Here is a 230,686-nt window from a genome sequence, read left to right on the forward strand (position 1 = left end):
GCGGGCCGCCAACTCGTCGGCCGCGGGTTCGTCGCCGCCGAGCGATCCGGGTGCGGTGCCCTGCGGAAACTCCCAGCGCCGCAACCCGATCGGATAGCGGAACTGCTCGACCAGCTGATAGCGATCGCCGTCGCGCGCCACGATCAGCGCGTACGCCGGCTTGTCGACGACGCCGTAGATGCCGGAACTGCCGTCCGGACGGCGCACGTCGTCCTCGCGCACGATCATCCACGGATTCCGGTAGACCTCGCGCGACGCGACGCGTTCGATGGGATGCACGGCGACCAGTATCTCCCGGCGCGGTAACGTCGCGACCGTGCTGCTGGCCTCGCTCAACCCCGCTGCGGTCGCCGCCGGCGCCGACCTGTCCGACGCCGTCCGCATCGACGGGACCTCTCTGAGCCGAAGTGACCTCGTCGGTGCCGCCACGTCCGTCGCCGAGCGGATCGGCGGCGCCAGCCTGGTGGCGATCCTGGCCAAGCCCTCCGCGACGACGGTGCTCGCCGTCGCGGGCTGCCTGATCGCCGGGGTGCCGTTCGTGCCGGTGCCCGCCGACGTCGGCGCCGCGGAACGCAGGCACATGCTGACCGACTCGGGCGCGCAGGGCTGGCTGGGGGAGCGGCCCGCCGACGACGACCTGGACGGGTTGCCGCACGTGCCGGTGCGCATACACGCACGATCCTGGCACCGCTACGGCGAACCGCCACCCGATGCGACGGCGATGGTGATGTACACCTCGGGCACCACCGGCCTGCCGAAGGGCGTGGTACTGAGTAGGCGCGCGGTCGCCGCCGACATCGACGCCCTCGCCGCGGCGTGGCAGTGGACCGCGGAAGACACACTGGTGCATGGACTTCCGCTGTTCCACGTGCACGGGCTGGTGCTGGGCCTGCTCGGCTCGCTGCGAATCGGCAACCGATTCGTTCACACCGGCCGCCCGTCCCCGGCCGCGTACGCGGAAGCGGCGGGGTCGCTCTACTTCGGGGTGCCCACCGTCTGGACGCGGGTGGTCGGCGAACCGGACGCCGCGCGTGCCCTGTCATCGGCGCGACTGCTGGTGTCCGGCAGTGCCGCGCTGCCGGTGCCGGTGTTCGACGGCCTGGTGCGGCTGACCGGGCACGCGCCGGTCGAACGGTACGGCGCCACCGAGTCGTTGATCACGGTGAGCACACGCTTCGACGGCGAGCGACGCCCCGGCTGGGTCGGGCTGCCACTCGACGGGGTGTCCACGCGACTCGTCGGCGAGGACGGCGGCGAGGTGCCGCACGACGGGGAAACCATTGGCCGCCTTGAGGTTCGAACGCCGACGATGTTCGACGGCTATCTCAACCGGCCCGACGCGACCGCCGACGCGATGACGCCGGACGGCTTCTACCGCACCGGCGACGTATCGGTGATCGACGCCGGCGGCATGCACCGCATCGTCGGCAGGGAGTCCGTCGACCTGATCAAGTCGGGCGGCTACCGCGTCGGCGCGGGGGAGATCGAGACCGTGCTGCTGGGGCATCAGGGCGTAGCCGAGGTCGCCGTTGTGGGCGTTCCCGACGACGACCTGGGACAGCGCATCGTCGCCTTCGTCGTCGGCGACGCCGAACCGCAGGTGCTGATCGACTTCGTAGCCGACCAACTCTCGGCGCACAAGCGGCCGCGCGAGGTGCGCATCGTGGACGCCCTCCCGCGCAACGCCATGGGCAAGGTGGTCAAGAAGGAGCTGATGACGTGACTCTGGTGTTCGACGAGATCTGCATCGACGCCCACGACATCCACGCCCTCGCCGCCTGGTGGTCGGCGGTGCTCGGCTGGGCCGCCGAGGACACCGCGGACGGCGATGTGCTGCTGTCCGCACCGCCGGGAGCGGGCCCGAACTGGTTGTTCATCCCCGTGGCCGACGACAAGGTCGTCAAGAACCGCATCCACTTCGACTTCCGGCCCGACGATCAGGCCGCCGAGGTCGACCGGGTGCTCGCGCTGGGCGCCCGGCACGTCGACATCGGCCAGGGCGACGAGACGTGGGTCGTGCTCGCCGACCCCGAGGGCAACGAGTTCTGCATCCTCGCCGCCGACTGATCACCGTCATCCTCGGCCCCGGCGCAGGCACACTGGCGGGCACACCGTCTCGGTCCCGGCCAGAACGGAAGAGTGACTCAAGGACGACCTCGACCGGCGAATCGCCACACTCACCAGCCAACTGCATGGGCAGGTCGCCGACGGCATTAGCCCGGAGCGCGCCGTGCCCGACCGTCGATCAGCCTGCATGCACCACATTTCGCCTGATGCGCCTCCGTAGGCGAGATTCTCGCGGCGTTGCCGACACCACGGCGTCGCCGTCGGTAACGCCCCGAGCCGGCCACCGGTCGGCGCGCTGCAGAAGGGGCAAACGGGTGGCGAGTGCCGCCGTTCCCGCGTCATCCGAGGGATCAGCGTGTTCCACGGCGTGTCATGGCTTTCGCCGGGCGTCACGGCGGCCACCCCAGCGAATCGCCGTGCACGACGCAGCGTCGATGGAAGATGGTTGCACTAGCAATATTTCAGTTTGCTACAGGTTCTACTTACTAATTTGCTGAACGAGCGGGAGTTTGCAAAGTTCGAACCTTGACATCTCTCGTTTGTGCTGTTGAAAAGCCTGATATCACTCATCGACGCTGCGGCGCGCGGATGGCTAGCAAGAAGAGTCGTGATTGCTGTAGCTGGAATTCGGGTAGCCAGGTTGTTAACCACAACGGAAAGGCTGGTATCAAGCATGGTGGTAGCGGACAGCGTTGACGCCCGGCGTGCACATCGAGATCTGCTGACCCTCGCGCCTCGGCGACCCGCGTATGCGATGTACAAGCACGTCGGCCGCCTCCGGGTGCACGGATACACCGAGACGCCGACGTTCACCACCCTCCAGGTGCTTGATCGCTGTCAGCGCGACATGGGGCTGAGGGGTCCGGTCACGGAGATTGGCGTTCACCACGGTCAACTGCTGATCGCCATGGCCTTGCTGCAACGACCCGGCGAAGGGGTCGTGGCCGTCGACCTGTTCGACCAACAGGAACTCAACGTGGATCAGTCCGGCAAGGGGGATCTCGCCGAGTTCTCCCGGCACATCGCGCACTGGCTCGACAGTCCGGTCACCGTGGTTCAGGGCGACTCGACCACGCTGAAACCGGGAGTCGTCCCCGAGATGGCCGGTACGCGCATGTTCTCGGTCGATGGCGGACACACGTCGCGGATCGTCGAGTCGGACATGAGACTGGCCGCACGGTCGTTGTGCGACGGCGGCGTGGTCATTGCCGACGACGTGTTCAACCCGCAGTGGCCCGACGTGTGCGTGGGCACCCTGAAGTTCATGGAAGACGCGGACCTCGTGCCATTCGGAATCGGCTTCAACAAGGCGCTTTTCACGCATACCCGGTACGCCGAGATGTACCGCCAGGCGCTGCGGAGCCGTTTCGACGGCTACCGGTTCGCCACCCTCGACAAGTGCTTCGCAGGCCACGACGTCGTCTCGCTGGTCAAGGTGCCGCCACGGCACATGCCGCGCCGAAGCGACGCGCTGCGTCGCTGCTACCACGCCGTGCTGAAGCGAGCCGCGCGCAACGGAGGGCGGATCACCCGCTGCTAGAGCTCTTCGCGCCGGGCCTCCGGGTAGAGGCACCCGAGGTTCGCACTGCCCGCTCCGCGCTGCCAGGGCATCCAGGTGTCCCAGCAGGCGCCGATCGCGGAGGAAGCGGCTACGGCGATGCCGTAGCTGGCGTCGGTACCGGGACCGTCGGGGGTAACGGAGATGAAGGCCGTCGCGCTGTCGCCGAATTGTCCTCCGTCGAGGGCGAATTGGAAACTGTCCTCGCCGACGAAACCCTGGTTCGGCGTGTAGGTGAACGACCCGTCGAGGTTGATCGTCACCGTGCCGTTCCGCGGCTTCACGTAGAGCCGCGCCTTCCCGAATTCCGCGTACTGGGTGTTCGACAGCAGGCCGAGCGCTGCGGACATCGTGATCGTCTTGTTCCTGCCGACGGTGTACTTCTTGTCCAGTTCGACGGGCGTGGGGTCGTACACGCTCACCGCCACCGTCGCGGTGGCCGTGTTCCCGGCGCCGTCGGTGATGGAGTAGCTGAACTCCACGTACCCCTCGAAGCCCTCGGTGGGCGTGAAGCGGATGGTTCCGTCCTTCTGAGCGGTGGCCACGCCGCCGTACTCGGGTTGGGACACCACGCGCACCGTCAGCGGACCGTCTTCGGAGTCGTAGTCGTTCTTCAACACGTCGATGTCGACCGCGTCGCCGCGGGGCGTCGAGGCGTAGTCGTCATTCGCGTACGGTTCCTGGTCGACGGTGATCGTCACCCAGGCGCTGCTGGTGCGGCCGAGCGTATCGGTCACGGTGTACTCGAACCCGTCGCGCCTGGACTCCTCGTTCGGGGTGTAGACGAACGTGCCCGTCTTCTCGTCGAAGCGGACCGTGCCGTCGTAGGGCTGCGATGTGACGACGACGCTGGCGCCCTTGGGGATCCGGTCGTTGCCGAGCGCGTCGATGACGACCTTCTCGCCCGCGCGAACGATGACCCGGTCGTCGGCCGTGACGGGGGCTGTCGAGGGGAGCACCGTGACGGTGACGGTTTCGGTGCGCTCGCTCCACCCGTTGGAGACGGTGTAGGTGAAGGTGTCGATGCCGGTGAAGTCCGGATCGGCGGTGTACTCGATGCCGCTCTCGGTGACGTTGATGACTCCTTGGCTGACGTCGACCGAAACGATGTACAGGCCTTCGTCGTTCGGATCGGTGTCGTTGGCCAGCACGTCGATGACGACGGTCTCACCGGCCTCCACGGTCGCGGAGTCCGGCGCCGACAGGGGCGGTTTGCCGATGGCCGCGACGATCAAGCGCACCGAAGCGGTCCCGGTGGAGGCGCCGTCGGAGACGGTGTAGGTGAATTCGAACGTGCCGGAGACACCGGGTTCGGGTGTGTAGCTGAACGTTCCGTCCGTCGCCATCACCAGCGTGCCCCGTGACGGCTTCGTGTAGTCGACGACGGTGATCGGATCCCGGTCCGAGTCGACGTCGTTGGCCAGCACGTTGCCGGAGTACACGGAGTCGTCGCCGATGTAGACGTCGTCGCGTGTCACGATGGGGCCGTTCGTGACCACCACGGTGATGGTGGCGCTGGCGGTCAGGCCGGAGGGATCGGTGACCGTGTAGCCGACGGTGTCCTCCCCGACGAAGCCGGAGCGCGGGGTGAACGTCACCGTGCCGTCCGGAGCCACGCTGAACGATCCGCTGGACGTCGTTCGGTCGAGCGTGAACGTCAGCGGGTCGCCATCGGGATCGTTGAAGGCGCCGGCGAACGAGACGGGTACGCCGTGGTGGGTCGTGACGATCGCATCGACGGCGACGGGCGCGTGGTTGATCGGTTCGATCGTGACGGTGACGGTGTAGGTGGAGGTGGAGAAGCCGTCCGTCACGTCGTAGCGGAATGCATCCGCCCCGGAGACGCCGGGGTCGGGGGTGTAGGTGAAGCTGCCGTCGGGATCGACCGTCACGGTCCCCCTCGACGGCCCCGCGGCCAGCGAGTAGGTGACCTCTTCGCCGTCGGCATCGGTCGCAGACGGCAACGACCCTGTGCGGGAACCGTTCTCGCTGACGGTGACGCTCGCGTCGGCGGCCACCGGTGCGTTGTTGACCATGGTCACCGTGACGAAGACGGTGTAGTCCGCCCGGCCGCCCAATGGGTCGGTGACGCTGAACACGAACGAATCCCGACCGAAGTAGCCCGCGGCGGGCGTGTAGGTGTACTCCCCGCCGGGATCGACGACGACCGTCCCGTTCGTGGGCGGCGACTGGAGGGTGTAGGTGACCGGGTCCCCGTCGGCATCGGTCGCGGGCGGCAACGTGCCCGAGTGCGAGGTGTTCTCGTCCATGACCACGTTCTGGATGTCCGCGACGGGTGGGGTGTTGGAGGAGGTCTGATCGGATTCCCGCCGGGTCCACGCCAGCACCGCCCACAGCAGCGGTGACGCGGCAGGTGCACCGGGTCCCGGCAGAACGAACGGGGCGACCGCGGCGGCGAGCATCGTCGCGACCACCGACGGGGGCGCGGGTTCCGGCGCCGCGACGTCGGCTGCCTCGACGGGCTCGGCGAACATCGGGGTGGTCGAATCAATCTGTTGGGCAACGGGTTCCAACGAGTGAGGCTGCGCCGGCTCGGTATCGGGCACGGTGGCGACGGGCGCGTCGGCGGTGGCGGGGCGCGGCGTCGCCGTCTGCTGAGGGGTCGGGGGTGAATCGTTCCGTCGCGCCGGCGGTTCGGCGCTCTCGGGTTCGGGCTCCAGCTGAGATTCGGGCGCGGGTGCGGGTGCGGGTTCGGGTTCGGCGGTGGTCGATCCCGAGCCGGACGTGTGGGCACCACCGCTGCTGCTGACGTTCATCTCGGGAACGCTCGGAGCGGATGACGTGCCGCCGGTCGGCGCGGAGTCCGACGTTCCCGTCGCCGTCGCCGTGGGGTCGGGGTCGGAGGCCGCGGTGGGCGAGTCGGCCGACGACGACTCCGAGGAGGCTCCCGAGGCGGACGAGTCCGAGCCGTCGTCCGCACGCGCCACCCCCGCGCCCTGGCCGGCAGCCACCGCGGCGCCCACGCCGAGTGCGACCGCGAGTGCGCCGATGCGGCCGATGTAGCGGGCGGCGCCGCCACTGCGGGGTGCGTGGGTTCCTGCTCGAGCGTCCATGGCTTCGTGCCTCTCCGACCGGGTGTCGAGCGGAACTTACGTGGTCGTCAAAACAGTTCGCTAGCAAATTCAGAAAGTTTTACTTCGCAAGTAGTCGAGGTGGCGGCTGTCGGTGACGCGATGATCAGTCGGCGAGTGTTGCCAGCGTTGCGCGGCTGTTCATTCGGCAAAGTACGCTGCGTACACCGCATGACGCCGATGGCAACCCTTGTGCTGGTCTTTGCGTCGTGCGGTCGCACCGCAGCCGTGAGGACTGCAACGAGGATCGGCACGTTTGGAACTTGTCGGAGCTAACCGGTTTGCTGGCTTATGTCGCTCACTGCCATTTGCCGGTCAGTTCGCGTGCAAGGCCTCGTTGAGGGTGATGCCCGTGCCGTCGCGCTTGACCACCTCGACGGCACCCGACAGCGAGTTCCGCCGGAATAGCAGATTGCTCGCGCCGGACAGCTCGACGGCCCTGATCGTCTCGCCGTCGGCGGTGGTGACCTTCGTCCCGCCGGTGACGTACAGGCCCGCCTCGATCACGCAGTCGTCGCCGAGCGAGATACCCAGGCCGGAGTTCGCGCCGAGCAGGCAGCGCCTGCCGACTTTGATGATCTCCTTGCCGCCGCCGGACAGCGTGCCCATGATCGACGCGCCCCCACCGACATCGGAGCCGTCGCCGACGACGACGCCCGCGGAGATGCGGCCCTCGACCATCGACGTGCCCAGCGTGCCCGCGTTGAAGTTCACGAAGCCCTCGTGCATCACCGTGGTGCCCTCGGCCAGGTGCGCCCCGAGCCGAACCCGGTCGGCGTCGGCGATCCGGACGCCCTTCGGCAGCACGTAGTCGACCATGCGCGGGAACTTGTCGACGCCGTACACCGCGACCGGGCCCTGCCGACGCAGCCGGGCGCGGGTCAGTTCGAAATCGTCGATCGCGCACGGACCGCGGCTGGTCCACACCACGTTGGCCAGATGCCCGAAGATGCCGTCGAGGTTGGCACCGTGCGGCTGGACGAGGCGATGCGACAGCAGGTGCAGCCGCAGGTAGGCGTCGTACGCGTCGAGCGGCTTGTCGTCCAGCGAGGCGATCGTGGTGCGCACCAGGACGACGTCGACGTCGCGGGCCTCGTCGCGGGCCTCGAGTTCGGCGAGTTCGGCCCCCACCTCCGCGGTCGAGAGCTTGACCGTGCCGGACTCGCCGTCGCTGGAGAGTTCGGGCTCGGGGAACCACGTGTCGAGAATCGTTCCGTCGGCCGCGATGGTCGCCACGCCGACGCCTGATGCGCTAGTCACGCCGCCAAGACTAACGTCAGGCGCGTGGCTTCATCGTCTGCTCTTCGCGCAAGCGGCTCATCGTTGGACCTGCGCTCTGATCCCATCGCTCTGACCGCCGCCCTGGTCGACATCCCCAGCGAGTCACGGCACGAGCAGCGCATCGCCGACGAGATCGAGGCCGCGCTGCGCGCGCAGGCCCCGCATTTCGAGGTCGTCCGGTTTCGCGACTCGGTGCTCGCCCGCACCGATCTGGGCAGGCCGTCGCGGGTGCTGCTCGCCGGGCACACCGACACCGTGCCCGCCGCGGACAACGTGCCGAGCCGACTCGAGGGCGGCGTGCTGCACGGCTGCGGCACCTCCGACATGAAGTCGGGCGACGCCGTCTTCCTGCATCTGGCCGCCACCGTCGCCGATCCCGCGCACGACATCACGCTGGTGATGTACGACTGCGAGGAGATCGAATCCTCCGCCAACGGGCTGGGCCACATCGAGCGCGAGCTGCCCGACTGGCTGCGCGCGGACGTCGCGATCCTCGGCGAACCGTCCGGCGGGTACATCGAAGCCGGCTGCCAGGGCACCATCCGCGTCGTGGCACGGGCGGCGGGCACCAGAGCGCATTCCGCGCGATCCTGGCTGGGCGACAACGCGATTCACAAACTCGGCGCCGTGCTGGCCCGGCTGTCGGCGTACCAGCCGCGCAACGTCGACATCGACGGCTGCGTCTACCGCGAGGGGCTCTCCGCGGTGCGCATCGACGGTGGTATCGCGGGCAACGTCATTCCGGACGCCGCGTCGGTCACCGTCAACTTCCGGTTCGCCCCCGATCGAAGCGTCGACGACGCTATCGCCCACGTCCGCGAGGTCCTCGCCGGGCTCGACGTCGAACTCGAGGTGACCGACTCCGCCGCAGGCGCACTGCCGGGGCTGACGAAGCCCGCCGCCGCGGCGCTGGTGGCCGCTGCCGGGGGCCACGTCCGCGCGAAGTACGGATGGACCGATGTGGCGCGCTTCGCAGCGCTCGGCATCCCGGCCGTCAACTACGGCCCCGGTGATCCGAACCTCGCGCACCGCTCCGACGAGCACGTCGAGACCGCGCAGATCACCGCGACCGCGGAGACGCTCCGGAAATATCTGGTTGCGTAGCCCGGTAACCTCGTACACGTGCTGGGAGACGACTACTCCGGGTGAACCGGAGCACCGACCGCTAGTCGTCCCTTCCCCTTTCGAAGGACCCAGTCATGTCTTCCATCGTCGTATCGGCGCTGTCCTACTCCTGGCCCGATGACACTCCGCTGTTCACCGACCTGAGCTTCGCCGTCCCCGAGGGACGCACCGGCCTCGTCGCGTCCAACGGCGCGGGCAAGAGCACGCTGCTGCGCCTCATCGCCGGCGAGTTCCGCCCGACGGCGGGCACCGTCACCGTCGACGGCGTGCTCGGCTATCTACCTCAGACGCTGCCGTTCCTCACCGATGGCGCCACCGTCGCCGACGTTCTCGGAATTGCGCCGGTCGTCGCCGCACTGAACGCGCTCGCCGCAGGCGATGCGTCGGATGAGGTCTTCACGGCGATCGGCGAGGACTGGGACGTCGAGGAGCGGTCTCGTGCTCAACTCGGCAGGCTCGGGCTCGGCGACATCGCGCTGGACCGACCCCTCGACACGCTCAGCGGTGGCGAGGTCATCACCGTCGGCGTGGCCGCCCGCCTGCTGGCCCGGCCGGATGTGCTGCTGCTCGACGAGCCGACCAACAACCTCGACCTCGCGGCCCGGCACCGGCTCTACGACGCCCTCGACGACTTCGGCGGCACGCTGCTGGTGGTCAGCCACGACCGCGCGCTACTGGATCGGATGGATCGCATCGCAGAGCTGCGGAGCAGCGAAATCGCCTATTTCGGGGGCAGTTTCACCGCGTACTCCGAAGCGCTCGACGCCGCGCAGGCGGCAGCCGAAGCCGATGTGCGCAACGCCGAGCAGTTCCTGAAACGGGAGAAGCGGCAGATGCAGGAGGCGCGCGAGCGAGCAGCCAGGCGGTCGAGCACCGCAGCCCGCAACGTCAAGGACGCCGGACTGCCGAAGATCGTGGCGGGCAAGCTGAAGCGCGACGCGCAGGAGTCGGCGGCACGGGCGGATGACGTGCACGCCAAGCGGGTCGACGAGGCCAGGGTGCGCCTCGATCAGGCTGAGCGCTCGGTCCGCGATGACGATGCCCTGGTCCTGGACCTGCCCGACACCGAGGTGCCTGCGGGCCGCACCGTGGTCGCCGCGCGCGGCGTCAACGTGCGGCGCGGCGATCGAATGCTGTTCTCGGACAACGGTGTCGACGTCGACATCCGCGGGCCCGAACGCATCGCGCTGACGGGGTCCAACGGCGCGGGGAAGTCGACTCTGCTGAAACTGCTCAGCGGCGACCTCCTGGCCGACGAGGGGCAGGTGCAACGCGCCGACGGCCGAATCGCCTACCTGTCGCAGCGGCTCGATCTGCTGGACCCGGATGCGACCGTGGCCGAGAGTCTGGCGGCGGCAGCGCCCGGACTGAGCCACACCCGCCGGATGCATCTGTTGGCGCAGTTCCTGTTTCGCGGTGATCGCATCCAGTTGCCGGTGGCGGCCCTATCGGGCGGCGAGCGGCTGCGGGTCACGCTGATGTGCGTGCTGTTCGCCCAGCCCGCGCCGCAACTGCTGCTGCTCGACGAGCCCACCAACAACCTCGACCTGGTCAGCGTCGGGCAACTCGAGTCCGCGCTGAACGCCTATCGCGGGGCACTGGTGGTGGTGAGCCACGACGAGCGGTTCCTCGACGCGATCACCGTGCAACGCAGGATGACGTTGGCCGAGGGGAGGCTTTTGCCGACCTAGCGCTCGTCGTCGAGGCCGGCCTCGCGCAGCGCCGCCGCTTCGGCGTCGTCGCCGCGTTCGTACTCCCGCGCGGCGGCGGTGAGGCGCTCGGCCAGCTCGGAGCTGGTGCGGGACAGCGTGTTCAGCAGGTCGGCGCGCACGGCGAGGATCTCGCGGAACGGGTTTCTCGCGGGCTCGGCGATGGGCCCGTACCGCTGCTCGAAGCCCGCGATCTCGGACGCCGAGACACCGATGGCGGCGTCGAGTGCGGACGCCACGTCGGACTGCACGCGCGCCAGGTTGCGCACTCCGTCCGGGTCGACGTGCAACGGATCGGTCATGACCCGCTCACCGCCCGGTACTCCGCGACCAGGGTTCTCATCCCGGCGGCCAGATCGGTGATCGACGCGTGCGATCGGATGATGATCTCGACGAGCCGGTCGACCGCCTGGCCGACCACGGGAGCCAGCACGTCGTCGGGTTCGACCTCCTCGGGCAGTCCGTCGGCCACGTCGACGACCCACTGGCGCAACTCGTCGAGCTGTTCGCGGCCTGCGGACACCACCGCCGCCAACTCGTCGAGGTGAACGGTCATCCGCCGGTCGAGATCAGCGAGAGCCGTAAACGACTGTGCGTGTGCCGAATTCAGCGTGTGGTAGGCATCCGCGGCGCCGCCGCCCCACATGTCGCCGGGGCGGGCACCCGTCACCTCCGACTGCAGTCGGCTTACCTCGTCGCCGGGAAATCCGCCCCCGAGCGAACGGTCGTCACCGAAGGTGGCCCGCGCTTTCGACCACGTCGACAGGAACGCCTCGACCAGGCTCATCCGCGCGCCTCGGCCGCCTGCCGCGCGGCATCGGCGGCCACTCCCTTCATCCCGATTCCGGCGAACGCCGCCGACGCCGCGTCGAGCCCGTCGGCGTCGCCCGCGGTGAACGCCCGCGCGTAGGTCAGGGCGAGGCGGCCGACGGCACTGTCATCACCCAATCTCTCCAGGAACTCCGCCGCCCGCAGGTCACCGAGCCGGACGGCGTCCAGCAGCGCCCGCACCGCGACGGCCGACTGCCCGCCGCGCTCGGCGGCCTTCGCGGCGTCGCGTGCGGCGCTGATCGCGCCGGGCCCGTCCATGCGCGCCGCCGCCGTCCACGCCTTCGCCAGCCCGAGTTCGGGGGCGAACAGCATCGACTTCAGACCATGCTTCGACTCGGCGCGCGCCAGCATCCGGCCCGCGTCGGACAACCGGCCCGCCTGCGCCAGGGCCTGCGCCAGCAGCATCCACGCCAACGGTCCCCATGAGTAACCGGTCGGGGCGAGCGCGGTCGCCGCCTCCTCTAGCAGCGCGACGGCCGCCGCCGCATCGCCACGGGCGATCAGCACGTCGGCGACGAGAAGCCGGCCGATCGCGTGCCCCGGCTGGGCGCCCCGTGCGGCGTCGACCAACTCGTCGGCCAGCGCCTGCGCGCGATCCAACTCGCCCGACATCACCAGTGCCGTCGTCTGCCCGAAGCCGGAGGTGAACCTCAGCAGCCCCGGATGACCCGCGGCGATCGCCCGGTCCGCGAGCGCGTCGACGTCGGCGAACGCGCCCATCCGGGCGTTGCACAGCGCGGCCGCCGCGGCCGCCCACCCGACGGCCTGCGCGTCGGCGTCCGCGGAGTCGAGCACCTCCCGCGCGATGCCCATCGCCCGCTGCGGGCTGCCCGCGTTCATCGCGAACGTCCCGAGCAGCGCGTCGACGGTCGCCACCGCGGGACCCGACGACACCCGGCCCCGCGTCGTCTTGAGGAAGGCGGTGGCGCGCTCGGGCTCGTTGAGCATCCAGAACTGGTTGGCCGCGCGCGGGAGGGCCCACGCCATCAACTCGGCCTCGGTCAACGATTCGGGGTCGACGCCGGCGAGCACCTCCGCGGCCGCCCGGCCCTGACCCTGCCACGCCAGGTCCTGCGCCGTCGCGAGCTTGTCTTCCAGCGAATCGGGCACCGCCGCAGTGTATTGGGTGCGCCCTCCGGGCTGGGTGGAATGCTCCTCGCGCAAGCGCTCGTCGACCCGCTAGCCGGTACGTTTCACGCGTGGCTCACTCAGTCTGCGTCTACTGCGCATCCGGTCCCCGACATCCCGACTTGCTCGCCCTCGCCACGGAACTCGGCGCGGCCATCGGGAAGCGCGGCTGGACGCTGGTGTCGGGCGGCGGCAACGTGTCGGCCATGGGCGCGGTCGCCGAGTCGGCGCGAGCCCACGGCGCACACACCGTCGGTGTGATCCCCAAGGCGCTGGTGCACCGGGAGGTCGCCGACGTCGACGCCGCGGAACTCGTCGTCACCGACACGATGCGGGAACGCAAGCAGGTCATGGAGGACCGCGCCGACGCGTTCATCTCACTGCCGGGGGGCATCGGCACGCTCGAGGAGTTCTTCGAGGCGTGGACCGCGGGCGTACTCGGGATGCACGACAAGCCGCTGGTGCTGCTCGATCCGCTCGGCCACTACGACGGACTGCTGACGTGGCTACACGGCCTGGTCGACACGGGCTACGTCTCACCGGGCGCCATGGACCGACTGATCGTCGTCAGCGACGTCGGTGCGGCGCTCGACGCATGTGCCCCCGACCAGTGAGGCCGATCACTACCGCCCAGTAAGGTTGGCGAACATGAGCGACCAGAACTCGAGCACCCGCAGCAGCGTCGGACTGCTGGACATCGTGCCCAGACTGCCGGGACTGCTGAAGGACGCGCCCGCGATCGTGAAGGGCGTCGCCACCGGGTTCATGGCGCGCCCGACGGCGAAGACGTCGATCGGCAAGGTCTTTCAGGACCGCGCCGAGAAGTACGCCGACAGCGACTTCATCAAGTTCGGCGACGAGCGGATCAGCTACCGGCAGGCCAACGAGACCGTGAACCGGTACGCGGCGGTGCTCGCGTCGAAGGGTGTCGGGCACGGCGACGTCGTCGGAGCGATGCTGCGCAACTCGCCGGACGCGGTGCTGCTGATGCTGGCGATCGTCAAGTGCGGCGCGATCGCCGGGATGCTCAACTACCACCAGCGCGGCAAAGTGCTGGAGCACAGCATCGGGCTGCTGAAGGCCACCGCCGTCGTCGCCGAGACCGACCTCGTCGAACCGATCACCGAGAGCGGCGCCGACACCACGGGGCTGATGACGCTCGACGAGCTCAAGCAACTCGCCGCCTCCGCGCCCACCACGAATCCGGCCGCCACGGCCGCGGTGCTCGCCAAGGACAAGGCCTTCTACATCTTCACGTCGGGCACCACCGGCATGCCGAAGGCCAGCGTCATGACGCACTACCGCTGGCTGCGCGCGCTCGGCGGCTTCGGCGGGCTGGGGATGCGGCTGTCCAGTAGCGACACGCTGTACTGCTGCCTGCCGCTCTATCACAACAACGCGCTGACGGTCGCGACGTCGTCGGTGCTCAACGCGGGCGCGACGCTGGCGCTGGGCAAGTCGTTCTCGGCGTCGAAGTTCTGGGACGACGTCATCTCCTACGACGCGACGGCGTTCGTCTACATCGGCGAGGTGTGCGCCTACCTGCTGAACCAGCCGCCCAAGCCGACCGACCGGCAGCACCGCGTCCGGGTCATCTGCGGCAACGGGTTGCGCCCGGCGATCTGGGACGACTTCACGAAGCGCTTCGGCATCGCGCGGGTGTGCGAGTTCTACGCCGCGAGCGAGGGCAACACAGCGTTCATGAACGTGTTCAACGTCGACAAGACCACCGGCATCTGCCCGACGCCCATCGCGTTCGTCGAGTACGACGACGAGTCGGGTGAGCCGCTCCGCGACGACCAGGGCCGCGTGCGCAAGGTGAAGACCGGCCAACCGGGGCTGCTGCTGAGCAAGGTCAGCAACTTCCAGCCGTTCGACGGCTACACCGACAAGGACGCCACCGAGAAGAAGCTGGTGCGCGATGCGTTCAAGGACGGGGACGTCTGGTTCAACACCGGCGACCTGATGCGCTCGCAGGGCTTCGGCCACGCCGCGTTCACCGACCGGCTCGGTGACACGTTCCGCTGGAAGGGCGAGAACGTCGCCACCACCGAGGTCGAGGCCGCGGTGTCGCTCGACCCTCAGGTCGAGGAGTGCACGGTCTACGGCGTCGAGGTCCCCGGTGCCGGCGGCAAGGCGGGCATGGTCGCCATCCAGCTGAAGGACGGTGAGGAGTTCGACGGCAAGGCCCTGGCCAAGGCGGCGTACGAGCACCTGCCGGGATACGCCGTCCCGCTGTTCGTCCGCGTCACCGGTGAACTCGCGCACACGTCGACGTTCAAGAGCCAGAAGGTCGACCTTCGCAAGGAGGGCTACGGCGGCACCACCGGCGAGGGTGATGAGGACGCCGGGACGATCGAGGACCCGATCTACGTGCTCGCCGGTCGCTCCGAGGGCTACGTCGAGTACTACGACGACTACCCGCAGGAGGTCGTCGACGGAAAGCGCCCCGCCAAGTGATTTCGGCGTGATTCCGTTCGCTTAGCGACGGTTTTCACGCCGAAATCGCACGCAGCTAGCCTGGGTGGCGTGTCCTCCACGTTTCTCGGCCGACCGGTGGCCGGCGATCGCGCGCTGATCATGGCGATCGTCAACCGGACGCCGGACTCGTTCTACGACCGCGGCGCCACCTTCACCGACGAGGCCGCCAAGGACGCCGTCCACCGCGTGGTGGCCGAGGGAGCCGACGTCGTCGACATCGGCGGCGTGAAGGCGGGCCCCGGCAGCGTCGTCGACGCCGACGAGGAGGTCGCCCGCGTCGTGCCGTTCATCGAATGGCTGCGCGGCGCCTACCCCGACCAGCTGATCAGCGTCGACACCTGGCGAGCGTCGGTGGCGAAACAGGCGTGCGCCGCAGGTGCCGACCTGATCAACGACACCTGGGGCGGCCACGATCGGGAACTACCCGACGTCGCCGCCGAGTTCGGTGCCGGGCTGGTCTGCTCGCACACCGGCGGCGCGATACCGCGGACCCGACCGTTCCGGGTCAACTACGGACTCTCCGAGCGGGGCGTGGTCGAGGATGTGATCGCCGAGGTGACGGCGGCCGCTGAACGCGCAGCGGCAAACGGCGTCGCCCGTGATCGGATCTTGATCGACCCGACCCATGACTTCGGTAAGAACACTCGTCATGGTCTTAGTTTGTTGCGCCACGTAAAAGATCTTGTTAATACCGGATGGCCTGTCCTGATGGCGCTGAGCAACAAGGATTTCGTCGGGGAGACTCTGGGTGTGGAACTCACCGAGCGCCTGGAGGGCACCCTGGCGGCGACGGCACTCGCCGCCGCCGAGGGGGCCCGGATGTTTCGGGTGCACGAGGTGGGGCCCACTCGGCGCGTGCTCGAGATGGTCGCGTCGATCCAGGGTGTGCGTGCACCGTCGAGGACCGTAAGGGGACTGGCATGAGTCTTGTACCGGAACTATCGGCAGCCGACGGCGTAGCGGAACATCCGTGGATGTTCGATCACAGCTTCGGGCGACCGGAGTGGACGGTCGAGGAACTGGTCGCCGCGAAAGCCGGCCGGACGGTCTCGGTCGTGCTGCCCGCGCTGAACGAGGAGGAGACGGTCGCCTCGGTCGTCGAGACCATCACCCCGCTGCTCGGCGGACTGGTCGACGAACTCATCGTGCTCGACTCGGGATCGACCGACGACACCGAGATCCGGGCCGTCGCCGCCGGCGCCAGGGTCGTGAGCCGCGAGCAGGCCCTGCCCGAGATCGAACCCCAGCCCGGCAAGGGCGAGGTGCTGTGGCGCTCGCTGGCCGCGACCACCGGCGACCTGATCGTCTTCGTCGACTCGGACCTGATCGACCCCGACCCGATGTTCGTGCCCAAGTTGCTCGGCCCGCTGCTCACGGTCGACGGAGTGCATCTCGTCAAGGGCTTCTACCGCCGCCCGCTGAAGGTCAGCGGCAGCGAGGACGCCAACGGGGGCGGGCGTGTCACCGAGTTGGTCGCCAGGCCTCTGCTCGCCGCGTTGCGCCCGGAGCTGACGTGCCTGCTGCAACCGCTCGGCGGCGAGTACGCGGGCACCCGCGAACTCCTGACGGCGGTGCCCTTCGCGCCGGCGTACGGCGTCGAGATCGGGCTGTTGATCGACACCTACGACCGCCTCGGCCTGGACGCCATCGCGCAGGTGAACCTCGGCGTGCGGACTCACCGCAACCGCCCGCTGACGGAGCTGGCGTCGATGAGCCGACAGGTCATCGCGACGCTGCTGTCTCGCTGCGGAATCCCCGACTCCGGGGTGGGGCTCACGCAGTTCTTCGCCGACGGCGACGACTACACCGCCCGGTCGTCGACGGTGTCGCTGGCCGACCGGCCACCGATGAACACCCTGCGCCCGCGCTGAGGGCACCGTCGGGCTGTCGGGCCGTTAGGGCAGTATCGACGTCGTGACCATGATCCTTCTGTACCTGGTCGTCCTGATCCTGGTGGCCGTCGTCCTGTTCGGCGTCGGCAGCGTCGTCTTCGGCCGCGGTGAGCGGCTGCCACCGCTGCCGCACGGCACCACCGCGACGGTGTTGCCGGCGTCCGGTGTCACCGGCGGCGACGTCGAGGCCCTCAAGTTCACCCAGACGCTGCGCGGCTACAAGACCAGCGAAGTCGACTGGGTGCTCGACCGGCTGGGTGCCGAACTGGATCTGCTGCGGGGAGAGCTGTCCGCGGTGCGCGCGGCGTACGGCCTCGACGCCCACGACACCGCAGACGACCATCCCGCCCACGCGCTGCCGGATGACGACGCGGACGCCGAGGCGCAGGCTGAGCGGTGACCGCCTTCCCGGACGACGGCAGGACGCGCTGCGGGTGGGCGGTGGTCGGCGGATCACGGCCTCCGACAGCCGATTCCGTCATGTACCGCGATTACCACGACACCGAGTGGGGTCAACCGCTGCACGGCGCCCAGGCGCTGTTCGAGCGGATGTCGCTGGAGGCGTTCCAAAGCGGGCTGTCGTGGCTCATCATCCTCCGCAAGCGGGAGAACTTCCGGCGCGCGTTCAAGGGGTTCGACATCGCCGAGGTGGCCCGCTTCACCGACCGCGACGTGGAGCGCCTGATGGCCGACGCGGGCATCGTGCGCAACCTGTCCAAGGTCGAGGCCACGATCAGCAACGCCCGCGTGGCCGCCGATCTGAGCGACCGTGACGTCGACCTCGACGAGTTGCTGTGGTCCTTCGCGCCCGACCGGCGGCCCCGTCCGGCCGCGCTGTCCGACGTCCCGGCCGTCACGCCGGAATCCACGGCCATGGCCAAGGAGCTCAAGAAGCGCGGGTTCAGGTTCGTGGGCCCGACGACCGCCTACGCGCTGATGCAGGCGACCGGAATGGTGGACGACCACGTCGCCGACTGCTGGGTTCCGAGTCCCTCCTGAGGGCTCAACACCGGGTCTTTGCACACGCAACGCCGCGGATAGGGAAGAATGGTCGGAGTTCAGTTGCAGTTCAGCGCCGGGAGCTGTCGCCATGTGGCCTCTCGGCCTCGACCGGATCCGTTGGCGGGCCCGGCGTCATGTGGAGGGAGTACTCGATGGCGGCGATGAAGCCCCGGACTGGAGACGGTCCGCTTGAAGCAACCAAGGAGGGGCGGGGCATCGTGATGCGAGTACCACTTGAGGGCGGTGGGCGCCTCGTCGTCGAGTTGACGCCGGACGAGGCCGCGGCCCTCGGCGAGGAACTTAAGAACGTCACCAGCTAGCGAGTCGGCGCGGGACGTGCGCGAGGCGCATGACCCGCGCCGAATGCTATGCGGACACCTTGCGGTAGATCGCATGAGTCTGCTCGGCGATCGTCGCCCAGGAGAACTCGTCGATACACCGTTGACGCCCGGTGCGGCCGTACTCGGCGGCGCGTTCGGGATCGGCCGCCAGCGCGTTGACGGCGTCCGCCAGATCCCGCTCGAACCGCGTCGGTTCCGCCGCGTCGTAGTGCACGAGCGAGCCCGTCGTGCCGTCGGCCACCACCTCGGGGATGCCGCCGACGTCGGACGCCACCACCGCCGTGCCGCACGCCATCGCCTCGAGGTTCACGATCCCGAGTGGTTCGTACACCGATGGGCATACGAAAACCGTTGATGCCGAGAGGATCTCACGAATCTGCTCGGTGGGGCGCATGTCCTGCACCCAGAACACGCCCTTGCGGGCCCGCTGCAACTCCTCGACGGCGTCCTTGACCTCCGCGGCGATCCCCGGGGTGTCGGGCGCGCCGGCGCACAGGACCAGTTGCACGTCGGGCGCGAACGCGTGGGCGGCGGCCACCAGGTGCGCGACGCCCTTCTGCCGGGTGATCCGGCCGACGAACGAGACGATCGGCTTGCCCGTGTCGACGCCGAGTTCCGCGAGTACGGACCCGGCGGGCACGGGACGCCACGCCTGCGTGTCGATCCCGTTGCGCACCACGTGGACCCGGTCGGGGTCCAACGCCGGGTACGCCCGGAGCACGTCCTCGCGCATCCCCGAGCTGACGGCGATCACGGCGTCGGCGGCTTCGACGGCGGTGCGCTCGACCCACGACGACACGCGGTACCCACCGCCCAGCTGTTCGGCCTTCCACGGCCGCATGGGTTCGAGTGAATGCGCCGTCAGCACATGGGGAATGCCGTAGAGAAGGGCGGTGAGGTGTCCGGCCATCCCGGCGTACCACGTGTGCGAGTGCACGACCGTCGCCGCCGATGCGTCGTTGACCATCACGAGATCGGCGGAGAGGGTCGTCAGCGCCGCGTTGGCACCCGCCAGCGCGGGATCGGGCTGGGCGACGATCGCGGTGTCGCGCGGTGCGCCCATGCAGTGCACGTCGACGTCGCACAGCTGCCGCAGTTGCGCGACGAGTTCCGTGACGTGGACCCCGGCACCGCCGTAGACCTCCGGCGGATACTCCCGAGTCATCATCGCCACTCGCATGAGTACGACCGTAGTTCACCGCGGGAGCCGTTGTGGTCCTGCTGCACCAATTGCGTTGATGCGTTTGGGAGTGCGAACACGCGGGCAATCGAGCGAATGGCTAGCCGCCGTCCCGGCCTGCCGATAGGTTTGAACCATGAGGGAGTTGCCGCACGTCCTCGGCATCGTCTTAGCCGGCGGTGAGGGCAAACGCCTGTACCCATTGACCGCCGACCGTGCTAAACCCGCGGTCCCCTTCGGCGGTGCGTATCGACTCATCGATTTCGTGCTGTCGAACCTCGTCAACGCGCGGTATTTGAAGATCTGCGTTCTGACGCAATACAAGTCGCATTCGCTGGACCGGCACATCTCGCAGAACTGGAGGCTTTCCGGGCTTGCCGGGGAGTACATCACGCCGGTGCCGGCGCAGCAGCGGCTCGGGCCGCGGTGGTACACCGGATCGGCTGACGCGATCCTGCAGTCGCTGAACCTGGTCTACGACGAGGACCCGGACTACGTCGTCGTGTTCGGTGCGGACCACATCTACCGGATGGATCCGGAGCAGATGCTGCAGTTCCACATCGAGAGCGGTGCGGGTGTCACGGTGGCGGGCATCCGGGTGCCGCGGGCCGAGGCGAGCGCATTCGGCGTCATCGACTCCGACGAGTCGGGACGAATCCGCGCGTTCATCGAGAAGCCCGCCGATCCGCCGGGCACCCCCGACGACCCCGAGCAGACGTTCGCGTCGATGGGCAATTACATCTTCAGCACCAAGGTTCTGGTCGATGCGATCAAAGCCGATGCCGACGAGGACACCTCCGATCACGACATGGGCGGCGACATCATCCCGCGCCTGGTGGCCGACGGCATGGCCGCGGTCTACGACTTCAACGACAACGAGGTCCCCGGGTCGACCGAACGAGATCACGGCTACTGGCGTGACGTCGGAACGCTCGACGCCTTCTACGACGCGCACATGGATCTGGTGTCGGTGCACCCGGTGTTCAACCTGTACAACCGGCGCTGGCCGATCCTCGGCGAGTCCGCCAACCTGGCGCCCGCGAAGTTCGTCAACGGCGGCTCGGCGCAGGAGTCGGTCGTCGGCGCGGGCAGTATCGTCTCGGCGGCGTCGGTACGTAACTCGGTGCTGTCGTCCAACGTCGTCATCGACGACGGGGCGATCGTCGAGGGCAGCGTCCTGATGCCGGGCGTGCGGATCGGCCGCGGTGCGGTCGTGCGGCACGCGATCCTCGACAAGAACGTGGTCGTCGGGCCCGGCGAAATGGTCGGCGTGGATCTCGAGAAGGACCGCGAGCGCTTCGCCATCAGCTCCGGCGGCGTCGTCGCCGTCGGCAAGGGCGTCTGGATCTAGGCCGTCGCTGCGCGCTGCTTTTGTCGCCGGCGCCGGATCAACGTGAATGCCGCCCACGCGATGAACACCAGCGCGAAGACCACCAGCACCGGCAGCAGGATCGCCACGAACACCAGTCCGATGCTGAGGCCGTCCTCGATGGTGCTCAGCACCGGTGCGGCCACCCCGGCCGTCGCGACGTTGGCGACGGGCCGGACCGCGGACTTCGTCAGGTGCATCAGCAGCGCGACGACGACGCCGACGACGACGGGAATCCACTGACCCGACGACACGACCGCGCCCGGATCGGCGACGGCCGCCGTCTCGGCCGAGGTGCCCGCCCCGAACACGATGCCGCCCGCGGTCGGTCGGACGAAGGTCTGGATCACGTCGTTGACGCTGTCGAGGGCGGGGATCTTGTCGGCGACGACCTCGACGGCGAGCAGCACGGCCACGATCGCGATGACCCAGCCGTTCTCGAGCCACGCCCAGCCGGCGGGCAGGTTGACCAGGTCGGTGAATCGCGCCAGCAGCCCCATCGCCAGAAGCGGGATGTAGGCGTTGAGTCCGGCCGCGCTTGCGAGTCCGAGGCCGGTGAGCCACTCCATGTGATCAGTATGGCGTCGTGCGTGCTCGTTCAGGCGGCGTTGCACCAGGCGAGGTGGTCGGCGAAGACGATCTCGATGCGACTCGCGGGCGGCCGCATTCGACCCGGTAGTGGCGGGGCCGCCGAGCGGTGCGTTGCTCCGGTGGGTGTGGTGAGTTCGGAGGTGTGGGTGCCGTCGCGCTCGCGTGCGGTGGTGACTCGCCAGCCGGGGGCTTGTTTGGCGTAGTTGCACGCCTCGCACGTGCCTTCGCCGTTGAGTTCGCTTGTCTGGCCGCCGCTCTGGTGCGGCTGCGCGTGGTCGGTGTGGCGGATCGGGGCGTCGCAGTACGGGGTGCGGCAGGTGTCGTCGCGGAAACCGATCAACCGGGCCAGACCCTTGGGGAACAGCCGGGCTCGCGACTCCATGGCGACCAGCGCCCCGGACGCCGGGTGTCGGTCGAGCCGGCGCAGGGTGGCTGCGGAGCGTTCGTCGACGACCGCGTCGCCGGCCAGTCGGCAGGCGATCGCGGCCGGGATCGGACCGTAGCCGGGCACCCGCGCGGGGACGTCGTCACCGCCGAGCAGTGTCTCGTCGGTGATCACCAGGTCCACCGCGATCGGCACCGGGACCTCGGCGGGGCGGCCGGTGATGCGTTCGTAGAGGGTGTCGGCCATGACCTGGCCGCGGCCGCGACCGTCGACGCTCAGATCGGCTTCCCGTTTCAGGGCGGCGTAGACCCCGACGCCCTGGGCATCGGCAGCAGGGCCGTCACGTAGGTCATGTTGTCCGGTGCCGGTCGCACGGTGACGGTGCGTTCGGACTCGGCGCGCACGGCGCGGTCCACGACGGCCTGCGGGTCCAGTTCGTAGGCGATCGCCTTGGCGTCGGCGGCGATCCGCTTGTCGCCCTTGCCTTCCAGAGGCGACGGGTCGGCGCACATCCGGCGGTCCAGTTCGCGGCGGTCCTCGACGTCCAGGCACGCCGACTCCCGCACGATCAGGGTGGCCCGCCACTCCGAGAGCGCCCCGGCCCTCAACGCGGCCAGGGTGCGGGGCATCTCGTGGACCAGCGCGCGGGCGAACCCGAGGTGGCGACCGCCCCGATTCGGGGAGTCGTGGCGCGCGAGGGCGATCTCACCGCCCAGGCCCGTACAGCGGCGACGGGCGGGCACGCCCTCGGCGGCTTCCCGCGCGCGGCGCAGGGTCTCCAGTTCGACGGTCAGTTCGGCCTGCTCGGCGGCAGCGGCGGACTTGCCGAGCTCGAGCGCCCCGATGCGCTCGACCAGCGCAGATTCAGCCGGGTAGAACATGTGTTCGATGCTACAGCGCACGTGTGACAGGAGGCGGAATGCTCTCACCCCCGCTGCCGAGGCACCTTCTGACTCTTCGGCCGCGTGTGCTCCGGGACCTTCGGCATGTTGCTCACCGTGCGGTGTCTGCCCGCCAGGGTGGTGAACGACCTCTTGCAGCGTGGGCAGACCGCTTTGCCCGACACATCGACCGTCCAGGCCTTGCCGCCGCCAGGGCAGCTCATCTCGGTCGCACTCACCCTGAGAGCGTACGACGTGACGTCACCACACTCCCGGCACCAGCCGGTAGTGCACCTGCTCCATGTAGTCGTCGTAACCGGCGAGTTCGTCGCGCATCGCCTTCTCCTCGTCGAGAATGCGGGCGACGAAGACCAGCACGCTCGGCACCACGACGACCAGCCCCCAGTAGGAGCCGAGCGCCGGCGGTGTTCCCGCGGTCATGATCAACGCGCCGACGTACATCGGGTGGCGCACCACACCGTAGAGACCCGTGGACACGAGCTCCTGGCCCGCCTCCACGGTGATGGTCGCGGCCGCGTAGTTGTTCTGCGCGATCACCAGGTATGCCAGGACGATTCCGGCCGCCACCAACACGTCGCCGCCGATGACGACGGGCGTCGGCACAGCGGACCAGCCGAACCGGTGATCCAGCGCACTCACCACCGACACCGCCACGACCGCCACCAGGATGCCGATGTTGATGAGCTTCTGGACCGCCCGCGTCTCCGCCATCGGTCCGGAGCGCAGGCGACGCTGGAATGCGTCCGGATGCCGGACGGCCAGATGCACCGTCGGTCCCATCGTCGAGACAACGAACACGGCGATGAACGCCCACGCCTGCCAGTAGTCGAATGTGCCTGCGGGCCAGAACAACAGCACCCCGAAGAACAGCACACTCCCGGCGGTCGAACCCAGCAGTTGCAGTGCGATCTTCACCGTCGACCTCCTCTATGCGGCGTCGCGGTTTCGGTACACGACGCACGCCACCGCAGTCAGCGCCAGTGCCACTACGACCAGCACGACGCCGGCGCCGGCTGATACCTCCGACGGCGCCCTGGTCTGGCCGACCGGCGACAGGTCGATGAGCCACTGTGGCAGGCGTAGCAGCGCGCCCAGGTACAGGGCGGCTACCACGAACGTCACTGCGAGCCAACCGATCCCCGGCATCCGCACAGCGACCGCCACTGCTGCGATTCCAGCCAGTACGGCCATCGCGGGCACGAAGGCCAACCCCGCCAGCGTCAGCCGCAGCACGGTCGACGGCTCACCGGTGGTGAACGCCGCCCCCAGTCCGTTGCCCAGGCCCGCGCAGAACAGCAGCACCGCCGATCCCATGACCGCCGCGAGCACCGCTGTCAGCAGCCACCGCCACCGGGACACCGCGCCCGCCAGGACCGCCTCGCCGAGGCCGGATCGCTCGTCGGCGTACACCCTCAGCACCGCCGACACGACGTACGCCGTGGCCGCCGCGGCCAGGAACTGCGTCATCGTCGTGTAGACACCGTCGGCACCCTGTGCGGCGAGCACCCGCGCGATCAGTTCATTGTTCTGTGCGGCGTCCTGCAGCGACGAGGTCATCGAGCCGAATGCCAGTCCCGCGATGAACAATCCGACCGACCAGCCGATCGTCTGACCGCGCTGCAGCGTCAGGTGCAGTCGGAGCGGACCGGCGATCCGGTGCGCACCGGGATGCTCGCCGGACGACGGAAGGGTCCCGGCGTCGTACTGGCGGCGCGCCTCCAACGCGACAGTCGAGCCGATCAGGGCGAGGGTCAGTGTCACCAGCAGCGCCAGCGGCCACCAGCGCAGGTCGACGAACGCTCGCATCTGCTGTGCCCATGCGATCGGCGAGAACCAACTCAGCGCGCTGCCCGAATGGTCGATGACGTCACCCGCACCGCGAACGAGCGCGGCCGCTGCCAGCGCGCCGAGGGCGGCCCCCGTGGCAGTCCGCGATTGACGCCACAGCTGTGCGGTGACCGCGGCCGTCGCACCGAAGACCATTGCCACCGTGGTGATTCCGAGGCACATCGCGGCGGTTTCGACCACGGAGAAACCGGTCGCCGCCATCGCGACGGTCATCGTGACCGTCAGCACCAGCAGAGCACCCCCGACGAGGAGCAGCGCGGCGGCGGTCCGCGCGTGCCGCCCGACGACTGAGGCCAGCACCAGTTCGGCCGAACCGCTCTCCTCCTCGGCGCGGGTGTGCCGAATCACGCTGAGCACGGCCAGGATCGACGTGGCGACGATCATCGTCAGCATCAGCTCATTCGCCATCATCGTGCCGAGATCGGTTTCGTCGCCGCCGAACATCGGCCCGCCCAGCATCATCCCGGCGGGCGTCTTGAGCAGGTTCACCCTGGTCATCCGCTCTTCGGCACTCGGGTACGCGAGCTCGATGGCGTTGGGCGCGTACACCATCATCAGCGTCAGCGTGCCGACCCACACCGACAGCCGCACCCGGTCGCGGCGCAGCGCCAACCGGAGCAGCCGTCCCGTGCCGCTCAACGGTGAGCCCGCCGGTGGAGCTTCGTGCCGTCCCGGCGCCACCGCCACCGCGCTCACCGGCCCGCCCCCTGGTACTCGCGAAGGAACATGTCCTCGAGCGACGCGGGGGAGACCGTCAGCTCCTCGATGCCCAGATCCGTGAGCAGTCCCATCACGGTGTCGAGGTGATCGCGATCGACGGAGAACCTCTGCAGCCCTGCGTCGTTCACCAGATCGTGCACATGGGGATGGCGTTCGAGCGCGCCGTCACCGCGAGTGCGCACCGCGACGGTGGTCCGCATCAGGTGTCGCATCTCGGCGATCGTGCCCGTCCGCACGGTCCGTCCGGCGCGCACGATCGTGACGTTCTCGCAGAGCTTCTCCACTTCGGCCAGGATGTGGCTCGACAGCAGTACCGCGGCGCCCTCCCCGGCGACCTCGCGCACACACTGCTGAAATGCCTGCTCCATCAACGGGTCCAGGCCGGACGTCGGCTCGTCGAGCACGAAGAGCTCTGCTCGGGTACTGAACGCCGAGACGATGGCGACCTTCTGCCGGTTACCCTTCGAGTACGTGCGGGCCTTCTTGTGCGGATCCAACTCGAAGCGCTCGATCAGCTCGTCGCGTCGTTTCACGTCGACGGTCCCGCGCAACGACGCCAGGAAGTCGATGGCCTGCATGCCCGTCAGATTCGGCCACAACGTGACGTCACCCGGAACGTAGGCGATTCGGCGGTGCAGCGCCACGGCATCACGCCACGGGTCACCCCCGAGCAGTCGCACGGTGCCGCCGTCGGCGCGCAGCAACCCCAGCAGCACGCGGATCGTCGTCGACTTGCCCGCGCCGTTGGGTCCGAGGAAGCCGCTCACGTCGCCGGGCGCCACGGTGAGGTCGAGTCCGTCGAGGGCTCTGGTGCTGCCGAACGATTTGGTGAGGCCGGAGATGTCAACTGCGAGTGCGCTATTCATCGTGTGCTCCTTCAGTGAAAGGAATTCCCTGCTCGCGCCGTGCGAGGAAGGCGTCGTACATCGTCGAATCGACCATCAGTCCGTGCGTGTACAGCTCAAGGGCGGGCAGCATCATCTCCTCGCCGTAGTCGTGCAGGACCGCACGCACGTCGGCCGGGTTGTCGTGCATCTGCAGATACAGCAGGAAGGTGCCGCCGCCGACCATCGCGAGAAACCGCGCGCGGCTCTTCGGATCGATGCTCGGCCGTAGCGTGCCCGCCTGCACGCCTTCCTCGATGTACTGCTCGGCGTTGTCGATCATCTGCCGCCACAGCGTCTTCGACAGGTCACCGCTGCTCTGCAGCGTGCGCACCAGATAGCTCATGAGCGGCGCATAGTCCTCGATCTCCGCCATCGCCGACAGCCACGTGGCCGGATCCGAACTGCGGATCGTCTCGGTCTTGCTGTCGCGGATCACTCCGGCGATGTAGTCGTCACACGCCCTGCGCAGGCCCTCCTTCGACCCGAAGTGGTGGATCACCAGGCCGGGACTGACGCCGGCGGCCGTCGCGATCGCGCGAACCCCCACCGCGAAACCCTCCCGGCCGAAGAGGTCGATGGCCGCGTCGCGAATCCGCGCCGTGGTCGTCAGATCGTCCGTTGAACGCATGTTTAGCACACTAAACACACGTTCAGTGAGCGGTCAAGGGAAGCGCCCGTAAAGAACGCGTAAAGGTGTCCGACGTGCGACGATCACGCCGTGGACGACGACGATCCCGAGAAGCGCATCGCGGAGTTGGAGGCCGGGTTGAGCGATCACCCCCACGCGCCGCCGCCGCCCCGGCCCTCGGGTTGGGAGACCTACGTCCCCGGAAGCGTCGTCGGGCAGCAGGGGCCCACGGTCGTCAAGCGCGGCGGCCTGCGGTTCCTGCCCGTCGCAATGCTGGTGTTCGGCCTGGTGGTCCCCGCGGTCATCGGTGGCATCGTGTTCTTCGCCGTGGTGGACCCGTTCGCACCGGATGTGAAGGAACAGAGTGCGGACGGACTGACGGCCATCCTCGAGTCGATGCGAGAAGAGTTCGGCGACACGATGGGCTACGAGCTCCACGTGTATCCCGAGCACGCCGTTCTCGATCGCCGCAAGCCCGGAAGCGACACGGTGATGAACACCTTCACCTATCGCGACGGCGATTGGAACAGCTGGGAGTCCGAGTCGCCCGTGTTCTCCGAGGACCACGTGGCCGACCTCAGCCGTTTCGACGCCGCCGCAGTCGCCGCGACGCTGGCGCGTGCTGCGGAGCAGCTCGGCATCCCCGCCGAGGACTCGGTCTTCCTCGCCATCGAGGGCGGTGAGACGGGACTGCGGATGTCGATCCGCGCCAATTCGCCGGTAGGTGGCGACATGGACATCACCCCCGACGGCAGCGTCGTCGAGCTTCGTCCGGCCGGAGGCTAGCTCTCAGTCGCGGGCGGCCGCCAGCAGGCCGTCGCCCAGCGGAACCAGGACCGGCGTCAAGCGCTCGTCTTCGGCGATCAAGCGAGCGGCCTCGCGAACGGCTGCGACGTCGCGCTCGGCCGCCTGCGCGTCGCCCACCCGTCCGCCGAGCGCGGCCCGATGCACCACGATGGCGCCGCCGGGCCGCAGCAGGCGCACGCCCTCGGCGACGAACGCGGGCTGATCGAGCGGGTCGGCGTCGACGAACACCAGGTCGTAGGACTCATCGGCGAGCCGGGTCAGCACGTCCTGAGCGCGGCCGCCGATGATCCGGGTCCGCGAGGCGCCGATTCCGGCCTCGGAGAACGCCTGCTTTGCGAGCCGCTGATGCTCGGGTTCGACGTCGATCGTGGTCAGCACGCCGTCCTCGCGCATGCCCGCGAGCAACCAGAGTCCGCTGACACCCGCGCCGGTGCCCACTTCGACGACCGCCTTGGCGCCCGCGAGTCTGGCCAGCACGCTCAGCAGCGCTCCCACCGCGGGGGTGACGGCACCCGCTCCGCTGTCCATGGCCCGCTCACGGGCGGCGGCGGTGATGGCGTCCTCGGAAATCGACTGCTCAGCGTGGGTGAGGATGGCCTCGGCGCGGCTGGGCCGCCCCTGACCTGCGGTGTCGTCGGCCATGCCCGCAGCGTAGAGCGAACACCTACGCGCCCGCTCCGCGACACGCCCGCACCGGGATGTGAGTTACGGCCGGTTGAGGTACGTTTACGCAGCTCGCCGGGCGTCGGCCGGGTTTCTCAGGAAAAGTTCAGTTTGCTCATATGCCAACCTCACCGGGGTCGCCGAGGGTTAGCGCATGGAGAACGGTGACGGATCGCGATTCGGGAACAACCGATCGGGTATCTCCGTTTCCACCTGTGCACAGCCGTCTCTCGTGGACGGTGCCGCTTCTGACTTGGAGGATCCGACGACCGCCGTCACGAACCCCGTGTTCATGTCCCACCTCGAGCAGGCCGGCGCTGGCGCCGACCAGACCGAATGGGTGGAGCCGTCCGACGAACTGACCGGCACCGCGGTGTTCGACGCCACCGGTGACAAGACCACCATGCCGTCCTGGGACGAGCTGGTGAAGCAGCACGCCGACCGCGTCTACCGACTGGCCTACCGCCTGTCCGGCAACCAGCACGACGCCGAGGACCTCACCCAGGAGACGTTCATCCGGGTGTTCCGCTCGGTGCAGAACTACCAGCCCGGCACCTTCGAAGGCTGGCTGCACCGCATCACGACGAACCTGTTCCTCGACATGGTCCGGCGACGCAACCGCATCCGCATGGAGGCGCTGCCCGAGGACTACGACCGGGTCCCCGCCGACGAGCCGAACCCCGAGCAGATCTACCACGACTCGCGACTGGGCCCGGATCTGCAGGCGGCGCTCGACTCGCTGGCTCCGGAGTTCCGTGCCGCTGTCGTCCTGTGCGATATCGAGGGTCTGTCCTACGAGGAGATCGGCGCCACGCTCGGCGTCAAGCTGGGCACCGTCCGCAGCCGGATCCACCGCGGCAGGCAGGCGCTTCGCGACTATCTCGCCAAGCACTCCGACGAGTACACGGGCGAGCGGGCCCAGTCCGCCTGACGCGTCGTGGGTGTATCGATCCGTCGACCGCGCTACATTCGAGGTGCAGTCTCGACACGCGAGTGGTCTGAAAGGAGCTGGGCGATGGCCGACCCGGGAGACGTGTTCCGCCGGGCGTTCTCCTGGCTTCCCACCCAGCTCGCCGCACAGAGCGCTGCACCCGTGGGCCCGCGTCGCTTCGGTTCCACCGAGCATCTGTCCACGGAGGCCATCGCGGCGTTCGTCGACGGTGAACTCCGGATGACCGCCCACCTCCGCGCCGCGCACCACCTCTCGCTGTGTCCCGAATGCTCAGCCGAGGTCGAGCAGCAGGGTCAGGCCCGCACCGCGTTGCGGGATTCCTGCCCGATCTCGATTCCCAGCACGCTGCTCGGAACGCTGTCTCAGATCCCGCATCACGCTCCGCCCGAACCGCCGGTGGAGTCGATTGACCAGCAGTTTGCTGACGGCGCGGCGCGCGCTCGTCGCAAGCGTCGGTAGGCTGAACTGATGCGCATCCGCCCGTCGAGGCGGTCGATCGCGACGACGTCAGGGGAGTGAACCGCGGGTGACTGAGCTGGACCGCAACGACACCGCGCCGCGCATCGCGGCCCGCCCCGTGTCGCGTCCACCCGTGGATTCGGCCACGACACAGGCCTTCGGCAGGCCCGCGGGCGTCGACAGCGCGTTTCACCCCGCTGGCGATGCCCAGCGCGATCAGGGCGCGTTCACGCCGACCGACCTGCCGCCGGGCCCGGTGCTCGCCGCGGCCTTCGGCCAGGCCGACCGCGACGACCGCGACGACTTCCGCGACGTCGCGCCTCCCGAGCCGGTCGTGGAGTACGACGAACCGGCCGATTACGAGGAGGAGGCGGCGCCGCCGCCCGCACCGCCCACACCCAAGCTGGGCCTGCGCGAGGTGCTCTTCACCCGCAAGCTGTCGTGGCTGGCCATCGTCCTGCTTGCCGTCGTCGTGATCGGCGTCGGCCTGCTCGGCGGGCTGGTCGGCAGGATGACCGCCGAGGTCATGGCGGCGTTCACCACGCCGAAGACACACATCAGCCACCTCGATACGTCGGATGGCCCGAAGACGGGCTTCGCGGCGGTCGCCGCCGCGGTCGCGGATTCGGTCGTCACCATCGAGGCCATGAGCGACAAGGGCGGCTCCCAGGGCTCGGGTGTCGTCATCGACGGCCGCGGCTACATCGTCACCAACAACCACGTCATCTCCGAGGCCGCCAAGAGCCCGGATCAGTTTCAGCTGACGGTGGTCTTCAACGACGGCAAGGTGGTGCCGACGAAGCTCGTCGGCCGTGACCCGAAGACCGACCTCGCGGTGCTGAAGGTCGATAACGTCGACAACCTGACGGTGGCGCGACTCGGCGACTCCGACCGGCTTCAGGTGGGCGAACAGGTCATCGCCGCGGGTGCCCCGCTGGGGCTGCGCAGCACCGTCACCACCGGCATCATCAGCGCGCTGCACCGTCCCGTGCCGCTGTCGGGCGACGGCTCCGACACCGACACCGTCATCGACGCCATCCAGACCGACGCGTCGATCAACCACGGCAACTCCGGCGGCCCCCTGATCGACATGAACTCCGAGGTCATCGGTATCAACACCGCTGGAAAGTCGTTGTCCGACAGCGCAAGTGGTCTCGGCTTCGCCATTCCGATCAACGAGGTCAAGTCCGTGGCCGACACGCTGATCCGCGAGGGCAGGATCACCCACCCGATGCTCGGACTCACCGCCATGTCCGGTGACGATCCACCGCCCGGCGACGAGAACAAGGACGTGCAGACCGCGCCCGTCGACGGCGCGATCGTGACCGGCGTGACCGGCGGCGGCGCGGCGGACAAGGCCGGCATCCGCAAGGGCGACGTCATCGTCAAGGTCGGTGACCGGACCGTCGCCGACATCGACGGGTTCGCCGTCGCCGCACGACTGCTCGACATCGGCAAGCCCGCGCCCGTCGAGGTGCTGCGCGACGGCAAGCCGGTGACCCTCACCATCACTCCGGATGCCGGAAAGCCCACCGCATGACCGACAACAACTCCGTACCCCGCCTCGGCCCCCGCCCCGTGTCGCGACCCGCGGTCGACGCCGACGCGGCCCGCGCGTTCGGCCGACCCGACAGCGCCACCGGATCCTTCGATCAGGAACCCGACTACGGCGAGTTCACGCCGGCCGACCGGACGCCCGCACCGGACGTCGTGGAGGCGTTCGGGCGGCACGCTCCGGGTGAGACGCTGCAGCGCCCCCCTGGCGCACCGGGGCAGGCCGACGCGCACCCCGAACCCGACAGTGATCCCGCCGACGCCTGGCGCGACCCCGCAACGGCGCCCACGACCGGAATCCCCGCCCGCCCCAAGCCCGTTCGGGTCCGCGTGGCGCCCGCCGTCGGCAAGGTTCGGTTGCGCGATCTCGTCACCGGCCGCCGGGTGTCGTGGTCGGCGCTCGGACTCGTGGTGTTGTTCGCGTTCGTGATCGGTCTGGTCGGCGGCATGACGGGCCGCTTCTTCACCCACGTCGACCCGACGCTCACCAGTTCCAAGGGCGTCGTCGAGAGTCCGGGCGGCGACGACGACCCCACCAGCCGATTCGCCGCGGTGGCGTCCCAGGTGGCCGACTCGGTGGTGACCATCGAGGCCGCCAACGACCAGCAGAAATCCCAGGGGTCGGGCGTCGTCATCGACGGCGAAGGCCACATCGTCACCAACAACCACGTGATCTCCGACGCCGCGAACCAGCCCGACAAGTACAAGCTGACGGTGGTGTTCAACGACGGCAAGCGGGTGCCCGCGACGTTGGTCGGGCGCGATCGCAAGACCGATCTGGCGGTGCTGAGGGTCGACGACGTCGAGGACCTGTCCGTCGCGAAACTCGGCGACTCCGACACCTTGAAGGTCGGCGAGGAGGTGGTGGCCGCGGGCGCCCCCCTCGGCCTGCGCAGCACCGTCACCCACGGCATCATCAGTGCGCTGCACCGCCCGGTCCCGCTCTCGGGTGACGGGTCGGATACCGACACCGTGCTCGACGGCGTGCAGACCGACGCGCCGATCAACCACGGCAACTCCGGCGGTCCGCTGATCAACATGAATTCCGAAGTGGTGGGCATCAACTCGGCCGGTAAGTCGTTGTCGGACAGCGCAAGCGGTCTGGGCTTCGCGATTCCGGTGAACGAGATGAAGGTCGTCGCCCAGACGCTGATCCGGGACGGCAAGATCTCGCACCCGACGCTGGGGCTGACCGCGCGGTCGGTCAGTGACGACACGGCGTCCGGCGCGCAGGTGGCCAACGTCATGGTGGGCAGTCCCGCCGAGCGCGCCGGAGTCCTGGAGAACGACGTCGTGGTCAGGGTCGGCGGACGCAGCGTCGCCGACGGTGACGAGATGGTGGTCGCGGTGCGTCAACTCAAGATCGGCCAACCCGCGCCGATCGAAGTGATCCGCGACGGCCGCACTCTGGTGCTGACCATCACGCCCGACCCGGACAGCCCGTCCTGACGCCCCGTCGTCACTACTATTGAGGCAGCCATGACTGACCAGGACCCCACGAAGCCGCGGTTGGCGCCCCGTCCGGTGACGCGCCCGCCGGTCGACCCCGCGGCGCTCCGCGCGTTCGGCCGCCCCGCCGGTTTCACCGGTTCGTTCGTCGGCGCCGATCGCGCCCGTCAGGACACCGAGTTCACCCCGTCGACACGCTCATCGGATCCGGTACTGGCCGAGGCGTTCGGCCGTCCCGCCAGCGCGCCGGAGGCCCTGCAGCGCCACCCCGCCGATGCGGGCGCCATCGACGCCGAGAAGCACACCGGCGAGCCCGACGAGGTCGCCGACCCGTGGCGCGATCCCGCCGCAGCCGCGGCGCTCGGCGCTCCCGCCCTCGGCGCGGAGCGGACCGCGGAGACGTCGGCCCCCGTGCACAAGCTCGCGGTGCGCGACGTCCTGTTCGGCGGCCGCGTGTCCTGGGTGGCGCTGGCCGTCGTGCTGGGCATCGCCCTGGTCACCGGGCTCGGCGGGGCGGCGGTGGGTCACCTGTCCGCCCAGGTCATGGCGGCCTTCACGACGGCCAACGCGACCACGCCCACCAACGGAACCGGCGAACAGCCCACCGACCGGTTCGCCACCGTCGCCTCCAACGTCGAGAACTCGGTGGTGACGATCGAGGCCAAGAGCAGGGAGGCGGGCTCGCAGGGGTCGGGCGTCATCATCGACGACCAGGGCCACATCGTCACCAACAACCACGTCATCGCCGACGCCGCGGCCAAGCCGGCGGACTACGACCTGACGGTCGTGTTCAACGACGGCAAGAAGGTGCCCGCGACGCTGGTCGGACGCGACCCCAAGACGGATCTCGCGGTGCTCAAGGTCGACGACACCAAGAACCTGTCCGTCGCCACGCTCGGCAACTCCGACGACCTCGTCGTCGGTGAGGAGGTCGTCGCGGCGGGCGCCCCGCTGGGGTTGCGCAGCACCGTCACGCGCGGCATCGTCAGTGCACTGCACCGGCCGGTGGCGCTGCCCGGCGAGGGTGACGGCCCGCCCACCGTGATCGACGCGGTGCAGACCGACGCGGCGATCAACCACGGCAACTCCGGTGGCCCGCTGATCAACATGAACTCCGAAGTGATCGGCATCAACACCGCCGGAAAGTCGTTGTCGGACAGTGCAAGTGGACTCGGTTTCGCGGTGCCGGTGAACGAGGTCAAGTCCGTCGCCGAGGCGCTGATCAAGAACGGCAGGGTGTCGCACCCGACGCTCGGGGTGACCGCGGAGACCGTCAGCAACTCCAAACTGTCGGGCGCGGGGATCTCCGACGTCGTCGGGGGAAGCCCGGCCGAGCGCGCCGGCCTGCAGCCGGGCGACGTCGTCGTCCGGATCGGCGACCGCAAGGTGTCGGACTCCAACGAGTTCGTCGTCGCGGTGCGTCAGCTCAAGATCGGCGAGTCCGCGCCCATCGAGGTGGTTCGGGAAGGCCGCAACGTCGTGCTGACCGTGACGCCCGACTCGGACGACGCCGCCTGACATGTTCGCCAACGTCGGCTGGGGCGAGATGCTCGTGCTGGTGATCGCCGGCCTCGTCATCCTCGGTCCCGAACGGCTTCCGGGCGCGATCCGCTGGACGGCGGGCGCCGTGCGTCAGGCGCGCGAGTACCTGTCCGGTGCCACCAGTCAGCTGCGTCAGGATCTCGGTCCGGAGTTCGACGACCTGCGCGAGCCGCTCTCGGAGCTGCAGAAGCTGCGTGGGATGACACCGCGCGCCGCGCTCACCAAGCACCTTCTCGACGGTGACGACTCGTTCCTCACCGGCAACTTCGACAAGGCTCCCGGCGACAGCGCCGTAAAGCCGCAGTCGTCCAACGGCCCGACCCCGCAGGTACCGCTTCAGAAGCCGGCGGTGGACCCCGCCAAGTCGACGCCCTTCGACGACGACGCGACCTAGCCCTGGCGCGCGACCGTGTCCAGGTTCAGCGCCATCCCCACCAGCCCGCGCTTACGCGACGCCAGCGAAGCCGCGATTTCGTTGAGGGCTTTACCCGCTGCGGATTCCGGAGCGCTCAGCACCAGCGGCACGCCGGTGTCACCCGCATCGACGAGCGCGGGATCGATCGGCACCTGACCCAGCAGCGGCACGTCAGCGCCGACGGACTTCGACAGGCTGTCGGCGACGACCTTGCCGCCGCCCTCGCCGAACAAGTTCAGCGTCGATCCGTCGGGCAGGGTCAGACCGGACATGTTCTCGACGACACCGACGATGCGCTGACGGGTCTGCAGCGCGATCGCACCGGCCCGCTCCGCGACCTCGGCGGCCGCCAGCTGCGGCGTCGTCACGACGAGGATCTCCGCGCCGGGGATGAGCTGCGACACCGAGATCGCGATATCGCCGGTACCCGGCGGCAGATCGAGCAGAAGCACGTCGAGGTCGCCCCAGTACACATCGGCGAGGAACTGCTGCAGTGCGCGGTGCAGCATCGGCCCGCGCCACACCACGGGGACGTTGCCCTGCGTGAACATCGCGATCGAGATGACCTTCACGTCGTGCGCGATGGGCGGCAGGATCATCGAGTCGACCTGCGTCGGCCGTTCGGCGGTGCCCATCATGCGGGGCACCGAGTGGCCGTAGATGTCGGCGTCGAGCACGCCGACCGACAGCCCGCGCGCGGCCATCGCCGCCGCGAGGTTCACGGTGACGCTGGACTTCCCGACGCCGCCCTTGCCGGACGCGACGGCGTACACGCGGGTCAGCGAGCCCGGCTGCGCGAACGGGATGACCGGTTCACGGGAGTCGCCGCGGAGCAGCTTGCGCAACTCGGCGCGCTGCTCGTCGTTCATGACGTCGAGTCCGACGGTCACGGTCCCGGTGCCGGGCACGTCGACGACGGCCTGCTTCACCCGCTCGATGATCTCGGACTTCTTCGGACAGGCCGAGGTGGTCAGGTAGATCTCGACGTGCACTGAGCCCTTGTGGTCGTCGGCCCCGATGTCGACGCTCTTCACCATCCCGACTTCGGTGATCGGCTTGCGGAGCTCGGGGTCTACGACCTTGGTCAGCGCGGCGCGAACCGCTGCGTGCAGATCGGTGGGTGTACTGGACATCGTCCGCGAGTCTATGCCGACGCCGCGCGAGGACCGTGCGCCCCTGTCAGGCGGGCGGAACCGGACCGGCCGGCGGGACCACGGCTGCGGCCGGCGGCAGCGCCGCGGCGGGGTCGCCCGGTGGCGGCGGGGGCTGCTCGGGCAGCAGCGGCGCCACCAGTGGGGCGGGTGCGGGAGGCGGCGGCGCGGCTGGCAGCGGCGGTGCCGGCGGCGGGTTGTTCAGCCAGGGCAGGTTGAACGGATTGGCGTTGGGTGCCGGCGTGGGCGGCGGCGCCTGCAGGCAGAACACCCGGCAGTCCTGCATCGGCTCGGCGGGGCCGGGCACGCGTCCGGAACCCTGCCCCAACTGCGGGTTCAGCTGGCCGGCGAGATCGGGTCGGCCGGGGCCGAGCAGCGGATTCAGTGCCATCGGATCGTCGGCGGGAAGTCCGGCGGCGTTGAGCGGCAGACCCGGCCCGAGTCCCTGCGAGGCGACTTCGAGATGCTCGTCGCCGATCGGGTGCGAGCCCGAGATCGCGGGCAGGTCGACGGGTTCGACGCCCGTCGCGTACGCGCCTGCCCACCCGAGCACGTTGCTCGCGTACGCCGTGGAGTTGTTGTAGCGCAGGATCGCCGTCATCACCTGAGACGGGTCGCGCAGGTTCAGGCCGCCACTGCAGAGGTAGCGCGCCGCGGCGAGGGACGCGTCGTACAGGTTCTGTACGTCGGCCTTGCCGTCGTTGTCGCCGTCCGAGGCGTACCGGGCCCACGTTCCCGGCAGGAACTGCATGGGGCCCATCGCGCGGGCGTAGGTGGTGCGGCCGGCCTGCACGCTCTGCACGATGATCTCGTTGCCGGGCAGCGTGCCGTCGAGGGCGGGGCCGTAGATGGGGGTGATCGGCGTGCCGCGGGCGTCGGTGGCGCCGCCGAACGCGTGCAGCGACTCGATGCGGCCGATACCCGCCAGCAGGTTCCAGCTGACGCCGCAGCCGGGGTAGGCGGCGGCCATCATGCGTTCGGCGTTCTGGTAGGCGTTGAGCGCCAGCGCCGGAATGCGCATGTTGCCAGGCGAATTCACGATGGCGGCCGGAGGCGGTGAGATCGGGGCGGCCGCCGCGGCGATGCGCAGGTACGGCAGGGGGCGCTTGGCCCGGACGATCTCGGCGCCGGAGTTCCTGGTGTCCGTGCGCGCGACGGACGCGAGCGGCTGGATGCCGTTGTCGACCATCGCGTTCATCTGCGACGGCGCCGACGCGCCCACGGCGAGCAGGAGCACCAGCGGGGCGATCACGGCGACGCCGAACCACGGGGTGCCCGCGACCCGGCTCGCAGCGGTGCGCTTCACCGCTGCGAAAGCAGCGGTGACCCGGCCGGTTCCCATCTCCTGCACTGAACCCGTCCTAGCTCTGCGATGACCGGACGACTGATCCCGGCAAACCTGTGAACCAGGTCACCATACCGTCGTGTCACTCATCCGTTGTCACAATGCCCTTACCTCGTTTCTTCGGCTTGGTCGCCTGGAGGTCGGTCAGCAGTTCCCGCAAATCCTCTAGTTCGCGACGGAGGTAGTCGCGCGTGGCGACCTCGCCGACGGCGATGCGCAGCGCGGCGAGTTCCCTGGCGAGATATTCGGTGTCCGCCTTGGTCTGCTGGGCCCGGCGCCGGTCCTCCTCGAGCGAGACGCGGTCGCGGTTCTCCTGGCGATTCTGCGCGAGCAGGATGAGCGGGGCCGCGTACGCCGCCTGGGTGGAGAACGCCAGGTTGAGCAGGATGAACGGGTACGGATCCCATTCGTATCCGACGGCGAACAGGTTCAGCAGGATCCAGATGATGACGAAGATCGTCTGGATGGCGAGGTAGCGGCCGGTGCCGAGGAACCGGGCCAGCTGTTCACTGACGCGACCTACGGCCTCGACGTCGAAGCGCGGCGTGAAGCGGCGTCGCGACGTGCGCGGGGTGTCGAGGCGTTGGCGCGCTGAACCGTCGCTCACGACTGGCCACCCTGGTGAGTGTCGAGTTCCGCTGTCGGAAGGTCGGGTTCCTCATTGGTGACGCGCCAATCGTGCGGCAGCAGGTGGTCGAGCACGTCGTCGACGCTGACCGCTCCCAGCAGGTGGTGCTCGTCGTCCACCACCGGGGCGCACACCAGGTTGTAGGCGGCGAAGTAGCGGGTGACGGCCGCGAGGCTCGAATCCGGTTCCAGGCTCGGCAGATCGGCGTCGATCATGCCGCTGACGAGCGAGGCGGGCGGCTCGCGGAGCAGCCGCTGCAGATGCACGCAGCCGATGTAGCGGCCCGTCGGGGTCGACGTCGGGGAGCGCACCACGAACGCGAGCGACGCCAGGGCCGGGGTGAGGTCGGGGTCGCGCACGCGGGCGAGCGCTTCGGCCACGGTGGTGCCGGGGCCCAGCACCACGGGGTCGGACGTCATGAGGCCGCCCGCGGTGTCGGGGGAGTGCTGCAGCAGTCGGCTGACGGCCTCGGAGTCCTCGGGGTCCATGCGGGCCAACAGCACTTCGGCCCTGGCGGCGTCGAGCTCACCGAGGAGGTCGGCCGCGTCGTCGGGATCCATGGCCTCGAGAACGTCGGCGGCGCGATCAGTGGCCATCTGTCCGATCAGCTCGGCCTGGTCGCTCTCCGGCAGCTCCTGCAACACGTCGGCGAGCCGTTCGTCGTCGAGCGCGTTGACCACCTCGTAGCGGCGTTTGGCCGGCAGTTCGCGGATCGCGTCGGCGACGACGATCGGACGCTGTCCCTCGAACTGCTCGAGCAGGTAGGCGACCCCCTGACCGGGCAGCGACAGCGCGGCCGGGGTCAGACCGATGACGTGCTGCCAGCCGACGACCTGCATGGTGGTGCGCCGTCCCAGCCTGCGGTGGCTGCGGACGGCGACGCGGGTGACCATCCAGTCGCGGGTGCGAACCTGCTCGAGGGAGAGGTCGACCACCACCAGGTCGATGCCCGCGAGATCCGCGAGCTCGGGATCGTCCACGCGCACCCTGGAATCGAGTACCTGACCGAACACCAGGACCTCGCCCGGTCGTTGCGCGAACCGGCGCAGCGAGACGTTGCCCGTGCTGAGCGTCACCGCGCTCGGCTCGATGGCGGTGACACGCAGGATCGGAACGAAAATCCTTCTGCGCGTGAGCAGTTCGACGACGAGTCCGAGCACTCTGGGCTGTTGGCGGCCGTAGCTGATGTTGATCACCAGGTCGCGCACCCGGCCGATCGACTCGCCGTCGGGGCCGAGGACCAACATCCCGGCGAGTCGCGCCGCGTAGACCCTGTTGACCGCCACCATGGGTAAAAGGGTAGAGAGTTAGCCCGTGGACAACCGCTATCGCCCCCGTCGAACGTGCTTGTCGGTTCCCGGCAGCAGCGACAAGATGATCGAGAAGGCGAAGAGCCTGCCCGCCGACGAGGTCTTCCTCGATCTCGAGGACGCCGTCGCGCCCGATGCGAAGGCGGAGGCGAGGACGCGGGTTGCCGGTGCGCTCGGTGCTTCCGGGTGGGCCGGCGGGCTGCGCGGGGTGCGCGTCAACGACTGGACGACGCCGTGGACGCACGCCGACGTCATCGAGGTCGTCGCAGCCGCGGGCGCGCACCTGGACCTGATCGTGCTGCCGAAGGTCGAGGACGCGTCGCACGTGCAGGCGTTGGACCTCTTGCTGTCCCAACTCGAGCAGACCCACGGACTGCCGGTCGGGCGCATCGCGATCGAGCCGCAGATCGAAACGGCGCGTGGGCTGACGAACGTCGACGCGATCGCCGCCGCACCCAGGGTGGCCGCGCTGGTGCTGGGGCCGGGCGACATGGCGGCGAGCCTCAACATGCGCACGCTGGAGGTCGGCGGCCAGCCGGAGGGATACGACATCGGCGACGCGCATCACCACGTGCTGATGCGGATTCTGATCGCGGCTCGCACCCACGGTGTCGCGGCGATCGACGGGCCGTACGTGAAGGTGCGCGACGTCGAGGGGTTCCGGACGGTCGCGGGGCGCTCCGCTGCGCTCGGTTACGACGGCAAGTGGGTGCTGCACCCCGATCAGATCGCCGCGGGCAACGAGATCTTCAGCCCGCGGCAGGCCGACTACGACCACGCGGAGCTGATTCTCGAGGCCTACGAGTGGCACACCTCGAAGGCAGGCGGCGCCCGCGGAGCGGTGATGCTCGGCGACGAGATGATCGACGAGGCCAGCCGCAAGATGGCGCTGGTGATCGCGGGCAAGGGTCGTGCCGCCGGAATGGCCCGAACCGGTGGACCGTTCGAACCGCCTGCTTGACAACCGTTTTCGCCGGACTACCCCTCGACGAACACCTTCACCACGACGAACATGCTGATGATCAGGGTGAGGGCGCCGAGGGCGATCCCCCCGATCGCGAGGCCGCGACCGCGTTGGTGGTGGACGGCGATCTGGTTCAGTGCGACGACGCCCAAGGCGATCCCGATGACCGACCCGAGGCCGAACAGCGTCACCGCGGAACTCGCCAGCGAACAGACGGCGAGCCTGTTGATCGGAGATCGATCCGGCGCGTGCGCCGAATCGTGCTCGGTGCGAGCCGTATCGCCGGACGCGGTCATAGGGTCGGCAGTAATCCGAATACGACGAGCGCGCCGAGACCGAGCAGTCCGAGGCCGCCGACGACGATGCCGGCGATCGCCATCTCCTTGCCCTTCTGGCCGGATGCCGGGTCGATCTGGTTGAGCGCGACGATCCCGAGCACGATGGCGATGACTCCCAGCGGGAACCCGAGACAGAAGATGTACCCGGGCAGCGAGGCCAGGCCGCAGGCCAGGGATCCGATCGCCAATCCGTTGGTGGTGGACTGGCCGGGGGGCACGCCGTAACCGGGAGGCGGGCCGTAATTCGGCGGTGGCGGGTAGCCCGGTGGCGGGCCGTAATTCTGCGGTGGCAGGTAGCCGGGATGGGGAGCCGCCGGGGGCAGCGAGTAGCCGGGCGGGGGAGTCGGGTTGTACTCGATCGGGGGGTACTCGACGGCACCGGAATCCGCATCGGGAGGGGTGAACGGTTGCTGCCGCGGGTCCTCCCCCGGTGCGCCGGGCGGGTACGTCATGGGGCCAACCTACCGGAGGTGGCGGTGGGTGTTCGGTGCTCGGCACCATCGCTGTGGCTCGCGCGTTGGACAATGCAGTGTGCCGAACGCGCTCGTGCGCGAGCCGGACGCCGATACGACCGAGGACAGGACCATGACGAACCCGTTACAACCAGGACAGAGCCCGCGCCGAGGGGCGCCGCTGGGGTTGCCCACACCTCCGAAGGGCTGGCCGATCGGGTCCTACCCGACGTACGCCGAGGCCCAGCGCGCGGTCGATCACCTGTCCGACCAGGAGTTCCCCGTTGAGCAGGTGACGATCGTCGGCGTGGATCTCATGCAGGTGGAGCGCGTCACCGGACGGTTGACGTGGCCGAAGGTACTGGGCGGCGGTGCGGCGACGGGTGCGTGGCTGGGTCTGTTCATCGGCCTGGTGCTGGGCTTCCTCAACTCCAATCCGGAGGCCAGCATCCTCGGCCCGCTCATCGCCGGTTTGCTCGCGGGCATCCTGTTCGGCTTGATCACGTCGGCCATTCAGTACGCGATGGCGCGCGGCACAAGAGATTTCAGTTCGACCATGCAACTCGTTGCCGGACGCTACGACGTCCTCTGCGATCCGCAGAGCGCGGAGACGGGACGGGATCTGCTGGCGCGCTTGAAGATCTGAGCCCGCCGCGCGCTGTTCGCGGGTTCGCTGGCGACTCGCGCGGAGGTCACGATCGGGGCCCGATCTCGCGGCTCGCCTGCCAAAGTGTTGCGGATCACGCGCCGCGCACTCTACGGTTTGCGCGCAGGGTGAACTAGACGGGAGGCGGGCAGTGCGCGCTCGACAGCTGTGGGCTGCGGCGTTGGCTGCGCTCACCACGGCGTCCTTGGTGTCGTGTAGTTCCGAAGGTGGCGGGATCGTCATCAACTACTACACACCGGCCAGTGAAATGGCGACGTTCACCGCCGTGGCGAAGCGCTGCAACGAACAGCTCGACGGACGTTTCACCATCAAGCAGATCAGCTTGCCCAAGGGCGCCGACGACCAGCGGTTGCAGCTGGCCCGACGTCTCACCGGCAATGACCGCACGCTCGACGTGATGGCGCTCGACGTGGTGTGGACCGCCGAGTTCGCCGAAGCCGGTTGGGCTTTGCCGCTCAGCGACGATCCGGCGGGTCGGGCCGAAGCCGACGCGAAGGACGACACGCTGCCCGGTCCGCTCGAGACCGCCACGTGGAACGACACGCTGTACGCGGCTCCGATCACGACCAACACTCAATTGCTCTGGTACCGAGCCGATCTCATGAAAGAGCCGCCCGCGACCTGGGATGCCATGGTGGCCGAGGCGACCCGGCTGCACGCCGCGGGCGAACCGAGCTGGATCGCGCTGCAGGCCAAGCAGTACGAGGGTCTGGTGGTGTGGTTCAACACGTTGCTGGAAAGTGCGGGCGGACAAGTCCTCTCGGACGACGGCAAGAGCGTCACGCTGACCGACACCCCCGAGCACAGGGCGGCCACCGTCAAGGCGCTCGAGATCATCAAGGCCGTGGCCACCGCGCCCGGCGCCGACCCCTCGATCACGCAGACCGACGAGGGCACCGCACGCCTCGCGCTGGAGCAGGGTAACGCCGCACTCGAGGTCAACTGGCCGTTCGTGCTGCCGTCGATGCTCGAGAACGCGGTGAAGGGCGGCGTGTCGTTCCTGCCGCTCAACGACGACCCGTCCCTGCAGGGCGCCATCAACGACGTGGGCACGTTCTCGCCGACCGACGAGCAGTTCACGACCGCCTACGACGCCAGCAAGAAGGTGTTCGGTTTCGCGAACTATCCGGGTGTGTTGCCGGGGGAGCAGGCCAGGGTCACCATCGGCGGCTTGAACCTCGCCGTCGGCAAGAACACTCAGCACAAGGCGGAGGCGTTCGAGGCCATCAGGTGCATGCGCGACGTCGAGAACCAGCGCTACACCTCCATCGAGGGCGGCCTGCCCGCGGTGCGGACGTCGCTCTACGACGATCCGGCGTTCCAGCGGAAGTACCCGCAGTACGCGATCATCCGCGAGCAACTCACCAACGCCGCGGTGCGGCCGGCGACGCCGGTGTACCAGTCGGTGTCGACGCGCATCTCCGCGACGCTCGCGCCGATCACCGACATCGACCCGGAGCGGACGGCTGACGAACTGGCCGAGCAGGTGCAGAAGGCGATCGACGGGAAGGGGCTCATTCCGTGACGATCGAAGTCGACGCTGTGCCTGTCGGCTCCTCGCGCGAGCGCTCGTCGTCCGACGACAAGAAGTCCGAACGCCGGCTCGCCTTCTGGCTCGTCAGTCCGGCCGTTCTGCTGATGCTGGCGGTCACCGCCTACCCGATCATCTACGCGGTGTGGTTGTCGCTGCAGCGCTACAACCTCGCGGCACCGGACGACACGAAGTTCGTCGGCATCGACAATTACGTCACCATTCTGACCGACCGGTACTGGTGGACGGCGTTCGTCGTCACCCTGGTGATCACGGTGGTGTCGGTCGCGATCGAGTTCGTGCTCGGCATGGCGCTGGCGCTCGTCATGCATCGGACGATCTTCGGCAGGGGCACGGTGCGCACCGCGATCCTGGTGCCGTACGGCATCGTCACCGTTGCGGCGTCGTACAGCTGGTACTACGCGTGGACGCCGGGCACCGGTTACCTGGCGAACCTGCTGCCCGAGGGCACCGCGGTGCTGACCGAACAGATCCCGTCGCTCGCGGTCGTCGTGCTCGCCGAGGTGTGGAAGACGACGCCGTTCATGGCGCTCCTGCTGCTGGCTGGTCTGGCTCTGGTGCCACAGGATCTACTCAACGCCTCCCAGGTCGACGGGGCGGGCGCGTGGCAGCGGCTGACGAGGGTCATCATCCCGATGATCAAGCCCGCGATCCTGGTGGCGCTGCTGTTCCGCACGCTCGACGCGTTCCGGATCTTCGACAACATCTACGTGTTGACCGGCGGCGCCAACGACACCGGCTCGGTCTCGATCCTCGGTTACGACAACCTGTTCAAGGCGTTCAACCTCGGGTTGGGCTCGGCGATCAGCGTGTTGATCTTCCTCTGCGTCGCCGTGATCGCGTTCATCTTCATCAAGCTCTTCGGCGCGTCGGCGCCCGGTGCCGACGAGGAGGGACGCTAGGTGAACGAGCGGGTGGGCGCCGGCCGCGCCACAGGCTGGATCGTCATCAACATCCTGGTGGTGATCTACGCGCTGTTCCCGGTGCTGTGGATCCTGTCGCTGTCGTTGAAGCCGACCTCAACGGTCAAGGACGGCAAGCTGATTCCGTCCGCGGTGACGTTCGACAACTACAAGGCGATCTTCCAGGGCAACATCTTCACCTCGGCGCTGGTCAACTCGATCGGCATCGGGCTCATCACCACCGTGATCGCGGTCGTGATCGGCGGCATGGCGGCGTATGCCATTGCACGCCTGAGCTTTCCGGGTAAGAAGTTGCTCGTCGGCGTCGCCCTGCTGATCGCAATGTTCCCGCAGATCTCGCTGGTGACGCCGATCTTCAACATCGAGCGCAGCATCGGGCTGTTCGACACCTGGCTGGGCCTGATCATCCCCTACATCACGTTCGCGCTGCCGCTGGCGATCTACACGATGTCGGCGTTCTTCAAGGAGATCCCATGGGATCTGGAGAAGGCCGCCAAGATGGACGGCGCGTCGCCGGGGCAGGCCTTCCGCAAGGTGATCGCCCCGCTTGCGGCGCCGGGCATCGTCACCGCCGCAATCCTGGTGTTCATCTTCGCCTGGAACGACCTGCTGCTGGCGCTGTCGCTGACGGCCACCGAACGCGCGATCACGGCGCCCGTGGCGATCGCGAACTTCACGGGCAGTTCGCAATTCGAGGAGCCGACGGGTTCCATTGCGGCGGGCGCAATGGTGATCACGGTGCCGATCATCATCTTCGTACTCATCTTCCAAAGACGGATCGTGGCCGGTCTGACGTCCGGCGCGGTGAAGGGGTAGGCGGTTATGGCCGAAATCGTGCTGGACAAGGTGTCGAAGAGCTACGCGAGCGGCGCAACGGCGGTGAAGGACCTGTCGATCACGATCGCCGACGGCGAGTTCATCATCCTGGTGGGTCCGTCGGGGTGCGGAAAGTCCACGACGCTCAACATGATCGCCGGTCTCGAGGACATCACCGAGGGCGAGCTGCGCATCGGCGGCGACCGGGTGAACGAGAAGGCGCCCAAGGACCGCGATATCGCGATGGTGTTCCAGTCCTACGCGCTGTACCCGCACATGACGGTGCGCCAGAACATCGCGTTCCCGCTGACGCTGGCCAAGGCGTCGAAGGCCGACGTCGCCGCGAAGGTCGAGGAGACCGCCCGCATTCTGGATCTCACCGAGCTGCTGGATCGCAAGCCCGCGCAGCTGTCCGGTGGTCAGCGCCAGCGCGTCGCGATGGGGCGCGCGATCGTCCGCAGCCCCAAGGCGTTCCTGATGGACGAGCCGCTGTCGAATCTCGATGCCAAGCTGCGCGTCCAAATGCGTTCGGAGATCGCACGTTTGCAGAACCGGCTGGGTACCACCACCGTGTACGTCACGCACGACCAGACCGAGGCGATGACGCTCGGCGACCGCGTCGTGGTGATGCTGGGCGGCGTCGCGCAGCAGATCGGCACGCCCGACGAGCTGTACCACCGGCCGGCCAACCTGTTCGTGGCCGGTTTCATCGGCTCGCCCTCCATGAACTTCTTCCCGGCCCAGTTGACCGACGGCGGAATCAAGCTGCCGTTCGGTGACGAGGTCCTGCTGTCCCCGGAGCTGCAGGACGCGCTGAGCAAGCATCCGACACCGGCCAATCTGATCGCCGGCGTCCGGCCCGAGCACATCGAGGACGCCTCGCTGATCGACACGTACGCCCGCATCCGTGCGCTGACGTTCAGCGTCACCGTCGACATGGTCGAGTCGCTCGGCTCGGACAAGTACGTGCACTTCCACTCCGAGGGCGCCGGTGCGCGCGCCGCGCAGCTGGCCGAGCTCGCCGCCGACTCGGGCGGCAATGAGAACGAGTTCGTGGCACGGGTTTCCGCGGAGTCGAGGGCCGCCATCGGTCAGCAGATCGAGCTGGCGATCGACACCACGAAACTGACGCTGTTCGACGCCGACTCCGGGGCGAACCTGTCCATCCCGCCTGCTGAATAGCCCTGCGTGAGCGACGTTCTCGCCTCGGTGCGGGCGCATCTCGTCGAGTACTTCGCCGGGGCGGAACCGGCCGCCGCGAGCGTGACGTTCCTCGGGGTCGAGCCGATCGACATCCTCCGCTTCGGACCGCAGGACGACGTGTATCACCATGTGTCGCTGGGCTGTTCACGTCATCCGATGGCCGAGCCCACCGACTTCCTCGCCGACCCGGATCGGGGTCCGCGAGCCGAGGTGCTGGTGTCGCTGCGCGGGCCGACGCCGACCGGGCTGTCGCAGTCGATCGCCATCGTGGCCGCGGCCCCTGCGGTCGAGGGTCTGGTGCTGGTGCCCGACGCGCTCATCGACCTCGAGGCGCCGCTGTGGGAGCGAGCTCCGTTCACCGCGGTGCTGTTGGGGCCCAGCGACATCCCGGATCTGGAGCGGGCCGCTCTGGATCCGGTGACTGTGTTCGCCGCGGTTCCGATCACCCCGACCGAAGCAGCGTGGGTGCGGCTCAAGGGCGCCGACGCGATGCGCGAGGCGTGGCGCACCGACGGCGTCGACATCCTCGACCCGCACCGCCGCGCCGCGAGCCCGTCCTGACCGAACTTGACGAGCGCGCCGGGTCACGTATCCTCGTCCCCGAGGGGAGTACCCACCTCGCTTGAGATCGTCAGTACGGCCGCCCCCTGCGGCGGCCCGGTCCAAGCGCCGACGCCCGCGCTCGATGCGGGCATCGGTCGGGGAGACCTCCGGTGTTATCGAACCGGAGGAAATCATCGTGACCGTTCCACTCTGGGCATGGGCTGCCGTGCTGGGTGTCATCCTGGCGATGCTCGCCATCGACCTCTTCGCCCATCGCGAGGCACACGTGGTGAGCATGCGCGAGGCCGCCGCCTGGTCCGGCATCTGGGTCGCCCTTGGCCTGGCCTTCGGCGGGGTCGTCTGGTGGGTGTGGGGTGGCGAATTCGCGGCCCAGTACTACGCCGGCTACGTGATCGAGAAGTCGCTGGCCGTCGACAACGTGTTCGTCTTCGCGATCATCTTCAGCTACTTCGCCGTCCCGCGCGAGTATCAGCACCGGGTGCTCTTCTACGGGGTGCTCGGAGCGTTGGTCTTCCGGGCCGTGTTCATCGCGGCAGGCTCCGTACTCATCGCCAGCTTCGCCTGGATCCTGTACGTCTTCGGCGCATTCCTCGTGGCGACCGGAGTCCGAATGGCGTTGCACCGCAACGAGACCATCAACCCCGAGCGCAGTCTGGTGCTGCGGCTGTTCCGTCGGATCATTCCCGTCACCGACGGATACCACGGTCAGAAGTTCCTGGTCCGGCAGGCCGGGCGGTGGGTCGCCACACCCCTGCTGGCGGTGCTCGTGCTCGTCGAGGTCACCGACATCATCTTCGCCGTCGACTCCATCCCCGCCATCTTCGCCGTCACCCAGCAGCCGTTCCTGGTGTTCACGTCCAACGCCTTCGCGATCCTGGGCCTGCGCGCCATGTACTTCCTGTTGGCCGACCTGATGCACCGCTTCGTGTACCTCAAGCTGGGGCTGGCCCTGGTCCTGGTGTGGGTCGGCATCAAGATGCTGCTGCTCGAGGTCTACAAGATCCCGACCGGCATCTCGCTCGGCGTCGTCATCGCGCTGCTCGCCGTCGCGGTCACCGCGAGCTGGATCCGCACCCGGAACAGTGGTGAATCCTCGGCAGAGGCGCCAACTCTCGCCGTTGTGGCGGGAGAGGGGAGTACCTCACCCAGTCCTCCGTCATCAACACGTTCCGCCGTATGCGGATCCGGCGAAGGCGCCCGCGACGACGACGCGGGTCGAGCGAGACCTCGTTTCACGACGGAACGAGACTTGCCATGACCACGACCACTGCCCCCAGCCGTCGCATCGCTGCGCTGAACGCCTCCACGGTGACCGCGCTGCAGTCGCATCGCGCCTACCCAGCATCTCCATTCTGGCCAGCACGCAGCCGGGAGGACTTCCGGACGGCACAGACGTGGCGCTGACGCTGCGCCAACGATGATCGACGGCCGGGCTACAGCCAGTGGTTGCGGCGGAACGTCATGTACAGCACCGTGCACACCGTCGCCATGATCAGCAGCACCGCGGGATAACCCCAGACCTGGTGAAGCTCGGGCATGTGGTCGAAGTTCATGCCGTAGATGCCGGCGAGCGCGGTCGGCACGGCGGCGATCGCGACCCACGCCGAGATCTTGCGCATGTCGGTGTTCTGCTGCATCGACACCTTGCCGACGGCGGCCTGCACCAGCGAGCTGAGCACCTCGTCGTAACCGGCGACGCGCTCGGACGCCTGTGTGTTGTGGTCGAGCACGTCGCGCATGTACCGCCGGACCTCCTTGGAGATCAGGTCGTTGTGGTCGGTGCCGATGCGCTGCAGGGCGAACGTGAGCGGCGCGACGGCGCGTCGCATTTCGACGACTTCCCGCTTGAGCAGGTAGATGTGCTCGATGTCGGTGGTGCTAGTGGGGGAGAAGACGTTCTCCTCCATCGAGTCGATGTCGTTCTCGACCAGATCGGTGACGTCGAGGTACGAGTCCACGACGTGGTCGGCGATGGCGTGCATGACGGCGTACGGTCCCAGCGAGCACGTCGCCGGGCTGGTGTCCATGTGCTTGCGCACCTTGGCGAGCCCGCCGTGGTCGCCGTGCCGCACAGTCACCACGAAGTCCCTGCCGACGAAGATCATGATCTCGCCGGTCTCGACGATCTCGCGGGCCATCGCCACCGATTCGTGCTCGACGTAGTTGATGGTCTTGAGCACCAGGAACAGCGTGTCGTCGTAGCGCTCCAGCTTGGGCCGCTGGTGGGCGTGCACCGCGTCCTCGACCGCCAGTTCGTGCAGGCCGAAGACGTCCGCGACCGCCTGCATCTGGTGTTCATCGGGTTCGTGCAACCCGATCCACACGTAGGCCGGGACGCCGGTCTGCTCCAGCTGGTGCACCTTCTCCAGGGCGGCGCCGTGGGTGTATTTGCCGGGCAGTCGCACGCCCTCGGAGTAGACGGCGCAGTCGACCATCGCGCGCGCGACGGGCACGTGAATCGAGTGGGCGTCCGGGTCGACGGATCGGGGCTTCGCCGGCGGTCGGAGCAGGGATGGCTGCAGGCCGCGGAACGAGGGCATGCGCTGACCTCCGATCGTGGCATGGACTGCGGAAACCGGGCGGTTGCATCGTACGCGCCGGACCCGGGTGCGGCCGACTACCGAGAGCGCATCGCGGCGCCGATACCCATGGCGCTCAGCGCCGGGAGTCGGTGAAGTAACGTGACGAGAGTGTCCGAAGCCGTGCGCACACCCCAGGTCATCATCGACGACGCCGAGATCTTTGCCGCTCACGAGGGTGGAAAGCTGTCCGTCGAACTCAAGTCCCCGTTGGATACGCAGCGCGCGTTGTCCATCGCCTACACGCCGGGTGTGGCGCAGGTCAGCCGAGCGATCGCGACCGACCACACGCTGGCGGCGAAGTACACGTGGGCCAACCGGCTGGTTGCGGTGATCAGCGACGGCACCGCCGTGCTCGGACTCGGCGACATCGGGCCCGCGGCGTCGCTGCCCGTGATGGAGGGCAAGAGCGCGCTGTTCAAGACGTTCGGCGGACTCGACTCCATCCCGATCGTGCTCGACACCAAGGATCCCGACGAGATCGTCGAAACCGTCATCCGGCTGCGCCCGACGTTCGGCGCGGTGAACCTCGAGGACATCTCCGCTCCGCGCTGCTTCGAGGTGGAACGCCGCCTGATCGAGGCGCTCGACTGCCCGGTCATGCACGACGACCAGCACGGCACCGCCATCGTGGTGCTCGCGGCGCTATTGGGCGCCACCAAGGTGCTCGAACGCGATATGCACACGCTGAAGCTGGTCATCGCCGGCGCCGGGGCCGCGGGGGTGGCGTGCGCCAACATCCTGCTGGCCGCGGGTGTCAGGGACGTGATCGTGCTGGACAGCAAGGGCATCGTGCACAGCGGTCGTGACGACATGAATCCGTTCAAGGTCGAGCTCGCCGGCCGGACGAATCCCCGCGGGCTCACCGGTGGGCTCGCACAGGCACTGGACGGCGCGGACGTCTTCATGGGCTTGTCCGCCGGCCTGGTGCCGGAGGAGCTCATCGCGACGATGGCACCCGGCGGCATCGTGTTCGCGATGTCCAACCCGGACCCGGAGATCCACCCCGACGTGGCGCGCAGGCACGCGGCCGTCGTCGCGACCGGCCGCAGCGACTTCCCGAACCAGATCAACAACGTGCTGGCGTTCCCCGGTGTGTTCCGGGGCGCGCTCGACGCCGGTGCCCGCCGTATCACCGAGCGCATGAAGGTGGCTGCGGCCGAGGCGATCTTCTCGGTGGTCGGCGACGACCTCGCGGTCGACCACATCGTGCCGAGCGCGCTCGACCCGCGGGTCGGCCCGGCGGTGGCGGCCGCGGTGGCGGCGGCATCAGAGGACTGATGCCGGTGCGCCGGTTGGCGGCCACGCTCCTGTCATGCGGGTGGGCGCTGCTGATCGTCGGATGCGGTGGCACCGACGCGCCGCCGTCGGTGGCGGTGGGTGCGGGGCCGGACGCCGAGTCCGAGCTGCTGGCCCAGTTGTACGCGGCGGCGATCCGCTACTACGGCAGCCCCGCTCACGTCGAACGCGGCGACGACCCCGTCACCGACCTCGACTCCGGAGACGTGCAGGTGGTTCCCGGCCTCACGGGACGACTGCTCACCCGCTTCGATCCCGAGGCGGTCGCCCTCGGCGACGAGCAGGTGTATCGCAGCATGATCTCGTCGCTACCCGAGGGCATCGCGGCGGGGGACTACGCGATGTCCGCATCCGACGAACCCGCACCCGCCGTCGCGGAGGCCACGGCGACCAGGTGGGACGGCCGTGACGTGTCGGCGCTGGTGAAACACTGTGCGGGTCAGCGGGTCGGCGCGGTTGAGGGGGAGGTGCCGCCCGCCGAGGTCGGGGCCTGCACGCTGGCCGAGCCGCGTGAGTATCCGGACCCCACTTCGCTTTTCGCCGCGCTGCGGTCCGGACGGATCGACGTCGCGTGGACGTCCTCCGCCGCGTCCGACGTGCCCGACGGCGTCGTCGTGCTGGCCGACAAGACGTCGCTGATCCGCGCCGAGAACGTGGTGCCGCTCTACCGTCGCAACGAGCTGTCGGAGCGACAGGTGTTGGCGCTCAACCAGATCGCCGGTGAGCTCGACACCGGGTCGCTGGCCGACATGCTGCGCAAGGTCGGCGAGGGCGCGGACTCGGGTGCGGTCGCCGCGGAATGGCTGGCGTCGCACCCGCTCGGCCGTTAGTGCGTGCCGGGCAGGAGCCTCTTGAACACGCCCGAGAACAGCTTCTGGTAGCCCGGTCCCGTCAGGCGCACGATGGCGTCGAGCGCCTTGGCGTCGTTGCCGATCAGCACACGGGCCTTGTTCTTGCGAACGCCGTCCATGATGACCTGAGCGGCCTTCTCCGGGGTCGTGCTGGCGAGCTTCTTGTCGAAGGTCTCTGCGAGTTCGGTGGTGTCGATGCCCTCGGCGGCGGTCATGTTGCGCGCGATGCCGGTCTTGATGCCGCCGGGGTGCACGGTGGTCACCTTCACCGGGTGCTTGGCGAGTGCCATCTCCTGGCGCAGCGCCTCGGTGAAGCCGCGGACCGCGAACTTCGCCGCGTTGTAGGCCGCCTGGCCGGGCACCGAGAAGAGGCCGAAGACGCTGGAGACGTTGACGACGTGGCCGTCGCCGGACTCGATGAGGAGGGGGAGGAACGACTTGGTGCCGTTCACGACGCCCCAGAAGTCGACGTCCATGATGCGCTCGATGTCCTTGTAGCTGCTGACCTCGATGTCACCCGTGAAGGCGATACCCGCGTTGTTGTAGATCTGGTTGACCTTGCCGAAGTGCGCCTTGACCTCGCCGGCGTACAGCTCGAACGCCTCGCGCTCGGTGACGTCGAGACGGTCGGACTTGTACTTGGCGCCGATCGCCTTCAACCGCTGCTCGGTCTCCGCCAGCCCCTCGGTGTTGACGTCGCTGATGGCGACACTGGCACCGCTGCGCGCGAGCTCGACCGCCAGCGCCTGCCCGATTCCCGATCCGGCGCCCGTCACGACCGCGACTTTTCCGGCGAAGCCCTCCATGGACACTCCTCGTGTTCGCTATTCGACTCGTGTGCAGCGTAGTCGGTACCGGCGGTACCGGCGGCCAGGGGGTGGGGGCCTCGCGAGTCGGCGGTGCGCACAATGCGCAGAAGAGCGGTTAACGCTGCTTGCGCGAGTAGCGCGCACAAGCGCGACTCGGTCGGCCGATCTCCGTAATTTCGACGTCACACCACCACGGGTGCCCGCCGAGAACGGATCGCCGATGTCAACCCCATTGCCAGTCAGGGCTTTTCCGATGAGCGCCTCCGCCGCGCGGCGCATCATCGGAGTGCTGCTCCTGGTCGCCCCGCTGGAACAGGTGGCCTTCGACCTCTACACGCCGGCGCTGCCGAGAATCGCCGAGCAGTTCGCGGCCTCGAACACCCTGGTGCAGAACACCGTCACCGCCTACGTCCTCGGTATGGCGCTGGTGGTGTTGCCCGCCGGCCTGATCGCCGATGCGATCGGACGCAAGCGCGTGCTGCTGACCGGTCTGGGGTTGATGACCCTGACGAGCGTGGGCTGTGCGCTGGCGAGGAGCCTGCCGATGATGATCGGGTTGCGCTTCCTGCAGGGATTCGGCGCGGGGACGTGCCTGTTGTTGGCCGCCACCATCGCGGCGGACTGTTTCCGCGGCGCGAAGCTCGTTTCGGTCCTGGGTCTCCTGGGAGCGGCGTGGGGAGCGGCCCCCGTGGTCGCGCCGGCAGTCGGTGGTTTCATCACCCAGTTCGGCTCCTGGCGGATGGTGTTCGCGGTACTGGCCGCGCTGACCGCGACCGTCGCCCTCCTGGCAGTCGTGGCACTGCCCGAAACACTGAGTGCTGGCAGTCGATCGCCCGTTGATCTGCGAGCGGCGGCGGGTGTGCTGGGGCAGGCGTTGCGTCATCGATCGTTCGTCGCCTTCGCGACGATGTTCGGCGTCGTCGCGGCGGCGCAGGCGGTGTTCGGTGTGGTGGGCCCCTTCCTCTACCAGACCGGGCTCGGATTCTCCTCTGCCACTTACGGTTTCATCGCCCTCGGGGTGGGTGCCGCGAACTTCCTCGGTGCGGCGACGTGCGGGGCCCTGGCTCGGCGGACCACGACCCGCCGGTTGGCCATCGGCGGATCCGTGGCTCTCGTGCTGGGCGGTGCCGTGCTGTTGGCCTCGGCGCAATTCGTCGGACTGTCCGCGGTGGCGATCACCGCGGGCGCTGCGCTCGCGCTGCTCAGCATCGGGGTGCTCGATCCGCTGACGAAGGGGCTGGCGATGAGCGTGTTCACACGCAACGTCGGACTGGTCACCGGACTGATCAGCACCTTCTGCTACGTGTCGATCACGATGGCGACGGCGCTGATGGCCTGGTTGCCCGAGCGCTCACAGGCACCCCTGGGCTGCACGTACCTCGCGGCGGGGGCGGTACTGGTCGCGCTGCTGTTACCCGTCCGGCGAACGGTCTGATCCGAATGTCGAGTGCGAGCTCGGCGGCGCGGGCGAAGGTCTCGTTCGCTTTGATGTCGACGTATAGCCTTGCCGGATGCCGAGGAAACTCACCGACGAGGAGATCGAGGCGTTGCTCGACAGCCGACCTGGCTGGGCGATGTTGAGCACCGTCGACGGCGACGGATTCCCGCACACCGTGCCCTTGGGATACTTCCGGCTCGGCCGCGACATCGTCATGGGCGTGCGGGATTCCACACGCAAAGTCGCGAACATCGAGGCCGATCCGAAGGTGAGCGTGATGCTCGAAGACGGCTCCACCATGGCGGACATCCGCGGAGTCCTGTTCCAGGGTCGTGCCCGAATCGTCCGGGAACCCGATGACAGGCTCGAGCTCGCGCGGGAGGGGGCGCGGGTGCGGGGCGTGCCGGAGAGCGAATGGCCAACGGAGGCCAGGCCGGGCGTCGTCTACATTCGCGTGACACCTATCAGGACAGTGTCATGGGATTACTCGGACTCATCGGGGCGCCGGACGTAATCCGGCTCGCGATCCGGGCGGGCTGCGTCCCGACGCCGCGAATCCGCTACCTCTGCCACCGCCCGAATCGCCCTGAGCGGCAGGGTCGTTCAGACCGAATCGCTCAGGACCTGCTCACTCTGGGAAATCCGCGCTGCGGGAGAGTGTTTCGTTGGCTCGGATGTCGGTCAGCATGGACTCCAGCGTGTCGACCACGGCGTCGTATCCGCCGTTGCCCAGGATCAGCCGCCGAGGCGGCGGGTCCTGCGCCATCGCCGCGATCACGGCACGCGCACCGCGGTGTGGATCGCCGGGCTGCACGCCGTCCATCGCGACGAACGTGGCGCGGACCTCCTTCAGCATGTCGTGGTACTCCGGAATCGGCTCGGTGACGGGTTCGTCTCCGAAGCCGGTGTAGGCGTTCGTGCGGAATGATCCCGGCTCGACCGTCAGCACGGAGATGCCCTGTGCGGCGACCTCGTCACGCAGCGCGTCGGTGACGGCTTCGATGGCGAACTTCGTCGCGCTGTAATAGCCGAATCCCGGCGCCGCCACGAGACCCGCCACCGACGACACGTTGACGATCCACCCGGTGCCGCGTGCCCGCATCCCCGGCAGCACCGCCCGCGTCACGGACAGCACCCCGAAGAAGTTCAGCTCGAACATCCCGCGCAACGCGGACTCGTCCATCGCCTCGATCGAGCCGAACCAGCCGCGGCCGGCGTTGTTGACCAGCACGTCGATGCCACCGAAGTGCTCCTCGGCGGTGCGCACCGCACGCCGCACAGCCGCGGTGTCGGTGACGTCCATCGGCACGACCAGGACACGGTCGGCGTACTGCTGCGTCCACGTCGTCAGCTCCTGTGGACGCCGGGACGTGAGGACCACCCGGTCCCCGGTCTCGAGTGCGGCCTCGGCGAACGCCATCCCGAAGTTGCCGGGTGTGCCACCGGTGATGAACCACGTTCTGCTCACGGCTCGATCACCACCCGGCTGATCAGCGCGCCGTCGAGGGTGAACCGGTAGTGCAGGTCGGCGACCCCACCGGGGAAGTCACCCTCGAGGTGCTGTGCCACGTCGATACTCGGGTCGGTCTGCCCTTCGAGCACCGTCGCGCCGGTGATCTCGGTGGTGTAGGTGAACTCGCCGGCCGCCGTCGCGACCCAGGTTCCGATGTCGTCGTGGCCCGTGTAGTCGTGGCCCTCGTCGGTGACGACGGCGTCCGGGGTGAGCGTCGCGAGGGCTCGGACGGCTTCTCGGGCGTCGAGTGCGGTCATGAACGTCTTGATGTTGTCCGGGAGTGCATCCCAATCTGTGGTCATGACACCACGGTGCGGTTTCCCGTAGGGGGAAGGTCAAGACGAATCACAGAAGTCATGTTCGATCAGGCGTCGCATTGACCTTCCCCCTGGGGGAAGCTGCAGGATGGCCCCACCCGCACGACGCGAGCGCGGAGCACAGAGGAGGACCACATGGGCGCGCACGTCTCCATCGGCGACTTCGCCGTGATGACCAGCCTGAGCAGAAAGGCGCTACGGCACTACCACGACATCGGCATCCTCGAGCCGGCCCACATCGACTCCCACACCGGCTACCGCTTCTACGACACCAGCCAGGTCGATCACGCCCACATCATTCGCCGGTTCCGCGCCCTCGACATGTCCATCCCCGACATCAAGGCGCTGCTGAGCACCGAGGACGCCGCCGCGCGCACCGAGATCATCACGACCCATCTCGCGCAGATGGAGGAGCAGCTGCGGCAGACCCGTGACACCGTCGGCGCGCTGCGCGAGCTGCTCGCCCCCGTCGGCGCGCCAGCCCACGTGGAGGTGCAGCGCAAACCGGCGCTGGCCGTCTGGTCCATCGGCGCCACCATCGAGGTCTCCGAGATCGACGACTGGTTCGGGTCGTCTCTGGGAGTGCTGCGCGGCGCACTCGCGACCGCGGACGGCGCACCTTTCGAGGCCGCGCCGGGAGGACTCTACGACCGAGCACTGTTCCTCGAATCACGAGGACAGGCAACGATGTTCGTCCCCGCGCCACACACCGCACGTCCGCCGGACGGTGTCCGCGCCGAGATCCTGCCCGCAGCCGAGTTCGCCGTGCTCACCCACACCGGCGGTCACGACGGCATCGACCGCAGTTACGCGGCTCTGGGCACATACGTCAACGAACGTCTGATCAGTCACCAGGGCCCGATCCGCGAGCACTACCTCGGCGCCACGCCGCACGCTCCGATGGCGTTCACCGCCACCGAGATCTGCTGGCCCATCTTCAGCACCACCCCACCGGCGGAATGACGTGCACGAGCGTTTCGGCACCTACGGAGCATGGCTCAATCCCGCGCTGGGTGATAAGCACCGTATCGATACGCCCCTGAACTCGAAGATCTCGGCTACCGGACGATCTGGGTGGGGATCGGTGCCGATCCCGTAGGTGATATGAGCTTGCTCGAGCAGATGATCGCCTCGACGAGGCATGCGATCATCGCGAGCGCGATCATCGATTCGCTGTCGGCGAATGCGGTGCCCGCCGACGCGATCGTGATCGGTGCCCTGGGTACCAAGACGATCTCGCTGGCCGGCGACAGGACACTGGGGGCACACCCCTATCTCACCGTGCCCGCGCACACACGGTATGCGCGAGAAGTCATGGGCAAGAACGCTTTCCTGGCTCCCGAGCACAAGGTCGTGCTGACCGAGGACGAGAATCCCACCGCCTCGCCCGTTCAAGCCTTCAGAACCCTGGCCGAACACCGTCCGCCGCACCGGATCGAGTCGCCCGGTCGACGTGCGGGGTGAGGTCACCGGGACCGATGCCCGAGGGGATGAGCCCCGGTGCTTACCGGGTGGTGCCCGGTTCGTCCGTCACGCACCCGAAGGACCACCGCCGTCACGAGTACGAGGACCGACGCGGCTGCCGCTGCCACGGACAGCGGAACGGCGTCGTTCTGCGCGGCGCCGATCACCACCGCGACGAACGCCCACAGCACGGCCGCAACGTAGCCGAGGTCGGCGCGGACGAAGACGGTCAGCCCGAGCCCGACGAGCGTCGCGACGACGAGGACGACCGCCTGCCAGAGGTATTCGGACGGGGACCAGCCGCCGTCGATGAGGGCCGCGGCGACGTTCACGCAGACGGCGATGCTGCTCCACCCGAGGTACAGGCCCAGTGATGTCGTGGTGAGCCGCCGCAACCAGGTCGGGGTGGCCACCTGATCGGCGTGCCGGACGAGCAGTCTCATGACGTCGATCAACAGGACGACCATGACGGCGAACACGGCCACCGACAACCACAGCCAGTCCTGCGCGGCGACCAGGAGCCACGCGGTGAAGCCGGTGAAGACCACCGACACCTCGACGAGCAGCCGGGTTTCCCACGGCGCGTTCAGTCCGCGCCGGGCCACGCCGACGAACGACACGGTGCACAGCAGTGTGATGAGTCCCCAGATCGAGAAGGCGTACCCGGCGGGGGTGATCACCGCGTCGTTGGTGGCTCGCGCCGAGAGGAAGTCGCCGTAGACGCTCATGATGACCGGCGGCGTGACGAGCTGGCTCGCGGAGAGCGCGGCCGCCACCCACCGCAGTGCGCTGGTCGCCGAACGATGCTGTGGTGCAAGGTCAGTCGTCATAGCCGTGCCTCCTCGGGTGCGGGAACGGGAGCGGGATCGATTCGGTTCGGCCACCAGATGCGGGGCCCGATGATGGTGAACAGCGCCGGGATGATGACGGTGCGCACGACGAACGTGTCGAGCAGGATGCCGAGACCGACGATGATGCCGATCTGGGTGAGCACGATCAGGGGGAGCACGCCGAGGACGGCGAAGACCGCCGCGAGCACGATGCCCGCACTGGTGATCACCCCTCCCGTCGCCGACACCGCGCGGATGATCCCGCGCCGGGTGCCGTGTACCCGGCTCTCCTCCTCGGCGCGGGTGACGAGGAAGATCGTGTAGTCGACGCCGAGTGCGATGAGGAACAGCAGCGCGAAGAGGGGCGTCGTGTTGTCCAGGGCGGGGAAGCCGAAGACGTGCACGCTGACCCAACCGCCCAGGCCCAACGCCGCCAGTGCGCTGAGCACGGTGACGGCGACGAGGATCAGCGGCGCCAACGCCGCGCGCAGCAGGACGTACAGCACCGCCAAGACGACGGCGAGGATCGCCGGGATCACGACGCGTTGGTCGCGTTGGGCGGCATCGCGGGCGTCGAGGGCCTGGGCGTCGGAGCCGCCGACCAGTGCGCCGGGGTCGACGCCCCGCACGTTGTCGCGCAACGCCGTCACCGTGTCGAACGCCTCCGCCGACGCCGGCGCCGCGTCGACGACCGCCGAGAGTTGAACCCGGCTTCCGTCGGTCGAGGTTCCGCCGGGGGTGACGGACACGACGCCGGGGGTCGCCGCGATCGCGGCCTGCAACTCGTTCACGCGGTCGGCGCGACCGATGACCCTGGTGGGATCGGACAGCCCGCCGGGAAAGTGCGCAGCCAGGGTGTCGTAGGCCGTCACCGATTCGGCTTTCACCCGGAACTGATCCGTCTGCGACAGTCCCGTGGGCGTGACGAGCACTCCGATGCCCAACACGGCGAGTGCGGCGATCGAGACGGTTGCGACCCGACCGGCGTGCCGGCTGACCCAGTCGGCGACGCGGTACCACGCGCCGAGTTCCTCGGCGGCGTGGTGGGACCGCCGGGGGATGAAGGGCCAGAACAGGCGTGGGCCGAACAGGGCCAGTAGCGGTGGCAGTGCGGCGAGGACGAACAGCGCGGCCACGACGAGGCCCGCCGCCGCCTGAGCGCCGAGGCTCCGGGTGGACGGCACCACCGCCAGTAACAGGGTCAGCAGTGCGAGCACGACGGTGGCGTTGCTCGCCAGGATCGCCGGACCGGCGTTCCGGACGGCGGTGCGCAGGGCCGTGCGGTGATCGTCGGAGTGCGACAGTTCCTCGCGGTACCGGGAGATGAGCAGCAGCGCGTAGTTGGTGCCCGCGCCGAACACCAGCACGCTGGTGATGCCGGCGGTGGACCCGTCTCCGCCGAGTCCGGTGGCCGTGGTGACGACCCCGCCGAGGGCGGTGGCCGCGCGGTCGGCGAGTGCTATCACCAGCAGTGGCACCAGCCAGAGGGTCGGTGACCGGTACGTGACGATGAGCAGCAACGCCACGACGGCGGCGGTGACCGCGAGCAGCGTTACGTTGGCCCCCGAGAAGGAGTTCGCGATGTCGGCGCCGAACGCCGGTCCGCCGGTGATCTGCACTTGCAGGCCGCCGGGGGCGTTCTCGGCCGCGGCCGTGCGCAGCGCGGTGATGCGGTCGCTGAGGTCGAAGCCCGTGAGTCCGGCGTCGACGGGTATCACGGCGAGCGCTGCGACCCCGTCCTGCGAGGTGGTGAGCGGGGGACCGGCGGGCACCCCCGTCACGGCCAGCGCGCGCTGCCGTGCCGCGTCGGCAGCGGCGAGATCGTCGGGGGTCAGCGCCGCCCCGTCGTCCCTGGAGGCCACCAGGATGACGGGAGCGGTGTCGCCGCCGGGAAAGTCCTTGGCGGCCAGGGCCGCTCGAGCAGCCTCCGCCGATGCGGGGATGGGAACCGGCGAGGCGCTCGCGGAGGCGTTCTCGCCGGCCAGGCCTATCATCGCGCCGGCGGCGATCAGCAAAGTTACGGTGATCAGCCATGACCATCGGGCGGTGACGACGTCGGCGAAGCGATTCCACGACAGCATGCGCCCACTATAGTAAGATTCTTAACGATTAATCAACTTAAGGAAGTTCATGGCGGCCGACAGCCCGAGTGGGAAGCGCAGAGCGCACGAGTTGATCGTGTCCGACGTGCAGGCCCTGTCCGCCGAATCCGATCAGTTGGGCCGTACCTTCTCGGCCCAACACGACCTCAGCGTGAACGACTTCCACGCCCTCCTGCACGTTATGGTGGCCGAGGCGCAGGGAGCGCCGCTCACGCAACGCGAGCTCAGTGAACGCGTCGACGTCTCGGGGGCGGCCGTCACCTATCTGGTCGACCGGATGGTCAAGTCGGGACACCTTCGCCGCGAGCCGCACTCGAGCGACAGGCGGAAGGTCGTGCTCCGCTACGCCGACCACGGCAGCGACGTCGCGCGAGCGTTCTTCACGCCGCTGTCCGAACACACCGAGACGGCGCTGCAGGACTTCACCGTGGCCGACCTGGAGACCGCACATCACGTGATGGCCGCCGTCATCGAGGCGATGAGACGGTTCCGCACCGGACTACGCGAGCCTTAGCTCGACGTCGAACCTCGACCACCGGCCTCGGCGAGCTCCTTGATTCCGGCCAGGGTCGCGGTCATTCCGCGCTCGAACTGTGACAGTCGGTTGGCCACGATGTCGTCGCGCCGGTGCGGCTCGCGAGCCACCAGCATCGACACCCCCGAGCGTCCGGGGCCGATGCACGCCGTGTAGCGCACGTCGGTCTCAGCGCCGTCGGCGACCAACTCGAAACGCCATGTGGCAGCGGGCTCCTCGGGGTTGCCCACCGCCCACGCCAGCACTCGTGGTGGCTCGCACTCCACGATGTGCGACTGCGTCGTCCACGTTCCCATCAACGGATGGGTGTTGGTGCCGGCGAATCGTGCTCCGACCCGAACCGAGTCGCCGTCGATCCACTGCACCGACTGCAGTTCGTCGCTGAATCTCGGCAGCAGTTCGATGTTCGACACCAGTTCCCACAGCTGGACTGCGGGCGCCGCGATGCGTGCGCTGACGCTCACGCTGGGCTCGGCCACGAGCTCGACCGTACCGGCGTCAGGTCCACTTCTCGTCGTGCCATCTCCAGGCGCTGTCACGCAGGAACTCGGCGAGGTCGCGTGGCGGCCGGCCCAGCAGGTTCTGGACGTCGGGGGTGATCTGCTGGTTTCCCCCCAACCGAGTCAGCGTGTACACCGCCGTCATGAATCCGATGGTGTCCCAGCCGACGCCACGCCGACGCAGGCGCCGCGCGAACGCGACCACGTTGGGATCGGTGTAGCGGACCGGGTAGCCGAGCGCGTCGGTGAGTTCATCGGCGACCCGGGTCATGGGGAGCGCCTCCGGGCCGGTGAGGTGGTGAACCACGTTGCGGTGTCCGTCGGGGTTCTGCAGGGCGAGCGCCGCGACGGCGGCTGCATCGCGGGCGTCGATGAACGTCGTGAGTCCTGTTCCGGCGGGGATGAACAGCTCGCCGCGTTCGCGGATGTCGACGCCGTGGGTGGAGATCGCGCGGTGCAGGTTCTGCATGAAGAAGCTGCACCGAAGAACGGTGTAGGTCATACCGCCGGTTCGCAACGCCGCTTCGACCGTGTGGTGCGGGATGAAACGAACGCGGTCGGCGCCGAACACCGACACGTAGACGACGTGTCGGACTCCGGCGGTTTCGGCCGCTGAGATGAACGGGACGATCGCGCGTCGTGCCGCCCGGTTGCCCGGCAGTGGGAAGAGCAGGAAGAGCGACGTGACACCGGCCAGCGCGTGAGGCCACGTCGAGCGGTCGAAGAAGTCGAAGGCGACCGCCTCGGCTTTCAGGGTCGGGTGCTGCGCCCGCAGCGCGTCGGGATGCCTGTTACCGACCCGCCAGTGCGGGAGAGTCGCCCCGTCGAGCAGTTCGACCAACTCGGCGCCGACGTTTCCGGTCGGGCCCGTGATGAGCAACACGGTTCTGTCTACCAGTACGGGGGCTCAGCCGAAGGCGACCGGCAGGGACCGCAGGCCGCGTAGTACCAACCCGCCCCGCCACTCCAGCTTCTCGGGGTTCACGGCAAGCGTCAGGCCGGGTGCTCGGTGCAGGAGTGCGGTGATGGCGATCCGGGCCTCCATTCTCGCCAGCGGCGCGCCCAGACAGTAGTGCGCGCCGCGGCCGAAGGACAGGTGCCTGTTCTCGACGCGGCCGATGTCGAGCTGGTCCGGCGACTCGAACCGGGCGTGATCGCGGTTGGCCGATGCCAGCACCGCCAGCACCAACGAGCCCTGCGGGATCCGGGCACCCCCGATCGAGATGTCCTCGCGGGCGTACCGCTGGGTCGCCGTCTCCGCGGGAACCACGAACCGCGCGAGTTCCTCGACCCCGGTCCCCGCCACTGTGGCGTCCGCCCGCCACCGTGCCAACTGGGCGGGGTGGTCGAGCAGCGCCAGGGTGCCGCTGGCGATCAGGTTGACCGTGGTCTCGTGGCCGGCGGTCAGCAGCAGCACCACCATCGCCAGGATCTCATCGGCCGTCAACCTGTCGTCGCCCTCGCGCACCGACACCATCGCGCTGATCAGATCGTCGCGCGGGTTCTGTGCCTTGTCCTCGATGAGCCGTCGCACGTACCCGAGGAATCGCAGAATCGACGGTACGGCCGTGGCGGGGAATCGGCGCTGGGGACCGTGGATGAGCGCGGTGGACCACCGGGAGAACCGCGGTGTGTCGTGTTCCGGTACCCCCAGGATTCCCGCGATGAGCGCCGTGGCCAGCGGCAGTGCGAAATCGGAGACGACGTCCATGCCGCCGCGATCGGCGGCCGTGTCGAGCAGATCGTCTGCGCGCGTGAGGATCTGGTCGGACAGGTGCTCGATGCGCCGCGGCGTGAAGGCTCTCCGCGCGAGACCTCGTAACCTGTCGTGTTCGTCGCCGTCCAGGCTGAGCAGACCACGCTCGAGTGATGCCAGGAAGCGCGGCATGTTGCGCACGGTGCGCGCCTGCTCCGGCGGGACGGCGTTGCGCCTGTCCTTGACCAGCCGGTCGTCGACGAGCGCAGCGGCCACGTCGTCGTATCGGGTGATCAACCACGCGGGGCCGAACCGGCCCGCGTCGACTCGGAGCACCGGCGCCTCGGCGCGCATCCGGGCGTAGTACGGGAAGGGATTGGCCCTGAACGCCGATGACGTCACGTCGATGCGGTCCAAGGCCGCGGGCGGAGTCACGACCGCTCCTCGGAGAACGCGGGAGCGAGAACGGCGAAGGCGCGTGCGACGTGGGTGCCCGGTTGGCCGCGTCCACCGCGCGCCGCCCACGTTTCGAGTCCGACGCGCGCGGCGGTGATGCACGAGCCCGCCATCAGCTCGGCCGTCATCCGGTCGGAGACGCGGCCGCCTAAGCGGCGGGCTACGGCATCGGCCAACTCCCGCAGGAAGACCGTGAACCTGCCGAGCTGATGCGCCTGCAGTTGTCGATCGGACGCCTGTAACGACATGAAGCGCAACAGGTCGGGGCTCTCCCGGTGAGCGCGCGCGATGTCGGTGACGAAGAGCTCCGACAGTGCCGCCCAGGTCGAAGCGCGGTCACCCCGTGCCAGTTCGGCCAGTTGATCTGCATCGACGACGAACACGTCGAGAGCGGCGGCGTCCTCCTTACTGTCGAAGTAGTTGAAGAACGTCCGAGTCGAGACTCCCGCCCGTGCCGCGATCTGCTCCACCGTCACCTCGCTGAGCCCGGCGGCCACACCGAGTTCGAGTGTCGCCTCGCGTAGCGCGTGCCGGGTGGCCCGCTTGTTTCGCGCTCTGCCGTCTTCCAGCGGTGCTGTCATGGTCTCCATAGTTGCACGCACTGCAACTTGCAGCAAGTGCAAATGGATCAGGACAATGCCAGGGTCCACTCGGCGATGAGACGCCGGCGATGGGCCGCTTCCGGTGCGTTCACCGCGCTGGTGAGCGATGCCGTCATCGCGGTGACGGCGTCGCCGAAACGGCCCGTCCTGGCGAGCAACTCGCCGCGAACAGCGTGCCATCGATGATCGTCGACTCCCGGCTCGTCGTCCTCCAACTCCGCCAGTCCCGCTTCGGGACCGAACAACTCGGCGACTGCCACCGTTCTCGCCAGCCGCGCGGCCGAGCTCGGGTGCACCTCGATGAGCAGGTCGTAGAGCCGCACCACCTCGGCCCAGTCGGTTTCGGGGTAGGAGGGAGCGATCGCGTGCTCGGCGGCGATGGCAGCCTGGAGCTGGTAGGCGTCGGCGATACCGTCGGTGCGCCGAAGCGAGTCGTCCAACAGCCGGCGGCCCTCGCCGATCATCGCGGTGTCCCACGCGTCACGGTTCTGGTCGGCCAGCGGGACCGGGTCGCCGTTGCCGTCCGTGCGGGCGCGCCGCCGGGCCTCGGTGAGCAGCAGCAGTGACAGCACCGCCATGGGCATGGCCTCGTCGGGCATGAGCGCGCAGACCAACCGGGCGAGTCGGACTGCTTCCCGGCAGCCGTCGACGTCGGTGAGTCCGGCGTGTCCCGATGCCGTGTGTGCGCTGGTGTAGGCGCTGTGGAGCACCGCGCACACCGCGGAAAGGCGCTGCGGCAGCTCGCTATCCGATGGAACCTGGTAGGGGATACCGGCCTTGGCGATCTTCGCTCTGGTGCGTGTGAGTCGTTTGGCGACGGCGGATTCCGTGGTGAGTAGCACCGCGGCCAGCTCAGCGTTGCTGAGCCCGCACAGGGTCCGGAGTGCCAGTGTGACAGCGGATTCCAATGACAGCGCCGGATGGGTGCAGGTGAACATGAGGCGGAGCATGTCGTCGTGCACGACGTGCTCCGGCGGCTCGCCGAGATCCAGGTGCACTGCCTCACGCTCCCTGGTTGTTCGCACCGACTCGCGGCGCAGCGCGTCGATGGCGGCGCGTTTCGCCGTCACGGTCAACCAGGCCCGCGGCGAGTCGGGTACGCCGCTGACGGGCCACTGCCGCATCGCGCGGATCGCCGCCTCCTGCACGGCGTCCTCTGCGAGCTGCAGGTCGCCGAGGATCCGGACGAGGGTGGCCAGGATGCGGGCGCCCTCGGTCCGGATCACCTCGGCGAGCTCGCGAGAGGCGTCGGTCATCCGCCGAAGTCGATGACGGGGCGAACCTCGACCGCTCCGTTCCAGGCCGCGGGGATGTCGGCGACGATGCGCACTGCCTCGTCGAGATCGGCCGCGTCGATGAGGTAGAAGCCCGTCAGAGCCTCCTTCGTCTCGGCGTACGGCCCGTCGCTGAGTACGACGTCGCCACCGCGGGCTCCTCGCACTCGGACCGTGGTCGCGGTGCTGGTGGGGTGAAGCGCGGCACCGCCGCGGATGGTGTCCGCGTGGGTGGCACCGAACTGGCCGTACTCGGCCATCTCGGCGGCCTGTTCGGGAGCCGACCAGTCGACATCGGCGGTGTAGATGATTGCGGCGTACTGAGGCATGACTGCTCCTTCTATTCGACGGATGCCCGAAATGGGATCTCATCAAGAAGACGAACGGCCCGCACCCGAAAAGGACACCAGGGGCGTTCGGAGTTTCACGACGCCCGACGCCCGAGCCGGTAACAGTCGGCCTGTGGACGACGAAGACCACACCATGAAGCGAATCCACACCGCGCTCGTCGCATCGCTGGCTGCGGCCGCTGCCGCCACCGCCCTCGCCGCTCCCGCCCAGGCCGATCCGTCCGACCAGTTCCTGTCCGACCTGGCGGGTGCCGGGCTGGGCGACATCGATCCGGGGATGGCGACGTCCGTCGGGCAGCAGGTGTGCCCGATGCTCGCCGAACCGGGTCAGCAGTTGGCCGACGTCGCAGGTGAGGTGTCCGGTGCGCTGGGCCGCCCGCTCGGTCCCGCCACGATGTTCACCGGACTCGCGATAACGATGTTCTGCCCCGGCGCGGTCGCCTCGCTCGCCAATGGCGACATGCCGCTCCCGCTGGATCTGCTCGGAATCTGAGGCGGGCTCAACGCCCGTGAGCGACGATCACGGGGATGCTCGCCGATTGAACGACGGCGTGGCTCACCGAACCGAGCAGCACGCCCGTGACGCCGCCGTATCCGTGACTGCCGACGACGATGAGCTGCACCGGTTCCGGGAACTCGACGAGGCGGCGGGCCGGCTGATCGCGCACGACGGCGCGGCGCATGGTGACCGCCGGGTACCGACGTTGCCACGGCGCCAACTGCTCGCCGAGCCAGGTGTCGAGATCGCCGGCGAGTTCGTGGAAGGCGGTATCGGAGAACTCCCACGCGCCGGGTGCCCACCACGCGTGGAGCGCGATGAGGTCGACTCCGCGCAGCGATGCCTCGAGGCATGCGATCTCGAGGGCGTGTTCCGAGGATCGTGAGCCGTCGACGCCGACGAGCACCGGAGCGGTGTCGAACGTGTCGATCCGGGAGCCGTCCTGGTGGACGACGGCAACCGGGCAGCGGGCGTCGTGCAGTACCCCGCTACTCACCGAGCCGAGCAGTGCGCGCGAGAACGCACCACTGCCCGAGCGTCCCACCACCAGCAGGTCGGCGCGTGCGGGAAGGTCGACCAGAGCGGGCACCGCTGCACCGGGATGCAGGACGGTGGATACCTGTAGGGAGCCGTCCGTACAGTCCTTCGCCAGTCCGGTCGCGTCATCCAGGATCTGTTGCGCCGACTCCCGCGCCCCGTCGAGGACGTCGACGGGGACCGGCGTCACCACCCACGAACCGGCGATCGGCGGAATCGCGGTCACGATGGTGAGCGGCACGTCGCGCACGGCCGCGTCGCGGGCGGCCCACCGCACCGCACCGAGGGCGGAGGGCGATCCGTCGACACCGACGACCACGCCGGCTCGGGCGGGCATCACCGCTCCCCGTGTGCGTGACACACCATGACCGGAATATGGCTGTGGTGCAACATGTTCAAGCTGGTCGACCCGAGCATCACGGAGGCGACGGTGCTTCGCCAGTGATTGCCGACCACGACCAACTGCGCCCCGTCGCTGTGCTTCAGCAGAGCGGAGCCCGGCTTGGACTCCTCGACGACGCAGGCCACGTCGACGTCGGGATAGCGCGTCCGCCAGGGTGCGACGGCGTTCTCGAGAAACGACGACTCGGCCGCCGCCACGGCGTCCCAGTCGACGAAGTACGGCAGGGCGGAGCGTTCGGCCTGTTGCTTCACCGTCCACGCGTGTACCGCCCGTACGGGAGCGCCCAGGTGGGCGGCGTAGTGGAACGCCGTGGCGAGGGCGGCCTGCCCTGCGGGTGTGGCGTCGAGGCCCACCACGACGGGCCGGGTGTCCGGCTCGGCGATGTCGCGCCACACCACCACGGGGCACGAGGCGTGTGTCGCAACAGCCAGTGACGTCGCGCCCATCAGCAGCGCGGCCGTCGGACTCACGTCGTCGCAGCCGACGACCACGAGCGATGCGCTCTTGCTCGCGCGGATCAGGGTCTCCTCGGCTGTCTCCCAGACGAATTCGGTACTCGTCGACACGGCGGGGCAGTGCTGGTGAACCACTTCCTCGGCACGCGCGAGCACCCGCGTAGCGGCGTCCTCCTGGGCGTCGGGGGCCGAGGCGCGGATGGCGACGACGGCCGCCTCCGAGATGTGGTGTCCGGTACCGGGCAGCGAATGCAGCAGTCGCAGAGGGACACCGAGCCGCGAGGCCATGGCAGCGGCCCAGCACGCCGCGCCCGTACTGCTCGTCGATCCGTCGACCCCGACGACGATCTCGGCCATCACAAGCCGCTCGGGTAGGTCTCGGGGGTCTGCCCCGCGTACCGCACGCTGATCGGTTCCAGAGGCGTCAGCGCGCTCGTGACGTCGATGTGGATGAGGGCGTCGTACTGGTCGGCGGGCCGTACGTGGAAGTAGTGGCTGTGTCGCTCCGTTTCGGGCCGGTAGATCACGCCGATGGCTCGGTGCAGCCGAACGCCGTTCAGTACGTCACCGGCCTCACGCGGCCCGCTCTGATCCATCCGGACGAGGAACGACGGTTCACCGGTGTCGTGGAGGAGCTCCTCCAGGCTTCCCGGTAATCCGGGCCGCACCGTCTTGCACTCCGACGGCCCGCCCCAGTCGCTGGCGGCGGTGACGGTGCCCCGATGGGTGGTGAATCCGATGAGCCGACATGCGCCCCTGACGCGTCCCCGGACGAGTTGGCCGAGCGTCTGCTGGCCGTCGCTCCCCAATTCGCTCGCGCGGGCGTCGCCGACGTGCGAATTATGGGCCCACACCACGATTCTGGTCGATCCGGTGGCACCGCTCCGCTCGTCGAGGTGGCGTCGCAGAGCATCCAGGGTGTCGGCCATGTGGGTGTCGCGGAGATTCCACGACTCCACCCGCCCGCGGAACATGGCGCGGTAGTACGCCTCCGCATCGCGTACGGTCGCCGCGTTCTGTGTCGCACAGAACAACTCGTCCTCGGCCAGCGCGCCGTCGCGGTGCAGGAACGCCATGCGGTTGCGCTGCAATTCGACGAGCTGGCTGACGGCCTGCCGCTCGCACGATTCACCGGCCCCGAATGCGGCGGCGTACCCGTAGGCCTGGCCGTCCTCGCCGGACGTGTGGTCGAAACACGCGTAGCGGTGGCGGGCCCTCGTCGCCGCGACGGGGTCGACGGTGTCGAGGTAGTCGACGACGGCCTGCATCGAGCGGTGCAGGCTGTAGAGATCGAGGCCGTAGAAACCCGCCTGTGACGACGCCTCGCGCCCCTGGTTGTGCTCACGCAGCCAGTCGACGAAGTCACGGACCACGTCGTTGCGCCACATCCACGCGGGAAACCGTTCGAATCCGCCGAGCGCCTCGTCGGCGGTGCGATCCTCGCTCCGGCCGCGCACGAAGCGGTTGACCCGGTATGCGTCGGGCCAGTCGGCTTCGGCGGCGACCGCGGTGAAGCCCTTGTGTTCGATGAGCCAGCGGGTGATCTCGGCGCGGGCGCGATAGAACTCGTGAGTGCCGTGTGAGCTCTCGCCGATCAGCACGACTCGGGCATCGCCGATCAGATCGTCGAGTACCTCGGGTGCCGGTACGCCGCCCGGAGCGGGAATGGCGATGCGGCGCAAGGCCTCTGGTGCGCGGTGCTGTGGCGTCGCCGGGCCCGATGCCGGGCGCGTCGGAGTGCCCAGCAGCTTGCGGACCTCGCCGTCGGTCACTTGCGTGAAGTCCCAGTACGACGCACCGACCGCCAGGAAGGGCGTCGGCATCGACGCGCAGACGAAGTCGTCCACCATCGCCGCGAACTCCCGACAGGTCGACTCCGGGGCCGCGGGCACGGCGATCACCACGTGTGCGGGCTCGTGCTCGCGGATGGCGAGAACGGCGGCCAGCATGCTGGACCCCGTGGCGAGGCCGTCATCGACGAGGATCACCGTCTTGCCCGCCAGTTCGAGCGGCGGCCGGTCACCCCGGTACGCCCCTTCCCGCCGGATCAGTTCCCGCGCTTGCTCTTCGACGATCTGCCTGAGCCGTCCCGGCGACACCTTAAGCCCCCGGACGACGTCGTCGTTGACCACCGTGCGTCCCCCGCTGGCGATGGCCCCCATGGCGAATTCCTCGTGTCCGGGGACGCCGAGCTTGCGGACCACGAAGCAGTCCACGGGCGCAGCCAGTGCGCGGGCGACTTCCCAGGCCACCGGGACGCCACCGCGGGCGAGTCCGAGCACGATCACGTCGTCGCGGTCCCGATAGGCGCCGAGCAACTCGCCGAGCACTCTGCCGGCTTCGTAGCGGTCGCGGAACACCGCGGCGCTCGCGCTGTGTACCGGACTGTGAGTCATCGTCAGCTCCCGTCGTTCACGCGGACCGCACGGTCGCGATGGCTTCGATGTCGATAGCGGCGTCGGTGAACAGTTGGCGCACCACGTGGGACAGTGCGCGGGCCAGTGCCAGCTTCTCGCCGACGCGGCGTTCGGCCTCGTCGTCGGCGTCGAGTCGCGAGAGCCCGCGGCCGACGACGGTGGTCCCGTTCCAGTGCACCCGCGCCACGGCACGGTTGTGGTGGTTGTACTCGTCGAAGACGATCGTCACCACGGGGTCGTCGCCGTGGCGAGGTGAGCTGGTGGGCATGTCGTTCCTGTCCTGGCGGGTCGCGATCGTCTGTCGCGTTACTCGGAGCCGGTCACCTGGATGCGCTTCTCGGCGGGCTGCGCATCCGAAACCGCCACGGAGACCGTGAGGATGCCCTTCTCGTAGGTTGCGGTGATGTCGTTCTCGTCGGCGCCGACCGGCAGACCGATCGTGCGTACGAACGAGCCGTAGCTGAACTCCGAGCGTCCGTTGCCCTCGCTCTTCTCCGTGCGCTCCGCCTTGATGGTCAGCTGGCCGTCGCGCACCGTCACGTCGACGTCCTTGGCGGGGTCGATGCCCGGCATCTCGGCTCGGACTTCGTAGCGGCCGTCCTTCATCTCGTCCTCCAGTCGCATGAGCCGGCTGTCGAGCGCGGGCCGCAAACCTCCGAACGACGGGAACGCGGAGAGGAGATCGGCGAACTCGGGAAGCAGTGAATGTCCGCGGCGATGGACGGGAAGTGTGCTTGCCATGGTTTTCCTCCAATGTTTCTCGCTATTCGCGCCGTATCCGACACGTCGATCCGACCACTGGCCTCAGGTCACGGGTAGGGGCCGAAGTCCCCCAACGCGAGGTCGTTCGTCGCGGGACCTAGGACCACGTCTCAAGGAGTGACTTTCGTCCCTAGCTGAGGCGATTCGCGCGCTGCAGAGTCGGGTGTTCGTGCAACGACTCTGGAGGCCGAGATGCCGAATCACGTTCGACGGGGGTGCGAGTGGTAGCCGAAGCGCCGGCGCCGCCGGAGCTCAAGGCCCGCCGTCCTTTTCCGGCCCGCCTCGGCCCCAGGGGCAACCTGATCTACAAGCTCGTCACGACGACCGACCACAAGCTGATCGGGATCATGTACTGCGTCGCCTGCTTCGCCTTCTTCATGGTCGGCGGTTTGATGGCGCTGTTCATGAGGATGGAGTTGGCCTCATCGGGACTGCAGTTCCTGTCCAATGAGCAGTACAACCAGCTGTTCACCATGCACGGCACGGCGATGCTGCTGTTCTACGCCACGCCCATCGTGTTCGGCTTCGCCAACCTGGTGCTACCACTGCAGATCGGGGCGCCCGACGTCGCGTTTCCGCGGCTGAACGCGCTGTCGTTCTGGCTCTTCGTGTTCGGCGCGCTCATCGCGCTGAGCGGATTCATCACGCCCAGTGGCGCTGCAGATTTCGGCTGGACCGCGTACCCGCCGCTGTCCGGCATCGAGCACAGTCCCGGTCCGGGTGCCGACCTGTGGATTCTCGGGCTCGGAGTGGGCGGACTCGGCACGATCCTCGGCGCGGTGAACATGATCACCACGGTCGTCTGCCTGCGCGCGCCGGGAATGACGATGTTCCGGATGCCGATCTTCACCTGGACCATCTTGGTGACGTCGATCCTGGTGCTACTCGTGTTCCCGCTTCTGACGTCGGCGCTGCTGGCGCTGGCCGCGGACAGACACCTGGGGGCACACATCTACGACCCCGCCAACGGCGGCGCCATCCTCTACCAGCACCTGTTCTGGTTCTTCGGGCACCCCGAGGTGTACGTCATCGCACTGCCGTTCTTCGGGATCATCAGCGAGGTCGTGCCGGTGTTCAGCCGCAAGCCGATCTTCGGCTACACCACGCTCGTCTACGCCACCATCGCCATCGCGGCGCTGTCGATGGCGGTGTGGGCGCACCACATGTACGCCACCGGCGCAGTACTCCTGCCGTTCTTCTCGTTCATGACGTTCCTCATCGCGGTGCCGACCGGGATCAAGTTCTTCAACTGGATAGGCACGATGTGGAAGGGCCAGTTGACGTACGAGACGCCGATGCTCTTCGCCGTGGGATTCATGGTGACTTTCCTCCTCGGTGGTCTGTCCGGCGTGCTGTTGGCCAGCCCCCCGTTGGACTTCCACGTCACGGACAGCTACTTCGTGGTCGCGCACTTCCACTACACCCTCTTCGGCACCATCGTGTTCGCCACCTATGCGGGCATCTACTTCTGGTTCCCGAAGATGACCGGCCGGCTGCTCGACGAGCGGTTGGGCAAGCTGCACTTCTGGCTGACGTTCATCGGCTTTCACACCACGTTTCTGGTGCAGCACTGGCTGGGTGACGAGGGTATGCCGCGCCGCTACGCCGATTACCTCCCGTCGGACGGATTCACGGGTCTGAACGTGATCTCCACGGCGGGGGCGTTCCTGCTCGGCATCGCGATGCTGCCGTTCGTGTGGAACGTGTTCAAGAGCTGGCGCTACGGCGAACCCGTCGTCGTGGACGACCCGTGGGGTCACGGCAACTCGCTGGAGTGGGCCACCAGCTGTCCGCCGCCGCGGCACAACTTCACCGAACTGCCCCGAATCCGTTCGGAGCGGCCGGCATTCGAGCTGCACTACCCGCACATGGTCGAACGTATGCGCGTCGAGGCGCACGCGGGTCGAAGTGCTTCCGGAGACGAGAGCTAGGAGAGCGCGTCCAGATCGACGTCGATGTCGAACACCGAGCCGTCGCGGTGCCAGGTGACCGGCACGTGTGCGTCGTTGATCACTCGGCGCATGTCGTGGTTCTCGGCCAGAACGTCGGCGACCAGGTGGTGTTCGCCGTTGCGGCGTGCGATGTCGAAGAGGTGGGCGAGCAGTGCCGTGCCGATGCCGCGATCGTGCTGGTCGTGCGCGACCACGAGCGCGACTTCGGCGCGACCGGCGGCGGGCAGCGGCGTGTAGTTCGCCACCCCGACCAGTTCGCCGTGATCGAACGCCCCGAGCGAGACACCCTCAGCCGCGGATGCGGTCACGGAGTCGGCCCATTGCGGCATGTATCGCGGATGGGCCGTGAAGAATCGCAGGTACTTCTCCTCGCCGGACAGCGAATCTGCCAGTCCGAGAACGGAATCGACGTCTTCAGGACACAGCGGGCGAACTAGCGCGTGCGTCCCGTCGCGCAGGGTGACCGTTCGGCCGGCGGACATTCAGGCCCCCCGTGTAATGATCACCGGAACATCGACGCCCTCGGCGACCGCCGTCGCCACTGACCCGAGAAGCATGGTCGCTGCGGCACCGCGACCGCGGCTACCCACCACGACCAGACTGGCCCCGCGCGCTTCCGCCTTCAGTGCGTGCGCGGGCTCGTCGCAGTGCACACGTCGCTCGATCTTCACGTCGGGATAGTGCTCCTGCCATCCGGCGAGACGCTCCGCCAGGACTTCGGTTGCCGTCGTGCGATAGTCGTGCCAGTCCATGCCGAGCAGTGGGATGACTCCGACGTCGCTCCACGCGTGGAGCGCGATCAGCCCGACTCCACGGCGCGAGGCCTCGTCGAAGGCGGTTGCGGTGGCGTGTTCGGACGCCGATGAGCCGTCGATGCCGACGAGGACCGGCTTGTTCGAGCGTGTTTCGTCGTAGCCATGCACGACCGCGACCGGGCATCGGGCGCGGCAGCTGACCGCCGCGCTCACCGATCCGAGTCTGCGTCCTCCGACCGACCCGTGAAACCTACTGCCCACCACCAGCATGACGGCGTTGCTCGACAGCTCGGTGAGCTTCGTAACCGGTGCGCCGAAGCGCACCGTCGCGCTGATGCGATCGGCGTCGAGACCGGTGGTCGACGTGATCTCGCACTTGGTGTCGGCGAGTAGCTGTCGGGCAAGGTGGCTCCGCCAGCGGTGTATTCTCGCCCGCAGCCGCGGATCCTGCTCGTCGATCAGCACGGGGGCGAGGACGTGCACGAGCGTCAGCCGATGCCCGTGTCGCAGTGCTTCGTCGGCCGCCCATCGGGTGGCGTCTCCGTCCACTCGTGCGGAGTCAACGGCGACGACGACGCCCGCCTCATCGCGGTCGTTGATCATATTCGTCCGTCATCGGACGACCAGGACCGAGCAGTAGCCGTGCCGGAGCACCGCGTGGTCGTGGGGTCCGACGATGCGCGGCACGTCGTGGACGTCGGCGCTCTCGAGAACGGCCAAGGGCCGCAACGACGAATCGCCCTGCCCTGCGGCCGGAATCGGGTATCGCACACGCAGGTCGTCGTGCTGGTCGGCGAGGAAGTCGGCGAGGCTGGACTCGGCTTCGACGACGTCCAGCACGACGTCCGGGTAGCGCTCCCGCCACCGTTCGAGGCGGAGTTCGGTGCTTTCCAGGCTGTTGACGCCGAAGATGTTGCAGCCGAGCGCGGCGACGACGAGCGGTGCGTGACGTGCGCGTGCCTCGTCCAAGGCGGGTTCGATGATCCCCTCGACGTCCAATCGATCGTCGATGCCGACGGCGACGAAGTTCGCGGCGTTGTCGTGGTCGCGTGGTCGGATGACGGCGACCGAACAGTGCGCCGTGCCTGCGACGGCGGTGGCGGTCGAGCCGAGGACGGCGCGGGACACCGCGCCGATCCCGACGGTGCCCACACACACCAGTGCCGCCGTGCGGGAGTGCTCGACGAGGGCGTTCGACGGCGGCCCCCAGACGAGTTCCGTCTCCACCTTCACCGGTTGGTCCATGTCGTCGATCGCCGCTACCGCTAACCGCAGGGCCTCCTGGCCGTACTCCGCTTCAGGGCCGGTGAGCTCGCGATCTCCCTGTGTGCGAATGGTGTTCGCGGAGAACACCAGCGTGAGCGGAACGTCTCGGACAACCGCTTCGCGCACCGCCCATCGCGCGGTGTCGACTGCGGCATCGGATCCGTCGATGCCGACGACTACGGACTTCCCGATCGTCATGATGTCCTCCGGTCCGAGCGGCGTGGCCCCCCAAGCACGTTAGGGAAACCGCGACCGCTCGCGCAGAGGCCTTAGTCACATGCGGAGGGGTACGAGGTCGTCGTGCGACGCAGTCGTCACTCTCCGATCAGCGGTACCGTCCACTGCACTCTGGTACCACCGTCGGCTCCTGGCCCGATGTCGCACACGCCGCCCAGTACCTCAGCGCGCCGGTGCATGTTCGCGAGCCCGCTCGCCCTGTCGTTGGCGGCCGGGATGCCTCGGCCGTTGTCGTGGACCTCCAAGGCGAAGTTGTCGGCGACGGTGACGGAGATGTCCAACCGCGACGCACCCGAGTGCCGGACGGCGTTGCTGATCGCTTCGGCGGTGACGGCCTCGGCGTTCTCGGCGACGATGTCTCCGACGGCGCCGAGGGGACCGGAGAAGTGCACGGCGGTGACGAGGTCGCGATCGCCGGTGAGGTCGTTGATCAGTTTCTCGAGCCGCTGCCGGAAGGTGGTCGACGCCGCCAACGGGGACTGCAGTTCGAAGATCGTCGACCGGATGGTCTCGATCGTGGACTGGAGGTCGTCGATGGTTCGCGTGAGCCGCGCGTTCACCTCGGGCGACCTGGACCGTGCGACGGAACCCTGCAGGTCCAGGCCGGCCGCGAACAGTCGCTGAATGACGTGGTCGTGCAGGTCGTGCGCGATGCGCTCCCGGTCGGCCAGCACGGTGAGCTCGCGCTCGCGCTCGCGTCCCGCGGCCAACGCCATCGCGATCGCGGCGTGGCCGGCGAAGTCGCTGACGAGATCGAGATAGCTGTCGTCGAACGGTGCATCGCCCTTATGCCGGGCGACGACGATCACGCCGAGCACGGAGCCCTCCGCCGCGAGCGGCATCGCGATCGCCGGACGCTGGCCCACATCGGTGAACGCCTGGATCGGGTGCCGGAACGACTCGGTGATCACCGGCTCTCCCGACAGGAACACGCCGCCGCTCGTCGAGCCGTTGACCGGAATGTGCTGTCCCACCACCTCATCGGCGTGTATTCCGACGGCGGTGGACACCACGAGTGTCGTCACCTCGCCATCCGGGCCATCCGGGTTCGCCGGCACGAGCACGATGGCCTGCTCGGCGCCGGTCAGCTCGCACGCCCGATCGGCGATAATCCGCATGGGTGCCTTGAGGGGCTCGTTTCCCGACAGCAGCGCCGTCGAGATCTCCCGACTCGCCTGCATCCACCTGGCGGTCGTTCGGACGCGATCGAACAACTGGGCGTTGTCGATGGCGGCGGCGGCCGCGGACGCCAGCACGCGCGCCGACACCTCATCGGATTCGCTGAAAGCCCGATTCGGTTGGTCGTGTGTGATGTACAGGCTGCCGAACACGACGCCGCGGATCGTGATCGGAACACCGAGAAAGGCGTGCATCGGGGGGTGATTCTTCGGAAAGCCCGCCGCGTGGGAGTGGTCGCCGAGCTCGGTGAGGCGCAGCGCCGGAGTGTCGTCCAGCGGAATGCTCAACAGTCCCTTGCCCACCGGCAGGTCACCGATGCCGGCAACGGTGTCGGCGTCCATGCCGTGATGGATGAACGACACGAGTCGGCCGTCGTCCGCTCGCACCGCCAGCGCGCCGTAGCGTGCGCCGGTGAGTTCCATGGCGGCTTCGACGATGCGGTCGAGGGTGGCGTCCAGTTCCAGGTCGGAGGTGATCTCGAGTACCACGTGCAGCAGTTTCTCGGTCTGATCGCGGGCAGCCGACAGCGCGTCGAGCTGGTGGCGGATGTCGTTCACCAGCTCACGCCCGCCCAGTTGGGCGAATGCCGAATCGTCGTGCTTACCCACCCGACCACGCCTTTCTCGCCTACTGGCCCGCACACTACGCCGCTGATCGGCTCATATCGTCGTTCGCGCCGGATGCAGCGCAGGTCCGTCGGTCACCTGCCATCGACTGTCGGTTCGGCTCCCACGGTGGCCGACGTTGCTGCACCGCGATACGGACTTAGGTCCTCCGCCGAGTCGACGACCGTCCTCGCGTTCGCAATCAAGTGACTTCTGGCCTTAGCGCTGGGACTTTCGCCGCTCCCGCCGACGGGAAACCGCTGACTAGCGTTCACCTTCACCACGTCGATGCGAAGGAATGACCACCATGGCGACTTCCGATCCGGTGAAGGTCGGTGTGGACGGATCCAAAGCGAGTATCCGAGCGGCGCTGTGGGCCGCCGACGAGGCGATGGCGCGCGACGCCCGGCTCGACCTCGTCTACGTCGTCGATCCGTCGCGCATCGACGATGTCGACGCCGCCATGGCCGCAGCGCGGCATGCACTGCATCGAGCCTGGCAAGCGGTCACCGACAGCGGTAAGCACGTCAAGCTCGAAACCGAGATCCTGCAGGGGGATCCGGCGATCGAGCTCGCCGACACCGCCCGCCACGCGTCGTTGATCTGCGTCGGGCACAAGGGGACGAACGACTCGTCTCCCCAACCCCGAGGAGCGACATCCGAGGCGCTCGTCCGGATGGCGCCCGGTGCCGTCGCGGTGGTGCGGCGGCGACACAAGCGCCCGCCGACGTGTCATCGGTGGATCGTGGTCGTGCTCGACGAGTCCGCCGAGTCGCATCCGGTGCTGCAGGCGGCGCTGGACGAAGCCGCGTTGCGAGAGGCCCCGCTCCTGGCGCTGACCTCGTGGTCGACGTCGTCACCGCGGCGCACAGCGGACGACACGCCGCCGGACGACATACGCGCCACGGTGGACCGCCGCCTTCGGGACACCCGGGACGGCACGGCAGCCGTGCCGGTGTGCGCGCTCCCCATGCCGAGCGACGTGACGACGATCCTTCAGCAGAGCGCGGGCATCGATCAGTTGCTGGTGATCGGTGCCGGCCGAACGGATGTCATCGAGCAACTGCAGGAGGAGGGGGCTCGCGACGCCCTGCGCAAGACCGACTGCTCGATACTGATCGTCCGAGCCCCAAAGCCACTGGAAAGGAGGGCTTTCGGCTCTCCTACCGAGCATCGGAACGAGAAACAGTGAGATGGCGATCCCCGTTCGCGCGTCAGGAGAGGCCTCGACCATGACCACTCAGTTCCCCGATCGGGATACCATCCGCACCGCGCTGTCCTTGGCCATACGCGCACCGTCGGTGCACAACTCACAGCCGTGGAAGTGGAGGGTCGGCGACGAGAGCCTCCACCTGTACGCCGACACCGCGAGACATCTCATCCACACCGACCCGGATCAACGCGACCTCTTACTCAGCTGCGGGGCGTCCCTTCATCACGCGGTCGTAGGACTGGCCGCGCTCGGCTGGCAGAGCAAGGTCACGCGGCAGCCGAATCCGGCCGACCCGAACCATCTCGCGGCGATCCGGGTGAGGCGGCAGGAACCGGGGGAACTCGACATTCTGCTGGCCGCCGCGATCCCGCGCAGACGTACCGATCGTCGGCTGTACAGCTTCTGGCCGGTATCGCGCGCGGACATCGCGACGATCGGGGTCAGGGTGGCGCGCATGGGTGTTCAGCTGCGCCGGGTGGAACTGTCGACCGACGTCAAGGCCATCGTGGCCGAGGCGGTGTGGAAACACGTCCACGATGGCGAGTACCTCGGCGAGCTGACCGCGTGGAGTGGGCGGTACTCGTCGAGGGCCGGGGTGCCCGCGCGCAACATCCCGGATTCGGACCCCGGTGCCGCGCTTCCCGGCAGGCTGTTCGCCGGGGCGGCGCTCGATCAGCCCGCCGACGCACCGGCCCGCAACGACCACGCGGTCCTGCTGGCGCTCGGTACCGCTGGCGACGATCCGGTGGCGCGTATTCGCGCCGGCGAAGCCACCAGCATGGCGCTACTGACCAGCACGGCGCTGGGCTTGTCGAGTTGCCCGGTCACCGAGCCGCTCGAGATCGCGAGTACCCGCGAGGCCATTCGCGCCGAGGTGTTCAGCGGTCTCGAGTACCCCCAACTGATGCTGCGTGTGGGATGGGCGCCGATCGGATCCGATCCGCTGCCCGCCACGCCGCGCTTTCCGTTCGACGAGGTCGTCGGCACCCTGGATGACCCGCCGATCAGCTGGGACTGAAATCCACAGCGGGTCAATCGGACCCGCGCATTCACATGACAGGAGTGAACATGTCACCTTCACCTTCGGAGGCCGTCCGGCACGGCGTGCTCGTCGGGGTCGACGGCTCGCCGGCGTCACGCGTGGCCGTCGACTGGGCGGCGCGGGATGCCGAACTACGCGATCTACCCCTCACGGTGGTGCACGTCATGCCCACGGAGGTGATGGCCGCCTGGATCGACGTGCCGCCCACCCCCGAGTTCTGGGAGATGCGGAACCGCCGCGCCGATGCCATCGTCGCCGAAGCGCTCAACTGGGTGGACGACGCGATCTCCGCAACGCCGCGTATCCCCGTTCGCTCCAGCCGGGTGTCGGCCGCAGTGGTCCCGACCCTCGTCGACATGTCCAAGGATGCGGACACGGTCGTGGTCGGTTGTCGCGGCCTCGGTGAAGCACAGCGCCTGCTGCTGGGGTCGGTATCCACCGCCCTGCTGCATCACGCACACTGCTCCGTCGCCGTGATCCACGACGAGGACCCCTTGATGCCCGACCCGTCGCACGCGCCGGTTGCGGTCGGCGTCGACGGATCGGCGGCATCCGAGAAGGCGGTGTCGATCGCCTTCGACGAGGCCTCGCGCCGCGGGGTGGACCTGGTCGCGATCCACGTGTGGAGCGATCACACGGACGATTTCGTCGACGGCTACTGGGACAACATGGGGGAGTGGGCAGAGGAGGTTCTCGCCGAGCGCCTCGCCGGATGGGCGGAGCGCTATCCCGACGTCACGGTTCACCGAATCGTCGAGAAGGACCGTCCGGCGCGCCGATTGCTCGACCACGCGGAGAAGGCACAGCTGTTGGTCGTGGGCAGCCACGGTCGCGGTGGGTTCTCCCGGCTGCTGCTCGGCTCGGTCAGCACCGCGGTCGTGCACGGCGCGCGGATGCCGGTGATCGTGGCCAGGGACGCATGACCTCTCCCGGCGCCGTCGTGGTGGGTGTCGACGGGTCGGAACCGTCGAGGCGGGCCGTGCGATGGGCTGCCGAGGAAGCCGGGTTGCGACGTGTCCCGCTGCGCGCCGTCTACGCGATCGATCCGAGCGTCGGATCAGCCGCCGATCCCGTTGGTGATGAACGTAGTTCGCCGGATGTGCTCGCCCTACTCGCCGACGCGCGCGCGATCGCAGAGGCGGTGGCACCCGGCCACGATGTCACCGCAGAGGCCGTCGTCGGCTCGCCCGTGGATGCCCTCGTCGATCGACACGCGGCGCCCGCCGTGGTGTGCGTGGGCTCCTCGGGTGAGGCGCCGGCCCGTCCAGGGCACCGCGCGAGCCTCATCACCGAACTGCTTCTTGCGGCGCCCTGCGCGGTCACCGTGGTCCGCGGTCGCTGGTCCCCGACCGGTTCGGTGGTCACCGAAATCGGTTGTGAGCCAGAAGGCGCGGAGCTTCTCCGGGTAGCGGTGTCGGAGGCGGTACTGCGCGACGCACCCCTGCGCGTACTCACCACCGCTCTTCTCCCAGGGGCGCACGCGCGGGACGAGGTGCACGCCCGCATCCGCGCCGAGGTCGAGCGGTATCGGGACGCGCTACCGAACCTGGATGTCGTCGCACTGCCCGGGGTGTGGACTCCGGCAACGTATCTCCGGCGGTTCAGCAGGAACATCGGCCTCTTCCTCGCGCCGTCCCGTGTGACGCACGACGTCGGTACGGTGCTCCACCCGGACGCGGCGCAGGCGCTGACCCTGCTCGACTGCCCGGTCGTCTTCAACGCCGACCTCGCGGCACCGGTGGAGCGGGAGATGGCATCGTGACGTCGTCGGGATCGGTGCGCAAGCCGCGCTACACGATCGACAGCCTGGCGCGGGAGTTTCTCAGATCACCGTTCGGTGCGGAGTCCAGTGCCGACGGTTCGCTGAGTCGGCAGCTCAGCGCGTTCCTCGCGACCCGGAACCTGGGCCGACTGGCGGGTGACCGAGATGCGTTCGATCTGGTGCTCAATCGCGTGATGGAGTGCCGCGACGAAGGTCCCGTGCACGATCGATGACCTTGGACGTCAGGCGTGTTCCGCGCCTGCGAACGCGCGCAGCCAGGCGTACCAGGCCGACATTCCCTCCCCGGTCCGAGCGCTGACGGGCAGGACCAGGGCGACGGGATTGACCTGCCGGACACTGTCGGCGTACGCCGCGATGTCCGCGTCGAGGTGCGGCTCCAAGTCGATCTTGTTGAGCAGCACCACGTCCACGGCGCGGAACATCACCGGGTACTTGAGCGGTTTGTCCTCACCCTCGGTGATCGAGTAGACCATCACCTTGGCGTGCTCGCCGACGTCGAACTCCGCGGGGCACACCAGGTTTCCGACGTTCTCCACGATGACGAGGTCGAGGCCGGCCAGGTCGAGGCCGGCCAGCGCCCGGTTCACCATCGGGGCGTCGAGGTGACATTCACCGCCGAATCCGTTGCTGGTGTTCAGGAGTGACACCTGGGCGCCACGGCCGGCCAGCTTGGCGGCGTCGAGATCGGTGGCGATGTCACCCTCGATCACCCCGACCGCGACGTCGTCGCGCAGCTCGTCCAGCGTCGCGGCCAGGATCGTGGTCTTGCCGGAGCCCGGCGAGCTCATCAGGTTCACAGCGCGCACGCCGTTGTCGTTGAACGCGCGGCGGTTCGCGTCGGCGCGCACGTCGTTCTCGGCGAAGATGGACTCGAGCACGTCCACCCTTTGGGAGCCCGTGGCGTAACCACCGTGGTCGCCGTGGTCATGACCCGTGTCGTGGTCGTGGCTGTGCTCGGTGCCGTCGTCGTGCCGGTGAAACCTACCCATTCCGAGGACCTTTCGACGACTCCGCGCTGGCGCGGTCGGTCACCTCGATGGAGGTGACCATGAACTCCTCACCGTGGGTGACCTCGACGTCGGCGCTCCCGCACGCCGGGCAGGCGACGGAGAACCGGGAGGCGATCTCCGAATGGGCACCGCATGATCGGCACGTCACCGCGGCGGGGATCAACTCCAGCTCGAGCTCGGCTTCCTGCATGCCCTCGAAGTCGCGCACCAGGGTCCAGCAGAACGACAGCGCATCGGGGACTACCTGACGGAGCGCACCGACCCGAACCCGGACGACGTCCACCCGCCGTCCGGCGGCGTGAGGTTTCACGACGCCGGCGATGGCCTGGCACAGGGACAGCTCATGCACGGCGAGTCACCGCAATCCTAATCGTCGTCGATGGTGCGAACCCTAATCCCCGTGTGAATGCCGCCGAGGCGGAATGGGTCCGAACGGCTGATGACGACGCTGTTCGGGGGCTAGCCTGGAAGTCGACCAACCGCGTCCACAGCCCATTGGCGCGCTGGTCCGCTCGGTCGGGAGACCCATGAATCGTATTCGGCATTCGCCCGTTGCGACGGTGCGATCGCGGCTCGACATCACCGGCGTCGTGCAAGGCGTCGGGTTCCGTCCCGCTGTCGCGCGCATCGCCGGTGCCAGGCGTGTGGCGGGTTTCGTCTCCAACGATTCCGGCTCGGTCCACTGCGAATTCGAGGGCGCGCCCGGTGACGTCGAGGCTGCCGTTGCCGACCTCCGCGCCGCTCCACCGCCGATGGCCCGCATCGACGCCATCCGGGTTAGCACGGTCGCCCCGACCGGGGACCGCGACTTCCGCATCGTCGAGAGCACCACGACGACGGGTAGCGCCCGCACGCTGGTGCCGCCCGACATCGCGATGTGCGCCGACTGCCTGCGCGAGATGACCGACCCCGCCGACCGCCGATTCGGGCATCCGTTCATCACGTGCACCAACTGCGGGCCGCGCTACACGGTGATCACCGACCTGCCCTACGACCGCCCCGCCACGACGATGTCGGGTTTCCCGATGTGCGCACGCTGCGCGAAAGAGTATCGCGATCCAGGGAACCGCCGCTTCCACGCGCAGACCATCGCCTGCCCCGACTGCGGCCCGAGCCTGACGTGGCTGGGGCCGGGCACCGTCGAGGACCCGATCGGCGCCGCCGTCGCCGTCATCGGTGCCGGCGGAATCGTCGCCGTGAAGGGGGTCGGCGGCTACCACCTCGCCTGCCGGGCAGACGCCACCGACGCGATCGCCGAGTTGCGGCGGCGGAAGTCACGACCCGCCAAGCCTTTCGCGGTGATGGCGTCCGACCTGTCCGCGGCCGGTCGTATCGCCGAGCTCTCCGAGGCGGCTGCGGCCCTGCTGACGTCGCCGGCGGCGCCCATCGTCCTGGCGCCGAGTCGACCGAACGCGTTATCCGGTTCGGTAGCACCGGGTTTGCTCGACGTCGGGGTGATGCTGCCGTACACGCCGGTTCACCACCTGCTGTTCCGACGGTCGGGGCTGAGCGCCCTGGTCATGACGTCGGCCAACGCCGGAGGATCACCGATCGTCTTCCGCGAGGACGACCTGCCGTGGATCGACGGCCTGGCCGACGGTGTGCTGACCCACGACCGCCCGATTCACGTCCCGTGCGAGGACTCGGTGCTCACCGTGGACGACAGGGGTGTTCCGCTGCCGCTGCGGCGCTCCCGCGGCTATGCGCCGCTGCCCGTGTCGGTGCCGAGGCCGACGGATGCGCCCGCCCCGGTGCTGCTGGCGACCGGCGGTGACATCAAGACCACGTTCTGCCTGACGGCCTCCGACGGTCACGCGCACATGTCATCGCACCTGGGGGACATGGCCGACCCGCGGACCCAGGGGTGTTTCTCCGAGGCGCTCGCTCACCTGGCCGAGATGACCGGCCACCGGCCGGACGTGGTGGTCTGCGACATGCACCCGCAGTACGCGACCACCCGATGGACCGAGCGTCGCGGCCAGCCCACGGTCCGGGTCCAACACCACCACGCCCACGCGGTGTCGTTGCTCGCCGAGCACGGCCGCCTCGGCAGCCCGATGCTCGCGGTGACCTACGACGGGACCGGCTACGGCACCGACGGGACCATCTGGGGCGGCGAGTTTCTCGCACTCGCCGGGCCTACCCGATTCACCCGCGTCGGACACCTGAAGCCGTTCGCCCTGCCCGGCGGCGACGGCGCCGCGCGGCAACCGGCGAGGATCGCGCTCGATCTGCTGACCAGGGCTGGAATCGAGTGGGACGTCGATCTCGCTCCGGTCGCCGCGGTCGGGGCGACGGGGCGACACGTTCTCTCTCAACAGATCCCGAGCGGCGTCGGCTGTATCACCACCACCAGCATGGGCAGGTTGTTCGACGCGGTATCGAGCCTGCTGGACGTGTGCCAGGAGGTCACGTACGAGGGGCAGGCCGCCGTCGAACTCGAGCACGTGGCGCGTACGGGGCGGACCGGACTGGTGTCGATCGACTTCGACATCCGTGACGGCGTGCTGGACCCGGCGCCCGTCATGGCCGGTCTGGTCGACGGTGTACGGGCCGGGGTGGGCGCCGCGGATCTCGCGGCGTCGTTCCACGACGCGGTCATCGCGGCCACCGTGTCCGTCGCCGCCGAGTGTGCGCGCGCGGCCGAGATCCCGACGATCGGCCTGACCGGAGGAGTCTTCGCCAACCGACTCCTGCTCGAAGGCATTCGAAACGGCCTGAGGGAACGCCGTTTCGAGGTGCTCACCCATCACGTCGTGCCGTGCAACGACGGCGGGCTGGCCCTCGGCCAGGTCGCGGTGGCAGCGGCACACCTAGGATCGTCTAGCAAAGGAAGTGGCTCATGTGCCTCGGAATCCCCGGCAAGATAACCAGGATCTGGGACGAATCGGGTACCAGGATGGCCACCGTCGACTTCGGCGGCACCACCAAGAAGGTCTGCCTGGCGTACCTGCCCGACCTCGAGATCGGTGAATACACCATCGTTCACGCCGGTTTCGCGTTGAACCGGCTCGACGAGGAATCCGCCAACGACACCCTCAAGATGTTCGCCGACCTCGGCATCCTCGAAGAGGAACTCGCCGGCGTTCAATCCCCCGCCCTGGATGACCGCAGGGAGTTGGCGTGAAGTATCTAGACGAATTCCGCGACCCGGTGGCCGCTCGGGTGCTGGTCGATCGCATCACCCGCCGGGCCACCCGGACCTGGACCATCATGGAAGTCTGTGGTGGGCAGACGCATTCGATCATCCGCAACGGTATCGACCAGCTCCTGGGCGACGCCGTCGAGTTCATCCACGGCCCCGGCTGCCCGGTCTGTGTCACACCGTTGGAGATGATCGACCGCGCGTTGGAGATAGCCGCGCGCGAGAACGTCATCTTCTGCTCGTTCGGCGACATGTTGCGAGTGCCGGGAAGTCGTGAGGACCTGTTCAGCGTCCGGGCGCGCGGCGGCGACGTGCGCATCGTCTACTCCCCGCTGGACGCGACGCAGATCGCGGCCGACAACCCTGACAGGGACGTGGTGTTCTTCGGGGTGGGCTTCGAGACCACCGCACCCGCTAACGCGATGTCCGTCGTCCACGCGCAACGACTCGGCCTGAAGAACTTCTACCTGCTGGTCTCCCACGTCCTCGTACCGCCCGCGATGACGGCGATTCTGTCCTCGCCCACCAACCGGGTCCAGGGCTTCCTCGGTGCCGGCCACGTGTGCACGGTGATGGGAACGTCCGAATACGGTCCGCTGGTGGAGAAGTTCGGGATCCCCATCGTGGTGTCGGGATTCGAGCCGCTCGATCTCCTCGAGGGGGTGCGGCAACTCGTGGATCTGCTCGAAGACGGCAGGGCCGAGTTGCGCAACGCCTACCCACGGGCGGTGAGCGACCAGGGGAACGTCGTCGCGAGGGAGACGCTGAAGGACGTCTTCGTCGTCACCGACCGGCCGTGGCGCGGCATCGGCGTCATCCCGAAGTCCGGCTGGAGACTGTCGCCCCGATACGCCGAGTTCGACGCGGAACTGAGGTTCGGCGTCGGGGACATGCAGGTGCAGGAGTCCGCCGAATGCCACAGCGGCGAGGTGCTTCAGGGCCTGCTGAAGCCCAACGAGTGTCCGGCGTTCGGCACGTCGTGCACGCCCCGCACCCCGCTGGGCGCCACGATGGTGTCCAGCGAGGGGGCCTGCGCGGCCTACTACCAGTTCCGCAGGCTGAACCTCACCGACCTGACGTCCGCTCGTGCCTGACGAGCCCGTGACCGCAATCGATCCGGCGGACTGGGTGTGCCCCCTCCCGCTGCGCGAGACCAAGCGCATCGTGATGGGCCACGGCGGCGGCGGCATCCTGTCCGAGGAGCTCATCGAGAACCTGTTCCTGCCCGCGTTCGACTCCGGGCGCGGGACGGGGGGTCCGTCCAGGGATTCGGCGGTGCTGACCGTGCCCGCCGGGCGGATCGCGGTGTCGACGGACTCGTACGTCGTGCAGCCGTTGTTCTTCCCCGGCGGTGACATCGGGGACCTGGCCGTCAACGGCACCATCAACGACCTCGCGATGAGCGGGGCCACCCCGATCGGTTTGACCGCGGGGTTCATCCTCGAGGAGGGGCTCGAGCTGGAGTTGCTCGGGCGAATCGCCCAGTCGATGGGCAAGGCCGCCGACCACGCGGGCGTCGGCATCGTCACCGGCGACACCAAGGTCGTGGGAAAGGGCAGTGCGGACCAGCTTTTCGTCAACACCGCCGGCATCGGCGTGATACCCGAGGGCGTGGACGTCGGACCGGAGCGCGTCCGTCCCGGCGACGACGTCATCGTCTCCGGGAACGTCGGCGAGCACGGCGTTGCGATCATGAGCGTGCGGGCGGGGATCGACTTCGGCACGGTCGTCACCAGCGACAGTGCGCCACTGCACGGACTGGTGGCCGCCATGCTGGCGGCCGATGCGAGCGGCCGGATTCACGCGCTGCGCGACCCCACCCGCGGCGGACTGGTGGCCGCGGTCATCGAGATCGCCAGGTCCGCGGGTGTCGGAGTGGCGCTCGACGAGGCCGCGATCCCGGTGCCGGAGTCGGTGGCCTCGGCGTGCGGCTTCCTGGGGCTGGACCCGCTCCAGGTGGCCAACGAGGGAAAGCTGGTCGCGTTCGTCGACCCGTCCGCGACCGAGGCGGTGCTCGCGGCGATGCGGGGTCACCCGGAGGGCGCGGGTGCCGTCGTCATCGGCCGAGCGGTCTCCGAGCATCCCGGCATGGCCGTGGGGCGCACGGCGTTCGGCACCACGCGTGTGATCGAACGCGAACTGGGCGAGCAACTTCCGCGCATTTGCTAGGGACGCTCTAGCGCCGCAGGGTCTGCGACGGTGACTCACCCCAGCGCTTGCGGTACTCGCCGCCGAAGCTGCCGAGGTGGTGAAACCCCCAGCGTTCGGCCACCGCCGTCACCGTGATGCCGTCGGCGGGCGTGGCGTCCATCAACTCCGCGTGCACCCGCTCGAGGCGCCGTTCGCGCACGTAGGTCATCGGCGTCATGCCGAGCTGATCGTGGAAACCCTGTTGTACCGCGCGAACACTCATGTGCACGGCGTTTGCCACGGCGTGCATCGTCACGTGCTCGGCGAGATGGTCGTCGAGGTAGTCGATGGCCGCCTGAACCACGGCTCCGCGCTTGTCCGGCCGCGCCGGCTGAGTGAACTCGGAGTGGTAATTGGACGGTTGCAGATGCAGCAGGCTGCTCATCACGAGGTCCTCGACAGCGCCGATTCCCTGGCCGCGACCCACCAGCGAGCCGGTGTGGAAGACCTCCGTGTGAATGAGTTGGACGGCGGCGTGCCAGCGCATCGCGGCCTCGCTGGTGAGGTCGAACTCCGGCTCGAAAGCCAACGGGTGCGCCAGACTACGGCCGATGACACGGGTCAGATAGGCGGCCATCGCCGGCTCCTCGATTCTCAGCACCAGCTGCGGGGAATCGAGGTCGAGATGCATGGTGAGGGCCTCGCCGGGGCTGCTCACCAGCGCGCAGATGCTGTTCGCCTCGAACGATCGACCCCGGTGCTCGGCCAGCGCACAGCCGTTCATGGGCATGTGCACCGCGTAGTACGGCCCTTGTCGGGGGATGTCGACGACGGCGGGAACGTGGAGATCGACGTACAGCATGCTGACGTTGCGCAACCTCACCCCGTGCACCCCCGCGGCGAACGCATCGAGCTGGTCGTCTGCGACGCGAAGTGTCAAGGGGGAGAAGGCCTGGCCGATGAGTGTCGCCGCGTCGCGAAGGTTCTCCGTATAGAAGATCTCGTTGCCGGTCAGTGCGGGGGGCACCCCGCGGGAGCGCACCTTCCGCCGGACCGGGTCGTCGGTGTGGCGGACGTCGATGAACCCGAGTCGCTTCAGCCGTGACATCGCCGATCCAATCCCGCTGCGCACCAGCGTATTGAAGTGTGCGCAATCCTGACGATATCTGCGTAATGCCGATAGGCGCAGCAAGATCGCCGGACTATTTTGTGACCAGGGCAGTCACTGACACACGGAGGCGCAATGACAGCAAACGGTCAGGTCCTGGAACTGTCGCCCGCCGACCGGGTGCGCGCCAAGCTGGATGATCCGCGCGTCGCCGAGTCCCTCAACGATTTGCTCGAACACGCTGACCTGCTGGCGATTCTGGTATCCGGCCTCGACGGCCTGGTGCGACGCAGCGACACGATCAGCGACTCGCTCACCTCGGCCATCGGCGAGGCCAAGGGGGACGCCGCGGGCGCCTCCCTCACCCAGTCGATCCCCGGAATCGACGCGCTGAAGTCCATCGATCTGGCGGGACTGGCGCAGAGCTTCGCCACCCTGTCCGACAAGGTGGTCGACGCGACTCCCGCGCTCAACTCCCTGCTGTCGTCGCGCTTAACGGATCCGCAGGCCACCGAGGTGCTCGCACAACTCGGCGAAGCGCTCGTCGAGGCGAAGACGGCGAACGCGCAAGGCGCGCAGGGCCCGAAGGGGTTCTTCGGCATCCTCAAGGCGGCCAAAGACCCCGACGTGGCTCGCGGACTCGGGTTCCTGCTTCAAGTGGCCAAGGCGTTCGGGCGACAGCTTTCCACGTAGTGACGGTGACAGTGATTGTGGGCCTTCGCGGCTCCACAGGAGAGGAGTTCACATGGCTTCGGTGCTGTGGTTTCAGGGGGGCGCGTGCAGTGGCAACACGATGTCGTTCCTCAACGCCGACGAGCCCAACGTCGTCGACCTCATCGTCGACTTCGGCCTCGACCTGATCTGGCATCCGTCGCTGGGGCTCGAGCTCGGCAAGAACGCGCAGAAGGTCTTCAACGACTGCGCGAGTGGCGAACGGCCACTTGACATCTTCGTGTTCGAGGGAACCGTCATGGAGGCCTACGGCGGACGCACCGACATGTTCGCCGACCGCCCGATGAAGGACTGGGTCAACGAGCTCGCAGGCGCCGCGCAGATCGTGGTCGCCATCGGCGACTGCGCCTGCTGGGGTGGCATCCCGGCAATGGAGCCGAACCCCTCGGGCTCCACCGGACTGCAGTTCCACAAGCGCAGCAAGGGCGGCTTCCTCGGGCCGGACTTCAAGTCGAAGATGGGCCTGCCCGTCATCAACATCCCCGGATGCCCGGCGCATCCGGACTGGATCACCCAGATCCTCGTCGCGCTGGCCACCGGCCGCGCAGGCGATCTGACACTCGACGAACTGCACCGACCCGAGACGTTCTTCAAGACCTTCACCCAAACCGGCTGCACCCGCGTGCAGTTCTTCGAGTACAAGCAGTCGACGATGTCTTTCGGCGAGGGCACCCGCACCGGCTGCCTGTTCTACGAGTTCGGCTGTCGCGGTCCGATGACGCACTCGCCGTGCAACCGAATCCTCTGGAACAGGCAGTCTTCCAAGACCCGCGCGGGTATGCCGTGCCTCGGCTGCACCGAACCGGAGTTCCCGCACTTCGACCTCGCGCCGGGCACGGTGTTCAAGACGCAGAAGGTCAGCGGCATCATCCCGAAGGAAGTGCCCGAGGGAACCGACCACCTGACCTACATGGCGCATGCCGCGGCGGCGCGCATCGCGGCGCCGCAGTGGTCGAAGGAAGACATGTTCGTCGTCTAACGGTGCTTGAGATCCCGGCACCGCGCCGCCAGTTCGTCAGCCCAGGTTTCATCGGAAGGACCACACCACAATGACCGCACTCGACCTGTACGTGAGCCCCCTGGGGCGAGTCGAGGGTGACCTCGACGTCCGAGTCACCATCGAAGACGGCGTCGTCACTTCGGCGTGGACCGAGGCGGCGATGTTCCGCGGGTTCGAGATCATCCTGCGCGGCAAGGATCCTCAGGCCGGGCTCGTCGTGTGTCCGCGGATCTGCGGCATCTGCGGCGGCAGCCACCTCTACAAGTCCGCCTACGCGCTCGACACGGCGTGGGCGACGCACATGCCCCACAACGCGACGTTGGTGCGCAACATCTGCCAGGCCGCCGAGACGCTGCAGTCGATTCCGCGCTACTTCTACGCGTTGTTCGCGATCGACCTGACGAACAAGAACTACGCGAAGTCGCCGATGTACGCCGAGGCGGTGCGACGGTTCGCGCCCTACGTCGGCACCAGCTACCAACCGGGCGTCGTCCTCTCGGGCAAGCCGGTCGAGGTGTACGCGATCTTCGGAGGCCAGTGGCCGCACTCGAGCTTCATGGTGCCCGGTGGCGTCATGTGCGCACCGACGCTGTCCGACGTCACCAGGTCCATCGCGATCCTCGAGCACTGGAAGGACGCTTGGCTCGAGGGTCAATGGCTGGGCTGCACCGTGGACCGCTGGCTGGAGGTCAAGACGTGGGAGGACATGCTCGCCTGGGTCGATGAGAACGAGTCCCAGCACAACAGCGACTGCGGTTTCTTCATCCGCTACTGCCTCGATGTCGGACTGGACAAGTACGGCCAGGGCGTCGGCAACTATTTGGCGACCGGCACCTATTTCGAGCCGTCGCTGTACGAGAATCCGACGATCGACGGCCGCAACGCCGCGCTGATCGGCCGCTCGGGCATCTACGCGAACGGCGCGTGGCACGAGTTCGATCAGGCCAAGGTGCGTGAGGACGTCACCCATTCGTTCTACGAGGGGACGCGCCCGCTGCATCCCTTCGACGGCGAGACCATCCCCGTCGATCCCGAAGTCGGCCGGGGCCAGGGCAAGTACAGCTGGGCGAAGTCGCCGCGGTACGACATCGGCGGGGGGCTCGGCAACGTGCCTCTCGAGGCCGGTCCGCTGGCCCGGCGGATGGCGGCCGGCGGGCCGAACGCGGCGGCACACCAGGACGACGACCCGCTGTTCCCCAATCTGTACAACTCGATCGGGCCCAGCGTGTTCGTCCGCCAGATGGCGCGCATGCACGAGGCTCCGAAGTACTACAGGTGGGCGCGCCAGTGGCTCGACGAACTGGACCTGAAGGAGAGCTTCTACACCAAGCCCACCGAGCACGCGTCCGGAAAGGGCTTCGGCGCGACCGAAGCCGCCCGCGGCGCTCTGGCGGACTGGATCGTCATCGAGGACAGCAAGATCAAGAACTACCAGGTGGTGACCCCTACGGCGTGGAACATCGGACCGCGGGACGGCTCGGACGTGCTCGGGCCCATCGAGCAGGCGCTGGTCGGCTCGCCGATCGTGGACGCCGAGGATCCGGTGGAACTCGGCCATGTGGCACGGAGTTTCGACTCCTGCCTGGTCTGCACCGTGCACGCCTACGACGGCAAGACGGGTAAGGAACTGTCCAAGTTCGTCATCAACGGAATGGTGTGATCCCTGCTTTGAACCCCAGGTCTGCAGTCGACATCGAGCCGCCGGGATGCGAGGTGCTCGTGGTCGGCTGCGGCAACCTGCTGCGCGGTGACGACGGCGTGGGTCCCGTTCTGATCCGCCATCTCTGGGAGCTCGGGGTGCCCGACGGAGCGCAGATGGTCGACGGCGGAACTGCGGGCATGGACACCGCGTTCCGGATGCGCGGAGCGAAACGGGTCGTCATCGTCGACGCGGCGGCGACCGGAGCCGCGCCGGGAACGGTCTACCGGGTCCCCGGTGAGGAGTTCGAGGAACTGCCACCCCTGCAGGGGCTGCACACCCACTCGTTCCGCTGGGACCACGCCATCGCCTTCGCCAGGTGGGCGCTGGGCGACGCCTGCCCGACGGACATCACCGTGTTCCTGATCGAAGTGGCGGGAGTCGACTACGGGGCCGAGCTGTCCGAGCCGGTGCTGGCGGGTATGCAGACCGTCATCGACGTCGTCGAGCGCGACTTCCTGGGCCCTCTCCGTCCCGCGAAGGCGTCCCAGGTGACGGTCGAGTTCACCGCCGACGGCTACCTCCGACTCGACGCGGCGCTCGCGGCCAGCAGGTTCGCCTCGGATGCAGTCGCCGCGATCGTGCGCGGCAACGACTTCCTCCTGATCCCGTTGCGCGGCCCCCGTAGCGGCGGCCTGCTGCTCAAACAACGCAATCCCGCCGGGGATCGCAGCGCGCTGATTCACGAGGTGCTGTACGGCCGTATCCCGGTGGGAGTTCGGACGGCCTTCTGGGACGACGAGCGCGGCGCACTGCGCGTCCCGCTGGAGCCGACGACGTGATGCCCGAACGGAGTTCCGCCGACCACGCGCACGCCGTCGAGACGATGATCGTCGAGGAGCGCGGGCAGTTCGCCGTGGAGATCGCGGTGGTCTTCGCCGACGGGGTCGTGCGAAAGCGCATCGACACCCATCGGACCCGCCGCCGGGCCGAACTGGCCGCCAGTGTGATCAAACGTGCCGCTGAGCGTGACCTGTCGGGTCCGCTGACCGGATGACCAACGAGGGAGGGCCGTGACCGACATCGCGATCGGAGAACCGTCGACGACACTCGCCGTGCGCCCACAACCGTTGGGCGCCTTCGGCCTTCCCCTGGGGTATCTGCTGATCCCGGCCGGCGACGACACCGAGAACGCCCGCCGGGCGCTGCTCGCGGGCTGTCTGCCCGACGACTGGCCGCCCCGGCTAGCCGCCCACCGGCACGCCCTCGCCGGCGATCGCGACGCCGCGCTCGCCGCGCTCGCCGCGCTCGACGGCACCGACCCGATCTCGCGCTACAACCGATTCGTCCTGGACTCCGACCTCGAGGACGCGGGCGAGCTTCGGGCCGCACTCGGAGAGTTCGCCCCGCTGGTGGATCTGGTGTCCTTCGTGCTCGGACGAATCGACGAGCCGCCCGACGTCGGCGATTCGGACGCGGAACTGGCGGCCGTACTGCTCGCGGCGGCGGCGGCCAGCCACGCCCTCGCCGACGACCCCGCTTCCGCTATCCGACTGCTGGATTCCGCGGTGGAACAGGCCCGCGTCGCCTCCGCGCCGCTGGCCGGGGTGCTGCTCGGGGCCTCGGCGTCGGTTCACCTCGAGACGGACGACCCCGGTGAGGCGCACGAACGCATCGAGCGGGCGCTGCGGCTGCTGGACGGCGCCGATGCGCTGCGGGTCGAACGCGCCGAACTGCACCTGACGGCGGCGGGGCTGCTGCACGAACAGGCTCAGGACAATCCGAGCCTGCTGGCTCAGGCCGTCCCGCACTATCACTCCGCGCTGCAGCTGGTTCAGCGCGGCGATGCACCCCTGCTGTGGGCGTCGGCGCACGCGAACCTCGCGACCGCCTACCTGACGATGCCGATGGTGGAGGCCTCCGGCCAGCTGAGGTTGGGGGTCGCCGCGCAGTCGCTGCGGTCGGCGTTGACCGTGTACACGCGCGAAGACCATCCCGAGCAGTGGGCGAGTGTGCAACTGAACCTCGCCAATTCGCTCGTCTACTCGCCGTCGAAGCATCAGGCCGACAACCTCGTCGAGGCCGTCGAACTGTACGAGGCGGTGCTCGAGGCCCGCGACCGGAACACCGATCCGCTCGGCCGGGCCAGGGTGCTGGCCAACCAGGGCAACGTGCTCGCCCACCTCGGTGCGTTCAACGAGGCCAAAGCCAAGCTGTACGAGGCGCGTTCGCTCTTCGAGGAACTCGGGGACGACGAGTCGGTGCGGGCCGTGCGCGGCGTGCTCGACGAGGTCGCCCGACAGGTCACGCTGAACCGAACCGAGTCATCATGACCGCCACAGCCGACCATGCGACATCCGCTCCGACGCCGGACGGTGAACCGGAGTTCGAGAAGCTCGCCAACCGGGTGGACGACGCGATGCGGGCGCTGGCGGGGCTTGATCCGATGTCGCGGGGGATCGCCGAGGAGGTCAAGGCCTCCGTCGAGGCGATCCACCGGGCCGGGCTGGTGTCGATCGTGCGCCGCTTGAAGGCGGACGAGGCCACCCGAGAGGCGTTGTTCGACCTCGTCGACGACCCCGTGGTGCACCTGCTGTTCTCGCTGCACGAGATCGTGCGACCGGATCCGATGACGCTCGCGAACCGCGTGCTGACGGAGGTCCGTCCGCAGCTGCAGAGCCACGGCGGCGACGTCGCCCTGGTGCGCATCGAGGGCGACACGGCGTTCGTCCGGCTCGAAGGAGCGTGCAACGGCTGCTCGATGTCGTCGGTGACGCTGCGCACGCTGGTCGAGGGCGCGCTGAAGGACGGCGTGCCGGGGATCGGCCACGTCGAGGTGCTGCCCAACGAGCCGTCACCCACCCTGATCTCGGTGGAGTCCCTGCGGGTCGGGTTGAGCCCCGCGAAGGAGGGATGGGTGAAGGTCGCCCCGGCGGGTGAGCTGCCGGAGGGCGCCATCACACCGAGCACGGTCACCGCTTCCTCCGGTGTCTCAGCAGAGGTCATCGTCGTCAACGTCCAGAACAAGCTGACGGCCTATCGGAACGAATGCGCCCACGAGGCACTGCCTTTGGACAACGCGATGCTCGACGTGTCGAACGGGACCCTGACCTGCCCGTGGCACGGCTTCTGTTACGACGCGACGTCGGGGGAGTGCCTGACGGCGCCTGGCGCGCAGTTGGAGCAGCTGCCCCTACGGATCGACCGCGGCGACGTCTGGGTTCGGGTCACCTCGTGAGCCGCTACACCGTCCGCCTGAACGTCAGCGGGCGGCCGGCCAGGGTGGACGTCGCGCCCGAGGCCGACCTCAGCGACGGATGGGTTCCCGAACGGTGGCTGGGCGCGCCCGCGCCGGGCGGGTTGGCGTTGCCGCCCGCCAGCCCCACCATGGCCTGGATGTACTCGCCGCGGGGGGTGTATCTCGGCGAGAACCACGTCGTGGTCGCTGATTCCGGTAACCACCGCGTGCTGGTCTGGCACGGTGTCCCCACTGCCGACGAGCAACCCGCCGATGTCGTGCTCGGTCAACCGGACGGGGTCACCGAGGGCCGCGCGGCGAACGGGCGCGGGCCGGAACGCGGGATGAACCTGCCGACCGGGGTGCTGGTCCACGAGGGCCGGCTGATCGTCGCCGACGCCTGGCATCACCGGATTCTGGTGTGGGACGAGGTGCCCGTGCTCAGTGACACCCCGCCGGATCACGTCATCGGCCAGCCCGACGCGAGCAGCGTGACCGAGAACCAGGGGGGTGCGTGCTCGGCGGCGACGTTCTACTGGCCGTTCGGAATCGCCGTCGTCGGCGGACGCTTCTGGGTCGCCGACACCGGTAATCGGCGCGTACTCGGTTGGGACGGCGGCGTTCCCACCGACGGGCGACCGGCCGACGTGGTGCTCGGCCAGCCCGACCCCGCGAGCCGTGAGGAGAACCGCGGGCAGCCCGCGGGCCCGGCCGGCTTCCGGTGGCCGCACGCCATCGCCGGACACGACGACCTGCTGCTCGTCGCCGACGCCGGTGACCACCGCGTGCTCGGCTGGTCGCCACCGCCGGACGCCGACGCGCCCGCCGACCTCGTCATCGGTCAGCCGGACTTCACCTCGGCCTCCGAGTGGCCTTACGGGCCGCACACCGGCGACCGGTTCCGGTTCCCCTACGCGGTGGCCCTCGACGGGTCGGGCGACTCCGAGCGCCTCGCGATCGCCGACACCGCCAACAACCGAATCCTGATGTGGGACGGCCTTCCCGCCGACGGCCGGCCCGCCGATCACGTACTGGCACAACCCGATTTCGGCTCCAACGGGGAGAATCGTTGGACGTCGGTGCAGCGCGACACCTTGTGCTGGCCGTACGGGATCTCATTGCGCGGGAACCGATTGGCGGTCGCCGACTCCGGCAACAATCGCGTCGTGATCTGGAGACGCTCATGAGGCCGCGGATCGTTCAGGACGAGGGCCAGCTCGGCTTCTACTGGGCGACCTCGACCGGCGCCCCGACCTCGCTGCAGGCGCTGGTGGCCGACGACGAGGAGCCCGACCGACTGGTGGCCACCCATCTCGAGGCGATCGACGACGCACTGATCATCGCGGCCGAGCGCTTCGGCGAGGTGCTGGGCGGCGGCCGGCGACCGACGGCCGATGAGCGCGAGGACCTGCTCGAACTCCATCGCACGCTGGACCGGCTGTGCTTCGAATACGCGGCGGCTCTGGAATCCACCGGGCTGTCCGCCGAACTGCGGGCGGGCAAGATCATCGGAACCGCGGCGCTGTTCTCGATTCGGGCCCGCCAGCCGCTCGGGCTGCTCGGACCGGCTCCGTTCGACGGGGAGCTCGACGATCCGGGGCTCGGCGTCGTCGGCGGCTTCGGCGACATGCAGCAGGTCGACCCGTCCGCGCCGTGGAAGGGTGGCCGCTGGGTCGTCAGAACCGAAGCAGGCCAACGCTATCCGTTGACACTGTCGATGATGATGTACGACAGCTCGGGAGTGAACAAGGAGTCCGCACGCAACGAGCACCTCGATGCGCTGCGCTCGGTGGTCGCGTCGGCGCAGTCGGCCAACGCCGATCCGATGGCGGTGACGTGTGCGCTGGACTGGCTCGTCTACGACTGGCTGATGGCGCACCGCGACGGCCCGGACAGCGCCGAGATCGTCTTCCCGAAGGGCTACGAGGCCGCTGCGGAGGTGATCGTGTCGGCCGCGGCGGCATCGGTTGCTGCGCGCGCCACGTTCGATCCCGGCCTAGCGGGCGTGGCGACTCGTTGAGCGGCGCAGCGCGTGCGTCGAGTCACCCGCGGCGGGCGACGATCACAGGGGTGTCCGTGGCGTGGACGACGGTGCTGCTGACCGAGCCGAGCAGCATGCCCGCGAAACCCCCGCGGCCGTGGCTGCCCACTACGAGCAGCTGAGCGGTCTCGGCGGCCTCGAGCAGGTGGCGCGCCGGCTGATTGAAGACCACCCGGCGATGAACGTGCACGTCCGGGTAGCGGTCCTGCCAGCCGGCCATCCGCTCGGCCAAGGTCTCCTCGGCCTCGGGCTGGAAGTCCGGCCAGGCCGAAACCGGAATGCCGGAGTGGACGGCGTCGCTCCACGCGTGCACCGCCAGTAACTCGGCGCTGCGCCTACTCGCCTCGTCGAACGCCATCGCGACGGCCAACTCCGACGCCGGTGAGCCGTCCACGCCGACGACCACCGGACCCTCGTGTTCGACACGACCGTCCGCCGGGTCGCGGATCACGGCCACCGGGCAGTGCGAGTGATGGACCAGTCCGTTGCTCGCCGACCCGAAGAGGCCCCGGCGCCACGCGCCTCGACCTCGGCTGCCCACCACGATCAGCTGAGCGTCCTTCGTCGCGTCGATGAGCGTCGGAATCGGGTTGGCGGTGACCAACTCGTCGCGCAGCACCACGCGCTCACTCGGCGAGAAGTCCGCTTCGACGATGCGGTGGGCCGCGTCGATGACGCGCTGCCCCTCGTCGCGTTGCTGCTCGATGAACTCACGCGGGAGCGGAGCGATCGCATATCCCACTCCCGAGACCGCGGGAAGCTGAACCACGTGCAGCAGCGTCAACTCGACGTTGCGCAGCGCCGCGTCTCTGGCGGCCCAGCGCACTGCGGCATCCGATGCGGCGGACCCGTCGACGCCGACGACGATTCGATCTGATGGATGGTCGGACATGGCGGTGCTCCTCCGGTGGTGCGATACAGCCGACGCTAGGGTGCCGACGGGGGGTTGAACGGCATGCATTCGGCCTCTATCGCAGGGCCGAAGGTCCCGACGGGCCTACGCGGCCACGTGGGACCGGGCGTGCGCGATCGCCTCGTCCAACGTGTCCATCAGATGATTGTGGTGCCGCAGCGAGTCGAACACGCCGACGTTGGCGAGTAGGTCTCTGTGCTCGGGCTGAACCCCCTTGATGATCACCGTGATACCGCGTGCCTCGAGTTGCCTGGTGATCTCCGACAGTGTGTGCGCCCCGGTGGCGTCGAGCATGCCGAGCTGCGACATCCGAATGATCACCACGGCGACGTGTGGGTGCTCGGCATCGACGATCGCCGCCGAAATGCGCTCGGCCGCAGCGAAGAACATGGCCCCGTCCAGACGCAGCAGCGCTATGCGTTCGTCACCCGGCCGGTGGGGTCCCGGCAACTCCTCGCGGACCACACTGCTGCGGCGCGCCACGCTGCGAATGGCGAACACCGCGGCGACGACGATACCGATCTCGACGGCTTCGATGAGGTCGAAACACACCGTCACCGTGGCAGTCACCACGAAGGTCAGGGCGTCCGAGCGGGTCGAACGGATGATCTGCCGCACCGTTGCCGCGGAGATCATCCGGAAGGACGTCACCATCAGCACACCGGCCAACGCCGACAGCGGGATCGCCGACACCGGGCCGGTCGCGAGGTAGACCACGGCGAGCAGCACCAGCGAGTGCACTATCGCCGACACCCTGGTCAGGGCACCGGCGCGGACGTTGACGGCGGTGCGCGCGATCGCGCCCGTGGCGGGCATACCCCCGAACACCCCCGACGCGACCGATGCCAAACCCTGACCGAGCAGTTCGCGATCGGGGTCGTACGGACCGGTCGGCGACATGGTCGCCGCGACCCGCGCCGAGAGCAGGGATTCGATGGCCGATAGCGCCGCGATCGCCACGGCGGCACCCACCAGGGTCCGCAGGGCGCCGAGGTCGACCTCGGGCAGCACGGGTCCGGGCAGCTGCGATGGGAGTTCCCCGATCGTCGCCAACGACAGTCCGAACGCCGTCACCAGCAGGGTCGCGGCGATCACTGCGATCAGCGATGCGGGGATACCGGGGTGAAGCCTCGGTAGCCTGATCATCACCAGTGCGACGAAGGCAACCACGCCAACGGTTTTCGCCGCCGACGACCAGTCACCGTTCCCGACGACCTGTGCCACGACACCGTAGGCCGCGGGGAGGGTGCGTTGGCCCGCCTCAGCGGTCACGCCGAACGCGGCGGGAACCTGCTGCAGGAAGATGATCGCCGCGATGCCCAACGTGAAGCCCTCGATCACCGGCCAGGGGATGAACGTCACCGCGCGCCCCAGGCCGGCGATCCCGGCGACCACCACGATGACTCCGGCCAGGACGGTGACCAGCGCGATGCTGCCCACCCCGTGCTGCGCGACGATGGGCGCCAGTACCACCGCCATCGCCCCGGTCGGTCCGGACACCTGAACGTGGGAACCGCCGAAGACGGCGGCGACCAGGCCGGCGACGATGGCGGTGATCAGCCCGGCCGCTGCGCCCACCCCGGAACTGATGCCGAACGCCAGCGCGAGCGGCAGGGCGACGACACCGACGGTGAGGCCGGCCAGGACGTCACGACGCCATGACCGGGGGAGTGCGGAGTAGTCGGCGCGGCGAGGGACGAAACGACTGATGCCGCGGGACAGCGCACTGATCACGTCGACGGCCCGACCGGTGGCAACGTCTTCAACGCCTCCAGTTGATCCCGTTGCCTGCCAAGCGTATCGGCGAGGAATGCGCGGGCGATGACCAGCAGTTCGGAGATCTTCGGATGGGCGAGTTCGTAGTAGACGGCATTGCCGACGCGGTGCCCGCTGACCACCCGATGGCGCTTGAGTACGGCCAGATGCTGGGACAGCAACGTCGGTTCGATCTCCGTCGCGGCGAGGATGTCGCTGACCGGTGTCGGAGCGGCGGCGGTGGAGAGGATCTCGAGCACCCGGATTCGGGCGGGATGTGCCAGGGCCTTGAAGAGGTTCGCCTTGATCTCGTAGAGCGGCTGCTCGGTCACGCCGGGAAACGGCTCTGGCACGGCACGGCCCTCCCCTGCGGATTGATGGATTGAAGAAAGTCTCAATTCAGGGTAGTGCCGGGCGCGGCTGATGCCAAATGGCCCTACCCCCGGTTGGGCGCGGACACGCAGGGTTGGCTTGTTCCGCACACTCAACCGGGGGCGATTCACGATGACCGCCGACATCGACGCGATACTCGGGCGGCACCACCATGACGGAACACGGCTCATCGACATCCTGTGGGACGTTCAGCGTCGCTACGGATACCTTCCCGACGAGCACCTACCGCAGTTGGCGGCCGCGCTGAAGCGCACCCCGCTGGACATCGTCGAGACGGCCTCCTTCTATCACTTCTTCCACCGCGAGCCCTCCGGCCGGCATCGGATCTACCTGAGCAACACGGTGATCGCGAAGACGCGGGGGTATCGGGCGGTGTACGACGCGCTCGAACACCGGACCGGAGCCCGCTTCGGGGGAACCGACGACGCCGGCCTGTTCGGTCTCTTCGAGACGCCGTGCATCGGTCTCAGCGATCAGGAACCGGCGATGCTGCTCGACGGCGTGGCCGTCACCCGGCTCACTCCGGACACCGTGGCAGACGTCATCGGCCAGCTGAAGGCGGGCAGGAGCGCCGCGGACATCGTGAACCCGGCCGGGCTTCCCGAAGACGGCCTCGCCTACGTCGAGCACCTGGTGGAGTCCAACGTGCACACGCGGGGCCCGGTCTTCTTCCACGGCGAAGCGGATCACCGGGCGCTGCTCAAGCGCTGCCTCGAAGAGACGCCCGACGACGTGATCGGCATGATCGCCGACTCCGGACTGCGCGGCTACGGCGGGGCAGGGTTCCGGACCGGGCTGAAATGGCGCCTGGGCCGGGACGCGCCGGGTGACGACAAGTACGTCATCTGCAACGCCGACGAGGGCGAGCCCGGCACGTTCAAGGACCGGGCGCTGCTGACTCACACACCCAAAGACGTCCTTCTCGGGATGGTCATCGCCGCCTACGCGATGGGGGCGCGGAACGGGATCCTCTACCTGCGCGCCGAATACGCCTATCTGGCCGCCTATCTGGCGCGCCAGCTGGCCGAACTCCGCGACGACGGGCTGCTGGGAACCGGGATCGGCGGCCACGCCGGATTCGATTTCGACATCCGCATCCAGCTGGGGGCCGGCGCCTACGTGTGCGGCGAGGAGTCCGCCCTGATCGAGTCGTGCGAGGGCAATCGGGGCACGCCGCGCCTGAAGCCGCCCTACCCGATTCAGCGGGGCTATCTCGGCAAGCCGACGTGTGTCAACAACGTCGAAACCCTCGCTGCGGCAACCCGGATCATGGAGGAGGGCGCAGCGTGGTTCCGCCGGATGGGCACTCCGGAGTCGGCGGGGGCGCGCCTGCTGAGCGTTGCCGGGGACTGCAGTCGACCCGGCGTCTACGAGGTCGAGTGGGGCATCACGCTCGACGAGGTACTGACGATGGTCGGTGCGCGGGACGCTCACGCGGTCCAGGTGAGCGGACCATCGGGAGAGTGCCTGTCGGTCGCCGCCGACGGAGGGCGCCGGATCGCGTACGAGGACATCGGCTGCAACGGCGCCGTCACCGTCTTCGACTCAACTCGAGACCTGCTCGACTGCGTCGCCGACTACACGAAGTTCTTCGCCGACGAATCCTGCGGTATCTGTGTGCCCTGCCGGGCGGGCACCGTCGCGCTGCACGACAAGGTGCAACGGATCATCGCGGGCACCGCGGTGCAGCGGGATCTGGACGAAGCGGCCAGCTGGGGTGCGCTGACCAGGGCCACCAGCCGGTGCGGGCTCGGGATGACCGCGGCCAACCCGCTTCTCACGACGATGGGGAAGTTCCCCGAGCTCTACCGCGGCAGACTGAGCGCGCAGCCGGGTACCCTGCTGCCCTCGTTCGACCTGGCCGCGGCTCTCCCCGGCCGCACCGAGGTGATCGACGACATGGGAACGGGCACAACGACATGAAGATCCAGCTCGAGATCGACGGGATCCAGGTGTCGGCCGAGGAGAACGCGACCCTGATCGACGTGGCGGCCGACGCCGGGGTGTACATCCCGGCGCTGTGCTACCTCAAGGGCGAGCCCTGCCTCGGGACGTGCCGAGTGTGCTCGGTGCAGGTGAACGGCGTCGTGGCCGCGGCCTGCACGGTGCTCGTCAGCGACGGCATGACCGTGCACGTCGACGAACCGGAGACAACAAGATTCCGAAAGGCGTTGGTGGAGCTGCTGTTCTCGGAGGGCAATCACAACTGTCCGAGCTGTGAGAAGAGCGGCCGCTGCACGCTGCAGGCCGTCGGCTACGAGGTGGGCATGCTCGTCTCGCGCTTCCCCTACCGGTTCCCGCACCGCGACCGGGACCACGCCTCGATGAGGATCTGGCTGGAACGGGATCGCTGCATCTTCTGCCAGCGCTGCGTGGAGTTCGTGCGCGACGAGGGAACGGGGGAGAAGATCTTCAGCATCAGTCACCGTGGCTCCGAGTCTCGCATCGAGGTCGACACCGAGCGCGCGAACGCCATGCCCGAGAAACAGATCCGGTACGCCGTCGAGATATGCCCGGTCGGTGCGATCCTCGAGAAGCGAGTCGGGTACGACGTCCCGATCGGCCGGCGCAAGTACGAGGTCGAGTCGGTTCGCGACCGGGCCCTGCACAGCTCGGACGGTGCACCGTGAGCCACGACACCGGCGAGGACACCGGCGATGGGAAACTCGACGTCGCGATGATCAGCCTGTGCGGCTGCTGGGGATGCACGTTGTCCTTTCTCGACATCGACGAGCGGATCCTGGGACTGCTGACCAGGATCACCATTCACCGTTCCTCCCTCACCGACATCAAGCGGATCACGAAGCGCTGCGCGATCGGCTTCATCGAAGGCGGGGTGGCCAACGAGGACAACATCGAGACGCTGCGCCATTTCCGCGACAACTGCGACGTCCTCATCTCCGTGGGTGCCTGCGCCGTGTGGGGTGGCGTTCCCGCGATGCGCAACGTCTTCGAGCTGACGGACTGCCTCGCAGAGGCCTACCTGAACTCGCCGACCGCCGTTCCCGGTGCGGCGCCGGTCATTCCGTGTCATCCGGACATCCCGCGGCTCACCACCAAGGTTCACCCCTGCCATGAGGTGGTCGAGATGGACTACTTCATCCCCGGCTGTCCACCGGATGCCGACGCCATCTTCGCGGTACTCGACGACCTCATCGAAGGTCGTCCGGTCGCGTTGCCGCGCTCGTTGATCCACTACGACTGAACCTCGGAGCCGTCGCGTGAGCAGAAAGATCGTCATCGACCCCGTGACCCGCATCGAGGGCCACGGCAAGGTGACCGTGCACCTCGACGACGACGGCAACGTCGTCGACGCCCGGCTGCACGTCGTCGAGTTCCGCGGCTTCGAGAAGTTCGTGCAGGGCCACCCGTTCTGGGAGGCGCCGATGCTGCTGCAGCGGATCTGCGGGATCTGCTTCGTCAGTCACCACCTGTGCGGTGCCAAAGTGCTCGACGACATCGTCGGCGCCGGCGTGCGGTCGGCAACACCGATCACCCGCACGGCGGAGAAGATCCGGCGCCTCGGCCACTACGCTCAGATGCTGCAATCCCATGTGACGGCGTACTTCTACCTCGTGGCGCCCGAGATGGTGTTCGGGATGGACGCCGCGCCCGAGCAGCGCAACATCCTGGGCCTGATCGACGCCGATCCCGCGCTGATGCAGCGGGTGATCATGCTGCGCAAGTGGGGGCAGGAGGTCATCAAGACGGTCTTCGGCAGGCGGATGCACGGCATCAACTCGGTGCCGGGAGGAGTCGACAAGAATCTGAGCCGCGCCGAATGCGATCGACTGCTCAACGGCGAAGCGGGCCTGCCGTCCATCGACGAGGTCATCGACTACGCGCAGGACGGTCTTCGCCTGTTCTCCGAGTTCCACCGCAAGCATCGCAGTCAGGTCGACGAGTTCGCGACCGTTCCCTCCCTGAGCATGTCGCTGGTCGACGCCGACGGCAACGTGGACTACTACGACGGCGTACTGCGCATCGTCGACGAGGACAAGCGCGTCGTCCGCGACATCGACTACCACGACTACCTCGATCACTTCTCCGAAGCCGTCGAGCCGTGGAGTTACATGAAGTTCCCCTTCCTCAAGGACCTCGGCCGGGAGAAGGGTTCGGTACGAGTCGGCCCGCTTGCGCGGATGAACGTCACGACCGCGCTGACGACTCCGCTGGCCCAGGAGGCACTGGACCGCTTTCACTCGTACACCGGTGGCGCGGCGAATCACATGACACTGCACACCAATTGGGCACGCGCAATCGAAGTGCTCCATGCGGCCGAGGTCATCCGGGCGCTGCTGCGCGACCCCGACCTGCAGAACGAGGACCTGGTCGTCACACCGTCGGCGAGCGCATGGGTCGGTGAGGGTGTCGGGGTCGTGGAGGCCCCGCGCGGCACGCTGCTGCATCACTACCGGGCCGGCCGCGGGGGCGACATCACCTTCGTCAACCTCGTCGTCGCCACCACGCACAACAACGCGGTGCTCAACCGCACCGTGCGCTCCGTGGCCGAGGATCATCTCGTCGGTCACGGGGAGATCACCGAGGCGATGATGAACGCCGTTGAGGTCGGTATCCGCGCGTTCGATCCCTGCCTGAGTTGCGCGACGCACGCGTACGGCCAGATGCCCCTGATCGTCACGGTCCACGGGCCGGCCGGTGATGTCATCGACGAACGCGTCCGGTCGTGAACCTCGACGAGTTCGACGACGAGTCCTGCCTGATCTACGGCATCGGCAACGTGGGGCGGCAGGACGACGGCTTGGGCTGGGCGTTCGTCGATTGGCTTGAGGCGCAGGGCCTCTGCGCAAACGCCGAGCTGCACAGGGGGTACCAGCTTCTGCTCGAGGACGCCGACGTGATCAGCACCAGGCAGCGGGTGCTGTTCGTCGACGCCACCAAGGACGAGGCGGTCACCGCGTTCACCCTGGAGCGCGCGGTGCCGAAGATGGACGTCAGCTTCACGTCGCACGCCATCTCGATCCCCGCGGTCATGGCGATCTGTCTGCGGTGCTTCGACCGCCTACCGGAGGTGTACGTCCTCGCAGTCAGGGGTTTCGAGTTCGAGCTCGCAACGGGACTGACGCCAGCGGCGCAACGCAATCTCGATGCGGCGACGGCGCATGTCACGCGTGTGACCGTCGGCAGGAACACACCGTGACGCTGCGCGCCGTCAATCCGCGGCTCATCCGTGAGCTCGAACGGCCCGTCACCGTGCTCGGCCGAATCGGCGACATGGCGGTGTTCTTCGTCCGAGCTGTCGCGGGCGTTCCCTACGCCCTGCGGTGGTACCGGACGGACATCATGCGTCTCATCGGCGAGATCAGCATGGGTGTCGGAACACTGGCGATGATCGGCGGGACACTCGTCATCGTCGGGTTCCTGACGATCGCGACCGGTGGAACGCTCGCGGTACAGGGCTACAGCTCGCTGGGCAACATCGGCATCGAGGCGCTCACCGGCTTCCTGTCGGCGTTCATCAACGTGCGGATCGCCGCGCCGGTGATCGCCGGGATCGGACTGGCGGCGACCTTCGGGGCCGGCGTGACCGCCCAACTCGGCGCCATGCGGATCAACGAGGAGATCGACGCGCTCGAGTCGATGGCGATTCGCCCGATCTCGTTCCTGGTGAGCACCAGGCTCGTCGCCGGCATGGTGGCGATCACGCCGCTGTACTCCATCGCCGTCATGCTGTCGTTCGCCGCCAGCCGGTTCACCACCGTGGTGCTACTCGGGCAGTCGCCAGGTCTCTACGACCACTACTTCGGGACGTTCCTCAACCCGATCGACCTGTTGTGGTCGTTCGTCCAGGCCATCCTCATGGCGGCGGCGATTCTGTTGATACACACGTACTTCGGCTACTACACCTCCGGCGGCCCCGCCGGTGTCGGGGTGGCGACGGGTGATGCCGTGCGCACGTCCCTCGTCGTCGTGGTGTCGGTCACGTTGATCGTGTCGATGGTCATCTACGGCTCGGGTGGCAACTTCAACCTCGCGGGTTAGCCGGCGTCTCCCGTGCTGGGCTGACCGTTTCAGCTCACCACGGCCCGACGTTGGCGCCGTTCGCCCGGCGGAGCGCACTGACGTAGTCCCCGCGCTCGCGTGCGGTCTCGTCCGCATCGACGGGAACGGCGAGGAGCCCGCGAAAGTCGTCGATCGTGGTGTACCCCTTGTGCCGCATCCACCGGCACATCCCGTCGAGCATGACGGCAGCGTAGTCGGGACCGTGCCGCAGCAGAGCCGACGCGGTCATCACGACATCGGCGCCCGCGAGCAGGTACTTGATCAGCTCCTTTGCTCCCTCGACGCCCGTCGTCGCCGCCAGTGAGGCGTCGAGCCGTCCGTGCAGCAGCGCGATCCACGTCATCGGAAGGCGCGACTCGTCCGATCTCGACAGCGACGTCCCCGGCACCACGGCGAGTGCCTCGGGGTCGATGTCGGGCTGCAGGAACCTGTTGAACAGCACCAGTCCGTCGGCGCCCGCCAGGTCGAGACGCCGAGCCATTTCCGCGGTCGCACTGAAGTACGGGCTGAGCTTCACAGCGACCGGCACGGTGACCGCATTCTTGACGCCCGCGACGATGTCGAGGTGACGCTGTTCGACGTCGCGACCCGAGACGTGCGGATCACCCGGAAGGTAGTAGACGTTCAATTCGATTGCGGCGGCGCCCGAATCCTGCATCGAGCGGGCGTACCCCGCCCAGCTTCCGGGTGAGCTTCCGTTGATGCTGCCGATCACGGGAACGTCAACGTCCGCCGCCGCGCGTTCGAGCAGGGTCAGGTACCGGTGCGGGCCGTGGTCGGCGCCTGCGGACTGCGGGAAGTAGGACAGCGATTCGCCGAAGCTCTCCGAGCCGGCCAGGGCCAGTCGGGCATCCCGCTCGGCCTCGGCTCGCAGCTGTTCCTCGAAGAGCGAGTAGAGCACCACCGCGCCGACGCCGGCATCGGCCAGGAGCCGGACACCGTCGACGGTCTTCGACAGCGGTGAGGCCGACGCGACCAGTGGGTTGCGCAGGCTCAGACCCAGATAGCGTGTGGACAGTTCCATCAGTTCTCCCTCCGAGCGTCGGGTTGGAAGTGTCCGGGGCCGCGGGAGGCCATCTCCTCGTAAACATTCCAGCGCTGCGCGATCGCCTGCTCGGCCGTTCCCAGCAGCCGTTCGTACTCGACCGGATCGGAGTTGGCCAGCGAGCGGTACCGCAATTCCCGCTTGCGGTAGTCATCGAGCGGAATACGGGGTCGGTGCGAATCGAGCAGAAACGGGTTCTCACCGGCGGCCCGCAGCACCGGGTCATAGCGCAGCAGCGGCCAGTGACCGCTGGCAACGGCGCGGTACTGCTGATCCATGCCGAGGCGCATGTCGATGCCGTGTGCGATGCACTGGCTGTAGGCGATGATCAGCGACGGCCCGTCGTAGGCCTCCGCCTCGCGGAAGGCCTGCAGGGTCTGCTGCGGGTCGGCGCCCATCGCCACCTTCGCGACGTAGACACTTCCGTAGGCGATGGCCTGCAGCGCAAGATCTTTCAAAGGCACCGTTTTGCCCGCGGAAGCGAACTTGGCAATCGCACCCAGCGGCGTGGCCTTCGACATCTGGCCACCGGTGTTGGAGTACACCTCGGTGTCGAGCACCAGCACGTTGACGTTGCGGCCACTGGCCAGGACGTGGTCGAGTCCGCCGGAGCCGATGTCGTAGGCCCAGCCGTCACCGCCGACGATCCACACGCTGCGCCGGACCAGGTGATCGACAACGCTGAGCAGGTCGGCGGTGATCGTGGGATCGAGGCCTTCGAGCCGGTGGGTGAGCTCCGCCACTCGCTGGCGCTGCGCCGCCAGCTCGGACTCGCGCAGCTGCGGCGCACCCAGGATCGCGTCGACCAGATCCGCGCCGAGTTCGTCCCGTAACTCGGCGAGGCGTCGTCGGGCGAGTTCAACGAGTCCGTCAGTGGCCAACCGCATTCCGAGGCCGAACTCGGCGTTGTCCTCGAACAGCGAGTTCGACCACGCGGGACCCCGCCCGTCGGCGTCGGTGGTCCACGGCGTGGTGGGCAGGCTGCCGCCGTAGATGGACGAGCAGCCGGTCGCGTTCGCCACCATCAGCCGGTCGCCGAACAGCTGCGAGAGCAGTTTGAGGTACGGCGTCTCGCCGCACCCCGCGCAGGCGCCGGAGAACTCGAAAAGCGGTTCCAGAAACTGAGTTCCGCGCACGGTGCCGAAGTCGACCTTCGACCGGTCGGTGAGCGGCAGGGCCTCGAAGAAGCCGATGTTCTCTCGCTCGGCGACGACGCGAGGTTCAGCGGGCGCCAGATTGATCGCCTTGACGACGTCCGCTCCTGGCACGACCACCGGGCACGCCTCGACACACAGCCCGCATCCGGTGCAGTCCTCGACGTAGACCTGTAGCGAGAATCGCGCGTTCGGCAGGCCGACGGCGTTCAGCGGTGCGGAGTCGAATCCGGCAGGCGCGCCGGTGAGTGCGGACTCGTCGTAGAACTTGGAGCGAATGACGCTGTGCGGACAGACGAAGGCGCAGTTGCCGCATTGGATGCAGCTGTCCGGATCCCACACCGCGACGAGCTCGGAGATGTTGCGCTTCTCGTAGGCGGTTGTACCGCTCGGATACGTGCCGTCGACCGGTAGTGCGCTCACCGGCAGGAGATTTCCGCGTCCTGCCATCATCTCCGCCGTGACGGTGCGCACGAACTCCGGAGCGGACTCCGGGACGGTCGGCACCGGCTCGCGAACCGAGGTGATCGATGCGGGCACATCGATCCGGTGAATCCCGGCGATGGCGCCGTCGACGGCGGCCATCTCCTTCGCCAGCACCTCGGCACCGCGTTTGCCGTAGGTCTTCGTGATCGATTCCTTGATCCGCGCGATCGCACGGTCGCGCGGCAGCACCTCGGAGATCGCGAAGAAGCAGGTCTGCAGCACGATGTTGATGCGACCGGCCAACCCGGCCTCGCGCGCGATCCGGTCGGCGTCGACGGTGTACAGCGTGATCTTCTTGTCGAGCACCTGTTCCTGGACGCGTCGGGGCAGCGCGTCCCAGACCCTTTCGGCCCTCAGCCGACAGTTCAGCAGCAGAGTCGCACCCGGGGCCGCCCGATCGAGCACGTCGATCTTCTCGAGGAACCGGAACTGGTGGCAGCCGATGAAATCCGCATTACCGACGAGGTAGGGAGCGTGGATGGCCGCAGGTCCGAACCGCAGGTGCGACTCGGTCTGCGACCCCGACTTCTTCGAGTCGTAGACGAAGTACCCCTGGGCGTGCAGGCCCTCTTCCGACCCGAGGATCTTGATCGTGTTCTTGTTCGCGCCGACGGTACCGTCCGATCCCAGTCCGAAGAAGATCGCTCGGACGGTGTCGGGAGACTCGATGTCGAAGCTCGGGTCGTAGCCGACGCTGGTGTGTGACACGTCGTCGTCGATGCCGATGGTGAAGCGGCGCTTGGGTTCAGGCTGGGCCAATTCGGCGAACACACCGGCCGCCATGGCTGGTGTGAACTCCTTCGAGGACAGCCCGTAGCGGCCGCCGCTGACCCGCGGCATGACCGGCCGCGCACCGTCGGCGCACTCCTCGGCAAGGGCCGCGACGACGTCCAGATACAGCGGCTCGCCGAACGAGCCGGGCTCCTTGGTGCGATCGAGAACGCCGACGGTGCGCGCCGTCGCGGGCAGGGCGGCCAGCACCGCGGCAGTGGGGAACGGCCGGTACAGCCGCAGGTGCACGACGCCGACCCGCTGGCCCCGCTCGACGAGGGCGGCGACGGTCCCCTTCACCGTCTCGGCACCCGAACCCATCAGCACCACAACACGTTCGGCCTCCGGATGACCGGTGTACTCCGCGATGTGCATGGTCCGGCCGGTGCGGGCGCCGAGCCGGCCCATCAGGTCCTCGACCACCTCGGGCACCCGTGCGTAGAACGGGTTGACGGTTTCCCTGGCCTGGAAGTAGACGTCCGGATTCTGCGCGGTGCCCCGAATGAACGGATGCTGCGGGCTCAGTGCCCGTCTACGGTGCGCCCGGATCAGTTCCTCGGGCACCAGCGCCCGCAGATCGTCGTCGGACAGTGTCTCGATCGTGTTGATCTCGTGCGAAGTCCGGAATCCGTCGAAGAAGTGCACGAACGGGATTCGCGTCGCGAGGGTCGCCGCCTGCGCCACCAGCGCGAGGTCGTGGGCCTCCTGTACGGACGCGGATCCGAGCAGTGCGAAGCCCGTCTGCCGCACCGCCATCACGTCCGAGTGATCGCCGAAGATCGACAGGCCCTGTGCGGCGATCGATCTCGCGGCGACGTTGATGACGGCCGAGGTCAGCTCGCCGGCGATCTTGTACATGTTCGGGATCATCAGCAGCAGACCCTGTGACGAGGTGAACGTCGTGGTCAGTGCGCCGCTCTGCAGTGCTCCGTGCAGCGCGCCCGCCGCGCCGCCCTCGCTCTGCATCTCGACGACGGTAGGGACGGTGCCCCAGACGTTGGGCCTTCGGGCGGCCGACCACTCGTCGGCGAGTTCGGCCATCGGCGACGACGGGGTGATGGGGTAGATGCAGCACACTTCGTTGAGTCGGTAGGCCACCGAGACCGCGGCCTCGTTGCCGTCCATCGTGGCGCGGGTCATGTCGGCTCCGGGAACATCTCGATCGCGTGGACGGGGCATTGGTCGGCGCACGCGGCGCATCCGGTGCAGGCGTCGTAGTCGAACTCGTACCGGCGCCCGATGCCCAGCTTGATCACGGCGTTCTCGGGACACGCACCCAGGCAGCCGTCGCACTCGAAGCAGTTGCCGCAGGACAGGCACCGGCCCGCCTCGAACGTCGCCTCGGTTCCCGTCAAGCCGCCGACGACCTCCGCGAAGTTCTCGGTGCGCGTCTGTGGTGGGAGCTCGGGCTGACGCCGCCGTGCGGCGTCACCGAAGTACCACGGGTGCAGCGCATCGAACGTCGCCGTGGGGTGTTTCGGCGACGCGACGCTCGGTACCGAGCGCAGCCACGCGTCGATGTGCCCGGCCGCTTTCCTACCGTGTCCGACGCCGACGGTGACGGTGCGTTCGCCGGGCACCATGTCGCCGCCGGCGAACACCCCCGGACAGCCGGTCATGAGCGTTTCCGAGACGCGCACACTGCCGTCGGTGTCGAACTCCACGCCCGGCAGCGTCCGCATGAAGGCGGACTCGGTCTCCTGGCCGAGCGCCATGATCAGGGTGTCGGCGGCCAGCGTCTCGAAGCGGCCCGTCGGTCGTGGAAAGCCCGACTCGTCGAGTTCCATCACCTCGACCCGCAGTTCGGGTCCGTCGAACGCGGTGACGGTGCGCAGCCAGTTGACCCGGACGCCCTCGCGCTCGGCGTCCTCGGCTTCCTCCCGGTGCGCGGGCATCTGCTCGCGGGTGCGGCGGTAGACGATGACCGCGTCCTCGGCGCCCAGGCGGCGGGCCACCCTGGCGGCGTCCATCGCGGTGTTCCCACCGCCGTACACGGCGACGTGCCGCCCGATCGCCGGTCGGGCGCCGTCGGCGACGTCGTGCAGGAACGACACCGCGTCGACCATCCTGCCCGCGTCGCCCGACGGGATGTCGACGCGTTTGGCCAGATGCGCACCGACCGCGACGAATACGGCGTCGAAGCCACCGGCGTCGCGCTCGGCGGCGAGATCCTCGATCCGGTGATCGCACGTGAACGTCACCCCCATGGCCGCGATCCGATCGACCTCGGCGTCGAGGACGTCACGGGGGAGTCGGTAGCTCGGGATGCCGTACCGCATCATGCCGCCGGGATTCGAGCCGGCATCGCGGACCTCCACCCGGTGGCCGCGGCACGCCAGGTGGTAGGCGGCGGACAGCCCGCTCGGACCGGCGCCGATCACGAGTACCCGCTTGCCCGTCGGGGCGGGCGGGGGATCGAACGTCCAACCGCTGGCGGTGGCGAGGTCGCCGAGGAATCGCTCCACCGAGTGGATGGCGACAGAACTGTCGAGTTGGTTTCGGTTGCAGACGGTTTCGCACGGGTGGTAACACACTCGGCCGTGGATGGCGGCGAACGGGTTGTCCGCGACGAGTTGTCGCCACGCGGCCTCGTGGCGGCCCGCCGTGGCGTGGGCCAGCCACGCCTGGATGTTCTCTCCCGCCGGACATCCGGCGTTGCACGGTGGTAGCAGGTCGACGTACACCGGCCGTTGCTCGCGCACCGGGCCCGCTCGGGGATGTCCGTGGGCCAGGTCCGCGAGTGGCGTGACGTCACCGGGGTCGGCCATCGGTCAGCCCGGGAATCGGACGGTGGTACCGGGCATCAACTGGACGACACGGCCGCGGCACTCGACTTCGATGCCAGCGGATTCGCGCGGATCCACGCTGATGATGACGCCCTTGCCGCTGATCCGCAGGTGCAGGTGCAACCCGCGGTAGTGGATCGGGATCGCCAGCACTCCAAGGGATTCCGGCCAGTGCGGGGAGAGGATGATGCGGTTCTGCCTGGTTTCCAGTCCGGTGAAGCACCGTTGCATGAGGTCGACGGTGCCCGCCATCGCGGCCAGGTGAATACCCTCCGACGTGGTACCGCCCTGGATGTCGGAGACGTCGGACTTCAGTGCCTGCTGGAAGAATTCGACCGCGTGGTCGCGGTTGGCCCTGGCTAGCACCCAGGTGTGGACGACGCCGCTGAGCGTCGATCCGTGCGACGTGCGGGCCAGGTAGTAGTCGACCATCTCCGGCACCCGGGCGGGATCGAAGCGGTAGCCGAGCCGCTCGAGGAGTTCGTGCAGTTCGTCGACCGACAGGAGGTACAGCAGCATGAGCGCATCGGCCTGCTTCGACGCCTTGTACCGGTTGACGTCGTCCTGCTCCGCCTCGAGGATGCGGTCCAGCCGTTGGATGTTGCCGTACTGTCGGCGAAGCCGATCCCAATCCAGCTCCGCCAGTTCACCGTAACCCTCGAACTGACTGATCACACCGTCGTGGAAGGGTACGTACATCCGTCGGCTGACGTCCTCCCAGTGCGCGATCTCGGCGGCGGTGAGTCCGATCGCCTCTCCCAGGTCGAGCCGATTCGGGAGCGGCAGCAGGTTCAACGCGTCGATGGCGCGCATGATCACCCAGACGGCCATCACGTTGGTGTAGGCGTTGTTGTCGATTCCGTCGTAGGGCGCGTCGGGGTAGCCGGAGTGGAACTCGTCGGGCCCGATGACACCCCGGATGACGAAGCGCTCCTGTGCGTCGTCGTAGGTGGCCAGGCTGACGAAGAAGCGGGCTATCTCGGCCAGCATCTCGGCGCCGTAGTCGATCAGGTACGCCAGGTCGGCGGTGACCTGGTAGAACTTCCACGCGTTGTAGGCCACGGCGATGCCGATGTGATGTGCGCGCGCACTGGCGTCGGGATTCCAGTGCCCGCTGCGCGGATTGAGGTGCAGTCGTTGGCTTTCCTCCCGGCCGTCGCTGCCGGACTGCCAGGGGTACATGGCTCCGGTGTGCCCCGCCGCGCGGGCCGCGTGGCGCGCCTCGTCCAGGCGCCGGTAGCGGTATTGGAGCAGCGACCGGGTGATCATCGGCAGCCGCAGGTTGAGCACCGGGAAGATGAACAGTTCGTCCCAGAAGATGTGACCGCGGTACGCCTCGCCGTGCAGTCCGCGCGCAGGTACCCCGGCGTCCACATCGGCGGTGTTCGGCGACACCGTCTGCAGCAGGTGCAGGAGGTGCAGTCGCAGGATCCGCAATTCGTCGCCGTAGTCGTCGAATTCGATGGACAGCCGCTCCCAGAGGTGGGTCCACGCGGTCAGATGACCCGTGAGCACCTCGTCGAATCGGCCGAGTCGGGTCACCCACCGTTCGGCTTCGGAGCGGGGTTCGCATAGTGCGACGTCCCGTCCCGTGTAGACGGTCACCATCTTCTCGACGGTGATCGTGTCACCCCTGGACAGTCGCACGGTGATGTCGTGACCGATCTCGGCGTCGCTGTCGAACAGACGGAACACGGCGGGGACCGCCAAGCCGTCGCGCCACACCGTGTTCCGTGCGGCCATCGCCACGGGGACGCGGGACTGGGTGGTCTGCATCGTCAGCGACACCGCGTCGTCGCCGAGTGCGCGCTTCTCGGCCGGCCCGAGATGCTGACTCGCCAGGTCCCGGTAGCGCTCGACGAGCGAGTTCGTCACATTGCCGTCCAGCGTGGAGCGGAACTCGATGGCGCCGGACCAGTTCTCGGCGACGATCGTCGTCTGCAGGGCACCGACGTGGGGTAGGTGCATGGCGACGAAGCGTCTCTGGGTCAGCGCGCTGGTACGGCCCTCGTCGTCGGTGAACCGCACCTCGCGCGTCAGCACCGCGTCGCGAAGGTCGAGGGTCTGCCGGTACGTCAGCACCGTGACGTCGTCGATGTCGAACCAGCGACCCCCGTCGATCCGGAATGTCAGCGCCAGCCAGTTGGGCAGATTGACGAGACTCTCGTTGTCGATCTCGGTGCCCGACACGTCGTCGGTCAGGCGGTTGAACACCCCGGCGGCGTAGGTTCCGGGGTAGTGCACCTGCCCCGCCTTGGACTCGGGTGCGGCACCCCTGGTGGCGAAGTAGCCGTTTCCCATGGTGCACAACGCCTCACGAAGCTTCTCGCTGTGCGGGTCGTACCCCTCGAACACGTAGTCCCACGACTCGCTGGATACCCGGTCCTTGTAGGACAGCCACCGGGAGCCGCGCTCCACGAACTCGCGGACCTGGTCGGGGCTGCGAAGGGAGAAGCGCGCGGCGGTCTTCCGGTCGCCGTCCTCGTCGTGTGCGACGACGATCCCGATGCCGTCGAACCGGACCGCGTCGAAGGCGTCCTCGTCGGTCAGGTCGTCGCCGATGTAGATGGGCATGAGCGAAGCGGACGCGTCGATGCGGTCGCGGATCCAGGCCAGCGTGGTGCCCTTGTCCCAGTCGATGTCGGGCCGCAACTCCACCAGCTTGCGTCCACCGGTCAGCCGGAGGCCGTCGCGGGCGCCCACCCGATGCGTCGCCGCGACGACCTCGCCGACCCGTTCGGGCTCGACGTCGCGGTAGTGCACTGCGACGGCGAATCGCTTGTGCTCGACCCGCACTCCGGCGATTCCGGCCAATCCGTCCCCCAACTCGGCGGCGGCGCGTTCGAGCACGGGGATGAACTCCGCGGCGACCTCGTTCTGGTGCCGGGTACCGTCCGGCCCGGTCAACTCGAAGCCGTGGCTGCCCGCATACCAGAGGCCGGGGATGCCCACCCGCGTGGTGACGTCGTCGAGGTCACGACCGCTCAGGATCGCCACCGGGCAGACGTCGGCGACGAGCTTGAGCGCCTCGGCCGCTCCGTCGACCAGCCTGGCGGCGGCGGGATCCGAGACGATGGGTGAGAGCGTTCCGTCGTAGTCCAGGAACAGCATCGACTCGCGAGCGCTGGTGACGCCGATCAACTGCCCGTAGGAGTCGATAGCGTTCGGCAGCTCCGACACGCGGGTGTCGCCCGTGCGCACGGTCACCTCGGCCAGATCGGTCAGCACGACGTCGGCGCCGTAGCGGACCAGGTCGTCGGCCGATCCGGCGCCGTCGATGCCGACGACGAGAGCGAACCCCCCGTCGCGGCCCGCCGCCACGCCGGCGGGGGAGTTCTCGATGATCACGCAGCGCTGCGGTCGCACGCCGAGCCGCGCAGTGGCGTCCAGAAGCACTGCGGGATTGGGCTTCTCGGCGGTTCCGCGGTGCCCTGCGGGGCCGTCGATGCAGACGCCGAACAGGTCGTCGACTCCCGCGGCCTCCAAGGCCCGCTGACACTGCGGGCTCGACGAGTACGCCGCGGCGGCAACCCCGATGTCCGTCAGCTTCTTGGCCAGGTCGACGGTCGCGATGAACATCGGGACATCGGTGGTCAGCGCGCCGTCCAGATCGAAGAGCACCGCGTCGTGATACCGCGGGTCGATGGTTACCGGAAGCTTCACGACACCGGCGACGGCACCAGCTGGTGCTCGAGTTCGAGGATCTGGCGGGTGGTCTTCACCACGGTGTCCGGATTCAGGCTCATCGACTCGATGCCGATCCGAACCAGGAACTCCGCCATGTCCGGGTAGTCCGACGGCGCCTGACCACATAGGCCGGAGTGAATCCCGTTGCGGCGGCAGCCGTCCACGGCCAACCGGATCATCTCCTTCACTCCGTCGTCGCGTTCGTCGTAGTCGAAGGCAACGATCTCGCTGTCCCTGTCGACTCCCAGCGTCAGCTGAGTGAGGTCGTTGGAGCCGATGGAGAAGCCGTCGAACCGCTTGGCGAATTCATCGATCAGGATGACGTTGTTCGGGATCTCGCACATCGCGTACACCCTGAGCCCGTTCTCACCTCGTGTCAGCCCGAGTTCGGCCATCGTCTTGAGGACGAGGTCGGCCTCTGCCACGCGACGCACGAAAGGCAGCATCAGGATCACGTTGGTGAGACCCATCTGCTCGCGCACCCGCCGCATGGCGAGGCACTCCAGCGCGAACCCCTCGGCGTAGGCCGGATGCGCGTAGCGCGACGCGCCGCGGAAGCCGATCATCGGGTTGCTCTCGGTGGGTTCGAACCCCGCTCCGCCGAGCAGGCTGGCGTACTCGTTCGATTTGAAGTCCGACATCCGAACCACCACCGGCTTGGGCCAGAACGCCGCGGCGATGGTACCGATTCCCTCCGAGAGCCGTTCGGTGAAGAACGCGCTGCCATCGGCATAGCCCCTTGTCAGGTCGTCGATGGTGTGACGCGCTACGGGATCGTCGACCTTCTCCGGGTGCAGCAGGGCGAGCGGGTGGACCTTGATGTACTCGCTGATGATGAACTCCATCCGGGCGAGGCCGACACCGTCGTTCGGCAGGAACGACGTCTTGAACGCGAGGTCGGGGTTGCCGAGGTTGAGCATGATCTGCGTTCTGGGGCGTGGCATGTCACCGACCTCGGTGCGGTCGACGTGGTAGCCCACCGCGCCGGCGTACACGCGGCCCGAGTCGCCCTCAGCGCACGACACGGTCACGACGGTGCCGTCGGGCACGCTGGTCGTGGCGTCGCCGGTGCCCACCACGGCGGGGATGCCGAGCTCGCGCGCGATGATGGAGGCGTGGCAGGTGCGGCCGCCGCGATTGGTGACGATGGCCGCGGCCGTCTTCATCACCGGTTCCCAGTCGGGGGTGGTGGTGTCGGCCACCAGTACCTGACCCGGCTTGAATTCGGCCAGCTGCGTGAGGTTCTCGATGCGCTTCACCTCGCCGGTGGCGATGCGCTCACCGACCGAGCGGCCCTCGGTGAGCACCTCACCGCGCCCCTCCATCACGTAGGTCTCCAGTGCGGTGGCGCTGTGTTGGGAGGCGACGGTCTCGGGCCTGGCCTGGACGATGTAGAGCTTGCCGTCGACGCCGTCCTTGGCCCACTCCATGTCCATCGGCCTGCCGTAATGGTCTTCGATGGCACACGCGTAGCCGGCGAGTTCCAGCACGTCGTCGTCGCTGAGGCAGAAGCGCGCACGGTCGGCCTTGGGCGTCGGCACGTTCCGGGTCGTGTTCTTGGTCTCGCCGTCGACCAGGATCATCTTCACCGCCTTATCGCCGAGCAGGCGTCGCAGCACGGCGCGGTGGCCCATCCGGTAGGTCGGCTTGTGCACGTAGTACTCGTCGGGGTCGACCGCGCCCTGCACGACGTTCTCGCCCAGGCCGTAGGCGCCGGTGACGAAAACGGCGTCGCGGAAGCCCGATTCGGTGTCCAGGGAGAACATCACGCCCGAGGAGGCGATGTCGGAGCGCACCATCTTCATCACCCCGATCGACAGCGAGACCTTGAAGTGGTCGAATCCCTGGTCGATGCGGTAGTGGATCGCCCGGTCGGTGAAGAGGCTCGCGAAACAGCGACGGCAGGTGTCGAGCAGGCTCTCGTCACCCTTGATGTTGAGGTACGAGTCCTGCTGGCCCGCGAAGCTGGCCGTCGGCAGGTCCTCGGCGGTCGCCGAGCTGCGCACCGCGAGACTCACGTCCTCACCGTATTCGCGCTGCAGCGCGCGGTAGCCCGCCAGGATCTGGGCGGCCAGCTCATCGGGAAGGCCGGCACCGTAGACGATCTCCCTGGCGCGCTTGGCCTTTCGGGCGAGCGCCGTGACGTCGTCGGGGTCGAGGCCGTCGAGTTCGGCGTGCAGTCGGTCCCAGGCTCCCGCCTCGTCAAGCATGTGGCGGTACGCCGCTGCGGTGATGGCGAATCCGTTCGGGACGCGTACTCCCTGCGCGGACAGCTTCTGGACCATCTCACCCAGCGAGGCGTTCTTTCCGCCGACCAGCGGCACGTCCTCGATTCCCATGTCCTCGAAGAAACGGACGTACTCAGACCCACCCATGACGTGTCCTCTCGCAGCGCGGCGCTCGTGTCGCGCACGACCCCAACGTCGCACAGCGGTCGGTGGGCCGAAAGGGCCGATGGTCACTCGAACCCCGACTCGCGAACTAGTGACCAACGGCCCGTTACGAGGCACGCGTCGGGCCGTAACGTCAGTCGCGTGTGGGTGCTTCGCGCTCCGTGGACTGTGACGAACGGAGGTTGAGGACGGCATGACCATGGCGCTCGGTGCTGTGCCCGCGCAACCGGGCACGGCCGGCAACCCGGAATCACTCACCCCGCAGAGGGTGGCGGCGGCGTCGATCGACGACGTGCTGGGGTGGGTGGGAAGTTCGAGAGTCGGCCTGTCCGGCGCAGAGGCCGCTGCACGTCTGACACGCCACGGACCGAATGCCGTTCGGACTCATCAAGTGAGTGCTCTCGCTGTGCTCCGGCGTCAACTGCGCAGCGCACTTCTCCTGTTACTGGCAGCCACTGCGGCGTTGTCGTTCTTTCTCGGCGACCAAACCCAGGCCATCGTCATCGCGGTGATCCTGCTAGCCAGCGTAGGGCTCGGCTTCGTGAACGAGTACCGCGCGGAACGTGCCGCTGCGGCGCTGCATTCCAGCATTCGGCACACCGCCGCGGTACGCCGCGACGGTCGTGTCACCGAGGTCGACGTCACCGCACTCGTACCCGGTGACGTCGTACGGCTCAGTCTGGGTGAGGTGGTCCCGGCCGACCTGCGCCTGATGGAGGTCTCCGGGTTGGAGTGCAACGAGAGCATTCTGACCGGAGAGTCGAGTGCCGCCGAAAAGCAGTGCGCGCCAGTTGATTCAGCCAGTGGAGTGGCGGATTCGACCGACCTGGCTTTCATGGGCAGCATCGTGAGCGCGGGTTCGGGGAGTGGGGTCGTCTTCGCGACCGGGCCGGACGCAGCGTTCGGCCGTATCGCCGCCGGACTCGGCGAACGCCAACCCGAGACGACGTTTCAGGCGGGCTTGCGGAGGTTCTCCTACTTGTTGCTGTGGGTCGCGCTCACGTTGACGGCGGTCATCCTGGTCACCAATCTGCTTCTGCAGCGGCCGATCATCGAGTCGGTGCTGTTCGCCTTGGCGATCGCGGTCGGAATCACTCCGCAGCTGCTGCCCGCGGTGGTCAGCACCAGTCTGGCCACGGGTGCGCACCGGCTCGTCAAGCTCAAGGTCCTGGTCAAGAGGCTGGTGTGCATCGAGGATCTCGGCGACATCGACCTGCTGTTCACCGACAAGACGGGCACGTTGACCGACGGTCACATCACCCTGATCGACGCGGTCGACGTGGCGGGGCAGGCATCCGACGGGGTACTCGGATGGGGTCTGCTGGCCACGGTCGACCCCACCGGCAATGCCCTGGATTGCGCGCTGTGGGAGGCGCCGCGCGCTCGTCACACGCCCGGCGAGGATCTCGAACTCGTCGCATCGCTGCCGTTCGACCACGCGCGCCGCGCCGTGTCGGTACTCGTCGGCAGCGGTGATCGACGGGTCCTCGTGGTCAAGGGCGCCCCGGAGCAGGTGATCTCCCGGTGCGTCGCGGTGCCGGTATCGGCGGCACCCACGTTGGCGGCGCTGTTCGCCGAGGGCCGACGCGTGGTGGCAGTCGCCACCAAGCCCGCCGCCGACCTGTCGTCGATCACCCCGGCCGACGAGAGTGATCTGACGCTGACGGGCTTCCTCGTCTTCGCCGACGAGCCGAAGGTCGCCGCTCGGGACTCGCTGGCGTCGCTCGCAGCCCTGGGTATCGAGGTGAAGGTCGCCACCGGCGACAACCCGCTGGTCGCCGAAAAGGTCTGTGCCGAAATGGGGTTGATGAGCAAGGGCACCGCCACCGGCGCCGAGTTGGAGTTGCTGGACGACGCGGAATTCGACGAGAGAACACAGAACTGCACCATTTTCGCGCGGATCTCACCGGAGCAGAAGGCGCGGCTGATCACGTCGGCCCGACGGCAGGCGCGTTCGGTCGGCTTCCTCGGTGACGGCGTCAACGACGCGCTCGCACTTCACGCCGCCGACGTCGGCATTTCGGTGGACACGGCGACCGATGTCGCCAAGGACGCGGCCGACGTGGTGCTGATGGAGAAGGACCTCGAGGTCCTGGCCACCGGCGTGGCGGAAGGCCGCCGAATCTTCGCCAACACGGTCAAGTACGTGTTGATGGGCACGTCAAGCAATTTCGGCAACATGTTCAGCGCAGCGGCGGCCTCGGCGGTGTTGACCTTCCTCCCGATGCTGCCCGGCCAGATCCTGCTCAACAACCTGCTCTACGACAGCTCTCAACTCGCCATTCCGACCGACCACGTCGACGCGGAGCAGTTGCACGCGCCCGCGCATTGGAACATCGGATTCATCCGGCGGTTCATGCTCACGTTCGGCCCGATCAGTTCCCTGTTCGACTTCCTCACGTTCGGTCTCATGCTCGGCGTGCTGAACGCGGCGCCGGCGGAGTTTCGCACCGGCTGGTTCGTCGAATCCCTTGCCACGCAGACGTTGATCATCTTCGCGATCCGGACCAGGCGAATCCCGTTCTACCGCAGTAGACCGTCGGCGGTGTTGACGATCTCCACGATCGCGGTCATCGGTGTCGGCGTCGCGCTGACGCTGTCGCCATTCGCCGGGGCCCTCGGATTCACGCCGCTGCCGTGGCTGTTCTTCACAGCGCTGGCTTTGATGGCCGTTGCCTACCTGGTGCTCGTCGAGGTGACGAAGAAGGTGTTCTACGAGGATCCCATTCACCTGCACGGGGCACCGCACCGTACTCGCGGACGCGACCATCGGATTCATCGTCGGGCAGCACGATTCAGTCATGCCGGGTGACCTCGTGCCCTATCGCGTGCCGCCGGGTTCGGTCAGAGTCGGGCCACGCCGTCTACGGCACCTGACCATCGCACTCACAGGGAGATTCACATAATGACGATCAGAGTCGGCGTCAACGGCTTCGGCCGGGTGGGCCGCAACTTCTTCCGCGCCGTCGACGTGCAACGCGCCGCCGGTGATACCGACGTGGAGATCGTGGCGGTCAACGACCTCACGAACATCGGAACGCTGGCCCATCTGCTCAAGTACGACTCCGTCCTCGGACGGCTACCGCGGCCGGTCTCGGTGGACGACGACCACCTGCTGGTGGGCGAGCAGCGGATCAAAGTCTGGTCGGTCGCCGACGGTCCCGCGGCCGTGCCGTGGGGGGACCTCGGCGTCGACGTCGTGATCGAGTCCACCGGGCGCTACACCGCGGCCGAGCAGGCTCGCGGTCACCTGCACGGCGGTGCGAAGAAGGTGGTGGTGTCCGCCACCTCCAAGGGCGCCGACCTCACGATCGTCATGGGGGTGAACCACCGCGACTACGACGGAAGTCAGACCGTGGTCTCGAACGCGTCCTGCACCACGAACCGCCTTGCGCCGATGGCCAAGGTGCTCGACGAGGCCTTCGGCATCGAACGCGGCCTGATGACGACGATCCACGCCTACACGCCGGATCAGAACCTGCAGGACGGGCCGCACCGGGACCTCCGCCGCGCCCGCGCCGCAGCCCTCAACGTCGTGCCCACCTCCACCGGTGCCGCGCGGGCGATCAGCCTGGTGTTGCCTCAACTCGAGGGCCGTCTCGACGGATACGCGCTTCGGGTGCCGGTGCCCACCGGTTCGGCGACCGACCTGACGGTCACGGTTCGCGAAGCGGCGACGGTCGAGGCCGTCAACGCCGCCTTCGCGACGGCGGCCGCGGGCGAACTCGGCCGGTACCTCACCTACACCGAGGACCTGATCGTCTCCTCCGACATCGTGACCGATCCGTCGTCGTGCATCTTCGACGCCGGGCTCACCAAGGTCACCGGCGACCTGGTGAAGGTCGTCGGGTGGTACGACAACGAATGGGGCTACTCGCACCGCCTCGTCGACCTCACCGGCCTTGTCGCTTCGACGCTGTGATGACCTTCGTCCCTATTGGCGCGGCGGCGATGCCACGACGATGAGGCGGGATCGCCTGATCGGAGGAACCGATATGAAACCCGTGGCCCAGTGGGATTCGCTGAACTGGGACGATTTGTCGTGGGAGTTCCTCAGATCGGAATTCGCCGGTGGTGGATACGCGTACTGCGCCCTCGAACGTCGGCTAGACAGCTATCTCCGGCACCACGGTCTGCACCAGATCGTCAATGACGGAACCGCCTACGGCAGGCTCCTCAAATGCGTCATCGCCAACATCGGCGTCGCCCGTCGTCGCGGCGTCATCGGGGAGAGGGCAACGGCAGCCTTTGCCGACCGCCAGACGTCTCGAACCGGTGACACCGTCGACGACCGCGTGCTGCGGGACGGGGTGGAGCTGGCGTGTCGCGCGCCCTCACTGCACAACAGCCAGCCGTGGCGCTGGGTCGTCGACCGCGGGACCCTGCACCTTTTCGCCGACCGCGCACGGCTACTGCCCGGTGCCGACAGCGCAGGCCGGGACCTGCTGCTGAGTTGCGGCGCAGCACTGGATCACCTGCGGGTGGCGATGGCCGCTTCCGGCTGGGAGACGATCGTCGGGCGCCTTCCGGATCCGCAGGAGCCGGATCATCTGGCCGCGATGACCTTCCGCCGGTCGGAGACGGTGACCGACGCGCAGCGGCGACGTGCCGATGCGATCCTGCGACGCCGCACCGATCGGTCGCCGTACGAGGTACCCGCCAACTGGCCGGAGCTCGAACCGAGGCTGCTCTCGTCGGTCGTCTCGCACGACGTGCTCGCCGATGTCGTGCAGGATTCGGAACGTCCCACGCTCGCGTTGGCATCCCGGCTTACCGAGACGCTGCGCGAGTACGACGAGGTCTACCAAGCCGAATTGGAGTGGTACACATCGCCTTACGCTGTCGGCGAGGGCATTCCGCCGACGGCGCTACCCGCCGGGTCCGAGGCCCGCCACACCGACGTGACGAGATTCTTCCCGTCGGGCGCACGCGACGACCAGCACCACGGCATCGGCGATGATCGATCGAAGATCCTGGTGCTGTCCACCCACGACGGTACGGATCGCATCGACGTGTTGCGTTGTGGCGAAGCACTGTCAGGCGTCCTGCTGGAGGGCACCCTCGCGGGACTCGCGAGCTGCACCTTGACGCACCTGACCGAGTCGACGTTGCACCGTGACGTCATCCGCTCGGTGACCCGCGCCGGCGGATCCCCGCAGGTGCTGATCCGTTTCGGTTCGGCGGCAACCGTTACCGAGCCGCAGCCCATGACACCGCGACGGCCGCTGGCCGACGTGTTGAGGGGAGTCCCCACATGACGCAGTTCATGAGCAACAGCGATGCCTTCACCTGGGCGATGGAGAGCGACCCCCGATTGCGTTCGACAGTCGTCACCGTCGTCGTGCTCGCCCGGTCGCCGGACTGGGACGAGGTGCGTGATCGCTTCCACGCCATCGCGCGCGCGGTGCCGATGCTGCGACAGAGAGTCGTGCCCTCTCCGCCACCGGCACCGCCCAGATGGGAGGAGGCCCCGGACTTCGACCTCGACTTCCACATGCGCAGAGTCACCGCGGCCGCACCCGGCACCTTCGACACGGTGCTGGAGATGGCGCGGGTCGCGGCGATGGAGGACTTCGACCGGGCGCGTCCGCTCTGGGAGGCCACGCTGATCGACGGTCTCGAAGACGGCGGTGCTGCCATGCTTTTGAAGTTCCACCACGCACTGACCGACGGCGTCGGTGGCATCCAGATCGGAGCGATCCTCTTCGATCTGGACGAGGTTCCCGAACAGCGCGCTCCCGTGACGACGTTGCCGGACGCGTCACCGCCGCCGTGGCTGCGCCGCTTCACCGACACCGCGTGGTACGACGCCCGCCTCGTCGGCAACGCCGTGGCTGGAACGCTGAAGGTGGCGCCCAAGTTGGTCTCCCAGAGCATTCTGCGCCCGGTCGACACCGCGTCGTCGGTCGCGGGGCTGGCCGCCTCGGTGTACCGGACCATGCGCCCGGTGACGCGTAAGGGATCGCCGCTGATGACCGAGCGCAGCTTGATCCGTCGGCTCGGGGTGCACGAAGTCCCGTTCGCTCGGCTGCGGAACGCCGCTCACCGTGCCGACTGTGCCCTGAACGACGCGTTCGTGGCCGCGGTGGCCGGCGGGTTGCGGCTGTACCACGAGAAGCACGACGTCACGGTCGGCGACCTTCATCTCACGATGCCGATCAGCTTGCGCGTCGACGGGGACGCGATGGGCGGCAACCGGATCACGATCATGCGGTTCGACGTTCCGGTCGGCATCGTCGACCCCGCTGAACGCATTCGCCGGATTCACGAGCGGACCGGCGCGGTGCGTACGGAGAAGTCGCTGCCGTACACGCAGTGGATCGCGGGCGCGCTGAACATGATGCCGCGCTGGTACATCGGCTCGGTGCTCCGCAACGTCGACTTCCTGTGCAGCGATGTGCCGGGGATTCCGGTGCCGGTGTTCCTCGGAGGGGCGAAGGTGCTGACCCAGTACGGCTTCGGGCCGACGATCGGTGCCGCCGTCAACGTCACGCTGCTGACGTACGTGGACACCTGCACGCTCGGCATCGACGTGGACACCGGCGCGATTCCCGACTTCGAGGTGTTCATGGACTGCCTCGCCGCGGGATTCGACGAGGTGCTGGCACTCGCGGCGGTCGACGTGTGAAGCGGTCGGCTGCGGACTACGCGCGGAGGTATCCGATCTGTCGTACCTGATCCGCCGCCCGGTGCTGGTTCGACTTCGTACCGACCGTGGAGATCGCCATGGTGGCACTTGCCATCTCGCCGTTGCCACCGCTGCTGCCGACGCGCGAGGCCAGTGCCGGTGCGAGCGCGCACTACGGCCTCGGACTGATGGTCGTGCTCGCGCTGTTGTCCGTCGCCGTCGTGCCGCTGGCCGTTCAGCTGATCGGCGTGGTCTTCGGACGCGAGTACGTCGTGTCGCCCAGTGCGATCGTCGCAGTCGTCTCGACGTCCTGCTCGGGCGATAGGGGACTTGCGGCCCTGTCGTCCACGAGGGGGTGCGGCGCATAGTCTCGGCATGGGTCACCGAATGCCCCGGAGGGTTGCGGTTGCGGGCATCGTCGGCGCCGCCGTCCTGGCGGCGGTGCTCGTCGTGCCCGGCCTGCATATCGGCGCCGATGCGCCGTGGTTGGGTGCGGTGGTCTTGCTGATGCCCACGGCGGCGGTGTTGGCCGTGACGGGCTACCGGCACTACGGGTTTGGGCGTGCGGTGGCCATCGCCCTCTCGGTCGCGGTCGCCGCGGGCGCGGTGAGCTGGCTCGTCGCGATGTTCACGTTGGTGAGAGCGCTCAGCGGAGCGGGTGTCGAACCGCCGTGGGCGATCCTGCTGTTCCTCACGCCCGTCGTGTCGGTGCTGGCGCTCGGTGCGCTCGCGTTGCGCATCGTCCCGGCGCGGTCCGAGTCCGGTGACCAGCCGACCGTCCCCGCAGCGCCTGCGGTGCCCACTCCCGACGGTCACGAGGTTCGAGAATGACTCCAACACAGTCGAATGCCGATCTCCTCGCCCCGAGTCGGACGAGCGAAGCCACCCCACCGGGTCCACCCGACGAGCGCCGACTCCGGGACGTCGACCGCATCGTCGACGCGGCGGCCGAGGCGGCCCGCGAGTTCCGCAAACTCGACCAGGCGCAGGTCGACGCGATCGTCGAGGCGATGGTGCGCGCCGGGCTGCGCGCGGCCGCCGAGTTGGCGAGTGTTGCCATCGAGGAGACGGGGTTCGGCGTCTTCGAGGACAAGGTCGTCAAGAACTACGTGGCGACCGAGTTCCTGCACGACTACCTGCGTGGCAAGAAGTCGGTCGGCGTCGTCGACGAGGACGTCGAGAGCAACATCCGCTACGTCGCCGAACCCATCGGTGTGGTGCTGGCGATCACCCCGGTGACCAACCCGACGTCCACTGTGCTGTTCAAGGCGATCGTGGCCGCGAAGACGCGCAACGCCTTGCTGTTTCGACCCTCCCCGTACGCGGTGCGGTCGTGCGAACGCAGCGTCGAGATTCTGCGTGACGCCGCCGAGGCGGCAGGCATGCCGCACGGGGCGCTGCAGGTCATCCCGGATGCCGCCCACGAGGTCACCCACTACCTGTTCAAGCATCCGAAGGTGGACTTCGTCTGGGTCACCGGCGGCCCGAAGATCGTCGCGCTGGCCAACGCGTCCGGAAAGCCCGGCGTCAGCGTCGGACCCGGCAATGCGCCGATCTACATCCACCAGACCGCCGACGTGAAGGGTGCCGTCGTCGACATCCTCATCTCGAAGACCTTCGACTCGTCGGTGATCTGCCCCGCCGAACAGACGTGCATCATCGACGACGCGATCTACGACGAGACGATCGCCGAATTCGAAAGGATGGGCGCCCGGCTGCTCAGTGACGGCGAGGCCGCCAAGATCGCGGAGTTCGCCTTCGGCTGCGGTGACAAGATCTCGCTGGATGCGGTGGGGCAGAGGGCCTCCGAATTGGCCGCGCGTGCGGGCTTCACCGTCTCGCCGACCGTGAAGATCCTTCTGGCGCCGCTGCCTTCCGATCTCAACGAGCTCGCCGCGCATCCGCTGGTCAACGAGAAGCTGATGCCGGTGCTCGGCATCGTGCGCGCCCGCGACGTCCAGCACGGCATCGACGCCGCCGTACTGGTCACCGAGCACGGCGGGCTCGGACACACGTCGGCGATCTACGCCAACGACGACGACGTCATCGAGCGGTACAGCCTCGCGGTGCGCACGGGACGCATCCTGGTCAACGCCCCCACCGCAGTGGGCGCGCTCGGCGGCATCTACAACAACCTGACGCCGACGTTCTCGCTCGGTTGCGGTACCTGGGGCGGGTCGAGCACCACCGCGAACGTCAACTACCGCCAGTTGCTCAACATCAAGACCGTGGCGCACCGTCGGACACCGCCGCAGTGGTTCCGGGTGCCGTCGAACACGTACTTCAACGAGGGCGCTCTGGACAACCTGCGCGACCTCGAGTGCGAGACGGTCGTCGTCGTCACCGACGCGTCGACCGAGGAGCGCGGCGTCGTCGACCAGGTGCGCAGCAGATTGAGCACCCACCACGTGCAGGTGTTCAGCGAGGTCACTCCGGAGCCCGACGAGGCGTTGATCCGCCGCGGCGTCGCGCTCCTGCAGCGGGCCGAGCCCGACGTGCTGATCGCGGTGGGTGGTGGATCGGTTATGGACGCGGCCAAGGCGATGCGGTTGTTCTACGAGCATCCGGAGATGAACCTCGACGAGTTGACGATGCCGTTCCTGGATCCCCGCAAGCGCGTCGCGTCCTTCCCGACGGATCGCCACCGGATTCAATTGGTCGCCATTCCAACGACATCCGGTACCGGATCGGAGGTGTCGCCCGCAGCGGTGCTGACGGTGGGCGGACGCAAGGAGACGCTGGTCGACTACAGCCTGGTGCCGGACCTCGCCATCGTCGATCCCGTCCTGACGTCGTCCATGCCGTCGACGCTGACCGCCGACACGGGCGTCGACGCGCTGACCCACGCGCTGGAGGCGGTCATCTCGATCTTCGCGTCGTCCTACACCGACGCGTTGTGCGCTCAGGCGGTGCGGCTGATCTTCGGTGCACTGCCCAGGGCCTACGACGATCCCGACGACCTCGCGGCGCGGACCGACATGTCGAACGCCGCAACCCTTGCGGGCCTGGCGTTCTCGAATGCGTTCGTCGGAACCAACCACGCGCTGGCGCATGCCGTCGGGGCGAGGTTCGGCATTGCCCACGGCCGGGCGAACGGGATCTTCCTGCCCCATGTGATGCGCTACAACTCGAGCCTGCCGAGCAAGTTCATGCCCGCGCCGGGTTACTCGGCGTACGTCGTTCCCGAGAAGTACGCGCAATTGGGTCAATTGGTCTTCGGTGGGCATGAACCCGAGGACAGCAGGGAGCGGCTGTTCCGCGCGGTGGAGGAACTGCTCGACCGACTCGACATGCCACGCTCGCTGCAGGAGTACGGCGTGCCCGAGGACGAGTTCCTCTCCGCGCTACCCGAACTCGCGATGACCGCGTTCGAGGACCTGAGCAACCGCACCAACCCGCGCATGCCGCTGGTCGACGAGATCGCCGGACTGCTGCGGCTGGGGTACTACGGCGCCGGCTGACGGAGTGGGTTCATGGCCGACCAGAAGCACTCGGTAGTCGAGAGGTGGGATCCCGGTCTGACCAAGCGCGTGGTGGACCTGCACCGCCCGATCGTCAAGACCTACTTCCGGTCTGAGGTCCTGGGCTTGGACAACATTCCATCGGGGCCGGCGCTGATGGTGGCGAACCACTCCGGGGGACTCGTCACGGTCGACATGTCGGTGTTCGCGGTGGACTACTACAAGACCTTCGGATACGAGCGGCCGCTCTTCGGATTGGCGCACGACAACATGTTTCGCGGGCCGCTGGCCGGCTTCCTCGAGCGGACCGGTGTCATCCGGGCCACCCCCGAGCACGCCGCCGAGGCGCTAGCAGCGGGTGGCCTGGTGTTGGTCTTCCCCGGTGGGGATTACGACGCCTATCGGCCCACGGCCAGGGAGAACGTCATCTCGTTCGGCGGACGCACCGGCTACGTGACCACGGCGATCACGGCGGGTGTGCCGATCGTGCCCGCGGTGTCGATCGGCGGGCAGGAGAACCAGTGGTACCTCACCAGACTGCGGCGTCTTGCGAGTGCACTGAGGCTGACGGGGTTCGAGCGCAGGATGTTTCGGACCAACATCCTGCCGGTCACCATCGGCTTCCCGTTCGGTGTCAGCGTGGTGTTGCCGGTCAACATGCCGCTGCCCACGAAGATCGTCACGCAGGTGCTGCCTCCCATCGACATCGCCGCCGAGTTCGGTGAGGACCCGGACGTGCGACGGGTCGACGCCCACGTGCGCGCGGTGATGCAGCACGCGTTGGTCGGGCTGGCCCGCAAGCGGCGGCTGCCGGTTATCGGGTGAGGGTCGGCGGCGCTCGAGCAGTTCATCGCGATACCCCAGCGGGTAATAGGGCCCTTCGTCCCTTCCTGAAGGGACTCACTGGCCTACGAGAGCGGACGCGCGGCCCGCAAGATCATTGGTGGAGTGCCAAGGAGGCTGCCATGAGAGACGATGCCGGCCCAGCGCTGCTGACGATCGCGGTCGACGAGATCCTCAACCGGACACCCTCGATCGGCCGAATGCTCCTGAACCGCGTAGCCGTCACGCCAAGCGCCGAGGCGTTCCGCTTCCCCGACGACGGTGGCTGGGCGAGTGTCACCTGGCGCCAGGTCGGTGACCGCACCCGCCGGATCACCGCCGGGCTGATCGCGCTGGGCATCGCGCCCGAGGAGCGCGTCGCGTTGGCGTCGTCGACGCGCTACGAATGGGTGCTCGTCGACCTCGCGATCATGTGCGCCGGCGCCGCCACCACCACGCTGTATCCGACGACGAACGCGCGCGACGTGGCCTTCATCGTCGCCAACTCCGGGAGTCGGGTCGTCGTCGCCGAAGACCAGTCCCAAGTCGACAAACTGCTCACCCACCGTGCGGAGCTACCCGACGTGATGAAGGTCGTGATCGTCGACGGTACGGGCGACGGCGACCTGGTGATCACCCTGTCCGAACTCGAGGCACTCGGGGAGGGCCTGCTCAGTCAGTCTCCCGACGTCGTTGAGCGACGAGTCGACGACATCCGCCCCGATCATCTGGCCAGCATCATCTACACCTCCGGCACCACGGGCCGCCCGAAGGGTGTGCTGCTACCACACCGGGCCTGGATCTACACCGCCGCGGCCATCGACGCGCTCGACATCCTCGGACCCGATGACCTGAACTACCTGTGGCTGCCGTTGGCACACGCCTTCGGCAAGGTGATGCTGGCACTGCCGTTGCTCATCGGCTTCCCGACGGCCATCGACGGTCGAGTCGACAGGATCGTCGAGAACCTCGCGGTCGTCCACCCGACGTTCATGGCGGCGGCCCCGCGGATCTTCAAGAAGGCGCACGCCCGCATCCAGGCGACGATGGCCGCCGAGGGCGGGTTGAAGAAGCGGCTCTTCGACTGGGCCATCGGGGTCGGGATCGACGCCTCCGAGGCGAGGGAAACCGGCCGACGCCCGTCACGGATGCTGTCGATTCAGCACGCCATCGCCGACCGGCTGGTGTTCTCGACGGTGCGCAAGCGCTTCGGTGGCCGGCTTCGCTTCTTCGTCTCCGCCGCCGCGCCGCTCAACCACGACATCGCCCAGTGGTTCGACGCCGTCGGCATCATCGTGCTCGAAGGCTACGGCCTCACCGAGACGGCGGCAGCGTCGTTCATCAACCGTCCCAACGCCTATCGGTTCGGAACAGTGGGGCTGCCGTTCCCCGGCACCGAGGTGCGGATCGCCGGTGACGGCGAGATCCTGTTGCGGGGCCCAGGTGTGATGACCGGCTATCACGATCTCCCGGAGGCCACGGCCGAGGCGCTCGACGGCGACGGCTGGCTGTACACCGGCGACATCGGGTCGCTGGACGGCGACGGGTTCCTGCGCATCACGGACCGGAAGAAGGACCTGTTCAAGACGTCGCAGGGGAAGTACGTGGCACCGTCGGCGATCTCCGCGGCCTTCAAGGCGATCTGTCCGTACTCCAGCGAGATGATCGTGCTGGGTGACGCGCGGCCCTACTGCGTGGCGCTGGTGAGTCTGGACGGCGATGCGATCACCGACTGGGCCACCGATCACGGCCTGGCGAACGCGCCGTTCGCCGAGATCGCCCGTGCCGACGCGACGCGCGACCTCATCGGCGGCTACGTCGACGAACTCAACGAGCAGTTGAACCGCTGGGAGCAGGTCAAGAAGTTCGCCATTCTGGACCGGGAACTGTCCATCGCCGCAGGCGATCTGACGCCCAGCCTGAAGGCGAAGCGCAACGTCATACTCGAGAACTTCGCCGACGTCATCGCGGGCCTGTACGCGTGAGCTACACCGCGGGCGCCGGCGGCGCAAGAGGACTTTGGTCCTCGAAACCGGTGTCCGTCGGCGGCCACCGATCCGAGACGAACGCAGCGCGCTTGGGTAGATTTCGGTGGGTGATCAAGATCGTGATCACTCCGGATCGATTGCCCAGGAAACGATTCGGATAAGTACGGAGAGGTTGATTGAACGATGGCACGGACCGTTACCATGACCTTCGTCGACGACGTCGACGGCACACCGGCGGACGAGACCATTACGTTCAGCTTCGACGGTGCGACCTACGAAGTCGACCTGGCGTCGCACAACGCCGCGACGTTGCGCGCACAGCTTCAGATGTGGGCGGACGCCGGCCGCCGGGTGACGGGTCAACGCTCCCGCCGTGTGACGGGGCCCGACGCCCTGCGTCCCAGCCTGCGCCGCCGGGAAAGCGCCGCCATCCGCGACTGGGCCCGACGCCACGGGCACGAGATCGCCGATTCCGGTCGCCTGCCGGTCGCACTCGTGGACGCGTTCTACGAATCGCAATCCCGGCGACAGTAAGTCCATACCGTCTGGCACGCACGGCGGGCAACGTTCCTCGACTGAACTCCGTTCCCCGTACACCATGGTCGGTCACCGTCTTGCCAGACTCCTGGGGAGCGCTCTCATCACTGTATCCCGTTGCGACGGAACGGAAACCGCTCCGACAGGACGGGGTGACCCACCCCGCACGCCACTGCTCGACGAGGCGCTTACTGACTCCGATTTGGCGTGCGATCGCGTCGGACTAGCCAGCGCTTCCACGCCGATGTGCGGCGGCTCGGGAGGGGAACCCGCGCAGCCGACGTCGGCCATCGGGGGGAGAGGCCGAACGCCGACTGCACGGGCCGAACCGCGCGGCCGACGAAACATGCCGGGGGAGGCGTCCGTCCTGTGTCCGCGCGGTTCGCGATGCTATAGGCGCGTTCTTAGAGGATTCGAAGATTCTGCCGGCGATGCGGTCTGCGGTGACATCCACCGGTCATCGGCGTAGTTGCGGGCCACCAGCACTGCGCGTTCGGTGTCGTCGGAGTGGGAGCGGTGTCCCGCACCGATGATGGATGCGACGTCCTCGGCAGAGGACTCGTCGATCACGACCAGACCCGACAAGTCCGGGTGGGCGTTGAGGAAGCGACTCATGCGCGTGCCGTTGGCCACCGGATGGATGTGCACGTCGGGGTACTGCTTCTGCCACCCCGCGACCATGCGCTCCAGATCATCGTGCTGAGAGGCCCCGAGGCCCGGATGCCATACGCCGACCGTCAAGACGGGACGCCCGCGCAGGCGGGCCTGATCCATTGCGGCGTCGATCACGTCGTCGTTGTCGTGGAAGATGGTCACCGGGACCATGACCCACGTGATCTCGTTCTCCTCGCTCGCGACGTGTTCGGGCAAACGGATGATCGCGACCGAGCAGGATGCGTGTTCGGCGAGCGTGGCAGCGGTCGATCCCAGCATGGCCCGACCCAGTCGCCCCATACCCGAGGATCCGACGCAGATCATCGCCGCATCCGGGGATTCGGCGAGCAGCACGCCCGCCGGAGACCCCTGCGCGATCTCGACGTCCACCGTCACCGATGGCTGCTTCGCCTCGATCTGGCTACGGACATCGTGGACCGCCGACTTCGCCTGTGTCAGTGCGGCGCGGTACTCCTCAGCCGACAGCGTGCCCCGAAGGTCTGTTCGCACCACGTAGACAAGGCGCAGACCAACTCCGCGACCGGCCGCCTCGTCAGCGGCCCACAGTGCTGCGCCCCGGGACTGCTCGGATCCGTCGATGCCCACGACGACGGGTTTGACTGTGGCGCTTGTCATCTGGATGCCTCTCGAACCGGTGTTTGATAAACACCGACTCTACGAGTGAGCCCACGTCCGCAATGGAGTCGTTGGTCACCATCATGTCGCCTTTGGTCCCGGCGAAGGTCGTCAGTCGTCGCTACGGCCGGGTCGGTCCAGCTTGGTGGCGAAGACCGCCGCCTGAGTGCGGCGCTCCATGCCCAGCTTGGCGAGAAGCCTCGACACGTAGTTCTTCACCGTCTTCTCGGCCAGGAACATCCGCGCGGCGATCTGCTTGTTCGTCAACCCCTCGCCGAGCAGATCGAGCAGCACCTTCTCCTGCTCGGTGAGCCCGGACAGGGGGTCGGATCGCGCGGCGGCGCCTCGCAGTTTGGCCATCAGTGCGGCAGCCGCACGATTGTCGAGCAGCGAACGTCCAGCACCGACGTCCTTGATGGCCTTGGCGAGCTCCATGCCCTTGATGTCCTTGATGACGTAGCCGCTGGCACCGGCGAGGATGGCGTCCAGCATCGCCTCGTCGGAGGTGAAGGACGTCAGCATCAGGCACCGCAGATCCGGCATCCGCGACAGGAGGTCCCGGCACAGTTCGATGCCGTTGCCGTCGGGCAGGCGCACGTCGAGTACGGCCACGTCGGGGCGCAGGGCGGGAATCTGGGCCATCGCCTGCGCGACTGAGCCGGCTTCACCGATGACGTCGAGTTCGGGGTCGGCGCCGAGCAGGTCGATCAGCCCGCGACGCACCACCTCGTGATCGTCGACCAGGAACACCGTGACCATCGCTACGCCTCCAGAACCGCCCCGTGTCGGCCGTAGCGCTGTTGCCACGCCCGCCCGCGAGACATCGTCGCCCTGGTGGCCATTGTGCCTGTTGTAGCTCACAGTCCGCTGTGCCGTTCGGAAATCAGCACCGAGCAGTTCAGGTTGTTCAGTGCAGCGGATGCGCCGGGCCCGGTGAGTTCGCACAACTCGTCGTTTGGCCGGTGGTCGAGCACGACGAGCTGGATCTCGTCGGCGTGGCGGGCGAGGTAGTTCATGGGGTTTCCCGGCACCGCCACCGCGTGGATCTCCACATCCGGGTACAGCAGGCGATACCGGTTCAGTGACCGCTCCAGGGCTGCCTTGGCCTGCCTGTTGCCATCGGCGGATCCCGCCATATCGTGGAATCCCGGTCGCCAGGAGGCGAGCACGCGCAGCGGTGCCTTGCGTAGCCGGGCCTCGTCGATGGCGTGGCGGAGCGCGGTGGTGCCGTCGCACGACGGGCTGCATTCCGTAACCACCCAACCGGGCTTGCTTCGTGACCGGTCAACGGGTCGGACGATGGCGATCGGGCAGTGGGCCCGCGCGAGAAGCGTCGAAACCGTTGACCCCACTCGCTTTCCGGTCGCCCGGTTGACGCCGAGTGCACCGACGCAGATCATGGCGGCCGCATGCGACGTGGCGAGCAACGCGGCGACCGGGCGGTCCCGAATGATCTCGACTTCGATCTTCACCGGCCGATCGGCCGACTCGATCGCCATGACGGCGTGTCGCACCGCGGCCTCGGCAGTCGCGAACGCGTGAGCCAGCGACCGGGGGTCGGCGGGTGCGCCCGCCGGTGGCTCCACCGCACACACCAGCCGCAGCGGCAGGTCGCGCTCGACGGCTTCGTCCACGGCCCACAGTGCCGCGTCGACAGCGCCGCGCGAGCCGTCGATTCCGACGACGACAGCGGGTGAGGGGGGCTGGGTCTCACGCATTTCGGGGCTCCAAGCGGTCGTCGGTGCTGTCCCCGTCGACGCTAGGCTGCCGCCACGTCGGCAGGCAGGGGCAAAGGTCCCTTCGGCGACGACGTTGGTCCCCGTGGATCAGCGGCGATTAGCGGCGAGTTCGACGGGTGCGGAGGTGCGATCGAACAAGCGCCACACGTCGTTCGGTCGACAGGCCGCCGTGCCGGGGGTGAGCAGCATGGCAGCGCCCGCTGCCATGCCGAGGCGCACCGAATCGGGTAGCGGCCACGCCCTGGACAGACCGACCGTCACGCCGGCCACCAGCGCGTCACCGGCGCCGACGCCGCTACCGGGGGCACACCGGAGCGCCGGGAAGCGTTGACTGCCGAGCGCGGATGCGAGCAGCGCGTCGTCGCCGCCGCGCGAGATGAGCACGTTGGCGGCGCACCCGCGATCGATGAGTTCGTGCGCCGCGGCCAGCTGCTCGTCATCGGTTTCCAGTGCTTGGCCGGTGCACTCTCGTAGTTCACGCAGGCTCGGTTTGAGCAGGTGGACACCGGATCGCAGGTGTGTGAGACCTCCACCGGAGGCGTCGAGGACGTACAGCGCGCCGTGAGCGCGACACAGGTCGGACACCCGCTGGTAGAAGTCGGGAGTAACCCCCGGCGGCAGGCTTCCGCTGGCGACGACGAGTTCGGCCCCCGCCGCGGCGGACTCCAGCGCCTCGAGGCACGCCGTCTGTTCCGAGGCGGTCAACGTCGGCCCCGGCAACACGAATCGGTACTGCCTGCCGGTGCTGGATTCGTCGACGGTCAGGCTCTCCCGTGTGATGTCCGCGATCGGTACATGACGTTGGTCGACCTTCTCGCGGCGCAGTAACTCGACGATGCGCGCTCCGGTCAGACCTCCGGTGGGGAACACCGCGGACACCGACGCGCCCAACGCCGCAGCGACGCGCGCGACGTTGATTCCGCCGCCGCCGGGGTCGTGCCGGGCCGGACCGCACCGGATCTTGTCCGTATGACGCACCTGCTCGGTTCTGGTCGTGATGTCCAGCGCCGGATTCATCGTCAAGGTGACGATCCTCGTCGTCGTCGACGGCGAGTCTGCGATCATGGAGACCTCCGATTGGTGGGCGCGGGGCATCCCGAGACCGTGCCGGTGGGGAGTGGTCGCATCGCGCGAGATCAGGCGACGCTGAACGTCAGGACCTCGGACAACGGCCGCCGCGGTGTCGGAGCCGGTGTCGTCTCCAGAGCGGGGGCGGTTCCGACTCGCACCAGCACCTGCGGCAGCGGTCGGCCGGTCACCTCGGCCACGATGTCGCGTGTTGCGGCGACCTCGGTGAGATTGGTCAACGTGCAGGTCGCCAGACCGGCCATCGTCGCCTCGAGCAGAACCGCCGACAACGTCTCGCCGCATCCGAGGATGTCGCGTCGAACGTCGTCGAGTGCGGAGATGACAAGAATCGTCGAGCGGTCGTCGCCCACCCCCACGCGTCGCTCCTCGTTGTGGGTGACCGGGAAGCTGCGGCCGACGTCGACTCTGTCGCTCTCGGCGGCGGACACCAGAGCGCTGTGGGGTATTCCGTCGCTGACTTCGTACGGTGCTGTCCACCAGTTCATCTCGGCGTGATAGCCGGAGTCGTAGAGCCGCAGTGCCTCGGAGAGTGAGGCCGCCTCGGCCAGTTCGGAACGGCCGCGGTCGTCGATGACGTCGACGGCTGCCACGTCGCCGATGGCGCCGACGGCCTCGCGCATCATGAGTTCGAAGCCCTCCCAGTCCTCCGGCGCCGCGAACGGCAGCCGATCGGTGCGCCGGCTCAGGATGGCGTCCGCTCTGCGCCGGTGGCCGCTGGTGACGAAGTCGATGGCGACGAAGCTGATCGACGCGATGTGCTTGTGGTCGTTGGGGTTCGGGTAATAGGCGATGTGGGCTCGGTGGCCGGCCGCGGCCATCGCCACTCGCAGGTGATCCAACGCGGCGCCGCAACTGATCAGCGCCTGCCGGCCACCGTGATCGGTTGCCACCACTCGGTCCGCGTCGACGTACAGGTGGAGTTCACCCGCCTCGACGACCCATCGCCACGGTTGGGTGTTGTGATACGACGGGGCACGACACGCCAGATGGACGGCATCCTCGATGACCTTCGGGGAAATCATCGTCTTCGGCATGGCGGATCCTTTCGGGCGTCTGTCGTGACAGAGCATGCTCCGACGGAACGCGGTCGCCACAGAGCCATTGGTCCTCTGCCCCGGAATACTCGTCGCATCCGTGCACGTCGCCGACGGGTGCGGACCTTGGACCCCAATGGCAGAGGACCAACGTCACCTGCCAGGGGGTCGACAGCCGCTGCCGCGCCGACCGATCCAGGGCCAAGCTCGTTGTATGTCCCCGAACCCCACGGTCGCCGCGGTCGAGGTTCACGAAACCCACACCGGTGTGGTGTTTCTGGTCGGTGACCGGGCCTACAAAGTGAAGAAGCCCATACGAACCGACTTCCTCGACTTCCGGTCGGTTGACGCGCGGGAACGGGTCTGCGCACACGAGGTGCTGCTGAACAGCAGGCTGGCCCCGGACAGCTACCTCGGTGTCGGTCACTTCGCCGGTCCGCGGGGCGGCGCCGACGAGCCCGTCATCGTGATGCGGCGGTACTCCGAGGGTCGCAGTCTGGCCGCGCTCCTCGAGCGCGCCGAGCCGGTCGAGGGGCATCTGACGGCGATCGCCGAAAAGCTGGCCGACTTTCACGCCCACGCCTCGCGATCACCGGCCGTCGACGCGGAGGCTCGCGCGGCGGTGGTGTCCGAGCGGTGGACCGAGAACCTGGATGTGCTCGATCACTACAAGCGGAGCATCCTCACGGAGTGGGAACTCGCCGATGTCCGACGGCTCTCGTCGCAGTACCTGGCGGGCCGCACCGCCCTCTTCGAGCGACGCATCGACGAGCACCGCATCGTGGACGGTCACGGGGACCTCATCGCCGCTGACATCTACTGCCTGCCGGATGGCCCGGTTCTCCTGGACTGCTTGGAGTTCGACGACAGGCTGCGCTACGTCGACGGGTTGGACGACGCCGCGTTCCTCGCCATGGACCTGGAATTCGCCGGCCGCGCGGACCTCGCGACGTTCTTCCTCGACAGGTATCGCACGCTCGCTCGCGACGACGCTCCCGCCTCGCTGGCGCACTTCTACACCGCCTACCGCGCGGTCGTGCGCGCCAAGGTCGACTGCATCCGGGTCGACCAGGGCATCGCGTCTGCCGCAGCGGACGCGCGGCGCCATCTGCGCCTCGCGCTCGACCACCTACGCGCCGGTGCCGTGAAACTCGTTCTGGTCGGGGGAGGGCCGGGGTCCGGGAAGACCACCCTGGCTCGAGAACTCGCGCCGCGAATCGACGCGGTCGTCACATCCACCGACGACGTCCGGCACGAACTTGCAGAGGCGGGGCGACTCGCCGGAGAGTCGGGGACGTACGAATCGGGGCGCTACGACCCGCGCAACGTCGCCGTGGTGTACGACGAAGTCCTGCAGCGGGCCGGCGACCAGCTGGCCAACGGGCAGTCGGCGATCCTCGACGGAACGTGGCGCGACGCCCATCAGCGTGAACTGGCACGGGCTGTTGCCGACCGGTATCACTGTGGCACTGTCGAACTGGCGTGTGTGCTGGACGTCGCCGAAGCCATGGAACGCATCCGGTTGCGCGGCGGTGGTACCCATTCCGAGATCACGCCGGCTCTCGCGGCGACCATGTACGACGCCGGAACATCCTGGCCCCGTGCCAATCACATCGACACCACCCAGCCGCTGGGTGACTCGCTCGCCGAAGCGACCGCCGTGTGCTGCCTTGCGATTTGAACCGAACCGACGAACCACGTGGAGGACGGCATGACCGGCAACCCCGATACCGTCGTCGTCGGTGTCGACGGCAGTGACAGTGCGATAGCCGCGGCACGATGGGCGGGAGCCCTCGCCGCGCGGTTCGGGCTGTCGCTGCAGGTGGTGCACGGTGTGCCCCGGCTCGGTCGCAATCTGACCGAAGCGGCCGCGGTGTTCCAGGCCGCATCGATGCAGTACCAGTCCGAGAACGCCGACGCCTTTCTGAAGAGCGCGGCCGATGCCGTGCGGTGCGAGCAGCGCGGCCTGGTGGTGACCACCGCGGCCAGTTCGGACCCGATCGACGACGTCCTCTTCGAGGCGAGCAAGCACGCCCGATTCATCGTGCTGGGGGGTATGGACATCTCGCCCGCCGCTGCGGTGCTACTCGGCTCGACCACGTTGAAGCTGACCACCGAAGCCATCTGCCCCGTCATCGTATGGCGGGGTGACCGCACGTCGCCCAACTCCGATGCCGTCGTGGTCGGCGTCGATGACACCCCCGCGGGACGGGCCGCGTTGGCAACGGGTTTCGTGTTCGCCGCGCAGTTGGGTGTGGCGCTACGCGCGGTTCACTCCTGGGCGCTGAGGCGGCCGCCTGGCACCACCGTCCTGCCCACCCTGATGGATTGGGACGCGGTGGAGGCCCTGCAATTCGTCGCACTCACGGAACTCGTCGACGAGTACCACCGCGACCACCGCGGAGTCGACGTCACCTGCTTCCTCGAGTCCGGCACCGCGGCGGGCGCGTTGCTGCGGCATCTGGAGCACGCGCAGCTCGTGGTGGTCGGCAATCGGGGGCGGGCCGCGCTGGCCGCTGCGGCCCTCGGTTCGACGAGCCTGAACCTGCTGCACCACAGTCCGATTCCGGTCGTGGTCTGCCATCCCGATCCGCCCTGACCCGAGGAGATTGACCATGGACGCATCCGCTCCCGTGCTGGTCGGCATCGACGGTTCGACGGCCAGCGTACGTGCCGCGCTGTGGGCGGCTGATGAGGCCGCGGCCCGCGACACCGTACTTGAGCTGGTGTACGTGGTGGATCCGGCGCGCGTCGATGACATCGATGAGGCCGTGGCCAAGGCCCACAAGGCGATCCGTCGAGCCACCACCGCCATCACCGATGCTGACAACCACGTCAAGCTGGAGTCGGAGATCCTGCACGGGAATCCGATTCTGGAACTCGCGCACGCGGCGAGGGGCGCTGCCCTGCTGTGCGTCGGGTACAAGGGCTCGAAAGACTCCGCGCCGCTGGCGCGCGGGGCCACGGCCTCGAATCTGGCGCGGATCGCGCCGACCTCCGTCGCCGTGGTACGTCGTCGTCGCATGCGATCGCCCCCGCGCCTGCACCGCTGGATCGTGGCGGTGGTCGACGAGACTCCCGAGTCGCACACGGTGTTGCAGGCGGCTCTCGACGAAGCCGATCATCGCGGAGCGCCCGTGTTGGCACTCACGACGTGGTCGGACGGTCATCCTCATCCACGCGCGATGCCCGACTCCGACGAAGCCGGTCACGTCCGCGCGAGTATGGATGGGTATCTCGATGATCCGCACCACCTCTCGGCTGACGTCCGGATCTGCACCCTACCCTTGCCAGGCGATGTGACCGCGCTGCTCGAACGGACCGCGGGCATCGAGCAGCTCTTCGTCATCAGTGCGCGCAGGCACGATCTGGTGGATCAGCTGACCGGCGACTCGGCCCGCAGGGCGCTGCGCGGGACGAACTGCTCGATCCTCGTCGTACGTGCCTCCGACACGGTCGGCGCCGACGGCGTCACGCCGGCGTGATGAGTCCGTAGTGACCGTCGTAGCGGTGGTACAGCACCTTGGCCCGGCCCTCGGCGGCGTCGATGAAGAAGAGGAAGGGCAGGCCGAGGAGTCCGATTCGTTCGGTCGCTTCCACGAGCGTGATGCACGGTGCCGAATGGGGACTGATGGTCAGCGGCAGATTGAAGGGCGCGAGCTGATCGCGCGATGGTGGTACCACCTGTGCGAGACGGTAACCCGTTGAGCCCGCCCGATAGAGCACGCCGGCAACCCCCGTCGCCTTCTCGGTGAACAGATGGAAGTGATAGTCGAGAAGTGACATCTCCTCGGCGGCCTCGTCGACGCTGAGATGCGCGACGCTGAACGACTTGCGCCGCAGGATCCGGGCGCCGCCGGACGCGGGTGATGGGTTGGGCCACTGGGGAATTGCGGGTGGCCCGTGATGTTCGGCGGCACCGCCGAGAGCATGGCGTGAGCGCCGGCGCTGGCGTTCCAGGATGCGGCGCAACCTGTCCTGAAGCGCGTCGACGGCCTCGGGGACGCTCGCCGCCTCCACCTGAGCGCGGAATCGCCTGCCCGCCAACTCCAGGTTGGCCTGCGCCACCACGGGCCGAGGACGGTGACCGCTGGTGTGGTTGGTCAGCCGCACTCGCGCACGGCAGTCCGGTTGGTCGACGAACTTCGCGAGCGCGCCGATCTTGCGCCGGGCGTAGTCGGCAGCGCCGGGGAGCGGACCCTGCGTGGCGACGTCGACATCGATTATCGGAGCGGTTCCAGTCATGTGCACCGTTCCTTCGTACCGTGTCGGCCGAGGCTCCGAAGAGGGCCGAAGGTCACCGACGAAGGTGCTCAGTGCTCCAGACGAGGCTTGCTCGGCATTGCGGCCACCAGCGGGGTATCGACGCCGACCCGGCCGAGTCCGTCTGCGCCGCCAGGGGACCCGAGGGGTTCGCTACGGCCGGGTAGCACCGACTGGAAGAACGCGGCGTTGTCGGCGAGGTGACGTTGCTCGTCGTCTGACAGGTCGGTCTCGTACTCGATGGCGTCGAGCCGGCACGCGGTCTTGCACGCCCCGCAGTCCACGCACTCGTCGGGATTGATGTACAGGGAGCGGGCACCCTCGTAGATGCAGTCCGCCGGGCACTCGAGTACACACGACTTGTCCATCACGTCAACGCATGCCGAGCCGATCACGTAGGTCATGGCATCTCACGGTAGGGAGTCAACAGGGTGTCACGCGCGAGCCCAAGGTCACCGTCGGAGATGACCTTCGTCCTCAGCGTGGCTCGACCTGCGCCACGAAGGCCTGATACATGCTGTCATCGGCCATGAGTCCGTAGGTGTAGAGCTCGAGCGCGGGCAGCATGACGTCGCGGGCGTAGTCGCGAAGCACCGCGCGCATGTCGGAGGGGTCTCGGTGCAGCTGAAGGTACAGCAGAAAGCCGCCACCGGCGGCCATCGTGAGGAAGTGTGCGCGAGCCCTCGGGTCGCGGGTGGGTTTCACCGTTCCGACGCGCACGGCGTCCTCCAGATAGCGCTCCGCATTGTCGGTCATCTGCTGGAACAGCGCTCGAGCAGATTCGCCACCGGACTGCAGGGTGCGCACCAGATACGACATCATCGGCGCGAACGACTCGATGTCGGCGACCTGGGCGAACCACGGCCGCGGGTCGGGGTTCGTCAGCGCCTCGGTCTTCGCCTTGCGGACCGTGTCCTGCAGATAGTCGTCGCAGGCGGCGTGCAGCCCCTCGATGGATCCGAACATCTCGGTGAGCGTCCGTACGTCGGTATCGACGGCCACTGCCATCTCGAGCATCGACATGTCGAAGCCGAAGCGCGCGAAATGTTCGATTGCCCTCTCACACAAACGTTCTCGAAGCGATTGCTCGGACAGTGGCCGCGCAGTGCTGTCAATGGTCGTCATGGCGTCCTCCTGGTGGGTCGCAGCCGCAACGGTTCTCGCCTCGACCTCACCTCGACGGCGGACGCGAGCGCTAGGGCCTTTGGACACCACGGCGGGTTCGCGGCCCACGAGCGCGCTACACCCGCAGCACCGCCGCCCCGGATATCCGCCCGAAGCTCAGATCGCTCAACGCGACATGGGCCCGGTCGAGTGCGTACTGCACTGTGGTGACCTCGATGTGGTGGTCGCCGGCGAATGCGAGGAACTCGCGAGCGTCGGCGCGGGTGTTCGAGGTTACGGAGCGCACCTGCCGCTCCTGGAACAGATGGCGCTGGTAGGTCAGTGGCGGGATGTCGCTGAGGTGGATTCCCGCGATCGCCAGCGTTCCCCCGCGGTCGAGTGCCTCCAGGGCCGGCAGCACCAGATCGCCCACCGGTGCGAAGAGGATCGCGGAATCGAGCGGCACGGGTGGTGGGTCCGCTGCTCCTTGCGCGGACGCCGCGCCCAGGGCGAGGGCCAGCTCCCTGGCGCCTTCGCCACGGGTCATGACGTGGACTTCGGCGCCGCGCGCCAGTGCCACCTGGGCTGTGATGTGCGCGCTGCCACCGAATCCGTAGATGCCCAACCTCCCTCCCGGCGGTAGGTCGGCACGCAGCAGCGATCGATAGCCGATGATCCCCGCGCACAGCAGTGGTGCCAACTCCGCGTCGGAGTAGCCCTCGGGCAGGCGGTGAACGTAAGCGGCTGGCGCGACGACGAACTCGGCGTACCCGCCGTCGGCGTCCCAGCCCGTGTAGAGCGACCGGGGGCACAGGTTCTCCTGTCCGCGACGACAGAATCGACAAACCCCGCAGGTGTGCCGAAGCCACGCGATCCCGACCCGATCACCGACGGCGACGTCGTCGACCGTGCCCCGCCCGACCGCGACCACCTCGCCCACCACCTCGTGGCCCGGCGTGACGTGGGACATGTGCATCGGCAGGTCGCCTTCGGTGACGTGCAGGTCGGTGCGGCAGACTCCGCACACGCTGACCGCGACCAGCACCTCGTCGTCAGCCGGAGTCGGTAGTCCGGCGGTGACGAATTCGAGTGGGCCCGCGCTCATCGGACCCGGCGCGCGGACCCGCCATGCGCGCATGGTGCGTTGAGTCATGGCTCCATGGTCCCACTCGGCCTGCGGGCGACCAGAGGTCCTTCGGCCCTAAGACGAGGCGAGCCCGCGACCTACTCTCAGGTCGCCCGCCCGCACGAGACGGCCGGGCGGCGGACCGAGGAGGCGACTGCGATGAAGGCCAGGGTTGGAGACTGGTTGGTGATGAAGGGTTTAACGGTCGGCCAGCGGGACAGGCGGGGGATCATCAGCGGCGTGCGCAACGAAGACGGCTCGCCACCGTACGTCGTCCACTGGCTCGACGACGACCACGTCGCCACCGTGTTCCCCGGACCGGACGCCGTCATCGTGACGGCCGCCCAACAACGGGCGGCGGACGAGCGCGCGAATCGGCGTATGACTGCGCTGCACCTCGAATCGGCTCGCCAGCACCAATGCCGGTAGCCGGGGTCCAAAGGACGTTGATGCCGTCGAAACAGGTGACTTTGGACACCATCGGCGGGCCCCCGAATTGATTAGCGTTTGCGGCATGTCCAATCCGACTCAACCGGTAACCGTTCTCTCGGCGACCGAATGCTGGGAGCTCCTGTCGAGTGCCACGCTCGGCCGACTCGTCACAAGCGTCGACGGTCACCCGGAGATCTTCCCGATCAACTTCGTCGTTCGAGGACGAACGGTGTTGTTCTGCACCGCCCAGGGCACGAAGCTGGTCAGTGCCGCGATCAACGACCAGGTGTTGTTCGAGGTCGATCATCACGACGTCGACACCGGCTGGAGCGTGATCGTCAAGGGGTTCGCTCAGGTGCTCCGGTCGGAGGAGGATCTCGCCGACGCGGCTCAGGCCGGCCTGCTCGCATGGGAGCCGCCGGCAAGGCAGCACTTCATCCGCATCCGTCCGCTGAGCGTCACCGGTCGACGGTTCGCCTTCACCGCCCGACCCGCCGAACCCGTGGCCCACAAGTCGCACGCAGCAGCAGATTCACAGTGAGGAGCGACATCGTGACCACACCTCAGGCCTACCCCGTGACGGCGATGAGTGACGACGAGTGCTGGGCGGAGTTGGCCAGCACGGCGCTCGGGCGACTCGCCACCAGTGTCGACGGACAGCCGGATATCTTCCCGGTGAACTACGTCGTACAACGCAGGACCGTTCTCATTCGGACCGCCGAAGGCACGAAGCTGGCGAGCGCCGCCATCAATCACCGGGTGGCGTTCGAAGCCGACGATCACGACGTCTGCGCGGGGTGGAGCGTCGTCGTGAAGGGCCGGGCATCCGTGCTCTCGTCGATGGACGAGCTCGCGGCCGCTGAGCGGGCTCAGGTTCTCCCGTGGATCGCGACGCCCAAGGAGCGCTTCATCCGGATCACGCCCGTCGAGATCACCGGGCGCAGGTTCCAGTTCGGCGGCGAGCCGGCTGAATTCTTCGACCTGGGCTGACACCATGGTCAACGTGTGGACGAAAACCGTTGCGGCAGCGGGACTGCTGTACGCGGCGCGACGGTACTTCAGCAACTGGGGTACGACCAAATCCGAGTCGACGAAGTATCTTCCGGGTGACGAGTTGATCGGTCCACCCGTGGCGCAGGCGACCGAGGGCGTGTGGATCGAGGCGTCCGCCAGCAGCGTGTGGCCGTGGCTGGTCCAGTTGGGACAGGATCGGGGCGGGCTCTACACCTTCGACACGCTCGAGAACGTCATCGGACTTCGGTACGTGAACGCCGACCGCATCCATCCCGAGTGGCAGCACCTGGCTCCCGGCGATGCGGTCCGGTTGGTGCCGAGGGGCTGGATGGGGTTGCGCGGTCTGGCGATGCGGGTGGTCGAGGTCGACGACGAACGGTGCATCGTGCTGCGTGCGACGGCTCCGGAACACCACTGGGACGCCGTGTGGTCCTTCCATCTGATACCGGAGTGGGAGGATCGCTGCCGCTTACTGATTCGATCGCGGATGAGTCTGCGGCATCCGGGTGAGATCCTGCTCGCGGAACTGGTCGGACCCGCCAGGGCGTTCGTCACGCGCGGCATACTGACCGGTGTCAAGCGACGGGTCGAATGCACACTGCAAGCCGAGGAATCCGCGGCCGGGGCCGTCGACGATCTCCATCGAGAACCACAGGTAGTGGAAGGAACCCTGCCGCTCTAGCCGGAGAGCCGTTATCTCAACGCCGGGAGTGTGAGCGTGAATGTGGCTCCGCCGCCCGGAGTTTCGGTGAATCGAACGTCGCCGCCATGAGAGCGGGCGATCTCGCGAACCAGCGCCAGCCCGATTCCGTGGCTACGCCGTTCGACGGTTTCGGTGATGTCCTCACCGGTGGTGAAGCGCGTGAACAGCGAGCCGACCGCGTTGGCGTCGAGCCCGTAACCGTCGTCGACGACGGCCACTGATACGTCGCGCGCGGAGCCGGACAGTCGAAGCACGACGGTGCCACCGGGTTTCTGATGTGCCAGCGCGTTATCGACCAACGCGACCAGAGCGCGGCGCAGCGCCGAACCCGATCCCCAGACGTCGAAGGCTCCCTCCCGTCTGTCGACGGTGAGTTCCACCTCTCCTGCCTCCGCGATGCCGGCCATACTCCGTCGGACTTCGTCGACCACCGAGGCCAGGTCGACGACACCGCCCCGACTGCCGGGATGGATCGTCGTCGCCGATTCGAGGAGGTCGTCGATGACGTCTCTGAGTGCCCTGGTGTCGTCGGCGAGCCTGGAGGCCTCCGCCGCGAGGTCCACCTGGCCCGTCGCCACCGCTTCCCGCGCGACGAGCTGCGCACGGGTGTGGAGGATCGTGAGCGGGGCCCGGAGTTCGTGGGATACGTCCGCGACGAATCGGCGCTGGGTGTCCAGCGCCTGCGCCAGGGGTCGTATCGACCTCCTCGTCAACACGACGACGACGGCTAGGGAGGCGAGCGTGCCGGCGCCCGCGGCGGCGGCCAGCGACAGCGGGAGCCTGCTGCGCGTCACCGGGTGCCCAGCCGGTACCCGGACCCGCGAACGGTCCGGACGACCTCGGGGCCGAGCTTCTGTCTCAGGTAGTGGACGTAGGTATCCACGGTGCCGGGCGTGTCCACCCCGTCGAACGCCGCCGCCAGCAACTGCTTGCGGGTGAAGACCCGGTGTGGCGCACTCATCAACACCGCCAGCAGATTGGATTCCCGCTTCGTCAGGGACACGGGTTTGCTCGCGAAGCGCGAACCGGTGACCGTGTCGGAGACCCTGTCGAGGCAGAGGCCCCCGGCGCGCAGGAGCGTGCCCCCGTCGGGGCGGCGCAGCAACGCCCGCACCCTGGCCATGAGTTCGGGCAGCTCGAACGGTTTGACGAGGTAGTCCTGCGCACCGGCATCGAGGCCCTCGACGCGATCTTCGAGCGCGCCGCGCGCGGTCAGCAGCAGTGCCGGGGTCAGCACGCCTCGGGAGCGCAGAACGGCGACGAGTTCGGCGCCGTCGCGGACCGGCAACCCGCGGTCGATGATCGCGACGTCGTAATCGTCGGTGAGTGCGCGGTGCATGCCCTGCTGGGCGTCGTACGCGAGGGTCACCGAATAGCCCTCGTCGGTGAACACGCGGTGCAGCATGTCTGCCAGCACGCGATCGTCTTCGACGATCAGCAGGGTAGGCGCTGGCGCCATGTCCGGGTCCACCACGCGCGTGAGCGTGCCGGTAGAACTTTAGAGCGGTATAAGAATCGGTGGAGTCCGCGCCTCATGCCATGACCTCGCCCTCGGGGACCGCCTCGCTTAGCGAGCCACGAGCACCGAACACATCGCGTGCTCGCGGAGCGCGTGATCGTGCGGACCCACGATTCGCGCGGCCTCGGCGACGTCGGCGCTGCCGAGCACGGCCGACGGTGACACGACGGGGCCGAGGGCGACGGTCCTCGGGTAGCGCCGGTCCAACTCGTCACGGTTGTCGGCGAGGAACTCGGCGAGTGCGCCCCTGGCCTCGATGACGTCGACGTCGACATCGGGGTAGTGCTGCCGCCAACCGTCGACTCGTATGCCGACCGGTTGCCCGGTGGTCGTCCCGAGGGTGTTGCAACTCAGATCGACGACGACGAGCGGAGCGTGTCGGACCCGCGCCTCGTCGAATGCCGTTCGGAGAACGGTGTCGTCGTCTGCGGGTTGGTTCTCAGACCCGACGGCCACCCAGTTGCCGACGTCGCGACCTCGGGTCGCCGGACGGATGATCGCCACGGGACAGTGGGCGCCTTGCGCGACGTCGACTGCGGTGGAGCCGAGCACGGCGCGCGCGACGGCACCGATGCCGACCGAGCCCACGCACACCATCGCCGCGTGTCGGGATTCGGCGATCAAGGCGTTGGACGGCGGCCCAAAGGAGATCTCGGCTTCGACCTTGACCGACTCATCCGTCGCGGCGACTGCGGCCGACGCTTCCCGCAGCGACGTTCGGGCGTACTCGACCTCGGGGCCGTCCGGTGTCGAATCCCCCAGCGTGTGAGGAACATTGGCGCAACTGATCAGGCGCAGCGGTACGTCGCGCGCCCGCGCCTCGCCGACTGCCCACTGGGCGGTCTCGATAGCCGCGATGGAGCCGTCGATACCGACCACAACCGGCGTGCTCTCGTGATCGGTCACGGCTTCCTCCAGATTCACGGCCACCCCGGAGGCGACTCTGAAGGGCACGCTATGGGTGGGATCGGTGAGCGGTGAAGAGGACTTGGTCACTTACGGGCGGGGCCTACGTCAGCACGCGATCGACCTGTACCCGGAGATGCGCGGGACCTATGGACGTCAGTCAGGTGCCGAACGTCTCTGCCGCGGCGACGGGTGGAGCAGTCATATGGAGTCGATGGAGAAGGGATGCATCGACATGGGCGGATATCGCGCGTTGTACCAGGCGAGCCTCGACGATCCCGAACGGTTCTGGATGGATGCGGCCCGAGAGGTCTCGTGGACACGCTTTCCGCACCGGGCTCTGGACGACACCCGGCCGCCGTACTACCGGTGGTTCCCGGACGGGGAGTTGAACACGTGCGCGAACGCGCTGGACCGTCATGTCGACCACGGTCGCGGCGAGGCTCCGGCACTCATCTACGACTCGGCTGTCACAGGCACTCAACGCACGTACAGCTACGCGGAATTACTCGACGAGACAGCCCGATTCGCAGGGGCGCTGCGTGCGCTGGGGGTCGGTACGGGCGATCGCGTCGTGCTGTACATGCCGATGATCCCCGAAGCCGTGATCGCGATGCTGGCGTGCGCCAGGATCGGGGCCGTGCACTCGACGGTGTTCGGCGGCTTCGCGCCGCACGAGCTGGCCGCGCGCATCGACGACGCTCGACCGACGGTCGTGGTGTCCGCGTCCTGCGGGATCGAACCGTCGAAGGTCATCGACTACAAGGCCATGCTCGACGCCGCCGTGGAGGCGAGCGAGCATCCGCCTCGAACCTGTGTGATCGTGCAACGGGAGCAGCTCCCGTGCGGTCTGATCCCGGGCCGCGACGTCGACTGGAACGACGTCATGAAAGACGCCGAGACGGTGGATCCGGTGCCGGTGTCGGCCACCGATCCGCTCTACGTGCTCTACACGTCGGGGACCACCGGAAAACCCAAGGGAGTGGTGCGCGACAACGGAGGCCACGCGGTGGCGCTGACGTGGAGCATGCGCCACATCTACGACATCGGAGCGGGCGACGTCTTCTGGGCGGCGTCCGATGTCGGCTGGGTGGTGGGGCACTCGTACATCGTGTACGGACCGCTGCTGGTGGGTGCGACGACGGTGCTGTACGAAGGCAAACCGGTCGGCACGCCCGACCCCGGCGCATTCTGGCGAGTCGCCGCCGACTACGGCGTCAAAGCGCTCTTCACGGCACCGACCGCGATCCGTGCGATTCGCCGCGAGGATCCCGACGGTGCATGGGTGCGGGAGTACGACCTGTCGGAGCTCCGTCACCTCTTCCTGGCGGGGGAGCGACTGGATCCCGACACGTACGAGTGGGCCACCCGCCAACTCGACATCCCCGTGATCGATCACTGGTGGCAGACCGAGACGGGCTGGGCCATCGCGGCCAATCCGCGGGGTGTGGAGGCCCTGGCCGTCAAGGCGGGTTCACCGAGCGTCCCGATGCCCGGCTACGACGTCCGCGTCCTCCATCCGGACGGCGATCCGTGCGCTGCCGGCGAGGAGGGCGTGATCTGCATTCGGCTCCCGCTTCCGCCGGGCACCCTGCCCACACTGTGGGGCGACGACGCCCGTTTCCAGGCCTCGTACCTCTGCGAACATCCCGGCTACTACCTCACCGGAGACGGTGGGTACTTCGACGACGACGGTTACCTCTTCGTCATGGGCCGTATCGACGACGTGATCAACGTTGCGGGACATCGCTTGTCGACCGGCGCGATCGAAGCGGTGCTCGCCGGCCACCCGGCGGTGGCCGAGTGCGCCGTCATCGCCGTCGGGGACGCCGTAAAGGGCCAGGTTCCGCGGGCGTTCGTGGTGCTCAAGGCGGGTGCTGAGGGGGACGACCTGCCCGCCCAACTGGTGCAGCGGGTGCGCGATGAGATCGGCACCTTCGCGTGTCTGAGACAGGTGGATGTCGTTGCGGCGCTGCCGAAGACGCGCTCGGGAAAGATCCTGCGCAAGACGATGCGCCAGATCGCACACGGGGAGGACGTGGCGATGCCGTCGACGATCGAGGACCCGGACGTACTTCACGCCCTTCGTCCGGTACTGCGGTGATCGCCGCGGACACCACGCCGGTGTTCCACGGAGGCAGAAGAGTCGCGCTGTACGACGCGTCACCGACAAGCGGCACTGTGGCCTTGTAAGAAGGGACTTGTGACCTCTGTCGGTGTGGTCGGAAGGCGGGCATCGTCAGAGCCATGGAGAGCCTGTCTGTGCTGGATGCGAGCTTCCTACAGGCTGAGGATTCCGACCCGCATGTCAGCCTGGCGGTCGGCGGCGTATCGATAATCGCGGGCCCGGCGCCCGACTACGCGGAGCTACTCGAGGTGTTCGCGGCTCGGGCGCAACGCATTCCGCGCTGTACCCAGATGCTGCGGACCCATTCACTCGACATCGCGCCACCCGAGTGGGTGCCCGACGACTCCTTCGACATCGCCCACCACGTCCACCGGATGGCGCTGCCGCAGCCAGGGTCCGACGCCGAGTTGTTCGCAGCGATCGCCACCGTCATGGAGCGCCGCCTGGACCGCGAACGCCCGCTGTGGGAGTGCTGGGTCATCGAGGGCCTGTCCGAGGACCGGTGGGCGATCCTGCTGAAGATCCATCACTGCATCGCCGACGGCATCGCCACGGCCCGGATGCTGGCCGAACTCAGCGATCCCGAAGACGCAGCAGCCGGCACCTACGCCGGCGACATCCGAGCCGCCAGAAAAGACGGCGGACCCCGATGGTGGGGAGTGCGTCTGAGCCTCAACCCGTTCACGTGGGCGCCCGACGTCCTTCGAGCAACGCTGGCCGCCGCCGGCGCCGTCGAGCACGCCGTCGTCGGCGCCGCTGAACTGACCGCCAGCGTGCTGACCCACCCGTCGGACAGCTCCCTCAACGGCTCGCTGTCGGCGATGCGACGATTCAGCGCGGCGCGCGTCGACCTCGCCGACCTGGCACTGGTGCACAAGGTCTTCGCCGTGACGCTGAACGATGTGGCACTCGCGGCGATCACCGGCGCGTACCGCACGATGCTGCTCGATCGCGGCGAGACGCCGGGGTCGGAGGGCTTGCGCACCCTGGTTCCGGTGTCGATGCGATCCGCCGACGACTTCGACGTCACCGACAACCGGGTGTCGGCGATGCTGCCGCTGCTACCGATCGACGAACCCGACCCGGTGATGCGCTTGGCGATCGTGCACGAACGGTTGACCAAGGCCAAGGACAGCGGCCAGCGCGAGGGTGGGAGCGCGATGTTCGCCGCCGCGCAATCGGTCCCGTTCGCACTGTCCGCGTGGACGATTCGGCTACTGACCCGGCTCCCGCAGCGATCGGTCACGGCGTTGGCCACCAACGTTCCAGGTCCGCGCGGCCGTCAGCGGGTGCTGGGCCGTGAGGTGCTCGAGATCCTGCCCGTGCCGCCCATCGCGCTGCACCTCCGCACCGGCATCGCGATGCTCAGCTACGCCGATAGGTTCTTCTTCGGCATCATGGCGGACTACGACGCCGCACCCGATGTCGACGGCCTGGCGGCGAGCGTGGAGGAAGAGGTGCGGCGGCTCGCCGAGCTCGCCCGCGCCGCAGGGAGCGTCGAGTAACCGTGAACGAGCACTGGTTGGTCAGCGAGACCGCCGACGCCGGGGCGCGGACGTTCACCACGCGACTGGTCGCGGCCGGTCGGCATCTACCGGCAACCCGTTTGCGCACAGCCGACTTGATGGCCAGCACTCGCCACCACACTCACATCGATCTCGAGCGGCTGACCGGCATCCGCGAGCGCCGGGTGTCGACCGGTGAGGACGACTCGTTCAGTCTGGCCACCGCCGCGGCCCGATCCTGTCTCGCCAACGCAGCGCAGGATGCGGGCGATGTGGACGTGGTGATCAACTGCAGCATCACCAAGTGCCACAACGGGATGACGCACTGGCTGGAACCGTCGATGAGCGGTGCGATCGCCCGTGCCATCGGTGCGGAATCCGCCGTCACATTCGACGTCGCCAACGCGTGTGCCGGAATGCTGACCGGAGTGATGGTGCTCAACAACTGGATTCAACAGGGACTGGTGCGTCGGGGTCTGGTGGTCAGCGGTGAATACATCTCCGGACTGGGGCGCAACGCCGCCCGCCACATCCGCAACATCGCCAGCTCGGAGCTGGCGTCGCTGACGCTGGGTGATGCCGGCGCCGCGCTCCTACTGGAACGGGCGCCGCTCGGTTCGGCGGGCATCCTGTTCGCCGGATTCACCACCATCGCCCGCTACAGCAGGCTGTGCCTGGCCTACCCGAAGGGTGCCGATCCCGGTGCCAGGATGTTCACCCACTCGCGGGCGATACAGCAGGCCGCGCTCGCCGACACCCCTGCGTTGCTGGCTGAAGTCCTTGAACAGCTCAACATTTCGATGAGCGACATCGACCACGTCATCACCCACCAGACGTCGGCGCGCGCGATCCGCAAGGGGATGGCCGAACTCGAGGCCCGGTTCGGAGCGCATGCCCGGCGCGATCCGGTCATCACGGTCGATCGGTACGGTAACACCGCCTCGACCACGCACACGGTGGCACTGGTGGAGGAGCTCGAAGCCGGGCGCATCCGCCCCGGCGAGACGATCGCGTTGATCTCGCTCGCCTCCGGGCTCGAGATCGGCGTCATCATCCTGACCGCCGGCGAGGAGTTGGTGAAGCGCAATGGGCACAGTGATCGACCGGCTTGAGGTCACCCGCGCAGGATGGCGCTCTCGCCACAGCGCACTGCACTTGGCGGTCACCGCCGCGAAGAGGTGCCTGCAGCAGGCCGGCCACGCGGCCGACGATGTGGACCTGCTCATCAACGCGGGCATCTACCGCGACCGCAACCTCGCCGAACCGGCCTTGGCGGCGCTGATTCAGCAGGACATCGGCGCGCACTCCGAGGACCCGCACCCCGATGCCCACGGCACGTTCTCCTTCGACGTCGCGAACGGCACGTGTGGCGTGCTCACCGCGATGCAGATCGCCGACGGATTCCTTCGGTCACGGGCCATTCGGCGCGCCCTGATCGTCGCCAGTGACGCGGACCCCGGCCACCGGATGACCAAGGACTTCCCGTTCGCGCCGGCGGGCACGGCGATGCTGTGCACGTGGCGGGACGGTGACGCAGGCCTGGGTACCATCCACTGGGTCAACCGATTCGACGATGCGGACGCGTACAGCGCGACTGTCGAGTTGGCCGGTAGACGCAACGTTCTGCGCTTCGACGTCGCCGCGGACCTCGACGCTCGCCTCGCCGACGCGGCCGCGGACGCCGCCTCACAATGCCTTCACGAAGCCTCGTTGGCTGTCGGCGACCTCGACGCCATCGTCGCCGCCCCCGCCGGAGACGCGTTTCGGGTGGCTCTCGCGGAGCGGCTCGGCGTGGCGCCGGATCGGATCACGGTGGCCGACGACGCTCGAATGCACACCGGCGGACTGATAGCGGCCCTGGCGCTCGCCGCGGCGGGCCGGGTGCTGATGGTGGCTGCCGGGGGTGGTATCACCGCAGGCGCCGCGATCTACCGGGGCGATCGACCGGCGACCGCAGACGTCGTCGGTGTCGATCCGGGTAGTGCGATCGTCACATCGCGGTAGTGGACAACGCGCCAATGGCTGCGCGCAGTTTCTCCGCCGCGTCGTCGGCGACCGACTGCAGTTCGGGTTGTTCGGCGATCGACACCATGAGCTGTGGGTCCATGGCGTCGACGATGACGTGCCCTGTGGACTGGGGATCCGAGCGAACCACGACGTTGCACGGCAGTAGCAGGCCGATCTGTCGATCGACGCCGAGGGCGCGGTGGGCCAGCGACGGGTTGCAGGCGCCGAGGATGAGGTAGTCCTCCATGTCCTGGTCGAGTTTGGTCTTCATGGTTGCCTTCACGTCGATCTCGGTGAGCACGCCGAAACCCTGTGCTGCCAGGGCGTCTCTGGTGCGGGCGACGGCATCGGCGAACGAGGTCTTCATGGTGGTCGAAATCGCCAGGGTCATGACGTACTCCTTTTGTTGCGGTGTCGGGGCGAGTGAGAAACGGGGTCGCGCAGGCAGCGCAGCAGGAACGCCAACTGGTCCTCGGCGACCTGTGCGAGAACCGCACCGTGGTACACGTCGAAATGGCCCACCGGATACTCGTGGATCTCGTACGACCGCGCTTCAGCGATCTTCTCCTTCACGAAGGCGGACGAGAGCTGCGCGTCGTCGCGCGCCAACGTCACCAGGATCGGACACGTGATACGGCCGATGGTGCCGGCACGATAGCGCGGCGCGGTGAACAGGAATCGCGGCGTCACCCTGTTGCGCCACGTGGGGGAGTGTTCTTCGACGTCCCGAAAACGTTCGGCCAGGGCCGGGTCGCTGAACACCGCATGGCCCAGCGAGCCGTACACGGCGATGTAGTGAGGGGAGAGTCCCAGCGCACCACGCGCGGTGTCCACGGCGGCGGCACCCAGCAGTCGCGCTGTGCTGACGATGATCTCGGCTGCACTGGGCCGGAAACCGGGTGGTGTGAACCGTCCGCGCATTCCCCTGAACATGTCGATCGCAGGAACGTTGGCGACGACCGCGGCGATGCGGTGATCCTCTGCGGCGACGGTGATCACATGACTGCCGCCGAGGGAAGTGCCCCACAAAGCGATTCGGCGGGCGTCGATTCCACTGGACGTTCGCGCGAAGGCCACCGCACGGCGAAGGTCCGCGAGCTGACGGCGGCTGTCGATCAGCTGGCGCGGCGTACCGTCACTGGACCCGAGACATCGGTAGTCGAACACGAGCACCGCCAGACCGCCCTTGGCGAACGTCTCGGCGAAATCGGGGAGGATCCAGTCCATCGTCCCGGAGAAGCCGTGAGCCATGACGACACAGGGCGCTTCGACGTCGGATTGCACCGGGCGGTAGAACACGCCGGCGATCGACGAGCCATCCGAGTCGAACGAAACACGCTGTGTGACATAGCCGGCCCGGCGCATCACCGATTCCTCGTCCGTCACCGCCCAGTCACCGCTCATCTCGGCCTGTGCCGATGATCTGCGGCGTAGCCCCGGATGACGGCGGCGGTATCCCCGTCGAGTCCCAGGAATTCGTTGTTGAGCAGTCCCGTGAGGCTTTCCACTGCGGCGGTGACCAGCGCGCCTGCGAGCCGCGTCTGCGGATATGCACTGCCCTCCGCCTCGGATGCGAGCTCAGTCGCGTACACGAGTGAGGAGGCCAGCGAGGCATCGACCTCCACGTCCCGGAAGTAGTACGTCGCGCCGTATTGGGTGAAGTCGTTGCGGACCTCCATGATGGCGTCGGCCAACCTGGTGAGCACGTCGGTCGGGACGCTGTCGATACCCAGATCCGGGTTCGCCCTGCGAGCTTCGCGCAGGGTCGACAGTTGCAGGGCCACCACGCGCCTGCGGTGCAGGGCCGGGTAGATCTGAAGAACCCAGGACACGGCTGCGGTGAGCAGCATGAAGCCGAACAGCGCCTCGAGGGGGACGATCAGACGAAGGAACGGCGTGGCGGGCACGATGTCGCCGAATCCGAGCGTGCCGATCGTGACCAGCGACAGGTACAGCGAGTCGAAGACGTCGTGTCGCCCGGCGGGATTCAGTTCCGAACTGTAGGCGAACCCGTCGGGCATCTGGGCGAGGTAGAGCAGTGCCCACCCGACGACGGCGATGACTCCCCAGGCCAACACGACGAGGGCGATTCCCAGCGGCCCCGTCATTCCCGCGATCCGTCGATCGGAGCGGAACGATCGCAGCATCCACCAGACGAGCTTCATCACCTGCGGCGCGATACTGCCGTGACCGACCGGGTGGAACAGCGTGTGGAACACGTCGCGCGCCACCACTGCCACCAGCAGGAATCCCATCAGAGTGATTGCCCAGCTCACTACGACACCTCGTTTCGATCGACGCCGGGGTTCACCCGCGGTGAATTGCGGACTCGACCTCTTCGACAGGGAGCTCCCTGGTGCAGAAGAACCAGTCCTCGCACTCGACGCCGGCTTCGTGTCCCTCCATCCGGTCCTTCGCGGTGCCGCAGGATCCGGCGGGTGGGACGGTGAAGTCGGCGGGGTGAGAGAACAGGATGGCCGGCGACTCGATGGTGGTCATGTCGGTTTCCTTCCAGCAGTGGGCTTCTCGGGGCGAGTCGTTGCGCAGGTGCATCGCGGTCAGGACTTCGAGGCCGCGATCTTCGCCTTCAATTCGGACATGTCGAGATCCTTGACTCTGGTGACGAGGTCCTCGAGAGCGGCCGCCGGCATCGCTCCCGGCTGGCGGTACACCATGATGCCGTCGCGGAAGGCCATGATCGTCGGTATCGACTGAATCTGAAGGGCCGCAGCGAGTTCCGGCTGGGCCTGCGTGTCGACCTTGGCGTGGACCACATCGGGGTGCGCCACGGCCGAACGGTCGAAGACCGGGGCGAACGCGCGGCACGGGCCACACCACGACGCCCAGAAGTCGACGAGCACGATGGAGTTGTCGACGATCGTGGATTCGAAGTTCGACCGGTCGAGAGTTGTCGTTGGCATGGGGGTGTCCTTTCGTTGCAGCGCAGTCGGTGTGCTCAGGCGAGACCCTTGAGCATGAGATTCCAGTACATGAACGGGAGTCCGTACTTCTTGAGGTACCAGTAGGCCCGATGCGGCTTCGTGGGATCGAGAAGAGGAAAGGAGGGTTCCAGGTTCAGGTCGTAGTCGAACTCGGCGAGCAGCATCGCATGCGACGAGGTGACGATCGGACACGACGAGTACCCGTCGTACGACGCGGTCAGCGGCCGCCCCGTCAAGAACGCGGAGATGTTCTCGACGACGACGGGCGCCTGCTTGCGGATCGCGGCCCCGGTCTTCGAGTTCGGCGACGATCCGGCGTCACCGAGGCTGAACACGTTGGGGTAGCGCACGTGCTGCATCGTGTGCTTGTCGATCTCGACGTACCCGGTGGCGTCGCCGGTCGACAACGGGCTGGACTTGACCCAGTCCGGCGCGGACTGCCGCGGCACCGCGTGCAGCACGTCGTAGGACAGCATCGCATCGGTACCGCCGGGGCCGACGCTGGTGATGCCGACCTTGTGCGATGCGGCGTCGACCGAGGTCACCTCGGAACTGCTGTGCAGTGTGATGCCGTAGTCGGCGATCACGGCGTCCAGGCTGTCGGCGATCGCGGGGATGCCGAACGGGCGCGGTCCCGGCATGACGAGGTGGACGTCGATGTCCTTGAGCACGCCCTGCTTCCGCCAGTAGTCCGACGCCAGGTACGCGATCTTCTGCGGAGCGCCCGCGCACTTGATGGCACCGGACGGCACGGTGAACACCGCGGTACCCGAACGGAGGTTGCGGATGAAGTCCCAGGTGCGTGGCGCGAGGTCGAACCGGTAGTTCGACGACACGCCGTTGCGGCCCAGGGCTTCCTCCAGGCCTTCGGTGGACTTCCAATCGAGTTGGATACCGGGGCAGACCACGAGCACGTCGTAGCCGTAACTGGACCCGTCAACGCACGTCACCGTGTTCTGCTCCGGGTCGAACTCGCTGGCCGCGGTTTTGATCCACGTTGCGCCTTTCGGCATGACCGAGGACTCGGTGCGTTCGGTGCTCGATTGCTTCGCTTGACCACCGCCCACCAGCGTCCACAGCGGCTGGTAGTAGTGCGTGGACGACGGCTCGATCACCGCGACGTCGTGAAAGCCCTTGCGCAGCAGACGGGCCGCGACGGTGATGCCGGCCGTTCCGCCACCGACGATCAGGATGTGGTGCTTGGCGGTGGTGGTCATGGTGTTCGTCTCCTCGACTGATTCAGGCGTTCCGGTGGGCTCAGGCGTTCTGGTGAGATTCGTCCCAGGCGCCGAAGCCGCCCAGGATGTCGCTCACGTCGGCGAAGCCGCGCTGCCGCAACAGGCTCGCCGCCACCGAGGATCGGTAGCCGCCCGCGCAGTACACGACCGTGGGCTTGGCGGGGTCCAGCTCGTTCAATCGAGCGGGCAACTGCCCCACGGGGATCGGGATCGCACCGGGAATGGTCCCTGCCTCGACCTCGCCCGGATTGCGGACGTCGACGATCTGCAGGTTGGTCAGCTCGGCTGCTCTCTCGTCGAACACCTTCGCCGTCAATCGGGATGCCACCTGAACGTCGCCCTGGTGGCTGAACATCGCCTGGAACGGCTCGGCCAGATAACCGATCACCCGGTCGAATCCGATGCGCGCGAGACGGTTCTTGCCCTCGAGTTCCTGTCCGGGTTCGGTGAACAGCACGATGTCGACGTCGGAGGGTAGGACCGAGCCGGCGAATTCGGCGTAGCGGCCTTCGAGTCCGATGTTGACGGCGCCGCGCAGGTGGCCTTGGGCGAACTCCTCCGGTGTGCGCCCGTCGACCAGGACGGCGCCGCGGTCGAGCGCCGCGCGCATCTGCTCGTAGGTCATCGCCGTCGGCATCTTGGTCTCGTCGAGCAACTCGCGGTCCTTGCGATTGAGGATCGCGTCGTAGACGAAGTAGCCGGGTGCCGGCGGCTGGCCCTCGGTGACGAGGTTCATGAACGTGGCCTTGTCAGGCGCCCGTAGGGCGTAGTTCGTCGCCTTCTGCTCACCCATCGTCGACCACAGATCGGTCGACAGGTTCTTGCCGCATGCCGAGCCCGCGCCGTGCGCCGGGTACACCCTGGTCGCGTCGGGCAGCGTCATCAGCTTGTCGTGCAACGAGTCGTACAGCTTGTCGGCGAGTTCCTCGCGGGTGAATCCGATCGAGGCCAGCAGGTCGGGTCGACCGACGTCCCCGATGAACAGCGCATCGCCGGTCAGCACCCCGTAGGGCACCGTGTCATCGGAGTGCTCGTAGACCACGATCGACAGCGACTCCGGGGTGTGGCCGGGAGTGTGGCGGAACTCCAACGTCACGTCACCGAGCGAGTAGATCTCACCGTCGGCGACCCCCCTCGACTCGAACTCGGTTTCGGCGACCGAGGAGAAGACGATCTCCGCCCCGGTGGCCTTCGCCAGCTCGAGGTGACCGGAGAGGAAGTCGGCGTGGAAGTGGGTCTCGATGACGAGTTCGATCGTCAAGCCGAACTTCTCGGCATCCGCCAGATACTCGGCGATGTCGCGCTGTGGGTCGACAACGACTGCGCGACCGGTGGTTTCGTCTGCCACCAGGTACGAGGCGTGTGACAGGCACTCCAGGTAGTACTGGATGAACTTCATGGCTTCGGCCCTTTCGATCGACGGTGGTGACACCATCTTGGTGTATACCCCTATGGGTATGTCAAGTGCGTGCCGCGTGGGGATATTCCTCACTTGACAATACCCTGGGGGGTATAGATACCATCTCCTGTGAACGTATCTCCGGCGGCGCGTTGCCAGTAGAGGCTTTCGTCACCGCCGGTCACCCGAGAGGACGGCGACACCGTGACCACGCCCATCACCATCGATTCGCACAACCTTCGCGAGCGGCTCAGTTCGGCTGCGCCGCCGCGCATCCTGGACGTCCGCACGGCCGGTGAGTTCGAAACCGCCCACATCGCCGGTGCCTACAACGTCCCGCTGGATTTGCTGCGCGAGCACCGCGACGAGATCATCAAGCACCTCGATGACGAGGTCGTCCTGGTGTGCCGGTCCGGTCAACGGGCGGCACAGGCCGAGGAGACGCTCCGCGCGTCCGGGCTGGGCAACGTCCACATCCTCGACGGCGGGATCACGGCCTGGGAGGCCCAGGGCTTCGGGGTCAACCGCGGCGCGCAGCGATGGGATCTCGAGCGTCAGGTCCGACTGGTCGCCGGGTCGCTTGTGCTGGCCGGCGTGCTCGGCAGCATCGCCGTGCCGAAGCTCAAGTGGTTGGCCGCCGGTGTCGGCGGGGGGCTCACCGTCGCGGCCCTGTCCAACACCTGCGCCATGGGGATGCTGTTGTCCAAGCTGCCCTACAACCGCGGGGCCGCCTGTGACGCCCAGAGCGTCGTGGCGCAGCTCGTCGATCCCGCGAAGGCCGGGTAACCGCCATGATCGCGCTGACGGTCGTCCTCGCCGTGTTCGTCGGCATCGCACTGGGCCTACTCGGGGGCGGTGGCTCGATCCTGACGGTCCCGTTGCTCGCCTACGTCGCGGGCATGGACGCCAAACAGGCCATCGCCACGTCGCTGTTGGTGGTGGGCGTCACCAGCGCCGTCGGCGCGATCTCGCACGCGCGGGCCGGCCGCGTGCAGTGGCGCACCGGGCTGATCTTCGGAGCGGCCGGCATGGCCGGCGCCTATGCGGGCGGCCTCCTCGCCCGTTTCATTCCCGGCACCGTACTTCTCATCGGCTTCGCGCTCATGATGATCGCGACGGCCGTCGCCATGCTGCGGGGACGCAGGGAGGCCGTCGGCGCCGTTGCGGTGCATCGCATTCCCGTGGGGAAGGTCGTTGCCGAGGGGCTGGTGGTCGGCCTGGTGACCGGGCTCGTGGGTGCCGGCGGTGGATTCCTCGTCGTGCCGGCGTTGGCGTTGCTCGGGGGACTGCCGATGCCGATCGCGGTGGGCACCTCCCTGGTCGTGATCACCATGAAATCCTTTGCCGGCCTTGGTGGATACCTGTCCAGTGTGCACATCGACTGGACCGTGGCACTGATGGTCACCGCCGCGGCTGTGGTCGGTGCCCTGATCGGTGCGCGACTGACCGCGATGGTGAACCCCGACGCGCTGCGAAAGGCGTTCGGCTGGTTCGTTCTCGCCATGTCGTCGGTGATCCTGGCCCAGGAGATTCACCTGGCCGTCGGTGCCGCGGCGGCCGTGTCGACCGCCGCGGCCGGAGCGATGTACCTCGCGTGCACGCGGACCGGATTCTGCCCGCTACGCAGAGTCTTCGCGCCCCGCCACGTGGGCGCGCCGGGATGAGTCGATCCCGTCGGGCATATACCCAGGAGGGTAAACTGTTGCAACCGGTATGACGACGAAGGGACGGCCGATGGTCGGCGACGAAGACAGCATCGCGGCAGTGTTGAACCGATTGCGCCGTGCGCAGGGTCAGCTGGCCGGCGTCATCTCGATGATCGAGCAGGGCCGTGACTGCAAGGACGTCGTCACCCAACTCGCCGCGGTGTCGCGCGCTCTCGACCGGGCGGGCTTCAAGATCGTGGCCACCGGGCTCCGGGAGTGCATCACCGGCGAGGGTGCCGACGGCGGCAAGCCGATGACGGAAGCGGAGTTGGAGAAGCTGTTCCTGGCGCTGGCGTAGACCATGGAGTCGATGGTCCTCGCGACGGCGGTAATCGGACCCTATTGGGCGGGGTTCCGGTAGCGGACACTCAGCGAGGTGTTGACCGATACCCCGCCCGTTGATCGAATCGACACCGTCTCGGAGCACGTATCGGCGCGAGTGCCGCTGGCGCGGCCCGAACAACTGGTCTCCGACGTCCTCGATGCCATGCGTGGTGTGCGGTTCGACAGCGTGGCCGCGGTGGCGGTCCTGGCGGACGATCGCCTGGTCGGGGTCGCCAGCATGGAGCAGATGATCGGCGCACCCGTTGCGGCCACGGTCGCCGACGTGATGGACGCCGCCCCCACGGTCGTCGCGCCGGATACGGACCAGGAACACGCCGCGTGGCAGGCCGTGCAGCACTCCGACGCCACTGTCGCCGTCGTCGACGACGCCGGGAGATTCCGCGGTCTGATCCCGCCACGCCGATTGCTCGATGTGCTGTTGACCGAACACGACGAGGATCTGGCTCGGCTCGGCGGGTTCCTGGCCTCGGTGGAGTCGGCGCGTCGGACGAGTTTCGAGTCGGTCACCCGACGCCTGTGGCACCGCATGCCGTGGCTGGTCGTGGGATTGGTCGGCGCGACACTGTCCGCGGTGCTGATGTCGGCGTTCGAGGCTCAGCTCAGCACGTCGGTGGCGATCGCGTACTTCGTACCCGGCATCGTGTACTTGGCCGATGCTGTCGGCACGCAGACGGAAACACTTGCCATCCGCGGACTTTCGGTCGGAGTGGGCATCCGGCGGGTGATCGTGCCGGAGTCGATGACGGGACTCCTGGTCGGTGTGCTGCTCGGCGGGATGACCCTGCCGCTGGTGGTTCTGCTCACCGGCGACTGGATGTTGGCGATCGCCGTGGCCATCACGCTGCTGGCGGCGAGCACCATCGCCACCGTGGTGGCGTTGGCGCTGCCGTGGCTCCTGCATCGGCTCGGAATGGATCCCGCATTCGGCTCCGGACCACTGGCCACGGTCGTGCAGGACCTTCTCTCGCTCGCGATCTACCTCGGCGCCGTCACCGTTCTGCTGACGTGATTCGAGTGGCGAGCGGGGCGAGCGACGTTGTGCGCCGCGTTCAGTCGATTGGCTGGACCCCTGGTTTGACGCAGTTGCGGCACTACGAACGGGCCTGGTTACGAGGCGATGTGGTGGCGGGTGTCACCGTCGCGGCCTATCTGGTTCCGCAGGTGATGGCGTACGCCACCCTCGCGGGCCTGCCCGCCGTCACCGGCTTGTGGGCGGTGCTGGCTCCGCTGGCGATCTACGCCGTCCTGGGGTCGTCACGCCAGCTGTCCGTGGGTCCGGAGTCGACGACGGCACTGATGACGGTGGCCGTGCTGGCACCGCTGGCTCTCGGCGATCCGGGCAGGTACGCGCTTCTCGCCGCGGCACTCGCATTCCTGGTCGGCGTTGTCTGTCTGGCGGGCGGCCTAGCGCGCCTCGGATTTCTCGCCGATCTCCTGTCGCGCCCCGTCCTGGTCGGCTACATGGCCGGGATCGCCCTGCTGATGATCGTCAGCCAGGCGGGCAAGGTTGCGGGATTCACCGTGTCCGGCGACGAATTCATCGCTCTGACGCAGTCGTTCATCAGCCAGCGCGGCAGTGTCCACTGGCCCACCGTGGTCACCGCCGGCGCGGTGCTACTGGCGCTGTGGGTCCTCGGGCGATGGCTGCCGCGCGTGCCCGGTCCGCTCATCGCGGTTCTGCTCGCGGCCGCGGCGGTGGCGGCGTGCTCGCTCGACGCGGCGGGGGTGGCGGTGGTCGGCGCGATACCCTCGGGCCTCGAGGTGCCGACCGTGCCGCTCGTCTCGCTCAGCGACGTCTCGTCCCTGGCTGTTCCCGCCCTCGGCATCGCGGTCGTGGCGTTCTCCGACAACGTGCTCACCGCGCGCGCCTTCGCGACCCGGCAGGGCCAGGTCATCGACGCCAACGCCGAACTGCGCGCTCTGGGTGTGTGCAACATGGCCACCGGTCTGACCCACGGGTTCCCCGTCAGCTCCAGTGGAAGTCGGACTGCACTCGGCGACGCGGTGGGCAGTCGTACCCAGTTGCACTCTCTCGTGGTGCTTTTCACCGTCGTCATGCTGGTGCTGTTCGGGCGCGCCATGCTGGCGGTCATCCCGATGGCGGCGCTCGGTGCCCTGGTGATCTACGCCGCGATTCGTCTGATCGACGTGGGGGAGTTTCGTCGGCTCGCGCGGTTTCGACTCAGTGAGTTGGTACTCGCCGTGGCGACGACCGTTGCGGTGTTGACCGTCGGCGTGCTGTACGGAGTGCTGGTGGCCGTCGCGCTGTCGATCCTCGACCTGTTGCGCCGGGTCGCGAGAGCGCACGACAGCGTGCAGGGCTTCGTTCCAGGGGTGATGGGGATGCACGACGTCGACGACTATCCGGAGGCGCGACAGGTGCCGGGGTTGATCGTCTATCGCTACGACGCGCCCCTCTGCTTCGCCAACGCGCACGACTTTCTCACCCGTGCGCTCGCCGCCGTGGAGCAGGCCGGGACCCCCGTGGAATGGTTCGTCCTCAACGCCGAGGCGAACGTCGAGGTGGACATGACCGCGATCGACGCACTCAATCAACTGCGCGTCGAACTGGGCCGGCGGGGCGTCGCCTTCGGGATGGCGCGAGTCAAACAGGATCTCCGCGATGCGCTCGAGGCGGCGGGGCTGTTGAAGGACATCGGAGAGGCCAGGGTCTTCATGACGCTGCCCGCCGCGGTGGAGGCGTTCGAACGACGTCACGACGCGCAGGCGTAGTGATCATCAGCGCGCGGACTGGAGTCTTTCGACCCTTCAGGGCCAACGGGTGTCCCGTCGATGATCAGATGACACGGCGACCAGGGGATGGGAGCCACCTCCGAGGAGTGCCCAGATGGACACGTTCACCGTCTTGCCGAGGATCGGTTGGGTCGCCTGCCTGACCGGGCGAAATACGTTGGTGCGCCGAAGTGATCGGGTGGAAGCGCTGATCGGTGCGATGGCGGCCATCCTGGTGCTGTGCGCGGCGCCGGTGTCGGCCGCGCTGGGCACCGCGGTGCACGAGACGCGTTCGGAGTTCTACGCCGACCAGTTGCGGCACCGCCACATCGCCGAGGCGATCGCCGTCTCGGACAGCGAGACGACCGTGCGGACCAACGCGATCGAGTTCGACGTCGACGCACGGTGGCGGTTCGATGACACGTACCACGTCGAACGGGTTCGCTCGCAGGCCTTCGTGAAGGTCCACGACCGGTTTCAGATCTGGGTGGACGATGAGGGCGCCGCCGTGCCGGCGCCCCCGCCGCCCGGACAGGCGGGCAGGGAAGCGGTGGGCGCGGCGGTACTCAGCTGGCTCGGCGTCGTCTTCGTGATGGCGGGTGTGTGCGGCGCGGTGCGTCATCGGCTCAACCGCGTCCGTCATGCGAACTGGGACCGCGAGTTCGAGGCGCTCGTCGACGGCCGTGGTCAGGAGAGGCGCCAATCGTGACCGACCTGTTGATGCCGGTTACCGTCGACGAGCGGTGCGCCACCAGCGATCCGGCACCACTCCATCCCGACCGAGAACTGGAGGCGGTGGCGTCGATGCTGCGATCGCGGTTTCCGGACTGCCGCCCCGAGGACATCGGTCGTCTGGTGAGGACGGTGTACACCCAGCTTGCCGAACAGGCCCGTGTGCGAACCCATCTCATCCCGCTGACACTGAATCGCTGCCGGAGGACGCTGATGTTGTTGACGTCGTCGATTCCCGTGCTCGACGACGACCGTAGTTCAGCTGGACGACAGCGGTAGCGGGCCGAGCTTTCGCGACCTCCGGCACGCGGCGGTGAGCGCGGACAGTCGCGCGCCGCGTCGGAGGAGGGTCTTTCGTCCCGAAGGCGATTGGCTACCGGGGACTTAGGACCCCCGGTTGAGGACCAAAGCCTGTGTGACCTCGCCACTCACCCGCCTAGCGTCTGACCGGTCAGGCGCGGGAGCAGACGCTCCGCGTGGCAACGAATTCGGGAGACAGAGGTACCGCAGATGTCGCAGACATTCGCTTCGAGGCCGGCCCAGGCTCCACCACCGAATCCGCGCAGGGGGCTGGGGCTGGCCGCGCTGACGGCGCTCGTCGTCGGCTCCATGATCGGCAGCGGTATCTTCGCGCTGCCGTCCCAGATGGCCGGCAGCGCCGCCCCCGGACCGCTGCTGATCGGCTGGGCCATCACCGGGGTCGGAATGCTGATGTTGGCCTTCGTATTCCAGACCCTGGCGTCTCGTAAACCCGACGTCGACGGCGGCGTGTACGGATACGCGCGTGCCGGATTCGGAAACTACATCGGTTTCACCGCCGCGTTCGGCTACTGGGTCTCGGCGTGGGTCGGCAACGTGGCCTACCTGGTGCTGCTGTTCTCGACGCTGGGGTACTTCGTCGGCCCCTTCGAGGGCGGCGTCACGCTGCCGGCGATCATCTCCGCATCGGTACTGCTGTGGATCGTGCACGCCATGACACTGCGCGGCATCCGCACCGCGGCAGCAGTCAACGTCGTGGTCACCATCGCCAAGGTGATTCCCATCATCGTCTTCGTCGCCATCGCCGCCGTTGGATTCAAGGCGGGCCTGTTCACCGCGGACTTCTGGGGTAACACCGTGCAGATCGACGGAGAACCCCTCGGCAGCACGATGACTCAGGTCAAGAACATGATGCTGGTCACCGTCTGGGTGTTCATCGGAATCGAAGGCGCCTCCGTGTACTCCCGTCGCGCAGCGAAGCGCGCCGACGTCGGCCGAGCCACCGTGCTCGGCTTCGCCGGGGTGCTCGCCCTGCTCCTGCTGGTCAACCTGCTGTCCTACGGCCTGGTCGCGCAAGCCGAACTCGCAGGGGTGGCCGACCCGTCGATGGCCGGGGTGCTGGAGCAGCAGGTCGGCAGCTGGGGAGCGGCGTTCATCTCGATCGGACTGGTGATCTCACTGCTGGGCGCGTTGATCGCCTGGGTTCTGCTGTGCGTCGAGATCCTGCGACTGCCCGCCCTCGAAGGCGTGATGCCGAAGGCGCTGGCCCGCGAGAACTCACACGGGGCACCGGCGAATGCGTTGTGGCTGAACAACATCTGCGTGCAGGGCATGCTGTTGTGGACGTTGGCCAACGAGAGCACGTACCTCAACCTGATCTACCTGGCGACGTCGCTCATCCTGCTGCCCTACCTGTGGTCCGCCGCCTATCAGGTGTTGCTCGCCGTTCGCGGTGACACGTACGAGTCGTCGCCCGGACGCACCCGAGATCTGATCGTGGGCGTGGTCGCCCTGGTTTACGCGGGGTGGCTGGTCTACGCCGGTGGCTGGCAGTACCTCCTCATCGCGGCGGTGTTCTATCTGGTCGGTACGGCGCTGTACGTCTGGGCCCGCCGCGAAGTGAAGGCAACCGTGTTCAGCAAGCCCGAACTCGCCGTCTTCGGTGTGGTGACGGTGACGTCGATCGTTGCCGTCGCACTGATGGCCACCGGTAATCTGGCCGTGCTGTGAGCGCGCCCGGATCCCGGCTGGGCGTGTGGTCGGAGGCCGGTCGGTTGCGCAGGGCCATGGTGTGCGCACCCGGGCTGGCCCATCAACGGCTGACCCCGGAGAACTGCAAGGAGTTGCTGTTCGACGACGTCGTCTGGCTGCAGCAGGCTCGGCGCGACCACTTCGACTTCGTGGCCAAGATGGTCGACCGCGATGTCGAGGTGCTGGACCTCCTCGATCTGCTGGCCGACGTGCTGGCCATGCCCGACGGTCTCCAGTGGGTGCTGGACCGCACGGTGACCGAGAATCGGGTGGGGCCGGGCTTCGTGCACGAGATCAGGGCCTGGCTCAGTGAACTGACGCCGGATCAGTTGGCGCAGTTCCTCATCGGCGGGGTGTCCTATCAGGATGTGCCCGCCGACGTCGCGGGCGCGTTCGTCTCGGCGTTCAGCGAATTGGACCCCGCGGGCTTCGTTCTGCGACCGCTGCCCAACACGCAGTTCATGCGCGACAACTCATCCTGGATATTCGGCGGGGTCACCCTCAACCCGATGTACTGGCCGGCGCGCAGGCAGGAGACCCTTCTGACCACCGCCGTCTACAGGTTCCACCCCGCCTTCGCCGACGAGAAGTTCGACGTGTGGCTGGGCGACTCGGACGGGATGTCGGCCGATCACGGCGCGGCGACGCTGGAGGGCGGCGACGTGATGCCGATCGGCAAGGGCGTCGTCGTGATCGGGATGGGTGAGCGGTCCTCGCATCAGGCCATCACCCAGGTCGCCCGCAACCTGTTCGCGGCCGGCGCCGCGGAACGGGTGATCGTCGCAGGTCTGCCGAAGTCCAGGGCGGCGATGCACCTGGACACCGTGTTCACCTTCTGCGGCTACGACATCGTGACCGCCTATTCTCCGGTCGTCGACGGCATCGTGCCGTTCAGCCTGCGCCCCGACGACACCGCGCCGTCGGGGCTGGACATCCGGCGCGAGCCCAACGGGCTGATCGACACCATCGGCGACGCCGTCGGGGTGGACTTCCGGGTGGTGAGGACCGCGGGCGACGTCTACGGCGTCCAGCGCGAGCAGTGGGACGACGGCAACAACGTCGTGGCCCTCGAACCGGGGGTCGTCATCGGTTACGACCGCAACACCCTCACCAACACAGCGCTGCGAAAGGCCGGTGTCGAGGTCGTGACCATCACCGCCAGCGAACTGGGCCGTGGCCGCGGCGGTGGCCGATGCATGACCTGCCCGATCCTGCGCGACCCGCTCTACACCTGACCCGGCTCACCAGAGGACTTGACGACCATGGCCTACAACAACCGAAACCGCAGTCTGCTCAGCCTGCTTCACCACACCGACCGCGATTTGCACTATCTGCTCGACCTGGCACGGGACCTGAAGCGCGCCAAGTACTCCGGCGCTGTGCGGAACAGCCTGGCGGGCAAGAACATCGCGTTGATCTTCGAGAAGACGTCGACTCGCACCCGCTGCGCGTTCGAGGTGGCCGCCCACGACGAGGGGGCGCACGTGACGTACATCGATCCGACGTCATCGCAGATCGGGCACAAGGAGTCGATGAAGGACACCGCTCGGGTGCTCGGCCGGATGTACGACGCGATCGAGTACCGCGGCGCGGGTCAGGAGATCGTCGAGGAACTGGCCGAACACGCCGGGGTGCCCGTCTTCAACGGGCTCACCGACGAGTTGCATCCGACCCAGATGCTGGCCGATGTACTCACGATGACCGAACACTGCCCGAAACCGTTGCAGGACATCGCATATGCGTTCGTCGGCGACGGCCGTAACAACATGGCCAACGCGCTGCTACTGGTGGGAGCGAAACTCGGTATGGACGTGCGGATCGGGGCGCCCCGGCAGCTCTGGCCGAGCGATGAACACCTCGCCACGTGCAAGGCGTTCGCCGCAGCGTCCGGAGCGCGCATCACGATCACCGACGACCCCAAGGAAGCCGTCGAGGGTGTCGACTTCATCCACACCGACGTCTGGGTGTCTATGGGTGAGCCGCTCGAGACGTGGGGCGAGCGCATCGATCTGCTGCTGCCGTTTCAGGTCAACGCGGCGTTGATGGCGGCGGCCAGCAACCCGCGGGTCAAGTTCATGCACTGCCTCCCGGCGTTTCACAACTCCGAGACGGCGGTCGGTGCGCGTGTCGCGGCTCAGTATCCGTTCCTGTCGAACGGGATCGAGGTAACCGACGACGTCTTCGAGGGACCGGCGAACATCGCCTTCGAACAGGCGGAGAACCGCATGCACACGATCAAGGCCGTGCTCGTCGCGGCCCTCAGCTGACCGCGGCACGACGACCATGCGCATCGTCATCGCACTGGGCGGCAACGCACTTCTTCGGCGCGGACAGCCCATGACCGCGGAGAATCAACGGGCCAACATCAGAACGGCCGCTGAACGCATCGCCGCCATCGCCCCCGGAAACGAGATCGTCATCGCGCACGGCAACGGACCACAGGTGGGGTTGTTGGCCCTGCAGGCCGCTGCCTACCACGACGTCGAACCGTACCCGCTGGACGTGCTCGGAGCGCAGACCGAGGCGATGATCGGGTACGTCATCGAACAGGAACTGGGCAACCTGCTCCCGCCCGACCAATCGCTGGCCACGGTGCTGACGATGATCGAAGTCGATCCGAAAGACCCCGCATTCAGCTGCCCGACCAAACCGATCGGCCCCGTCTACGATCGCGCGACCGCGGAACGGCTGCGCGTGGACAGTGGCTGGACTATCGCCGCCGACGGAGCGGGGTTCCGGCGTGTGGTGGCGAGTCCGAAGCCCGAACGCATCTTCGAGATACGCGCGATCCGCAGTCTCGTCGAAAGAGGCGTGATCGTGATATGTGCTGGGGGAGGCGGGATCCCGACGATGTACGACGATCGCGGCAAGCTGCACGGCGTCGAGGCGGTGATCGACAAGGATCTCGCCGCCGCGTTGCTCGCCGAGGATCTGCACGCCGACCTGCTGGTCATCGCCACCGACGTCGACGGCGTGTACCGCGGGTGGGGAACCTCCGACCAGCTTCACGTCGGCAGCATGTTCGACGACGAGGTGGACACCCTGGACCTGCCCCCCGGATCGATGGGCCCCAAGGTCGAGGCCGCGTCTCGTTTCGCCCGTCGGACCGGTGGCGAGGCCGTCATCGGAGCGCTCGCCGATATCGACGGGATCGTCGCCGGCAACGCGGGAACTCGGGTGAGGTCCCGTCGGGTCGGCGCGCGGCTCACGCCGAGGCACACCGATGCCTGAGCGCACCTCGCACCACGAGATCGTGGTCGCCGTCGACGGATCCCCCGAGTCCAACGCCGCTGTGCGGTGGGCGGCACGCGATGCGCAGTTGCGCGATGCCGTGCTCGTGCTCGTGCACGTGGTGCCCGATCCCGGCGACGCGCCGTGGCTGGACGAACCGTCACCGGAGCAGTTCGACCGGGTGCATCGCGAGCGTGCACTGGAGATACTCGATGAGGCAAGGCAACTCGCGGTCCAGACGACGGCACCCCATGATGTCCACGTCGGCACCAGGGTGGCAACCGGTGACATCGTCGCGCACGTGATCGAGATGTCCAAAGACGCCGAGATGATCGTCGTGGGCTCCCGTGGGCACGGCAGGATCGAACGGCTACTGCTCGGATCCGTCAGCGCCGGTCTGGTCCACCACGCGCGGTGCGCCGTGGCGGTGATCCGCGACGAGGAGACGTCGACGGGAGACGCGCTGTCGGCCGCGCCGGTGGTCGTCGGATTCGACGGTTCGCCCGCCTCCGAGGTCGCGATGGGGATCGCGTTCGACGAGGCGTCACGGCGCAACGTGGATCTGGTTGCCGCGCACGCCTACAGCGATGCCTCGGTGGTGTTCGAACCGTCCGAATGGTTGAACTTCCGACCGTTGGCCGTGGCGCTGCTGGACGAGGGAGTGGCCAGATGGAGCAAGAGCTATCCGGACGTGAACGTGCGACACGTCGTCGCTCGCGACAGTCCCGCGCATGAACTGCTTCAGCTCGCGGAGTCCGCTCAACTCGTCGTGGTGGGCACCAGAGGCCGGGGCGCTCTGAGGGCGGGACTCGGCTCGGTCAGCTCATCGGTCGCACGATGCGCCAGGGTGCCGGTGATCGTCGTCAGGGCGTGGTGATAGAGCCTCTCACTGCCGCCCGAGGATCCAATCCGCGGCCTGCTCGGCCTGACCCGCCGGGAAGTGTCGGACCTCCGCCGAGATGAAGTGCGACACCAGCTTCTCCGCGACATCGCCGAGGTGCGAGGCGGTGACGATCGCGATCTTCTTGACGTGCCGGTGGTGGTCGTGCACGAAGCGCAGGTGGGTGACCATCGCCCCGAACCGGTCCCAACCCGGAAAGCGGGTGGCCTCGATGATGATGCCCGCCAGGTCACCGCCCGACTCGATCTCGGCATCGACCACCATGGCGAGGTCGCCGAAGTCGTCGGCGGACAGCGGTCTCGAGGGCCACACCCGGACTATCCCGTGGGCCTCGTCCAGTTCGAAGTCGATCATCGCCGCTCCTCGTTGCCGATGACGTCCCATGTTCCGCTCGACGGCGCGGATCGTCGTCGGGACAAGGTCACCGGGCCGCAGGGTCTTCGGTCACGAGTCCCGACGGCGGTACGCCGATCCGGCTCAGTTGGAGGTCGCCGCCATCTCGCCGCTCCACGCCGAACGAGCGCCTGAGTCGCCGATTCGGTAAACCTGGAACGTCGCTGCGGCACCCGTCACGATCACCACCGCCGCGATGACGACGACGACGCCCTTGGGCAGCGGCCGATCGCGGCCGTCGCGGAGGTGAGCGAACACCAGGAGCGCCACCCCCACCAGCAGGCCGAGCGCGAAGTACAGCATGGTGTCGCCGAGTTCGGTGTGCGTGCGCAGCACATCGGTGGCGTTGAGGCGGTGCTCGAGCCATTCGCCCGCCTCGGTGGTCAGAGGGGTGAGCGCGACGATGACGACCGACAGAGACGCGATGAGCCAGATGAGCTTCCGTCGCGCGGTGGGCCAGAGCGCACTCAGCACCGCCAGCACCGCGGTCAGTGGCACCAGCACCACGACGAAGTGCACGAGCAGGACGTGAGCGGGCAGCCCCTGAAAGGTCGACATCGTGTTCTCCTCGGTTCGAGCGGTTGCGGTGACGTAGCCGGGTCAGCCGATGACGCCGCCGACGAGGTGGCCGATGGCGTAGGTGATCGCCAGGGCGAGTCCACCGCCGATGACGTTGCGGACGACGGCGGGAACCCACGGTGCGCCACCGAGTTTCGCCGACGTCCAGCCCGTTGTCGCCAGCGCCATCAGCACCACGACGACCGTCACCGGAATGCGCCAGGCGGTGGGAGGCAGCAGGATCGCCACCAGGGGGAGCAGCGCGCCGACGGTGAAGGACAGTGCGGAGGAGAGTGCCGCCTGCCATGGGCTGGTGAGGTCGTCGGGGTCGATGCCCAGTTCCACCTCGGCGTGCGCCTTTACGGCGTCGTGTTCGCTGAGTTCTTCGGCGACCCGGCGCGCCGTCGCGGCCGACAAACCCCGGTCTTCGTACAACGCTGCGAGCTCGTTCAGTTCGGCCACCGGATCTTCGTGGAGCTCACGACGTTCCTTGTTCAACAGCGCCTGCTCGGTGTCGCGTTGCGTGCTGACGGACACGTACTCGCCGAGGGCCATCGAGACCGCGCCCGCGGCGAGTCCGGCGACCCCCGCGGTCAGGATGGGGCCCGGCGCCATCGTCGCCGCCGCGACCCCGACGACGATGCCCGCCGTCGAGACGATGCCGTCGTTAGCGCCGAGCACGCCCGCGCGCAGCCAGTTGAGCCGCGACGACACCGAGCCCTGATGGGGCTCCGCGGGATGCGGCTTCGTCGTCATACGTGGTGAGGGTAGCGATGCCGAGGCCAGCCCGCTAGCAATCGTAGGCTAGCCAAAGGCGTAGTGACGCAACGCCGCACACCGCTCGCCGCTAGCCGCTGAACGCCTCGTCGATGATCTCCTGCTGCTCGACGGCGTGCACCTTCGAACTGCCCGAGGACGGTGCCGACATGGCGCGGCGCGAGATGCGCTTGATGCCGGTCAGCTTGTCCGGCAACAGCTCCGGCATCGCCAGTCCCAGGGTCGGCCACGCACCCTGGTTGGCCGGCTCCTCCTGCACCCAGAAGTACTCCTCGACTCCCTGGTACTGGTCCAGCGTGGCGCCGAGCCTGCGCTTCGGCAGTGGGTACAGCTGCTCGACGCGCACGATCGCGACGTCTTCGCGCTTGTCCTTCGCCTTGCGGGCGGCCAGTTCGTAGTAGATCTTGCCGCTGGTCAGCAGAATCCGCTTGACCTTGGAGCGGTCGCCCTCACCGTCGGTGTACAGCGGCTCCTCCATGATCGAGCGGAACTTCTGCTCGGTGAAGTCGCGGATGTCGCTGACGACTGCTTTGTTGCGCAGCATCGACTTCGGCGTGAAGACGATGAGCGGCCGGTGGATGCGGTCCATGCCGTGGCGGCGCAGCAGATGGAAGTAGTTCGCGGGCGTCGACGGCATCGCCACCGTCATCGAGCCCTCGGCGCACACCTGCAGGAACCGTTCGATGCGACCGGAGGTGTGGTCGGGCCCCTGCCCCTCGTGGCCGTGCGGCAGCAAAAGCACGACGTCGGACAGCTGACCCCACTTGGCCTCACCCGAGCTGATGAACTCGTCGATGACCGTCTGTGCGCCGTTGACGAAGTCGCCGAACTGGGCCTCCCACAACACCATCGCGTCGGGGTTGCCCACCGAGTAGCCGTACTCGAAGCCGACGGCGGCGTACTCCGACAGTGCCGAGTCGTAGATCATCAGCTTGCCGCCAGTCGGATTGCCCTCGAGGTCGCTCGCCAGCAGTTGCAGCGGGGTGAACTCCGCACCGGTCTTGCGGTCGATGACCACCGCGTGGCGCTGAGTGAACGTGCCTCGGCGGGTGTCCTGACCGGAGAACCGGACGAGCTTGCCCTCGGAGACCAGCGTGCCGATGGCCAGCAGCTCGCCGAACGCCCAGTCGACCTTGCCCTCGTAGGCCATCTCGCGGCGCTTCTCGAGCACCGGCATGACGCGCGGGTGAACGGTGAAGTCCTCCGGGAAGGCCAGGTGCGCGTCGCCGATCCGGGCGAGCAGCGACTTGTCGACCGCGGTCGAAAGCCCCTGGGGCAGAACCTGATCGGACTCCACCGATTCGCTGGGCTCGATGTCGTGCTTCTCGAGGTCGCGGACCTCGTTGAAGACGCGCTCGAGTTGGCCCTGGTAGTCGCGCAGGGCGTCCTCGGCTTCCTTCATCGAGATGTCGCCTCGGCCGATCAGCGCTTCGGTGTAGGTCTTTCGGACGCCGCGCTTGGTGTCGATGACGTCGTACATGTAGGGCTGCGTCATCGACGGGTCGTCGCCCTCGTTGTGCCCGCGACGGCGGTAGCACAGCATGTCGATGATGACGTCCTTCTTGAACGCCTGCCGGAAGTCGACCGCCAACTTGCCCACCCACGCGGCGGCCTCGGGATCGTCGCCGTTGACGTGGAAGATGGGAGCGCCAACCATTTTCGCGACGTCGGTGCAGTACTCGCTGGACCGCGAGTCGTGCGGCGACGTGGTGAAGCCGATCTGGTTGTTGACGACGATGTGGATGGTGCCGCCGGTGCGGTAGCCGCGCAGCAGTGCCAGGTTCAGCGTCTCGGCGACCACGCCCTGACCGGCGAATGCGGCGTCGCCGTGCAGCATCATCGGCATCACGGTGAACGACGACTCGACGGCGCCGTCGGCGTTCGTGGTCACGTCCACGACATCCTGCTTGGCTCGCACGATGCCCTCGAGCACCGGGTCGACCGCCTCCAGGTGCGACGGGTTGGCCACCAGCGACACCTCGATGTCGTTGTCGCCGAACATCTGGAGGTAGGTGCCGTTGGCGCCGAGGTGGTACTTGACGTCGCCGGAACCGTGCGCCTGCGACGGGTTCAGATTGCCCTCGAACTCGCTGAAGATCTGCGAGTACGGCTTGCCCACGATGTTGGCGAGCACGTTGAGCCGGCCGCGGTGCGGCATGCCGATGACCACCTCGTCGAGACCGTGCTCGGCGGCCTGGTCGATCGCGGCGTCCATCATCGGGATGACCGTCTCGGCGCCCTCGAGCGAGAAGCGCTTCTGGCCAACGTATTTGGTCTGCAGGAACGTCTCGAACGCTTCAGCGGCGTTCAGCTTCGACAGGATGTACTTCTGCTCGGCGACCGTCGGCTTGTCGTGCTTGACCTCGACGCGTTCCTGAATCCACTTCTGCTGCTCGGGTTCCAGGATGTGGGTGTACTCGACGCCGACGTGGCGGCAGTACGCGTCGCGCAGCACCGACAGCACATCGCGCAGCTTCTTGTACTCCGCGCCCGCGAAACCGTCGACCTTGAACACGCGGTCCAGGTCCCACAGCGTCAGCCCGTGGGTGTTGACGTCGAGGTCGGGGTGGCTGCGGAAGCGGGTCTTGTCCAACCGCAGCGGGTCGATGTCGGCCATCAGATGCCCGCGATTGCGGTACGCCGCAATCAGTTCGATGATCCGGGCGTTCTTGTGCTCGATGGAATCCGGGTTGTCGGTGCGCCACCGCACCGGCTCGTACGGGATGCCGAGCTCGCGGAAGATCTCGTCGAAGAAGTCGTCGCTGAGCAGCAGCTGGTGGATGGTGCGCAGGAAGTCGCCCGACTCCGCACCCTGGATGATGCGGTGATCGTAGGTCGACGTGAGCGTCATCAGCTTGCCGACGCCGATCTCGTTGATGCGCTCCTCGCTGGCGCCCTGGAACTCGGCCGGGTACTCCATGGCGCCCGCACCGACGATCGCGCCCTGGCCGCGCATCAGCCGCGGCACCGAGTGCACGGTGCCGATGGTGCCGGGGTTGGTCAGCGAGATCGTGACCCCGCCGAAGTCCTCCGCGGTCAGCTTGCCGTCGCGGGCGCGCCGGACGATGTCCTCGTAGGCGGCGATGAACTGGCCGAACTGCATGGTCTCGGTCTTCTTGATGGCCGCGACGACGAGCTGACGGTTACCGTCCTTGCCCGCGAGGTCGATGGCCAGGCCGAGGTTCGTGTGAGCGGGTGTGACCGCGTTCGGCTTCCCGTCGACCTCGGCGAAGTGCCGGTTCATGTTCGGGAACTTCTTGACCGCCTGCACGATGGCGTAGCCGAGCAGGTGGGTGAAGCTGATCTTGCCGCCGCGGGTGCGCTTGAGGTGGTTGTTGATGACGACGCGGTTGTCGATCATCAGCTTCGCCGGGATCGCGCGCACGCTGGTGGCGGTCGGCACGTCCAGCGACGCGTTCATGTTCTTCACGACCGCGGCTGCTGCTCCGCGCAGGACCTGGTTCTGGTCGTCCTCCGACGCGGCGGGAGCCGGGGCCGCCTTCGGCTTGGCCGGCTCCGGGTTGGCTGCCGTCGGTGAGATCGCCGGCTCGGTCGCGGGCTTGGCCGGGGGCTTCTCGACGGGCTTCTCGGCGGGGGGCTTGGCCGCTGCGGGTTTCTCGGCGGCGGGCTTGGCTGCGGGCTTATCGGCGGCCGGCGCGGCCTTCGCGCCGTTGGACGCTGCAGGCGGTGCGGGGGCGGGTGTGGGTGGCGCCTTCGGCGAGGTGCTGCCGTTCGAGCTCACCGGTGCGCTGGTCTCCGAGGTCGGTTCGGGGGAGTAATCGACGAGGAACTCGTGCCAGCTGGAATCCACGGAGGACGGGTCCTCGCGGAACTTTCGGTACATCTCCTCGACCAGCCATTCGTTCTGACCGAATGGTGACGGTGAAGTGCTCACGGCAGCTATTCGCCTCGATTCTCTCGCCATCGCGAGCAAGCGACTTGCCCGCAGTTCGTCGTACGCGGTTGGCCCACCCTTGCGCCACCCGTAAGGCTATCCCCCGCAATCACCGCAGAGGACGACATGGGCCTATTGATCGCCTTGTGAACGTTGTGGTCAGAGCTCCGGCTTAGGAGCGGGCAGCACGAGCAGCGTCGACGGCCAGCGCGGCGGGGGAGCGCCGAAGGCGAGTTGCGCGTTCGCGATGATCTTCTTGCCCATCATGCGGTTGCCCACGCCGCCGACCACGGCGCCGATACCGACGGGCAGAAGCTTGCCGAAGGCCATCGCGCCTCGCTTGAGCGCGTACTTCTTCACGAAGTACTTGACCAGCCGGTTGTTGAGTTGGGACACCGCGGGCAGCGGCAGCGTCGCGACACCGTCGGACATCCACGCGCCACTCGTGCGGCCGGTGCCGAGCAGATCGGCGACCGCGCCCTTGCTGTCCTCGCCGACCAGGACCGCCAGCACCAGGGCCTGCCTGCGTTCGCGTTGCTCGGCGGGGATACCGTGCGCCTCGGCGACCGAGAGCACGAACACGGCTGTCGCCTCGAGGAACACCACGGTCTCGCCGGCCACGGCCGACAGCGCCGCCAGCGTGCCGATGCCGGGGAAGGCCGCGGCGGAGCCGACCGCGGCGCCGCTGGCCATCACCGCCGCCAGGTAGTGCTTCTCCAGCTTCGTGACGATCTCGGCGGGCGTCGCGTTGGGTGCACCGTCTCGCAACCGCTGCACGTAGGCCCGTACCGCGGGCGCCTGCACGCGTGCGCCGCGCTCGATGATCTGGGAGAGCGCCTTGGCGGCCGCGCTGGGATCGTCGTCGACCTTGGCGGGCACCTGTTTTTCAGCCTTGGAACGGGCACTCATCGTGGCCTCCCTTGATCACAGCGAGCCTTCAGGCTATCCCCTCGCTAACGAACCACACCCGTGGGCGAGTGCCCGGACGTGAGATCGGTCACGTCGCAGGTCGCGGCCAGCGGGGAAGAAAAAACTCGTATGCGTTGCTAATGGTTTTCATGGCACCATCCAGCTCCGTGGACCTCGCACGCCCCGACACACCCGGCACCGACCGCCCCGCGCCGAGCCGCGTGCGGATGATCGTCGTGCTCGGCCTGCTGGTCGCCCTCGGTCCACTCACGATCGACATGTACCTGCCCGCGCTGCCGAGCATCGCCGAGGATCTGTCCGTGTCGTCGTCGGTGGTCCAGCTGACGCTCACCGGAACGCTGGCCGGGCTCGCGATCGGCCAGCTGGTCATCGGTCCGCTGTCGGATTCGCTCGGTCGTCGCAAGCCGCTGATGGCGGGCATCGTCCTGCACATGCTGGCCTCACTGATGTGCCTCTTCGCGCCGAGCATCACCGTCCTCGGCGTCGCCAGGGGACTGCAGGGTGTCGGCGCGGCCGCCGCGATGGTCGTGGCCATCGCGATCGTCGGTGACCTGTTCGCGGACTCGGCCGCCGCCACCGTCATGTCGCGGTTGATGCTGGTGCTCGGCGCGGCACCGGTGATCGCGCCGTCGCTGGGTGCCGCCGTCCTCGTGCACGCGTCCTGGCACTGGGTCTTCGCCGTGCTGGTCGTGCTGGCAGGCGCACTGCTGCTGCTCGCAGCGCTCGCGTTGCCCGAAACTCTGCCGCAAGCGCATCGCAGGCCGTTGCGGGTGCGCGGCATCGTGTCCACCTACGGCGAGCTTCTCAGGGACAGGAAGTTCGTGATCCTGGTGCTGGTCGGCGCGCTCGGCATGTCCGGGCTGTTCGCCTACATCGCCGGCGCGGCGTTCGTGCTGCAGGGCCGCTACGGGCTGGACCAGCAGACGTTCGCGCTGGTGTTCGGGGCGGGCGCGTTCGCGTTCATCGGCGCCACCCAGTTCAACGTGGTGCTGCTCAAGCGGCTGTCACCCCGCACGATCGTGCTGTGGGCGCTCGTCGCCTCCGCGCTCGTCGGCGTCACGTTCCTCGGCATGGCGCTGTCGGGCGTCGACGGCCTTGCCGCGTTCCTGGTGCCGGTCTGGCTGATCCTGGCCGCCATGGGCCTGGTGATCCCCAACGCCCCCGCGCTGGCGCTGTCCCGCCATCCGGACGCGGCGGGAACGTCCGCGGCGCTCCTCGGCGCGGCGCAGTTCGGTCTGGGTGCGGCGGTCGCTCCGCTGGTCGGGGTGCTCGGCAACGACGAACTCGCGCTGGCCATGGTGATGGCCGTCGGTGCGGTGATCGCACTGTTCGCCCTGCTCACCGTCGGAGTATCGGATGGCGCCGGCGACGATTCCGAGCTCAGGGACGCGGTCGCCGAACCGGCGTGAGCCGCTCGGCCGACTTGTCGGGACAGAGTGGGGTACGTAGCGTCGGCTGAATACGTAAGTGCCGGATACGTAAAGACGCACGGTTTCGAGTAGATGCTTTCACCACAGGTACCGCCGCGGGCGATGGACGTCCGGAGTCCTCGCACGCTCTTCTCGACTCCTCTGCTGGAACGCTTCCACGATCCGCGGCGCACGGAGAATCCGTGGCGGGCGCTCTGGTCCATGATGATCGGGTTCTTCATGATCCTGGTCGACTCGACGATCGTCGCGGTCGCCAATCCGGAGATCCTGCACCGGCTCGACACCGACTACGACGGCGTCATCTGGGTGACCAGCGCCTACCTGCTCGCGTACGCGGTGCCGCTCCTGCTGGCGGGCAGGCTCGGGGACCGTTTCGGGCCGAAGAACCTCTACCTGGTCGGGCTGGGCGTCTTCACCCTCGCGTCGTTGTGGTGCGGGCTCGCTGGGAGCATCGAGTGGCTGATCGCGGCGCGGGTGGTGCAGGGCATCGGCGCGGCGCTGATGACGCCGCAGACGCTTTCGACGATCACCCGGATCTTCCCGGCCGCCCGCCGCGGTGTCGCGCTCAGCGTGTGGGGTGCGACGGCCGGCGTCGCGACGCTCGTCGGCCCGCTGGCGGGTGGCTTCCTGATCGACGTGCTGAGCTGGCAGTGGATCTTCTTCGTCAACGTGCCGGTGGGCGTCATCGGCCTGGCGCTCGCGTACTGGTTCGTGCCCGCACTGCCCACCGCGCAGCGCGGCTTCGACGTCATCGGCGTCGCGCTCTCCGGCGTCGGCCTGTTCTTCATCGTGTTCGGTCTGCAGGAGGGGCACTCGCACGACTGGACGTGGTGGATCTGGCTCATGGTCTTCGGAGGCCTCGGCTTCATGGTCGGCTTCGTCTACTGGCAGTCGGTCAACCGCGACGAGCCGCTGATCCCGCTGAAGATCTTCAGCGACAACGACTTCAGCATGGCCAACATCGGCATCGCGGTCATCGGCTTCGTCGTGACGGCGATGGTGGTGCCGATGATGTTCTACGCGCAGGCCGTGCGCGGCTACTCGCCGACCGGCTCGGCACTGCTGATGTCGCCGATGGCCATCGCATCGGGTGTGCTCGCGCCGTTCGTCGGCAAGATCGTCGACCGCGTGCACCCGCGGCCGATCGTCGGGTTCGGGTTCTCGGCCATCGCCATCGCGATGACCTGGCTGTCGGTGGAGTTGACGCCGACGACGCCCGTGTGGCGGCTGGTGCTGCCACTGACGCTCATGGGCGTCGGGATGGCGTTCATCTGGTCGCCGCTGGCCGCCACCGCGACGCGCAACCTCGCACCACAACTCGCCGGCGCGGGCTCGGGTGTCTACAACACGACCCGGCAGGTGGGCGGCGTGCTGGGAAGTGCGGGCATCGCGGCGTTCATGACGGCGCGTATCGCCGCCGAACTACCCGGAGCCGATCTGCGCGGGCAGGACGCGGAGGGTGCTGGAGGGCCGGTGGTCGCGCTGCCCGAGTTCCTCAGGGAACCGTTCGCGGCCGCGCTGTCGCAGTCGCTGCTGCTGCCCGCGTTCATCGCGCTGTTCGGTGTGATCTCCGCGCTGTTCCTGGGCGGCTTCGGTGACGACGTGCTGCTGCGCCCGGCGCCAACGCCCGAGGAACAGCACGGTCCCGACGAGTTGGAGTCCTTCACCGCCGCGCTGCGCACCCACTCGGGAGTCGACACGTTCGTCGCCGGCGGCGGCCATCGGCGCGGCCGAGCCTACGAGCCCGACTACTTCCCGGACGACGACGATTACGTCGAGTTCACGGTCGACCGGCACGACGAGCCCGAGCTGGAGCGTTCCCCGGAGCCGGACGTTCCGGGTGACGCGTTCCCCGCGGACGAGAGCGCCACGGCACCGATGGCCGTGCACGTCGAGCATCCGCTGCACGCGCCCGCCGACACGTGGCACAGCGGACCGGTCGAGTCGTGGCACAGCCTTCTCGAGGACGATCCGGAGCCTCAACTGGATCCGCCGCCGGTCGCCGAGACCAACGGTCGCGACCCGTGGCACATCGCGTTCGACGAGTTGATGGCCGCCTCACCCGCGTCGCAGCCCGAGCCCGTTGTGCCGCCACACTCAGAGCCGATCGGGTTCGCACACAACGGTTTCCACGTCAACGGGGCGCGACATCAGCAGGTGCAGGCACCGCCCGAACCGCAACGCGGCGGGGGTCGGCACTCGCGCGACGGCGACGGCGAGGGCGACGCGGGCACATACGGCAAGCACTCCATGCCGTTCCGGGACTGACTCAGGTGAACAGCACCGCGGGATTCAGATAGCCGTCCGGATCGAACGCGGCCTTCACGGCGCGCATCGCCGCGATGTCGGCGTCCGTGCGCGACATCGACAGGTAGTCGCGCTTGCGGCTGCCGACACCGTGTTCGGAGCTGACGTTGCCGCGGTGCTTCGCGATCAGGGCCATCATCGCCGCATACAGCGCCCGTTCGGCGGCGCCGTCCAGCACGCACCGCACCAGGTTCAGGTGCAGGTTGCCCTCGCCGACGTGACCGAAGAGCACCGGAATGGCGTCGGGTGCGTGCTCGGCCACCAGCGCGCGGGCGGCGGTCGCGAAGCCCTCGATCTCGGACAGCGGGAGGGATACGTCGAACTTCAGTGGGGGACCGTGGATTCCGAGAACTTCCCCAATCGACTCGCGAACCGCCCAGAGCCTGCGCTGAGTGGACGGATCGAGGCCGACAGCGGGTTCACCTGCCAGGTCGGCGGACTCCAGAGCCTCGGCGAGACGTTCGGTGTGGTCGGTGTCGCCCGCCAGTTCGACGAGCAGCAGCCACTCGCCGGCGACGGGGGAGGAGACCCCGAGGTGTTCGGCCGTCAGCGCGGTCGCGCGGGCGTCCATCAGCTCCAGCGCCGCGATCCCGTCGGCGTCGCGGAACTCCCGGCCCAGCACGAGAAGCGGTGTCAGCTCGGCGAATCCGGCCACCGCGGTCACCCGGTGCGCAGGAGCGGGATGCAACCGCAGTTCGAGTTCGGTGACCACGCCGAGCGTGCCCTCGGCTCCGACGAACAGCGCGGCGAGGTCGTAACCGGTGTTGTCGCGCCGCACCTCGCTGTGGCGCGACACCACGGTGCCGTCGGGCAGCGCGACGTCGAGGCCGAGGATCTGCTCACCCATGTTCCCGTACCGAACAGTGCGCAGGCCGCCCGCGTTGGTGGCGGCCATGCCGCCGACGGTGGCGCTGTCGCGTGACGCCAGATCCACGCCGAACACCAGGCCGGCATCGGCTGCGGCCCGCTGTACCGCCGCCGCGGTGGCGCCCGCGCCCACTCGGACGCGTCGTTCCGTCACGTCCACCGGCCCGATGTGGTTGAGCCGCTCGGTCGACAGCAGGACGTCGTCGTGTTCGGGCACGGTGCCCGCGACCAGCGAGGTGCGGCCGCCCTGCACCGTCACGCACGCCCCCGCCTCCCGGCACGCGAGCAGGACCGCGGCCACCTCGTCGGCTGATCCCGGCCGGACAAGCGCCGTGGCGCTGCCGCGATACCGCCCGGTGTAGTCGACGCAGCGGCCGTCGAGCACGTCCGGATCGATGCTGACCTGGCCGGTGCCGACGACGGCCGCCAGCCGGTCGATCAGACTCTCACTCATGCCGTCGGTGTATCACACGGCGAGTCGAGGGCGAGGAACGCGCCGAGTTCGGTCAACCGGTCCGGGGTGGCGGGCAGGTAGTCGGTGAGCAGCGCCGACCTGACGATCACCGCGACGTACTTGGCCCGGCTGACCGCCACGTTGAGCCGATTCCTGTTGAGCAGGAACGACACTCCGCGCGGAACCTCCGCGGCCGACGACGCCGTCATCGACACGAACACCACCGGTGCCTGGCGGCCCTGGAACTTGTCGACGGTGCCGACTTCGACGGCGCCGAAACCGGCCGCGTCGAGCCTGCGGCGCAGCGTGACCACCTGCGCGTTGTAGGGAGTGACCACCAGCACGTGTCGCTGCTCGAGCGGCACCGGGTCCGCGCCGTCGGTCCACGGGGTGCCGAGCAGCGCGGCGATCTCGGCGACGATCGCGTCGGCCTCCTCGGGGCTGTCGGTCGAGTTGCCGTCGTGCGCCACCTCGAGCACTCGCACACCGGGGGCGACCCCTTCGAGGGTGCGGGCCGCGCTCACCTCCTCGTGCGAACGCAGGCGACCGTCGTACGACAGGCGCGAGACCGGGGCGCACACCGCGGGGTGCATCCGGTACGAGCGGTCGAGGAAGTAGCCGCGCTCCTCCGGCAGCGTGCTCTGTCCGTCGACGAGCCAGCCGAGCGCGGAGCCGTCGACCGGTTCGGGATGGGTGCCCTGGCTGACCTGGGGCAGCTGCTGGGGGTCGCCGAGCAGCAGCAGGTTCCTGGCGGACGACGCGACCGCGATGGTGTTGGCCAGGCTGTACTGACCCGCCTCCTCGATCACCAGCAGGTCGAGCGCCGAGCGCGGAATCTTGTTGTCGTTGGCGAAGTCCCACCCGGTTCCGCCGACGACGCACCCGTCGTTGTCGGCGATGAAGCCCGCGAACTCGGGGTTCGTGATCGCCGTCCACCCCGTGGCGACGGTGTTGACCTTCTTGGCCACCCGCGACCCGTCGACGCCCGCCCGCATCACGTCGGCGAAGAGGTTCTCGACCACGGCGTGCGACTGCGCGACGATGCCGATGCGCCACTGGTGGTCGTTGACCAAGCGGGCGATGACGGCCGCCGAGGTGAACGTCTTGCCGGTGCCGGGTGGCCCGTGCACCGCCAGATAGGACGAGTCGAGGTTCAGAAGTGCGGACGTGATGGCCCCGACGATTCCGGCGGGCGATCCCTCTGGCCGCGGGAGCGGCCCGCCGCGCACCGTCCGCGGCGGACGGCGAAGCAGGATGTCGGTGACGGCGTCGGCGGGCAGGTTCGGCAGCCCGGCCGCCACGAACGCCGCCGTCGCGGCGATGGAGTCCTGCAGCGGTTTGGTGTTGATCGGCGGTCCGGGAGTCAGCGCGAAGGGCCGTTGCTCGAAGACGTCGCCGTCCTTGGGTTGCTTCTCGACGATCACGGCCTCGGTGGGGGCCTCGGGGTCGTTGCACTCGACCACCTCGACGGGCCCGAAGGCACGCCGCTCCGGATCGTCGGCCAGGCCGACGGGTGCGGGCGGATCGTAGAGCGCGTACATGGCCCCGGAGAGTTCACCGGTGGCGATCTCACCGAACAGCCGAAGTCGGCGTTGCGGCTTGCGGGCTTTGGGCGGCTGGTGCCAGTCGGCGACGATCTCCGACCTCTCCGCGATGAACACGTCGCTGTTGTCGGACCACTCGTCGACGGGGTTGTTCACGCGGTCGAAGTGGGCCCACCAGAACGGTTTGTCCTCGCGCTTGTGAAAGCCGCGGGCCGCCGACACCAGCGCGACGGCGGTCTGCTCCGGGGTGCGCTCCTCGGTGCCGTCGCCCGCGTACGCCATCAGGGTGCGCTCGACGTCGTCGGCGACCTCGACGGTGGCCTGTGCGGCGGCGTCGCCCACCTGCAGCGGTCCGCGCGGCGGCACCTCCGATTCGATGGCGCGCGCCATCAGCCAGTCGCGCAACCGGCGCGTCGACCGGCAGTCGTACCGGTTGTAGCCCTCGATCTCCTTGAGCACCGCGGCGGCGTCGTCGGTGCGCCCGTCGGCCTGCAGCTCGCAGTACTTCGCGTACTGCGTGATGGAGTCGGTGGCCGTGGTGACCTCGCCGCTGCGCAGCTCGTTGCCCATGTAGAGCGGCTCGAGGTACTTGATGCTGTAGCTCTCGGTGCCGACTCGAATGCTCTTGCGCACCAACGGATACAGGTCGACGAGTACGCCGTTTCGCAGGAGGTCGTCGACGTCGTCCTCGCCGACACCGTAGCGACCCGCCAATCGCAGCAGCGCGGACTTCTCGTAGGCGGCGTAGTGGTAGACGTGCATCTTCGGGTACCGCTTGCGGCGCTTGCGCACCAGCGCGAGGAAGTCGACCAGTGCCTGCCGCTCGCTGGGACGGTCGTGCGCCCACAGCGGGTGGAACTCGTCGGAGACGGTCAGCACGCCCCAGAGGTACTCCAGCCCCCACTCGGCGCCGTCGACGGTCCACAGCGGGTCGCCCTCGAAGTCGAAGAACAGGTCGCCCTTGTCGGCGTCGGGGAGCACCAGCAGGGGCTGGGCGTCGACCACCTCGTACGGCGGCTTGCCGTCGACCCGATCGGCGATCTGCAGCCGGGCCTGCGCGGTGAGCGTCCTCAGGGTGCGGGTGGAGACCTCGGGCACCGGCCCGTCGTGGGCGGCGAGCTCGTGCACCGTGCTGATGCCCGCGTCGAGCAGTCGGGCCCGTTGGCTGACCCGCATCCCGGCGACGAGCAGCAGATCGTCGCGGGCGCGCGTCTCGACCTCGCATTCGGCACAGCGGAAACACGCACGCACATCGGGGTTCTCCCACGACACCGGCTGACCGGAGGCGAGGTGCTCGTCGAGCAGGCGCTCGAGGGCCGCGCGCCGGGGAAGATACACCGGAAGCAGCTCGTCGATGCGGTAGTCGGCGACCACGCCGTCGCCGAGCACCAGCTGAACGTCGGGATGCACGGGCACGCCCGCGGTGATCAGCGCGTCGGCGTAGGCCGCGAGCTGCAGCAGCGCCTCGACCTTGACCGACCGTGCGAGCTTGGTGTCGCGGAGCCGGTACGCGGAGCCGTCGGGGCCGTCTTCGAGGACGAGGAAGTCGGCGAACCCGGCGAACCGGCCGTCGAACATGGCGGCCTGGTAGATCGCCGGTGCGCGCCGGTCCACGGCCGCGCGGGTCTGTTCCGCGGCGGCGGTCAGCCCCGCAACCGTGTAGGCCGGCCGCCCGATCACCGCGACACCGTCGACGTCGGCGCGGATCTGCTCGAGGTGGCGCTGCTCGTGGTCGTCACCGAGTTGTGCAGTGCGAGCGAGCAGTTCGTCGGCCGATGACACGGCGGGGCCGCGCCCGAGCTTGGCGTCGAACGAACGCAGCAGCGCATACTCGCACCGCGCTGCGGCGGCGAGATCCGACGCGCTGTAGACGACGAGTCGCTCGCCCTCCAATCCCCCCTGCGGCACGAACACGTCCGCCACTGTAGGTCAGCGCGGTGACACCGACGCTCAGCCGGACCGGGTGGCCCCGTGGCGTGGCTTAACCCGTGTTTCCGATGAGCTCGACGCCGTTGCCGTTCCAGCGGAACCGCACCACGCTGCGAAGGCCGGTGCCGGGGCTGGTGTAGGTCAGCGCGACGGTGTCGCCGGTGGTCGCCGTCTCGTCCAGGCCGTTGAAGCCGTAGGTGTCCGGAACCCCGGTCGGGATGAACCTGCCCTGGTGGAACATCACCGCACGGGTGTTCGGGTTGTCGGCGTTGGTGTTGGCCTTCACGATCACCACCGACAGCGGCGCGCACTCGTTGTAGTTGCCCGCCAGCGGTTCGGAACTCCACGGCTGCTGGCTGCGCGGGTCCCGCGGCAGGTCGGACACGGCTTTCGCGATCTCGGGTGCGGCCAGGTTGATCGCACACGGATCGGCTGCGGCGGGCGGCGGCGTCGGACCCGCGGCGATGGTCGGTGCGACGCTGGGTGGTGCCGACGGCGCGGCCGTCACGGTGGCGTCGGGCGTCTTCGCGACGGTCGAATCGCTCGACCCGCAGCCGGCCAGGAACAGTGCCGCTGCGAACACCGCGACCCACTTCACACTGCGCACCGTACCCGCCGGGAACGCGGTCGGCGGGTGAGCGTCGCGGGAACACGTAGACTCCTACGTCGATGACCACGCCCGACGAGGACGCGTCCGCGCCTCAGCTCACCTTCGCCGACCTGCAGATTCACCCAGCCGTGCTGCAGGCCGTCTCCGACGTTGGATACGAATCGCCCTCGGCCATCCAGGCGGCGACCATTCCGCCGATGCTGGAGGGCTCCGACGTCGTCGGACTCGCGCAGACCGGCACCGGCAAGACGGCCGCATTCGCGATCCCGATCCTGTCCAAGATCGACGTGACCAGCAGGATCACCCAGGCGCTGGTGTTGGCGCCGACGCGCGAGTTGGCGCTGCAGGTCGCCGAGGCCTTCAGCCGTTACGGCGCGCACCTGAAGGTCAACGTGCTCCCGGTGTACGGCGGCTCGTCGTACGGCCCGCAGCTGGCCGGGCTCAAGCGCGGTGCTCAGGTGGTCGTCGGCACCCCTGGCCGCGTCATCGACCACCTGGAGAAGGGCAGTCTCGACCTCACGCACCTGGACTACCTGGTGCTCGACGAGGCCGACGAGATGCTGCAGATGGGCTTCGCCGAGGACGTCGAGAAGATCCTCGCCGACACCCCCGAGTACAAGCAGGTCGCGCTGTTCTCCGCGACCATGCCGCCCGCGATCAAGAAGATCACCTCCAAGTACCTGCACGACCCGGTCGAGATCGTGGTCAAGTCGAAGACCCAGACCGCCGAGAACATCACGCAGCGGTACGTGCAGGTGTCACACCAGCGCAAGATGGACGCGTTGACCCGGCTGCTCGAAGTCGAGCAGGGCGACGCGATGATCGTGTTCGTCCGCACCAAGCAGGCCACCGAGGAGGTCGCCGAGAAGCTGCGGGCCCGCGGCTTCAACGCGGCCGCCATCAACGGCGACATCCCGCAGGCGGTGCGTGAGCGCACGATCAACCAGCTCAAGGACGGGACGATCGACATCCTCGTCGCGACCGACGTGGCCGCCCGCGGCTTGGATGTCGAGCGCATCTCGCACGTGCTGAACTACGACATCCCGCACGACCCGGAGTCCTACGTGCACCGCATCGGCCGCACGGGACGCGCCGGAAGGTCCGGTAACGCACTGCTTTTCGTCACCCCCCGGGAGCGCCACCTGCTGAGCTCGATCGAGCGGGTGACGCGGCAGAAGCTCATCGAGATGGACCTGCCGTCGGTCGACGACGTCAACGAGAAACGGGTGCAGAAGTTCCGCGACTCGATCACCGAGGCGCTCGCGGCCCCTGGAATCGAACTGTTCCGCAAGCTGATCGAGGGCTACGAGCGCAACAACGACGTACCGATGGCGGACATCGCGGCGGCGCTGGCGCTGCAGAGCCGCAACGGCGAGGAGTTCCTGATGACGGAACCGCCGCCGGAGAAGCGGCGGGAGAAGCCCGACCGCGCGGGGCGCGATGGCGACGGGCCGCCGCGCAAGCGCCGGGAGACGCGTTCGGATCTCGCGACCTACCGCATCGCGGTGGGCAAGCGGCACAAGGCCATGCCGGGTGCCATCGTCGGAGCCATCGCCAACGAAGGCGGCCTGCACCGCAGCGATTTCGGCCACATCGACATCCGGCTCGACTACTCGCTGGTTGAACTGCCCGCCACGCTGTCCGCGGAGACGCTGAAGAAGCTCAGCCGGACCCGCATCCAGGGCCAGCTGATCGAACTTCAGCCGGACCGCGGGTCCTCGAAACCCCATCGGGGGAAGCACAAGCCCAAGTGAGTGCCGGGTCCGGGGCGGGCGGAGCCACGGGGAATCGGCTGGGACGCTTCGACGACGTCGGCGGCCTGGAATCCGTCACCACGACCCGCGTCGCCTCGCTCACCGGAGTCCGCGCCGTTGCGGCCATCCTCGTCGTCGCCACCCACGCCGCCTACACCACGGGCAAGTACACCCACGGCTACGTCGGATTGGTGTGGGGGCGGATGGAGATCGGGGTTCCGATCTTCTTCGTGCTGTCGGGTTTCCTGCTCTTCAGACCGTGGGTGCGTGCCGCCGCATCGGGCGACGAGGCGCCGTCGGTCAAGCGCTACGCATGGCATCGGGTGCGGCGCATCATGCCCGCGTACCTGGTCACCGTGGTGGCGGCCTACCTGCTCTACCACTGGCGCGACGCCGGCCCGAACCCCGGTCACACGTGGGAGGGGTTGCTGCGCAACCTCACGCTGACGCAGATCTACACCGACGGCTACCTGGGTTCCTTTCTGCACCAGGGCCTTACGCAGATGTGGAGCCTCGCGGTGGAGGCGTCGTTCTACGTCGCGCTACCGGCACTGGCCTGGCTGCTGCTGGTGGTCGTCTGCCGCAGGAAGTGGCGACCGGGTGCGCTGCTCGCGGGCCTCGGCGGGTTGGCGCTCGTCACGCCGGCGTGGCTGATCGTGGTGCACGGCACCCGTGTCCTTCCCGACGGTGCCCGGCTCTGGCTGCCCGCCTACCTGCTGTGGTTCCTCGGCGGCATGTTGCTGGCGGTACTCCAGGTCATGGGCGTCCGAGCCTTCGCCGCGGTGTGCGTCCCGCTGTCGGTGGTCTGCTACTTCATCGTCTCGACCCCCATCGCCGGGGCGCCGACGACGTCGCCATCGGAGTTGTACGCCAGCATCATCAAGGCGGTGTTCTACGTCGTGATCGCCACGCTGGTCGTGGCGCCACTCGCGCTGAGCGACAACGGTTGGTATTCGCGGGCGATGGCCAGCAGGCCGATGGTGTTCCTGGGCGAGATCTCCTACGAGATCTTTTTGATCCACCTGGTGCTGATGGAACTGGTGATGGTCGAACTGCTGCGGTACCCGATCTACACGGGTTCGGTGTGGTGGCTGTTCGTGTGGACGATGATCGTCACGGTTCCCGTCGCGTGGCTGCTGCACCGCGTCACCCGCGTCCGTTAGAAGCGGCTCGGCTGCGGTCAAACGCCACCGGGGCATGCGTCACCTGCATAGGGTGGACGCCTCGGGCTCGCGACGAGCGGCCCGGGATCGCCCTCGTGGCGATCACTTCGTCGAGCGGATGCAGTTCGTGGGTACTACCGAGTCGCCGGAGGTCCGGCGTGACATTCTTCCCATCCCCGACGTCGCACCCAGCGGCTTGACAACATACGACGCCAAGGATCCGGACACCAGCTATCCCCCGATCAAGGACGTACGCCCGCCTGCGACAGCGCCCAACGTCCTCGTCATCCTGCTCGACGACGTCGGCTTCGGCGCCAGCAGCGCTTTCGGCGGACCGTGTGCGACACCGAACTTCGAGAAGTTGGCAGCGGGTGGGGTGAAGTACAACCGATTCCACACCACGGCCCTGTGCGCGCCGACGCGCCAGGCGCTGCTCACCGGCCGTAACCATCACTCGGTGAGCATGGGCAATATCACCGAAACCGCCACCGCCGCGCCAGGTTACACCTCTGTGCTGCCCAACACCAAGGCTCCGCTGCCGCTGACGCTGAAGCTCAACGGCTACTCGACGGCGCAGTTCGGCAAGTGTCACGAGGTCCCGGTGTGGCAGACCAGTCAGGTGGGTCCGTTCACCGCGTGGCCCACCGGCGGCGGGGGGTTCGAGTACTTCTACGGCTTCATCGGCGGCGAGAACAACCAGTGGGACCCTGCGCTCTACGAGGGCACCACCCCGATCGAGCCGCCGAAGACGCCGGCCGAGGGCTATCACCTGACCGAGGATCTCACCGACAAGGCGATCGTCTGGGCGCGCCAACAGAAGGCCCTGGCTCCCGACAAGCCGTTCTTCATGTACTACGCGCCGGGGGCGTGCCACGCTCCGCACCAGGTGCCGCAGGAGTGGATCGACAAGTACCGGGGAAAGTTCGCCCACGGCTGGGATCGCCAGCGGGAGATCACCTTCGAGCGACAGAAGGAACTGGGTGTCATCGGCCCCGACGCGGTCCTGACCCCTCGTGACCCCGAGATGACGGCCTGGGACGACATGGACCCTGCGTTGAAGCCGGTGCTGGAGCGCGAGATGGAGGTCTACGCCGCCTTCCTCGAGCACACCGACCACCACATCGGCCGGCTGATCGACTCGCTCGGACCGGTGCTCGACGACACGCTCGTCTTCTGCATCATCGGCGACAACGGAGCCTCGGCCGAGGGTACCGAGCAGGGCGCCTTCAACGAGATGGCCAACTTCAACGGGATGGCGGCGATCGAGACCCCGGAGTTCATGACATCCAAGATCGACGAGTTCGGCGGTGAACATTCCTATGGTCACTACGCAGTCGGTTGGGCCTGGGCGATGGACACGCCCTACCAGTGGACCAAGCAGGTGGCCTCGCACTGGGGTGGCACCCGCAACGGGACGATCGTTCACTGGCCCAAGGGAATCAAGGAGAAGGGCGGCCACCGCAATCAGTTCAGCCACGTCATCGACATAGCGCCCACCGTGTTGGAGGCCGCCAACATCCCTGCGCCCACCCTGGTGAACGGCGTGCTGCAGAGCCCCTATGAAGGGACCAGCATGCTGTACTCCTTCAACGACCCCGAAGCCGCTGAGCGACACACCACGCAGTACTTCGAAATGTTCTGCAATAGAGGCATTTACCACAAGGGCTGGAGTGCGGTGACCAAGCACCGCACGCCGTGGGCGATGAGCGGCCAGGCCATGCCGGCCTTCGACGACGATGTCTGGGAGCTCTACGACGGCAACTCCGACTGGACCCAGGCCAACGATCTGGCCAAGGAACATCCTCAGAAGTTGCACGAGTTGCAACGGCTCTGGCTGATCGAAGCAGTCAAGTACAACGTGCTACCCCTCGACGATCGCCAGATCGAGCGCATCAACCCCGATACCGCCGGCCGGCCGTCGTTGATCAAGGGCAACAGCCAGATGCTGTACGAGGGTATGGGGCGGCTGTCGGAGAACAGCGTGGTGAACATCAAGAACAAGTCGTTCGCCGTCACGTCGGAAGTAGACGTCCCCGCAGACGGCGCCGAGGGCGTGATCATCGCTCAGGGCGGCAGATTCGGGGGGTGGAGCCTGTATGCCAAGGACGGTCGAGCCAGGTTCTGCTACAACGTGCTCGGTATCACGTCGTTCACCATCGAGGCCGACAACGCCATTCCTCTCGGCACGGCCCAGGTGCGCATGGAGTTCGGCTACGACGGCGGCGGCGTGGGTAAGGGCGGTGACGTCACGCTCTACTACGACGGCACCGAGGTGGGTCGGGGCCGCGTCGAGCAGACGCAGGGATTCATCTTCTCGGCCGACGAAACCACCGATGTCGGTTACGAATCCGGCACCACGGTCACCTCGGACTACACCGCGCACACCAGTCGGTTCACCGGGAAGGTCAACTGGGTGCGCATCGACCTCGGTGACGACGCCGTCGACGCCGACCACTATCTCGACCCGCACGAACGCTTCCGCATCGCGATCGCGCGGCAGTAGTCAGCGGGCCGCCGGCGACATCAGCGGTAAGACGAACTCCTCCAGCATGGCGCGTTCGTCGCCGGCGTCGTGGCCGGGAAACGTCAGCAGCGAGATCAGCACGCGCACAAGCCATCGCGCGAGCCTCTCGACATCGGACATGCCGAGTGCCCGCAGATAGGCCTCGGTGAGGCCGCGAATCACCTCGGAGCGTTCGGCCATCTCGCCGCCGATCGGTCGTTGCGACGGTGCGAACCACGAGGACAGTGCCGGGCTCTCCCGCACCAGTCGCAGCGACTCGACGATGCCGTCGATCAGGCGGACGGCCGACGGGGCGGCGGCGTCCAACCGCTCCCCGAGGCCGCTGAACACCCGGTACGCCTCGCGGTGCACGTACGCCGTGTACAGCGCGTCGCGGTTCTCGAAGTACCGGTACAGGGTCGCGCGCGAACAGCCTGCGGCCCTGGCGATCTCGTTCATCCCGACGGTCGCGGCGTCGTGAGTGGCGAACAGCTTCTCGGCGGCGTCGAGGATGCGGTCGGCCGCCACCTCCACGCGGCGTTCGGCTAGCCAGTCGCCGGCCATCAGGTGACGTGGAACGGGATCGACAGCGGCCGCCGCACGTAACCGCCGCCGGCCCAGACGATCCGGTCCTCGTCGACGGTGAAGTTCGGGATGCGCGTCACCAGTTCCTCGAGCGCGACGCGCGACTGCATGCGCGCCGCGGCGGCACCAAGGCAGTGGTGGGCCCCGTGGCTGAACGTCAGAATGTTGCGCGGCTTCCTGGTGACGTCGAGTTCGCCTGCGTCGTCGCCGAATTGGCGCTCATCGCGGTTGCCGGACCCGTAGAGCAACATCGCCCTTCTGCCCTCGGGGATCGTGGTGCCCTCGATCGTGACGTCGCGGGTGACGGTGCGGCCGAGCATCTGCACGGGGGAGGTGAGCCGGAGGAACTCGTCGACGGCGTCGCCGATCAGATTCGGGTTACCCGCCAGGAGCTCGCGCTGATCCGGCCGTTGGTGCAGCAGTTGCACCGAGCCACCGAGCATTCCGGTGGTGGTGTCGTTGCCGCCGGTGACCATCGTGAACGTGAATGCCAGAATCGACAGCACGCCCGCGATGTCGCCGTCGGCACCGACGCCCGCTGCCACGAGGTGCGACACCGTGTCGTCCTCGGGTTCGGTCCTGCGCTTCTCGATCAGGGCGGTGAAGTAGGCCATCATTCCGCCGAGCGCGTCGCCGAGGGTCTCAAGCGCGCCGCCGATCCCACCCTCCGCGGTGTTCGCCGCCACGATCGCCTCGGTCCAGCCGTCGAATTGATCGCGGTCCTCCTCGGGCACGCCGAGGTAGTGCGCCACCACCATCGACGGCAGCGGCTTGAACAGTTCGGCGACGATGTCGCCGCCGCCGTCGGCGTGCAGTCGCTCGATCCTCTCCCGCACGTACTGCCGGACCTTCGGTTCGACGGCCTCGACCTGCCGAGGGGTGAAGCCGCGCGACACCAACCTGCGGAACTCGGTGTGCACGGGTGGGTCCTGCATCACCATCGGCGGGTTGTCAGCCAGGCCGATGAGCTCCAACTCGCCGTAATTCACGGTCAGCCCCTGCGCCGACGAGAAGGTCTCGTGGTCACGGGCGGCGGTGAAGATGTCGGCGTGCCTGCTGAGCACGTAGTAGTCGTGCTCGGGGTTGTCCGGGACGACGTGGTGGACGGGATCGTGATCGCGAAGCGCCCGGTACATCGGCCACGGGTTGGGCCAGGTCGCGGGGGTGGCGAGCGCGAACCGAGCGGGTGGAACCTCGGACCCTTGAGACAACACGGCTGTCATGTCTTATGAGTACGACAGTGCACGACGTATGTCAACCACCGAGGCCGGTTCTGCAAAGCCGGTAAGGCTAGCCTTAGTCTGACGGCGAAAGGAGAGGGTCGATGGCTCGCGGTTTCCAGGGCGTCATGATGCGCGGTTTCGGCGCGCGCGACCACGAGGTGACGGTGCTGGGCACCGAGTGGCTGGCACCGCACCTCCTGCGCATCCGCATGGTGTCGCCGACGGTGTTCGAGGACGCGGTGGCCGAACCCACGTCGTGGCTGCGGTTCTGGTTCCCCGACCCCCGAGGCACCGACACCGAGTTCCAGCGCGCCTACACGATCTCCGAGGCCGACACCGAGACCGGGCGCTTCGCCATCGACGTCGTGCTGCACGAGCCAGCGGGCCCGGCGTCGACGTGGGCCAGGACGGTCGAACCCGGCGCGACGATCGCCGCGATGTCGATGGGGTCCAAGGGGTTCACCGTCGCCGCCGACCCCGCCGACCGGCCCGTCGGCTACCTGCTGATCGGCGACGCCGCCTCCACCCCGGCGATCAACGGCATCATCGGCGTCGTCCCACGAGACATTCCCGTCGAGGTCTACCTCGAGCAGCACGGCGCCGACGATCTGCTGATCCCGCTGGCCGAGCATCCGCGGCTGACCGTGCACCGCGTCCCGCGTGAGGGCGCGACGTCGCTCGCCGCCGCGATCGAAACGCGCGACTGGTCGGACTGGCACGCGTGGGCGGGGCCCGAAGCCGGTGCGCTGAAACACCTCCGCACGCGGCTACGCGACGAGTTCGGCTTCCCCAAGCAGGAGATCCACGCGCAGGCCTACTGGACCGAGGGCCGCGCCATGGGCACCAAGCGCGGTGACGAGCCCGTCCCATCCGCCGCGCCGTCGCCGAAGCCCGCACCCGCCGCTGCACCCGCCGCCGACCCGGTGCGCGGCACCTGGCGAGCCCAGGCGGCCGGTCGGCTGCTGGCGCCACTGAAGACGCCGCTGCTGATCTCCGGCGTGCTGCAGGCACTTCTCACGCTGATCCAGTTGGTTCCCTTCGTCCTCCTCGTCGAACTGGTCCGACTGCTGCTGTCGGGTGCGGACTCCGACCGACTGTGGACACTGGGCCTCGCCGCGGTGACGCTGCTCGGGATCGGCACCGCGCTCGGGGCCGCGCTCACCCTGTGGCTGCACTGGGTCGACGCACGTTTCGCGCGTGACCTGCGCGGTCGGCTGCTGTCGAAGCTGGCGCGGCTCCCGCTGGGCTGGTTCACGGCGCGCGGTTCGGGGTCGATCAAGCAACTGGTGCAGGACGACACCCTGGCGCTGCACTACCTGGTGACCCACGCGATTCCCGACGCGGTCGCCGCCGTGATCGCACCCGTGGCGGTACTCGTCTACCTGTTCGTCGTCGACTGGCGCATCGCGCTGGCGCTGTTCGTCCCCGTGCTGGCCTACCTGATCCTCATGTCGGTCATGACGATTCAGTCCGGCACCAAGATCGTGCAGGCGCCGCGCTGGGCCGAGCGCATGGGCGGCGAGGCGGGCGCCTACCTCGAGGGCCAGCCCGTCGTGCGCGTGTTCGGCGGTGCGGCGGCGTCTGGCTTCCGGCGCGGGCTCGACGGCTACATCGACTTCCTAGTGTCCTGGCAGCGCCCCTTCGTCGGCAAGAAGACGCTCATGGATCTGGTCACCAGACCCGCCACGTTCCTCTGGCTGATCGCGGTGGTGGGCACTCCGCTGGTCGTCGGCGATGCGATGGATCCGGTGAATCTGCTGCCGTTCCTGTTGCTGGGCACCACCTTCGGTGCCCGCCTGCTCGGCATCGGGTACGGCCTCGGCGGGATTCAGGCGGGCATGCTGGCCGCGCGCCGTGTGCAGACCGCGCTCGACGACACCGAGCTCGAGGTACGCGACGGCACGCCGGGAAAGGGCGATCACACCGTCGTGTTCGACGGCGTCAGCTTCGGCTACCGGCCGGAAGTGACTGTCATCAAGGATGTTTCGCTGACGTTGCGGCCGGGAACCATGACCGCCCTGGTCGGTCCGTCGGGATCGGGCAAGTCGACGCTGGCGGCACTGCTGGCCAGATTCCACGACGTGGGGGAGGGAGCGATCCGGATCGGCGGCGACGATATCCGCACCCTCACCGCCGACGAGCTCTACCGCCGGGTCGGTTTCGTGCTGCAGGACACCCAACTGGTGCACGGCACCGTCGCCGAGAACATCGCGCTCGCCGAACCGGACGCCGACGTCGAGAGCATTCGCGCAGCGGCGCGCGACGCGCAGATCCACGACCGCATCGAGCGCATGCCCGCCGGGTACGACACCGTGCTCGGCGACGGAGCAGGCCTGTCCGGCGGCGAGCGGCAGCGTGTCACCATCGCCCGAGCGATCCTCGCCGACACCCCCGTGCTGATCCTCGACGAAGCCACCGCGTTCGCCGACCCGGAGTCGGAATACCTCGTCCAGCAGGCACTGAACCGACTCACGCGCGACCGCACCGTGCTCGTCATCGCCCATCGCCTGCACACGATCACCCACGCCGACCGGATCGTGGTGCTCGACGACGGCGCGATCGTCGAAACCGGCACGCACGACGAACTCCTCGCGGCTGGTGGGCGTTACCGCACACTGTGGGAGTCCGGGCAGCCGGCGCCTGCCGGAGCCGAGGCGAGCCGATGATCCGCACGCTGCTGGCGCTGATTCCCGCCGATCGCCGCGGCACTGTCGTGGCGTACGCCGCCCTCACCGTCGTGTCGGTCCTGCTGAGGGCGGCGGGCACGGTGCTGCTGGTGCCGTTGGTGGCGGCCCTGTTCGGCGCCACCCCGGCCGACGCGTGGGTCTGGCTGGGCTGGCTGACGACGGTGACCGTCCTCGGCTGGGCCGTCGACTTCATCTGCGCACGAATGGGTTTCGACATCGGATTCGCCGTGCTCGACCGCACGCAGCACGACGTCGCGGACCGCCTGCCCGACATCCGCCTCGACTGGTTGACGAGCGAGAACACCGCCACCTCGCGGCAGGCCATCGCCGCGACCGGCCCCGAACTGGTCGGCTTGGTCGTGAACCTGCTGACGCCGTTGCTCGGGGCGATCCTGCTGCCCGCCGCGATCGCCTGCGCACTGGTGGCGGTGTCGGCGCCGCTGGGGCTGGCCGCCCTCGGCGGGGTGGTGGTGCTGCTCGGCGCACTCTGGCTATCCGGGCGTCTCGCCAGATCAGCGGATACCGTTGCGGGACAAGTGAACACGGCGCTCACCGAGCGGATCATCGAGTTCGCGCGCACGCAACAGGCGTTGCGCGGTGCCCGTCGCGTCGAGCCCGCCCGCAGCCTCGTCGGGACCGCGCTCGACGCGCAGCACGGTGCGCATCTGCGGCTGTTGCTCGTGCAGGTACCGGGCCAGCTGCTGTTCAGCATCGCCAGCCAGGTCGCGCTGCTGGGGTTCGCCGGGATGGCCACGTGGCTCGTGGTGCGCGGTGAGTTGGGCGTCCCGGAGGCCGTCGCGCTCATCGTTGTGATCGTTCGTTACCTCGAGCCGTTCTCAGCGCTCAGTGAGCTCGCCCCGGCGATCGAGTCGACCCGGCGGACGCTCGCCGGGATTCGGACCGTGCTCGACGCGCCGACGCTGGCCGCGGGGGCCGCCGAGGTGTCCGCCGGCACGCCGCCGCGGATCGAGTTCGACGACGTCGGGTTCGGCTACGGCGCCGACAGCGCGGGCGTCCTCAGCGGTGTCGGCTTCACGCTGGAGCCCGGCACCACCACCGCGATCGTGGGGCCGTCGGGGTCGGGCAAGAGCACGATTCTCGGGCTGCTGGCCGGACTGCACCAGCCGGCGCGCGGTCGTGTCCTGTTCGACGGCGTCGACGTCGCGACGCTGAGTCCCGCCGCCCGGCGCGCCCTCACCAGCGTCGTGTTCCAGCACCCCTACCTGTTCGACGGCACGCTGCGCGACAACGTCCTGGTCGGCGACCCCGAGGCGGACACCGACACGCTGTCCGCCGCGATGCGGCTGGCCAGGGTCGACGAGGTCATCGGCCGGCTACCCGACGGGGATCAGTCGGTCGTCGGCGAGGCGGGCACCGCCCTGTCCGGCGGCGAGCGGCAGCGCGTCAGCATCGCGCGCGCACTGGTGAAGCCGGCTCCGGTACTGCTGGTCGACGAGGCCACCAGCGCGCTGGACACCGAGAACGAGGCCGCCGTCGTCGACGCGCTGATCGCCGATCCGCGTCCGCGCACCCGCGTCATCGTCGCGCACCGGCTGGCGAGCATCAGGCACGCCGACCGCGTGCTGTTCCTGGACGAGGGCCGCATCGTGGAGGACGGCGCTATCGACGACCTGCTCGCAGCGGGTGGGCGGTTCGCCGAGTTCTGGAATCAGCAGCGCGCCGCCGCCGACTGGCAACTCGCCACCTGATTTCCGCCGGAATAGTAATCCTGGCTGTCAGTACGCCCGGGTGACGACCATGGCTTCACATGCGGCGACCGCCACTGCCGGGTTAGATGGCGGCGCCGGGATTGAGGATGTTGTCCGGATCCAGCGCCGTCTTGATGCGACGGTTCAGCTCCATCGCCTCGGGTCCGAGATAGCCGGCCAACCACGGCCGCTTCAGTCGGCCGACGCCGTGCTCACCGGTGATCGTGCCGCCCAATCCGACTGCGAGGTCCATGATCTCGCCGAACGCGGTGTGGGCCCGAGCGGTCTCATCGGCGTTGGTCGGATCGAACACGATCAGCGGGTGGGTGTTGCCGTCGCCCGCGTGCGCGATCACCGAGATCAGCAGGCCGTGCTGAGCGGCGAGCTTCTCGACACCGGACACCAGGTCCGCCAGCGCGGGCAGCGGCACGCCGACGTCCTCCAGCAACAGTGACCCCTTTGCCTCGACGGCGGGGATCGCGAAGCGGCGCGCGGCGACGAACGCCTCGCCCTCCTCGGGATCGTCGGTCGAGAACACCTCCGTCGCACCGTGTTCGGTGAAGACCCTCGCCATGAACTCGGCGTCCTGCGCTCCCGCGGGGCCGCGGTCGTCCGACGCCGCGACCATCATCGCGGCGGCGTTGCGATCAAGACCCATCTTCAGCTTGTCCTCGACGGCGTTGATGGCGGTGGCGTCCATGAACTCGAGCATCGACGGCCGGATCTTCCCGGTGATCTCGACGACGGCGTCGGCGGCGGCGGCCACGTCGGCGAACGACGCGACCACCGTGCAGCCGCGGTGCTGAGCGGGCAGCAGCTTCAGCGTCACCTCGGTGACGATGCCGAGGGTGCCCTCACTGCCGACGAACAGCTTCGTCAGGCTCAGTCCCGCAACGTCTTTCAAGCGCGGTCCACCGAGTCGCACCGCGGTCCCGTCGGCCAGCACCACCTGCATGCCCAGTACGTAGTCGGTCGTGACGCCGTATTTGACGCAGCACAGCCCACCGGCGTTGGTGGCGATGTTGCCGCCGATGCTGCAGATCTCGAATGACGACGGGTCGGGCGGATACCAGAGGCCGTGCTCCGCGACGGCCTTCTTCACCTCGGCGTTGAAGAGGCCGGGTTGGGTGACGGCGGTGCGGGTCACCGGGTCGACGGTGATGTCGCGCATCCGCTCGGTCGACAGCACGATGCCGCCGTCGAGTGCGGTCGCGCCACCGGACAGGCCGGTACCGGCGCCGCGCGGGACGACAGCGACGTGGTGCGCCGTCGCCCACCGCATGACGGTCTGCACCTCTTCGGTGCGTTGCGGTCGGACGACCGCCAGCGGGGTGCCCGCGTCGGGGTCGGCGGCGCGGTCCCACCGGTAGGACTCCAGAATGTCCGGGTCGACGACCACGGTGCCGTCGGGAAGTTCGGCGATCAGCTCAGCGAGCACGTTTGCGACCACCCCGTCGATGCTACGAGGTGTCATGGCACCATCCACGACAGCACCGGTGAGGCCTGCAGGCCCGACAGCAGGCAGAGCAGGACCAGGAACCCGAGACTCCAGAGGATGACGCGGCGGAAGATGTCGCCCTCCTTGCCGTCGAGCCCGACGGCGGCGGCCGCGATCGCGAGGTTCTGCGGCGAGATCATCTTGCCCAGCACGCCTCCGGAACTGTTGGACGCGGCCATCAGCACATCGGACAGCCCGGCCTGATTCGCGGCGGTCACCTGCAGCGCGCCGAACAGCGAATTGGCTGACGTGTCGGAGCCGGTGACCGCGACGCCGAGCCAGCCGAGGATGGGCGAGAGCACCGCGAACGCTCCACCCGCCGCCGCCATCCAGGTGCCGAGTGTGATGGTCTGGCCGGACAGGTTCATCACGAACGCCAGTGCGAGCACCGTCATCACGGTCACGATCGCCCACCGCAGTTGGTGCAGCGTGGCGCCGTAGGCCTTCAGCGCCCGCGGCACCGACAGCCGCAGTGCCAGCATCGTCAACGCGCCCGCGACGAGCATCTGGGTGCCGGGGGAGGTGAGCAGGTTGAGGCTGAACTTCGTCATCGTCGACGGGTCGCCGTCGGCGTCGACGACGTGCAGACCGGGCCAGTCGACCGCCAGCGTGGCCTGGTCCAGCAGGCGATTCACCGCGGGAATCTGGCAGACCACGAAGACCGCGATGATGATCCCGTACGGCGCGTAGGCCTTGACCACGTCGGCCCGCGAGTCCCGTTCTTCGGGGGCGTCGGCGTCGGCCCCCGGCGGTGCGGGTGTATCGCCCGCACCGGAACCGACGGTGACGGCGGACCTTTCGCTGTACGACGACCGCGGCTGCCACACCTTAACCAGGGCGACGACCGCGCCGGCGGACAGCAGCGAGGCGACGACGTCGGCGAGCGGTACCGAGAGGAAGTTCGAGGTGGCGTACTGCGCGACCGCGAACACGACGCCGCACGACAGCGCCACCGGCCACGTCTCACGGATGCCGCGCCAGCCGTCGACGACCATCACCAGGGCCAGCGGGACGAACAGCGCGAGGATCGGGGTCTGGCGCCCGACCATGGCCCCGAGCGTGTCGGCGGGAAGTTCGGTGACCTTGCCGAGCGTGATGATCGGGGTGGCCATGGCACCGAACGCCACCGGCGCGGTGTTCGCGACCAGCGCCAGCACGGCCGCCTTCAGCGGCGCGAAGCCGAGGGCCATCAGCATCACCGACGTCACGGCGACCGGGGTGCCGAAACCGGCGAGCGCCTCGATCAGTGCGCCGAACGAGAACGCGATGATGATCGCCTGGATGCGCTGGTCGTCGCTGACCGAGGAGAACGAGCGTCGCAGCACGTCGAAATGGCCTGTCTCCACGGTCATCTGGTAGACCCAGATCGCGTTGATGACGATCCACAGGATCGGGAAGAAACCGAAGGCGGCACCCTCCGATCCGGCCAGCAGGGTCTGCCCGATGGGCATGCCGTAGACGACGACGGCGATCACGACGCTCACCGCCAGCGAGATGATCGACGCGACCCACGCCGTCATCTTGAGCGCCCCGAGCAGGACGAAGAGCAGGAGCAGGGGCACGGCGGCGACCAGCGCGCTCCAGGTCAGGGAGCTCGCGACGGGATCTAGGACTTGCTGGTACACGGGTCCACCTCGGTGTGGCACGGATCACATCGCGATCGGACTACCCGCGTGCGCCGCCCCGATAAACCCCGGATGCGGCGGTGATCACCGAATCGCGAACACCCGGTGGTGAACCTCCGCCACCTGTCAGATCACGTCTTTCGCCGGCGGAGGATCGTCGAGGCCGCGCAGCGCGGGCAGGAAGAGCGCGACCACGCCGAGCACCAGCATGGGCAGCGACAGGGCGAAGAACGTCTTCTCCAGGCCGGCGGTGTCGGCGAGTGGGCCGGCGATGATCAGTCCGAGCGGACCGGCCGCGTAGGCGAGTGATCCCATGACGCCGACCACTCGGCCGCGAAGGCGTTGCGGCGCATGGGTTTGCATCACGTAGTTGTAGATCGGCGCGATCGGCCCGTAGACGAACCCGACGACGGCGCACAGCACCAGGATGACGGGCAGCGGCGGCAGGAACGCGATGGTGGTCATCGCGATCCCCAGTGTCAGCAACGCGATCAGCATCGTGGTGCGACGTTTCATGTACTTCGACATCACCGCGTAGCCCAGCGCGCCGACCAATCCGCCGATCGACAACGCCATCAGCACCCACCCGAGTTGGGCGGGCTGGTTGCGATCGGTGAAGTACTTCGGGAACAGCACGCTCTCCATCGGCATGTAGAGGCCGGTGGCCGTCAGGTCGACGACGGCGAGCACACGCAGCACCTTCGACTTCCACACGAACGACAGGCCCTCTTTGACTCCCGCCCACACGTTGGACGGGAGGTTGTCGGAGTCGGGCCGGCCGGCGCCTTCGAGTTTCAGCACCCTCAGCACCGAGATCGCGCCGATCGACAGCACGAACGCGGCCGCCGTCACCCACATCGTGTTGACGCCGCCGAGCGTGGCGATCAGCAGGCCGCCGATTCCGGGGCCGACGATGTAGGCCAGGTTGAACGTGGCCTCGTACACGCTGTTCGCGTGATCGAGAGTCCAGCCGGCCCGTCCTGCCGCCTCGGGCAGCATCGTCTCGCGCGCCGTCATCCCCGCGGGGTCGAAGAACGCGCCGAGCGCTGCGAGGGCGGCGAGCACGGCGACGTTCACCGCGTCGACGCCGAACGTCAGCGCGATCACCGGAACGGCGGCCACGGACAGCGCGGAGAGCGCGTCGGAGATCATCGACACCCGCCGCCGCCCGAGGTAGTCGACGGCCGCGCCCGCGATCAGCGTCGCCACCAGCAGTGGCAGGGTGCCCGCCATCGCCACGATCGACGCGTCGAGCGCCGAACCGCTGCGCTGCAGCACCAGCCACGGGAACGCGATCATCGAGATCCCGTTGCCCGCACCCGCCATCAGTGCCGCGAACAGGATGAGCAGGACGGGGCCGTGCTTTGTGGTGCTCATGAGGTATCTCGGTGGAATCTAACAGCGGGGGTGTCCCTGGCGCGACGACATTTCCGGACGGTGCACAGTGTGGGTGTGCAACTTCCGCATCCCCGCACCGGCGCGCTGTTCGACTCACCCGTGCCCGCTGCGACCGACTGGCCGGGGGATCCCGCGCAGCCGGACACCGTCGTCGCGAAGTCCGCCGCCGGGGTGCGCGCGGCGGCCCGGCGGGCGCGGTCGGTCGCCGACGTCGACGCGGGGGTCAGCGTGTGCCGGGCCTGCCGACGGCTGGTGCGGTGGCGCGAGGACGTCGCGCTGGCCAAGCGGCGCTCCTACGAGGGCGAGCCGTACTGGGGCAGGCCGGTACCCGGCTTCGGCCCGCCGAACGCGAGGATCTGGCTGCTCGGCCTGGCACCCGCCGCGCACGGCGCCAACCGCACCGGCCGGGTGTTCACCGGTGACCGCAGCGGCGACTTCCTGTTCGCCGCGCTGCACCGGGCGGGTCTCGCGAGTTCGCCGCACAGCATCGACGCGGCGGACGGCTTGACGCTCAACGACACCCGCGTGGTCGCCGCGGTGCGCTGCGCGCCGCCGGACAACAAGCCGCTGCCCGAGGAGCGGTCGGCCTGCGCGCCCTGGCTCGACGCCGAGTGGCGGTTGCGCGGGGCGAGCGTTCGGGTGATCGTGGTGCTGGGCGGCTTCGCGTGGCGGGCGGCGTTCGACGTGCTGCGTGCCGCGGGTGCGCAGGTGCCCGTGCCGCTGCCGAAGTTCGGGCACCTCGCGACGGTCGTGGTCGACGGCGTGACGCTCATCGGCTGCTACCACCCCAGCCAGCAGAACACCTTCACCGGACGGCTCACCCCGGCTATGCTCGACGACGTCTTCCAACTCGCGATCTCGGCGTGCTGAGACGCGCAGGGCGCCGCTGAACACGCCGAAATCGCAGAAGAAGCGGGGAACGGATCGACCACTGGCAGCGTTGCACGACTAATGCGACTTTCGGTTCTCGACCTCGTTCCCGTCCGCACCGACCAGTCCACCTCGGACGCACTGGCCGCGACCCTTCGGGTGGCCCAGACCGCCGACAACCTCGGCTACACGCGCTACTGGCTGGCCGAACACCACAACATGCCCGCGGTCGCGGCGACCAGTCCGCCGGTGCTGATCGGGTACCTCGCGGGCCAGACCTCGCAGATCCGTCTCGGGTCGGGTGGTGTCATGCTGCCCAACCACGCTCCGCTGGCGGTCGCCGAGCAGTTCGCGCTCCTCGAAGCCGCCGCGCCGGGGCGCATCGACCTCGGCCTCGGCAGGGCCCCCGGCAGCGATCCGGTGACGTCGATCGCGTTGCGCGGGCCTGCGGGCCGGGGTGACGAGGATGTGGAGCGCTTCCCGCAGTACCTCGACGACGTCGTCGCGCTGATGAGCGCGCAGGGCGTCTCGGTGTCGCTGCAGGGCCGAAACCTGTTAAACCAGAACTACATCCTGAAGGCGACGCCCGCGGCGGCGAGCGAGCCGCGACTGTGGCTGCTCGGCTCGTCGATGTACTCGGCGCATCTCGCGGCGGCCAAGGGGCTGCCGTACGTGTTCGCCCACCACTTCTCGGGGCAGGGCACCGAGGAGGCGCTCACGGTGTACCGCAGCGAGTTCCGGCCCAGCGACCTGGCCGCCGAACCGACGACGTTCATGACGGTCAACGCGTCCGTCGCGCCGACGCGAGCGGAAGCCGAAGCCCTCATGCTGCCGAACCTGCACATGATGGCCTGGCTGCGCACCGGTCAGCCGCTGCGTCCGCTCGACCTGGTCGAGGATGCCCGGACCCGTGTGCTGACGCCGCAGCAGGAGGCCGTCGTCGCCTCGGGTCTGACGAGGGCGATCATCGGAACGCCCGCCGAGGCCGCCGCTCAGGTGCGCGAACTGGCCGAGCGCTTCGGCGTCGACGAGGTGATGGTGAACCCCGTCGCGTCGGCCTACCGCGGCACCGACCCGGCGACCGCGCCCGGTCGGGAGCAGACGCTGGAACTGCTCGCCAAGGAGCTGTTCTAAGGAGTCAGCGCGACGATGGGGATCGGCCGCGTGGTGCGCTTCTGATACCCCTCGTAGACGTGATTGTTGTTGTCGTTGACCAGCTTCCAGCGGCGGGCGTAGTCGGGGTCCGCCGGGGTGATGATCGTCGCCGTTACGGGAAATCGCTTGGCCCCGACGTTGATCTCGACCTTCGGGTTGGCCTTGGCGTTGAAGTACCAGCCCGGCGCCTTGGGTGCGCCGCCCATGGATGCGACGACGAGGTAGGCGTCGCCGTCCTTGGCGTAGCTCAGCGAGTTCGTCCGCTGGGCACCGGTCTTGGCGCCGACGGTGTGCAGCATCAGAATCGGAGCGGTGAAGGGGATGCGGTGACCGATGCGGCCGCCGGTCGCCTTGTAGATCCGGTCGTGCAACTTCAGCAGGGGATACCCGATGAGGCGTTCGAAGACGGGCATGTGCTCGGTACTCATGATCACTCCTTGACGTCGAGTTCGGCCAGCGCGTCGCGCAGGATGCGTCCCGTCGCCTCGCGGTCGGGGTCGCGGCGGATCACCAGCCCCTTGGCGAACGACAGCTTGTCGCCTGCGTGTCGCGGCGCGACGTGCAGGTGGATGTGGAAGACGCTCTGGAACGCGGCCTTCCCGTCGTTGACGGCGATGTTGCAGCCGTCGGCCTTCAACTCGGAGTCGCGCGCGGCCAGGCCGATGCGCTGGCCGATGCGGATGAGGTCGGCGAGCGTCGACGGCGGGGTGTCGGTGAGGTCGACGGTGTGCTTCTTCGGGACCACCAGGGTGTGACCCCTGACGATCGGCCGGATGTCGAGGAACGCCAGGTAGTCGTCGTCCTCGTAGATGCGCACCGCCGGAGCGTCACCGCCGACGATCGCGCAGAACACACATGACATGGGCCCACCGTAGCGCCTAGAGGTTGTCCTTCGACCACTCGGCGAGGCGCCTGTCACGCTCGTCGGCGTCGACCTCCTCGACGCGGGTCATCACCGCCCAGCGTTGTCCGAACGGGTCGACGATCGACGCGAATCGATCACCGGTCACGAACGTCTGCACGTCCTCGCGGATGGTCGCCCCGGCGTTCTTGGCACGGGCGACGACGTCATCGACGTCCGCGCAGTACAGCACCACGGAGTGGGTCACGGTCTCGCCGGGTTCGATCGCGGCAAGGCCGTAGTCGGCGTTCGGATCGGACAGTTGCAGGCGCCCGGTCCCGAAATCGAGTTCGGCGTGGGCGATCGTGCCGTCGCCGGCGTCCATCTTCTCCACGACGTCGGCGCCGAACACCGACGTGTAGAACTCGATGGCCTTCGCGGCGCCGTCGATGACGAGGAACGGGGTCAGGCTGGTGTAGCCCCGGGGAATCGGTTGCACGGTCATGTCTCCAGCCTGGCCGCGGCCCGGCCGCGACCGCTTGGAAAAACGCGCCATTCGCCACTTGTCTGCTAGTGTGTCTGTAACGATCCTTACAGAGAGGTCGAAGGGTGAGCACCAAGCGGCAGCGGCAGGGCGAGAGCTCGCGCGAGCTGATCCTCGACGTCACCGAACGCCTGATGGCGACGAAGGGTTACGCGGCGACGTCCGTCAGCGACATCCGCGCGGGGTGCGGACTGCCCGCCAGCTCCATCTACTGGCACTTCGGCTCGAAGCAGGGAGTGCTCGCCGCCGTCATGGAGCGCGGTGCGGAGCGCTTCTTCGGCGCGATTCCGCGGCACGGCGACGCGGCGCCCGATATCGAGGCTCAACTCGCCGCGACCGCGAAACTGCTCGCCGAGCACCCCGAATTCCTACGGCTGGTGTACCTGCTGGCGCTCGAGCGCAATGAGGACCCTGACGTCGCAGCCGCAGTGCGACGGGTGCGCGGCACCGCGGCCGCGGGCTTCCGCGCTGCGATCGCCACCCTGCTGCCGCCCGACGTGCCGCCGGACCGGGCCGACCACGCGCTCGACGAGCTCACCGCGCTTGCGATGGCGATCTCCGACGGCGTGTTCATCGCCGACCACGTGGAGCCGGATGCCACCGACATCGAACGGATGTACCGACGGCTGCTGCAGTCCGTCACCGCACTGCTGCCGATCCTCCTGGAGGAAGAATGACCACCCGTACCGTCATCGTCACCGGAGCCAACGCAGGCCTCGGATTGGAGTGTGCCCGAAACCTTCTGGAGCGCGACGACTCCTGGCACGTCGTCCTCGCGGTGCGCAACCCCGAACTGGGCACGGCGGCGATCGCCGAACTCGGTGCGCCGGAACGCTGCTCGGTGATCCGGGTGGATCTGGCGTCGCTCGCCTCCGTGCGCGACTTCGTCACGGCGTTCGCGGCGGCGGGCCTGCCACCGCTGCACGCCGTCGTGTGCAACGCGGGATTACAGACGACGACCACCAAGTTCACCGCTGACGGCGTCGAAATGACCTTCGGTGTCAACCATCTCGGACACTTCGAGCTCGTCACGGGACTGCTCGACCACCTCGCCGCACCGGGCCGGATCGTCGTCGTGGCCAGCGGAACGCACGACCCGCAGAAGTTCACCGGGATGCCCCACCCGGACTACACCTCGGCTGAGGACCTCGCGTACCCGGCCGCCGACGCGTCGGCCGACGGCAGACGCCGGTACACCACCTCGAAACTGTGCAACGTGCTGTTCGCCTACGAACTGGACCGGCGGCTGGGGCGGGGCGCTCGCGGCATCACCGTGACCGCGTTCGACCCCGGCCTGATGCCCGCGTCGGGGCTCGCTCGCGACTACTCGCCGGCGATGCGGTTGGTCTGGCGCATCATCGGACCGATGCTGCGCGTGCTTCCCAACGTCAACACCACCCGCACATCCGGCCGCAGGCTCGCCGCTCTGGCCGTCGACCCGGCGTTCGAGGGTGTCACCGGCCGGTACTACGAGGGCGTCAAGGAGATTCGATCCTCACCGGACTCCTACGACGAGGCCAAGGCCGCGGACCTGTGGCGGACCAGTGAACGGTTGGTGCAGAGCAGCACGGCGTGACGGGGCCGCTCGTAGGCTGAGGCGGATGGACGACACCTCCGGCGAACCGCAACTCGGCCTCGTCGGCCGCGGCCGCACGGGCGAGTTGTTCGATCTCGCGCGCTGGGCGCCGTCTGACGGCGCTGCTCGCTGGATCGAGCACTTCTGGTCGGTGACATGGGATCTGCGCGGTAAGCCGGCCTTCGACAGCACCGTGATCACGTTCCCGAGCATGCACCTCACCCGCGAATGGGGGACCGACTCGCCCCGGCACGGACATCCGCTGCCCGCGTCGCTGCTTCACGGCGTCGTCGACCACGTGTTCACCACCACGCTGTCCGAGGCCGGCGCGGTCGTGGGATGTCGCTTTCGTCCGGGTGGCTTCGCGGCGAGGTTCGATCGGACCGCAGGCGAGTACACCGGACGAGTGGTGCCGGTCGACGATGAGTTGTTCGGGGCGCCAGTCGACTTCGTCGACGACGTCACCCTTACCGCCGCGCGGATGGACGACGCCGTCGCCGCGCACCGCGCCGACGAACCGGCGGCCTATCCGGAACTGTTGCGTCTGATGGACCGCATCCGCGACGACGCGGGCATCCGGCGGGTGGCCGATGTCATGACGCACTCGCCGTGGAGCACGCGCACGACGCAGCGGGTGTTCACCTCGTTCGTCGGCGTCCCGGTCGAGTGGGTGGTCCGACGCTACCGGCTGCAGCACGCCGCGCTGGAGTTGGAGACGAACCCGGACGTGGACGGCGCCGGCCTGGCGGTCCGCCTGGGGTGGTACGACCAGGCGCACTTCATCAACGACTTCCGCGCGATGCTGGGCTGCACCCCTGGCGAGTACGCCGCACGGCACTCCTGATCAGCCAGCCGGCTGCGTGCGGCGTCTCCTGCTAGGAGCCCGACAGCACGCGCCACAGTTCGAGCTTGGCGGGCAGCGACATCGCCGCCGCACCGCTGCTCGAGGTCAGTCGAATCGCGGGGAGGGGCAGCGCGACGTGCCGCTGGTACAGGTCGAGCGCCGTCGACCCGTTGAGGAAGACCCGTTCGATACCGGGGTTCTCGTCGAGCAGCGAGCCGAAGTCGTTGATCACCAGCGAGTTCCGGTCGATCTTGTGGTCCATGCTGCCCGACCGACGGCAGCTGTGCACGACGTCCCAGAGTGCGACGCCGTGGCTCGTCACCTCGGCGAGCCGGTCCGGGTACGGCAGGTCGGCGGCGAAGCCGAAGACGGCACCGAGCAGCGGCCAGAACTGATTGCGCCGATTCGCGTAGTACTCGCCCGTCTCCAGCGATCGCTCGCTGGGGAAGGACCCGAGGATGAGCACCCGTGCGTCGGACCCGACCACGGGCGGCAGTCCCACCCGCACAGGCTCCACGAATCCCACCTTAACGGGCGGTCCGGCGTGGCGAAATCGCCCGATCGGGGTCCAAAGTCACCTCAATTCCGCCGTTGGTCCTCGAAGTCGGAGAACCCGGGGGCTCCGCTGTACCCCCGATGTAACACTCACCTCCTACTGACGGCACGTCCGTGGGAGGGATATCAGGCCCTCGACGGAGATATTCAGGCGGGGAGGTCTCGAGTAGTGGCCACCGCCAACGTAATCGGGAAGCCGCTGCGTGCGTTCGGCGGCTTCTACGCCATGGCTCTCGACACGTTCGCGGCGATGTTCCGACCGCCTTTCGCCTGGCGTGAGTTCATCTCTCAATCATGGTTCGTCGCGCGCGTGTCGATTGTGCCGACGTTGTTGTTGACCATCCCGTACACGGTGCTGCTGACGTTCATCGAAACCATCCTGCTCGGCGAAATCGGTGCCGCCGACTTCTCCGGTACGGGGGCGGCCCTCGGCACGGTGCGACAGATCGGGCCCATCGTGACGGTGTTGGTGGTGGCCGGAGCCGGCGCCACCGCGATGTGCGCCGATCTGGGTGCGCGGACGATTCGGGAGGAGCTCGACGCACTGCGGGTGATGGGCATCGATCCCATTCAGGCGCTCGTCGTCCCCCGAGTGCTGGCCGCCACCGTCGTGTCGCTGGCGCTGTCCGCCACCGTGATTCTCGTCGGACTCTCCGGCGCCTACTTTTTCGTCGTCTACATCCAGAATGTCTCGCCGGGTGCCTTCGCCGCCGGTCTGACCCTGATCATCGGTGCCACCGACGTGGTGATCGCACTGGTGAAGGCGGCGCTGTTCGGGCTCTCGGCCGCGCTGATCGCCTGCTACAAGGGGATTTCCGTACGTGGCGGGCCGGCCGGGGTCGGTAACGCGGTGAACGAAACCGTGGTGTTCACCTTCATGGCGCTGTTCGCGATCAACATCGTCGCAACGGCCGTCGCGATCAAGATCACGCTATGACCATCGCCAGACCGCACTCCCAGTTGCCCTGGCTGAAGAGCCGGTTCCGCGGCGTCGCCGGAGCCTGGAATCACATTGGAACGCAAACCAAGTTCTACGGCCGCACGCTGAGCTCGATGCACTACGTGTTGGTCCACTACCGGGTCGAGTTGATTCGGATCATCGCCCAGATGGGCCTCGGGGCGGGCGCGCTCATCATCATCGGCGGCACCGTCGCGATCGTGGGCTTCCTGACCGTGACCACGGGCGCGTTGGTGGCGGTACAGGGGTTCAGCGACTTCTCCGAACTCGGTGTGGAAGCCCTGACGGGGTTCGTGTCCGCCTACTTCAACGTGCGCCTGATCGCGCCGGCCACCACCGCCATCGCGCTGTCCGCCACCATCGGCGCCGGAGCCACCGCGCAACTCGGCGCGATGCGGATCAACGAGGAGATCGACGCGCTCGAGGTGATGGGCATCCGCAGCGTGGCGTTCCTCGCCTCGAGCCGGGTCATCGCGGGATTCCTCGTGGTCATCCCGCTGTACTGCGTGGGCGTGCTGATGGCGTTCTGGGCGGCGCGGTTCGGCACCACCGTTCTCTACGGGCAGTCGACTGGTGTCTACGACCACTACTTCAAGACGTTTCTGAACCCGACCGACCTGATGTGGTCCTTCGGCCAGTGCATCGCCTTGTCGGTGGTGATCATGCTCGTGCACACCTACTACGGCTTCACCGCTCGAGGTGGGCCCGCGGGAGTGGGGGAGGCCGTCGGGCGGGCAGTGCGCTCGTCGCTGATCGTCTCGGCCTTCGTCCTGGTGATGCTCTCTCTCGCGGTGTACGGCAAGTCCGGCAACTTCAACCTGGCCGGGTGACGCGGTGGACGAACACGACGAAGGCCTGCATCCCGCGTGGTGGACGTTGATCCTCGTGGTCGTGATAGGCGTCGCCTTCTTCGCGACGTACGCCTCGTTCGTCGGCACCTTCGCGGAGACCGAGAAGGTCACTCTGACCTCCGATCGGTCGGGCCTGGTCATGGAGAACGACGCCAGGGTCAAGTTGCGCGGCGTACAGGTCGGGCGGGTGGCGTCGATCCAGGGGGGCGGCCAGCAGGTGTCGCTGACGCTGGAGATCGACAAGGACAAGGTCAAGTACATCCCGGCGAACGTCGAGGCTCAGATCCGGGCCACCACGGTATTCGGCGCCAAGTTCGTCGATCTCGTCTACCCCAGCGACCCCAGCGAGCAGCGGCTGGCGGCGGGACAGGTGATCAAGTCGCGCAACGTCACCGTCGAGGCCAACACGGTGTTCCAGAACCTTGTCTCGGTACTCGACAAGATCGACCCGGCGAAGCTGAACAGCACGCTGTCGGCGCTCGCCGACGGTGTCCGCGGTCAGGGCGAGCGGATCGGCCAGGCGACCACCGACGCGAATCAGGTTCTGCTCGAACTGAATCCGCGCCACGAGACGATAACCGCCGACCTGCGAGCGCTGCGGGACTTCAACGACTCGTTCAGCGTGGCGGCGCAGGACATCCTGACCACACTCGACGCGCTGAGCACGACCAGCAACACCATCGCGAACAACGCGGGGCAGTTGGATGCACTGCTGCTCGCCACCATCGGGCTCTCCAACAGCGGCATCAGTCTGATCGCGCCCAATCAGGAGAACCTCATCAAGGCCATCAACGTGCTCGAACCGACGACGAACCTGCTCTACAAGTACAGCCCGGAGTACACCTGCCTGCTCCAGGGCGCGAAGACCCTGCTGGACACGGGCGGGTATGACGCGCCCGGTGGCAACGGGCGATCGCTCATCCTCGACGTCGGGCTGTCGCTCGGGGACGACCCGTATCACTACCCGGACAACCTGCCGGTCATCGGCGCCAAGGGTGGACCGGGCGGCAAGCCGGGGTGCGGTTCACTGCCCGACGTCGCACAGAACTGGCCTGTGCGAAACCTCGTCACGAACACCGGTTTCGGCACCGGCATCGACTGGCGCCCGAACCCCGGCATCGGCTTCCCGGCGTGGGCCAACTACCTCCCCACCACCCGAGCGGTGCCCGAACCGCCGAGCATCCGCAATCTGTTCGGCGGGCCTGCGCCGGGGCCGATCCCGTACCCGGGGGCACCGCCCTACGGCGCGGACCTGTACGGGCCGGACGGCACCCCGCTGTGGTTGGGGCTGCCGCCGGCGCCACCCCCGATGGCGCCGAGGGAGCCCGGTCCGACGCCGGGTACCGAGCCGTTCATCGTCCATTCGCCCGCAGAGATGCAACCGACACCGCTGCCGCCCATTCCGCTGCCGCGCGAAGCCGCCCCGAGCCCGTGACCGACACCGAGAAAGCCGCGAGAGGTTAACCCGCCATGCAGAGCATGACAGCGAAGATTCGCCACGACGCGCTGCGCCTTGCCGTCTTCCTGGGTGTCTGCCTGCTCGGCGTCTTCGGGCTGTTCGCGGTCTTCGGGGAGCTGCGCTTCGGGCTGGTGACCAAGACCTACACGGCCGAGTTCACGAACGTGACCGGGTTGGAGAACGGTGACTTCGTCCGCGTCGCGGGCGTGGAGGTGGGCAAGGTCAACGACGTCGAGATCCAATCCGACGCCACGGCGTTGGTCGAGTTCACCGCCGAGGAATCGGTGGTGCTGACCGAGGGCACCAAGGCCGTCATCCGCTATGACGACCTCATCGGCGGCCGCTATCTGGCCCTGCAGGAGGGCGCGGGTGGTACCTCGATTCTCGCGCCGGGGGAGACGATTCCCCTGTCCCGCACCTCGCCGGCGCTCGACCTCGACGCGTTGATCGGTGGGTTTCGGCCGCTGTTCAAGGCGTTGGACCCCGATCAGGTGAATGCGTTGTCGGGCCAGCTGATTCAGGCCCTGCAGGGACAAGGCACGACGATCAACTCGTTCCTGGCCCAGACCGCGGCGCTCACGGCGACGCTGGCCGACCGGGATCAGTTGATCGGCGAGGTCATCATCAACCTCGACGTCGTTCTCGGATCGCTCGGCGACCAGAGCGACCAGTTCGCCAAGGCCGTCGACGCTCTCAGCGATCTGGTGGGGACGCTGCAGGCGCGCAAGGGTGACATCGCCGACGGCGTGGCGTCCACCAATGCGGCCGCCGCGAGCATCGCGGACTTGTTGGCGCAGGCCCGTCCGCCGTTCGCGAAGGCGATCCAGGAGACGGACCGCGCGGCGGGAATCGTGGTGGCCGACCACGAGTACTTCGACGATCTGCTCAACACGCTGCCGGATGCCTATCAAGCGCTGAGCCGGCAGGGCATCTCCGGCGACTTCTTCTCGTTCTATCTGTGCGACCTCGTGCTGAAGACGAATGGCAAGGGTGGCCAACCGGTGTACATCAAGGTCGCCGGCCAGTCCACCGGGAGGTGCGCGCCGAAGTGAAGTCCTTCAGTGAACGGAATCAACTCGTCGTCGGTGTCGTAGGGCTGCTGCTGACGATCGGCATCGTGCTGGGGTCCCTGAACTACGACAGGCTGCCGTTCCTTCAGGGCAGTGAGTACTCGGCCTTCTTCGCCGAGGCCGGTGGGTTGACAACCGGTGAGGCGGTGCAGGTTTCGGGGTTCAAGGTCGGTGAGGTCAAGTCCATCGAAGTGGACGGGCCGCGGGCGCTGGTGACGTTCACCGTCGCCAAGAACATCCGGCTCGGCGACCGCACCGAGGCGGCGATCAAGACGAGGGGTCTGCTGGGCACCAAGATCCTCGAGGTCACCCCCCGCGGTGACGGTCGGCAGTCCGACACGATTCCGCTCGAGCGGACCACCTCGCCGTACGAACTGCCCGACGCGCTCGGCGAGCTGGCGGTGACGATCAGTGGCCTGAACACCGACCAGCTGTCGGATTCGCTGAGGGTGTTGGCCGAGACGTTCTCCGACACCCCGCCGGAACTGCGTATCGCGGTGGAGGGCGTGGCGCGGTTCTCCGAGACGCTGAATGAGCGCGATGCGGAGCTGCGAGGCCTGCTCGTCAACGCCAACAAGGCCACCGCGGTGCTGGCCGAGCGTAGCGATCAGGTCGTGAGCCTGGTCGCCAACACCAACGCGCTGCTGGCCGAGCTGCAATCCCAAAGCGCCGCACTGGATCAGATCGCCGGCAACATCTCGGCGCTCAGCAATCAGCTGTCGGGCTTCATCGCCGAGAACCGCGACACCATGAGACCTGCTCTGGACAAGCTCAACGGCGTACTGACGATCGTCGACAACCGCAAGGAACGCGTGCAGAGATCGATCAAACTGCTCGGCCAGTACTCGATGTCACTCGGCGAATCCGTGTCATCGGGGCCCTTCTTCAAGACCTACGTCGCGAACCTGTTGCCGGGTCAGTTCCTGCAGCCGTTCGTCGACGCCGCGTTCTCCGATCTCGGTCTCGACCCCAACGTGCTGCTTCCGTCGGAGCGCACCGACCCGCAGGTGGGCCAGCCGGCAACACCGCCGTTGCCGGTGCCCTACCCGCGGACGGGGCAGGGCGGCGAACCGCGGCTGACCATTCCGGACGCCATCACCGGCAATCCCGGCGATCAGGGGTGCGGTCCGCCGGGCCTGCCGCTGCCCGGACCGACTGGCTGCTACCCCTACCGCGAGCCTCTCCCCGCACCGCCGCCCGGCGGTCCGCCGCCGGGGCCGCCCGCGTTGGCGCCACCAGAATTGGCCTCCACACCGGAGCCGACGCCGAGTCCCGTCCTGGTGCCGGCACCCGGTGAGATACCCCCCCTTGCACCCCCGGAGGCCGGACAATGACGCGCACCGCCCGAAACCTCCTGGCCGTGGCGCTCGTCGTCATACTGGCCGGCGGTGCAATCGTGCTGTTACGCAACGTCGAACGGATCAACCGCACCCACGTGGTCGCCTACTTCGAGAACAGCAACGGCATCTACGCCGGCGACGACGTCCGCATCGTCGGAGTGCCCGTGGGCAGGATCGAGTCCATCGAGCCGCTGCCCACATCGGTCAAGATCTCGTTCTGGTTCGACAGCAGGTACGACGTTCCGGCTGACGCCAAGGCCGCCATCCTGTCACCGACGCTGGTGACGGCGCGGAGTCTTCAGCTCACTCCCGCCTACACCGGGGGCCCCGTCATGGCCGATGACGCCGTCATTCCGCGGGAACGCACCGCGGTCCCGATCGAATGGGACGAGGTGCGAAAGCAATTGGAGACGCTGACGGACACGCTGCAGCCCACCGAGCCCGGCGGGGTGAGCCCTCTGGGTTCGGTCGTCAACACCGCCGCTGACAACCTGCGTGGTGAAGGCGCCAACATCCGTGACACCGTCGTCAAGTTGTCGCAAGCCGTCACGGCCCTGGGCGATCACAGCACGGATGTCTTCTCGACCATCAAGAATCTGGCAATACTGGTGTCGGCACTGCAGAGCAGCACCACCTTGATGCGACAACTCAACCAGAACCTGGCGTCCGTGACCGGCTCGCTGAGCAACGACCCCGACGAAGTGGCCAACGCGATTCGCGATCTCGACGGCGTCGTCGGCGAGGTGCAGACGTTCGTGGCCGACAATCGCGAAGCGCTGGGCACCACGTCGGACAAGCTGGCGGGGGTGACCCAGGCGTTGACCGACAGCCTGGGCGACATCAAGCAGGTACTGCACGTCACGCCCAACACCCTGCAGAACTACGTGAACATCTGGCAGCCGGCCCAGGGCGCGGTGAGCAGCGTGCCGATGCTCAACAACTTCGCCAATCCGCTCTCCTTCCTGTGCGGCGCCATTCAGGCGGCCTCGCGGCTGGGCGCCGAGCAGTCCGCGAAGCTGTGTGTGCAGTACCTGGCGCCGATCATGAAGAACCGCCAGTACAACTTCCTGCCCCTCGCCCAGAACGTCTTCGTCGGCGGCACCACGCGGCCGAATGAACTCACCTACAGCGAGGATTGGCTGCGTCCGGATTACATTCCACCGCAAGCAGTTCCGCAACAGCAACCACCGACTGAGGGGCAGCCGTCGACGCCGGCGATGGGTCCGCCCTTGGCGGCGGAGGCCCCGGCCACACCGAACCCGGCGGACGGCCTGTACGGACTGATGGTGCCACCGGAGGTCGGGCCATGATGCGGGACAGTCTGTTTCGTGGATTGATCGTCGCGGTCGCAGCGGCCGTGCTGCTCTCCGGCTGCGCGGACTGGCGAGGACTGAACTCTCTTCCCCTGCCGGGCGTGGAGGGCACGGGGCCGGGGGCGTTCATCATCGAGGCCCAGATGCCGGACGTGGACAACATCGAGCCGAATTCCCGCGTCCGAGTGGGCGATGTGAACGTGGGTCACGTGAGGAGGATCGAGCGGCAGGGTTGGCATGCACTGGTGACGATGGAGCTCAACGGTGACGTCGATCTGCCCGCGAACGCGACGGCCACGCTCGGTCAGACCAGCCTCCTGGGGTCTCTGCACATCGAGTTGGCACCGCCGACCGACGTCCCGCCCGAGGGCAGATTGCAGGAGGGCGCGCTGATTCCACTGGCGTCGTCGCGTGCGTACCCGAGCACCGAGCAGGCGCTGGCCGCGGTTGCACTGCTGCTGAACGGGGGCGGCATCGGCGAGATTCAAGACATCACCGAGGCGTTGAGTACCGCGTTCGAGGGTCGCGAGAACGACTTGCGCAGCCTGATCGAGCAACTCGACGTCGCCATCGGTCACCTCGACGACCAGAAGCAGGACATCATCGCCGCGGCGGAGAGCCTGAACGCTCTGGTCGGTCAGTTCTCCGCGCAGAAACCGGTGGTGGACAGGGCATTACAGACGATTCCGAATGCGCTTGCAGTGCTCAGAGACCAGCGCGACAACCTCACCGAGGCGCTCGTGCAACTCGGCAGGTTGAGCGCGCTCACCGCCGACTCCGTCAACCAGACGAAGGAGGCTCTGGTTCAGGAGCTCGAAGACCTCGGCGTGGTTCTGCAGGAGCTGGCCGATGCGGGTCCGGCGCTGACGCGCGCGCTGAGTTTTCTGCCCACCTTCCCGTTCCCCAAGGAGACCCTCACCAATTGGATCCGCGGCGACTACGCGAACCTGACGTTGATTCTCGATCTGACGTTGAGCCGGATCGACTCCGGATTCTTCACCGGAACGCGGTGGGAGTGCGATCTCACCTGGCTGGAGCTGCAGTGGGGCCGCACCATCGGCCAGTTCCCCAGCCCGTGCAACGCGGGCGGGCCGGGCACGGCGGGTAATCCGCTGGTCGCTCCCTACCGTCTCGACCAGGGGCCCTAGCATGCGAATGACCCGGCAAATCCTCATCCAGATGGCGATCTTCGCCGTCATCGCGACCACGGCGCTGGCGATCATGGTCGTGGGCTACATGCGGTTGCCCGCCCTTCTCGGCGTCGGTCAGTATCGCGTCACGGTGGAGTTGCCCGAAACGGGCGGGCTGTACCCGAGGGCCAATGTCACCTACCGCGGCGTGGAGGTGGGCGAGGTGAAGAGCGTCGTGCTGACCGGCACCGGCGTCGTCGCGGAACTGTCTCTGAACTCCGACGTCGAGATTCCCGCCGACCTCGACGCCGAAGTGCACAGCGTGTCGTCGGTCGGCGAGCAGTTCGTTCAACTGCTTCCCCGCAACGGCGCGGGTCCGGCGCTGAAGGACGGTGACGTGATCCCGCTCGATCGCACCTCCGTTCCGGCCGACATCAACACGGTCCTGGACAACACGAACCGGGGCCTCGAGGCGATCCCGCGCGACAACCTGAAGACCGTCGTGGACGAGGCCTATCTCGCGGTCGGCGGACTGGGACCGGAACTGCGTCGGCTGGTCAGCGGCAGCACCACCCTGGCCATCGACGCCCGAACGAACCTCGACTCGATCACGACGCTGATCGACCAGGTCAAGCCGGTTCTCGACACCCAGACCGACACCGCGGGCTCGATCCGGGAGTGGGCGGCGAACCTGGCGAGTATCAGTGGTCAGCTGCAGAGTCAGGATCCGGCCGTCGCTGGCATCCTGGCCAAGGGCCCCGGTGCCGCTGACGAGGTGCGGGCATTGTTCGACCGGCTGCGGCCCACGCTGCCGATCGTGCTGGCCAACCTGGTCAGCGTCGGAGAAGTGGCCGTCGCCTACCAGCCGAGTATCGAGCAGTTGCTCGTGCTGCTGCCTCAGGGCACTGCGGTCACGCAGGCCGTCGGAGTGCACAAGCGGAACACGACGCAGGATTACGAGGGTGATGCGTTGGTCTTCAATCTGAACCTGGCGATCCCGTTGCTGCCGGCACCGATACCACTGCCGCCGCAGCAGTTGCCACCACCGTGCACCACCGGATTCCTGCCCGCCCAGCAGACCAGGGTGCCCACGTTCGAGGACTATCCCGACCGGCCACCGGGCGACGTCTACTGCCGGGTTCCGCAGGACGCCCCGTTCAACGTGCGCGGCGCCCGCAACCTGCCGTGTATCACCGTGCCCGGCAAACGCGCCCCGACGTGGCAGCAGTGCGAGAGCAACGAGCAGTACGTACCGCTCAACGACGGCTACAACTGGAAGGGCGACCCCAACGCGACGCTGTCCGGGCAGGATATCCCGCATGTGCCTCCGGCCGTCTCGCCTGCTACAGGAGCTGTACCGCCGGTTCCTCCGCCGCCGCCCATCGCGGCCGCCGAATACGATCCGGCGACCGGCACGTACGTGGGACCGGACGGACGCGTGTACACGCAGTCGGACCTGGCCCGTAACGCTACAGAGGAGCAAACATGGCAGTCGATGCTGCTGCCCCCGCCGGGCAGCTGAGCAAACCTGCAGACGAGCCGGTCGAACCGCCGGAGGACCGCGATGGCCGCGGCGCCGCGGAGGCGTTCTCTCGCCGACCGGCGCTCATCGCCGGCCTGATCGCGGTGTTGGTTCTCGGTGCGCTGACCGGTTGGCTGGGCTTTCGGGCCAAGGAGTCGAGCGATCTCCAACAGCAGCGTGCGACGTTCCTTCAGGTCGGGCGCCAGGGCGCCATCAACTTGACCACGCTCGACTACGAGCACATCGACACCGACGTGCAGCGCATCCTCGACTCCGCGACCGGGACCTTCTACGACGACTTCCAGCAGCGCGCGCCCTCGTTCACCGACGTCGTTCGTCGGGTCCAGTCGAGGTCGGTGGGCACGGTCACGGAGGCGGCGCTCGAGGAGGGTGACACACCTACTCAGGCGGAGGTGCTGGTCGCCGTCAGCGTGACGTCCACGGTCGTCGGCCAACCCGAAACACCTCCGCGTGCCTGGCGCATGCGCATTCTGGTCGAGAAGATCGACGGCGACGCCAAGGTGTCCAGCGTGGAGTTCGTACCGTGACGGATTCCCCCGACGACGCCGTCGACGTGGCCGCGGGACCGACGCAGCGCCGGGCCGTGGACTGGACCGGGGTTCTGACCTACGGGGTGCTGCCCGCCGTCGCGCTGGTTCTCGCGTTGGCCGCGGGATTCCTGAAGTACGTGGACAATTCGGCACGCGACAGCTCCACTGCGCGCACGGAGGCGATACAGGCCGCCTCGACGGGTTCGGTCGCGCTGCTCTCGTACACGCCGGACAGGGTCGAGCAGCAGCTGAACGACGCGCGCGATCTGCTCACCGGCGAGTTTCGCGACTCGTACACCTCGTTGATCAACGAGGTGGTGATACCCGGTGCGCAGCAGCAGCAGATCTCGGCGACGGCAACGGTCGCCAGGGCGGGATCGGTCTCCGCTAGTGCCACCGAGGCCGTCGTGCTGGTGTTCGTCAACCAGACCGTCGTGGTTGACGCGAGCGCGCCCACCGACATGGTCTCCGCCGTCCGCGTGACGTTGGAGAGGGCCGGCGACGAGTGGTTGATCTCCGACTTCACCCCGGTCTAAAGCACGCCGTCAGCTGAGGTGGTGCACCTCCTGCAGCCCGTAGACCGGTGTCGGGATGCCCTCGTGTCGGGCCTTGAGCTGCAGTGCGAGGTACAGCGAGTAGTGCCGCGACTGATGCAGGTTGCCGCCGTGGAACCAGAGGTTCTCCTGCTGGGTCGGCTTCCACATGTTGCGCTGCTCGCCCTCCCACGGCCCCGGATCCTTGGTCGTGTCGCTGCCGAGCCCCCACACCTTGCCGACCTTGTCGGCGACGTCCTGCCCGATCAGGTCGGCGGCCCAGCCGTTCATCGAGCCGTACCCGGTCGCGTACACGACGACGTCCGCGGGCAGTTCGGTGCCGTCGGCCAGCACGACGGAGTTCTCCGTCAGGTGATCGACCTGGCCGTGCGCGAGCTTGATCGTGCCGTCGGCGATCAGGTCCGAGGCGCCGACGTCGATGTAGTAGCCGGAGCCGCGCCGCAGGTACTTCATGAACAGGCCGGAGTCGTCGTCGCCCCAGTCGAGGTCGAAGCCCGCGGCGGTCAACGCGTCGTAGAAGTCCTTGTCCCGCTCGCGAATCGCGTCGTAGATGGGGATCTGGAATTCGTGCATGATCCGGTACGGCAGCGACGCGAACGTCAGGTCGGCCTTCTCCGTCGTCATGCCCGAGGCGACGGCTCGCTCGGAGTACAGGTCGCCGAGCCCTAGGTCCATGAGCGAGTCCGACTTCACGATGTGCGTCGACGACCGCTGGATCATCGTGGTGTCGACGCCGTTCTCGACCAGTGCCTTGCAGATGTCGTGCGCCGAGTTGTTGGAGCCGATCACCACGGCGCGCTTGCCGACGTAGCCGTCCGGGCCGGGGTGCGCGCTGGAGTGGTGCTGGTCGCCCGCGAACACGTCGTGGCCGGGCAGCGTCGGCACGTACGGCTTGCCGGACATCCCGGTTGCGAGCACCAGCTGCACCGGCTTCAGTGTGATGCGCTCGCCGTCGCGGTCCACCTCGACGGTCCAGCGCTTCTCGGCCTCGTCGTAGGACGCCGACAGGCACGTCGTCTTCGACCAGTACGGCACCTCCATGACACGGGTGTAGAACTCCAGCCAGTCGCCGATCTTGTCCTTCGGCGCGAACACCGGCCAGTTCTTCGGGAACGGCAGGTACGGCAGGTGGTCGTACCAGACCGGGTCGTGCAGGCACAGCGACTTGTACCGGTTGCGCCACTGGTCGCCGGGCCGTTCCTGGCGGTCCAGCACCAGCGCGGGCACGCCGAGTTGACGCAACCGCGCGCCCAGCGCGATACCGCCCTGACCGCCGCCGACGACGACCGCGTAGGGCTGCTCGGTGTAGCCCAGCGCGGCCTGCTCGTCCTCCCGCTTCTGCGCCCACGAGCGGGTGTCGGGATCGCTGCCGTGCACGGCGCCCAGGACGCGCGTCGGACCGGTCCGCTCCTCGTGGTCCTTGAGTTCCTGGAGCGCGGTCAGAAGCGTCCAGGCCTGACCGCCGTCACCGTCGTCCCTGATCCGCAGGTGGCCGGTTCCGCGGCCCACGGCGGTCTCGAACTCGATGAACGCGGACGCGACGCCGTCCCCGTCGTCGCTGGCCGGTTCGCTGGTGCGGAAACCCGACGGGTCGGTGGGTGCGAGGCGTTCGGTGAGCATGTCGCCGACCGCCTCGCGACCCTCCATGGTCTTGATGTTCCAGGTGAACGAGACGAGGTCGCGCCAGAAGCTGTCGACGGCGAACTTGGCGACGACGCGCTCGATGTCACGGGTGGCCAGGGCGGCCTCGAAGTCGGCGAGCCACGTGTCGATGCGCTCCTGCGCCGAGAGGGTGCGGGTGTCGAGAGTTGAAGTCATGTGAGGCAGGACACACCCGAGGCGTCCACCGCCGCAAGGGTTGCAACGCCCTGCAACCCTTTCGGGTGTGGTCGCGGTCACATAGACATGGCCGCATGAAAGCAGCTGTCTACCACGGACCCAACAAGCTCGAAGTCGCCGACGTCCCCGAACCCGACCCGACTCCGGGCACGGTGAAGGTTCGGGTCGGATACAACGGGATCTGCGGCACCGACCTGCACGAGTACTACGCAGGGCCCATCTTCATCCCCACCGAGCCGCATCCGCTGACCGGCCAGCAGCTGCCCCTGACCATGGGTCACGAGTTCTCCGGGACGATCACCGACGTCGGCGACGGCGTGACGGACTACGCCGCCGGCGACCGGGTGGCCATCATGCCGCTGTACCGCTGTGGACGGTGTCCCGCATGCAGGGCGGGCAACTACAACATCTGCGCGCAGATCGGTTTCCACGGGCTGATGTCGGACGGCGGAATGGCCGAGTACACCGTGGTCCCGACAGACATGCTGCACCGACTGCCCGACAACGTGTCGCTCGAACTCGGCGCGTTGGTGGAGCCGATGTCGGTGGCGTACCACGCGGCCACGCTGGGGGAGCCGAGCCCCGAAGGCACGTCGATGGTGTTCGGCGCCGGCCCGATCGGCATCGGTCTGTGGTTCGCGTTGCGCGGCAAGGGCGTCGACGACGTGTTCGTCGTCGAGCCGTCGGCGACGCGGCGCGCGGCGATCGAGGCGCTGGGTGCGCGCACGCTCGATCCCTTGGCCGTCGACGTGCCGGCCTTCATCGCCGACCACACCGACGGGCGAGGGGCGGACGCGGTGTACGACGCGGCGGGCGTGCAACCCGCGGTGGAGACCGCGCTGGCGTGCGTCGGTGCACGGCGAGCCATGGTCAGCGTCGCCATCTACGAGAAGCCCCTCAGCACTCCACTGCTCAACCTCGTCATGAACGAGTCGCGCATCCAGGGGTCGCTCTGCTACACGGCGCCGGACTTCGCGGCGGTCATCGATCTGATGTCGCGCGGCGTGTACGACACCACCGGCTGGGTGACGTCGATCCCGCTCGACGACGTCATCGACGAGGGCTTCGAGGCGCTCCACGCGGGAACCAAGATGAAGGTTCTCGTCGACCCGACAGGTGACAGGGATTGTGACGGGGAGCACACTGGACCGTGATGCCCACATCTGCAGGTCCGGAACCCGCCGTCGCCGCGGGTGACGACCCGCGCAGCTACGCGATGCTGCTGTCGGAGGTGTACGACGCCACGATGGCGGGCGGTCGGGCACCGGCCCGGCCACGCGATGTCATCGCCGATTCGTGGAATAGGTTGCTGGGCAAGGGGATCGACCCCGAGCACTTCAGTCCGCCCAACGTCGACACCAGCGGGCTCGACGCGCTGAGGCAGGCGTCGGGCCTGTTCGCTGTGCTCGACGACGTGTCGCGCGGGCTGGAGTCGCTGATCGAGAGCGGCGACAACATCCTCGTCGTCGCCGACGCCCGCGGCCGGGTGCTGTGGCGCTACGGGTCGTCGCGCGTCCTGGGCAACGCCGACCGGCTGGGGTTCGTCGAGGGTGCGCAGTGGGGCGAGAACGCGGTCGGGACGAACGCGATCGGTACCGCGCTGGCGTCGCACCGGGCCGTGCAGGTGTTCTCCGCCGAGCACTTCCTGCGCAGCCACCACGCGTGGACGTGCGCGGGGGCGCCGATCAAGGATCCGCGGACGGGCCAGGTCGTCGGCGTCGTCGACGTCTCCGGTCCGGCGGCGACCGTGCACCCGACCACGATCGCGTTGGTGGACTTGGTCGCCCGGCTGGCCGAATCGCAGCTGCGCGAGGTGCACGACCGCACACTCAACCGGTTGCGGACCGTCGCCGCGCCGATCCTCGCGCGGGTCGGGCGCCCGGCGCTGGCGGTGGACGCCGACGGCTGGGTGGCCGCGGTGGATTCGCTGCCGCCGCACAACCGGATTCCGTTGCCCGACAACGTCACTCCGGGGCGGTTGTGGATCCCGACGCTGGGTGCCTGCGACATCGACACGCTGCCCGGCGGCTGGCTGGTGCGGTTGACCGAGGACGGCGACGACGCGCCCGCGATCTCCCGCGCGGTGCTGGATCTGCGCGACGGCTCCGCTCCCACCCTCGAGATGGTCGGCCAGTTCGGCCGGTGGCGACGCGAGATCTCGCCGCGCCACGCGGAGATCCTGTACGTGCTGTCGACTCATCCCCAGGGCAGGTCCGCGCCGGAACTGGCGGAGGACCTGTACGGCGACCGGTCGCGGGTCGTCACCGTGCGCGCGGAGATGTCGCGACTGCGCCGCCAGTTCGTCGGCCTGGTGCTGGGCACGCCGTACCGGTTCGGCGCCGGGACCACCGTCGAGGTGCGCTGCCCCGAGGACACGGCGATGCTGCTCGCGACGTCGACCGCGCCTGCGGTGCGGGCGGCGCGCGGTATACGTTGACCCGGTGGCCGATGAGCGCTCGCGCGAAGAGCATGTTGCCGATGAGCGCTCGCGCGAAGAGCATGTTGCCGATGAGCGCTCGCGCGAAGAGCATCACGCCGATGAGCGCTCGCGCGAAGAGCATGTTGCCGATGAGCGCTCGCGCGAAGAGCATGACGCCGAGCCGTTCGATATCGAGTCGTCGGGACTGCTCGAGGGGTTGGAGGGTGACGCCCGCGAGCAGCGTGCCGAGCTGATTCCGTGGCTGCTGGAGCGCGGGATCACGCCCGAGCAGATCGCCAACTCCTATCAGCCGATGCTGATGGCCTCCAACCGGTTCCTCGGCGACGACGGCACCCGGTACTCCGCACGCCAGATCAGCGACGCGGCCGGCCTCGATCTCGAACTGCTGAAGCGCGTGCAACGAGCCAGCGGGCTGCCCAGGTTCGACGATCCCGACACCGCGATGTACACCGGCGTCGACCGCGACGCGGCCGGCTACGCAAAGAAGTTCATGGATCTGGGCTTCCACTCCGACCAGATCGTCCTCGTGGTACAGGTGATCACCGAGGGCCTGGCCCGTGCGGCCGAGGTGATGCGATTCGCCGCGCTGGAGGCCGTCAGTCAGCCGGGCGCCACCGAACTGGATCTTGCGAAGCGCTCGGAAGCGCTGCTGCGCAACGTCTCTCCGCTGCTGGGTCCGCTCGTCGACAACATGTTGCGCCTTCAGTTGCTGCACATGATGGAGACCGAGGCCGTCAGTACCGCCGAGCGCGCGGAGGGCATGCTGCTGCCCGGCGCGCGTGACGTCACCATCGCGTTCGCCGACCTGGTCGGCTTCACCAAACTGGGCGAGGTGGTCGCGCCCGAGGACCTCGAGCGGCTGGCCCACCAGCTGACCGATCTCGCGCGGGAGGTGGCCGAGCCGCCGGTGCGCTACGTCAAGAGCATCGGTGACGAGGTCATGCTCGTCAGCACCGATCCGACGGCGATGCTCGACGCGGTGCTTGACCTCGTCGACGCGACGGAGGCCATCGAGGACTTCCCGCGGTTGCGGGTCGGAGTGGCGTCGGGTCAGGCCGTCAGCCGGGCGGGCGACTGGTTCGGCGGCGCGGTCAACCTGGCGAGCAGGGTGACCTCGGCATCGCGGCCGGGCGCCGTGCTCGTCACCGAGGCGGCGCGCGACGCCATCGGCGACGAAGAACGCTTCACCTGGTCGTTCGCCGGTGCGCGGCGCCTGAAGAACATCAAGGACGACGTTAAGCTGTTCCGCGCCCGCCGCGCCAAGAGCGGCTGATGTACGGCATCGACGTCACCTGACGCATAGTGGTGTGTGCCCAAATTCGTTGACAGGCCCGCCGAGTTCCTGGCTGCAAGGCCGTTCACGCGCGACGAGGTGTTCGCCGAGCCCTGTCCGGTCCCCGAGGGGCCGGGGCTGTACGGGTGGTGGTTCCGCGAGATCCCCGGCGACATCGACGTATCCCGCTGCGAACAACGTGACGGGCTGACGCTGCTCTACGTCGGCATCAGCCCGACCCGGCCACCCGTGGATGGGAAGCCGTCCACGAACCAGGATCTTCGCAAGCGCATCAAGTACCACTTCGGCGCCGCCAACGCCGACGCCGAGGGTTCTACGCTGCGCAAGACGCTGGGCATCCTGCTCGGCGCCGAACTCGGATTCCGGCTGCGCCGGATCGGGACGGGAAAGCGGAGGACGTTCGCCGGGGGAGAGCCGCTCCTGACGCAGTGGATGGCCGACAACGCGCTGGTGTCGTGGCTCCCGCATCCCGAACCCTGGCTCATCGAACCCAAGGTGATCGCCGCGTTCGACCTGCCGCTCAACGGCCAGGACGCGAACAAGGACAACGCCTTCTACCCCGAGTTGAAGCGGCTCCGTAAGGCCGCGATGGCCACCGCCGACAAGCAGCGCGTGCTCAAGGAGTGGTCGTAGGCCGTGACGGGGTGAAGCGTCGCAGCCGTAGGCTGTTCGTCACGACGAACACCGAACTGAAAGCCATTGCGGCACCGGCGATCATCGGGTTCAGCAAGCCGAGCGCGGCCAACGGGATCGCCGCGACGTTGTAGGCGAACGCCCAGAACAGGTTGCCCTTGATGGTGCGCAGTGTGGCACGGGACAGCCGGATCGCGTCCGGGGCGGCGCGCAGGTCGCCCGAGACGAGCGTCAGGTCCGACGCCTCGATCGCCACGTCGGTGCCGGTGCCCATCGCGAGCCCGAGATCGGCCTGGGCCAGCGCGGCGGCGTCGTTGACCCCGTCACCGACCATCGCGACGACCTTGCCCTCGGCCTGCAGTCGCTTCACGTGTTCGACCTTGTCGGCGGGCAGTACCTCGGCGACGACGGTGTCGATCCCGACCTGTCGCGCCACCGCCTCGGCCGCGCGCCGGTTGTCTCCGGTCAGCAGCACCGGGGTGAGCCCCAGCGAGCGCAGCTCCGAGATCGCCTCGGCCGCGGACTCCTTGACGGTATCGGCGACGACCACGACGCCGCTGACGGTGTCGTCGACCGCCACCCACACCGGGGTGCGGCCCAACGCCTCGGCCTGCTCGGCCGCGCGCGTCAGCTCCTGGGGCGCGGTGAGCCCACGCTCGGTAAGCCACGAAAGCCTGCCGACGGCAACGCTTCTCCCGTCCACGACACCGGTGACGCCGCGGCCACCGTGATTGGCGAAGTCGGTGACGGGCAGCGGTGCGCCGGATTCGGCCACGGCCCGCGCGATCGGGTGCTCGGAGGCGTGCTCCAGCGCGGCGGCGAGGCGCAGCGCGTCGGCGTCACCGTGAGTGTCGGTGACCGACATCCGGCCCGTCGTCACGGTGCCGGTCTTGTCCAGCACGACGGTGTCGACGCGGCGGGTCGACTCCAACACCTGCGGACCCTTGATCAGGATCCCCAGCTGTGCCCCGCGTCCGGTCCCGACCAGCAGCGCGGTCGGCGTCGCCAGGCCCAGCGCGCACGGGCACGCGATGATCAGCACCGCGATGGCCGCCGTCAGCGCCGCGGTGACCGAGCCACCCACGAGCAGCCAGCCCGCGAATGTCAGCACCGAGAGCGCCAGCACCACGGGCACGAACACCGCCGAGACCCGGTCGGCGAGACGTTGCACCTCGGCCTTGCCGCTCTGCGCGTCGCTGACCAGCCGCGCGATCTGGGCCAGCTGGGTGTCGGCCCCGACGCGGGTTGCCCGCACGCGCAGCAGCCCGCCGATGTTCACGCATCCGCCGACTACCGCGTCACCGGGACCCACCTCGACCGGGACGGACTCACCGGTCAGCATCGCCGCGTCGACCGCGGAGGCGCCGTCGGTGATGACGCCGTCGGTCGCGATCTTCTCGCCGGGACGCACCACGAACACGTCGTCAACGGCCAATTGACCGATGGGGATTCGGATCTCACCGTCGTCGCGCAGTACCGCGACGTCCTTGGCGCCCATGTCGAGCAGCGCACGCAGGGCGGCTCCCGAGCGCTTCTTGGCGCGCGCCTCGGCGAACCGGCCTGCGAGGATGAACGTCGTGACGACCGCCGCCACTTCGAGGTAGGGGTGCGGGTGTGCCGCGGTCGCGATGTCCCACACCGACCAGGCGTAGGCGGCCAGCACCCCGATCGACACCAGCGTGTCCATGGTCGCCGCGCCGTGCCGGAGGTTGGCCGCCGCGGCGCGATGGAACGGCCAGGCGCCCCAGGCCACGACGGGTGTGGTGAGTGCCAGCGCCAGCCAGCCCCAGCCGTGGAACTGCCACGCGGGCACCATCGACAGCGCGACGACGGGGATGCTGAGCAGCAGCGAGACGAGCAGGCGGGGGAGGTACGACTCCTCGGCGTGCTCGCTGTGCTCGGTGTGCACCGCCGCCGAGTAGCCCGTCGCGGCGACGGCGGCGACGAGGTCGTCGGTCGAGACGTCGTCGCCGAAGTCGACCGACGCCTGCTCCGTGGCGAAGTTCACGCTCGCCTGTACGCCGTCGATCCTGTTGAGGCGCTTCTCGATTCGCGCCGCACACGACGAGCACGTCATGCCGTCGATGTCGAGGGTGACGGTACTCATCCGGCTTGGCTGCTCGCTCCGCTCGCGACGGCATAACCAGCGTCCTCGATCGCCTCGGTGACCGCCGTCTGGCTCGGGGTGCCGCTGATGCGCACCACCGAACCCGCGAGGTCGACGTCGACGTCGGTGACACCGGGCAGTGTCGCTACCGCGGACGTGATAGCGCTCACGCAGTGCGCGCAACTCATGCCGTGGACTTCCAGAACCATGCTCATGTCGCCGAGTATATACCCATAGGGGGTATGGGTAGGTGTGTTTCCTATCGCACTGCGAACGACCGCGCCAACGCCTTCTTGTCGACCTTCTCGCCGGCGAGCGTGGGCAGCGGATCGGCGCGGATCTCCCAGCGGGTCGGGATCGCGAAATACGAGAGCATCCCCGTGACGTGCTGACGCAACTCGCCGGCCGTCAGTCCCGCCTCCGCCCGGCCCACCACGACGGCGACCAGTTCCTCGCCGAGATCCGGATGCGGAACGCCGAGCGCCGCGACTTCGACCACGTCGGGATGGCTGGCGATCGCCGCCTCGACGTGCGGGCACGCGATGTTCTCGCCACCGCGGATCACGACGTCCTTGGCCCGGCCGTCGATGAACAGATAGCCGTCGTCGGTGAGGTGCCCGAGGTCGCCGGTGTGCAGCCAGCCGTCGCCGTCGACGGTCTGATCGTCGGGCAACCCCGCGTAGCCGTTCATGACGGTGGGCGAGCGCGCGATGACCTCGCCCACCCCGGCCGCGTCGGGGTTCGCGATGCGCAGTTCGACGACGCCGTACGGTCTGCCGACGGTGCCGGGGTGCAGCTCCATATCGCGCGCGTCGCCCGCGGTGAGGAACCCGCCGGCCTCGGTCATGCCCCAGGTGTTGCTCAGTCCCCGGCGGTGCAGGTTCGGCAGCTTGGTCCGGATCCGGTCGAGCAGGTCGGTGGTGACGGGGGCGCCACCGAGCGGCCACGACTTCAAGCTCGACAGGTCGAAGGTGTCGAAGTCGGGGTGTGCCAGCAGTCGCACCGCCATCGTCGGAACGGCACCCCAGATCTGGATGCGCTCGCGTTCGATGAGCGACATCACCTCTGCGGCGTCGAATCGACCCTCCGCCATCACGATTCGGCCACCCGTGAGGAAGTGGGTGAGCAGGCTGGACAGCCCGCCGACGTGGAACATCGGCGTGGTGGCCAGGCTGACGGCCTGCGGCGACTCGTCGTCGAGCAGATGCGGGAAGCGGCCGTTGCGCGCCAGGATGTTGTGCTGGTTGGCGATCACGGCACGCCGAGACAGCTCAACGGCTTTCGGCATCCCCGAACTGCCGGAGGTGAAGAGCACCAGGGCGGTGTCATCGGCGGCGGTGACCGGCACCGGCGGCGCGGCGGCGCGGGTGTCGAACGCGGCCGACAGCTCGCTCAGCGGTGTGAATGCGACGTCGGCCCCGAAAGCGCTGTCGCCGAACACGTGTCGCGGTGTAAGCAGGTGTGCCGCGTGCTCGATCTCGGCCGTGCTCCACCACCGGTTGGCCAGCACCGGCACCGCGCCGTGCAGCCACGCCGCCCACAGCGCGACGATCCACTCGGGGCTGTTGTACCCGAACACCACCACGCGGTCGCCGGCGCCGATGCCGCGGTCGGCGAACATCCCGCGCGCGGCGTCGACGGCCGACCGGAAGCCGGCGTAGGTCACCCTGCGGTCGCCGTGAACCAGGAACGTGCGGTCGGTCCAGACGTCGGTGCCCGTGATGAGCTGCTCGAACGTCGTCGGCCCGCCGTCGTAGAGGAGGCCGGCGTGACCGCCGTACAACCCCCGGTGGACGCCCTGGCTCCAGATCTCCCCCGGCACCTACTGGCCCGGGATCCGGATGCCCTCGGAGGGCTGGACGATGACGAATCCCTGGCCGTGGAACGAGACCTGCATCGCCTCGCCGGAGCCGCGGCCGATCAGCGCCGCCGCCTTGACGCTCGTCTTCAGTGCGGTCTGCAGGTTCGCCGACCACGCGACGACGGCGTTGGTGTCGACGAACGTCGGCGCCTCGGCCGCATTGAGCACCACCGGCGGTCCGTCGGTGGTGATGGCGACCCAGCCGGTGCCGCGCAGGGTGGTGTTGAACAGGCCGCCGGTGGCGATGCTGCCACCCTTCACCCGCTCGATGTTCCAGTCGAGGCTCTGCGAGAAGGCGAGCACGTTCTTGCCGCTGATCGACAGCCCCGAGTTCGTCAGGTTCAGCAGGTGGACGTCGTGCGCCAGCTCGGCGAGGAAGACGTCCCCCTGGCCCTCGCACCGCATGAGCGGGAGCCCCTCGCCGGTGAGGGCCTTCTTCAGGAACTTGCCCGCGCCGCCGGCGCCCTCGTACGCGAAGTCGACGTTGCCCTGATAGGCGACCATCGACCCCTGCCGTGCCATGAACGGCTCGCCGAGGCGCACGCGCAGCAGCTTGGAATTCTGGTTCGCGATCGCCTTGGCCTCCTTCTCACTGAACCGGCCGTCGACGAGGTCGCCGCTGATTCCGGAGAACCCGTCACCGGCGGGCTGGCCCATCGGCTGTGCCTGGTGCTGGGACGCCTGCGGAGCCTGCGGGGCCTGCGGGGCCTGCGGCGGCGGGCCGAGCGGTGCGGTGGAGATCTGGCCCTGATGCGACACCTGATCGGTCCAGCGCTGGCCGTCGAACCAGCGGTACTCGAACCGACCCTCGGGGTCGGGCTGCCAACTGCCTTGTCCGGGTCCGCTCACGTTCGCTCCTCGAAATGGTCGTTCGCGCCGATACCGGAGAACACTATGGCAACCGGGTGAACTTGCGGGTCGGCGCTGGCATCCTGACTGCATGTCCAATGAAATCGACCCGGTCCGCGCCAAGAGCGCGCTGGCGGTCATCAAGCAGCATCCCGGCATGGTGCTGTTCCTCGCCGCACCCGCACTGATCCTGGTCGGCGTGGTCGGGGTCTTCGCGG

212 protein-coding genes and 3 pseudogenes (2 of these 215 cut by a window edge) are annotated in these 230,686 nt (G+C 68.2%); 121 read left to right on the forward strand and 94 right to left on the reverse strand.

Features of this window, described 5'->3' with window-relative positions; translation table 11 throughout:
- Window positions 1–279: the 5' portion of an NUDIX domain-containing protein gene (locus NM203_RS01460; RefSeq protein ID WP_255057812.1), read on the reverse strand. Its footprint begins 267 nt before the window's first position; 279 of the gene's 546 nt are visible here — the first part of the coding sequence; its start codon is at window positions 277–279; its stop codon lies off the left edge, out of view.
- 37 nt (window positions 280–316) lie between these two features.
- Here NM203_RS01460 and NM203_RS01465 point away from each other — a divergent pair, with 37 nt between their 5' ends.
- The 3 genes from NM203_RS01465 to NM203_RS01475 all read left to right on the forward strand — a co-directional run bounded on the left by NM203_RS01465 (window position 317) and on the right by NM203_RS01475 (window position 3,607).
- Window positions 317–1,723, forward strand: coding sequence for an acyl-CoA synthetase (locus NM203_RS01465; protein WP_255057813.1), 1,407 nt, complete (start codon window positions 317–319; stop codon window positions 1,721–1,723).
- Window positions 1,720–2,067, forward strand: a complete 348-nt coding sequence (locus NM203_RS01470; RefSeq protein ID WP_255057814.1) for a VOC family protein — start codon at window positions 1,720–1,722, stop codon at window positions 2,065–2,067. The genes NM203_RS01465 and NM203_RS01470 overlap by 4 nt, the downstream gene beginning before the upstream one ends.
- A gap of 673 nt (window positions 2,068–2,740) precedes the next feature.
- Window positions 2,741–3,607, forward strand: coding sequence for a class I SAM-dependent methyltransferase (locus NM203_RS01475; protein WP_255057815.1), 867 nt, complete (start codon window positions 2,741–2,743; stop codon window positions 3,605–3,607).
- On the opposite strand, the gene NM203_RS01480 is transcribed toward NM203_RS01475, so the two are convergent.
- Together NM203_RS01480 and dapD are read right to left on the reverse strand one after the other, a co-directional pair.
- Window positions 3,604–6,699, reverse strand: a complete 3,096-nt coding sequence (locus NM203_RS01480) for an Ig-like domain-containing protein (protein ID WP_255057816.1) — start codon at window positions 6,697–6,699, stop codon at window positions 3,604–3,606. The genes NM203_RS01475 and NM203_RS01480 overlap by 4 nt on opposite strands.
- Window positions 6,700–7,032: 333 nt before the next feature.
- A complete protein-coding gene (gene dapD / locus NM203_RS01485; protein WP_255057817.1) occupies window positions 7,033–7,977 on the reverse strand; it encodes a 2,3,4,5-tetrahydropyridine-2,6-dicarboxylate N-succinyltransferase in 945 nt (314 codons plus the stop codon).
- 24 nt (window positions 7,978–8,001) lie between these two features.
- Here dapD and dapE point away from each other — a divergent pair, with 24 nt between their 5' ends.
- Window positions 8,002–9,102 (forward strand): succinyl-diaminopimelate desuccinylase, encoded by a 1,101-nt coding sequence (gene dapE / locus NM203_RS01490; protein ID WP_255057818.1) that lies wholly within the window; start codon window positions 8,002–8,004, stop codon window positions 9,100–9,102.
- A 95-nt stretch (window positions 9,103–9,197) separates the two neighbouring features.
- Entirely contained in the window at window positions 9,198–10,814 is a 1,617-nt protein-coding gene (locus NM203_RS01495; protein ID WP_255057819.1) for an ABC-F family ATP-binding cassette domain-containing protein, read from the forward strand.
- On the opposite strand, the gene NM203_RS01500 is transcribed toward NM203_RS01495, so the two are convergent.
- The 3 genes and pseudogenes from NM203_RS01500 to NM203_RS01510 all read right to left on the reverse strand — a co-directional run.
- A complete protein-coding gene (locus NM203_RS01500; RefSeq protein WP_255057820.1) occupies window positions 10,811–11,134 on the reverse strand; it encodes a type VII secretion target in 324 nt (107 codons plus the stop codon). The two genes, NM203_RS01495 and NM203_RS01500, sit on opposite strands and share 4 nt — an antisense overlap.
- Complete coding sequence (locus NM203_RS01505; protein WP_255057821.1) at window positions 11,131–11,619, reverse strand: EspA/EspE family type VII secretion system effector; 489 nt, start codon at window positions 11,617–11,619, stop codon at window positions 11,131–11,133. Before NM203_RS01505 ends, NM203_RS01500 begins: the two co-directional genes overlap by 4 nt.
- Window positions 11,616–12,761 (reverse strand): annotated as a pseudogene (locus NM203_RS01510) (AAA family ATPase); the annotation flags it as partial. The pseudogene NM203_RS01510 and the gene NM203_RS01505, both read right to left, overlap by 4 nt.
- Before the next feature lie 101 nt (window positions 12,762–12,862).
- Here NM203_RS01510 and NM203_RS01515 point away from each other — a divergent pair.
- The 7 genes from NM203_RS01515 to NM203_RS01545 all read left to right on the forward strand — a co-directional run bounded on the left by NM203_RS01515 (window position 12,863) and on the right by NM203_RS01545 (window position 18,486).
- Complete coding sequence (locus tag NM203_RS01515) at window positions 12,863–13,405, forward strand: cytokinin riboside 5'-monophosphate phosphoribohydrolase (protein WP_255057822.1); 543 nt, start codon at window positions 12,863–12,865, stop codon at window positions 13,403–13,405.
- Between the two features lie 34 nt (window positions 13,406–13,439).
- Window positions 13,440–15,251 (forward strand): long-chain-acyl-CoA synthetase FadD6, encoded by a 1,812-nt coding sequence (gene fadD6, locus NM203_RS01520; protein ID WP_255057823.1) that lies wholly within the window; start codon window positions 13,440–13,442, stop codon window positions 15,249–15,251.
- Window positions 15,252–15,320: 69 nt separating this feature from the next.
- Window positions 15,321–16,196, forward strand: coding sequence for a dihydropteroate synthase (gene folP / locus NM203_RS01525; protein WP_255057824.1), 876 nt, complete (start codon window positions 15,321–15,323; stop codon window positions 16,194–16,196).
- Complete coding sequence (locus NM203_RS01530; protein WP_255057825.1) at window positions 16,193–17,143, forward strand: glucosyl-3-phosphoglycerate synthase; 951 nt, start codon at window positions 16,193–16,195, stop codon at window positions 17,141–17,143. Before folP ends, NM203_RS01530 begins: the two co-directional genes overlap by 4 nt.
- A 43-nt stretch (window positions 17,144–17,186) precedes the next feature.
- Window positions 17,187–17,564 carry a DivIVA domain-containing protein gene (locus NM203_RS01535; protein WP_255057826.1) on the forward strand — a complete coding sequence of 126 codons (378 nt, stop codon included), beginning with the start codon at window positions 17,187–17,189 and terminating at the stop codon, window positions 17,562–17,564.
- The gene (locus NM203_RS01540; protein WP_255057827.1) at window positions 17,561–18,163 is read left to right on the forward strand and encodes a DNA-3-methyladenine glycosylase I; all 603 of its coding nucleotides are present in this window, start codon (window positions 17,561–17,563) and stop codon (window positions 18,161–18,163) included. Before NM203_RS01535 ends, NM203_RS01540 begins: the two co-directional genes overlap by 4 nt.
- 155 nt (window positions 18,164–18,318) lie before the next feature.
- Complete coding sequence (locus NM203_RS01545; RefSeq protein WP_066857137.1) at window positions 18,319–18,486, forward strand: DUF3117 domain-containing protein; 168 nt, start codon at window positions 18,319–18,321, stop codon at window positions 18,484–18,486.
- A gap of 46 nt (window positions 18,487–18,532) precedes the next feature.
- Here NM203_RS01545 and glgA read toward each other — a convergent pair whose 3' ends face one another.
- Window positions 18,533–19,687, reverse strand: a complete 1,155-nt coding sequence (gene glgA, locus NM203_RS01550) for a glycogen synthase (protein ID WP_255057829.1) — start codon at window positions 19,685–19,687, stop codon at window positions 18,533–18,535.
- Between the two features lie 136 nt (window positions 19,688–19,823).
- On the opposite strand from glgA, the gene glgC reads away from it, so the two are divergent.
- On the forward strand, window positions 19,824–21,038 hold the full coding sequence (glgC, locus tag NM203_RS01555) for a glucose-1-phosphate adenylyltransferase (protein WP_255057831.1): 1,215 nt from the start codon (window positions 19,824–19,826) through the stop codon (window positions 21,036–21,038).
- Here the strand turns inward: glgC and NM203_RS01560 are convergent.
- From NM203_RS01560 to NM203_RS01590, 7 genes and pseudogenes are all read right to left on the reverse strand, one after another.
- Window positions 21,035–21,625, reverse strand: a complete 591-nt coding sequence (locus tag NM203_RS01560) for a DUF4126 domain-containing protein (protein WP_255057832.1) — start codon at window positions 21,623–21,625, stop codon at window positions 21,035–21,037. The two genes, glgC and NM203_RS01560, sit on opposite strands and share 4 nt — an antisense overlap.
- Before the next feature lie 29 nt (window positions 21,626–21,654).
- A pseudogene (locus NM203_RS01565) lies at window positions 21,655–22,913 on the reverse strand (HNH endonuclease).
- Window positions 22,914–22,957: 44 nt separating this feature from the next.
- Window positions 22,958–23,152 carry a hypothetical protein gene (locus tag NM203_RS01570; RefSeq protein WP_255057833.1) on the reverse strand — a complete coding sequence of 65 codons (195 nt, stop codon included), beginning with the start codon at window positions 23,150–23,152 and terminating at the stop codon, window positions 22,958–22,960.
- 22 nt (window positions 23,153–23,174) lie between these two features.
- Entirely contained in the window at window positions 23,175–23,849 is a 675-nt protein-coding gene (locus tag NM203_RS01575) for a methyltransferase family protein (RefSeq protein ID WP_255057835.1), read from the reverse strand.
- A gap of 12 nt (window positions 23,850–23,861) precedes the next feature.
- Entirely contained in the window at window positions 23,862–25,469 is a 1,608-nt protein-coding gene (locus NM203_RS01580; RefSeq protein WP_456299308.1) for an ABC transporter permease, read from the reverse strand.
- A gap of 5 nt (window positions 25,470–25,474) precedes the next feature.
- Window positions 25,475–26,368 (reverse strand): ABC transporter ATP-binding protein, encoded by an 894-nt coding sequence (locus NM203_RS01585; RefSeq protein WP_255057837.1) that lies wholly within the window; start codon window positions 26,366–26,368, stop codon window positions 25,475–25,477.
- Window positions 26,361–27,017 carry a TetR/AcrR family transcriptional regulator gene (locus tag NM203_RS01590; protein WP_255057838.1) on the reverse strand — a complete coding sequence of 219 codons (657 nt, stop codon included), beginning with the start codon at window positions 27,015–27,017 and terminating at the stop codon, window positions 26,361–26,363. The genes NM203_RS01585 and NM203_RS01590 overlap by 8 nt, the downstream gene beginning before the upstream one ends.
- A gap of 90 nt (window positions 27,018–27,107) precedes the next feature.
- Here NM203_RS01590 and NM203_RS01595 point away from each other — a divergent pair, with 90 nt between their 5' ends.
- Window positions 27,108–27,803, forward strand: coding sequence for a hypothetical protein (locus NM203_RS01595; protein ID WP_255057839.1), 696 nt, complete (start codon window positions 27,108–27,110; stop codon window positions 27,801–27,803).
- A 3-nt stretch (window positions 27,804–27,806) separates the two neighbouring features.
- On the opposite strand, the gene NM203_RS01600 is transcribed toward NM203_RS01595, so the two are convergent.
- Complete coding sequence (locus tag NM203_RS01600) at window positions 27,807–28,466, reverse strand: O-methyltransferase (protein ID WP_255057840.1); 660 nt, start codon at window positions 28,464–28,466, stop codon at window positions 27,807–27,809.
- Window positions 28,467–28,641: 175 nt separating this feature from the next.
- On the opposite strand from NM203_RS01600, the gene sigE reads away from it, so the two are divergent.
- From sigE to tatB, 6 genes are all read left to right on the forward strand, one after another.
- A complete protein-coding gene (gene sigE, locus NM203_RS01605; protein WP_255057841.1) occupies window positions 28,642–29,418 on the forward strand; it encodes an RNA polymerase sigma factor SigE in 777 nt (258 codons plus the stop codon).
- Window positions 29,419–29,502: 84 nt separating this feature from the next.
- Window positions 29,503–29,898 (forward strand): anti-sigma E factor RseA, encoded by a 396-nt coding sequence (gene rseA / locus NM203_RS01610; protein ID WP_255057842.1) that lies wholly within the window; start codon window positions 29,503–29,505, stop codon window positions 29,896–29,898.
- A 67-nt stretch (window positions 29,899–29,965) separates the two neighbouring features.
- The gene (locus tag NM203_RS01615; protein ID WP_255057843.1) at window positions 29,966–31,438 is read left to right on the forward strand and encodes a S1C family serine protease; all 1,473 of its coding nucleotides are present in this window, start codon (window positions 29,966–29,968) and stop codon (window positions 31,436–31,438) included.
- A complete protein-coding gene (locus NM203_RS01620; protein WP_255057845.1) occupies window positions 31,435–32,901 on the forward strand; it encodes a S1C family serine protease in 1,467 nt (488 codons plus the stop codon). The genes NM203_RS01615 and NM203_RS01620 overlap by 4 nt, the downstream gene beginning before the upstream one ends.
- A 30-nt stretch (window positions 32,902–32,931) precedes the next feature.
- Window positions 32,932–34,419: a S1C family serine protease gene (locus NM203_RS01625; RefSeq protein WP_255057846.1), complete on the forward strand. Its 1,488-nt coding sequence runs from the start codon at window positions 32,932–32,934 to the stop codon at window positions 34,417–34,419.
- A gap of 1 nt (window position 34,420) precedes the next feature.
- On the forward strand, window positions 34,421–34,837 hold the full coding sequence (gene tatB / locus NM203_RS01630) for a Sec-independent protein translocase protein TatB (RefSeq protein WP_255057847.1): 417 nt from the start codon (window positions 34,421–34,423) through the stop codon (window positions 34,835–34,837).
- Here tatB and NM203_RS01635 read toward each other — a convergent pair.
- The 4 genes from NM203_RS01635 to NM203_RS01650 form a co-directional block, all read right to left on the reverse strand.
- Window positions 34,834–35,991, reverse strand: coding sequence for an Mrp/NBP35 family ATP-binding protein (locus NM203_RS01635; RefSeq protein WP_255057848.1), 1,158 nt, complete (start codon window positions 35,989–35,991; stop codon window positions 34,834–34,836). The two genes, tatB and NM203_RS01635, sit on opposite strands and share 4 nt — an antisense overlap.
- Window positions 35,992–36,037: 46 nt before the next feature.
- A complete protein-coding gene (locus tag NM203_RS01640; RefSeq protein ID WP_255058273.1) occupies window positions 36,038–37,351 on the reverse strand; it encodes a lytic transglycosylase domain-containing protein in 1,314 nt (437 codons plus the stop codon).
- 85 nt (window positions 37,352–37,436) lie between these two features.
- Complete coding sequence (locus tag NM203_RS01645) at window positions 37,437–37,961, reverse strand: DUF1003 domain-containing protein (RefSeq protein ID WP_255057849.1); 525 nt, start codon at window positions 37,959–37,961, stop codon at window positions 37,437–37,439.
- Window positions 37,958–39,271 (reverse strand): magnesium transporter MgtE N-terminal domain-containing protein, encoded by a 1,314-nt coding sequence (locus NM203_RS01650; protein WP_255057850.1) that lies wholly within the window; start codon window positions 39,269–39,271, stop codon window positions 37,958–37,960. The genes NM203_RS01645 and NM203_RS01650 overlap by 4 nt, the downstream gene beginning before the upstream one ends.
- Window positions 39,272–39,296: 25 nt before the next feature.
- Between NM203_RS01650 and NM203_RS01655 the strand changes: the two genes are divergently transcribed.
- Window positions 39,297–40,253: an HpcH/HpaI aldolase/citrate lyase family protein gene (locus NM203_RS01655; protein WP_255057851.1), complete on the forward strand. Its 957-nt coding sequence runs from the start codon at window positions 39,297–39,299 to the stop codon at window positions 40,251–40,253.
- Window positions 40,254–40,270: 17 nt separating this feature from the next.
- On the opposite strand, the gene NM203_RS01660 is transcribed toward NM203_RS01655, so the two are convergent.
- Window positions 40,271–40,552, reverse strand: coding sequence for a DUF4190 domain-containing protein (locus tag NM203_RS01660; protein ID WP_255057852.1), 282 nt, complete (start codon window positions 40,550–40,552; stop codon window positions 40,271–40,273).
- Window positions 40,549–41,046 (reverse strand): DUF4190 domain-containing protein, encoded by a 498-nt coding sequence (locus NM203_RS01665; RefSeq protein ID WP_255057854.1) that lies wholly within the window; start codon window positions 41,044–41,046, stop codon window positions 40,549–40,551. Before NM203_RS01665 ends, NM203_RS01660 begins: the two co-directional genes overlap by 4 nt.
- A 133-nt stretch (window positions 41,047–41,179) precedes the next feature.
- Between NM203_RS01665 and NM203_RS01670 the strand changes: the two genes are divergently transcribed.
- The 7 genes from NM203_RS01670 to NM203_RS01700 all read left to right on the forward strand — a co-directional run bounded on the left by NM203_RS01670 (window position 41,180) and on the right by NM203_RS01700 (window position 48,029).
- On the forward strand, window positions 41,180–41,692 hold the full coding sequence (locus tag NM203_RS01670; RefSeq protein ID WP_255057855.1) for a YflT domain-containing protein: 513 nt from the start codon (window positions 41,180–41,182) through the stop codon (window positions 41,690–41,692).
- Between the two features lie 151 nt (window positions 41,693–41,843).
- A complete protein-coding gene (locus tag NM203_RS01675) occupies window positions 41,844–43,238 on the forward strand; it encodes an ABC transporter substrate-binding protein (RefSeq protein WP_255057856.1) in 1,395 nt (464 codons plus the stop codon).
- 2 nt (window positions 43,239–43,240) lie between these two features.
- Window positions 43,241–44,167: a carbohydrate ABC transporter permease gene (locus tag NM203_RS01680; protein ID WP_308212802.1), complete on the forward strand. Its 927-nt coding sequence runs from the start codon at window positions 43,241–43,243 to the stop codon at window positions 44,165–44,167.
- A gap of 12 nt (window positions 44,168–44,179) precedes the next feature.
- The gene (locus NM203_RS01685; protein ID WP_255058275.1) at window positions 44,180–45,004 is read left to right on the forward strand and encodes a carbohydrate ABC transporter permease; all 825 of its coding nucleotides are present in this window, start codon (window positions 44,180–44,182) and stop codon (window positions 45,002–45,004) included.
- A gap of 6 nt (window positions 45,005–45,010) precedes the next feature.
- The gene (locus NM203_RS01690; RefSeq protein ID WP_255057857.1) at window positions 45,011–46,186 is read left to right on the forward strand and encodes an ABC transporter ATP-binding protein; all 1,176 of its coding nucleotides are present in this window, start codon (window positions 45,011–45,013) and stop codon (window positions 46,184–46,186) included.
- Window positions 46,187–46,192: 6 nt separating this feature from the next.
- Window positions 46,193–46,768, forward strand: a complete 576-nt coding sequence (locus tag NM203_RS01695) for a suppressor of fused domain protein (RefSeq protein ID WP_255057858.1) — start codon at window positions 46,193–46,195, stop codon at window positions 46,766–46,768.
- Window positions 46,769–46,946: 178 nt separating this feature from the next.
- On the forward strand, window positions 46,947–48,029 hold the full coding sequence (locus NM203_RS01700; protein ID WP_255057859.1) for a TerC family protein: 1,083 nt from the start codon (window positions 46,947–46,949) through the stop codon (window positions 48,027–48,029).
- A 175-nt stretch (window positions 48,030–48,204) separates the two neighbouring features.
- On the opposite strand, the gene corA is transcribed toward NM203_RS01700, so the two are convergent.
- A complete protein-coding gene (gene corA, locus NM203_RS01705; protein ID WP_255057860.1) occupies window positions 48,205–49,311 on the reverse strand; it encodes a magnesium/cobalt transporter CorA in 1,107 nt (368 codons plus the stop codon).
- A gap of 150 nt (window positions 49,312–49,461) precedes the next feature.
- On the opposite strand from corA, the gene NM203_RS01710 reads away from it, so the two are divergent.
- Window positions 49,462–50,631 carry an NAD(P)-dependent malic enzyme gene (locus NM203_RS01710; protein ID WP_255057861.1) on the forward strand — a complete coding sequence of 390 codons (1,170 nt, stop codon included), beginning with the start codon at window positions 49,462–49,464 and terminating at the stop codon, window positions 50,629–50,631.
- The gene (locus NM203_RS01715) at window positions 50,631–51,479 is read left to right on the forward strand and encodes a glycine betaine ABC transporter substrate-binding protein (RefSeq protein WP_255057862.1); all 849 of its coding nucleotides are present in this window, start codon (window positions 50,631–50,633) and stop codon (window positions 51,477–51,479) included. Before NM203_RS01710 ends, NM203_RS01715 begins: the two co-directional genes overlap by 1 nt.
- Here the strand turns inward: NM203_RS01715 and NM203_RS01720 are convergent.
- The gene (locus tag NM203_RS01720; protein WP_255057864.1) at window positions 51,476–52,306 is read right to left on the reverse strand and encodes an SDR family NAD(P)-dependent oxidoreductase; all 831 of its coding nucleotides are present in this window, start codon (window positions 52,304–52,306) and stop codon (window positions 51,476–51,478) included. The two genes, NM203_RS01715 and NM203_RS01720, sit on opposite strands and share 4 nt — an antisense overlap.
- Before the next feature lie 256 nt (window positions 52,307–52,562).
- Between NM203_RS01720 and NM203_RS01725 the strand changes: the two genes are divergently transcribed.
- Both NM203_RS01725 and NM203_RS01730 read left to right on the forward strand, forming a co-directional pair.
- Window positions 52,563–53,744: an MFS transporter gene (locus NM203_RS01725; protein WP_255057865.1), complete on the forward strand. Its 1,182-nt coding sequence runs from the start codon at window positions 52,563–52,565 to the stop codon at window positions 53,742–53,744.
- A 76-nt stretch (window positions 53,745–53,820) separates the two neighbouring features.
- Window positions 53,821–54,261, forward strand: coding sequence for a pyridoxamine 5'-phosphate oxidase family protein (locus NM203_RS01730; RefSeq protein ID WP_255057866.1), 441 nt, complete (start codon window positions 53,821–53,823; stop codon window positions 54,259–54,261).
- Window positions 54,262–54,375: 114 nt separating this feature from the next.
- Here NM203_RS01730 and NM203_RS01735 read toward each other — a convergent pair whose 3' ends face one another.
- Together NM203_RS01735 and NM203_RS01740 are read right to left on the reverse strand one after the other, a co-directional pair.
- On the reverse strand, window positions 54,376–55,215 hold the full coding sequence (locus NM203_RS01735; RefSeq protein WP_255057867.1) for an SDR family NAD(P)-dependent oxidoreductase: 840 nt from the start codon (window positions 55,213–55,215) through the stop codon (window positions 54,376–54,378).
- Window positions 55,212–55,562, reverse strand: a complete 351-nt coding sequence (locus NM203_RS01740; protein WP_255057868.1) for a nuclear transport factor 2 family protein — start codon at window positions 55,560–55,562, stop codon at window positions 55,212–55,214. The genes NM203_RS01735 and NM203_RS01740 overlap by 4 nt, the downstream gene beginning before the upstream one ends.
- Before the next feature lie 150 nt (window positions 55,563–55,712).
- Here NM203_RS01740 and NM203_RS01745 point away from each other — a divergent pair, with 150 nt between their 5' ends.
- Together NM203_RS01745 and NM203_RS01750 are read left to right on the forward strand one after the other, a co-directional pair.
- Window positions 55,713–56,540, forward strand: a complete 828-nt coding sequence (locus NM203_RS01745; protein ID WP_255057869.1) for a MerR family transcriptional regulator — start codon at window positions 55,713–55,715, stop codon at window positions 56,538–56,540.
- Window positions 56,541–56,687: 147 nt separating this feature from the next.
- Window positions 56,688–57,041 (forward strand): LLM class oxidoreductase, encoded by a 354-nt coding sequence (locus tag NM203_RS01750; protein ID WP_255057870.1) that lies wholly within the window; start codon window positions 56,688–56,690, stop codon window positions 57,039–57,041.
- A gap of 2 nt (window positions 57,042–57,043) precedes the next feature.
- Here NM203_RS01750 and NM203_RS01755 read toward each other — a convergent pair whose 3' ends face one another.
- Entirely contained in the window at window positions 57,044–57,871 is an 828-nt protein-coding gene (locus NM203_RS01755; protein WP_255057871.1) for a TspO-related membrane protein, read from the reverse strand.
- Window positions 57,868–59,952, reverse strand: coding sequence for an MMPL family transporter (locus NM203_RS01760; RefSeq protein ID WP_255057872.1), 2,085 nt, complete (start codon window positions 59,950–59,952; stop codon window positions 57,868–57,870). The genes NM203_RS01755 and NM203_RS01760 overlap by 4 nt, the downstream gene beginning before the upstream one ends.
- 49 nt (window positions 59,953–60,001) lie before the next feature.
- Between NM203_RS01760 and NM203_RS01765 the strand changes: the two genes are divergently transcribed.
- Window positions 60,002–60,487, forward strand: coding sequence for a MarR family winged helix-turn-helix transcriptional regulator (locus tag NM203_RS01765; protein ID WP_255057873.1), 486 nt, complete (start codon window positions 60,002–60,004; stop codon window positions 60,485–60,487).
- Here NM203_RS01765 and NM203_RS01770 read toward each other — a convergent pair.
- Genes NM203_RS01770 through NM203_RS01795 form a run of 6 tightly spaced genes read right to left on the reverse strand, consistent with a single transcriptional unit; the run spans window position 60,484 to window position 65,365 of the window.
- On the reverse strand, window positions 60,484–60,987 hold the full coding sequence (locus NM203_RS01770; protein ID WP_255057874.1) for an SRPBCC family protein: 504 nt from the start codon (window positions 60,985–60,987) through the stop codon (window positions 60,484–60,486). The genes NM203_RS01765 and NM203_RS01770 overlap by 4 nt on opposite strands.
- Window positions 60,988–61,006: 19 nt before the next feature.
- Window positions 61,007–61,891, reverse strand: coding sequence for an NAD(P)H-binding protein (locus tag NM203_RS01775; protein WP_255057875.1), 885 nt, complete (start codon window positions 61,889–61,891; stop codon window positions 61,007–61,009).
- Window positions 61,892–61,915: 24 nt separating this feature from the next.
- Entirely contained in the window at window positions 61,916–63,139 is a 1,224-nt protein-coding gene (locus tag NM203_RS01780) for a cytochrome P450 family protein (RefSeq protein WP_255057876.1), read from the reverse strand.
- The gene (locus NM203_RS01785) at window positions 63,136–63,741 is read right to left on the reverse strand and encodes a TetR/AcrR family transcriptional regulator (RefSeq protein ID WP_255057877.1); all 606 of its coding nucleotides are present in this window, start codon (window positions 63,739–63,741) and stop codon (window positions 63,136–63,138) included. Before NM203_RS01785 ends, NM203_RS01780 begins: the two co-directional genes overlap by 4 nt.
- A gap of 47 nt (window positions 63,742–63,788) precedes the next feature.
- Window positions 63,789–65,018 carry an RNA polymerase sigma factor gene (locus NM203_RS01790; RefSeq protein WP_255057878.1) on the reverse strand — a complete coding sequence of 410 codons (1,230 nt, stop codon included), beginning with the start codon at window positions 65,016–65,018 and terminating at the stop codon, window positions 63,789–63,791.
- Entirely contained in the window at window positions 65,015–65,365 is a 351-nt protein-coding gene (locus NM203_RS01795) for a YciI family protein (protein WP_255057879.1), read from the reverse strand. The genes NM203_RS01790 and NM203_RS01795 overlap by 4 nt, the downstream gene beginning before the upstream one ends.
- Window positions 65,366–65,519: 154 nt before the next feature.
- On the opposite strand from NM203_RS01795, the gene NM203_RS01800 reads away from it, so the two are divergent.
- The gene (locus NM203_RS01800) at window positions 65,520–65,879 is read left to right on the forward strand and encodes a DUF732 domain-containing protein (protein WP_255058276.1); all 360 of its coding nucleotides are present in this window, start codon (window positions 65,520–65,522) and stop codon (window positions 65,877–65,879) included.
- A gap of 7 nt (window positions 65,880–65,886) precedes the next feature.
- On the opposite strand, the gene NM203_RS01805 is transcribed toward NM203_RS01800, so the two are convergent.
- Genes NM203_RS01805 through NM203_RS01825 form a run of 5 tightly spaced genes read right to left on the reverse strand, consistent with a single transcriptional unit; the run spans window position 65,887 to window position 70,438 of the window.
- The gene (locus NM203_RS01805) at window positions 65,887–66,759 is read right to left on the reverse strand and encodes a universal stress protein (RefSeq protein WP_255057880.1); all 873 of its coding nucleotides are present in this window, start codon (window positions 66,757–66,759) and stop codon (window positions 65,887–65,889) included.
- Window positions 66,759–67,637, reverse strand: a complete 879-nt coding sequence (locus tag NM203_RS01810) for a universal stress protein (RefSeq protein WP_255057881.1) — start codon at window positions 67,635–67,637, stop codon at window positions 66,759–66,761. The genes NM203_RS01805 and NM203_RS01810 overlap by 1 nt, the downstream gene beginning before the upstream one ends.
- Window positions 67,637–69,676, reverse strand: a complete 2,040-nt coding sequence (locus NM203_RS01815) for an erythromycin esterase family protein (RefSeq protein WP_255057882.1) — start codon at window positions 69,674–69,676, stop codon at window positions 67,637–67,639. Before NM203_RS01815 ends, NM203_RS01810 begins: the two co-directional genes overlap by 1 nt.
- A 16-nt stretch (window positions 69,677–69,692) precedes the next feature.
- Entirely contained in the window at window positions 69,693–69,965 is a 273-nt protein-coding gene (locus tag NM203_RS01820) for a dsRBD fold-containing protein (RefSeq protein WP_255057883.1), read from the reverse strand.
- 38 nt (window positions 69,966–70,003) lie between these two features.
- Window positions 70,004–70,438: an HSP20 family small heat-shock protein gene (locus tag NM203_RS01825; RefSeq protein WP_255057884.1), complete on the reverse strand. Its 435-nt coding sequence runs from the start codon at window positions 70,436–70,438 to the stop codon at window positions 70,004–70,006.
- A 242-nt stretch (window positions 70,439–70,680) separates the two neighbouring features.
- On the opposite strand from NM203_RS01825, the gene ctaD reads away from it, so the two are divergent.
- A complete protein-coding gene (ctaD, locus tag NM203_RS01830) occupies window positions 70,681–72,390 on the forward strand; it encodes an aa3-type cytochrome oxidase subunit I (protein WP_255057886.1) in 1,710 nt (569 codons plus the stop codon).
- On the opposite strand, the gene NM203_RS01835 is transcribed toward ctaD, so the two are convergent.
- From NM203_RS01835 to NM203_RS01850, 4 genes are all read right to left on the reverse strand, one after another.
- Window positions 72,387–72,893: a GNAT family N-acetyltransferase gene (locus NM203_RS01835; RefSeq protein WP_255057887.1), complete on the reverse strand. Its 507-nt coding sequence runs from the start codon at window positions 72,891–72,893 to the stop codon at window positions 72,387–72,389. The two genes, ctaD and NM203_RS01835, sit on opposite strands and share 4 nt — an antisense overlap.
- The gene (locus tag NM203_RS01840) at window positions 72,894–73,769 is read right to left on the reverse strand and encodes a universal stress protein (RefSeq protein WP_255057888.1); all 876 of its coding nucleotides are present in this window, start codon (window positions 73,767–73,769) and stop codon (window positions 72,894–72,896) included.
- Between the two features lie 9 nt (window positions 73,770–73,778).
- Entirely contained in the window at window positions 73,779–74,630 is an 852-nt protein-coding gene (locus tag NM203_RS01845; protein ID WP_255057890.1) for a universal stress protein, read from the reverse strand.
- 116 nt (window positions 74,631–74,746) lie between these two features.
- Complete coding sequence (locus tag NM203_RS01850) at window positions 74,747–76,396, reverse strand: sensor histidine kinase (RefSeq protein WP_255058277.1); 1,650 nt, start codon at window positions 76,394–76,396, stop codon at window positions 74,747–74,749.
- A 364-nt stretch (window positions 76,397–76,760) separates the two neighbouring features.
- Here NM203_RS01850 and NM203_RS01855 point away from each other — a divergent pair, with 364 nt between their 5' ends.
- From NM203_RS01855 to NM203_RS01875, 5 genes are read left to right on the forward strand one after another with little or no spacing between them, the layout of a single operon-like run.
- Window positions 76,761–77,645: a universal stress protein gene (locus NM203_RS01855; protein ID WP_255057891.1), complete on the forward strand. Its 885-nt coding sequence runs from the start codon at window positions 76,761–76,763 to the stop codon at window positions 77,643–77,645.
- Between the two features lie 40 nt (window positions 77,646–77,685).
- Window positions 77,686–78,684: an Acg family FMN-binding oxidoreductase gene (locus NM203_RS01860; RefSeq protein ID WP_255057893.1), complete on the forward strand. Its 999-nt coding sequence runs from the start codon at window positions 77,686–77,688 to the stop codon at window positions 78,682–78,684.
- A 50-nt stretch (window positions 78,685–78,734) separates the two neighbouring features.
- A complete protein-coding gene (locus NM203_RS01865) occupies window positions 78,735–79,631 on the forward strand; it encodes a universal stress protein (RefSeq protein WP_255057894.1) in 897 nt (298 codons plus the stop codon).
- Window positions 79,628–80,470, forward strand: coding sequence for a universal stress protein (locus NM203_RS01870; protein WP_255057895.1), 843 nt, complete (start codon window positions 79,628–79,630; stop codon window positions 80,468–80,470). Before NM203_RS01865 ends, NM203_RS01870 begins: the two co-directional genes overlap by 4 nt.
- Window positions 80,467–80,703, forward strand: coding sequence for a hypothetical protein (locus NM203_RS01875; protein ID WP_255057896.1), 237 nt, complete (start codon window positions 80,467–80,469; stop codon window positions 80,701–80,703). Before NM203_RS01870 ends, NM203_RS01875 begins: the two co-directional genes overlap by 4 nt.
- Before the next feature lie 9 nt (window positions 80,704–80,712).
- On the opposite strand, the gene hypB is transcribed toward NM203_RS01875, so the two are convergent.
- Together hypB and NM203_RS01885 are read right to left on the reverse strand one after the other, a co-directional pair.
- Window positions 80,713–81,480: a hydrogenase nickel incorporation protein HypB gene (gene hypB / locus NM203_RS01880; RefSeq protein WP_255057897.1), complete on the reverse strand. Its 768-nt coding sequence runs from the start codon at window positions 81,478–81,480 to the stop codon at window positions 80,713–80,715.
- Entirely contained in the window at window positions 81,473–81,850 is a 378-nt protein-coding gene (locus tag NM203_RS01885; RefSeq protein ID WP_255057898.1) for a hydrogenase maturation nickel metallochaperone HypA, read from the reverse strand. The genes hypB and NM203_RS01885 overlap by 8 nt, the downstream gene beginning before the upstream one ends.
- A gap of 178 nt (window positions 81,851–82,028) precedes the next feature.
- Between NM203_RS01885 and hypF the strand changes: the two genes are divergently transcribed.
- Genes hypF through hypE form a run of 4 tightly spaced genes read left to right on the forward strand, consistent with a single transcriptional unit; the run spans window position 82,029 to window position 86,815 of the window.
- Entirely contained in the window at window positions 82,029–84,371 is a 2,343-nt protein-coding gene (gene hypF / locus NM203_RS01890; RefSeq protein ID WP_255057899.1) for a carbamoyltransferase HypF, read from the forward strand.
- On the forward strand, window positions 84,344–84,628 hold the full coding sequence (locus NM203_RS01895) for a HypC/HybG/HupF family hydrogenase formation chaperone (RefSeq protein ID WP_255057900.1): 285 nt from the start codon (window positions 84,344–84,346) through the stop codon (window positions 84,626–84,628). The genes hypF and NM203_RS01895 overlap by 28 nt, the downstream gene beginning before the upstream one ends.
- Window positions 84,625–85,740: a hydrogenase formation protein HypD gene (hypD, locus tag NM203_RS01900; RefSeq protein ID WP_255057901.1), complete on the forward strand. Its 1,116-nt coding sequence runs from the start codon at window positions 84,625–84,627 to the stop codon at window positions 85,738–85,740. Before NM203_RS01895 ends, hypD begins: the two co-directional genes overlap by 4 nt.
- The gene (gene hypE / locus NM203_RS01905) at window positions 85,733–86,815 is read left to right on the forward strand and encodes a hydrogenase expression/formation protein HypE (RefSeq protein ID WP_255057902.1); all 1,083 of its coding nucleotides are present in this window, start codon (window positions 85,733–85,735) and stop codon (window positions 86,813–86,815) included. Before hypD ends, hypE begins: the two co-directional genes overlap by 8 nt.
- A 7-nt stretch (window positions 86,816–86,822) precedes the next feature.
- Here hypE and NM203_RS01910 read toward each other — a convergent pair whose 3' ends face one another.
- The gene (locus NM203_RS01910) at window positions 86,823–87,884 is read right to left on the reverse strand and encodes an AraC family transcriptional regulator (RefSeq protein ID WP_255057903.1); all 1,062 of its coding nucleotides are present in this window, start codon (window positions 87,882–87,884) and stop codon (window positions 86,823–86,825) included.
- Window positions 87,885–88,019: 135 nt separating this feature from the next.
- Between NM203_RS01910 and NM203_RS01915 the strand changes: the two genes are divergently transcribed.
- From NM203_RS01915 to NM203_RS01955, 9 genes are all read left to right on the forward strand, one after another.
- Window positions 88,020–88,577: a DUF1641 domain-containing protein gene (locus NM203_RS01915; protein ID WP_255057904.1), complete on the forward strand. Its 558-nt coding sequence runs from the start codon at window positions 88,020–88,022 to the stop codon at window positions 88,575–88,577.
- 52 nt (window positions 88,578–88,629) lie between these two features.
- A complete protein-coding gene (locus NM203_RS01920) occupies window positions 88,630–89,595 on the forward strand; it encodes an NADH-quinone oxidoreductase subunit B family protein (RefSeq protein ID WP_255057905.1) in 966 nt (321 codons plus the stop codon).
- Window positions 89,596–89,665: 70 nt separating this feature from the next.
- Window positions 89,666–91,276 carry a nickel-dependent hydrogenase large subunit gene (locus NM203_RS01925; RefSeq protein ID WP_255057906.1) on the forward strand — a complete coding sequence of 537 codons (1,611 nt, stop codon included), beginning with the start codon at window positions 89,666–89,668 and terminating at the stop codon, window positions 91,274–91,276.
- A 59-nt stretch (window positions 91,277–91,335) separates the two neighbouring features.
- Complete coding sequence (locus NM203_RS01930; RefSeq protein ID WP_408633289.1) at window positions 91,336–92,097, forward strand: hydrogenase maturation protease; 762 nt, start codon at window positions 91,336–91,338, stop codon at window positions 92,095–92,097.
- Entirely contained in the window at window positions 92,097–92,312 is a 216-nt protein-coding gene (locus NM203_RS01935; protein ID WP_255057908.1) for a hypothetical protein, read from the forward strand. Before NM203_RS01930 ends, NM203_RS01935 begins: the two co-directional genes overlap by 1 nt.
- A gap of 16 nt (window positions 92,313–92,328) precedes the next feature.
- Window positions 92,329–93,588, forward strand: a complete 1,260-nt coding sequence (locus tag NM203_RS01940; RefSeq protein ID WP_255057909.1) for a hypothetical protein — start codon at window positions 92,329–92,331, stop codon at window positions 93,586–93,588.
- Window positions 93,585–94,493 (forward strand): NifU family protein, encoded by a 909-nt coding sequence (locus NM203_RS01945; RefSeq protein WP_255057911.1) that lies wholly within the window; start codon window positions 93,585–93,587, stop codon window positions 94,491–94,493. Before NM203_RS01940 ends, NM203_RS01945 begins: the two co-directional genes overlap by 4 nt.
- A complete protein-coding gene (locus NM203_RS01950) occupies window positions 94,490–95,680 on the forward strand; it encodes an NHL repeat-containing protein (RefSeq protein ID WP_255057913.1) in 1,191 nt (396 codons plus the stop codon). Before NM203_RS01945 ends, NM203_RS01950 begins: the two co-directional genes overlap by 4 nt.
- Window positions 95,677–96,513 (forward strand): hypothetical protein, encoded by an 837-nt coding sequence (locus NM203_RS01955; RefSeq protein ID WP_255057915.1) that lies wholly within the window; start codon window positions 95,677–95,679, stop codon window positions 96,511–96,513. The genes NM203_RS01950 and NM203_RS01955 overlap by 4 nt, the downstream gene beginning before the upstream one ends.
- Window positions 96,514–96,535: 22 nt before the next feature.
- Here the strand turns inward: NM203_RS01955 and NM203_RS01960 are convergent, their stop codons facing one another.
- The 3 genes from NM203_RS01960 to NM203_RS01970 all read right to left on the reverse strand — a co-directional run bounded on the left by NM203_RS01960 (window position 96,536) and on the right by NM203_RS01970 (window position 99,555).
- A complete protein-coding gene (locus tag NM203_RS01960) occupies window positions 96,536–97,426 on the reverse strand; it encodes a universal stress protein (protein ID WP_255057916.1) in 891 nt (296 codons plus the stop codon).
- Between the two features lie 105 nt (window positions 97,427–97,531).
- The gene (locus NM203_RS01965) at window positions 97,532–99,181 is read right to left on the reverse strand and encodes a SulP family inorganic anion transporter (RefSeq protein WP_255057917.1); all 1,650 of its coding nucleotides are present in this window, start codon (window positions 99,179–99,181) and stop codon (window positions 97,532–97,534) included.
- Window positions 99,178–99,555 (reverse strand): ArsR/SmtB family transcription factor, encoded by a 378-nt coding sequence (locus tag NM203_RS01970; protein ID WP_255057918.1) that lies wholly within the window; start codon window positions 99,553–99,555, stop codon window positions 99,178–99,180. The genes NM203_RS01965 and NM203_RS01970 overlap by 4 nt, the downstream gene beginning before the upstream one ends.
- A gap of 151 nt (window positions 99,556–99,706) precedes the next feature.
- Here NM203_RS01970 and NM203_RS01975 point away from each other — a divergent pair, with 151 nt between their 5' ends.
- The 6 genes from NM203_RS01975 to NM203_RS02000 are packed head-to-tail and all read left to right on the forward strand — an operon-like array spanning window position 99,707 to window position 105,598.
- Window positions 99,707–101,518, forward strand: coding sequence for an NAD(P)H-dependent oxidoreductase subunit E (locus tag NM203_RS01975; protein ID WP_255057919.1), 1,812 nt, complete (start codon window positions 99,707–99,709; stop codon window positions 101,516–101,518).
- Window positions 101,515–102,225 (forward strand): 2Fe-2S iron-sulfur cluster-binding protein, encoded by a 711-nt coding sequence (locus NM203_RS01980; protein WP_255057920.1) that lies wholly within the window; start codon window positions 101,515–101,517, stop codon window positions 102,223–102,225. The genes NM203_RS01975 and NM203_RS01980 overlap by 4 nt, the downstream gene beginning before the upstream one ends.
- Window positions 102,222–102,800, forward strand: a complete 579-nt coding sequence (locus NM203_RS01985) for an NADH-quinone oxidoreductase subunit B family protein (protein ID WP_255057921.1) — start codon at window positions 102,222–102,224, stop codon at window positions 102,798–102,800. Before NM203_RS01980 ends, NM203_RS01985 begins: the two co-directional genes overlap by 4 nt.
- Window positions 102,801–102,816: 16 nt before the next feature.
- Window positions 102,817–104,286: a Ni/Fe hydrogenase subunit alpha gene (locus tag NM203_RS01990; protein WP_255057922.1), complete on the forward strand. Its 1,470-nt coding sequence runs from the start codon at window positions 102,817–102,819 to the stop codon at window positions 104,284–104,286.
- Window positions 104,283–104,756 (forward strand): hydrogenase maturation protease, encoded by a 474-nt coding sequence (locus NM203_RS01995; protein WP_255057923.1) that lies wholly within the window; start codon window positions 104,283–104,285, stop codon window positions 104,754–104,756. Before NM203_RS01990 ends, NM203_RS01995 begins: the two co-directional genes overlap by 4 nt.
- On the forward strand, window positions 104,753–105,598 hold the full coding sequence (locus NM203_RS02000; RefSeq protein WP_255057924.1) for an MlaE family ABC transporter permease: 846 nt from the start codon (window positions 104,753–104,755) through the stop codon (window positions 105,596–105,598). The genes NM203_RS01995 and NM203_RS02000 overlap by 4 nt, the downstream gene beginning before the upstream one ends.
- 34 nt (window positions 105,599–105,632) lie before the next feature.
- Here the strand turns inward: NM203_RS02000 and NM203_RS02005 are convergent, their stop codons facing one another.
- The 5 genes from NM203_RS02005 to ppsA are packed head-to-tail and all read right to left on the reverse strand — an operon-like array spanning window position 105,633 to window position 117,923.
- The gene (locus tag NM203_RS02005) at window positions 105,633–106,643 is read right to left on the reverse strand and encodes a dihydroorotate dehydrogenase-like protein (RefSeq protein ID WP_255057925.1); all 1,011 of its coding nucleotides are present in this window, start codon (window positions 106,641–106,643) and stop codon (window positions 105,633–105,635) included.
- On the reverse strand, window positions 106,643–110,215 hold the full coding sequence (gene nifJ, locus NM203_RS02010; protein WP_255057926.1) for a pyruvate:ferredoxin (flavodoxin) oxidoreductase: 3,573 nt from the start codon (window positions 110,213–110,215) through the stop codon (window positions 106,643–106,645). Before nifJ ends, NM203_RS02005 begins: the two co-directional genes overlap by 1 nt.
- Window positions 110,212–111,843, reverse strand: a complete 1,632-nt coding sequence (locus tag NM203_RS02015) for an NAD(P)-binding protein (protein WP_255057927.1) — start codon at window positions 111,841–111,843, stop codon at window positions 110,212–110,214. Before NM203_RS02015 ends, nifJ begins: the two co-directional genes overlap by 4 nt.
- Before the next feature lie 3 nt (window positions 111,844–111,846).
- Window positions 111,847–115,524, reverse strand: coding sequence for a trehalose-phosphatase (gene otsB / locus NM203_RS02020; protein ID WP_255057928.1), 3,678 nt, complete (start codon window positions 115,522–115,524; stop codon window positions 111,847–111,849).
- Window positions 115,521–117,923 carry a phosphoenolpyruvate synthase gene (gene ppsA / locus NM203_RS02025; RefSeq protein ID WP_255057929.1) on the reverse strand — a complete coding sequence of 801 codons (2,403 nt, stop codon included), beginning with the start codon at window positions 117,921–117,923 and terminating at the stop codon, window positions 115,521–115,523. The genes otsB and ppsA overlap by 4 nt, the downstream gene beginning before the upstream one ends.
- A gap of 217 nt (window positions 117,924–118,140) precedes the next feature.
- On the opposite strand from ppsA, the gene mgtA reads away from it, so the two are divergent.
- The 10 genes from mgtA to NM203_RS02075 all read left to right on the forward strand — a co-directional run bounded on the left by mgtA (window position 118,141) and on the right by NM203_RS02075 (window position 131,374).
- Window positions 118,141–120,753 carry a magnesium-translocating P-type ATPase gene (mgtA, locus tag NM203_RS02030; protein WP_408633290.1) on the forward strand — a complete coding sequence of 871 codons (2,613 nt, stop codon included), beginning with the start codon at window positions 118,141–118,143 and terminating at the stop codon, window positions 120,751–120,753.
- Window positions 120,754–120,846: 93 nt separating this feature from the next.
- Complete coding sequence (gene gap, locus NM203_RS02035) at window positions 120,847–121,863, forward strand: type I glyceraldehyde-3-phosphate dehydrogenase (RefSeq protein WP_255057931.1); 1,017 nt, start codon at window positions 120,847–120,849, stop codon at window positions 121,861–121,863.
- A gap of 373 nt (window positions 121,864–122,236) precedes the next feature.
- Entirely contained in the window at window positions 122,237–123,199 is a 963-nt protein-coding gene (locus NM203_RS02040; RefSeq protein ID WP_255058278.1) for an Acg family FMN-binding oxidoreductase, read from the forward strand.
- On the forward strand, window positions 123,196–124,569 hold the full coding sequence (locus NM203_RS02045) for a wax ester/triacylglycerol synthase domain-containing protein (protein WP_255057932.1): 1,374 nt from the start codon (window positions 123,196–123,198) through the stop codon (window positions 124,567–124,569). Before NM203_RS02040 ends, NM203_RS02045 begins: the two co-directional genes overlap by 4 nt.
- A gap of 98 nt (window positions 124,570–124,667) precedes the next feature.
- A complete protein-coding gene (locus NM203_RS02050; RefSeq protein ID WP_255057933.1) occupies window positions 124,668–124,937 on the forward strand; it encodes a hypothetical protein in 270 nt (89 codons plus the stop codon).
- A gap of 7 nt (window positions 124,938–124,944) precedes the next feature.
- On the forward strand, window positions 124,945–125,400 hold the full coding sequence (locus tag NM203_RS02055) for a hypothetical protein (protein WP_255057934.1): 456 nt from the start codon (window positions 124,945–124,947) through the stop codon (window positions 125,398–125,400).
- A complete protein-coding gene (adhE, locus tag NM203_RS02060) occupies window positions 125,397–128,030 on the forward strand; it encodes a bifunctional acetaldehyde-CoA/alcohol dehydrogenase (RefSeq protein WP_255057935.1) in 2,634 nt (877 codons plus the stop codon). Before NM203_RS02055 ends, adhE begins: the two co-directional genes overlap by 4 nt.
- Before the next feature lie 12 nt (window positions 128,031–128,042).
- A complete protein-coding gene (locus tag NM203_RS02065) occupies window positions 128,043–128,855 on the forward strand; it encodes a 1-acyl-sn-glycerol-3-phosphate acyltransferase (RefSeq protein ID WP_255057936.1) in 813 nt (270 codons plus the stop codon).
- Between the two features lie 140 nt (window positions 128,856–128,995).
- Window positions 128,996–130,837 (forward strand): AMP-dependent synthetase/ligase, encoded by a 1,842-nt coding sequence (locus tag NM203_RS02070; RefSeq protein WP_255057937.1) that lies wholly within the window; start codon window positions 128,996–128,998, stop codon window positions 130,835–130,837.
- Between the two features lie 186 nt (window positions 130,838–131,023).
- Window positions 131,024–131,374 (forward strand): histone-like nucleoid-structuring protein Lsr2, encoded by a 351-nt coding sequence (locus tag NM203_RS02075; protein WP_255057938.1) that lies wholly within the window; start codon window positions 131,024–131,026, stop codon window positions 131,372–131,374.
- A 393-nt stretch (window positions 131,375–131,767) separates the two neighbouring features.
- Here NM203_RS02075 and NM203_RS02080 read toward each other — a convergent pair whose 3' ends face one another.
- The 5 genes from NM203_RS02080 to NM203_RS02100 all read right to left on the reverse strand — a co-directional run bounded on the left by NM203_RS02080 (window position 131,768) and on the right by NM203_RS02100 (window position 136,529).
- Complete coding sequence (locus NM203_RS02080; RefSeq protein WP_255057940.1) at window positions 131,768–132,667, reverse strand: universal stress protein; 900 nt, start codon at window positions 132,665–132,667, stop codon at window positions 131,768–131,770.
- A gap of 111 nt (window positions 132,668–132,778) precedes the next feature.
- Window positions 132,779–133,426 (reverse strand): hypoxia response regulator transcription factor DosR/DevR, encoded by a 648-nt coding sequence (gene dosR / locus NM203_RS02085; RefSeq protein WP_255057941.1) that lies wholly within the window; start codon window positions 133,424–133,426, stop codon window positions 132,779–132,781.
- Between the two features lie 98 nt (window positions 133,427–133,524).
- Entirely contained in the window at window positions 133,525–134,385 is an 861-nt protein-coding gene (locus NM203_RS02090; RefSeq protein ID WP_255057943.1) for a universal stress protein, read from the reverse strand.
- Window positions 134,386–134,493: 108 nt separating this feature from the next.
- Window positions 134,494–135,471 carry a 1-phosphofructokinase family hexose kinase gene (locus NM203_RS02095; RefSeq protein WP_255057944.1) on the reverse strand — a complete coding sequence of 326 codons (978 nt, stop codon included), beginning with the start codon at window positions 135,469–135,471 and terminating at the stop codon, window positions 134,494–134,496.
- A gap of 71 nt (window positions 135,472–135,542) precedes the next feature.
- Window positions 135,543–136,529: an Acg family FMN-binding oxidoreductase gene (locus tag NM203_RS02100; protein ID WP_255057945.1), complete on the reverse strand. Its 987-nt coding sequence runs from the start codon at window positions 136,527–136,529 to the stop codon at window positions 135,543–135,545.
- A gap of 214 nt (window positions 136,530–136,743) precedes the next feature.
- Here NM203_RS02100 and NM203_RS02105 point away from each other — a divergent pair, with 214 nt between their 5' ends.
- Genes NM203_RS02105 through NM203_RS02115 form a run of 3 tightly spaced genes read left to right on the forward strand, consistent with a single transcriptional unit; the run spans window position 136,744 to window position 140,014 of the window.
- A complete protein-coding gene (locus tag NM203_RS02105; RefSeq protein ID WP_255057946.1) occupies window positions 136,744–138,210 on the forward strand; it encodes a bifunctional aminoglycoside phosphotransferase/ATP-binding protein in 1,467 nt (488 codons plus the stop codon).
- A 30-nt stretch (window positions 138,211–138,240) separates the two neighbouring features.
- Window positions 138,241–139,128, forward strand: coding sequence for a universal stress protein (locus tag NM203_RS02110; protein WP_255057947.1), 888 nt, complete (start codon window positions 138,241–138,243; stop codon window positions 139,126–139,128).
- Window positions 139,129–139,144: 16 nt separating this feature from the next.
- Window positions 139,145–140,014, forward strand: a complete 870-nt coding sequence (locus NM203_RS02115; RefSeq protein WP_255057948.1) for a universal stress protein — start codon at window positions 139,145–139,147, stop codon at window positions 140,012–140,014.
- On the opposite strand, the gene NM203_RS02120 is transcribed toward NM203_RS02115, so the two are convergent.
- The 4 genes from NM203_RS02120 to NM203_RS02135 form a co-directional block, all read right to left on the reverse strand.
- On the reverse strand, window positions 140,001–140,774 hold the full coding sequence (locus NM203_RS02120) for an HPF/RaiA family ribosome-associated protein (RefSeq protein ID WP_255057950.1): 774 nt from the start codon (window positions 140,772–140,774) through the stop codon (window positions 140,001–140,003). The two genes, NM203_RS02115 and NM203_RS02120, sit on opposite strands and share 14 nt — an antisense overlap.
- A gap of 68 nt (window positions 140,775–140,842) precedes the next feature.
- Window positions 140,843–141,196, reverse strand: coding sequence for a ferredoxin (gene fdxA / locus NM203_RS02125; protein WP_255057951.1), 354 nt, complete (start codon window positions 141,194–141,196; stop codon window positions 140,843–140,845).
- Between the two features lie 73 nt (window positions 141,197–141,269).
- A complete protein-coding gene (locus tag NM203_RS02130) occupies window positions 141,270–141,917 on the reverse strand; it encodes a TetR/AcrR family transcriptional regulator (RefSeq protein ID WP_255057953.1) in 648 nt (215 codons plus the stop codon).
- A gap of 115 nt (window positions 141,918–142,032) precedes the next feature.
- Window positions 142,033–143,049 (reverse strand): zinc-binding alcohol dehydrogenase family protein, encoded by a 1,017-nt coding sequence (locus NM203_RS02135; RefSeq protein ID WP_255057954.1) that lies wholly within the window; start codon window positions 143,047–143,049, stop codon window positions 142,033–142,035.
- 132 nt (window positions 143,050–143,181) lie between these two features.
- Here NM203_RS02135 and NM203_RS02140 point away from each other — a divergent pair, with 132 nt between their 5' ends.
- From NM203_RS02140 to NM203_RS02155, 4 genes are all read left to right on the forward strand, one after another.
- Complete coding sequence (locus NM203_RS02140; protein WP_255057955.1) at window positions 143,182–143,451, forward strand: DUF1918 domain-containing protein; 270 nt, start codon at window positions 143,182–143,184, stop codon at window positions 143,449–143,451.
- Window positions 143,452–143,536: 85 nt separating this feature from the next.
- Entirely contained in the window at window positions 143,537–143,995 is a 459-nt protein-coding gene (locus NM203_RS02145; RefSeq protein WP_255057957.1) for a pyridoxamine 5'-phosphate oxidase family protein, read from the forward strand.
- 44 nt (window positions 143,996–144,039) lie between these two features.
- Window positions 144,040–144,444 (forward strand): pyridoxamine 5'-phosphate oxidase family protein, encoded by a 405-nt coding sequence (locus tag NM203_RS02150; protein ID WP_255058279.1) that lies wholly within the window; start codon window positions 144,040–144,042, stop codon window positions 144,442–144,444.
- Window positions 144,445–144,448: 4 nt separating this feature from the next.
- Complete coding sequence (locus NM203_RS02155) at window positions 144,449–145,150, forward strand: SRPBCC family protein (protein ID WP_255057958.1); 702 nt, start codon at window positions 144,449–144,451, stop codon at window positions 145,148–145,150.
- An 11-nt stretch (window positions 145,151–145,161) separates the two neighbouring features.
- Here NM203_RS02155 and NM203_RS02160 read toward each other — a convergent pair whose 3' ends face one another.
- The 3 genes from NM203_RS02160 to NM203_RS02170 form a co-directional block, all read right to left on the reverse strand.
- A complete protein-coding gene (locus NM203_RS02160) occupies window positions 145,162–145,965 on the reverse strand; it encodes a sensor histidine kinase (protein ID WP_255057959.1) in 804 nt (267 codons plus the stop codon).
- Window positions 145,962–146,630, reverse strand: coding sequence for a response regulator transcription factor (locus NM203_RS02165; RefSeq protein WP_255057961.1), 669 nt, complete (start codon window positions 146,628–146,630; stop codon window positions 145,962–145,964). The genes NM203_RS02160 and NM203_RS02165 overlap by 4 nt, the downstream gene beginning before the upstream one ends.
- A 108-nt stretch (window positions 146,631–146,738) precedes the next feature.
- Window positions 146,739–147,596, reverse strand: a complete 858-nt coding sequence (locus tag NM203_RS02170; RefSeq protein ID WP_255057962.1) for a universal stress protein — start codon at window positions 147,594–147,596, stop codon at window positions 146,739–146,741.
- Window positions 147,597–147,801: 205 nt separating this feature from the next.
- Here NM203_RS02170 and NM203_RS02175 point away from each other — a divergent pair, with 205 nt between their 5' ends.
- The 4 genes from NM203_RS02175 to NM203_RS02190 all read left to right on the forward strand — a co-directional run bounded on the left by NM203_RS02175 (window position 147,802) and on the right by NM203_RS02190 (window position 153,233).
- Window positions 147,802–149,700: a propionyl-CoA synthetase gene (locus NM203_RS02175; RefSeq protein ID WP_303624016.1), complete on the forward strand. Its 1,899-nt coding sequence runs from the start codon at window positions 147,802–147,804 to the stop codon at window positions 149,698–149,700.
- A 143-nt stretch (window positions 149,701–149,843) separates the two neighbouring features.
- Entirely contained in the window at window positions 149,844–151,229 is a 1,386-nt protein-coding gene (locus tag NM203_RS02180; RefSeq protein ID WP_255057963.1) for a WS/DGAT/MGAT family O-acyltransferase, read from the forward strand.
- Window positions 151,230–151,231: 2 nt separating this feature from the next.
- Window positions 151,232–152,341: a 3-oxoacyl-ACP synthase III family protein gene (locus NM203_RS02185; protein WP_255057964.1), complete on the forward strand. Its 1,110-nt coding sequence runs from the start codon at window positions 151,232–151,234 to the stop codon at window positions 152,339–152,341.
- Entirely contained in the window at window positions 152,316–153,233 is a 918-nt protein-coding gene (locus NM203_RS02190) for a beta-ketoacyl-[acyl-carrier-protein] synthase family protein (protein ID WP_255057965.1), read from the forward strand. The genes NM203_RS02185 and NM203_RS02190 overlap by 26 nt, the downstream gene beginning before the upstream one ends.
- Here NM203_RS02190 and NM203_RS02195 read toward each other — a convergent pair.
- From NM203_RS02195 to NM203_RS02225, 7 genes and pseudogenes are all read right to left on the reverse strand, one after another.
- Window positions 153,220–153,627, reverse strand: coding sequence for a DUF302 domain-containing protein (locus NM203_RS02195; RefSeq protein ID WP_255057966.1), 408 nt, complete (start codon window positions 153,625–153,627; stop codon window positions 153,220–153,222). The genes NM203_RS02190 and NM203_RS02195 overlap by 14 nt on opposite strands.
- Entirely contained in the window at window positions 153,624–154,622 is a 999-nt protein-coding gene (locus tag NM203_RS02200) for an alpha/beta fold hydrolase (protein WP_255057967.1), read from the reverse strand. Before NM203_RS02200 ends, NM203_RS02195 begins: the two co-directional genes overlap by 4 nt.
- A 14-nt stretch (window positions 154,623–154,636) precedes the next feature.
- Complete coding sequence (locus NM203_RS02205) at window positions 154,637–155,512, reverse strand: potassium channel family protein (RefSeq protein WP_255057968.1); 876 nt, start codon at window positions 155,510–155,512, stop codon at window positions 154,637–154,639.
- 31 nt (window positions 155,513–155,543) lie between these two features.
- Window positions 155,544–155,681 (reverse strand): annotated as a pseudogene (locus NM203_RS02210) (peroxiredoxin); the annotation flags it as partial.
- Between the two features lie 113 nt (window positions 155,682–155,794).
- Window positions 155,795–156,157: a thioredoxin gene (gene trxA / locus NM203_RS02215; RefSeq protein WP_255057969.1), complete on the reverse strand. Its 363-nt coding sequence runs from the start codon at window positions 156,155–156,157 to the stop codon at window positions 155,795–155,797.
- A 35-nt stretch (window positions 156,158–156,192) separates the two neighbouring features.
- A complete protein-coding gene (locus NM203_RS02220; protein ID WP_255057970.1) occupies window positions 156,193–157,395 on the reverse strand; it encodes an NAD(P)/FAD-dependent oxidoreductase in 1,203 nt (400 codons plus the stop codon).
- A 40-nt stretch (window positions 157,396–157,435) separates the two neighbouring features.
- Window positions 157,436–158,815, reverse strand: a complete 1,380-nt coding sequence (locus NM203_RS02225; protein ID WP_255057971.1) for an MBL fold metallo-hydrolase — start codon at window positions 158,813–158,815, stop codon at window positions 157,436–157,438.
- Between the two features lie 204 nt (window positions 158,816–159,019).
- On the opposite strand from NM203_RS02225, the gene NM203_RS02230 reads away from it, so the two are divergent.
- From NM203_RS02230 to NM203_RS02285, 12 genes are all read left to right on the forward strand, one after another.
- Window positions 159,020–159,601 carry a rhodanese-like domain-containing protein gene (locus tag NM203_RS02230; RefSeq protein WP_255057972.1) on the forward strand — a complete coding sequence of 194 codons (582 nt, stop codon included), beginning with the start codon at window positions 159,020–159,022 and terminating at the stop codon, window positions 159,599–159,601.
- A gap of 5 nt (window positions 159,602–159,606) precedes the next feature.
- Window positions 159,607–160,479: a sulfite exporter TauE/SafE family protein gene (locus NM203_RS02235; protein ID WP_255057973.1), complete on the forward strand. Its 873-nt coding sequence runs from the start codon at window positions 159,607–159,609 to the stop codon at window positions 160,477–160,479.
- Between the two features lie 70 nt (window positions 160,480–160,549).
- Window positions 160,550–160,819, forward strand: coding sequence for a metal-sensitive transcriptional regulator (locus NM203_RS02240; protein ID WP_255058281.1), 270 nt, complete (start codon window positions 160,550–160,552; stop codon window positions 160,817–160,819).
- 78 nt (window positions 160,820–160,897) lie between these two features.
- Complete coding sequence (locus tag NM203_RS02245) at window positions 160,898–161,875, forward strand: magnesium transporter (protein WP_408633279.1); 978 nt, start codon at window positions 160,898–160,900, stop codon at window positions 161,873–161,875.
- Window positions 161,876–161,904: 29 nt separating this feature from the next.
- Window positions 161,905–163,599: a SulP family inorganic anion transporter gene (locus NM203_RS02250; protein WP_255058283.1), complete on the forward strand. Its 1,695-nt coding sequence runs from the start codon at window positions 161,905–161,907 to the stop codon at window positions 163,597–163,599.
- 115 nt (window positions 163,600–163,714) lie between these two features.
- Complete coding sequence (locus NM203_RS02255) at window positions 163,715–164,308, forward strand: Rv1733c family protein (protein WP_255057974.1); 594 nt, start codon at window positions 163,715–163,717, stop codon at window positions 164,306–164,308.
- The gene (locus tag NM203_RS02260; RefSeq protein ID WP_255057975.1) at window positions 164,305–164,610 is read left to right on the forward strand and encodes a three-helix bundle dimerization domain-containing protein; all 306 of its coding nucleotides are present in this window, start codon (window positions 164,305–164,307) and stop codon (window positions 164,608–164,610) included. Before NM203_RS02255 ends, NM203_RS02260 begins: the two co-directional genes overlap by 4 nt.
- A 231-nt stretch (window positions 164,611–164,841) precedes the next feature.
- Window positions 164,842–166,320, forward strand: a complete 1,479-nt coding sequence (arcD, locus tag NM203_RS02265; RefSeq protein ID WP_255057976.1) for an arginine-ornithine antiporter — start codon at window positions 164,842–164,844, stop codon at window positions 166,318–166,320.
- A complete protein-coding gene (locus NM203_RS02270; RefSeq protein ID WP_255057977.1) occupies window positions 166,317–167,576 on the forward strand; it encodes an arginine deiminase in 1,260 nt (419 codons plus the stop codon). Before arcD ends, NM203_RS02270 begins: the two co-directional genes overlap by 4 nt.
- Before the next feature lie 27 nt (window positions 167,577–167,603).
- Complete coding sequence (locus NM203_RS02275) at window positions 167,604–168,608, forward strand: ornithine carbamoyltransferase (protein ID WP_255057978.1); 1,005 nt, start codon at window positions 167,604–167,606, stop codon at window positions 168,606–168,608.
- A gap of 16 nt (window positions 168,609–168,624) precedes the next feature.
- Window positions 168,625–169,572 carry a carbamate kinase gene (gene arcC, locus NM203_RS02280; RefSeq protein ID WP_255057979.1) on the forward strand — a complete coding sequence of 316 codons (948 nt, stop codon included), beginning with the start codon at window positions 168,625–168,627 and terminating at the stop codon, window positions 169,570–169,572.
- Entirely contained in the window at window positions 169,565–170,449 is an 885-nt protein-coding gene (locus tag NM203_RS02285; protein WP_255057980.1) for a universal stress protein, read from the forward strand. The genes arcC and NM203_RS02285 overlap by 8 nt, the downstream gene beginning before the upstream one ends.
- A gap of 9 nt (window positions 170,450–170,458) precedes the next feature.
- Here the strand turns inward: NM203_RS02285 and NM203_RS02290 are convergent, their stop codons facing one another.
- The 5 genes from NM203_RS02290 to NM203_RS02310 form a co-directional block, all read right to left on the reverse strand.
- Window positions 170,459–170,827: a SpoIIAA family protein gene (locus tag NM203_RS02290; protein WP_255057982.1), complete on the reverse strand. Its 369-nt coding sequence runs from the start codon at window positions 170,825–170,827 to the stop codon at window positions 170,459–170,461.
- A gap of 123 nt (window positions 170,828–170,950) precedes the next feature.
- Entirely contained in the window at window positions 170,951–171,424 is a 474-nt protein-coding gene (locus NM203_RS02295) for a DUF2231 domain-containing protein (protein ID WP_255057983.1), read from the reverse strand.
- 42 nt (window positions 171,425–171,466) lie between these two features.
- Window positions 171,467–172,180, reverse strand: a complete 714-nt coding sequence (locus NM203_RS02300) for a VIT1/CCC1 transporter family protein (RefSeq protein WP_255057985.1) — start codon at window positions 172,178–172,180, stop codon at window positions 171,467–171,469.
- Between the two features lie 91 nt (window positions 172,181–172,271).
- Complete coding sequence (locus NM203_RS02305; protein ID WP_255057986.1) at window positions 172,272–176,096, reverse strand: multifunctional oxoglutarate decarboxylase/oxoglutarate dehydrogenase thiamine pyrophosphate-binding subunit/dihydrolipoyllysine-residue succinyltransferase subunit; 3,825 nt, start codon at window positions 176,094–176,096, stop codon at window positions 172,272–172,274.
- A 159-nt stretch (window positions 176,097–176,255) separates the two neighbouring features.
- Entirely contained in the window at window positions 176,256–177,005 is a 750-nt protein-coding gene (locus NM203_RS02310; RefSeq protein ID WP_255057987.1) for a hypothetical protein, read from the reverse strand.
- 149 nt (window positions 177,006–177,154) lie between these two features.
- Between NM203_RS02310 and NM203_RS02315 the strand changes: the two genes are divergently transcribed.
- A complete protein-coding gene (locus tag NM203_RS02315; RefSeq protein WP_408633280.1) occupies window positions 177,155–178,435 on the forward strand; it encodes a multidrug effflux MFS transporter in 1,281 nt (426 codons plus the stop codon).
- Window positions 178,436–178,657: 222 nt separating this feature from the next.
- Window positions 178,658–180,724: an MFS transporter gene (locus NM203_RS02320; protein WP_255058285.1), complete on the forward strand. Its 2,067-nt coding sequence runs from the start codon at window positions 178,658–178,660 to the stop codon at window positions 180,722–180,724.
- A gap of 1 nt (window position 180,725) precedes the next feature.
- On the opposite strand, the gene NM203_RS02325 is transcribed toward NM203_RS02320, so the two are convergent.
- The 3 genes from NM203_RS02325 to NM203_RS02335 all read right to left on the reverse strand — a co-directional run bounded on the left by NM203_RS02325 (window position 180,726) and on the right by NM203_RS02335 (window position 186,155).
- Entirely contained in the window at window positions 180,726–182,084 is a 1,359-nt protein-coding gene (locus NM203_RS02325) for an FAD-binding oxidoreductase (RefSeq protein ID WP_255057988.1), read from the reverse strand.
- Entirely contained in the window at window positions 182,081–185,536 is a 3,456-nt protein-coding gene (locus NM203_RS02330; protein ID WP_255058286.1) for a TM0106 family RecB-like putative nuclease, read from the reverse strand. Before NM203_RS02330 ends, NM203_RS02325 begins: the two co-directional genes overlap by 4 nt.
- A 73-nt stretch (window positions 185,537–185,609) precedes the next feature.
- Window positions 185,610–186,155, reverse strand: coding sequence for an LppP/LprE family lipoprotein (locus tag NM203_RS02335; RefSeq protein ID WP_408633281.1), 546 nt, complete (start codon window positions 186,153–186,155; stop codon window positions 185,610–185,612).
- 71 nt (window positions 186,156–186,226) lie between these two features.
- On the opposite strand from NM203_RS02335, the gene NM203_RS02340 reads away from it, so the two are divergent.
- The 3 genes from NM203_RS02340 to NM203_RS02350 all read left to right on the forward strand — a co-directional run bounded on the left by NM203_RS02340 (window position 186,227) and on the right by NM203_RS02350 (window position 191,587).
- The gene (locus NM203_RS02340) at window positions 186,227–187,921 is read left to right on the forward strand and encodes a DEAD/DEAH box helicase (RefSeq protein ID WP_255057990.1); all 1,695 of its coding nucleotides are present in this window, start codon (window positions 186,227–186,229) and stop codon (window positions 187,919–187,921) included.
- A gap of 38 nt (window positions 187,922–187,959) precedes the next feature.
- Window positions 187,960–189,084 carry an acyltransferase family protein gene (locus NM203_RS02345; protein ID WP_255058288.1) on the forward strand — a complete coding sequence of 375 codons (1,125 nt, stop codon included), beginning with the start codon at window positions 187,960–187,962 and terminating at the stop codon, window positions 189,082–189,084.
- Between the two features lie 127 nt (window positions 189,085–189,211).
- On the forward strand, window positions 189,212–191,587 hold the full coding sequence (locus NM203_RS02350; protein ID WP_255057991.1) for an arylsulfatase: 2,376 nt from the start codon (window positions 189,212–189,214) through the stop codon (window positions 191,585–191,587).
- Here the strand turns inward: NM203_RS02350 and NM203_RS02355 are convergent, their stop codons facing one another.
- Together NM203_RS02355 and NM203_RS02360 are read right to left on the reverse strand one after the other, a co-directional pair.
- Window positions 191,588–192,151, reverse strand: coding sequence for a TetR/AcrR family transcriptional regulator (locus tag NM203_RS02355; protein WP_255057993.1), 564 nt, complete (start codon window positions 192,149–192,151; stop codon window positions 191,588–191,590). It abuts the gene before it with no gap.
- Window positions 192,151–193,395, reverse strand: coding sequence for a cytochrome P450 (locus NM203_RS02360; RefSeq protein ID WP_255057994.1), 1,245 nt, complete (start codon window positions 193,393–193,395; stop codon window positions 192,151–192,153). Before NM203_RS02360 ends, NM203_RS02355 begins: the two co-directional genes overlap by 1 nt.
- A 101-nt stretch (window positions 193,396–193,496) precedes the next feature.
- On the opposite strand from NM203_RS02360, the gene NM203_RS02365 reads away from it, so the two are divergent.
- Together NM203_RS02365 and NM203_RS02370 are read left to right on the forward strand one after the other, a co-directional pair.
- Window positions 193,497–196,061: an ABC transporter ATP-binding protein/permease gene (locus tag NM203_RS02365; protein ID WP_255057996.1), complete on the forward strand. Its 2,565-nt coding sequence runs from the start codon at window positions 193,497–193,499 to the stop codon at window positions 196,059–196,061.
- Window positions 196,058–197,791 (forward strand): ABC transporter ATP-binding protein, encoded by a 1,734-nt coding sequence (locus NM203_RS02370; RefSeq protein ID WP_255057997.1) that lies wholly within the window; start codon window positions 196,058–196,060, stop codon window positions 197,789–197,791. Before NM203_RS02365 ends, NM203_RS02370 begins: the two co-directional genes overlap by 4 nt.
- Window positions 197,792–197,873: 82 nt before the next feature.
- Here the strand turns inward: NM203_RS02370 and NM203_RS02375 are convergent, their stop codons facing one another.
- The 3 genes from NM203_RS02375 to NM203_RS02385 form a co-directional block, all read right to left on the reverse strand.
- Complete coding sequence (locus NM203_RS02375; protein ID WP_255057998.1) at window positions 197,874–199,265, reverse strand: FAD-binding oxidoreductase; 1,392 nt, start codon at window positions 199,263–199,265, stop codon at window positions 197,874–197,876.
- Window positions 199,262–200,914, reverse strand: coding sequence for an L-lactate permease (locus NM203_RS02380; RefSeq protein ID WP_255057999.1), 1,653 nt, complete (start codon window positions 200,912–200,914; stop codon window positions 199,262–199,264). The genes NM203_RS02375 and NM203_RS02380 overlap by 4 nt, the downstream gene beginning before the upstream one ends.
- A gap of 126 nt (window positions 200,915–201,040) precedes the next feature.
- Window positions 201,041–202,291, reverse strand: a complete 1,251-nt coding sequence (locus NM203_RS02385; protein ID WP_255058000.1) for a multidrug efflux MFS transporter Tap — start codon at window positions 202,289–202,291, stop codon at window positions 201,041–201,043.
- 75 nt (window positions 202,292–202,366) lie between these two features.
- On the opposite strand from NM203_RS02385, the gene NM203_RS02390 reads away from it, so the two are divergent.
- Both NM203_RS02390 and NM203_RS02395 read left to right on the forward strand, forming a co-directional pair.
- A complete protein-coding gene (locus tag NM203_RS02390; protein ID WP_308212803.1) occupies window positions 202,367–203,182 on the forward strand; it encodes a uracil-DNA glycosylase in 816 nt (271 codons plus the stop codon).
- Window positions 203,183–203,263: 81 nt separating this feature from the next.
- Window positions 203,264–204,316, forward strand: coding sequence for an LLM class flavin-dependent oxidoreductase (locus NM203_RS02395; protein ID WP_255058001.1), 1,053 nt, complete (start codon window positions 203,264–203,266; stop codon window positions 204,314–204,316).
- Here the strand turns inward: NM203_RS02395 and NM203_RS02400 are convergent.
- Genes NM203_RS02400 through NM203_RS02410 form a run of 3 tightly spaced genes read right to left on the reverse strand, consistent with a single transcriptional unit; the run spans window position 204,313 to window position 205,683 of the window.
- On the reverse strand, window positions 204,313–204,765 hold the full coding sequence (locus tag NM203_RS02400; RefSeq protein WP_303624018.1) for a nitroreductase family deazaflavin-dependent oxidoreductase: 453 nt from the start codon (window positions 204,763–204,765) through the stop codon (window positions 204,313–204,315). The two genes, NM203_RS02395 and NM203_RS02400, sit on opposite strands and share 4 nt — an antisense overlap.
- Window positions 204,766–204,767: 2 nt before the next feature.
- Window positions 204,768–205,199, reverse strand: coding sequence for an HIT family protein (locus tag NM203_RS02405; protein ID WP_255058002.1), 432 nt, complete (start codon window positions 205,197–205,199; stop codon window positions 204,768–204,770).
- Between the two features lie 16 nt (window positions 205,200–205,215).
- Window positions 205,216–205,683 (reverse strand): VOC family protein, encoded by a 468-nt coding sequence (locus tag NM203_RS02410; RefSeq protein ID WP_255058003.1) that lies wholly within the window; start codon window positions 205,681–205,683, stop codon window positions 205,216–205,218.
- Window positions 205,684–205,787: 104 nt separating this feature from the next.
- Here NM203_RS02410 and NM203_RS02415 point away from each other — a divergent pair, with 104 nt between their 5' ends.
- Genes NM203_RS02415 through NM203_RS02425 form a run of 3 tightly spaced genes read left to right on the forward strand, consistent with a single transcriptional unit; the run spans window position 205,788 to window position 208,142 of the window.
- Complete coding sequence (locus tag NM203_RS02415) at window positions 205,788–206,399, forward strand: TetR/AcrR family transcriptional regulator (protein WP_255058004.1); 612 nt, start codon at window positions 205,788–205,790, stop codon at window positions 206,397–206,399.
- A complete protein-coding gene (locus tag NM203_RS02420; RefSeq protein ID WP_255058005.1) occupies window positions 206,396–207,298 on the forward strand; it encodes an SDR family NAD(P)-dependent oxidoreductase in 903 nt (300 codons plus the stop codon). The genes NM203_RS02415 and NM203_RS02420 overlap by 4 nt, the downstream gene beginning before the upstream one ends.
- A gap of 25 nt (window positions 207,299–207,323) precedes the next feature.
- Window positions 207,324–208,142, forward strand: a complete 819-nt coding sequence (locus NM203_RS02425; RefSeq protein ID WP_255058006.1) for an AraC family transcriptional regulator — start codon at window positions 207,324–207,326, stop codon at window positions 208,140–208,142.
- Window positions 208,143–208,173: 31 nt separating this feature from the next.
- Here the strand turns inward: NM203_RS02425 and NM203_RS02430 are convergent, their stop codons facing one another.
- Complete coding sequence (locus tag NM203_RS02430; protein WP_255058007.1) at window positions 208,174–208,659, reverse strand: DNA-deoxyinosine glycosylase; 486 nt, start codon at window positions 208,657–208,659, stop codon at window positions 208,174–208,176.
- Window positions 208,660–208,923: 264 nt separating this feature from the next.
- On the opposite strand from NM203_RS02430, the gene NM203_RS02435 reads away from it, so the two are divergent.
- From NM203_RS02435 to NM203_RS02480, 10 genes are read left to right on the forward strand one after another with little or no spacing between them, the layout of a single operon-like run.
- A complete protein-coding gene (locus tag NM203_RS02435) occupies window positions 208,924–209,634 on the forward strand; it encodes an MlaE family ABC transporter permease (protein ID WP_303624124.1) in 711 nt (236 codons plus the stop codon).
- Window positions 209,631–210,485: an ABC transporter permease gene (locus NM203_RS02440; protein WP_255058009.1), complete on the forward strand. Its 855-nt coding sequence runs from the start codon at window positions 209,631–209,633 to the stop codon at window positions 210,483–210,485. The genes NM203_RS02435 and NM203_RS02440 overlap by 4 nt, the downstream gene beginning before the upstream one ends.
- Window positions 210,486–210,489: 4 nt before the next feature.
- Window positions 210,490–211,941, forward strand: a complete 1,452-nt coding sequence (locus NM203_RS02445) for an MCE family protein (RefSeq protein WP_255058010.1) — start codon at window positions 210,490–210,492, stop codon at window positions 211,939–211,941.
- Window positions 211,942–211,985: 44 nt separating this feature from the next.
- Window positions 211,986–213,017 (forward strand): virulence factor Mce family protein, encoded by a 1,032-nt coding sequence (locus tag NM203_RS02450; RefSeq protein WP_255058011.1) that lies wholly within the window; start codon window positions 211,986–211,988, stop codon window positions 213,015–213,017.
- Window positions 213,014–214,369: an MCE family protein gene (locus NM203_RS02455; RefSeq protein WP_255058013.1), complete on the forward strand. Its 1,356-nt coding sequence runs from the start codon at window positions 213,014–213,016 to the stop codon at window positions 214,367–214,369. Before NM203_RS02450 ends, NM203_RS02455 begins: the two co-directional genes overlap by 4 nt.
- Window positions 214,366–215,685 carry an MCE family protein gene (locus tag NM203_RS02460; RefSeq protein ID WP_255058015.1) on the forward strand — a complete coding sequence of 440 codons (1,320 nt, stop codon included), beginning with the start codon at window positions 214,366–214,368 and terminating at the stop codon, window positions 215,683–215,685. The genes NM203_RS02455 and NM203_RS02460 overlap by 4 nt, the downstream gene beginning before the upstream one ends.
- The gene (locus NM203_RS02465) at window positions 215,685–216,836 is read left to right on the forward strand and encodes an MCE family protein (protein WP_303624126.1); all 1,152 of its coding nucleotides are present in this window, start codon (window positions 215,685–215,687) and stop codon (window positions 216,834–216,836) included. The genes NM203_RS02460 and NM203_RS02465 overlap by 1 nt, the downstream gene beginning before the upstream one ends.
- Window position 216,837: 1 nt before the next feature.
- Window positions 216,838–218,340, forward strand: a complete 1,503-nt coding sequence (locus NM203_RS02470) for an MCE family protein (protein ID WP_255058016.1) — start codon at window positions 216,838–216,840, stop codon at window positions 218,338–218,340.
- Complete coding sequence (locus NM203_RS02475; RefSeq protein ID WP_255058017.1) at window positions 218,304–218,888, forward strand: Rv1363c family protein; 585 nt, start codon at window positions 218,304–218,306, stop codon at window positions 218,886–218,888. Before NM203_RS02470 ends, NM203_RS02475 begins: the two co-directional genes overlap by 37 nt.
- Window positions 218,885–219,427 (forward strand): hypothetical protein, encoded by a 543-nt coding sequence (locus NM203_RS02480; RefSeq protein ID WP_255058018.1) that lies wholly within the window; start codon window positions 218,885–218,887, stop codon window positions 219,425–219,427. Before NM203_RS02475 ends, NM203_RS02480 begins: the two co-directional genes overlap by 4 nt.
- Window positions 219,428–219,436: 9 nt before the next feature.
- Here the strand turns inward: NM203_RS02480 and NM203_RS02485 are convergent, their stop codons facing one another.
- Window positions 219,437–221,263 (reverse strand): flavin-containing monooxygenase, encoded by a 1,827-nt coding sequence (locus tag NM203_RS02485; protein ID WP_255058019.1) that lies wholly within the window; start codon window positions 221,261–221,263, stop codon window positions 219,437–219,439.
- A gap of 95 nt (window positions 221,264–221,358) precedes the next feature.
- On the opposite strand from NM203_RS02485, the gene NM203_RS02490 reads away from it, so the two are divergent.
- The 4 genes from NM203_RS02490 to NM203_RS02505 all read left to right on the forward strand — a co-directional run bounded on the left by NM203_RS02490 (window position 221,359) and on the right by NM203_RS02505 (window position 225,651).
- Window positions 221,359–222,438, forward strand: a complete 1,080-nt coding sequence (locus NM203_RS02490) for a 2,3-butanediol dehydrogenase (RefSeq protein WP_255058020.1) — start codon at window positions 221,359–221,361, stop codon at window positions 222,436–222,438.
- Entirely contained in the window at window positions 222,438–223,721 is a 1,284-nt protein-coding gene (locus NM203_RS02495) for a GAF domain-containing protein (protein WP_255058021.1), read from the forward strand. Before NM203_RS02490 ends, NM203_RS02495 begins: the two co-directional genes overlap by 1 nt.
- Window positions 223,722–223,893: 172 nt before the next feature.
- Entirely contained in the window at window positions 223,894–224,997 is a 1,104-nt protein-coding gene (locus NM203_RS02500; RefSeq protein WP_255058293.1) for an adenylate/guanylate cyclase domain-containing protein, read from the forward strand.
- A gap of 36 nt (window positions 224,998–225,033) precedes the next feature.
- A complete protein-coding gene (locus NM203_RS02505) occupies window positions 225,034–225,651 on the forward strand; it encodes a GIY-YIG nuclease family protein (protein ID WP_255058022.1) in 618 nt (205 codons plus the stop codon).
- Here NM203_RS02505 and NM203_RS02510 read toward each other — a convergent pair.
- The 4 genes from NM203_RS02510 to NM203_RS02525 are packed head-to-tail and all read right to left on the reverse strand — an operon-like array spanning window position 225,635 to window position 230,468.
- A complete protein-coding gene (locus NM203_RS02510; protein WP_255058023.1) occupies window positions 225,635–227,758 on the reverse strand; it encodes a heavy metal translocating P-type ATPase in 2,124 nt (707 codons plus the stop codon). The genes NM203_RS02505 and NM203_RS02510 overlap by 17 nt on opposite strands.
- Entirely contained in the window at window positions 227,755–227,973 is a 219-nt protein-coding gene (locus NM203_RS02515; RefSeq protein WP_255058024.1) for a heavy-metal-associated domain-containing protein, read from the reverse strand. Before NM203_RS02515 ends, NM203_RS02510 begins: the two co-directional genes overlap by 4 nt.
- A 44-nt stretch (window positions 227,974–228,017) precedes the next feature.
- Window positions 228,018–229,580 (reverse strand): class I adenylate-forming enzyme family protein, encoded by a 1,563-nt coding sequence (locus tag NM203_RS02520; RefSeq protein ID WP_255058025.1) that lies wholly within the window; start codon window positions 229,578–229,580, stop codon window positions 228,018–228,020.
- Window positions 229,581–230,468 (reverse strand): AIM24 family protein, encoded by an 888-nt coding sequence (locus tag NM203_RS02525; RefSeq protein ID WP_255058026.1) that lies wholly within the window; start codon window positions 230,466–230,468, stop codon window positions 229,581–229,583.
- A gap of 91 nt (window positions 230,469–230,559) precedes the next feature.
- On the opposite strand from NM203_RS02525, the gene NM203_RS02530 reads away from it, so the two are divergent.
- Window positions 230,560–230,686, forward strand: the 5' portion of a protein-coding gene (locus tag NM203_RS02530; protein ID WP_255058027.1) for a hypothetical protein. The gene runs 83 nt beyond the window's last position; only the first 127 of its 210 coding nucleotides appear in the window; the start codon lies at window positions 230,560–230,562; its stop codon lies off the right edge, out of view.

Source organism: Mycolicibacterium arenosum, from assembly GCF_024320865.1.
In the GTDB taxonomy this organism is placed as follows: Bacteria; Actinomycetota; Actinomycetes; order Mycobacteriales; family Mycobacteriaceae; genus Mycobacterium; species Mycobacterium arenosum.

Excerpts from the sequence above, each read along its gene's own strand:
- NM203_RS01475 (WP_255057815.1), top strand. The coding sequence starts at position 2,741 with ATGGTGGTAGCGGACAGCGTTGACGCCCGGCGTGCACATCGAGATCTG.
- NM203_RS01480 (WP_255057816.1), bottom strand. The coding sequence starts at position 6,699 with ATGGACGCTCGAGCAGGAACCCACGCACCCCGCAGTGGCGGCGCCGCC.
- NM203_RS01495 (WP_255057819.1), top strand. The coding sequence starts at position 9,198 with ATGTCTTCCATCGTCGTATCGGCGCTGTCCTACTCCTGGCCCGATGAC.
- NM203_RS01500 (WP_255057820.1), bottom strand. The coding sequence starts at position 11,134 with ATGACCGATCCGTTGCACGTCGACCCGGACGGAGTGCGCAACCTGGCG.
- NM203_RS01505 (WP_255057821.1), bottom strand. The coding sequence starts at position 11,619 with ATGAGCCTGGTCGAGGCGTTCCTGTCGACGTGGTCGAAAGCGCGGGCC.
- fadD6 (WP_255057823.1), top strand. The coding sequence starts at position 13,440 with ATGAGCGACCAGAACTCGAGCACCCGCAGCAGCGTCGGACTGCTGGAC.
- NM203_RS01530 (WP_255057825.1), top strand. The coding sequence starts at position 16,193 with ATGAGTCTTGTACCGGAACTATCGGCAGCCGACGGCGTAGCGGAACAT.
- NM203_RS01545 (WP_066857137.1), top strand. The coding sequence starts at position 18,319 with ATGGCGGCGATGAAGCCCCGGACTGGAGACGGTCCGCTTGAAGCAACC.
- glgA (WP_255057829.1), bottom strand. The coding sequence starts at position 19,687 with ATGCGAGTGGCGATGATGACTCGGGAGTATCCGCCGGAGGTCTACGGC.
- glgC (WP_255057831.1), top strand. The coding sequence starts at position 19,824 with ATGAGGGAGTTGCCGCACGTCCTCGGCATCGTCTTAGCCGGCGGTGAG.
- NM203_RS01560 (WP_255057832.1), bottom strand. The coding sequence starts at position 21,625 with ATGGAGTGGCTCACCGGCCTCGGACTCGCAAGCGCGGCCGGACTCAAC.
- NM203_RS01585 (WP_255057837.1), bottom strand. The coding sequence starts at position 26,368 with ATGAATAGCGCACTCGCAGTTGACATCTCCGGCCTCACCAAATCGTTC.
- NM203_RS01590 (WP_255057838.1), bottom strand. The coding sequence starts at position 27,017 with ATGCGTTCAACGGACGATCTGACGACCACGGCGCGGATTCGCGACGCG.
- NM203_RS01600 (WP_255057840.1), bottom strand. The coding sequence starts at position 28,466 with ATGGCCGACGACACCGCAGGTCAGGGGCGGCCCAGCCGCGCCGAGGCC.
- sigE (WP_255057841.1), top strand. The coding sequence starts at position 28,642 with ATGGAGAACGGTGACGGATCGCGATTCGGGAACAACCGATCGGGTATC.
- rseA (WP_255057842.1), top strand. The coding sequence starts at position 29,503 with ATGGCCGACCCGGGAGACGTGTTCCGCCGGGCGTTCTCCTGGCTTCCC.
- NM203_RS01620 (WP_255057845.1), top strand. The coding sequence starts at position 31,435 with ATGACCGACAACAACTCCGTACCCCGCCTCGGCCCCCGCCCCGTGTCG.
- NM203_RS01625 (WP_255057846.1), top strand. The coding sequence starts at position 32,932 with ATGACTGACCAGGACCCCACGAAGCCGCGGTTGGCGCCCCGTCCGGTG.
- tatB (WP_255057847.1), top strand. The coding sequence starts at position 34,421 with ATGTTCGCCAACGTCGGCTGGGGCGAGATGCTCGTGCTGGTGATCGCC.
- NM203_RS01635 (WP_255057848.1), bottom strand. The coding sequence starts at position 35,991 with ATGTCCAGTACACCCACCGATCTGCACGCAGCGGTTCGCGCCGCGCTG.
- NM203_RS01640 (WP_255058273.1), bottom strand. The coding sequence starts at position 37,351 with ATGGGAACCGGCCGGGTCACCGCTGCTTTCGCAGCGGTGAAGCGCACC.
- NM203_RS01650 (WP_255057850.1), bottom strand. The coding sequence starts at position 39,271 with ATGGTGGCGGTCAACAGGGTCTACGCGGCGCGACTCGCCGGGATGTTG.
- NM203_RS01660 (WP_255057852.1), bottom strand. The coding sequence starts at position 40,552 with ATGACCGCGTCCGGCGATACGGCTCGCACCGAGCACGATTCGGCGCAC.
- NM203_RS01665 (WP_255057854.1), bottom strand. The coding sequence starts at position 41,046 with ATGACGTACCCGCCCGGCGCACCGGGGGAGGACCCGCGGCAGCAACCG.
- NM203_RS01670 (WP_255057855.1), top strand. The coding sequence starts at position 41,180 with ATGACGAACCCGTTACAACCAGGACAGAGCCCGCGCCGAGGGGCGCCG.
- NM203_RS01690 (WP_255057857.1), top strand. The coding sequence starts at position 45,011 with ATGGCCGAAATCGTGCTGGACAAGGTGTCGAAGAGCTACGCGAGCGGC.
- corA (WP_255057860.1), bottom strand. The coding sequence starts at position 49,311 with ATGCCCTCGTTCCGCGGCCTGCAGCCATCCCTGCTCCGACCGCCGGCG.
- NM203_RS01715 (WP_255057862.1), top strand. The coding sequence starts at position 50,631 with ATGCCGGTGCGCCGGTTGGCGGCCACGCTCCTGTCATGCGGGTGGGCG.
- NM203_RS01720 (WP_255057864.1), bottom strand. The coding sequence starts at position 52,306 with ATGGAGGGCTTCGCCGGAAAAGTCGCGGTCGTGACGGGCGCCGGATCG.
- NM203_RS01725 (WP_255057865.1), top strand. The coding sequence starts at position 52,563 with ATGAGCGCCTCCGCCGCGCGGCGCATCATCGGAGTGCTGCTCCTGGTC.
- NM203_RS01730 (WP_255057866.1), top strand. The coding sequence starts at position 53,821 with ATGCCGAGGAAACTCACCGACGAGGAGATCGAGGCGTTGCTCGACAGC.
- NM203_RS01740 (WP_255057868.1), bottom strand. The coding sequence starts at position 55,562 with ATGACCACAGATTGGGATGCACTCCCGGACAACATCAAGACGTTCATG.
- NM203_RS01745 (WP_255057869.1), top strand. The coding sequence starts at position 55,713 with ATGGGCGCGCACGTCTCCATCGGCGACTTCGCCGTGATGACCAGCCTG.
- NM203_RS01755 (WP_255057871.1), bottom strand. The coding sequence starts at position 57,871 with ATGACGACTGACCTTGCACCACAGCATCGTTCGGCGACCAGCGCACTG.
- NM203_RS01760 (WP_255057872.1), bottom strand. The coding sequence starts at position 59,952 with ATGCTGTCGTGGAATCGCTTCGCCGACGTCGTCACCGCCCGATGGTCA.
- NM203_RS01765 (WP_255057873.1), top strand. The coding sequence starts at position 60,002 with ATGGCGGCCGACAGCCCGAGTGGGAAGCGCAGAGCGCACGAGTTGATC.
- NM203_RS01785 (WP_255057877.1), bottom strand. The coding sequence starts at position 63,741 with ATGACAGCACCGCTGGAAGACGGCAGAGCGCGAAACAAGCGGGCCACC.
- NM203_RS01790 (WP_255057878.1), bottom strand. The coding sequence starts at position 65,018 with ATGACCGACGCCTCTCGCGAGCTCGCCGAGGTGATCCGGACCGAGGGC.
- NM203_RS01795 (WP_255057879.1), bottom strand. The coding sequence starts at position 65,365 with ATGCCTCAGTACGCCGCAATCATCTACACCGCCGATGTCGACTGGTCG.
- NM203_RS01800 (WP_255058276.1), top strand. The coding sequence starts at position 65,520 with ATGAAGCGAATCCACACCGCGCTCGTCGCATCGCTGGCTGCGGCCGCT.
- NM203_RS01805 (WP_255057880.1), bottom strand. The coding sequence starts at position 66,759 with ATGCCCGCCCGAGCCGGCGTGGTCGTCGGTGTCGACGGATCGCCCTCC.
- NM203_RS01810 (WP_255057881.1), bottom strand. The coding sequence starts at position 67,637 with ATGGCCGAGATCGTCGTCGGGGTCGACGGATCGACGAGCAGTACGGGC.
- NM203_RS01815 (WP_255057882.1), bottom strand. The coding sequence starts at position 69,676 with ATGACTCACAGTCCGGTACACAGCGCGAGCGCCGCGGTGTTCCGCGAC.
- NM203_RS01820 (WP_255057883.1), bottom strand. The coding sequence starts at position 69,965 with ATGCCCACCAGCTCACCTCGCCACGGCGACGACCCCGTGGTGACGATC.
- NM203_RS01825 (WP_255057884.1), bottom strand. The coding sequence starts at position 70,438 with ATGGCAAGCACACTTCCCGTCCATCGCCGCGGACATTCACTGCTTCCC.
- NM203_RS01835 (WP_255057887.1), bottom strand. The coding sequence starts at position 72,893 with ATGTCCGCCGGCCGAACGGTCACCCTGCGCGACGGGACGCACGCGCTA.
- NM203_RS01840 (WP_255057888.1), bottom strand. The coding sequence starts at position 73,769 with ATGATCAACGACCGCGATGAGGCGGGCGTCGTCGTCGCCGTTGACTCC.
- NM203_RS01845 (WP_255057890.1), bottom strand. The coding sequence starts at position 74,630 with ATGACGATCGGGAAGTCCGTAGTCGTCGGCATCGACGGATCCGATGCC.
- NM203_RS01855 (WP_255057891.1), top strand. The coding sequence starts at position 76,761 with ATGGCGACTTCCGATCCGGTGAAGGTCGGTGTGGACGGATCCAAAGCG.
- NM203_RS01860 (WP_255057893.1), top strand. The coding sequence starts at position 77,686 with ATGACCACTCAGTTCCCCGATCGGGATACCATCCGCACCGCGCTGTCC.
- NM203_RS01865 (WP_255057894.1), top strand. The coding sequence starts at position 78,735 with ATGTCACCTTCACCTTCGGAGGCCGTCCGGCACGGCGTGCTCGTCGGG.
- NM203_RS01870 (WP_255057895.1), top strand. The coding sequence starts at position 79,628 with ATGACCTCTCCCGGCGCCGTCGTGGTGGGTGTCGACGGGTCGGAACCG.
- hypB (WP_255057897.1), bottom strand. The coding sequence starts at position 81,480 with ATGGGTAGGTTTCACCGGCACGACGACGGCACCGAGCACAGCCACGAC.
- hypF (WP_255057899.1), top strand. The coding sequence starts at position 82,029 with ATGAATCGTATTCGGCATTCGCCCGTTGCGACGGTGCGATCGCGGCTC.
- NM203_RS01895 (WP_255057900.1), top strand. The coding sequence starts at position 84,344 with ATGTGCCTCGGAATCCCCGGCAAGATAACCAGGATCTGGGACGAATCG.
- NM203_RS01910 (WP_255057903.1), bottom strand. The coding sequence starts at position 87,884 with ATGTCACGGCTGAAGCGACTCGGGTTCATCGACGTCCGCCACACCGAC.
- NM203_RS01915 (WP_255057904.1), top strand. The coding sequence starts at position 88,020 with ATGACAGCAAACGGTCAGGTCCTGGAACTGTCGCCCGCCGACCGGGTG.
- NM203_RS01920 (WP_255057905.1), top strand. The coding sequence starts at position 88,630 with ATGGCTTCGGTGCTGTGGTTTCAGGGGGGCGCGTGCAGTGGCAACACG.
- NM203_RS01925 (WP_255057906.1), top strand. The coding sequence starts at position 89,666 with ATGACCGCACTCGACCTGTACGTGAGCCCCCTGGGGCGAGTCGAGGGT.
- NM203_RS01935 (WP_255057908.1), top strand. The coding sequence starts at position 92,097 with ATGCCCGAACGGAGTTCCGCCGACCACGCGCACGCCGTCGAGACGATG.
- NM203_RS01945 (WP_255057911.1), top strand. The coding sequence starts at position 93,585 with ATGACCGCCACAGCCGACCATGCGACATCCGCTCCGACGCCGGACGGT.
- NM203_RS01955 (WP_255057915.1), top strand. The coding sequence starts at position 95,677 with ATGAGGCCGCGGATCGTTCAGGACGAGGGCCAGCTCGGCTTCTACTGG.
- NM203_RS01960 (WP_255057916.1), bottom strand. The coding sequence starts at position 97,426 with ATGTCCGACCATCCATCAGATCGAATCGTCGTCGGCGTCGACGGGTCC.
- NM203_RS01975 (WP_255057919.1), top strand. The coding sequence starts at position 99,707 with ATGACCGCCGACATCGACGCGATACTCGGGCGGCACCACCATGACGGA.
- NM203_RS01980 (WP_255057920.1), top strand. The coding sequence starts at position 101,515 with ATGAAGATCCAGCTCGAGATCGACGGGATCCAGGTGTCGGCCGAGGAG.
- NM203_RS02005 (WP_255057925.1), bottom strand. The coding sequence starts at position 106,643 with ATGGAACTGTCCACACGCTATCTGGGTCTGAGCCTGCGCAACCCACTG.
- nifJ (WP_255057926.1), bottom strand. The coding sequence starts at position 110,215 with ATGACCCGCGCCACGATGGACGGCAACGAGGCCGCGGTCTCGGTGGCC.
- NM203_RS02015 (WP_255057927.1), bottom strand. The coding sequence starts at position 111,843 with ATGGCCGACCCCGGTGACGTCACGCCACTCGCGGACCTGGCCCACGGA.
- ppsA (WP_255057929.1), bottom strand. The coding sequence starts at position 117,923 with ATGGGTGGGTCTGAGTACGTCCGTTTCTTCGAGGACATGGGAATCGAG.
- mgtA (WP_408633290.1), top strand. The coding sequence starts at position 118,141 with ATGGCGCTCGGTGCTGTGCCCGCGCAACCGGGCACGGCCGGCAACCCG.
- gap (WP_255057931.1), top strand. The coding sequence starts at position 120,847 with ATGACGATCAGAGTCGGCGTCAACGGCTTCGGCCGGGTGGGCCGCAAC.
- NM203_RS02045 (WP_255057932.1), top strand. The coding sequence starts at position 123,196 with ATGACGCAGTTCATGAGCAACAGCGATGCCTTCACCTGGGCGATGGAG.
- NM203_RS02050 (WP_255057933.1), top strand. The coding sequence starts at position 124,668 with ATGGTGGCACTTGCCATCTCGCCGTTGCCACCGCTGCTGCCGACGCGC.
- NM203_RS02055 (WP_255057934.1), top strand. The coding sequence starts at position 124,945 with ATGGGTCACCGAATGCCCCGGAGGGTTGCGGTTGCGGGCATCGTCGGC.
- adhE (WP_255057935.1), top strand. The coding sequence starts at position 125,397 with ATGACTCCAACACAGTCGAATGCCGATCTCCTCGCCCCGAGTCGGACG.
- NM203_RS02065 (WP_255057936.1), top strand. The coding sequence starts at position 128,043 with ATGGCCGACCAGAAGCACTCGGTAGTCGAGAGGTGGGATCCCGGTCTG.
- NM203_RS02070 (WP_255057937.1), top strand. The coding sequence starts at position 128,996 with ATGAGAGACGATGCCGGCCCAGCGCTGCTGACGATCGCGGTCGACGAG.
- NM203_RS02075 (WP_255057938.1), top strand. The coding sequence starts at position 131,024 with ATGGCACGGACCGTTACCATGACCTTCGTCGACGACGTCGACGGCACA.
- NM203_RS02080 (WP_255057940.1), bottom strand. The coding sequence starts at position 132,667 with ATGACAAGCGCCACAGTCAAACCCGTCGTCGTGGGCATCGACGGATCC.
- dosR (WP_255057941.1), bottom strand. The coding sequence starts at position 133,426 with ATGGTCACGGTGTTCCTGGTCGACGATCACGAGGTGGTGCGTCGCGGG.
- NM203_RS02090 (WP_255057943.1), bottom strand. The coding sequence starts at position 134,385 with ATGCGTGAGACCCAGCCCCCCTCACCCGCTGTCGTCGTCGGAATCGAC.
- NM203_RS02095 (WP_255057944.1), bottom strand. The coding sequence starts at position 135,471 with ATGATCGCAGACTCGCCGTCGACGACGACGAGGATCGTCACCTTGACG.
- NM203_RS02100 (WP_255057945.1), bottom strand. The coding sequence starts at position 136,529 with ATGCCGAAGACGATGATTTCCCCGAAGGTCATCGAGGATGCCGTCCAT.
- NM203_RS02105 (WP_255057946.1), top strand. The coding sequence starts at position 136,744 with ATGTCCCCGAACCCCACGGTCGCCGCGGTCGAGGTTCACGAAACCCAC.
- NM203_RS02110 (WP_255057947.1), top strand. The coding sequence starts at position 138,241 with ATGACCGGCAACCCCGATACCGTCGTCGTCGGTGTCGACGGCAGTGAC.
- NM203_RS02115 (WP_255057948.1), top strand. The coding sequence starts at position 139,145 with ATGGACGCATCCGCTCCCGTGCTGGTCGGCATCGACGGTTCGACGGCC.
- NM203_RS02120 (WP_255057950.1), bottom strand. The coding sequence starts at position 140,774 with ATGACTGGAACCGCTCCGATAATCGATGTCGACGTCGCCACGCAGGGT.
- fdxA (WP_255057951.1), bottom strand. The coding sequence starts at position 141,196 with ATGACCTACGTGATCGGCTCGGCATGCGTTGACGTGATGGACAAGTCG.
- NM203_RS02130 (WP_255057953.1), bottom strand. The coding sequence starts at position 141,917 with ATGACGACCATTGACAGCACTGCGCGGCCACTGTCCGAGCAATCGCTT.
- NM203_RS02135 (WP_255057954.1), bottom strand. The coding sequence starts at position 143,049 with ATGACTCAACGCACCATGCGCGCATGGCGGGTCCGCGCGCCGGGTCCG.
- NM203_RS02140 (WP_255057955.1), top strand. The coding sequence starts at position 143,182 with ATGAAGGCCAGGGTTGGAGACTGGTTGGTGATGAAGGGTTTAACGGTC.
- NM203_RS02145 (WP_255057957.1), top strand. The coding sequence starts at position 143,537 with ATGTCCAATCCGACTCAACCGGTAACCGTTCTCTCGGCGACCGAATGC.
- NM203_RS02150 (WP_255058279.1), top strand. The coding sequence starts at position 144,040 with ATGAGTGACGACGAGTGCTGGGCGGAGTTGGCCAGCACGGCGCTCGGG.
- NM203_RS02155 (WP_255057958.1), top strand. The coding sequence starts at position 144,449 with ATGGTCAACGTGTGGACGAAAACCGTTGCGGCAGCGGGACTGCTGTAC.
- NM203_RS02165 (WP_255057961.1), bottom strand. The coding sequence starts at position 146,630 with ATGGCGCCAGCGCCTACCCTGCTGATCGTCGAAGACGATCGCGTGCTG.
- NM203_RS02175 (WP_303624016.1), top strand. The coding sequence starts at position 147,802 with ATGGAGTCGATGGAGAAGGGATGCATCGACATGGGCGGATATCGCGCG.
- NM203_RS02180 (WP_255057963.1), top strand. The coding sequence starts at position 149,844 with ATGGAGAGCCTGTCTGTGCTGGATGCGAGCTTCCTACAGGCTGAGGAT.
- NM203_RS02190 (WP_255057965.1), top strand. The coding sequence starts at position 152,316 with ATGGGCACAGTGATCGACCGGCTTGAGGTCACCCGCGCAGGATGGCGC.
- NM203_RS02195 (WP_255057966.1), bottom strand. The coding sequence starts at position 153,627 with ATGACCCTGGCGATTTCGACCACCATGAAGACCTCGTTCGCCGATGCC.
- trxA (WP_255057969.1), bottom strand. The coding sequence starts at position 156,157 with ATGCCAACGACAACTCTCGACCGGTCGAACTTCGAATCCACGATCGTC.
- NM203_RS02220 (WP_255057970.1), bottom strand. The coding sequence starts at position 157,395 with ATGACCACCACCGCCAAGCACCACATCCTGATCGTCGGTGGCGGAACG.
- NM203_RS02225 (WP_255057971.1), bottom strand. The coding sequence starts at position 158,815 with ATGAAGTTCATCCAGTACTACCTGGAGTGCCTGTCACACGCCTCGTAC.
- NM203_RS02235 (WP_255057973.1), top strand. The coding sequence starts at position 159,607 with ATGATCGCGCTGACGGTCGTCCTCGCCGTGTTCGTCGGCATCGCACTG.
- NM203_RS02240 (WP_255058281.1), top strand. The coding sequence starts at position 160,550 with ATGGTCGGCGACGAAGACAGCATCGCGGCAGTGTTGAACCGATTGCGC.
- NM203_RS02255 (WP_255057974.1), top strand. The coding sequence starts at position 163,715 with ATGGACACGTTCACCGTCTTGCCGAGGATCGGTTGGGTCGCCTGCCTG.
- arcD (WP_255057976.1), top strand. The coding sequence starts at position 164,842 with ATGTCGCAGACATTCGCTTCGAGGCCGGCCCAGGCTCCACCACCGAAT.
- NM203_RS02275 (WP_255057978.1), top strand. The coding sequence starts at position 167,604 with ATGGCCTACAACAACCGAAACCGCAGTCTGCTCAGCCTGCTTCACCAC.
- arcC (WP_255057979.1), top strand. The coding sequence starts at position 168,625 with ATGCGCATCGTCATCGCACTGGGCGGCAACGCACTTCTTCGGCGCGGA.
- NM203_RS02285 (WP_255057980.1), top strand. The coding sequence starts at position 169,565 with ATGCCTGAGCGCACCTCGCACCACGAGATCGTGGTCGCCGTCGACGGA.
- NM203_RS02290 (WP_255057982.1), bottom strand. The coding sequence starts at position 170,827 with ATGATCGACTTCGAACTGGACGAGGCCCACGGGATAGTCCGGGTGTGG.
- NM203_RS02295 (WP_255057983.1), bottom strand. The coding sequence starts at position 171,424 with ATGTCGACCTTTCAGGGGCTGCCCGCTCACGTCCTGCTCGTGCACTTC.
- NM203_RS02300 (WP_255057985.1), bottom strand. The coding sequence starts at position 172,180 with ATGACGACGAAGCCGCATCCCGCGGAGCCCCATCAGGGCTCGGTGTCG.
- NM203_RS02310 (WP_255057987.1), bottom strand. The coding sequence starts at position 177,005 with ATGAGTGCCCGTTCCAAGGCTGAAAAACAGGTGCCCGCCAAGGTCGAC.
- NM203_RS02315 (WP_408633280.1), top strand. The coding sequence starts at position 177,155 with ATGGCACCATCCAGCTCCGTGGACCTCGCACGCCCCGACACACCCGGC.
- NM203_RS02320 (WP_255058285.1), top strand. The coding sequence starts at position 178,658 with ATGATGATCGGGTTCTTCATGATCCTGGTCGACTCGACGATCGTCGCG.
- NM203_RS02325 (WP_255057988.1), bottom strand. The coding sequence starts at position 182,084 with ATGAGTGAGAGTCTGATCGACCGGCTGGCGGCCGTCGTCGGCACCGGC.
- NM203_RS02340 (WP_255057990.1), top strand. The coding sequence starts at position 186,227 with ATGACCACGCCCGACGAGGACGCGTCCGCGCCTCAGCTCACCTTCGCC.
- NM203_RS02355 (WP_255057993.1), bottom strand. The coding sequence starts at position 192,151 with ATGGCCGGCGACTGGCTAGCCGAACGCCGCGTGGAGGTGGCGGCCGAC.
- NM203_RS02360 (WP_255057994.1), bottom strand. The coding sequence starts at position 193,395 with ATGACAGCCGTGTTGTCTCAAGGGTCCGAGGTTCCACCCGCTCGGTTC.
- NM203_RS02365 (WP_255057996.1), top strand. The coding sequence starts at position 193,497 with ATGGCTCGCGGTTTCCAGGGCGTCATGATGCGCGGTTTCGGCGCGCGC.
- NM203_RS02370 (WP_255057997.1), top strand. The coding sequence starts at position 196,058 with ATGATCCGCACGCTGCTGGCGCTGATTCCCGCCGATCGCCGCGGCACT.
- NM203_RS02375 (WP_255057998.1), bottom strand. The coding sequence starts at position 199,265 with ATGACACCTCGTAGCATCGACGGGGTGGTCGCAAACGTGCTCGCTGAG.
- NM203_RS02385 (WP_255058000.1), bottom strand. The coding sequence starts at position 202,291 with ATGAGCACCACAAAGCACGGCCCCGTCCTGCTCATCCTGTTCGCGGCA.
- NM203_RS02395 (WP_255058001.1), top strand. The coding sequence starts at position 203,264 with ATGCGACTTTCGGTTCTCGACCTCGTTCCCGTCCGCACCGACCAGTCC.
- NM203_RS02400 (WP_303624018.1), bottom strand. The coding sequence starts at position 204,765 with ATGAGTACCGAGCACATGCCCGTCTTCGAACGCCTCATCGGGTATCCC.
- NM203_RS02405 (WP_255058002.1), bottom strand. The coding sequence starts at position 205,199 with ATGTCATGTGTGTTCTGCGCGATCGTCGGCGGTGACGCTCCGGCGGTG.
- NM203_RS02410 (WP_255058003.1), bottom strand. The coding sequence starts at position 205,683 with ATGACCGTGCAACCGATTCCCCGGGGCTACACCAGCCTGACCCCGTTC.
- NM203_RS02420 (WP_255058005.1), top strand. The coding sequence starts at position 206,396 with ATGACCACCCGTACCGTCATCGTCACCGGAGCCAACGCAGGCCTCGGA.
- NM203_RS02425 (WP_255058006.1), top strand. The coding sequence starts at position 207,324 with ATGGACGACACCTCCGGCGAACCGCAACTCGGCCTCGTCGGCCGCGGC.
- NM203_RS02435 (WP_303624124.1), top strand. The coding sequence starts at position 208,924 with ATGGCTCTCGACACGTTCGCGGCGATGTTCCGACCGCCTTTCGCCTGG.
- NM203_RS02440 (WP_255058009.1), top strand. The coding sequence starts at position 209,631 with ATGACCATCGCCAGACCGCACTCCCAGTTGCCCTGGCTGAAGAGCCGG.
- NM203_RS02450 (WP_255058011.1), top strand. The coding sequence starts at position 211,986 with ATGACAGCGAAGATTCGCCACGACGCGCTGCGCCTTGCCGTCTTCCTG.
- NM203_RS02460 (WP_255058015.1), top strand. The coding sequence starts at position 214,366 with ATGACGCGCACCGCCCGAAACCTCCTGGCCGTGGCGCTCGTCGTCATA.
- NM203_RS02465 (WP_303624126.1), top strand. The coding sequence starts at position 215,685 with ATGCGGGACAGTCTGTTTCGTGGATTGATCGTCGCGGTCGCAGCGGCC.
- NM203_RS02470 (WP_255058016.1), top strand. The coding sequence starts at position 216,838 with ATGCGAATGACCCGGCAAATCCTCATCCAGATGGCGATCTTCGCCGTC.
- NM203_RS02475 (WP_255058017.1), top strand. The coding sequence starts at position 218,304 with ATGGCAGTCGATGCTGCTGCCCCCGCCGGGCAGCTGAGCAAACCTGCA.
- NM203_RS02485 (WP_255058019.1), bottom strand. The coding sequence starts at position 221,263 with ATGACTTCAACTCTCGACACCCGCACCCTCTCGGCGCAGGAGCGCATC.
- NM203_RS02490 (WP_255058020.1), top strand. The coding sequence starts at position 221,359 with ATGAAAGCAGCTGTCTACCACGGACCCAACAAGCTCGAAGTCGCCGAC.
- NM203_RS02495 (WP_255058021.1), top strand. The coding sequence starts at position 222,438 with ATGCCCACATCTGCAGGTCCGGAACCCGCCGTCGCCGCGGGTGACGAC.
- NM203_RS02510 (WP_255058023.1), bottom strand. The coding sequence starts at position 227,758 with ATGAGTACCGTCACCCTCGACATCGACGGCATGACGTGCTCGTCGTGT.
- NM203_RS02515 (WP_255058024.1), bottom strand. The coding sequence starts at position 227,973 with ATGAGCATGGTTCTGGAAGTCCACGGCATGAGTTGCGCGCACTGCGTG.